The 230,686-nt window shown below is 68.1% G+C and carries 170 protein-coding genes (2 of these 170 only partly in view); 56 read left to right on the forward strand and 114 right to left on the reverse strand.

The window, feature by feature from the left end:
* Positions 1-400, forward strand: the 3' portion of a protein-coding gene (locus AC1RRR_RS05270; protein WP_492811096.1) for an SRPBCC family protein. 86 nt of this gene lie to the left of the window's left edge; the window shows 400 of its 486 coding nt (coding positions 87-486); its start codon lies off the left edge, out of view; its stop codon occupies positions 398-400.
* On the opposite strand, the gene AC1RRR_RS05275 is transcribed toward AC1RRR_RS05270, so the two are convergent.
* Positions 388-1,059 (reverse strand): DNA alkylation repair protein, encoded by a 672-nt coding sequence (locus AC1RRR_RS05275; protein ID WP_492811098.1) that lies wholly within the window; start codon positions 1,057-1,059, stop codon positions 388-390. The genes AC1RRR_RS05270 and AC1RRR_RS05275 overlap by 13 nt on opposite strands.
* A complete protein-coding gene (locus AC1RRR_RS05280; protein WP_492811100.1) occupies positions 1,059-1,637 on the reverse strand; it encodes a 2'-5' RNA ligase family protein in 579 nt (192 codons plus the stop codon). The genes AC1RRR_RS05275 and AC1RRR_RS05280 overlap by 1 nt, the downstream gene beginning before the upstream one ends.
* Positions 1,638-1,763: 126 nt before the next feature.
* Here AC1RRR_RS05280 and AC1RRR_RS05285 point away from each other — a divergent pair, with 126 nt between their 5' ends.
* Genes AC1RRR_RS05285 through AC1RRR_RS05300 form a run of 4 tightly spaced genes read left to right on the forward strand, consistent with a single transcriptional unit; the run spans position 1,764 to position 5,439 of the window.
* Positions 1,764-2,147: a BlaI/MecI/CopY family transcriptional regulator gene (locus tag AC1RRR_RS05285; RefSeq protein WP_492811773.1), complete on the forward strand. Its 384-nt coding sequence runs from the start codon at positions 1,764-1,766 to the stop codon at positions 2,145-2,147.
* Entirely contained in the window at positions 2,137-3,588 is a 1,452-nt protein-coding gene (locus AC1RRR_RS05290) for a M56 family metallopeptidase (RefSeq protein ID WP_492811101.1), read from the forward strand. The genes AC1RRR_RS05285 and AC1RRR_RS05290 overlap by 11 nt, the downstream gene beginning before the upstream one ends.
* A gap of 43 nt (positions 3,589-3,631) precedes the next feature.
* Positions 3,632-5,128 carry a GMC oxidoreductase gene (locus tag AC1RRR_RS05295; RefSeq protein ID WP_492811103.1) on the forward strand — a complete coding sequence of 499 codons (1,497 nt, stop codon included), beginning with the start codon at positions 3,632-3,634 and terminating at the stop codon, positions 5,126-5,128.
* Positions 5,125-5,439: a hypothetical protein gene (locus tag AC1RRR_RS05300; protein WP_492811104.1), complete on the forward strand. Its 315-nt coding sequence runs from the start codon at positions 5,125-5,127 to the stop codon at positions 5,437-5,439. Before AC1RRR_RS05295 ends, AC1RRR_RS05300 begins: the two co-directional genes overlap by 4 nt.
* Here the strand turns inward: AC1RRR_RS05300 and AC1RRR_RS05305 are convergent.
* The 6 genes from AC1RRR_RS05305 to AC1RRR_RS05330 all read right to left on the reverse strand — a co-directional run bounded on the left by AC1RRR_RS05305 (position 5,436) and on the right by AC1RRR_RS05330 (position 12,553).
* The gene (locus tag AC1RRR_RS05305) at positions 5,436-6,167 is read right to left on the reverse strand and encodes a DoxX-related protein (RefSeq protein ID WP_492811106.1); all 732 of its coding nucleotides are present in this window, start codon (positions 6,165-6,167) and stop codon (positions 5,436-5,438) included. The genes AC1RRR_RS05300 and AC1RRR_RS05305 overlap by 4 nt on opposite strands.
* An 81-nt stretch (positions 6,168-6,248) precedes the next feature.
* A complete protein-coding gene (locus tag AC1RRR_RS05310; protein ID WP_492811108.1) occupies positions 6,249-7,076 on the reverse strand; it encodes a helix-turn-helix transcriptional regulator in 828 nt (275 codons plus the stop codon).
* A gap of 5 nt (positions 7,077-7,081) precedes the next feature.
* Positions 7,082-7,537, reverse strand: a complete 456-nt coding sequence (locus AC1RRR_RS05315; protein WP_492811109.1) for a DUF2147 domain-containing protein — start codon at positions 7,535-7,537, stop codon at positions 7,082-7,084.
* 111 nt (positions 7,538-7,648) lie between these two features.
* On the reverse strand, positions 7,649-8,377 hold the full coding sequence (locus tag AC1RRR_RS05320) for a response regulator transcription factor (RefSeq protein WP_492811111.1): 729 nt from the start codon (positions 8,375-8,377) through the stop codon (positions 7,649-7,651).
* A gap of 109 nt (positions 8,378-8,486) precedes the next feature.
* Complete coding sequence (locus AC1RRR_RS05325) at positions 8,487-11,726, reverse strand: autotransporter family protein (RefSeq protein WP_492811113.1); 3,240 nt, start codon at positions 11,724-11,726, stop codon at positions 8,487-8,489.
* A 122-nt stretch (positions 11,727-11,848) separates the two neighbouring features.
* A complete protein-coding gene (locus tag AC1RRR_RS05330) occupies positions 11,849-12,553 on the reverse strand; it encodes a LamG domain-containing protein (protein WP_492811115.1) in 705 nt (234 codons plus the stop codon).
* Between the two features lie 104 nt (positions 12,554-12,657).
* Here AC1RRR_RS05330 and AC1RRR_RS05335 point away from each other — a divergent pair, with 104 nt between their 5' ends.
* Both AC1RRR_RS05335 and AC1RRR_RS05340 read left to right on the forward strand, forming a co-directional pair.
* On the forward strand, positions 12,658-14,919 hold the full coding sequence (locus AC1RRR_RS05335; RefSeq protein ID WP_492811117.1) for a glycoside hydrolase family 88 protein: 2,262 nt from the start codon (positions 12,658-12,660) through the stop codon (positions 14,917-14,919).
* 3 nt (positions 14,920-14,922) lie between these two features.
* The gene (locus tag AC1RRR_RS05340) at positions 14,923-16,284 is read left to right on the forward strand and encodes a glycoside hydrolase family 28 protein (RefSeq protein WP_492811118.1); all 1,362 of its coding nucleotides are present in this window, start codon (positions 14,923-14,925) and stop codon (positions 16,282-16,284) included.
* On the opposite strand, the gene AC1RRR_RS05345 is transcribed toward AC1RRR_RS05340, so the two are convergent.
* From AC1RRR_RS05345 to AC1RRR_RS05375, 7 genes are all read right to left on the reverse strand, one after another.
* Positions 16,281-19,622 carry a DUF4450 domain-containing protein gene (locus tag AC1RRR_RS05345; RefSeq protein WP_492811120.1) on the reverse strand — a complete coding sequence of 1,114 codons (3,342 nt, stop codon included), beginning with the start codon at positions 19,620-19,622 and terminating at the stop codon, positions 16,281-16,283. The two genes, AC1RRR_RS05340 and AC1RRR_RS05345, sit on opposite strands and share 4 nt — an antisense overlap.
* A gap of 15 nt (positions 19,623-19,637) precedes the next feature.
* The gene (locus AC1RRR_RS05350) at positions 19,638-20,966 is read right to left on the reverse strand and encodes an oligogalacturonate lyase family protein (RefSeq protein WP_492811122.1); all 1,329 of its coding nucleotides are present in this window, start codon (positions 20,964-20,966) and stop codon (positions 19,638-19,640) included.
* A gap of 84 nt (positions 20,967-21,050) precedes the next feature.
* A complete protein-coding gene (locus AC1RRR_RS05355; protein ID WP_492811123.1) occupies positions 21,051-23,735 on the reverse strand; it encodes a TonB-dependent receptor in 2,685 nt (894 codons plus the stop codon).
* 342 nt (positions 23,736-24,077) lie between these two features.
* Positions 24,078-26,336 carry a hypothetical protein gene (locus AC1RRR_RS05360; protein WP_492811124.1) on the reverse strand — a complete coding sequence of 753 codons (2,259 nt, stop codon included), beginning with the start codon at positions 26,334-26,336 and terminating at the stop codon, positions 24,078-24,080.
* Positions 26,337-26,461: 125 nt separating this feature from the next.
* Entirely contained in the window at positions 26,462-28,012 is a 1,551-nt protein-coding gene (locus AC1RRR_RS05365) for a DHA2 family efflux MFS transporter permease subunit (protein ID WP_492811126.1), read from the reverse strand.
* A 38-nt stretch (positions 28,013-28,050) separates the two neighbouring features.
* Positions 28,051-29,175, reverse strand: coding sequence for an HlyD family secretion protein (locus tag AC1RRR_RS05370; RefSeq protein WP_492811128.1), 1,125 nt, complete (start codon positions 29,173-29,175; stop codon positions 28,051-28,053).
* Positions 29,176-29,210: 35 nt separating this feature from the next.
* A complete protein-coding gene (locus tag AC1RRR_RS05375) occupies positions 29,211-30,641 on the reverse strand; it encodes an efflux transporter outer membrane subunit (protein WP_492811130.1) in 1,431 nt (476 codons plus the stop codon).
* A gap of 110 nt (positions 30,642-30,751) precedes the next feature.
* Here AC1RRR_RS05375 and AC1RRR_RS05380 point away from each other — a divergent pair, with 110 nt between their 5' ends.
* Positions 30,752-31,375: a TetR/AcrR family transcriptional regulator gene (locus tag AC1RRR_RS05380; protein WP_492811131.1), complete on the forward strand. Its 624-nt coding sequence runs from the start codon at positions 30,752-30,754 to the stop codon at positions 31,373-31,375.
* Here the strand turns inward: AC1RRR_RS05380 and AC1RRR_RS05385 are convergent.
* Positions 31,372-34,182: a family 78 glycoside hydrolase catalytic domain gene (locus AC1RRR_RS05385; RefSeq protein ID WP_492811133.1), complete on the reverse strand. Its 2,811-nt coding sequence runs from the start codon at positions 34,180-34,182 to the stop codon at positions 31,372-31,374. The two genes, AC1RRR_RS05380 and AC1RRR_RS05385, sit on opposite strands and share 4 nt — an antisense overlap.
* Positions 34,183-34,279: 97 nt before the next feature.
* Between AC1RRR_RS05385 and AC1RRR_RS05390 the strand changes: the two genes are divergently transcribed.
* The 3 genes from AC1RRR_RS05390 to AC1RRR_RS05400 all read left to right on the forward strand — a co-directional run bounded on the left by AC1RRR_RS05390 (position 34,280) and on the right by AC1RRR_RS05400 (position 37,041).
* Positions 34,280-35,380: a sialidase family protein gene (locus AC1RRR_RS05390; RefSeq protein WP_492811134.1), complete on the forward strand. Its 1,101-nt coding sequence runs from the start codon at positions 34,280-34,282 to the stop codon at positions 35,378-35,380.
* A gap of 69 nt (positions 35,381-35,449) precedes the next feature.
* Positions 35,450-35,971 (forward strand): glycine cleavage system transcriptional repressor, encoded by a 522-nt coding sequence (locus AC1RRR_RS05395; protein ID WP_492811136.1) that lies wholly within the window; start codon positions 35,450-35,452, stop codon positions 35,969-35,971.
* Positions 35,972-36,108: 137 nt separating this feature from the next.
* Complete coding sequence (locus tag AC1RRR_RS05400) at positions 36,109-37,041, forward strand: iron-containing redox enzyme family protein (protein ID WP_492811138.1); 933 nt, start codon at positions 36,109-36,111, stop codon at positions 37,039-37,041.
* On the opposite strand, the gene AC1RRR_RS05405 is transcribed toward AC1RRR_RS05400, so the two are convergent.
* Complete coding sequence (locus tag AC1RRR_RS05405) at positions 37,042-38,268, reverse strand: serine hydrolase domain-containing protein (RefSeq protein WP_492811140.1); 1,227 nt, start codon at positions 38,266-38,268, stop codon at positions 37,042-37,044.
* 141 nt (positions 38,269-38,409) lie between these two features.
* Between AC1RRR_RS05405 and AC1RRR_RS05410 the strand changes: the two genes are divergently transcribed.
* A complete protein-coding gene (locus tag AC1RRR_RS05410) occupies positions 38,410-39,030 on the forward strand; it encodes a glutathione S-transferase family protein (RefSeq protein ID WP_492811141.1) in 621 nt (206 codons plus the stop codon).
* Here the strand turns inward: AC1RRR_RS05410 and AC1RRR_RS05415 are convergent.
* Together AC1RRR_RS05415 and AC1RRR_RS05420 are read right to left on the reverse strand one after the other, a co-directional pair.
* Positions 39,027-40,313: a M28 family peptidase gene (locus AC1RRR_RS05415; RefSeq protein WP_492811143.1), complete on the reverse strand. Its 1,287-nt coding sequence runs from the start codon at positions 40,311-40,313 to the stop codon at positions 39,027-39,029. The genes AC1RRR_RS05410 and AC1RRR_RS05415 overlap by 4 nt on opposite strands.
* A gap of 11 nt (positions 40,314-40,324) precedes the next feature.
* Positions 40,325-42,658: a TonB-dependent receptor gene (locus tag AC1RRR_RS05420; protein WP_492811144.1), complete on the reverse strand. Its 2,334-nt coding sequence runs from the start codon at positions 42,656-42,658 to the stop codon at positions 40,325-40,327.
* Positions 42,659-42,830: 172 nt separating this feature from the next.
* On the opposite strand from AC1RRR_RS05420, the gene AC1RRR_RS05425 reads away from it, so the two are divergent.
* Positions 42,831-43,574 (forward strand): GntR family transcriptional regulator, encoded by a 744-nt coding sequence (locus AC1RRR_RS05425; RefSeq protein ID WP_492811146.1) that lies wholly within the window; start codon positions 42,831-42,833, stop codon positions 43,572-43,574.
* A gap of 12 nt (positions 43,575-43,586) precedes the next feature.
* A complete protein-coding gene (locus tag AC1RRR_RS05430) occupies positions 43,587-44,597 on the forward strand; it encodes a serine hydrolase domain-containing protein (RefSeq protein WP_492811147.1) in 1,011 nt (336 codons plus the stop codon).
* Here the strand turns inward: AC1RRR_RS05430 and AC1RRR_RS05435 are convergent.
* From AC1RRR_RS05435 to AC1RRR_RS05465, 7 genes are all read right to left on the reverse strand, one after another.
* Positions 44,594-45,871, reverse strand: coding sequence for an MFS transporter (locus AC1RRR_RS05435; protein WP_492811149.1), 1,278 nt, complete (start codon positions 45,869-45,871; stop codon positions 44,594-44,596). The two genes, AC1RRR_RS05430 and AC1RRR_RS05435, sit on opposite strands and share 4 nt — an antisense overlap.
* Before the next feature lie 38 nt (positions 45,872-45,909).
* Entirely contained in the window at positions 45,910-47,082 is a 1,173-nt protein-coding gene (locus AC1RRR_RS05440; protein ID WP_492811150.1) for an acetyl-CoA C-acyltransferase, read from the reverse strand.
* Positions 47,082-47,975, reverse strand: a complete 894-nt coding sequence (locus tag AC1RRR_RS05445) for an SDR family NAD(P)-dependent oxidoreductase (RefSeq protein ID WP_492811152.1) — start codon at positions 47,973-47,975, stop codon at positions 47,082-47,084. The genes AC1RRR_RS05440 and AC1RRR_RS05445 overlap by 1 nt, the downstream gene beginning before the upstream one ends.
* Before the next feature lie 105 nt (positions 47,976-48,080).
* Entirely contained in the window at positions 48,081-48,779 is a 699-nt protein-coding gene (locus tag AC1RRR_RS05450; RefSeq protein ID WP_492811154.1) for a TetR/AcrR family transcriptional regulator, read from the reverse strand.
* 21 nt (positions 48,780-48,800) lie between these two features.
* On the reverse strand, positions 48,801-50,357 hold the full coding sequence (locus tag AC1RRR_RS05455; RefSeq protein ID WP_492811774.1) for an AMP-binding protein: 1,557 nt from the start codon (positions 50,355-50,357) through the stop codon (positions 48,801-48,803).
* On the reverse strand, positions 50,354-51,982 hold the full coding sequence (locus tag AC1RRR_RS05460; protein ID WP_492811156.1) for a carboxylesterase/lipase family protein: 1,629 nt from the start codon (positions 51,980-51,982) through the stop codon (positions 50,354-50,356). The genes AC1RRR_RS05455 and AC1RRR_RS05460 overlap by 4 nt, the downstream gene beginning before the upstream one ends.
* Positions 51,983-51,991: 9 nt before the next feature.
* The gene (locus AC1RRR_RS05465) at positions 51,992-54,265 is read right to left on the reverse strand and encodes a TonB-dependent receptor (RefSeq protein ID WP_492811157.1); all 2,274 of its coding nucleotides are present in this window, start codon (positions 54,263-54,265) and stop codon (positions 51,992-51,994) included.
* Positions 54,266-54,441: 176 nt separating this feature from the next.
* Here AC1RRR_RS05465 and AC1RRR_RS05470 point away from each other — a divergent pair, with 176 nt between their 5' ends.
* Positions 54,442-55,752, forward strand: coding sequence for a spinster family MFS transporter (locus AC1RRR_RS05470; RefSeq protein WP_492811159.1), 1,311 nt, complete (start codon positions 54,442-54,444; stop codon positions 55,750-55,752).
* Here AC1RRR_RS05470 and AC1RRR_RS05475 read toward each other — a convergent pair.
* Positions 55,749-56,423 carry a TetR/AcrR family transcriptional regulator gene (locus tag AC1RRR_RS05475; RefSeq protein WP_492811161.1) on the reverse strand — a complete coding sequence of 225 codons (675 nt, stop codon included), beginning with the start codon at positions 56,421-56,423 and terminating at the stop codon, positions 55,749-55,751. The two genes, AC1RRR_RS05470 and AC1RRR_RS05475, sit on opposite strands and share 4 nt — an antisense overlap.
* 204 nt (positions 56,424-56,627) lie before the next feature.
* Between AC1RRR_RS05475 and AC1RRR_RS05480 the strand changes: the two genes are divergently transcribed.
* The 3 genes from AC1RRR_RS05480 (at position 56,628) to AC1RRR_RS05490 (ending at position 61,936) form a co-directional block, all read left to right on the forward strand.
* On the forward strand, positions 56,628-59,657 hold the full coding sequence (locus tag AC1RRR_RS05480) for a TonB-dependent receptor domain-containing protein (protein WP_492811163.1): 3,030 nt from the start codon (positions 56,628-56,630) through the stop codon (positions 59,655-59,657).
* A gap of 60 nt (positions 59,658-59,717) precedes the next feature.
* Positions 59,718-61,004: a glycoside hydrolase family 1 protein gene (locus AC1RRR_RS05485; protein ID WP_492811165.1), complete on the forward strand. Its 1,287-nt coding sequence runs from the start codon at positions 59,718-59,720 to the stop codon at positions 61,002-61,004.
* A 74-nt stretch (positions 61,005-61,078) separates the two neighbouring features.
* Positions 61,079-61,936 (forward strand): 3-keto-disaccharide hydrolase, encoded by an 858-nt coding sequence (locus tag AC1RRR_RS05490; RefSeq protein ID WP_492811166.1) that lies wholly within the window; start codon positions 61,079-61,081, stop codon positions 61,934-61,936.
* On the opposite strand, the gene AC1RRR_RS05495 is transcribed toward AC1RRR_RS05490, so the two are convergent.
* The 7 genes from AC1RRR_RS05495 to cyoA are packed head-to-tail and all read right to left on the reverse strand — an operon-like array spanning position 61,929 to position 68,582.
* Positions 61,929-62,462 carry a response regulator transcription factor gene (locus tag AC1RRR_RS05495; protein ID WP_454760253.1) on the reverse strand — a complete coding sequence of 178 codons (534 nt, stop codon included), beginning with the start codon at positions 62,460-62,462 and terminating at the stop codon, positions 61,929-61,931. The two genes, AC1RRR_RS05490 and AC1RRR_RS05495, sit on opposite strands and share 8 nt — an antisense overlap.
* Positions 62,452-63,801, reverse strand: coding sequence for an ATP-binding protein (locus AC1RRR_RS05500; RefSeq protein WP_492811167.1), 1,350 nt, complete (start codon positions 63,799-63,801; stop codon positions 62,452-62,454). The genes AC1RRR_RS05495 and AC1RRR_RS05500 overlap by 11 nt, the downstream gene beginning before the upstream one ends.
* A complete protein-coding gene (locus AC1RRR_RS05505; RefSeq protein ID WP_492811169.1) occupies positions 63,798-64,502 on the reverse strand; it encodes an SURF1 family protein in 705 nt (234 codons plus the stop codon). The genes AC1RRR_RS05500 and AC1RRR_RS05505 overlap by 4 nt, the downstream gene beginning before the upstream one ends.
* Complete coding sequence (gene cyoD, locus AC1RRR_RS05510; protein ID WP_492811171.1) at positions 64,499-64,894, reverse strand: cytochrome o ubiquinol oxidase subunit IV; 396 nt, start codon at positions 64,892-64,894, stop codon at positions 64,499-64,501. The genes AC1RRR_RS05505 and cyoD overlap by 4 nt, the downstream gene beginning before the upstream one ends.
* Complete coding sequence (gene cyoC / locus AC1RRR_RS05515; protein WP_492811172.1) at positions 64,894-65,511, reverse strand: cytochrome o ubiquinol oxidase subunit III; 618 nt, start codon at positions 65,509-65,511, stop codon at positions 64,894-64,896. The genes cyoD and cyoC overlap by 1 nt, the downstream gene beginning before the upstream one ends.
* A gap of 2 nt (positions 65,512-65,513) precedes the next feature.
* Positions 65,514-67,511, reverse strand: a complete 1,998-nt coding sequence (gene cyoB, locus AC1RRR_RS05520) for a cytochrome o ubiquinol oxidase subunit I (RefSeq protein WP_492811173.1) — start codon at positions 67,509-67,511, stop codon at positions 65,514-65,516.
* An 18-nt stretch (positions 67,512-67,529) separates the two neighbouring features.
* Entirely contained in the window at positions 67,530-68,582 is a 1,053-nt protein-coding gene (gene cyoA / locus AC1RRR_RS05525) for a ubiquinol oxidase subunit II (protein WP_492811175.1), read from the reverse strand.
* A 197-nt stretch (positions 68,583-68,779) separates the two neighbouring features.
* Here cyoA and AC1RRR_RS05530 point away from each other — a divergent pair, with 197 nt between their 5' ends.
* Positions 68,780-70,114: an MFS transporter gene (locus tag AC1RRR_RS05530; protein WP_492811176.1), complete on the forward strand. Its 1,335-nt coding sequence runs from the start codon at positions 68,780-68,782 to the stop codon at positions 70,112-70,114.
* Here AC1RRR_RS05530 and AC1RRR_RS05535 read toward each other — a convergent pair.
* The 12 genes from AC1RRR_RS05535 to AC1RRR_RS05590 all read right to left on the reverse strand — a co-directional run bounded on the left by AC1RRR_RS05535 (position 70,107) and on the right by AC1RRR_RS05590 (position 89,804).
* Complete coding sequence (locus AC1RRR_RS05535) at positions 70,107-70,889, reverse strand: SDR family oxidoreductase (protein ID WP_492811178.1); 783 nt, start codon at positions 70,887-70,889, stop codon at positions 70,107-70,109. The two genes, AC1RRR_RS05530 and AC1RRR_RS05535, sit on opposite strands and share 8 nt — an antisense overlap.
* Positions 70,886-71,587, reverse strand: coding sequence for a TetR/AcrR family transcriptional regulator (locus AC1RRR_RS05540; RefSeq protein WP_492811180.1), 702 nt, complete (start codon positions 71,585-71,587; stop codon positions 70,886-70,888). Before AC1RRR_RS05540 ends, AC1RRR_RS05535 begins: the two co-directional genes overlap by 4 nt.
* On the reverse strand, positions 71,584-73,251 hold the full coding sequence (locus tag AC1RRR_RS05545; RefSeq protein ID WP_492811181.1) for a carboxylesterase/lipase family protein: 1,668 nt from the start codon (positions 73,249-73,251) through the stop codon (positions 71,584-71,586). Before AC1RRR_RS05545 ends, AC1RRR_RS05540 begins: the two co-directional genes overlap by 4 nt.
* Positions 73,248-75,497: a TonB-dependent receptor gene (locus AC1RRR_RS05550; RefSeq protein WP_492811183.1), complete on the reverse strand. Its 2,250-nt coding sequence runs from the start codon at positions 75,495-75,497 to the stop codon at positions 73,248-73,250. Before AC1RRR_RS05550 ends, AC1RRR_RS05545 begins: the two co-directional genes overlap by 4 nt.
* Before the next feature lie 121 nt (positions 75,498-75,618).
* A complete protein-coding gene (locus tag AC1RRR_RS05555; RefSeq protein WP_492811185.1) occupies positions 75,619-76,734 on the reverse strand; it encodes an aldose epimerase family protein in 1,116 nt (371 codons plus the stop codon).
* Entirely contained in the window at positions 76,727-77,887 is a 1,161-nt protein-coding gene (locus AC1RRR_RS05560) for an alginate lyase family protein (RefSeq protein WP_492811187.1), read from the reverse strand. Before AC1RRR_RS05560 ends, AC1RRR_RS05555 begins: the two co-directional genes overlap by 8 nt.
* Before the next feature lie 57 nt (positions 77,888-77,944).
* On the reverse strand, positions 77,945-80,383 hold the full coding sequence (locus AC1RRR_RS05565; protein WP_492811188.1) for a TonB-dependent receptor: 2,439 nt from the start codon (positions 80,381-80,383) through the stop codon (positions 77,945-77,947).
* Positions 80,384-80,657: 274 nt separating this feature from the next.
* Positions 80,658-83,477: a TonB-dependent receptor gene (locus AC1RRR_RS05570; protein WP_492811190.1), complete on the reverse strand. Its 2,820-nt coding sequence runs from the start codon at positions 83,475-83,477 to the stop codon at positions 80,658-80,660.
* Positions 83,478-83,525: 48 nt separating this feature from the next.
* Positions 83,526-85,394, reverse strand: a complete 1,869-nt coding sequence (locus AC1RRR_RS05575) for a hypothetical protein (RefSeq protein ID WP_492811192.1) — start codon at positions 85,392-85,394, stop codon at positions 83,526-83,528.
* Between the two features lie 108 nt (positions 85,395-85,502).
* Positions 85,503-86,486 (reverse strand): FecR family protein, encoded by a 984-nt coding sequence (locus AC1RRR_RS05580; protein WP_492811193.1) that lies wholly within the window; start codon positions 86,484-86,486, stop codon positions 85,503-85,505.
* A 4-nt stretch (positions 86,487-86,490) separates the two neighbouring features.
* Positions 86,491-87,021: an RNA polymerase sigma factor gene (locus AC1RRR_RS05585; RefSeq protein ID WP_454716549.1), complete on the reverse strand. Its 531-nt coding sequence runs from the start codon at positions 87,019-87,021 to the stop codon at positions 86,491-86,493.
* A gap of 98 nt (positions 87,022-87,119) precedes the next feature.
* Positions 87,120-89,804: a TonB-dependent receptor gene (locus AC1RRR_RS05590; protein WP_492811196.1), complete on the reverse strand. Its 2,685-nt coding sequence runs from the start codon at positions 89,802-89,804 to the stop codon at positions 87,120-87,122.
* Positions 89,805-90,071: 267 nt separating this feature from the next.
* Here AC1RRR_RS05590 and AC1RRR_RS05595 point away from each other — a divergent pair, with 267 nt between their 5' ends.
* Together AC1RRR_RS05595 and AC1RRR_RS05600 are read left to right on the forward strand one after the other, a co-directional pair.
* On the forward strand, positions 90,072-92,453 hold the full coding sequence (locus AC1RRR_RS05595) for a TonB-dependent receptor (RefSeq protein ID WP_492811197.1): 2,382 nt from the start codon (positions 90,072-90,074) through the stop codon (positions 92,451-92,453).
* Positions 92,454-92,517: 64 nt separating this feature from the next.
* Positions 92,518-93,648 carry an alpha/beta hydrolase gene (locus tag AC1RRR_RS05600; RefSeq protein WP_492811199.1) on the forward strand — a complete coding sequence of 377 codons (1,131 nt, stop codon included), beginning with the start codon at positions 92,518-92,520 and terminating at the stop codon, positions 93,646-93,648.
* Here AC1RRR_RS05600 and AC1RRR_RS05605 read toward each other — a convergent pair.
* The 6 genes from AC1RRR_RS05605 to AC1RRR_RS05630 form a co-directional block, all read right to left on the reverse strand.
* Positions 93,645-94,805 carry a lactonase family protein gene (locus AC1RRR_RS05605; protein ID WP_492811200.1) on the reverse strand — a complete coding sequence of 387 codons (1,161 nt, stop codon included), beginning with the start codon at positions 94,803-94,805 and terminating at the stop codon, positions 93,645-93,647. The two genes, AC1RRR_RS05600 and AC1RRR_RS05605, sit on opposite strands and share 4 nt — an antisense overlap.
* A gap of 117 nt (positions 94,806-94,922) precedes the next feature.
* On the reverse strand, positions 94,923-97,754 hold the full coding sequence (locus tag AC1RRR_RS05610; RefSeq protein ID WP_492811201.1) for a TonB-dependent receptor: 2,832 nt from the start codon (positions 97,752-97,754) through the stop codon (positions 94,923-94,925).
* A gap of 160 nt (positions 97,755-97,914) precedes the next feature.
* Positions 97,915-98,121 (reverse strand): hypothetical protein, encoded by a 207-nt coding sequence (locus AC1RRR_RS05615; protein WP_454716557.1) that lies wholly within the window; start codon positions 98,119-98,121, stop codon positions 97,915-97,917.
* A 5-nt stretch (positions 98,122-98,126) separates the two neighbouring features.
* Entirely contained in the window at positions 98,127-101,864 is a 3,738-nt protein-coding gene (locus AC1RRR_RS05620) for a LamG-like jellyroll fold domain-containing protein (RefSeq protein WP_492811203.1), read from the reverse strand.
* 44 nt (positions 101,865-101,908) lie between these two features.
* Positions 101,909-103,177, reverse strand: coding sequence for a C4-dicarboxylate transporter DctA (gene dctA, locus AC1RRR_RS05625; RefSeq protein WP_492811205.1), 1,269 nt, complete (start codon positions 103,175-103,177; stop codon positions 101,909-101,911).
* 60 nt (positions 103,178-103,237) lie between these two features.
* On the reverse strand, positions 103,238-104,425 hold the full coding sequence (locus tag AC1RRR_RS05630) for a mandelate racemase/muconate lactonizing enzyme family protein (protein WP_492811207.1): 1,188 nt from the start codon (positions 104,423-104,425) through the stop codon (positions 103,238-103,240).
* Between the two features lie 94 nt (positions 104,426-104,519).
* Here AC1RRR_RS05630 and AC1RRR_RS05635 point away from each other — a divergent pair, with 94 nt between their 5' ends.
* The gene (locus tag AC1RRR_RS05635; protein WP_492811208.1) at positions 104,520-105,458 is read left to right on the forward strand and encodes a LysR family transcriptional regulator; all 939 of its coding nucleotides are present in this window, start codon (positions 104,520-104,522) and stop codon (positions 105,456-105,458) included.
* Between the two features lie 3 nt (positions 105,459-105,461).
* On the opposite strand, the gene AC1RRR_RS05640 is transcribed toward AC1RRR_RS05635, so the two are convergent.
* From AC1RRR_RS05640 to AC1RRR_RS05660, 5 genes are all read right to left on the reverse strand, one after another.
* Positions 105,462-106,829 (reverse strand): glycoside hydrolase family 28 protein, encoded by a 1,368-nt coding sequence (locus AC1RRR_RS05640; protein WP_492811209.1) that lies wholly within the window; start codon positions 106,827-106,829, stop codon positions 105,462-105,464.
* Positions 106,830-106,922: 93 nt separating this feature from the next.
* Complete coding sequence (locus AC1RRR_RS05645) at positions 106,923-108,380, reverse strand: CehA/McbA family metallohydrolase (RefSeq protein ID WP_492811211.1); 1,458 nt, start codon at positions 108,378-108,380, stop codon at positions 106,923-106,925.
* 75 nt (positions 108,381-108,455) lie between these two features.
* Positions 108,456-111,257 (reverse strand): TonB-dependent receptor, encoded by a 2,802-nt coding sequence (locus AC1RRR_RS05650; protein WP_492811213.1) that lies wholly within the window; start codon positions 111,255-111,257, stop codon positions 108,456-108,458.
* Positions 111,258-111,331: 74 nt separating this feature from the next.
* Positions 111,332-112,279, reverse strand: a complete 948-nt coding sequence (locus tag AC1RRR_RS05655) for a FecR family protein (protein WP_492811214.1) — start codon at positions 112,277-112,279, stop codon at positions 111,332-111,334.
* Positions 112,243-112,824 (reverse strand): RNA polymerase sigma factor, encoded by a 582-nt coding sequence (locus tag AC1RRR_RS05660; RefSeq protein WP_492811216.1) that lies wholly within the window; start codon positions 112,822-112,824, stop codon positions 112,243-112,245. Before AC1RRR_RS05660 ends, AC1RRR_RS05655 begins: the two co-directional genes overlap by 37 nt.
* A gap of 155 nt (positions 112,825-112,979) precedes the next feature.
* Between AC1RRR_RS05660 and AC1RRR_RS05665 the strand changes: the two genes are divergently transcribed.
* The 3 genes from AC1RRR_RS05665 (at position 112,980) to AC1RRR_RS05675 (ending at position 117,531) form a co-directional block, all read left to right on the forward strand.
* On the forward strand, positions 112,980-116,054 hold the full coding sequence (locus AC1RRR_RS05665) for a TonB-dependent receptor plug domain-containing protein (RefSeq protein WP_492811218.1): 3,075 nt from the start codon (positions 112,980-112,982) through the stop codon (positions 116,052-116,054).
* Positions 116,055-116,137: 83 nt separating this feature from the next.
* A complete protein-coding gene (locus tag AC1RRR_RS05670; RefSeq protein WP_492811220.1) occupies positions 116,138-117,058 on the forward strand; it encodes an alpha/beta fold hydrolase in 921 nt (306 codons plus the stop codon).
* Positions 117,055-117,531 carry a cupin domain-containing protein gene (locus AC1RRR_RS05675; protein WP_492811222.1) on the forward strand — a complete coding sequence of 159 codons (477 nt, stop codon included), beginning with the start codon at positions 117,055-117,057 and terminating at the stop codon, positions 117,529-117,531. Before AC1RRR_RS05670 ends, AC1RRR_RS05675 begins: the two co-directional genes overlap by 4 nt.
* Before the next feature lie 43 nt (positions 117,532-117,574).
* Here the strand turns inward: AC1RRR_RS05675 and AC1RRR_RS05680 are convergent, their stop codons facing one another.
* From AC1RRR_RS05680 to AC1RRR_RS05720, 9 genes are all read right to left on the reverse strand, one after another.
* Positions 117,575-118,186 carry a hydrolase gene (locus tag AC1RRR_RS05680; RefSeq protein ID WP_492811224.1) on the reverse strand — a complete coding sequence of 204 codons (612 nt, stop codon included), beginning with the start codon at positions 118,184-118,186 and terminating at the stop codon, positions 117,575-117,577.
* A gap of 77 nt (positions 118,187-118,263) precedes the next feature.
* Positions 118,264-119,277, reverse strand: a complete 1,014-nt coding sequence (locus AC1RRR_RS05685) for a FecR family protein (RefSeq protein WP_492811226.1) — start codon at positions 119,275-119,277, stop codon at positions 118,264-118,266.
* Positions 119,274-119,810: an RNA polymerase sigma factor gene (locus tag AC1RRR_RS05690; RefSeq protein WP_492811228.1), complete on the reverse strand. Its 537-nt coding sequence runs from the start codon at positions 119,808-119,810 to the stop codon at positions 119,274-119,276. The genes AC1RRR_RS05685 and AC1RRR_RS05690 overlap by 4 nt, the downstream gene beginning before the upstream one ends.
* 98 nt (positions 119,811-119,908) lie before the next feature.
* On the reverse strand, positions 119,909-120,691 hold the full coding sequence (locus tag AC1RRR_RS05695; protein ID WP_492811230.1) for a kinase: 783 nt from the start codon (positions 120,689-120,691) through the stop codon (positions 119,909-119,911).
* Positions 120,675-121,634 carry a 2-hydroxyacid dehydrogenase gene (locus tag AC1RRR_RS05700; RefSeq protein ID WP_492811232.1) on the reverse strand — a complete coding sequence of 320 codons (960 nt, stop codon included), beginning with the start codon at positions 121,632-121,634 and terminating at the stop codon, positions 120,675-120,677. The genes AC1RRR_RS05695 and AC1RRR_RS05700 overlap by 17 nt, the downstream gene beginning before the upstream one ends.
* A gap of 38 nt (positions 121,635-121,672) precedes the next feature.
* Positions 121,673-124,330 carry a glycosyl hydrolase gene (locus AC1RRR_RS05705; RefSeq protein ID WP_492811234.1) on the reverse strand — a complete coding sequence of 886 codons (2,658 nt, stop codon included), beginning with the start codon at positions 124,328-124,330 and terminating at the stop codon, positions 121,673-121,675.
* Positions 124,331-124,381: 51 nt separating this feature from the next.
* Positions 124,382-127,708: a TonB-dependent receptor gene (locus tag AC1RRR_RS05710; protein ID WP_492811236.1), complete on the reverse strand. Its 3,327-nt coding sequence runs from the start codon at positions 127,706-127,708 to the stop codon at positions 124,382-124,384.
* 174 nt (positions 127,709-127,882) lie between these two features.
* Positions 127,883-129,196 carry a pectate lyase gene (gene pelA, locus AC1RRR_RS05715; RefSeq protein WP_492811238.1) on the reverse strand — a complete coding sequence of 438 codons (1,314 nt, stop codon included), beginning with the start codon at positions 129,194-129,196 and terminating at the stop codon, positions 127,883-127,885.
* Between the two features lie 411 nt (positions 129,197-129,607).
* Positions 129,608-130,063 carry a MarR family winged helix-turn-helix transcriptional regulator gene (locus AC1RRR_RS05720; protein ID WP_492811240.1) on the reverse strand — a complete coding sequence of 152 codons (456 nt, stop codon included), beginning with the start codon at positions 130,061-130,063 and terminating at the stop codon, positions 129,608-129,610.
* A 143-nt stretch (positions 130,064-130,206) separates the two neighbouring features.
* Here AC1RRR_RS05720 and AC1RRR_RS05725 point away from each other — a divergent pair, with 143 nt between their 5' ends.
* Genes AC1RRR_RS05725 through AC1RRR_RS05735 form a run of 3 tightly spaced genes read left to right on the forward strand, consistent with a single transcriptional unit; the run spans position 130,207 to position 132,161 of the window.
* A complete protein-coding gene (locus AC1RRR_RS05725; protein WP_492811242.1) occupies positions 130,207-130,626 on the forward strand; it encodes an organic hydroperoxide resistance protein in 420 nt (139 codons plus the stop codon).
* A 55-nt stretch (positions 130,627-130,681) separates the two neighbouring features.
* On the forward strand, positions 130,682-131,182 hold the full coding sequence (locus AC1RRR_RS05730) for a DUF1097 domain-containing protein (RefSeq protein ID WP_492811244.1): 501 nt from the start codon (positions 130,682-130,684) through the stop codon (positions 131,180-131,182).
* On the forward strand, positions 131,175-132,161 hold the full coding sequence (locus tag AC1RRR_RS05735; RefSeq protein ID WP_492811246.1) for an alpha/beta fold hydrolase: 987 nt from the start codon (positions 131,175-131,177) through the stop codon (positions 132,159-132,161). The genes AC1RRR_RS05730 and AC1RRR_RS05735 overlap by 8 nt, the downstream gene beginning before the upstream one ends.
* Here the strand turns inward: AC1RRR_RS05735 and AC1RRR_RS05740 are convergent.
* The 3 genes from AC1RRR_RS05740 to AC1RRR_RS05750 all read right to left on the reverse strand — a co-directional run bounded on the left by AC1RRR_RS05740 (position 132,158) and on the right by AC1RRR_RS05750 (position 138,349).
* Complete coding sequence (locus AC1RRR_RS05740) at positions 132,158-133,750, reverse strand: adenosine deaminase family protein (RefSeq protein ID WP_492811247.1); 1,593 nt, start codon at positions 133,748-133,750, stop codon at positions 132,158-132,160. The two genes, AC1RRR_RS05735 and AC1RRR_RS05740, sit on opposite strands and share 4 nt — an antisense overlap.
* Positions 133,751-133,818: 68 nt before the next feature.
* Positions 133,819-137,061, reverse strand: a complete 3,243-nt coding sequence (locus AC1RRR_RS05745; RefSeq protein WP_492811248.1) for a TonB-dependent receptor — start codon at positions 137,059-137,061, stop codon at positions 133,819-133,821.
* 235 nt (positions 137,062-137,296) lie between these two features.
* Positions 137,297-138,349 (reverse strand): hypothetical protein, encoded by a 1,053-nt coding sequence (locus tag AC1RRR_RS05750; protein ID WP_492811250.1) that lies wholly within the window; start codon positions 138,347-138,349, stop codon positions 137,297-137,299.
* A gap of 313 nt (positions 138,350-138,662) precedes the next feature.
* Between AC1RRR_RS05750 and AC1RRR_RS05755 the strand changes: the two genes are divergently transcribed.
* Positions 138,663-139,637, forward strand: coding sequence for an MBL fold metallo-hydrolase (locus AC1RRR_RS05755; protein ID WP_492811252.1), 975 nt, complete (start codon positions 138,663-138,665; stop codon positions 139,635-139,637).
* Positions 139,638-139,800: 163 nt separating this feature from the next.
* Positions 139,801-141,105 (forward strand): M20/M25/M40 family metallo-hydrolase, encoded by a 1,305-nt coding sequence (locus AC1RRR_RS05760; protein WP_492811254.1) that lies wholly within the window; start codon positions 139,801-139,803, stop codon positions 141,103-141,105.
* A 72-nt stretch (positions 141,106-141,177) separates the two neighbouring features.
* Here AC1RRR_RS05760 and AC1RRR_RS05765 read toward each other — a convergent pair whose 3' ends face one another.
* From AC1RRR_RS05765 to AC1RRR_RS05775, 3 genes are all read right to left on the reverse strand, one after another.
* Entirely contained in the window at positions 141,178-144,030 is a 2,853-nt protein-coding gene (locus AC1RRR_RS05765; protein ID WP_492811256.1) for a TonB-dependent receptor plug domain-containing protein, read from the reverse strand.
* A gap of 255 nt (positions 144,031-144,285) precedes the next feature.
* Positions 144,286-145,470: a Ca2+-dependent phosphoinositide-specific phospholipase C gene (locus AC1RRR_RS05770; RefSeq protein WP_492811258.1), complete on the reverse strand. Its 1,185-nt coding sequence runs from the start codon at positions 145,468-145,470 to the stop codon at positions 144,286-144,288.
* Positions 145,471-145,481: 11 nt separating this feature from the next.
* Positions 145,482-147,767, reverse strand: a complete 2,286-nt coding sequence (locus AC1RRR_RS05775) for a TonB-dependent receptor (protein ID WP_492811259.1) — start codon at positions 147,765-147,767, stop codon at positions 145,482-145,484.
* 75 nt (positions 147,768-147,842) lie between these two features.
* Here AC1RRR_RS05775 and AC1RRR_RS05780 point away from each other — a divergent pair, with 75 nt between their 5' ends.
* Complete coding sequence (locus AC1RRR_RS05780; protein ID WP_492811261.1) at positions 147,843-148,457, forward strand: TetR/AcrR family transcriptional regulator; 615 nt, start codon at positions 147,843-147,845, stop codon at positions 148,455-148,457.
* Positions 148,458-148,565: 108 nt separating this feature from the next.
* On the opposite strand, the gene AC1RRR_RS05785 is transcribed toward AC1RRR_RS05780, so the two are convergent.
* Both AC1RRR_RS05785 and AC1RRR_RS05790 read right to left on the reverse strand, forming a co-directional pair.
* Positions 148,566-150,659, reverse strand: coding sequence for a catalase (locus AC1RRR_RS05785; RefSeq protein ID WP_492811263.1), 2,094 nt, complete (start codon positions 150,657-150,659; stop codon positions 148,566-148,568).
* A gap of 237 nt (positions 150,660-150,896) precedes the next feature.
* Positions 150,897-153,956 (reverse strand): TonB-dependent receptor domain-containing protein, encoded by a 3,060-nt coding sequence (locus tag AC1RRR_RS05790; protein WP_492811265.1) that lies wholly within the window; start codon positions 153,954-153,956, stop codon positions 150,897-150,899.
* Positions 153,957-154,102: 146 nt separating this feature from the next.
* On the opposite strand from AC1RRR_RS05790, the gene AC1RRR_RS05795 reads away from it, so the two are divergent.
* Positions 154,103-155,512, forward strand: coding sequence for a glycoside hydrolase family 28 protein (locus AC1RRR_RS05795; protein ID WP_492811267.1), 1,410 nt, complete (start codon positions 154,103-154,105; stop codon positions 155,510-155,512).
* On the opposite strand, the gene AC1RRR_RS05800 is transcribed toward AC1RRR_RS05795, so the two are convergent.
* Both AC1RRR_RS05800 and AC1RRR_RS05805 read right to left on the reverse strand, forming a co-directional pair.
* Positions 155,493-157,112 (reverse strand): glycoside hydrolase family 43 protein, encoded by a 1,620-nt coding sequence (locus tag AC1RRR_RS05800; protein ID WP_492811269.1) that lies wholly within the window; start codon positions 157,110-157,112, stop codon positions 155,493-155,495. The genes AC1RRR_RS05795 and AC1RRR_RS05800 overlap by 20 nt on opposite strands.
* Positions 157,113-157,125: 13 nt before the next feature.
* On the reverse strand, positions 157,126-158,709 hold the full coding sequence (locus AC1RRR_RS05805) for a rhamnogalacturonidase (RefSeq protein ID WP_492811271.1): 1,584 nt from the start codon (positions 158,707-158,709) through the stop codon (positions 157,126-157,128).
* A 239-nt stretch (positions 158,710-158,948) separates the two neighbouring features.
* Here AC1RRR_RS05805 and AC1RRR_RS05810 point away from each other — a divergent pair, with 239 nt between their 5' ends.
* From AC1RRR_RS05810 to AC1RRR_RS05830, 5 genes are read left to right on the forward strand one after another with little or no spacing between them, the layout of a single operon-like run.
* A complete protein-coding gene (locus tag AC1RRR_RS05810; RefSeq protein WP_492811272.1) occupies positions 158,949-159,959 on the forward strand; it encodes an efflux RND transporter periplasmic adaptor subunit in 1,011 nt (336 codons plus the stop codon).
* Positions 159,960-159,961: 2 nt separating this feature from the next.
* Positions 159,962-163,045, forward strand: coding sequence for an efflux RND transporter permease subunit (locus AC1RRR_RS05815; RefSeq protein WP_492811274.1), 3,084 nt, complete (start codon positions 159,962-159,964; stop codon positions 163,043-163,045).
* Positions 163,042-164,427, forward strand: a complete 1,386-nt coding sequence (locus tag AC1RRR_RS05820) for an efflux transporter outer membrane subunit (protein ID WP_492811276.1) — start codon at positions 163,042-163,044, stop codon at positions 164,425-164,427. The genes AC1RRR_RS05815 and AC1RRR_RS05820 overlap by 4 nt, the downstream gene beginning before the upstream one ends.
* 9 nt (positions 164,428-164,436) lie before the next feature.
* The gene (locus AC1RRR_RS05825) at positions 164,437-165,111 is read left to right on the forward strand and encodes a response regulator transcription factor (protein ID WP_492811278.1); all 675 of its coding nucleotides are present in this window, start codon (positions 164,437-164,439) and stop codon (positions 165,109-165,111) included.
* A complete protein-coding gene (locus tag AC1RRR_RS05830) occupies positions 165,108-166,448 on the forward strand; it encodes a sensor histidine kinase (RefSeq protein ID WP_492811280.1) in 1,341 nt (446 codons plus the stop codon). The genes AC1RRR_RS05825 and AC1RRR_RS05830 overlap by 4 nt, the downstream gene beginning before the upstream one ends.
* Here AC1RRR_RS05830 and AC1RRR_RS05835 read toward each other — a convergent pair.
* Both AC1RRR_RS05835 and AC1RRR_RS05840 read right to left on the reverse strand, forming a co-directional pair.
* Positions 166,425-167,738 (reverse strand): HAMP domain-containing sensor histidine kinase, encoded by a 1,314-nt coding sequence (locus AC1RRR_RS05835; RefSeq protein ID WP_492811282.1) that lies wholly within the window; start codon positions 167,736-167,738, stop codon positions 166,425-166,427. The two genes, AC1RRR_RS05830 and AC1RRR_RS05835, sit on opposite strands and share 24 nt — an antisense overlap.
* 70 nt (positions 167,739-167,808) lie before the next feature.
* The gene (locus tag AC1RRR_RS05840) at positions 167,809-168,486 is read right to left on the reverse strand and encodes a response regulator transcription factor (protein WP_492811284.1); all 678 of its coding nucleotides are present in this window, start codon (positions 168,484-168,486) and stop codon (positions 167,809-167,811) included.
* A gap of 183 nt (positions 168,487-168,669) precedes the next feature.
* On the opposite strand from AC1RRR_RS05840, the gene AC1RRR_RS05845 reads away from it, so the two are divergent.
* Positions 168,670-169,176, forward strand: a complete 507-nt coding sequence (locus AC1RRR_RS05845) for a hypothetical protein (RefSeq protein WP_492811286.1) — start codon at positions 168,670-168,672, stop codon at positions 169,174-169,176.
* Positions 169,177-169,178: 2 nt separating this feature from the next.
* Here the strand turns inward: AC1RRR_RS05845 and AC1RRR_RS05850 are convergent, their stop codons facing one another.
* Together AC1RRR_RS05850 and AC1RRR_RS05855 are read right to left on the reverse strand one after the other, a co-directional pair.
* Entirely contained in the window at positions 169,179-169,916 is a 738-nt protein-coding gene (locus AC1RRR_RS05850; protein WP_492811288.1) for a tetratricopeptide repeat protein, read from the reverse strand.
* A 75-nt stretch (positions 169,917-169,991) separates the two neighbouring features.
* A complete protein-coding gene (locus AC1RRR_RS05855) occupies positions 169,992-172,295 on the reverse strand; it encodes a TonB-dependent receptor (RefSeq protein WP_492811290.1) in 2,304 nt (767 codons plus the stop codon).
* A 220-nt stretch (positions 172,296-172,515) separates the two neighbouring features.
* Here AC1RRR_RS05855 and AC1RRR_RS05860 point away from each other — a divergent pair, with 220 nt between their 5' ends.
* On the forward strand, positions 172,516-172,950 hold the full coding sequence (locus AC1RRR_RS05860) for an EamA family transporter (RefSeq protein ID WP_492811292.1): 435 nt from the start codon (positions 172,516-172,518) through the stop codon (positions 172,948-172,950).
* Between the two features lie 22 nt (positions 172,951-172,972).
* Here AC1RRR_RS05860 and AC1RRR_RS05865 read toward each other — a convergent pair whose 3' ends face one another.
* Positions 172,973-173,200, reverse strand: coding sequence for a hypothetical protein (locus AC1RRR_RS05865; RefSeq protein ID WP_492811293.1), 228 nt, complete (start codon positions 173,198-173,200; stop codon positions 172,973-172,975).
* Between the two features lie 146 nt (positions 173,201-173,346).
* Here AC1RRR_RS05865 and AC1RRR_RS05870 point away from each other — a divergent pair, with 146 nt between their 5' ends.
* The 4 genes from AC1RRR_RS05870 (at position 173,347) to AC1RRR_RS05885 (ending at position 177,429) form a co-directional block, all read left to right on the forward strand.
* Positions 173,347-173,889 (forward strand): hypothetical protein, encoded by a 543-nt coding sequence (locus AC1RRR_RS05870; protein ID WP_492811295.1) that lies wholly within the window; start codon positions 173,347-173,349, stop codon positions 173,887-173,889.
* Positions 173,890-173,942: 53 nt separating this feature from the next.
* Positions 173,943-175,238, forward strand: a complete 1,296-nt coding sequence (locus AC1RRR_RS05875) for a class I SAM-dependent methyltransferase (protein ID WP_492811297.1) — start codon at positions 173,943-173,945, stop codon at positions 175,236-175,238.
* 65 nt (positions 175,239-175,303) lie between these two features.
* Complete coding sequence (locus tag AC1RRR_RS05880) at positions 175,304-176,029, forward strand: winged helix-turn-helix domain-containing protein (protein WP_492811299.1); 726 nt, start codon at positions 175,304-175,306, stop codon at positions 176,027-176,029.
* Complete coding sequence (locus tag AC1RRR_RS05885; RefSeq protein WP_492811300.1) at positions 176,026-177,429, forward strand: sensor histidine kinase; 1,404 nt, start codon at positions 176,026-176,028, stop codon at positions 177,427-177,429. Before AC1RRR_RS05880 ends, AC1RRR_RS05885 begins: the two co-directional genes overlap by 4 nt.
* Here AC1RRR_RS05885 and AC1RRR_RS05890 read toward each other — a convergent pair.
* The 3 genes from AC1RRR_RS05890 to AC1RRR_RS05900 form a co-directional block, all read right to left on the reverse strand.
* Positions 177,426-178,430, reverse strand: a complete 1,005-nt coding sequence (locus AC1RRR_RS05890; RefSeq protein WP_492811302.1) for a YncE family protein — start codon at positions 178,428-178,430, stop codon at positions 177,426-177,428. The two genes, AC1RRR_RS05885 and AC1RRR_RS05890, sit on opposite strands and share 4 nt — an antisense overlap.
* A gap of 70 nt (positions 178,431-178,500) precedes the next feature.
* A complete protein-coding gene (locus tag AC1RRR_RS05895; RefSeq protein WP_492811304.1) occupies positions 178,501-179,220 on the reverse strand; it encodes a phosphatase PAP2 family protein in 720 nt (239 codons plus the stop codon).
* A 26-nt stretch (positions 179,221-179,246) separates the two neighbouring features.
* A complete protein-coding gene (locus AC1RRR_RS05900) occupies positions 179,247-181,682 on the reverse strand; it encodes a TonB-dependent receptor (RefSeq protein WP_492811306.1) in 2,436 nt (811 codons plus the stop codon).
* 419 nt (positions 181,683-182,101) lie between these two features.
* Between AC1RRR_RS05900 and AC1RRR_RS05905 the strand changes: the two genes are divergently transcribed.
* Entirely contained in the window at positions 182,102-182,914 is an 813-nt protein-coding gene (locus AC1RRR_RS05905; protein WP_492811308.1) for a phosphatase PAP2 family protein, read from the forward strand.
* Here AC1RRR_RS05905 and AC1RRR_RS05910 read toward each other — a convergent pair.
* The 7 genes from AC1RRR_RS05910 to AC1RRR_RS05940 all read right to left on the reverse strand — a co-directional run bounded on the left by AC1RRR_RS05910 (position 182,911) and on the right by AC1RRR_RS05940 (position 191,253).
* Positions 182,911-183,498, reverse strand: coding sequence for a cation efflux transmembrane domain-containing protein (locus AC1RRR_RS05910; protein WP_492811310.1), 588 nt, complete (start codon positions 183,496-183,498; stop codon positions 182,911-182,913). The two genes, AC1RRR_RS05905 and AC1RRR_RS05910, sit on opposite strands and share 4 nt — an antisense overlap.
* Positions 183,495-186,581, reverse strand: coding sequence for an efflux RND transporter permease subunit (locus tag AC1RRR_RS05915; protein ID WP_492811312.1), 3,087 nt, complete (start codon positions 186,579-186,581; stop codon positions 183,495-183,497). The genes AC1RRR_RS05910 and AC1RRR_RS05915 overlap by 4 nt, the downstream gene beginning before the upstream one ends.
* Positions 186,582-186,584: 3 nt before the next feature.
* Positions 186,585-187,484, reverse strand: a complete 900-nt coding sequence (locus AC1RRR_RS05920; RefSeq protein ID WP_492811314.1) for a hypothetical protein — start codon at positions 187,482-187,484, stop codon at positions 186,585-186,587.
* Positions 187,481-188,830: a TolC family protein gene (locus AC1RRR_RS05925; protein WP_492811316.1), complete on the reverse strand. Its 1,350-nt coding sequence runs from the start codon at positions 188,828-188,830 to the stop codon at positions 187,481-187,483. Before AC1RRR_RS05925 ends, AC1RRR_RS05920 begins: the two co-directional genes overlap by 4 nt.
* A 90-nt stretch (positions 188,831-188,920) precedes the next feature.
* Positions 188,921-190,240, reverse strand: coding sequence for a sensor histidine kinase (locus AC1RRR_RS05930; RefSeq protein ID WP_492811317.1), 1,320 nt, complete (start codon positions 190,238-190,240; stop codon positions 188,921-188,923).
* Positions 190,241-190,918: a winged helix-turn-helix domain-containing protein gene (locus AC1RRR_RS05935; RefSeq protein WP_492811319.1), complete on the reverse strand. Its 678-nt coding sequence runs from the start codon at positions 190,916-190,918 to the stop codon at positions 190,241-190,243.
* A gap of 26 nt (positions 190,919-190,944) precedes the next feature.
* Entirely contained in the window at positions 190,945-191,253 is a 309-nt protein-coding gene (locus AC1RRR_RS05940; RefSeq protein ID WP_492811321.1) for a PepSY domain-containing protein, read from the reverse strand.
* A gap of 204 nt (positions 191,254-191,457) precedes the next feature.
* On the opposite strand from AC1RRR_RS05940, the gene AC1RRR_RS05945 reads away from it, so the two are divergent.
* Positions 191,458-193,596, forward strand: coding sequence for a TonB-dependent receptor domain-containing protein (locus AC1RRR_RS05945; RefSeq protein ID WP_492811323.1), 2,139 nt, complete (start codon positions 191,458-191,460; stop codon positions 193,594-193,596).
* Here AC1RRR_RS05945 and AC1RRR_RS05950 read toward each other — a convergent pair.
* The 6 genes from AC1RRR_RS05950 to AC1RRR_RS05975 are packed head-to-tail and all read right to left on the reverse strand — an operon-like array spanning position 193,488 to position 200,073.
* Positions 193,488-194,702, reverse strand: coding sequence for a glycosyltransferase (locus tag AC1RRR_RS05950; protein WP_492811776.1), 1,215 nt, complete (start codon positions 194,700-194,702; stop codon positions 193,488-193,490). The two genes, AC1RRR_RS05945 and AC1RRR_RS05950, sit on opposite strands and share 109 nt — an antisense overlap.
* Entirely contained in the window at positions 194,690-195,856 is a 1,167-nt protein-coding gene (locus AC1RRR_RS05955) for a glycosyltransferase family 4 protein (RefSeq protein ID WP_492811325.1), read from the reverse strand. Before AC1RRR_RS05955 ends, AC1RRR_RS05950 begins: the two co-directional genes overlap by 13 nt.
* Positions 195,849-197,054, reverse strand: coding sequence for a CDP-glycerol glycerophosphotransferase family protein (locus tag AC1RRR_RS05960; protein ID WP_492811327.1), 1,206 nt, complete (start codon positions 197,052-197,054; stop codon positions 195,849-195,851). The genes AC1RRR_RS05955 and AC1RRR_RS05960 overlap by 8 nt, the downstream gene beginning before the upstream one ends.
* A gap of 40 nt (positions 197,055-197,094) precedes the next feature.
* Positions 197,095-197,988 carry a glucosamine inositolphosphorylceramide transferase family protein gene (locus tag AC1RRR_RS05965; RefSeq protein WP_492811329.1) on the reverse strand — a complete coding sequence of 298 codons (894 nt, stop codon included), beginning with the start codon at positions 197,986-197,988 and terminating at the stop codon, positions 197,095-197,097.
* Positions 197,981-198,907 carry a hypothetical protein gene (locus AC1RRR_RS05970; protein WP_492811331.1) on the reverse strand — a complete coding sequence of 309 codons (927 nt, stop codon included), beginning with the start codon at positions 198,905-198,907 and terminating at the stop codon, positions 197,981-197,983. The genes AC1RRR_RS05965 and AC1RRR_RS05970 overlap by 8 nt, the downstream gene beginning before the upstream one ends.
* Positions 198,907-200,073, reverse strand: coding sequence for a glycosyltransferase (locus AC1RRR_RS05975; protein WP_492811333.1), 1,167 nt, complete (start codon positions 200,071-200,073; stop codon positions 198,907-198,909). The genes AC1RRR_RS05970 and AC1RRR_RS05975 overlap by 1 nt, the downstream gene beginning before the upstream one ends.
* Positions 200,074-200,222: 149 nt before the next feature.
* Between AC1RRR_RS05975 and AC1RRR_RS05980 the strand changes: the two genes are divergently transcribed.
* The 5 genes from AC1RRR_RS05980 (at position 200,223) to AC1RRR_RS06000 (ending at position 206,921) form a co-directional block, all read left to right on the forward strand.
* Entirely contained in the window at positions 200,223-201,473 is a 1,251-nt protein-coding gene (locus AC1RRR_RS05980; RefSeq protein WP_492811335.1) for a glycosyltransferase family 4 protein, read from the forward strand.
* A gap of 16 nt (positions 201,474-201,489) precedes the next feature.
* On the forward strand, positions 201,490-202,686 hold the full coding sequence (locus AC1RRR_RS05985) for an LptF/LptG family permease (RefSeq protein ID WP_492811337.1): 1,197 nt from the start codon (positions 201,490-201,492) through the stop codon (positions 202,684-202,686).
* Positions 202,687-202,856: 170 nt separating this feature from the next.
* Complete coding sequence (locus AC1RRR_RS05990; protein WP_492811338.1) at positions 202,857-203,384, forward strand: RNA polymerase sigma factor; 528 nt, start codon at positions 202,857-202,859, stop codon at positions 203,382-203,384.
* Positions 203,385-203,499: 115 nt separating this feature from the next.
* A complete protein-coding gene (locus tag AC1RRR_RS05995) occupies positions 203,500-204,489 on the forward strand; it encodes a FecR family protein (protein WP_492811339.1) in 990 nt (329 codons plus the stop codon).
* Between the two features lie 2 nt (positions 204,490-204,491).
* Positions 204,492-206,921: a TonB-dependent receptor gene (locus AC1RRR_RS06000; protein WP_492811341.1), complete on the forward strand. Its 2,430-nt coding sequence runs from the start codon at positions 204,492-204,494 to the stop codon at positions 206,919-206,921.
* Here AC1RRR_RS06000 and AC1RRR_RS06005 read toward each other — a convergent pair.
* Complete coding sequence (locus AC1RRR_RS06005; RefSeq protein WP_492811343.1) at positions 206,918-207,859, reverse strand: purple acid phosphatase family protein; 942 nt, start codon at positions 207,857-207,859, stop codon at positions 206,918-206,920. The two genes, AC1RRR_RS06000 and AC1RRR_RS06005, sit on opposite strands and share 4 nt — an antisense overlap.
* 246 nt (positions 207,860-208,105) lie before the next feature.
* Between AC1RRR_RS06005 and AC1RRR_RS06010 the strand changes: the two genes are divergently transcribed.
* Complete coding sequence (locus AC1RRR_RS06010; RefSeq protein WP_492811345.1) at positions 208,106-208,894, forward strand: MlaA family lipoprotein; 789 nt, start codon at positions 208,106-208,108, stop codon at positions 208,892-208,894.
* Between the two features lie 45 nt (positions 208,895-208,939).
* Here the strand turns inward: AC1RRR_RS06010 and AC1RRR_RS06015 are convergent, their stop codons facing one another.
* The 7 genes from AC1RRR_RS06015 to AC1RRR_RS06045 form a co-directional block, all read right to left on the reverse strand.
* A complete protein-coding gene (locus tag AC1RRR_RS06015) occupies positions 208,940-211,129 on the reverse strand; it encodes a TonB-dependent receptor (RefSeq protein WP_492811346.1) in 2,190 nt (729 codons plus the stop codon).
* Positions 211,130-211,279: 150 nt separating this feature from the next.
* Positions 211,280-212,839: a glutamine-hydrolyzing GMP synthase gene (gene guaA, locus AC1RRR_RS06020; protein ID WP_492811348.1), complete on the reverse strand. Its 1,560-nt coding sequence runs from the start codon at positions 212,837-212,839 to the stop codon at positions 211,280-211,282.
* 31 nt (positions 212,840-212,870) lie between these two features.
* Entirely contained in the window at positions 212,871-214,148 is a 1,278-nt protein-coding gene (locus AC1RRR_RS06025; protein ID WP_492811350.1) for an RsmB/NOP family class I SAM-dependent RNA methyltransferase, read from the reverse strand.
* Entirely contained in the window at positions 214,148-214,543 is a 396-nt protein-coding gene (locus AC1RRR_RS06030) for an MAPEG family protein (protein WP_492811352.1), read from the reverse strand. Before AC1RRR_RS06030 ends, AC1RRR_RS06025 begins: the two co-directional genes overlap by 1 nt.
* Before the next feature lie 3 nt (positions 214,544-214,546).
* Positions 214,547-216,010: an IMP dehydrogenase gene (guaB, locus tag AC1RRR_RS06035; protein ID WP_492811353.1), complete on the reverse strand. Its 1,464-nt coding sequence runs from the start codon at positions 216,008-216,010 to the stop codon at positions 214,547-214,549.
* A 93-nt stretch (positions 216,011-216,103) separates the two neighbouring features.
* Positions 216,104-216,472 carry a type II toxin-antitoxin system VapC family toxin gene (locus tag AC1RRR_RS06040; protein ID WP_492811355.1) on the reverse strand — a complete coding sequence of 123 codons (369 nt, stop codon included), beginning with the start codon at positions 216,470-216,472 and terminating at the stop codon, positions 216,104-216,106.
* Entirely contained in the window at positions 216,469-216,666 is a 198-nt protein-coding gene (locus tag AC1RRR_RS06045; RefSeq protein ID WP_492811357.1) for a type II toxin-antitoxin system VapB family antitoxin, read from the reverse strand. Before AC1RRR_RS06045 ends, AC1RRR_RS06040 begins: the two co-directional genes overlap by 4 nt.
* 120 nt (positions 216,667-216,786) lie before the next feature.
* Here AC1RRR_RS06045 and AC1RRR_RS06050 point away from each other — a divergent pair, with 120 nt between their 5' ends.
* Together AC1RRR_RS06050 and AC1RRR_RS06055 are read left to right on the forward strand one after the other, a co-directional pair.
* On the forward strand, positions 216,787-217,062 hold the full coding sequence (locus AC1RRR_RS06050; RefSeq protein ID WP_492811358.1) for a type II toxin-antitoxin system ParD family antitoxin: 276 nt from the start codon (positions 216,787-216,789) through the stop codon (positions 217,060-217,062).
* Between the two features lie 23 nt (positions 217,063-217,085).
* Positions 217,086-217,361, forward strand: a complete 276-nt coding sequence (locus AC1RRR_RS06055) for a hypothetical protein (protein ID WP_492811360.1) — start codon at positions 217,086-217,088, stop codon at positions 217,359-217,361.
* Here the strand turns inward: AC1RRR_RS06055 and AC1RRR_RS06060 are convergent.
* Positions 217,348-218,058 carry an RlmE family RNA methyltransferase gene (locus tag AC1RRR_RS06060; protein ID WP_492811362.1) on the reverse strand — a complete coding sequence of 237 codons (711 nt, stop codon included), beginning with the start codon at positions 218,056-218,058 and terminating at the stop codon, positions 217,348-217,350. The two genes, AC1RRR_RS06055 and AC1RRR_RS06060, sit on opposite strands and share 14 nt — an antisense overlap.
* Positions 218,055-219,167: a Ppx/GppA phosphatase family protein gene (locus AC1RRR_RS06065; protein ID WP_492811363.1), complete on the reverse strand. Its 1,113-nt coding sequence runs from the start codon at positions 219,165-219,167 to the stop codon at positions 218,055-218,057. Before AC1RRR_RS06065 ends, AC1RRR_RS06060 begins: the two co-directional genes overlap by 4 nt.
* Before the next feature lie 160 nt (positions 219,168-219,327).
* Here AC1RRR_RS06065 and hspQ point away from each other — a divergent pair, with 160 nt between their 5' ends.
* A complete protein-coding gene (gene hspQ / locus AC1RRR_RS06070; protein ID WP_291873144.1) occupies positions 219,328-219,657 on the forward strand; it encodes a heat shock protein HspQ in 330 nt (109 codons plus the stop codon).
* A gap of 81 nt (positions 219,658-219,738) precedes the next feature.
* Positions 219,739-220,623, forward strand: coding sequence for a phenylalanine 4-monooxygenase (phhA, locus tag AC1RRR_RS06075; RefSeq protein ID WP_492811364.1), 885 nt, complete (start codon positions 219,739-219,741; stop codon positions 220,621-220,623).
* On the opposite strand, the gene AC1RRR_RS06080 is transcribed toward phhA, so the two are convergent.
* A complete protein-coding gene (locus AC1RRR_RS06080) occupies positions 220,578-221,801 on the reverse strand; it encodes an acyltransferase family protein (RefSeq protein WP_492811365.1) in 1,224 nt (407 codons plus the stop codon). The genes phhA and AC1RRR_RS06080 overlap by 46 nt on opposite strands.
* Positions 221,802-221,816: 15 nt before the next feature.
* Here AC1RRR_RS06080 and AC1RRR_RS06085 point away from each other — a divergent pair, with 15 nt between their 5' ends.
* The gene (locus AC1RRR_RS06085; RefSeq protein ID WP_492811778.1) at positions 221,817-222,734 is read left to right on the forward strand and encodes a LytTR family DNA-binding domain-containing protein; all 918 of its coding nucleotides are present in this window, start codon (positions 221,817-221,819) and stop codon (positions 222,732-222,734) included.
* Here the strand turns inward: AC1RRR_RS06085 and AC1RRR_RS06090 are convergent.
* From AC1RRR_RS06090 to AC1RRR_RS06115, 6 genes are all read right to left on the reverse strand, one after another.
* The gene (locus tag AC1RRR_RS06090) at positions 222,731-223,228 is read right to left on the reverse strand and encodes a GNAT family N-acetyltransferase (RefSeq protein ID WP_492811367.1); all 498 of its coding nucleotides are present in this window, start codon (positions 223,226-223,228) and stop codon (positions 222,731-222,733) included. The two genes, AC1RRR_RS06085 and AC1RRR_RS06090, sit on opposite strands and share 4 nt — an antisense overlap.
* Entirely contained in the window at positions 223,225-224,559 is a 1,335-nt protein-coding gene (astB, locus tag AC1RRR_RS06095) for an N-succinylarginine dihydrolase (RefSeq protein WP_492811368.1), read from the reverse strand. Before astB ends, AC1RRR_RS06090 begins: the two co-directional genes overlap by 4 nt.
* A complete protein-coding gene (gene astD, locus AC1RRR_RS06100; RefSeq protein WP_492811369.1) occupies positions 224,556-226,007 on the reverse strand; it encodes a succinylglutamate-semialdehyde dehydrogenase in 1,452 nt (483 codons plus the stop codon). The genes astB and astD overlap by 4 nt, the downstream gene beginning before the upstream one ends.
* Positions 226,004-227,008 (reverse strand): arginine N-succinyltransferase, encoded by a 1,005-nt coding sequence (locus tag AC1RRR_RS06105; protein WP_492811370.1) that lies wholly within the window; start codon positions 227,006-227,008, stop codon positions 226,004-226,006. The genes astD and AC1RRR_RS06105 overlap by 4 nt, the downstream gene beginning before the upstream one ends.
* Entirely contained in the window at positions 227,009-228,253 is a 1,245-nt protein-coding gene (locus tag AC1RRR_RS06110; RefSeq protein WP_492811371.1) for a hydrolase, read from the reverse strand.
* Positions 228,254-228,353: 100 nt separating this feature from the next.
* Positions 228,354-230,686: the 3' portion of a translocation/assembly module TamB domain-containing protein gene (locus AC1RRR_RS06115; protein WP_492811780.1), read on the reverse strand. 1,798 nt of this gene lie beyond the right edge of the window; 2,333 of the gene's 4,131 nt are visible here — the last part of the coding sequence; its start codon lies beyond the right edge, outside the window; the stop codon is at positions 228,354-228,356.

Consider the following 230,686-nt stretch of genomic DNA (forward strand, 5'->3'; position numbering starts at 1 on the left):
AGCCCTGGCCGAGCCGGCCCTGGTGCAGCGCTGGATGCTGGGCCCGCCCGGCTGGACCATGCCGGTCTGCGAGATCGACCTGCGTCCGGGCGGCAAGTTCCGCTATGTCTGGCGCAACACCGAAGGCGTCGACATGGGCATGGGCGGCGTCTACCTCGAAGTCGAGGCCCCTGCCCGCACCGTCCACGAAGAGATCTTCGACGAGGACTGGACCGGCGGCCGCACGCGGATCACCACCCTGCTGGCCGAGGTCGGCGGCATCACCACCATGACCATGACGATCGAATACGCCTCGCCCGAGGGCCGCGCCGGAGCCCTGGCGACGCCGATGCTGGACGGCATGGAGTCGGGCTATGGCCTGCTCGATACGCTGCTGGAGGAAATGGCTCAGCCGGCCTGAGTTCTCTTGCTCAGCTGGCGCAGGGCGTCCTTGCCGTTCCAGCGGGCCGTCGCATCCGGGCTCGCCGCCAGTCGCGCGGCGCAGTCCAGGGCGGCGGCCTTCAGGGCCGGGCTCTTGCGTACGCCGATGGCCCGCAGCGCCCAGTTGACGCCCTTCTTGACGAAGTTCCGGGGATCCGTAGCCGCAGCCTCGATCAGCGGCAGGCGCTCCAGGAACACCTCATCCGGCAGTTCCTTACGGTGCAGGGCCACGCAGGCCAGCAGGGCGAAGGCGGCGCGCTTGTCGAACTCGCCCTCCAGCGTCGCCCACTGGTCGATCTTGGCCAGGGCGTGAGGCGTACGGTCGAACAGGTCGAAACACAGGGTGTCGGTCACCGCCCAGCTGTCGAACTCGGATCGCCAGGCGTCCATCTGCTCGGGCGTCACGAGCTTCGGATCATCGACCATGCCGGCCAACAGCCGGGCCTCGTACCAACGCGTGTCCCACAAGGCCTGCGCCAAGGCGTGATCGCGACCTAGTCGCTTGGACAGCTTGCGCAGCTCGCCGACAGGGACGCCGAACGCCTTCTCATAGGTAATCGCGAAGCCGGCCATGCGCTCGCGATAGCCGTCGTCGCCGAGCGCTTCCAGGTCCTGGAGGACCTCGGCCGCGGTCGCCATCAGCCCAGCATCCACTCGGCCAGAACGATGTGCTGGGTCTGGCCCAGCTTGCTCTGCACCAGCACGAAGCGCTCGACCGTCCAGCGGATCGGCTCGATCGCCTGCTCGGGAACGACCTGGCCGTCGTACAGCAGCGTGATGTGCGGCAGGAACTGCTTGTCGGGCTTCAGGGCCGCGCCGGCCATCTTCAGGCCCAGCGCCTTCTGGAAGTCGATCAGGGCCGCGACACCCTCCCCGCCCTGCAGGGTGAAGGGGTTGTTGCCCGGCCGGTTGGCGAAGCTGACGGCCTTGTCGAACACCACCTCGAACGGCGCATGGACCAGGGCCGCGCCGGCCATCTTGCCCTTGGTCACCATGTCATTGGGCAGGCCGACATAGTCGCCCAGGTGATGCAGGGTGATGTGGAAACGGTCGGTCAACAGCGGCTGACCGCGTAGGCCCAGGCTCTCCCTCAGCCGGCGAGCCTCCCGCGCGATCTGCTCGGCGGTCTGGGCGTCCGGATACAGCAGGAACATCAGCCGATCGGTCGGCGTAGGCGGGTCGAAGCCCGGCAGGCCCATCTGCAACGTCTCGGCCATCCGGCTCCTCCTTGGTCGCCGCCAGGATTACGCCGCTTCGGTTCTTGGGCAAACGTCGCATTACATTTCGTTTACGTGCGTAATCGTTGGCTTGACGCGATCGTTTACGTGCGTAATCGTCAGAGCATGGATACGAACCCGCACCGCATCAGCGCCGCCGAGAGCGAAGTCATGAAGGTCCTGTGGGCCGACAGCCCCAAGGCCGCCGAGGACGTCACGGCGATCCTGGCCAAGGACCAGGGCTGGGCTGAAGGCACGGTGAAGACCTTGCTCAACCGCCTGCTGAACAAGGGCGCGATCGCCGCCGACAAGGAGGGTCGCCGCTTCCTGTATCGCCCGCTGATCGGTCGCGACGACTATGTCGACACCGAGAGCCAGGGCCTGCTGGACCGCCTGTTCGACGGCCGCCTGGCGCCCTTGGTCAGCCACTTCTCCAAGCGCGAGAAGCTGGCCCCCGAGGATGTCGCCGAACTGCGTCGCCTGCTGGAGAAGCTCGACGATGGCCAGTGAGATCTTCCCTTTCCTGCTGAGGGCCAACCTGGCCCTGGCGGCGGCCGTGCTGCTGGTGCTGGCCCTGCGCAAGCCGGTCCGGGCCGCGTTCGGGGCGCGCAGCGCCTACGCCCTGTGGCTGGTCGTGCCGCTGTCGATCCTGGCTCTGCTGATCCCGGCGCGGACGATCACCCTGCCCGCGCCTGTCGCGGCCAAACCGATAGTCGTCGCTGAAGCTCCCGCTCCAGCGACCCAGACCTTCAAGCCGATCCCCAGGCAGATGCGCGTCCTGCCCATCGCCGAGATCGCTCTGGGCCTCTGGCTCGTCGTCACCTTGACTGCCCTCGCCATCCAGGCCGAGCGTCAGCGACGGTTCGTGCGCTCGCTGGGCAAGCTCAGCGCCGAGGGCGGCCTCTTCTGGTCCGACCGTCCTGGCGTCGGCCCGGCCGTGATCGGCGCCCTGGCCCCGCGCGTGGTGCTGCCCGCCGATTTCACGGCCCGGTTCTCGCCCGAGGAACAGGCCCTGATCCTGGCGCACGAGCAGAACCACCTGGCCGTCGGCGACGCCCAGATCAACGCCGCCGTCACGGCGCTGCAGTGCCTCTTCTGGTTCAACCCGCTGATCCATGTCGGCGCCGCCGTGCTGCGCATCGACCAGGAGATCGCCTGCGACGCCGCCGTGCTGGCCCGTCACCCCAAGACCCGCCGGACCTATGGCGAGGCCATGCTGAAGACCCAGCTGGCCGCCTGCGCCCCGCCGCTGGGCTGCCATTGGCCCGCTTCCGCCAACAAACAACTGAAGGAGCGTTTCACCTTGCTCGCCCATCACCACGCCAATCGCCGCCGCCACCTGGCCGGCGCCGCCGCTGTCGCCATCCTCAGCCTGTCGGCCGGCGTCGCCGCCTGGGCCGCCCAGCCGGCTCAGGTCGTCCAGAAATCGCCGGAACAGGCCAAGCGCGCCATCGCCCGCCATCTGAGCCAGCCCCTGTTCGACGCCGTCCGCTCTGGCGACGCCGCGGCTGTCCGCGAGCTGATCGACCTGGGCGCCAACGCCAATGCCGTCCTGCCCGGCGACGGCTCCCCGCTGATCGAGGCCGCGCGCCACGGCCGCATGGACCTGGTCCAGATGCTGCTGGCCGCCGGCGCCGATCCGAACCTGCCGGTGCGCGGCGACGGCGCCCCGCTGATCCAGGCCTCGCTGTCGGGCAATCTCGAGATCGTCCGCCTGCTGGTGGAACGCGGGGCCGATGTCGAAATCTTCGTGCCCAACGACGAGACCCCGCTGATCAACGCCGCCCAGGCCGGCAACCTGACCATCGTCAAATATCTGATCGAACGCGGCGCCGACGTGAACCGCGAGGTGCCGGCCAATGGCGGAACGCGCTCGCCCCTGAGCGAAGCCCAGCGCAACGGCCGCCTCGACGTCGTCGCCTACCTGAAGAGCCGGGGCGCGCGCTCTTAAGCGCGCCCGAACTTCTCCAACAAAATCAGCGAGTTTCAAAACGATGGCGATCATCGACGCCCGGACTCTGCCTGACGCCAGCCCGATCGAGGCCGATCTCGTGATCATCGGCGGCGGTCTGGCCGGCATCGCCCTGGCCAAGGAACTGGCTGGCGGCCCGCTGAGGGTCGTGATCCTGGAGAGCGGCGGCCTGGAGATCGACATGGAGAACCAGGCCCTCTACGCCGGCTCGGGCGTCCAGACGGCGCCGGGCAATCCCGAGCGGCCGTTCGACGACTATCCGATCCAGTCCCGGGTTCGCGCCCTCGGTGGCTCGGGCCTGGTCTGGGGCGGCAAGTGCGCGCCCTTGGACCCGGCCGACTTCGCCGAACGCGCCTGGATCCCCCACAGCGGCTGGCCCGTCACCCGCGCGCAAATGCAGCCCTACTACGACCGGGCCTGCGACCTGCTGGAGATCCCGCGCTTTCCGCTGGAGCGGCCCGCCTCGACCGAGCCTTCACTGCAACCGCTGGCGCTGGACCCGGCCGACGGCTTCTTCCCGGCCCCGCGCGAGTTCTCGAAGTTCTCGGGCGGAACCGACAAGGCCGCCTTCGACGTCTTCCGCACCCAGTTCGCGGAAGCCGCCAATATCACCGTCTACCTGCACGCCAATGTCGTGAAGATCCGCCGCCAAGGCGCCGAGGTCGTCGGCCTGGATGTCGCCTGCCTGGACGGCAAGCGCCATACGGCCAAGGCCGGGCGCTACGTGCTGGCCACCGGCGGCATCGAGAACGTCCGGCTGCTGCTGGCCTCCGACGGCCTGGGCAACCGTCAAGACCTGGTCGGTCGCTTCTTCCAGGGCCACGTGACCTATTCCAACGATGGCGACGCCGGGAACGAAGGCACGGCCCTGGCCGTCTCCCGCGCCGAGCCGCTGGAGCTCTACGCGCCGACCAAGCGGATGGCGGCGCACTGTGTGATCGGTTCCGGCCTGAAGGCCCAGACGCGGATGAAGACCGGCAACTTCACCGCCACCCTGTTCCGCGCCGACGTCCCCGATCCCGACAGCAAGACCATCGCCAAGGCCAATGCCCGCCAAGGCGACGGCCAACTGCTCGGCTATTTCGCCATGACCGAGCACTTCCCCAATCCCGACAGCCGCGTGACCCTGGATCCGGACCACAAGGACGCCTTGGGCATGCCGCGCGTGCGCCTGACCTGGACCTATGGCGACAAGGACTATGCGGACCTAGAGCGGTCGGTGTTCGGCCTCTCCGACGCCCTGGGCGCGTCGGGTGAAGGCCGGATGTGCTGGGCGATCCCGCGGGGCAAGCTCTTGGCCACCTCCAGCGCCTCGCGCCACCACATGGGCACGACGCGGATGCATGCCGATCCCAAGAAGGGCGTCGTCGATGCCGACCTGCGGCTGCATGAGGCCAGGAACCTCTATGTCGCCGGCAGCTCGGTGTTCCCGACCTCCGGCATCGCCAACCCGACCCTGACCATCCTGGCCCTGGTCATGCGCCTGGCCGACCACCTCAAGAGCGAGACCGTCCAATGACCAGCCGCCGCGACCTGCTGGCCGCCCTCTTCGCGCTGGCCGCCACGCCGGCCCTGGCCCGCACGCCAGACGGCCTCGATCCTGCCGCCGTCCGCCGCATCGGCGAGACCTGGCGCAAACAGCATCCGAACACGTCAATCCGTGAACTGACGAAGCGCCTCTTCCCCGCCGGACGCGGCCCCGACGCCCTGCCCGCCTTGCGCGTCCAGGCCGCCGCCGACTTCCGAAAGGGCGCGGTGTTCAACTATCGCGGCTGGCGGCTGTCGGACACCGAAGGCGCGCTGTTCGCCCTGCTGTCGCTGGAGGGTTAGTCCTCGACGTTCAACCGCCACAGGGCGAAAGCCGCGCCGGTCAGGGTCAGGGCCACCGAGGTCATGGTCCACTCCATGCGGCTGGCCGGCTCGGCCAGCACGCGCGGGATGTGCAGCAGCACCACGAAGCTGGCCATCATGCCGGTGATCGCGGGACCAGCGGCCTTCAGCCCGCGATTGGACAGGAAAGCCAAGCCGGCCAGCACGTGCCCAGCCCCTGTCGCCGCCGCCCACCCGGTCGGCCAAGGCAGCCAGGCCGGGACCATCTGGGCCGTGAACTTCAGATAGACGAAGTGCGACAGGCCAAAGACCAGCAGGCACAGCCCGAACGCGACGCGGGTCGAAAAAGCCAGGCGGCGTCGCAAGTCTCCCCCGAGGGATAGCGCGAGGAGCGCGACGCCGCCCGCCGACATCGTCGCGCTCTCGGCCAGGCCCAGCCATTCGGCGACCGAGCCAGGTTGCGCGACCACGCGGGGGCCATGGAGCAAGACGGCCCAAAGACCGAAGAAGATCGCCAGGAGCAGCCGGCCGCCCTTCGCCAGGCGCGGCAGCACCGCCGCGAGGGCCGCGGCGGCCATCGCGACGGCGGAGGCGGAGGCCAGCACGGACCGGAGAGGAACGTTGTCCGGCACGGGCTGCCACTGGAAGGCGAAGTCGCTTGAGATCAGCCCCAGCACGCCCAGCAGAAACGCGCCCAGCGCATACGGAACCGCTTTCCCCGACACCATCACCCGCCCCGACTCCCCTGAAACCTCGGTGAGGCAAGGCAGCACGGCGCGGCCGACGGAACTTGGGGTTTGTTGCGGTGGCTAGGCGGCCTGCCGCCAGGCCCGAGGCGAACAACCGAACGCCTCGCGGAAGGTGTGGTTGAAGTGCGAGAGGTCGTTGAAGCCGACGTTCAGGGCGATCGTGGTGATCGGCGCCTTGGTGTCCAAGAGCTGATCGGCGGCGGCCTTGAGGCGCGCGCCGATCTGGAACTGGCGGGGCGTCTCGCCCGTCACGTCCCGGAAGGCGCGGATGAAGTGATAGCGCGACAGGCCCGCATCGGCGGCTAGCTGGGTCAGCGGCAGGGTCTCAGCATAACGGCGCTGGACGTCGTGGGCGACCTCGCGGACCCGGCCGTGGTCGACGCGGCTGGCGTCGCGGCGGCGCACGCGGCGGCCCAGGGCCAGGGCGGCGGCGGTGACGGCGACCACCGCCTCTTCCTGAGGACGGCTATCGCGCGCCAGCTGGCGGATCGCGCCATACAGCGGCGCGGTCTCACGGCCCGATGCGACGGCAGCCACGGCGAAACGGCCATCGGCGCAGCGCAGGTCCTCGGCCAGTTCGTTCATCAGGACGTCATCCAGCGCCAGGACCGCGCGGCGATTGCCGGCCCCGTCCAGATGCAGGCAGCCAAAGCTCTCCTCAGCATTGCCCAGCACGATCGTACCGGGCGTAGCGGTCGCCGAGCCGACGGGGGTCTGATAGCCGAACACACCCGACACCACCGCCCCGATCGCTGAGCGGGCGTAGCGGTGGCGAGCCAGGGTCTGGGCTGGCGCGGCGCAGCTGACATCGCCCGCGCCGTAGAGACCGCCCCGGCTGGCCAGGACGGGACCGTCCACCTCCACCCGGAACTCGGCCCCTTCCGACATCGGCCCTAGAGCGCCCGGCCGGTCGACGCCGAGGCGGTGTCGACCCGCGTCCACACCTGGGTCTTGCACAGGACCAGGAAACAGCCCTTGGCGCGCAGCGAGGCGCGATCCAGCAAGCGCATCTGGCCCGAGAAGGTCATGTCCAGGTCGGGTACGTAGACGCGCCCCTTCCATTCGTTCGGATCGGAAGCCGAGAAGTCACGCAGCAGTTGCATGCCGACCAGGTCTTCGTTCTTCTTCTTCTTCACGTCGGCGCGCGCGTCAGGATTGGCCCAGACGACATAGCCGCAGGTGCGGGTCTCGCACGGCTTGATCTCGATGTGGACGCTGCCCTTGGGATTGCGCCAGACACCATAGACGTCGCTCGCCTTGAGCGGCGTGACATCGGCGGCCAGCGCTGCGCCAGCCAGGCTCGACAGCGCCACAACGGCCGCCGCCAGCAGCGTATTCCTACGGCTCATGAAGCCCTCTTCCAACTCACAGACACGCCCACCCCGGTCGCGGGCGCACGCTAGACTGTGGAGAGAAGCAGGTGAAGCCGTCAGAATCTGGGCGGCGACGGTTTTCGTCTCTCAGTCGACGAGGATGCTCTCGACCGGCACGGTCAGCAGGTAGCCTTGGCCTCGCACCGTACGGATCAAAAGGTCGCCACCCTCGACCCGCGCCAGCTTGGCCCGCAGGCGGCTGACGATGACGTTGATCTGGCGCTCGTGCTCGGAACGGTCGCCGGTGTTGGGATCCTGCAGCAGCCGGGCGCGCGGCACGATCTGCTGCGGGCTGGCCAGCAAGGTGCTCAGCAGGGTGAACTCGCCGGACGACAGCTCGACGCTGCGCTCATAGGGGTCGAACATCTGCCGGGTGATGATGTTCAGCCGCCAGCCGTCGAAGCGGTAGATGTTGGCCTTGTCGTCGTCGCGGCGCACGCGCAGGCCCGCCTGGCGGCGACGCAGCACCGAGCGGATGCGGGCCAGCAGCTCGCGCTGGCGATAGGGCTTGGCCACATAGTCGTCGGCCCCGATCTCCAGACCCACGACGATGTCGCTCTCGTCGGCCATGGCGCTGACCACGATGACGCCCGGCTGGGGCTGCTGGCTGCGCAGGCGGTTGCAGACCGAGAACCCGCCCTCGCCCGGCAGCATGATGTCCAGCACCACCGCATCGACCGGCACGGTGGTCAGGATCTTGTCCATCTGCCGCGCCGACGAGGCGGTGACCACCTCGTATTCGTGTCGGCACAGCAGATCGTGCATCTGAGACCGCGCGGACTGGTCCGCATCGAGAAGTAAAATCCTTTGCCGCATGCCCGTCACTCCGTCCTCTGGCGCGGCTAAGGCGTAGCTGGACGGAGCGGCGAAAATACTTTCCGTTTGTATTGCGAGGTTCGCGATTAAGGCGCGATTGTGGCGAGCCTCAGAACATCGCACGGCCGGAGAACCGCATGTAGTAGCGGGTGGTCTTCTTGGCCGCTTCCGCCCCGCCTTCCAGCGCCAGGTACGACAGGGCCGAGCCGGCGCGGATGGCGAAGCCCAGGGTCGCCGCGCCCTGCTTGTCGGCGATCGAGGTCAGGGTGAAGCTCTCCCCGCCCCGGAACCGCGCCACGGTGTCGTCGAGGCTGCCCGACAGCGTCTTGCGATAGCCGACCCGCAGCTCGGGCCGCCACCACACCGCCTCGCCGAACTGAGCGCCCAGCACCAGGCCGATATCGCCGCTGAGATTGCTGAACGCCCGCGCGTTACGGATCAGGTCGAAGCCATCACCGCCGCCGGTCTCGCTACGCTTGCCTTCCGAGAAATAGATATAGTCCAGCCGCGTCTCGGGCCGGATGTAAGCGCGACCGATCTTCTGCTCATAGGCGACGCCGGCGAAGGCGTTGGCGGTCGCGCCGTTCCAGTGGGCGACATTGGTGACCGAGGCGTCGGCCACGCCGTCGCCGTCGACGTCCTCGCTGTAGAAGCTGCGGTCGCCCGTCAGCCAGCCATAACCCGCCCCGCCGCCCAGGTTGAAGCGCCAGCCGCCCACCGCACGTCGCCAGTAGAGCCCTGCCTGGACCATCGTGTTGACCGTATGCTCGCCGGCCTTGGCGGTGGTGTCGTGCTCCTCGACATTGACCATGGCCAGGGTCACGCCCAACGCCCCGCCCGCGTCACCCATGGCCTCGTAGCCGGCCACGAACCCGAAGGCGGCCGTGTCCGAGCCCTGGTCGGTCCCGTCCTCGCGCTTCACCATGGTGTTGATCTGCTGCACCCAGATGCTGTCGGGGCCATAGCGGTCGCCCAGGTCCGGGCGCACGGCGGTGGCGGCCGAGATCTGCTGGTTCACCGACTGCAGGGCCGAGAACATGCCGATGCCCTGGTCGGGCAGCATCTGGTTGTAGAGGTTGTAGAAGCCGTCGCGGGTGTTCTGGGCCAGGAAGGCGCTGGCGATGTCCTCGTTCTTGGACAGCGCCGCGAACACCGCGTCGTAGGCCGAGCCTTGGTTGGCGGTCATGCCGGCCTCGGTCGCCGTGCGGCGGCGCACGTCGATATTGATGCTGTTCCCCGACTGATAGGCGTTGGCCACATAGAGGTACGGCGCGCTGCCCAGCAGGTCCTGGTCGATCGTGCCGGCCGTCAGGCTGCCGGCCTGGATGACCTCGAAGGTCGAGGCGTTGGTCAGCAGGTTGTTGAGCACCAGCCCCAGCTTCGTTCCGGACTCGATCGTGGCCGTGTCGGCGATGATGCGGCCCCAGGTCCCAGCGGCCGGATCGACGCTGAACACCAGCTTGCTGCTGGCGCCCAGGCTGAGGTTGGTGATCTTCAGGTCATTGGTGTTGGTCAGAGCAAGAATACCGTCGCCGACGCTGATGTTCAGCCGGCCGTCGCTGTCGGACAGACTGGTCAGCACATAGGCCCCGCCGTCGATCTTCAAGGTGTCGAGGCCGGCTCCGAAGTCGATCGCGCCGATCACCGAGCCGTTCAGGACGTTGAACGTGTCGTCGCCCGCGCCGAACAGGATCTTGCCGATGATGGCCGGCTCATCGGCGTCGTCCACGCCGTCGCCATCCGTATCGGTGTCGGCCACCCCATCATCGCCGTCGTCCCCGTCATTGACGCCGGTCTGGGTGAGGGTGACGCCGGTAGTGTTCTTGGAGACATCGATGGCGATCGCCTTGCCGGTGATCGTCTCGTCCGAGGCGTCGGTATTGTCGTCGTCGGTGTCGTATTCGTCGTCGGTGGCCACGACATAGGCGGCGATGGTGCGGGTGTTGTTGATCGTCGTCAGCGTGCCGGCCTCGTCGAGGATGGCGTAGGCGTTGCCCTTCTCGCCCGACACCGTGGCGGTGATCACGCCGTCGTTGTTCAACACGCGCGAGACCGCGCCGGCGTCGATCACCAGCGCCCGGGCCGAGAACGCGCCCTCCGAAACCGTCGAGGCGCTGATCGAGCCTTCGTTCCAGATGGTGTCGGCGATCGCGCCCGCTTTCAGGCGCAAGCCGTTGGTCTGGGCCTCATAGCCCCCGGCCGTGATCGAGCTGGTCACCCGAATGCCATTGGCGAGCAAGGTCTCGTAGCCCGCGTCGCCGCCGATCTGCACGCCGATGGTCTCGACGCCGTCATAGACGCTGGCGGCGCTGATCGAGCCGTTGATGACCAGGCCATAGGCGTTGTCGCCCTCGCCCACCGCGCCGATCGTCACCGTATTGGTGTTGGAGCCGATCTTCAGGGCCGGCGCGCCGCCATAGACCGAGATCGACGCCGTGCCTTCCGCGTTGTCGGCGACGCCGTCGCCGTCCTCGTCGTCGGTGGTGTCGTCATTGGTGTCGGTCGGCGGTCGGTCCAGCAGCACCCCGCCCGAGACATTGGCCGTGATGTTCACCCCGCCGCCGCCTTCCAGTTTGTCGTCGGCGTCCAGCAGCGCCCGGTCATCGGGATCGCTGTAGCGTGAGGTGACGCGGTAGCCGGTCGAATAGACCGAGCCCTGCAGGACGAACGCCCCTTCGATCGGCGCGTCGACCGCCACCCCCACGGAGCCTTCGCCGATGACGCTGGTCGAGCCCTCGATCTGGACCTTGCCGGTGACCGGCGCGGCGATGCGGACGCCGTAACCACGGTCGCCGGTGACGCTGATCGAGCCCGAGTGGACCAGGTTGCCGACCAGCGGGGCCTCGACGCTGATCCCCGCCGAGTCCATGCCCTCGATGGTGATCGTGCCGGTGTTGGTGATCGTGCCGGTAAAGGCTTGGTCCCCGGTCACCCGGATGCCGTAGCGCCGATAACCCTTGGCGAAGAGGCCGTCGTAGTCGCCGTCCTCGTCGGTGTCTTCGTAGTCGTAGTTTTCGGTCAGGCTGATCGAGCCGGTGCTGGTCACGCTGCCCGCATGGCCGCCGATGACGAGGATGCCGACCGAATCGTCGACGCCGACGCTGGCCAGGCCGCCGTTCATCGTGACGGCGTTGTCGCTGTTGAGGGTGACGATCCCGCCCGCCGTGCTCAGCGTGATGACGCCGTCTTCGGTCACCTTCACATCGTCGGCGGCCCCGTCGTTGGGGCTGGCGGTGGTGATTGGCGTGGTCCGCGTGCTGCTGGTGACCTCGACCTCGGCGAAGGCATGTCCGGCATACAGGAGCAACGGGGCGGCGGCGGCCGTGGCGACGAGAAGCTTGCGCGGCATCGGGAACCTTCGAGGACAGTCCCCGAAGGCCTAGCCGCCACGCTTGGCGCTCGCGTGGCTGGCTTGTTTCCCATCCGCCGCGCCGCGCAACCTGGCGCAGCTTCCCGTGACCTTTCGAAAGGTCAGCGCACGCCGGTGAAGTGCTTGGGCTCCAGGAAGTGGCGCGTGAAGCGGGCCTCGTGGACCGCGCCCTTGAAGAAGTCGACCTTGTTCATCCGCGAACCGATCGAGGCCCGGCCCGGCCCCTGCGGCTTGAACGGCACCTCAGCCTCGCCCTGCAGGACGCCGTTGACATAGCAACGATACATCTTGCCGTCGAAGCTCTGGGCGACGTGGAACCACTGGCCGACCGGGAAGCGCTTGTCCGGGAAGATCAGGGTGTGCTTGTAGCCCGGCCCCGTGACAAAGGCGTCCAGCCACCACTCGGTCCCGACGGTGCGGATCTCGAACAGGAAACGCGTGGTCGAGGGCGGCGCGCCTTCGGGCGCCATCTCCTGCAAGTGGAACCAGCGCTGGGCCTCGTGGCCGCCGTCGGGGCGGAACACGGCCTCGAAGGTCCAGGTCTCGGCCCCTGCCAGCGGGTGCTGCTCGACGAAAAGCACGTCCTGGACGCCGTCGAACTGCACGGCCTTGCCGACGGGGCTGTCGATGATCTTGGGCGCGCCCTCGGCATGGGCCGCGATCCCGCCGATCTTGGTCAGGTTGTCGAAGGTCCAGACGGCCTGGTCCTTGAGCTTCTTGCCGGCCGCGGCGGGCGTGGCCGCACCCAGGATCGACAATCCGGCGGCGGCCGTCAGCGCCTCGCGGCGGCTCCATTCGAGCGTCATATCATCTCCCCGATTTTCTTTTCACGCGTTCCACTTTGTGGCATAGGCTTCCACATAATGACAATGACACCGGTTGCAGTGGCATTGGGCGGAGGAAATCACGGATGTTTCGAGTCGTCTCCAACCACCGCACCCTGATCGCCCTCGCCTTGGCCGGGACCGCCCTGACGACGGGCGCGATCGCCCACGCCGCGCCGGCCCGCGCCCCCAAGACCGTCTCGGCGAAACAGGAGGCCCTGCCCTCCGCCGACGCGGTGCTCGCGGTACTGAACCGCGCCAATTCCGCCCAGATCAAGGCCATGCGCGCCGAGCCGATTCCGCTGACCACCGGCGGGGCCGTGCGCGAGATCTCGTCCAACTGGGTCTCGGCCACCTACTATGTCGGCGCCGCGCGCCTGGCCCGCGTCACCCAGGACAAAGAGACGATCAAGTTCCTGACCGACGCGGCCGAGCACTACAACTACGCCCTGCGCGGGGCCAAGACGCCCAAGAACATGCTGAACGCCGACGAGATGGCGATTGGCGACCTCTATGAGGAGCTCTACGCCCGTCGCCGCCAGGAAGGCGTGATCATGCCCCTGCGCCAGCGCCTGGACTGGGCCCTGCCGCACCTGACGCGTCAGCCGATCCCCGAGCACCTGGTCTGGTGGTGGAGCGACGCCCTGTTCATGGCCCCGCCCGTCCTGGCCCGGATGAGCGCCCAGACCGGCGACGCCAAGTACCTCAAGGCCATGGACACCCAGTGGTGGCGCACCTTCGCCCGCCTCTATGATCCGGACGAGAGCCTCTATTACCGCGACGAGCGCTTCATCGAGCGTCGCGACGAGCAGGGCCGCAAGCTGTTCTGGTCGCGCGGCAACGGCTGGGTGATGGGCGGCATGGCCCGCGTGCTGGAGTCGATGCCGGCCGACTATATCCAGCGGCCGCGCTACATCGCCATCTTCCAGTCGATGGCCAAACGGATCGCCGGCCTGCAACGCGCCGACGGCCTGTGGTCGTCCAGCCTGCTGCAGCCCGAGCGCTTCCCGGAAGCCGAGACGTCGGGGTCGGCCTTCTTCGTCTACGCCCTGGCCTGGGGCATCAATCATGGCGTCCTGGACCGCGCGACCTACCTGCCGGTGGTCGTGAAGGGCTGGAAGGGCCTGGAGGCCCAGGTGCTGCCCAACGGCATGCTGGGCGCGGTCCAGAAGACCGGCGACCAGCCCGTCACCACGGCTGCGGACGACATCGGCCCCTACGGCGCTGGCGCCTTCCTGCTGGCAGGGCTCGAGGTCATGAACCTGTCCAAACCCGTGACCGCCCTCCCCCTGGCCGAGCCCGCGCCGGACGCCGCCGCCTTCGTCGCCGCCACCATGCCGGTCCCGGCCGTGCCGCGCACCGTGCGTGGTCCCGAGGAAGAGGCCCGCCACGCCACCGAGATGAAGGCCGTGGCCGCCCTCGCCTACGATCCGTTGATCGAAGGCCCGGGGCTGGCGCCCGCCCAGGTCCCGCCCGCCGCGCCGGGCCAACCGACGCCGCCCAAGATGATCTTCCGCATGGCTCCCCCGCCGGCCGGCCAGGAGACGCCCCGCGCTACGGTCCGCTACGCGCCCGAGCGTTATGACGACATCCTGTGGGAGAACGACCGCACGGCCCACCGCATCTACGGCCCGGCCCTGGAGCAGTACGAACCGCCCTCGACCTCGGGCGTCGACGCCTGGGGCAAGAGCGTCCGCTACCCGTTCATGACCCGCCAACTGCGCACCGGCGATCAGCACGCCTATCACGGCGAAGGCATCGACTATTACAACGTCAAGACTTACCGCGGCGCGGGCGGCCTGGGCGTCTGGGACGGCGGCAAGCTGTGGGTGTCGCGTAACTGGAAGGACTACAAGATCCTGAAGGACGGCCCCGACGCGGCGTCGTTCAAGGTCAGCTACGCCCCCTGGAAGGTGGGTGATAAGCGCGAAGTCTGGGAAAGCCGGACCTTCACCCTGCCCATGGGCACCAACTTCACGCGCCTGGTCTCGACCTTCGGCTCCAACGCCAAGGGCCCGATCACCGTCGCCATCGGCATCACCAAGGCCCCGACCGCCAAGACCGCCGGCGACCTGCGCGCCGACAAGGCCAAGGGCGTGTTCTCGTTCTGGGATGTCACCGACCCCGACAAGGGCACGATGGGCGTGTCGCTGCTGATCGATCCTCGCCAGATCGTCGACGTCGTCGAGACCGACAGTGACTGGCTGGTGCTGGTCAAGGTCACGCCCGGCAAGCCGTTCGTCTACTATATGGGCGCGGCGTGGGACAAAGGCCTCGACTTCCACTCGCGCGCCGATTGGGAGACCTACGTGTTCGCCCAGAAGCCCGACTTCAATCCGGAGCACTAGGCCATGCAACGACGCGCCCTCCTCCAGCTCGGCCTCGTTGCCGCCTCAGCGCCCTCTCTGGCCCTCGCCGCCGGCAAAGCGATCCTGGCCAACGCCCATGGCGCGGTCGGCGACGGCAAGACGCTGAACACCAAGGCTATCCAGGCCGCCATCGACGAAGCCGCCAAGACCAGCGCGACCGTGGCCCTCAAGCCTGGCGTCTATCGCACCGGCTCGATCTTCCTGAAGTCTGGTGTCACGCTGCGCCTGGACAAGGGCGTGACCCTGCTGGGCTCGCAGAACCTCGCCGACTATCCGGAAATCGCGACCCGCGTGGCCGGCATCGAGCTGACCTGGCCGGCGGCGTTGGTAAACGTCTACAAGCAGAAGAACGTCCGCATTGTCGGCGACGGGACCATCGACGGCGACGGCAAGGTGTTCTGGGACAGCTACTGGGCCCTGCGCCGCCAGTACGACCCCAAGGGCCTGCGCTGGGCGGCCGACTACGACTGCAAGCGCCCGCGCCTGATCCAGATCTTCGATAGCGAGAAGATCGAGCTGGCCGGCCCGCGCCTGCGCCGCGCTGGCTTCTGGACCGTGCATGTCTGCTACTCGCACGACATCCACGTCGCCGACCTGGAGATCCGCAACAACGAAGGCGGCCGCGGCCCCTCGACCGACGGCGTCGACATCGACAGCTCGCACGACGTGCTGGTCGAGCGGATCGACGTGGCCTGCAACGACGACGCCCTGTGCCTGAAGGCCGGCCGCGACGCCGACGGCCTGCGCGTCAACCGGCCGACCTACAACGTCACCATCCGCGACTGCGTGATCCGCGACGCCTCGGCCGGGATCACCTTCGGCAGCGAAACCTCGGGCGGCTTCCACGACATCAAGGTCTCGGGCCTGACCGTGCACAACCCGACCCCGGTCGGCATCCTGTTCAAGTCGGCCCATACGCGCGGCGGCACGGTCAAGGACATCGACATCGCCGGCATGCTGCTGCACGACGTGCCGACCGTCCTGCGGGTGAACCTGAACTGGAACCCCAGCTACAGCTATGCCGAGATCCCGGCCGGCATGACCGACGTGCCGCCCTACTGGAAGGTGATGACCCAGCACGTGCCGCCGGAACAGGGCCGCTGCCGCCTCAGCGACGTGCGGATCAAGGACATCAAGGCCATCGGCGCCAAGACCGCCTTCGAGGTCGCGGCCTTCCCCGACCTGCCGCTGGAGCGCTTCGCGTTCGACAACCTCGATTTGGACGTTCAGGCCGGCGGCCGCATCGCCAACGCCAAGGACTGGACCTTCACGCGCAGCAAGATCGACACCCTGGACGGCAAGCCGCCCGAGGTCTCGGCCTCGACGGGCGTCACGGGGCTTTAGTTCGGACGCTCCAGGGTGACGGCCATCAGGCCGATCACCACCTCGTTGGCCGTGGTGCGCACCGTCAGGTCGCGCAGCGGCTTGCGGGGGTCCAGCGCCAGGGACAGCACCGTGGCCGCCCCGCCAGGCACCTCGCGGCCCTGGCCCTTGAAGGTCACCGGATCCAGCACCCGCACCTGGCCGGTCGCCAGGTCCACCCGCGTGGGCGGCGGCGTGTCGACGCGGAATTGGTAGTCGTCGAGGAAGAAGTCCTCCTCGATCGGCCACCAGGTGTCTGGATTACGCAGCGCCAGGCGAGCCGTGGTTCCGTCCTGATAGGTCACCACCACCTCGCCATTGTCGAAGCGGCTTTGCATCGGGTTGGTCGAGCCGGCCATCAGCAGGTGGACGCGGCTGGCCTTGCCCGACAACGGCGTGACGGCCTGTTTGGGATAATTGTCCCACAGCGAGGTGAACGCGATGTTTTGAGCGTCCGCCGCGCCCGGCGTCCGGAAGACCACGCCCGAGGGCGTCGTGATCTGACCGCCCTGCCCGGCCGCGACACGGCGCAGGCCCGCATCGTCGATCGTCGCCATCTGGTTCACATGCCCGGCCCAGCCGCCCAGGCCCTGGGCCGGCACGCTCAGCGACGGACCGCGTGGCCGGGGCGAGCGATACTTGTTCTTGGCGTAGATCGCGGTGACGCGGTCGTTGAAGGCGACGGCGACGGGGTCCATCCGGCCAACCACGGCGGCCGGAGCCACGGACGGTGTCTTGGCCGGAGCTGCTCCGGCAACTGGCGCCAGCCAGGTAAGGCCATTGCGGGAGATGCGCTGGAAGCTCTTCGCCGATCCGATCGCAGAGCTGACGACAGGCGCGCCGCTCCAGCGCACGACAACCTCAACAGCCTTGTCGCCCGGCGCGGTGATCTCGATGGCCGGACCGCCGATGGCGTCGGATGCGGACTTCCAGGCCGCCTTGGCGCCGTCGATCTCGACGCTGGCAACGCCCTCACGCGGCGCCGGCAGACGCAGGATCACGGTCTTGAAGCGGTGGTCGCCCGGCTTCAGCGTCCAGTGATCCACATCACCCTGGCGCTTGAAGTCGTAGGCGAAGGCCGGGTGCGCGATCGAGGCATGATCCCAGCTCGCGGGGAAGCCCGGACGGATCATCATCGTCCCAGCCAGCGCGTCGGGATGCAGCCCGAACAGCCCCTCGACCATGGTCCGCGCGGTAACCCCGGCGCTGTCGGCAAAGTCGCGCTGAGACTCCCGGCGATAGACGTCGGGCCAGGCCAGAGTGCCCATGTTGCCGGGCGAGATGCCCATGAACATGCTGGCCAGCAGACCGCTCTTGGTCAGGCGGAAGGCCTCGTCAGCCCGGCCAGACTGCCACAGGGCCAGGGCCGTGTGCAGGTTCTCCTGGGTGACGACATTGTTGATCGACCAGGCATAGGGCAGCCAGTCGGTGCTGGCATACATGCCGTAGGCCGCGTCGTCCGGCACGCCCGGTCCCTTGATCGGGATACGCGGCAGCCGCGCCAGGGCGTCGGACATCCGCCAGGCGTCGGCCGGCGGAACGATCTCGGAATCGATGGCGTGGTAGTAGGTCCACAGAGCGAACGCAGGGTGCAGCCGCTGCTCGCCCATCAGGTCCTTGTACTCGGCGAAGGCGCCTTCCTGCGGCATCCACAGTAGGTTGCGCATGGCCTCCTGGATGGCGTCAGCCTCGCGATCGTAGGGCGTCGGATCCTCACCGATCAGCCGCGCGACCTTGGCCGCCATACGGTTGTGATAGGCTTGATAGGCCGACGAGTGGGTCGCGCCGCCGCCATTATACGAAAGATGGTCGCTGGCCCAGATCTGGGCGTAGGCCTCGTACAGCGGCAGCTTGCGGGGGCCGAATTCGCGGCGGAACAGCCGCTTCTCCCAGGCCAGGTGCCGGGTGATGGTCGGCCACAGGTCGCGGGCCAGCTTCAGGTCGCCGGACCACTCCAGATGCCGGAACAGCGCGTCGATATAGACGGTGTTCATGTCGTAGTGCGAGTTCGACAGGTCGCCGTTCGAGTGCAGCGCCGTCTCGGCCCGCGCCAGGTTGGCGTCCTCGTCGGCCGGCGGGATCGCGGCCGGGATCGGCGAGACGTTCTGGCCCTTGGCCCAGTCGCGGAAGTGGCGGTCGGCGCGATCGGCGCGGCCCAGGGCGTCCAGCCAGTACGGTCCGCGCCAGCCCAAGAGCTTGGTGCGCCAGGCGACCGCGCCGTGCATCACCGCCTGCTGCGGTCCGTCCCAGGTGGCCTCGGCCCCGACGTTCAGGGCGGCCATGGCGGCGTTGATATAGAGATCGGGCGTCTCGACCCGCACCTGCGCGCGCAGGGCCTGGAAGTGGTCGCGGGCCTCCTCGAAGCGCGTAGCCAACTCAGCCTTGGCGAAGGCCGGCGGGCGGGCCGTGGGCGTGACCTTGTCCTCGGGACGCGCGGCGCGCACGGCCTTGTAGTCGGCCAGGTCGTCGGCAACGCCGGGATCGACGCGTTGCAGCGAGAGGGTCAGCGGCGTGTTCGAGGCTAGGCCCGCGCGGCCCAGGGCCACACTGCCCTGCTCCGCGCCCTGGCTGGCCAGCAGACGCGGCAGATCGTTCCACGCCCCCGCCTCGCCCCGTTGGTAGCGGGCCGGGCCGCTGGCGGCGCCCAGGATCACCGCCTGGGGCGCGGTCAGCTTGAAGCCGTTGTCGTCCAGCGCGACGCGGTTGGTTTCGGCGAAGGCCGGCTTGAACTGGAACCACTCGGAAATAGGGACCTTCTCGGTGCCGATGTCGCCATCGCGGGCGCCGCGCTGGCCGGTGATCCCGCCGAACGCCCAGACCAGCTCCAGACCCGGCGGCAGGCCCGTACCCTCGATCCGCAGCGACAGCCCCTCGGTGACGGCATAGGCCACCGCCTCGACACGCAGGACGCCGTCGCCCAGCAGCGGGTCGCGGATCTCGTAGATCAGCTCGCCGGGGCGATAGCGCGTGGTGATCTTGGCCGCCTCGTGCAGCCAGCGCGCGCCGCCCGGACCAACCAGGGCCAGCCGCAGATTGCCGCCGCGTCCCGGCAGGTAGAGCACGAACTCGGGCTTGTCGCCGCCGTCCACGCGGAAGGCGGTGTCACCACCATAGAGCGGGCGGTTGAAGGTCTCGACGCCGTTCTCGATGACGAAGTCGCCGCCATCGGGTCGGTAGCGGATCGGCCGCTCGATGTTGTCGACCAGGTTGGGACGGGGTCCGCCGACGGCCGCCGGCGCGGTCTGAGCCATGGCCCCGCCGCTCGTGAGACTAGCGACAAGAACCAGGGCCAGACCGGCGCTGCGACGGATACCGTTCATTCCCGCTCCCTTAGATCAGGCGCTCTTCTTGGCGACCTCGACGGCGTAGACGTGATTGGCGCCGTGCATGTTGGACGTGAAGACGATCCACTTCTGATCCGGCGTGAAGGTCAGGTTCGGCTCCAGACGGTAGTCGTGGGCCGACATGTCGACCAGCCGCTCGCTGGCCATCTTGTCCACGGTGATCAGGTCTTCGGTGTAGTACGGCAGGGCCGCGTCGCGGATGGTCTCGGGCCGGAAGGCGTAGAGCCATTTGCCGTCGGGCGCGTGGGCGACCATGTCGGCGTCGCCGCCGTCGCCGGCGAACAGCACCCCGTCCTTGGCGACGTTGTAGTGCACCGACCACTCGTTCTGCTCGACCCGACGATAGAGCTTCTTGCCCGTCGCCAGCTCGTGGCCGGCGATCCAGAACACCTGGCCGCGCGGGGTCTGCAGGTCGTACCAGACCCACTTGCCGTCGGCCGAGAAGAACTCGTGGCCGGCGATCTCGAAGTTCATGGTCCGGGTGTGGATCTTGGTCAGGCCCGTGCCATCCGTGCGGATCGTCCAGATGCGGTCCACGCGGTGCCAGGGCCCCTCGTGGCAGAACATCACCTGGGCCGGATCGGCCGGCGAGAACTGGGCGTGGCCCAGCCACTTGTCCGAGGCGTGGATCACCTTGCGCTCGCCGGTGTTGAGGTCGACCGTGAAGATCTCCATCGGCGTCGGCGTCTCGAAGCGCTCGGTCATCCGAACGCCCTTGGCCTTGGCGAAGGACAGCGGCTTGCCGTCCGGACCGTTGGCCGCGTACTCGGCCTGGCCGAAGCGCTTGCGGTCGTCGACGGTGTTGGGCTGCAGCGGCTTGCCGCCATAGGTGACGACGCCCAGCAGCAGGGTCTCGTCGGCGTTGATCGAGGTGATCCCGCCCTGGGCCAGCTTGGCCACGACCTTGGCTTTGCCGCTGTCGATGTCGAGGGCGTAGATGGTCTTGGGCCGGTCGGTTGGCTGGCCTTCACCTTGTGCCGTGACCGAATAGTAGAGCCGCCGCGAATTGCGCGGGAAGAACAGCAGGTCCGCGTCCTTGGTCTTCGGCAGCGTGGTCAGCTTGAAGGTCTTGAGGTCGACCAGCGCGATGCCCGACGGCGTGGTGATCGCCAGCCGGTCGCCCTGCGGGGTGTAGCCGTGCTGGTGGAAATAGAGGTTCTTGCTCCCGCCCTCCTCCGACAGGCGCACGATGCGGTGGCCGGTCTTGGGGTCGATCCAGTCTTTCGGAGCGGTCGTCGCCACCGGTGCCGGCTGCTGAGCCAGGACGGGCGTCGCCAGGGCCGCCGCGGCCAGGCCAAGAACGGTTCTGCGAGCGATCACGTCATATTCTCCGAAAAAGGTGGGCTCGGCGCGAGGAATGGATCACGCCGAGCCCCAGGGAGGACCTAGTCGAGAAAAGGAAGATTAGTACGTCCAGCGCACGCCCAGCAGGATCTCGCGGCCAGTGTGGCGGTAGTCGCTGACGCGGTCGGCGGTGTCGACATAGGCGTCGGTGAACTTGTCGCCCAGGTTGATGCCTTCCAGCGTGACCACCAGGTTCGGCCGGATCTTATAGCTCGAGGAGAAGTCGTAGTACGTGCTGCCGTGCGTGCCGTGCTCGCTGTTGCCGTTCGAGCCCGGGAACTGGGTCAGGAAGCCCGAGCGACGGGCCAGCGAGGTGCGCGCGCTGAACTTGCCGCGCTCGAAGTAGATCGTCGCGTTGGCGGTCGTCTTCGATTGGCCAGTCAGCTTGTTGTACTTCGGCGCGGCGGTGGTGCCGTAGTTCACGCTCGAGTCGACGTACGTGAAGTTGCCGATGAAGCCGAAGCCGCGGAAGGCATCCGGCAGGAAGTTGAACGGCTGCTGGTACTGGAACTCGACGCCCTTCAGCCAGCCGCCTTCGCCGTTATAGGGGTTAGTCACGTCGAAGATGTCGTTGACCGAGACGCCGGCGCTGGTGCTGAGCAGGCTGGCCGGCAGGCCCAGCGAGCTATAGACGGCGCGCGTGGTCTGGCTGGCGATGAAGCTGTCGATCTTCTTGTAGAAGACCGCCACGCCGATCAGCGATTCCGAGGCGAAGTACCATTCGGCCGCCAGGTCGAAGTTCGTCGCGCGGAACGGCTCCAGGTCCGGATTGCCGAAGTTGACCGTGCGCGTGGTGGCGCCGACCGAACCGCCGGGGGTCAGGCTGCCCAGCGTCGGACGGGCCATGACCTTGGCGATGCCGCCGCGCAGGATAAAGTTGTCGCGCGGCTCCAGCGTGATGTTCATCGACGGCAGGACGTCGGTATAGTCGTTCTTGGCCGTCAGATAGACGCCCGAACCGATGAAGCCCTGCGAGGTGACCTTGGTGTGGGCCACGCGGAAGCCGAAGTCGGCGCGCAGCGGCTTGCCACCGAACACGGTGGCGTCCACGACCGCCTGGCCAAAGCCCGACAGGTCCTTTTCCTCGACGTCGCGCGTGTCGCCCTGCTGAACGATCAGCGGGAAGTTCAGCAGCTTGGTGGCCGCCAGGGCCTTGTCGATATCGGCCACCACATAGCTGCGGTCGCCGCCCGGGAACGGGAAGTCGCGGCCGAACGAGACAACCTTCGAGAAGGCGCCCACGCCGACGATCTGGTTCGAGCCGGTCAGCACCTGGTTGCGGCTCGCGCCACGGTACTTGACCACGTACTGCTGGGCGTCGACGCCGCCGCGCAGCTTCAGGTGCTCGTCGACGTCGAACTCCAGGTTACCGCTGGCCGTGCGCGTGATGTTCAGCGAGGTCTGCACCGCCGAACGCATCTCGGTCAGGGTGTAGAGGTTCGGGTCGGCGACGTTGAAGCCGTAGGTGATGATCGGCGTGCGATCATTCTTGCGGGCGTCGTAGGTGTAGCCGTTGACGTCGTTGCGATCGAGCTGGAACGAGATCTGCTCGGGCATGCGGTAGTCAGAATTGGCCACGCCCAGGCGCACCTGGCCGCGCAGGCGGTCGGTGAACTCGTACTTCCCGGCCAGGGTCACCTGGGTGAAGGTGGTGTGGTCGCGCTGGGTGCCGTTCTCCGAACGCACGTCGACCTTGTCGAACACGCCGTAGGTGAAGGTGTTGCGATCGTTCAGCGCGTAGTCGCGGACGATGGTCGAGCCGACGCCGGCCGCGTTCGAGCGGCTGAACGAGATGGCTTCCAGGTTCGGGCTCTCGGTGAACTGGTTCAGGTCCGAATAGAGGACGTCCAGGGCCAGTTCCGACTTCGCGTTCGGGCGCCACTGGGTCGAGAAGGTGATGCCCAGGCGCTCGGAGTCGATCTTCGAGGCGGTGTAGCGCGGGATGCGCGGATAGAAGGCGTTCTGGACCTTGGCCAGCTCTTCGGGCGTGGTGCACTTGGAGCAGCTGGCGAAGTTGTCGCTGGCGTCGGCGCCCTGCCAACGGGTGGTGTTGAAGCCTTCGGCCACCGGCTGGCGCTTCGAATAGGCCACCGAGGCCAGCACGCCGAAGGTCTTGTCGGGGTTGGACCAGCTGAGCAGGCCCGCCGCGCGCGGCAGGATGCGGTCGGTGATGCTGTTCAGGCTGCCCTCGGCCGAGGCCGCGGCCTTGAAGCCGGTGTAGTCGAACGGACGGCCGCTCTGCAGGTCGACCGTGGCGCCCAGCGAGCCTTCGGCCACGTCAGCCGACTGGGTCTTGCGCACCGTGATGCTGTTGAAGAGTTCCGAGGCGAAGACGTTGAAGTCGAAGCCGCGGCTGCGGTTGCCGCCGCCCGTGGCGATGGCTTCCACGCCGTTAATGCGCACGCGGGTGAAGTCGGCGTTCAGGCCGCGCACCGAGATCTGGCGACCTTCGCCGCCGACGCGGTCGATGGTCACGCCCGGCAGGCGCTGGATAGCTTCGGCCAGGTTCTGGTCGGGGAAGGCGGCGATGTCTTCGGCCAGGATGGCGTCGATGGCGCCGATGCTGGTGCGCTTGGCGCCCAGGGCCTTGCTCAGGCTGGAGCGGTAGCCGCTGACGATAACTTCTTCGACCTGGGTGTCTTCGGCAGCGGTTTGGGCCATGGCGGCGCCAGCGCTGGCAGCGCTAGCCACGGTCATGGCCGCGCACGACACCAGCAGGCGCGCTTTGAACGTGCTGAAAATCATCCTGTGTTTCTCCCCTACCGATGCGTGACACCGGTGTCTTCACTAACCACATTTCTCAGAATGTGGGATATCTATCCATATCTTGTGACAAGTTGCAAAGAAACGCAACTCTGGTCTTACCAATTGGCCGCGATTTCACGGCAAGCGGCTAACTAGGTCGAGCGTCAAAAGCGGCGCAAAAGTCCGGTATGAATATGTTTTCGCTAGCCTATTCGTTGGTGTTACCAGTTCAGCTTCAGCCGGTTTTGATAACGCTGTCGAAACGGCCAAGCTGACGTAAAGGAAGCCGCCCTCGCCCCTCGGCGAAGACGGCTTCGACAAGAATCCGCGAGAAAACGGTCCTTACGGAATCGGCTTGAAGCCTTCCGCGCGGACGCTCCATTTGCCGTCCTTCGGGAAGCCCGGCGTCAGCCCCTTCGCGCCGTCCCAGCCGCCCGCCATCATCGCCACGGCCGCCAGCAGCGAGCCGTTCGACGGGAAGTAGGTCTCGGCCGCGCGAGTGTAGCCGGGGCCGTCGGGACCGACCGGCTCGCCATCCTTGGCCGTGGCCAGGAAGGCCTGGGCATGGGCGTCGAGGTGGACGCGCGGGGTCATGCCCGAGACGCCGAACTTGTTGTTCTTGGCGTCGAAGAACAGCCAGTCGACGGCCTTGTCCGGCTCGTTCAGGCGCGCGGCGGTCATGGCGATCATCGGATAGTCCCAGCCCCAGGTCTGGCGCAGGTCCCAGTCACTCTCCACCGCCCGCAGGGTGCGCCGCATGGTCTCGGGATCGGCCCTCCCGGGGATCAGGCCATAGGCCATCAGGAACGAGGGGTGGTCGCGGTTCATGCATTGCTCGCCGACGGCGTGCTGGGAGCAGTCCTTGCTCTTGGCCACGTCCCAGAAGTCCGGCGTCGACTCGGTCGGCAGATAGAGGCCGTCCTTGGTGGCCATCGGGGCCAGGCCCTTGATCACCGCGTCCCACTCGGGCTTGCGCGCCAGGCCGGCGCGGATCCGCCACTGCTGGGCCGTCTCCAGGCCCCAGCGATAGTATTCCAGCTCGAACGCCGGGTTGAAGGTGGTCAGCGGGTCGTAGTTCTCCTGCACGGGGATGATCGGCGGGCCGATCACGAAGCGGCCCTTGTCGTCGCGGTGCGGGAAGCTGGCCAGCAGGTCGGCGGTCTCGGAGACCAGCTGGCCGTACTTGGCCAGGGTCGCCTTGGTCGGCTTGTCGCGCCAGATCAGCTCGGACATCCAGATCGGATGCGGCTGCTGCCACATGATGAAGGGCGAGACCTTCGAGGGGCTGTCGACGCCGTCCGGCCCGACCATCTTGGGCCACCAGGCGCCCTTCAGGCCGTGGCTGGCGGCGCGGGCCTTGGCGTCCTTCAGGTGACCGACGTACCAGGGCAGGCTGCGCTCCAGGTATTCTGGCTTGTTCCACAGCGCGAAGTGGCCGGCGTGCCAGGGGTGCATCTCGAGGTGGAACTTGCCGTTCCAGCTGTTGGAGAACAGCCCCTCCTCCTGCGGCGGGACCTCGCCAGCCCCGTTCAAGGCCATCAGGTACTGCGACAGCACCACCCGGCGCTCCAGCTCGGCGGCGCGGGGGTCGGTGCTGCCCGAGAAATCGACGGCGGCGCCTTGGGTCCAGTACGACTTCCAGTGCGCGCGGGCGGCCTGATCGGCGACCGTCACGGTGGGCAGCTTGGCCACAGCCTGGCGTGAGAACGCAACCTCCAGGCCCAGGGTCCATCCCTTGGCCTTGGGCGCGACGACATAGGCGTGTGGGCCGGCGGCGGTGAAGTCGACGGCGCGATCAGCCTGCAGGGCGGCGAAGTACTTGGTCGCGTCCAGTTGGCGCGAGACGTCCAGGCGCGAAGCGCCCTCCCCGGTCACCTTGGTGGTGTGCAGCTCCGGATGGGTCCAGTCGGACGGATCCGGGTTCAGCGCCTTGGAGACGCCCGGGAACTTCACCGACAGCTTCAGCCGGCCCTGCTCGACCAGCGCGGAGTCCACGTCGACCACGATCATGTCCAGGGTCGGATGCACCCGCGTGCGGACCGTCACGGCCTCGCCGTCATAGACGAAGCGGCTGGTCAGGACGCCGGTCCACAGGTCCAGGGTCTGCTCCGTCGCGGTCAGGTCCTCGAACTTTGCAGGCCGTCCGGATTTGTCGCGCAGGTCCAGGGCCACGCGGCCAAGCGAGAAGCGGTGCGGGTTCTCGCGCAGATAGGCCAGGGCCGGACGGCTGGCCGCCTCGTTCCAGTCCTTCATGTAGGCGTAGGGCTGCTTGGTCCCGCGCACGTCGATCGGCGTCGTGCCGTCGGCATAGGTGTAGTTGTTCGGATTCGGGAAGGCGTGCCAGGCCCACTGGGCCTCGGTCAGCAGCGGAGCGATCTTGGAATAGGCTTCCGGGAAGGTCTGCAGGCCGGTGATGTCGGCGGTGAAGCCGATCTGGCCGTTGCCGACCATCAGGGGCGCGGACGGGTCGACCTTGGTCAGCTTGACGTCGTGACGACTGACCAGCGCATGGCGGTCGATGGGCTGGGCCAAAGCCGGCCCAGAAAACGCGACGGGGCTCAGGGTGAACAGGGCCAGACCGGCCAGAAGCGCGCGTCGCATCGATGACTCCCAGAACGCTTTGTCCGCGGTGGACCGCGGTTGAACGATGGGGCGTCGATCGTTTCGGATCAACGCCCCGCCATTCCATTCTATAGGAGTCAATCTCACATTATGAAAGTGAGATCCTAGTCGGCGGCGACAGGGCCACCGCCACTCATGGCCTTCTTGGTCAGCCAGATCAGCGGGATCAGGATCACGCACAGCCAGGCCGAGACGCGGAAGAAGTCCAGGGCCGCCAGCAGATAGGACTGGTTGACGACCTGCTGGGTCACAGCCCCGACCGCCTGCAGGTGGGTCATGCCCGCCGCTTGCAGCTTGTTCACCGCATCGATCCAGGCCGGGCTGCCCGAGCTCATGGTCTCGGCTAGGCGGGTCTGGTGCACGGCCTCGCCCCGGTCCCAGATCGTCGTGGCCAGCGAGGCGGCGAAGCTGCCCGCGGTGATCCGCGAGAAGTTCGACAGACCCGAGGCCTGCGGCGTCTGCTGCGGCGGGATGCCGTTCAGCGAGATGGTCACCATCGAGATGAAGAAGGTGCTCATCGCCACGCCCTGCACCAGCATCGGCATCACCAGCGACCAGAAGTCGGCCTGCGAGTTGTAGCCCGAGCGCATGAAGAACGAGAGGCCGAACGCCGCCAGCGACAGGGTCGCCGTCCAACGGGCGTCGACCTTGGTCATGATCCTGGCCGCGAACGGCGTCAGCAGCACCGCGACCACGCCGCTGGGCGCGGCCACCAGCCCGGCCCAGGTGGCGATGTAGCCCATCTGGGTCTGCAGCCACAGCGGCAGCAGCAGGTTGTTGCCGAAGAACACCGCATAACCCAGGCAGAAGGCGATGGTGCCGATCGTGAAGTTGCTGGAGCGGAACAGCGACAGGTCGACGATCGGGTGCTTCTCGTTCAGCTCCCAGATCACCCAGGCGATGAAGAAGACGATGGCCAAGACCAGCTCGACCACGATGGCGGGCGACGAGAACCAGTCGGCTTCCTTGCCCGTGTCCAGCATGACTTGCAGCGCGCCGACCCAGATCAGCAGCAGCATGAAGCCGGTGCGGTCGATCGGCAGCTTGCGGGTCGGGGTCTCGCGGCTGGCCATGTTCCGCCAGCAGATGACGGCGCACAGAATGCCGACGGGCACATTGATCAGGAAGATCCAGGGCCAGCTGATGTTGTCGGAGATGTAGCCGCCCAGGATCGGCCCGCAGATCGGGGCTACCAGGGTGGTCATCGACCAGATGGCCAGGGCCGTACCGCGCTTGGCGGGCGGGAAGATCATGATCAGCAGGGCTTGGGAGCCCGGGATCATGGGTCCCGACACCGCGCCTTGCAGGATCCGGAACAGGATCAGGGATTCCAGGTTCCAGGAGAGGCCGCACAGCAGCGAGGCGACGGTGAACAGGATCACCGAGACCACGAAGGTCTTGACCACGCCGTAGCGGCCCATCAGCCAGCCGGTCAGCGGCACCGAGACGCCGTTGGCCACGGCGAAGGCGGTGATCACCCACGTGCCCTGGCTGGAGCTGACGCCCAGATTGCCGGCGATCGTGGGGATCGAGACGTTGGCGATGGTGCTGTCCAGCACCTGCATGAAGGTGCCCAGCGCGAGGGCGATCGAGGTGATCGCCAGCAGCGCGCCGGTCATCGGCGGGGGTCCCGCCTGAGCTTGTTCGGACGCCATTGGACGCCTCCTCAAGAAGAGGGATTACTTCGCGCCGTCTATTGGGCGACGTCGATCTTGGCCTTCATCGACAGGCCCACGCGCAGCGGGTGCTTGGCGAGGTCGGCCGGGTCCAGGATGATGCGGACGGGCACGCGCTGGACCACCTTGATCCAGTTGCCCGAGGCGTTCTGGGCCGGGATCAGCGAGAAGGCCGAGCCGGTGCCGCCGGCCAGGCCGCGGACCTTGCCGTGGAACTTCACGCCGCCGCCGTAGAGGTCCGAAGTCAGCACGACGGGCTGGCCGGGGACCACCTTGTCCAGCTGCACTTCCTTGAAGTTGGCGTCGACATAGGCCTGGGTGGTGGGCACCACAGACATCATCGGCGAGCCGATGGCGACCTGCTGGCCGACCTGCACCGACTTGCGGGCGACGATGCCGTCGGTCGGGGCGCGGACCACAGTGCGGGCCAGGGTCAGGCGGGCAGCGTCCAGGCGCGCCTGGGCGGCCTTCACTTCCGGGTTCTCGGTGACCGAGGCGCCGGAGATCAGTACGGTGTTGACCTCGCGCGTGCCGATGGCGGCGTCGCGGCTGGCCAGGGCCTGGGCGCGGACGGCCTGGGCGGCGTTCAGCCCGGCCTGGGCGTTGGCGAGACGGTTTTGAGCGGTCGTCAGCTCGTCGCCGGAGACAGCCCCCTCGCCCACCAGCGCCTGACGACGCGAGAGGTCGACGCGGGCGCGCTCGACGTCGGACTTGGCGGCGACGATCTGGGCGTCGGCGCGGGCGACATCGGCCTGACGGGCTTCGAACTGGCCGCCCAGGGCGGTGTCGTTGGCGAAGTAGCCCTTCACCTTGCGCTCGGCTTGGCCCAGGGCCGCTTCGGCCTGGGCGACGGCGATGCGGGCGTCGGCGTCGTCGATGATGACAAGCGGGTCGCCGGCCTTCACGGCCTGGGTCTCGACCACGAAGATCTTGGCGACCGGGCCGGGCGACAGGGCGGTGACCTGGGCGGTCTCGGCCCCGACATAGGCGTCGTCGGTCTCGACATAGTGGCTCTCGAAAGCCAGCCAGTAGGCGCCGTAACCGACGACGCCGATGGCGACGGCGCCGCCCAGCAGGGTCAGCTGGCGACGGCGCTTGTTGTTGGCAGCGGCTTGAGAAGCAGCGGGTTGTTGATCGGACATAGGTGCAAGTCCTAGGAAACGAATGTCGTGAGGGTTCAGGCGCCGGTGAAGCCGCCGCCAAGGGCGCGGATCAGGGCGATGTCGAGGGCGAAGGCGCGGCTTTCCAGGTCGGCGACGACCCGGCGCTGGGCCAGCACCGACTGCTCGGCCAGCAGCACCGACTGGTAGGTCGACAGCTGGCCTTCGTAGCGCAGGCGGGCGATGCGGTAGGCGTTCTCGTTGGCGGTCAGAGCCTGGCGAGCATCGGCGAGACGGCTGGTGAGCGCCTTCTCGCTGGCGGTGACGTCGGCCACTTCGCGCAGGGCTTGGGTCAGGGCCGCGTCGTAGCTGGCCACGGCGGCGTCACGATCGGCCTCGGCGCCGCGCAGGCCGGCGCGCAGGCGGCCGCCCTCGAAGATCGGCAGGCGCAGGGCCGGACCGACCTGGCCGATGTCCGAACCGCTGGAGAACAGCTTGTCCAGATACAGCGACTGGGCGCCGATGAAGCCGGTCAGGTTGATGTCCGGATAGAAGGCGGCCTTGGCCTGCTTGGTGCGCGAGGTCGCGGCCTCGGCCCGCCACTTGGCGGCGACCACGTCGGGGCGGCGGCCGATCAGGTTGGCCGGCAGGTTCTCCGGCAGGCCGAACGGCTTGATCGTCGCATTGGCCGGCCGCGCGATGGCCAGGCCACGATCCGGACCCGCGCCGACCAGGGCGGCCAGGGCGTTGCGGGTCAGGGCGATCTGCTCGTCGATGGCCGACAGCTCGGCCTTCGAGGCCGGCGGCCCGGCCGCGGCCTGCTCGCTCTCGGCCTTGGTGTCGAGACCGTTGGCGACGCGCTTGGACACCAGATTGCTGGTCTGCTCACGCAGGCTGACGGCGGCTGCGGCCACGTCTCGCTGGGCGTAGAGGCGCGACAGCTCGGCATAGGTCGAGGCGACCGCGGTCGACAGGGTCAGGCGGGCCTGGGCGGCGTCGGCCTGGGCGGCCTTGGCTTCCGAGGTCGCGGCGGCGACGGCCGCGCGGTTCTTGCCCCAGAAGTCCAGCTCCCAGCTGAAGTCGAGGGCCAGACGGCCGATGTCGTTATAGCCCTGCGGCACGAAGGCCGGCGGGATGCCGGCGTTGTAGCTCTGCTTGCTCTCGGCGGCCGAGGCGCCCAGCGAGACTTGCGGCAGGTCGGCGGACTTGGCTTGCGCGACCAGCGACTGGGCGCGGCGCAGACGGGCCTCGGCGGCGGCCAGGGTCGGCGAGCCCTTCAGGGCCTCGCCTTCCAGGGCGTTCAGCTGGGCGTCGCCATAGGCGGTCCACCAGGCGTCGGCGGGCCAGTCGGCGGTCGGCGCCGCGAGGGTCTGGGCGGTTTCGTAGGCTTGAGGAGCCTTGGCCACCCGCGCGACTTGCGCCGGCGGCAGGCTGGCGCAAGCGGCCAGCACCAGGGCGCTGGCGGCGGCAAGGAAAGGAAAGCTACGGCGAGAAGAGAAGGTCGGCATGGGGAGGCGCCTTGATGTGACCGTACGGTATAGTCATATGCAGGAGTGCAAGTAGGCTCCTCTTGCGCTACAGTCAAGGCGACCGTACCGTACGGTCGGAAAGAATTTCGATGATCGACGCCAAGCCCAACCTGGACCGTAACGCCCGCCGCGAGGCCATCCTCGACGTCGCCGCCGAGGTGTTCCTGGAGGAAGGCTTCGACGCCGCCTCGATGTCGACCATCGCCGCCAAGGTCGGCGGCTCCAAGAGCACGCTCTACAACTACTTCAAGAGCAAGGAAGAGATCTTCCAGGCCCATATCGAGCGCTATTGCGGTTGGCAGGGCGCGGAGATGTTCCAGCTGCTGGACGACGAGGTCGACGACGTGCGCGCGGCGCTGACGCGCCTGGGCCGGCGCTACGTCACCAACGTCATGTCCGACCGCAACATGCGCCACTTCCGCCTGATCGCCACGGCGGCCGAGCGTTCGCCCGATCTGGGCCGCACCTTCTACGAGGCCGGCCCGCTGCGCGGCGCGCGCCTGTTGGGCGGTTTCCTGGCGCGCATGAAACTGGAGGGCCGGATCGAGGTCTCAGACCCGATCGCCGCCGGCCATCAGTTCATCGGCCTGTGCCAGAACCGCATGCTGAAGGCGCGCCTGGTCAACTATATCGGTCAGCCGACGCCCGAAGAGGTCAACGCTGAGGTCGAGGCCGCGGTCAGCACCTTCATGGCGGCCTTCGGCCCGCGCTAGACGGGCGCGGTGAACCGGTAGCGGCCCGATCCGACGACGATCTCCAGCCCGCCCGCGACCGCGCGGGTCGAGCGCACGCCCTTCGCGGTCGACACTGCGACGCTGCCTTCGCGCGCTTGAGCCGGCGCGCTGGTCGGCAGACGTACGGTCGCTCGTGCGCCAGCAGGCACCTCGACGTCCAGCGAGAGCACGCCCCCTTCCCTGCGCCAGGCGCTGCGCACCGGTCCCAGGGCCGAGCGGAAGGTCGCCTCGGCTGACGCCACCGTCCCGACGGGCTTGGGCGCGACCGTGATCACCCGGTCCGGCGCGGCGGCGAAATCGACATTGATCCCGGCCAGCCCACCGAACAGCCAGCCCTCGCCATGGCCCAGCATGAAGTGGTTCAGCGACTTGGTCGGGTCGGCGTCCCAGGCCTCGGTCAGGGCTGTCGCGCCGCGCGCCAGCTGGTAGCCATAGCTCGGCCGGTCGGTGACCGACATCATGTCGAAGATCACGTCGTCGCGGCCGTTCTCAGCCAAGGCCCGCACCACGTAGTGGAAGCCGACATCGCCGGCCGTGACGCCGTTCTGGCTGGCCCGGACGGCGCGGACCAGGGCGTCCAGCACCCTGCCCTCCTGGCCTTTCGGGACCATGCCCAAGGCCAGCGGCATGGCGTTGGCGGTCTGGCTGCCGCGATCGTAGGAGCCGGCCGTCGCGTCGAGAAACTTGGCGTTGAAGGCCGCCCGGATCGCCCCGGCGCGCTTGCGGTAGTCGGCAGCTTCGGTCGGCGGACGCCCCAGGACCTCGGCCACCAAGGCCAGGGTCGTCAGCGCCTGATACGAGGTCGCCGTGCCGGTCAGCGCTCGGCTGGTCAGCTGCGAGGCGCCCAGCTTGCCGGGACCAACGTCGTACCAGTCGCCCAGGCCGAAATCGACGATGTGGCCCTGCGCGCGAGCAGCCAGGTAGTCGACGTAAGCCCGCATGGCCGGATAGCCGTCCGCCAGCACCTTCCTATCGCCATAGGCGCGGTAGGCCGCCCACGGCGCCAGCACCACCGCCGAGCCCCACTCGGGCGAGTTGCGGGCGTCCTGGTCGCGGCCGTCGGGTTCCAGGAAGGCGGTGTATTCGGGCGCGATGCCCGGGACCATGCCGTCCGGCTGCTGGGTGTCGACGATGTCGCCGATCATCTTCTCGTACATGGTCGAGGCGTCGCGGTTGTAGATCACCGTCAGCGCGTTCAGGTGCGCCTGCTCCAGCCAGCCCAGCTTCTCGCGATGCGGACAGTCGGTCAGCACGCTGTAGGCGTTGGACACCACCGCGCGCTCGATAAGGTGATGAGTTCGCTCGAGCAGCTTGTCGCTGCTGGCGAAAGTCCCGACCTGCGGAAGATCCGCATACAGAAATTGACCGACCAGAGAGACGATCTCCGCCTTGCCATCCGGATTGGCCCGGCCGGCCGGAACCGCGCCCTCGACCTGCAGGTAGCGGAAGCCGTGATAGTTGAAGCGAGGCACGAACCGCTCCTCGCCTTTACCCGCCAGCGTGTAGTTGTAGAGCACCCAGCGATCAGGACCGGCGTTGAAGCTGCGCTGCCAGGCCAGGCCGTCCTCGCCCAGCACCTCGGCCGGCGTCAGCTTGACCGCCGCGCCCGCCGGGCCGCGCACCACCATCTCCGGCCGGCCCGCGAAGTTCTGGCCCAGGTCATAGACGAAGACGCCCGGCTTGGGCTCGGTGATCGCCACGGTCTCGAAGCGCTGGTGGATGGCGACCGGCGGCACACCTTGGGCCTTGAGCCGGATCTTGCGATCGGGCGCCGGCAAGGCTGGACGCCAACCGTCGTCGCTGGCGCCGGGCAGGTGCCAGCCGGGCCGCTCGCGACGAGCATCGACATCCTCGCCGGCGAACATCGAGGCGAAGACGATCGATCCTTCGGCCACGCGCCAGCTCTCGTCGCTGACCACGTGCTCCACCGAGCCGTCGTCGTGATGCAGGCTCAGTTGCAGCAGCAGCCGAGGCCGGCCGTAGCTGTCGACGAACTTGGACTTGCGGCCGGCGACCTTCTCGACGTCGTACATGCCGCCGCCCAGCCGCACGCCCAGCATGTTGGCGCCCGGCCGTAGCAGCCCCTCGACCTCGTAGGTCGTGTAGAGCGCCGTCTTGTCATAGGCCGTCCAGCCAGGGTTCAGCACACTGGCCGTGACCGGCGCGCCGTTGACCGTCAGCTCGAAGTGGCCCAGCCCGCAGACCGAGACCACCGCGCGGCGCGGCTTACGCTTCAGGTCGAAACCCTTCCGCAGCAGCGGCGGCGCGGTCTCGGCGGGATCGGTGAGTTCCTTGCTCCAGCCGCGCACGTGGTCGCCGCGCACCTTCTCGGGCTTGGCCATGATCCAGCGGGCGCGCCATTCGGCGGAATCGAGGATCCCCGTCACGAACCGCGCCGGAGTGCTCCAGACGCCGTCGATCTCGACCGCCCAGACGTAGGGCGTGTGCGAGGCCAACGGCAGATCCTTCGGGGGCGCGATGTCCAGCTTGCCGGACTTGCGCCGACCGCTGTCCCAGACGTCGCCCACGCGAGCGGCCAGGCGCTCGGGCGAGCTGGCGACGATCACCCGCAAGGTCGTCGGCCGCACATCTCGCGCGCCCTCGCCCGCCTCCAGCAGCCAGCGGAAGCGCGGGCGGCGGGTGTCGATACCAACGGGATCGGTCAGCCACTCCACGCGCAGATCCCGCGCCACGAGGCTGGCCTCACGGGCGTCGGCCAGGGATGGCAGCAGGCCCACGCTCGCGGCGACACCCACCACGGTGCGGCGACTGACCTTGGTACTCATACGCACTTCCCTGTTCCCGCCCGAACGCGGTAGCGATACCAGAAGCATTCGAGCGCAAACGCAAGCTCTCGAAAGTCCTTAAGCGTGTGAGGTTCCCATGGCCGTCGTCTCCAAGCGTTCGCTCCTGACCGGTCTGGGCCTCGGTGGTCTCGCCAGCCTGGCCGGTGCGCCGGCCAAGGCGGCGCCCGGTGCGGTCCTGGTCTCCCAACCCGTCTACACCAACGCCCCCTACCCGCAGTCGCACGCCTCGACGATCGTCGAGACCAAGGCTGGGACCCTGGCGGCGGCCTGGTTCGGCGGCACGCATGAGCGCAATCCGGACGTCGGCATCTGGTTCGCGCGCAATATCGACGGCAAATGGCAGGAGGCCAAGGAGCTGGCCAACGGCGTCCAACCCGACGGCAAGCCGCGCCTGCCGACCTGGAACCCGGTGCTGTTCCAGCTCCCCGGCGGCGAGCTCTTCCTGTTCTATAAGGTCGGCCCCAGCCCGCAGGACTGGTGGGGCATGGTCATGACCTCGGTCGACGACGGCAAGACCTGGAGCAAGCCCGAGCGCCTGCCCGACGGCATCCTGGGTCCCATCAAGAACAAGCCCGTGGTGCTGAAGAGCGGCGCCTGGCTGTCGCCCGTCAGCGTCGAGCAGTCCGAGGGCGTCACCAAGGCCGACGGCGGCGGCTGGAGCCTCTATTTCGAACGCAGCGAGGACGGCGGGAAAACCTGGACCAAGACCGACCTGGTCGCCTCGCCCCTGAAGGTCGACGCCATCCAGCCCAGCATCCTGTTCCACGCCGACGGCGCGCTGGAGGCCGTGGCCCGCACCCGCCAGGGCGCCCTGGCCCAGACCTGGTCGAAGGACGACGGCAAGACGTGGAGCCCGCTAGCCGCCATCGACCTGCCCAATCCGAATTCCGGCACCGACGCGGTGACCCTTGCCGACGGCCGTCAACTGCTGGTCTACAACCACGCCGGCCACCGCCCGACCTCGCCGGGCAAGGGTCCGCGCGTGCCGCTCAACGTCGCCATCTCGCATGACGGCGTCAGCTGGCGCGAGGTGCTGACCTTGGAGACCGAAGTCGTTCCGGACGGCTACGCCTATCCCGCCGTTATCCAGGCGCGGGACGGCAAGGTGCACGTCACCTACACCGTCAACCGGCGCGGCATCCGCCACGTGGTGATCGATCCCAAGCAGCTTACCTGACATCGGTCCGCGATTGACGGAGGCGGACGCGCGTGGCTCGTTCGCACCGTCCTTCGTAGAGAGTGATCCATGGCCACCTTGATCCTGAGCGTCATCGGCAGCGACCGTCCCGGCCTTACCCAGGCGCTGGCGGGCGCGGTGCTGTCGGCCGGCGGCAACTGGCTGGAGAGCCATCTCAGCCAGCTGGGCGGCCTCTATGTCGGCTCCGTGCTGGTCGAGCTGGACGCCGACCGGACCGACGCCCTGCGCGAAGCCGTGAGCGCCGTTGACGCCGAGGGCCTGGAAGTCCGTATCGCGCCGACGATCGAGAGCGGCGCCGCCGAGGGCGAGGTCGTCCGCTTCAGCCTGGTCGGCGGCGACCGTCCGGGCATCGTCCACCAGGTGACCGGCGTGCTCAGCGGCATCAACGCCAATATCGAGGCCTTCGACACCCGTCTCAGCGTCGAGCCCCACTCCGGCGCGCCGCTGTTCCACATGGACGCCCGCCTGCGCCTGCCGCCATCGCTGAAGGCCGAGGCCGTGCAGACGGCGCTGGAGGCCATTTCCGGCGAGATCATGGTCGATGTCTCGCTCACCCCCGACGCGGGCTGAGTTCAAAGGCATATCCTTTGTTAGTCAAAGGCTTGGCCTTACCTGGCGTCGCGTCTCCGACATAGGAACGCAATGACCAAGTCCGCCGTTTGCCTTCCCACCTCGCCCTCCGGCGGGACTCATGAGGGAGGTCATCCGTGTACGGTGGCGAACGTCTTTCGCGCCTGGGCGCGTTCAGCCCGCAGTTTCCCGACGCCGAGGCCCTGCATAAGGGCCTGGCGCATTGGAACCACGAACGCCTGGCGCCGACCGCGCCCTCCGAGACCTGGCGTGAAGATCTCGACCAGGAGATCCGGATGCGCCGGATCGAGGGCGCGTTCGTCGAAGCCTTCCGCGCCCATATCGCCCCGCTGGTCGAGGACGTGCCGCAGGACGCCGACGACTTCATCGCTTGGTTCGAGGCGCTGAAGGAACATGGCCCCGGCCAATGGGATCCGCTGTTCGACTGGCTGGAAGGCGCCGCCTCGCTGGAAGACCTAAAGTGGTTCCTGACCCAGGAAGCGGCTGGTGAGGCCGGCTTCGACGACCTGGTCGCCATGACCCAGGTCAAGGTCCCCGACCGCGCCAAGCTGGAACTGGCCCGCAACTACTGGGACGAGATGGGCCGCGGTAGCGCCAAGGGCATGCACGGTCCGATGCTGACGCGGACGACCGAGACGCTGGGCCTGACGCCCACCATCGACAGCACTCTGTGGCAGTCGTTGTGCCTGGCCAATGTCATGACCGCCTTCGCCACGACCCGGCGTTATGTCTGGCAGTCGATCGGCGCCCTGGGCGTAGTCGAGCTGACCGCTCCCACCCGCGTGGCCTGTGTTGATGCGGGCCTCAAGCGCAACGGCGTCTCGCCCGAGGCCCGCAAGTATTTCGCCCTGCACGCCCAACTGGACATCGAGCACTCCAAGGCCTGGAACGCGGAGGCGCTGGTCCCGCTGGTGTCGGAGGATCCCTCGCGGGCCCGCCACATCGCCGAGGGCGCGGTCATGCGCCTGATCTGCGGCGAGCAGTGCTTCGACACCTATCGCGCCCACCTGTGGGCTCACACCCACCCGCTGGTCTACGCGGCCGAGTAGCTAGGTCAGGGCGGAGTAGATCAGCGTCTTCAGCTCCCGGCGGATGGGATAGATCCACGATGGGCTCATCTGAGTCATGAACACCATGTGCAGCTTCTCGACCGGATCGATGAAGAACGAGGTCGAGAACATCCCGCCCCAATAATATTCGCCGACCGAACCCGGGATCATCGCCCGCGTGGGATCCTGGGTGACGGCGAAGCCCAGGCCAAAGCCCGTGCCGGCGTTCTGGGTCTCGCTGAACAGCGAGCGCGACTGCGTGGCCAGGTCGCCCTTGCCCGGCAGGTGGTTCAGGGTCATCAGCTCCAGCGTCTTGCGGCCCAGGATGCGCACCCCGTCCAGCTCGCCGCCATTGGCGCACATCTGGCAGAAGCGGTGATAGTCCAGGGCGGTCGAGACCAGGCCGCCGCCGCCCGACAGCAGCTTGGGTTGCTTGCGCCAGGCGCTTTCGTCAGCGCGATCCAGGATGCCGCGCGGCTGGTCAGGGCCTTTCCAGATCCAGCAGTCGGTCAAGCGATCGGCCTTGTCGCTCGGCACGACGAAGCTGGTGTCGTGCATCTTCAGCGGCTTGAAGATGTTCTCGGCGAAGAACTGGTCTAGCGGCATGCCCGACACCCGCTGGACCACCGCGCCCAGCACGTCGGTCGACACCGAATAGTTCCAGGCCTCGCCGGGCGAGAACTCCAGCGGCAGCTTGCCCAGCGCGCCGACGAAACCGTCCAGGTCGAGATTGTCGTGCCAGTCCTCGATCTTGCCCTTGCGATAGGCGGCGTCGACATTGGTGCGGTTCTGGAAGCCGTACGTGAGACCGGAGGTGTGACGCAGCAGGTCCAGCATGCGCATCGGCTCGGCCGTCGGCTTGGTCATGAACGGCGCGTCGCCGCCGCCGCCGGCATGGACGCCGACGCCCTTGAACTCGGGCAGGACGTGGCTGACGGGCGTGTCGATCGCGACCTTGCCCTGCTCGACCAACATCATGAAGGCGACCGAGGTGACCGGCTTGGTCATGCTGGCGATGCGGAAGAGCGAGCCTTCGTCGATCGCCTTGTCCGAGCCTTCGCGCGCTTGGCCCTGGCTGCTGAAGTGGACGACCTCGCCGTCGCGGCTAATCAGCAGCTGGGCGTGCGGCAGCCGGCCCGAGTCGATGTAGCGCTCCTTCAGGAACGCATCGACGAAGTTCAGGCGGCTCGCGTCGAAGCCGTGCTTTTCTGGCGATTTGATCTTCATCGCGCTCTCCCCGATCTTGTTGTTTGATACGATCGTATGGCTGCTTCGATCCAGCGGCAAGATTTTCGTTGATCAATAATGGAATGATTGTTCAACAATCATCCAGCGATCCCCCGTGGTCGCACTTGGGGGAGGCCTGGGATGATCGAGCTCTATCACTGCCATGACGCGCGTTCGTTCCGCGCGCTGTGGGCGCTGGAAGAGATGGGCCTGCCCTATCACCTGCATCTGCTGCCCTTCCCGCCCCGCATCCTGCAGCCGGAATACCTGGAGCAGAACCCGCTGGGCACCATCCCCCTGCTGATCGACGGCGACGTGCGGATGACCGAGAGCGCCGCCATCCCGCAGTACCTGGCCACGCGCCACGGCCCTTCGCCCCTGGCCGTCGAGGTCGACGAACCGGACTATGGGCTATGGCTGGACTGGCTGCATCGCAGCGAGGCGACCCTGACGTTCCCGCAGACGATCGTGCTGCGCTACACTCAGCTGGAGCCCGAGGAGCGCCGCCTGAAGCAGGCCGCCGACGACTACGCCCAGTGGTTCCTGTCGCGCCTGCGCCACCTGACCCGGGCTCTCTCCGACCGCGAATGGCTGTGCGCCGGGCGTTTCACCATGGCCGACATCTGCGTCGGTTACGCCTTGTTGCTGGCCCGCGACCTGGGCCTTTCGCACAAGTTCAGCCCGGAGGTCGCGGCCTATTGGGATCGTCTGGCCGCGCGGCCCGGCTTCATCGCCGCCAAGGCCGCGCAGAAACCGGCCTAGGCCTTCAACGCCGCGTCGATCGCCGTCCGGAAGGCCTTGGCCACCGGCAGGACCAGATCCCCCGATACGCAGCGCATGTCGTCGCCGGCGGTGTGGAAGAAGCGGTGCCCGCCATAGAGGCCGATCGCCGAGGGGTAGCCGGCCTCGATCACGTTCACCAGCTCGCCGCCGGCATTGGCCTTGTTGGCTTCATAGACCGCCTCCAGGCCGTTCAGGCCCTTGAAGGCGGCCTTTGTCGGCGCGAGCAGGTCCGGCGTCGCGGTCAGCACCCGCTGGCTGTCGGCGCTAGGCAGCGGTCGCAAGGTGGCCAGCTCGTGCCAGTCCCGGGCCGCGGCGCTGGCGCCGATGTGGCACCACAGTTTGGTGTCGGCGGGCTTGGGCGCGTGGTGCTCCAGATACTGCTCGCCGCCCAGATAGATATATTCGTGGCCACTGGTGGCGACGAACTCCAGGTTCACGTCGGGCTTGGCCGCCGCCAGGGCGTGGGCGAGCGACAGCCACACCGCCACGCCGGCCCCACGCTCGGCAGCGCAGGTGAACCAGCCCGAGCGCGGTGTGGTGACGATCAGGGTCTTGGCCGCGCCACGATTGAGGCGGGCGACCAGGTTGTAGGCCGGCCGTCGGCCGACCTCGGCGTCGACCGTCAGGGTCGCCGTCGCGCCGGTCTTGGCGGCCGCGACGAACGGCGCGGCGTCCTTCGGAGCCAGCAGCACGACCGGCTTCAGGAAGCCAGGCTCGGACGGGCTGACATTCAGGCCGATCACCTCGCCGGTCGGGCCGGTGGTGACGACGACCGCCGCCGCCGCGCCACGATCGAAGACATCCTTGAGCGCCGCGCCGATGGCCGGCTGGGCCATGCTGACCCAGCGGCTGAACGGCAGCACGACCAGGGCGATGGCCCCGTCCAGGCTGCCGCCCGCGCCGGCCGGCTTGATCGGCAGGGTCAGGCCGTTCACGCCAGTGGTCTTGACGATCGCCTGCGGGAAGACGGTTGCCGACTTGTCCCCGACGACCAGGGTCGCCTTGCGGACCTCGGCATAGGGCACGTCGAAGGCCTGGCGCTCGCAGCGATAGCCGAGGGCGCTCAGGTCCCCCTCCAGCCACGCGCCGCTGGCGGTGTCGCCCGCCCCGCCCGAGGCTTTCACCCCGAAGCCGGCGAACCGCTCGAGCACGGCCTGAAACCAGGCTTCGCCTTGCGGCGAGGCGGCTGGAGCCGCCCTCGCCTGAGACGCCGCCGCGAGCACGCCCGCTCCCACCAGAAGATCCCGCCGCGACGTCTTCATGCCGATCTCCCTTACCAGCGGTAGGTCACGTTGGCCCCGATGGTCCGGGGCGCGTTGTAGCGATTGGCCAGCGGAGCGCCGGCGTTCTGGAACTGCAAGAGGGCGATGGTCTTGTCCGCCAGGTTCTGGACGAACACCGCCGCCTGGATCTTGCCGACATCGACCCCGGCCCGCAGGCTGATCAGGTCGACCGGCCGCAGGTAGATGGCCGGCGTCGCCACCGTCACCGTGTCCTGCACCCCGCCGTCCTGGGCGTTGTAGGTGACGTTGCCGAAGCCCATGACCTTCTCGGTGATGCGGCGACGGTAGTCGACCGTGGCCGAGGCCGTCCATTTCGGGATCTGGGCGACCGACGAGCCGACCACCGGCAAGCCCGAATAGTTGTTCGGCGTCTCGACGTAGTGGGCCCGCTGGCGCGCGCCGTTGACACTGACGCTGAGCAGGCCGTCGGCGACGTGGAAGCGGCCGTCGACCGCCGCCGAGACCCCGCGCGCATGGACCGTGCCGCCGTTGATGTTGAAGATCGTGCCCGCCCGCTGGCAGGCGTTCAGCACCGTGCAGCCGTCGGTTATCGAGGTGATCGCGTTGTCGGTCGTCGAGCGATAGGTCGCCAGCCGCAGATAGATGTTGCGCGCCAGGTTGCCCTTGAAGCCGACCTCGTAGCTGGTCGTGTCTTCGTTGTCGTAGGTCGAGCGGAACGGGTTCGGCGCGGCCGGCGACGAGGTGCGGGCATTGACGCCGCCGGCGCGATAGCCCGTGCCGACCTTGGCGTAGACCAGCGACTGCATCGGACCAGGAATCCGATAGCTGGCCGTCAGAGTGTAGTTGGTCCGATCGGCGCCGAACACATAGGCCGCGCGCGGCGAGGCCGCCGTGCTGGTGTACAGCAGCACCGTCTCCTGGCTGGCCTTCTTCTTGTCGTGCGAATAACGCAGCTCGCCGGCGAAGGTGAAGTTGCCGGTGCGATAGCGGACCAGGCCGTAGCCCGAGATCGACTCGTTGCGCAGCGGCGCGCGGGCCGAAGTGCCGAAGGCGGCCGGGAAGATCGCGGGACAGGCCGTCGAGGTCGGCGTCGGCAAGAAGCACTGCGGCTGGTTGGGCGTGCCCGTGCAGATGCCGGCGTTCAGACGGAACGTACAGGGCGAGGTCGCCGAGTCCGTGCCGTTCAAGTCATGCTGGATCAGGTAGTCGGCGCCCGCCAGCCAGTCGATGCTGCCGTTCAGCGCCTGCCCGGCCAGGTGGAAGTCCTGATAGAAGGTGCGGTCCTTGGCCACTGTCGAGGTCTGGCCGAAGGGATAGAGGCCCAGCTGGCCGCTGCGCTGCAGCTCGGACTCCTTGGCGAAGTCGATCGCCGCCGCGTAGTCCTGTCGCGAGATCCAGTGGGTGGCCATGGTGGTCGAGGTCAGCTTGCCCCAGCCCAGGTCGTAGTCGGCCAGGATCATGGCCCGCTGGGCCTGCTGGTGGACGCCGTCCTTGCCGTCGTGCGGGATTACGAAGCGGTCCTGGGTCAGGCCCTGCGGGATCGCGGTGTTGACGCCCGGCGGCAGCACATAGGTGTTCAGGAAACTGGGCAGGTTCAGGTCCTGGGCGTCGACCAGGAAGGTGACGTCCAGTGGACCCTTGCGGTAGCGGACCTGGCCGCGGAAGATCCAGCCGTCGGTGTGGTCGTAGTACTTGTCGCTGTTGGGGTTGTAGAAGAACCCCTTGCTCTGACGGATGCCCTGGACGCCGACACGGACGGCGACCTCGTCGCTGACCTTCTCGTTGATCACGGCGGTCAGCTTGGTCTGCTGCAGGTCGCCGGTATAGTTGGCGCTGATATAGCCGCTGTCGTTGAACCTCGGCTTGGCCGAGACGATGTTGACCACGCCGTATTCGGAGTTGCGCCCGTACAGCGCGCCCTGCGGCCCCTCCAGCACCTCGACCCGCTCCAGGTCGAAATAGTCCATGTGGCGGAAGTTGCGGCCGCCCAGGGTGCTGGAACCCACATAGGCCCCGTTGACGAATAGGCCCACGCCCGAGTCCGCGCCCGTGGCGCGCTGAGTGCCCGAGCCGCGGATCGAGATTTCGCTCAGATTGTTGGACTGCAGGTCGTTGAACCGCACGCCCGGCATGGTGCGCAGCAGGTCACCGGTGCTGGTGGTCGGCCCCATGGCGTCCAGCTGCTCGGCGGTCACGGCCGAGATCGTCGCCGGGACATCCTTGAGGCTCTCTTCCTTGCGCTGGGCGGTGACGACGATCTCCTCGATCGCCTGGATGGTGTCTGGCGCGCGAGTCGTCTGAGCCGCTGCCGAAGATGCAACCGCGAGCGAAATTGACGCTGCGGACAAAAATAGCTGTCGCATACCCCCCTCCTTCTGACGCTTTTGTGCGCCGTTGATAAAAAGGATACACAGACGGTACGACGATGCTAGATGGATTGTTGAACAATATTCTCTGGATCGCTGATCCGAATTTCTATCAATGCCGTAGGGTTTAATCTAGTCCGACTTTCCGGATCTCGTTCGAAGCGCCAGAATGACCGTCACCGTTTTTCCTGAGGCCCTCGTCTCCATGCCTGAAGTCCAAGACCCGCCCGGCGCTGTCGACCTTGCGGCCTCGCTGCGTCGCCAGATCCAGGACGACGTCATTTCCCCAGGTGAGTGGCTGCGCGAGGCGCGGATCTGCAACGAGTTCGGCGTGGGCCGCTCGATCGCCCGCAAGGCGCTGCGCATCCTGGCCGACGACGGCCTGGTGGTGATCGAGGAGAACCGCGGGGCCTATGTCGCGGCCACGACGGTGCAGGAGGTGTTCGACCTCTACGAGGTGCGCGCCGCCCTCTATGGCTGCGCCGCCCGTTTCGCCTGCATCCGCGCCACACCCAAGCAGATGGCCGTGACGCTGGACCTGGTCGACACCCTGCTGACGGCGTCCGAGAGCGGCGCCTCGGCCGAGGATCTGATCCATCAGAGCGAGGTGATCTTCAGCCGCCTGGCCAGCGTGTCCAGCGCCGACGCCCAACGGATGATCGAGTCCATCCGTCGCAAGACCCGCTGGCACTATTCCTATGTCAGCCTGGCCGAAAGCACCGGCGGCGCGCCGTTCAATCACTGGCTGGTCGTGCGCGAAGGCCTGGCCAAGCGCGACGGCGCCATGGCCGCCGAGGGCGCGCGCAACATTCTCTATCACATGCAGAACGAGGCCATGCGCCTGATGATCTCGCGCGGCCACGGCCTGATGCCAGCCGAGGACACCCGGCCCGCGCGGGCGCGCAAAGCCTAGAAGGACATCGACATGACGTTCGCGATTTCCCGCCGCGCCGTGCTCGCCGGCGCGGGCGTCCTGGTCGCCTCCCCGGCCCTGGCGGCGCCCGACTTCCAGCCTGTGCTGGACTACGTGCAAGGTCAGAACACCACCGGCTTCCTGATCGTCCAGGATCGCAAGACGCTGGTCGAGAAGAACTGGCCCTTGCCCGCCGACGCTAACGCCTTCCGCCAGGCTTTCACCTACGGGACGGCGTCCGACGGCGCCTTGCTGGAGGACGTCGCCTCGCAGCAGAAGAGCTTCGTTGCCATGCTGCTCGCGGTGGCCATCGACAAGGGCCTGATCGACGTCGACAAGCCCGTCTCGGACTATGTGGGCAAGGGCTGGTCCAAGGCCTCGCCCGAGCAGGAGCAGGCGATCCGCGTGATTCACCTGCTGACCATGTCCTCGGGCCTGAACGAAGCCTTTGCCTTCGTCGCCTCGCCCGGCGACCGGTTCTTCTACAACACGCCCGTCTACGCGGTGACCAAGCGCATCGTCGCGGCGGCGGCCAAGGCCTCGCTGGAGACCATCACCCGCGACTGGCTGACCGCTCCGGCCGGCATGAGCAACACCGCCTGGCGTCAGCGCCCGGCCGCCCTGGGCAATGTCGGCAACGCCACGGGCCTGGTCACCACGCCGCGCGACACCGCCATCTTCGGCCAGGTCGTGCTGGATGGCGGTAAGGCCAGGGACGGTCGCCGCATCGTCTCGGAGAAGGCGCTGAAGTCGCTGTTCGAGCGTTCGGCGACCAATCCCGCCTACGGCCGCCTGTGGTGGCTGAACGGCGGGTCCGAAACCATCAAGAGCGGCGGCGTCCGCATGCCCGGCCAACTGATCCCTGCCGCGCCCGCCGACCTGGTCGCCGCCCTCGGCTTCATGGACCGGCGGCTCTATGTCGTCCCCAGCCGCAAGCTGGTCGTTGTCCGCACGGGCCAGGCGGCGACGGACAAGGACTTCGACCAGCAGCTGTGGCTGCGGCTGGCCAAGGTCCTCGGCTAGCGCCTCGCCCGCCTGGCCAGCATCCACGTGCTGGCCAGCGACACCAGGCACATCGCGGCCATGTAAACCGCGATCGACCCGCTGGATTTGAACCGCTCGAACAGCGCCGTGGCGATGATGGGCGCAAAGCCCCCGCCGAACACCGAGCCGATCTGGTAGCCCAGCGAGGCGCCGGAATAGCGGACCTCCACCGGGAACAGCTCGGCGAACAGCGCCGCCTGGGGTCCATACATCAGGCTGATCAGCACCAGCGCCACCGAGATCGCCACGGTGATAGCCAGCGGCGAACCAGTGTCGATCAGCGGGAACATAGCGAAGGCCCACAGGCCGCATAGCACCGCGCCCAACATGAAGATCCCGCGCCGGCCGTAACGGTCCGAGGCCGCGCCACAGGCGACCAGCACCGGGACCATGACGACGCTGCCGATCATCACCGCCGACAACATGGTCTCCTTGGAGACCCCGACGGTGGTCGCGCCATAGGCCACCGCATAGGTGATGGCGACGTAGAAGCAGACATTGTTGGCCACGAACGCGCCGCCGGCCAGCAGCACGTCGCCCAGGTGCTCCTTGAGAATCCGCACCAGCGGCGGGGCCTTGGGCTGATCGGTCTCGGCCTTGGCGGCTTGCGGCTCCTCCAGCGCGAACTGGACGTAGAGCCCGATCAGCACCAGGGCCACGCTCAGCAGGAACGGAACGCGCCAGCCCCAGTCCAGGAAATGGTCGGCCGGCAGCAGCACGCCCGCCAGCAGAAACACGACATTGGCCAGCACCACACCCAGCGGCACGCCGATCTGCACGAAGCTGCCGTAGAAACCCTGCTTGCCTGGCGGCGCGCTCTCGATCGCCAGCAAAGCCGCCCCGCCCCACTGTCCACCTACGGCCAGCCCCTGGACGAAGCGCAACAGCACCAGCAGCAGCGGCGCCAGGACGCCGGCCGTCGCATAGGTCGGCAACAGGCCCACGCAGGTCGTCGCCGCGCCCATGATCAGCAGCGCCACGGCCAGGACCCGCTTGCGCCCGAACAGGTCGCCGAAGTGGCCGAACAGCAGGCCACCGATCGGCCTCGCCAGGAACCCGACCGCGAAGGTGCTGAACGCCGCGATCTGGGCCACGAACGGCGGCAGGTCGGCGGGGAAGAACAGCTTGGGAAACACCAGCGCCGCGGCGGTCCCGTAGATGAAGAAGTCGTACCACTCGATCGCCGCGCCGGCCGAAGCCGTCACGGCGATCTTGATGATCGACGAGCCCGAAGGCGGCCTCGTACGGGCCATGGTTCCCTCCCCGCGCGCTCTGCCGGCGCGCTCCGTGATCAAAGGACTTCGAACAGCCCCGCCGCGCCCATGCCGCCGCCGACGCACATAGTGACGACCACGTGCTTGGCGCCGCGCCGCTTGCCTTCCAGCAGGGCGTGGCCGACCAGGCGCGAGCCCGACATGCCGTAGGGATGGCCCATGGCGATCGCGCCGCCGTTGACGTTCAGGAGCTCGTCCGGGATGCCCAGATGGTCGCGGCAATAGAGGACCTGGCAGGCGAAAGCCTCGTTCAGCTCCCACAGGCCGATATCGTCGATCGACAGCTCGAAACGCTCCAGCAACTTCGGGATGGCGAAGACCGGGCCGATGCCCATCTCGTCCGGCTTTGTGCCGGCGACGGCCATGCCGACATAGCGGCCCAGTGGCGCCAGGCCGCGCTTCTCGGCCAGGCCGGCTTCCATGACCACGCAAGCCGAGGCGCCGTCCGACAGCTGGCTGGCGTTGCCCGCCGTGACCACGCCGCCGGGTCGCACGGCCTTCAGGCCGGAGAGGCCTTCCAGCGTCGTCTCGGGACGGACGCCCTCGTCGCGGTCCAGGGTGACCTCGCGGTGGGAGACTTCCTGGGTGGCCTTGTCGACCACCTTCATGGTCGCCGTCATCGGCACGAGCTCGGCGTCGAAGCGGCCGGTCTGCTGGGCCGCGGCGGCGCGGTACTGCGAAGCGGCCGAATAGACGTCGCAGGCCTCGCGCGTGATCCCGTAGCGCGCCGCGACCGTCTCGGCGGTGTCCAGCATCGGCATGTAGGCGTCGGGATGCAGGGCCAGCAGGCCGGGATCCTGGTCGACCCGCAGCTCCGGCGTCTGGACCAACGAGATCGACTCCACGCCGCCGGCCACAATCACGTCCATGCGGTCGACGATGATCTGCTTGGCGGCCGTGGCGATGGTCATCAGGCCCGACGAGCACTGACGATCCATCGTCATGCCCGGCACGGTGACCGGCATGCCGGCCCGCAGCGCCGCCGTGCGGCCGATGGTCTGCTGGTAGCCCTGCGGCAGCGAGCAGCCGAGGATGCAGTCCTCGACCTCGCCCGGATCCACGCCGGCCCGCTCGACCGCATGGGTCAGGGCGTGGGCGGCCAGGGTCGGCGACGGGGTGTCGTTGAAGGCCCCGCGATAGGCGCGGCCGATCGGCGTGCGCGCCGTGGAGACGATGACGGCCTGACGCATCACGCGCGGCCTCCGGCGGCCTTGCTCATCAGCCCGGCGCTGGCGACTTCGCGCTCGGCCTGGGTGAAGCCGTAGGCCGGCACGATCTCGTCCTTGCGGTCGGCGACGCCGTCCCACAGCCGGATCACCTGCTCGCCCGCGTCGACGCCACCGCCGATGTAGTGGCCCTTCGTCAGGGTGATGTTAGCCGTCGCGAAGTGGCCCGCGCCAGCGCACAGGATGGCGCGGGTCGGGGCATCGTCGGAGACCAGGGCCAGCAGGCCCGGGCTGACCAGGGCTGGGTTCAGGCGCTGCAGGCTCTCTTCCGACAGCACGCCCTCGGTCATGCCCGTGGCCGCCGTAGGCGCCAGGCAGTTGACCCGCACATTGTACTTCTCGCCCTCGATGGCCAGGGTCTGCATCAAGCCCACCAGCGCCATCTTGGCCGCGCCGTAGTTGGCTTGGCCGAAGTTGCCGTACAGGCCCGAGGACGAGGTCGTCATGACGATGCGGCCATAACCCTGCTCGCGCATGATCCCCCAGACGGCCTTGGCGCAGACCGCCGCGCCCATCAGGTGGACGTCGACCACCAGGCGGAAGTCGTCCAGGCTCATCTTGGCGAAGGTCTTGTCGCGCAGGATGCCGGCGTTGCTGATCAGGATGTCGACCCGACCCCAGCGGGCCACGACCTGCTCGACCATCTGGGCCACGGCGGCCTCGTCGGTGACCGAGGCCGCCACGCCGATCGCTGCGCCGCCCAGGGCCGCGATCTCGGCGGCGACGCGGTCGGCCGCTTCCTGCGCAAGATCGTTGACGACCACCTTGGCGCCCTGGCTGGCCAGGTACAGCGCGTGGGCGCGACCCAGGCCGCCGCCCGCGCCGGTGACGATGGCGACACGTCCTTCGAGCAACATCGAAAATCCCCTTCTCGTTTCGCGAACCTAGGTTCGCACAATTCTTCACTAACTCGACAGTGAATGTTTTGAATAAGGCTCTGCCCTAGCGGAGGCGCCCGGAAGCTAGGCTGGAGCCCCCTTGCGGCCGCACACCGATAGGAAGCCGGCGGCCATGAACGCGGCCATTCGCTCCTTCACGGCGTGGAAATCGTCGGACCGGCAGACCCCGCCCGACAGCTTGTCGATCCGCCCGGTCCTGGCCAGGGTCAGCATCAGCGCCCCGGTGACGAAGTGGTAGCCCCAGAAGATGTCGGCCTCGGCGCAGTCAGGCAGCGCCCGCTTGAGCAGGTCGATCAGGCGCAGCACGACAGGATCGAAGTGCTGGTCCATCAGGTCCGCGCCCCACTCGGGCGTATTGGCCACCTGGGCGCCGAGGGCGGCGTAGTTCTTCCAGCCCTCCCCGCCCTCGATGTACAGATCCAGGTCGGTGTCGAGGAAGGCGCGCAGAGCGCCCTCCACGGTCGGCTTGCCCGCGCAGGCGGTCTCATAGTCCTCCAGCGCCCGCATCCGCCGCTCGCTGGTGATCACCGCCCGCCGCGCGAAGACCGCGTCGAACAGGGTCTTCTTGTCGTCGAAGTAGTAGTTCATCAGCGTGTGGTGCACGCCCACCATCTTGGCGACGTCCTTCAGCGTGACGCCGTGCAGCCCGTGCTTGGAGAACAGGTATTCGGCCGCGTCGAGGATCTGCTCCATCTTCTCGGCGCGCTGTTCGGCCTTGGTGTTGCGGCGGCGCGGCTGGGCTTCGGACACTTGGACTTCCATTCGTTGCGGACCGGCGGGGCGTCAGCCCGCGCCGTACTCCGACCTCAGCCGAATTTTGTCGATCTTGCCGGTCGACGCCAGAGGCATGCGATCCAGGCGGAAGACCGCGTCCGGGATCCACCAGCTGGCCACGCGGCCACGCAGTGACGCCAGCAGGACCTCGTCGCTGACCTCGCCCTGCGTTTCGACCAGCAGGATCGGCCGCTCGCCCCACTTGGGATGGGTGCGGCCGATCACGGCGGCGAGGGACACTTCGGGCAGCGCGCAGACCACCGCCTCGATCTCGGCCGGATTGATCCACTCGCCGCCGGACTTGATCAGGTCCTTGGCGCGACCGGTGATGATCAGATTGCCCTCGGCGTCGATGCGCGCCAAGTCGCCCGTGGCGAACCAGCCGTTGGCGTCGGTGGCCGAGGTCTCGAAGCCGAAATAACGCTCGATCACCGAGGTCCCGCGCACCCGCAGATGGCCCTCGACGTCGCGCTGCTGCGGCAAGGCCACGCCGTCGGCGTCGGTCAGCAGCAGGTCGACGCCCACCGCCGGACGGCCCGAGACCGCCGCCTCTGCCGGGGCGCTGAGCGGCGCCAGCGTGCCGCAAGGCGACAGCTCGGTCATGCCCCAGCTGGTCTGGACGCGCACGCCCAGGCGCTGCTCGATGCGCTCCATCAGGGCCGGCGGCATCGGCGCGCCGCCGACGATGATCCGCTTCAGCGACGGCAGGGTCTCGCCGGTAGCCTCCAGGTGCTCGATCAGGCCGAGCCACACCGTGGGCACGCCCACGCAGACCGTGACATTCTCGGCGGCGATCAGGCGGGCCAGGCTGGCGCCGTCGGCGTTGCGGCCGGGCAAGACCAGCTTGGCTCCGACGGCCGGCGTGGCGAACGGCAGGCCCCAGGCGTTGGCGTGGAACATCGGCACCACGGCCAGCACCGCGTCCGCGCCCGAGATCGCCATGCCGTCGACCTGCAGGACCCGCAGGGTGTGCAGGTAGCTGGAGCGGTGGGTGTAGGTCACGCCCTTGGGCGCGCCGGTGGTGCCGGAGGTGAAGCAGAGGCCGCAGGGCGCGGTCTCATCGAACTGGCCCCAGACGGCGCGGCGCGTCTCGGCGTCGACCAGCGGCGCCAGGGTCTGGCCCTCGGCCGCTTCGCCGTCGATGACCAGCAGCTTCGTCACGCCGGGCGCGGCGTCCATGATCTTGCGCGCCAGCGGCGCCAGGTCGGCCGAGGCGATCAGGATGTCGGCCTCCGACTGCACCACCATCGAGGCCAGTTGCTCGGCGGTCAGGCGCGGGTTCAGCGTGTGGCAGACCGCGCCCATGCCCATGATCGCGAACCAGACCTCGACATGGTCCTGGCTGTTCCAGGCCAGGGTCGCGACCCGATGGCCGGTCTTCACGCCCAGGCCTTCCAGCACGGACGAGACCCGCAGGGCGCGGTCGCGCAGGTCCGCATAGGTGATCCGATCGATCCGCCCGTCCTCGCGGCCGGTCACCACCTCCCCGTTCGATCGCCACTTGGCGGCATGGTCCAGGAACTTTTCGAGCGTCAGGGCGAAGGCCTGCATCTCGCCGTCAATCATCGACACTGGGTAACTCCGGGAGGAATTGGGGGCGAGACCACGCCGACGTTCCAGATCCAGGGCGTGTCGCCCTGGGCGCGGCGTCGGCACATGACGGTCTCGTTGAGTTCGTACATGCCCGGGCGCAGGTGCGCGCCAGGCTGGGGACCTTCGGCGAAGGTCATGTAGGCGCGCGCGGTCCCGTAGGGCTTCCAGGCGGGCTCGCCCTTCGCTGCGGGGACGCCATCACGAGCGAACGACGTCCAGTAACCGATCATGGCCGCCGACAGCTTGGCCTCGGCCGGCGTGTCGGGATTCTTCGGCCAGGCGGGCGGCGTCTTGTCGGGTGTGCCGAAAACATAGGGCAGCTCACTGGCGTGGAAGCCGTGCAGGCCCGCCGCCTCGGCCGCCGGATAGCCGTGGTCGAAGTAGTAGAGATAGCCCGGCGACCCGGCCGCCGTCTGCTTGGCGACCAGCCGCTCAGAGGTCCAGCCGTAGAGGGCGTCGCGCGGCGCCAGCAGCACGCTTTCAGGAACATCCGTGGACGGATAGAGATTCAGGAAGTCGTCCGCGAGGTCGCCGTAGCGGGCGCGGATTTCCTTCTCATAGGCCGCCGCATCGGCCGGCGGCGGCGGGGCCAGGAAGCGCAGCGAGCGGATCTCGCCGCTGTTGAAGCCGGCCAGGATCGGCACATGGGCCTGCTCGCCGGCGTCGAACGTGTCAACCAGCTGCTTGGGCAGGATCTTGCCGTCGACCGCGCCGAAGGTCTGGAAGCCCGCCATCAGGGCCGAGGTGGTGATCGTCTCGGCGTCCATGGCCCGCAGCTCGACCAGGCTCTTGGCGCCCAGCTTGGCGGCTGTGGCCGCGCCCATGGTCTCGGCCGGGATGTGACCGTACTTGGCGTCCCGCAACATCGGTGTCGAGACCATGTAGGCGCTCTGGGCGACGGCCTTGTGGAACAGCCCCCGCGCTGGCGGCGAGGCCATCAGGTACATGACGCTGAGCGCGCCTGCGGACTCGCCGGCGATGGTGACGTTGGCCGGATCGCCTCCGAAGGCGGCGATGTTGGCTTTCACCCACTTCAGGGCCGCGATCTGGTCCAGCAGGCCGTAGTTGCCCGAGACATGGTCGGGCGACTCCGCGCTGAGTTCCGGATGGGCCATGTAGCCCAGCACGCCCAGGCGGTAGTTGATCGAGACGACCACCACGCCCCGCTTGGCCAGGGCCGCGCCGTCATACATACCCTCGGCGCTGGAGCCGGCGATCAGCGAGCCGCCGTGGATCCAGACCAGCACCGGGGCCTTCTTGGCCTTGTCCGGCGTCCAGACGTTCAGCGAGAGACAGTCCTCGCTGAAGGCCCTCAGCGGCGAGGCGTAGATGCTGCCCGGACGCGGCTTGGGCTGTAGGCAGGCCGGGCCGAAGTCAAGCGCGTCGCGCACGCCGGTCCAGGCCGGCGCAGCGACCGGAGGCTTCCAGCGCAATGCGCCCACGGGTGGCGCGGCATACGGGATGCCCTTGAAGACCTGGAGACCGCCAGCCTCGACACCGCGAACGGCGCCGGCCGGAGCCTTGATGATGGGCTCGGCTTGGGCAGCGGGCGCGAGGGCCAGAACCGCCAGGGCCGAGATGAGAAGACGCTTGCTCATCACCCGCCCCTAGAACGCATAGCCCAGCCGCACCCCGGCCGTGCGCGGCCGCATGGTCGCGAATCGGCTGGCGAGGAAGGCTTCGGGATGGACATAGGTGATCGAGTGGTCGTCGAAGAGGTTCTCGATATAGGCTCCGATCGTCGTCTGGCCCATGGCCACGGCGAAGGTGGCGTTGACGTTCTGGTACGAGTCCGTGAAGCCGTAGGTCGGGCTGGTCACGGTCGGCTGGCCTGGCACGTGCGGGAACGAGCCCGGATACGAGCCGACATGCTGCAGCGAGACCGACAGGTTGGCCTTGGCCTTCGGCGTCAGGTCCCAGCCATAGTTGACGAACAGCGAGCCCTGCACCTTGGGCGAGGCCAGCCGCGCGCCGGCGACCGCGCCCGAGATCGCCGCCTCGGCCGGGGTCAGGTCGGTGACCTTGGCCTCGTTCAGCGAACCGTTCAGGCCGATGGTCAGGCCCTTGGCCGGGAAGGCCAGCAGCTCCAGCTCGATGCCCTTGCTGCGCGCCGCGCCGATGTTGGTGGCGAACTGGACGCTGTCGGAGACGCGATTGGCCTGGACCTGGATGTTGCTCCAGTCGATCAGGTAGACGGCGACATTGGCCGAGACCAGGCCGTTCAGGAACCGGCCCTTGGCCCCCAGCTCGTAGTTGGTCAGATCGTCCGATGAGGCGCCGTTCGGGATGATCAGGTCATTGGGATTGACCAGGCTGGGCCGGCCGGCGAAGCCATTGACCACCGGCGTGCGGAAGCCCGTCGAGACCGTGGCGTAGGTCGTCAGCGCCGACGTGGGCTTGTAGGACAGGCTGACCTTGAACGACGGCTTGCTGCCCGTCGCCTTGACGCCGGTCGCCGCCGTGAAGGGGGTCAGGGCCAGAGGCCCTCGGATGCCCAGCAGGGCGTAGGTGAGATAGGCGCTGGTATAGCCGCCAGCCTCGGTGAAGCCCTGGCTGTCGACCTTGCCGTAGCGGATGCCGCCCGTGGCCCAGACCTTGTCACTGAAGCGGTAAGTCAGCTGACCGAAGGCCGCCTTCTCGTGCGACAGGAAGTGGGTGTACTGGCGCTGATAGTACTCGTCCGGCAAGCCGGTGATGCCATGCGAGGTCAGGAAGGCCGGGTTGGAGCGGTAGAAGTAGTCCACGTCCAACCGGCGATCCATGTAGAAGCCGCCGACCACCCAGTCGACCTTGCCGCCCGGATCGGACGCCAGGCGCGCCTCTTCCACGAAGGTCTTCTGGAAGCCGCCCGCGTCCAGCGCGAAGGCCACGCCGCCGCCGAAGGTGCCGGCCAGGTCGACGAAGAACTTCTGGTCGAACTTGGAATAGGTCGACGAGCTGGTCAGGCGCGCGCCGTCGAACTGGTAGTCGATGGTGACATTGTGCGTGCGCAACTTGCCGACGAACAGGTCCGGCCGGTCCGAGATCCGCTTCTCGCGGCCCAGGGACGGGCTGATCATCGACGAGTCCTTGGGGTTGCTATCCTCGTACGAGAACAGCGCCTTCACCGTCAGGCGGTCGTTGGGCTTCCACATCAGGTTCGCGCGACCGCCCCAGTTCACCAGGGTGTTGGAGTTGTGGACGCCTGTGCCGACGTTATCGAGATAGCCTTCCTCGTGCCGATAGAAGCCGACCACGCGCAGGGCCAGCTTGTCATCGACGATCGGCAGGTTGAGCATGCCGTTGTAGCGCTGGCGGACTGAGTCCGAGCCGGTCAGGCCGACATCGACCAGGGCCGCGCCCTCGCGGCTGGAGAGGTTCGGCGCCTTGTTCAGGATACGCAGCGCGCCCGACAGCGAGCCCGAGCCGAACAGCGTGCCTTGCGGGCCGCGCAGGAACTCCACCCGCTCGACGTCGAACAGGTTGGGATCCAGCACCGTGGTGTTGCCGATGGTCGAGATCGGCAGCTCGTCGATATAGACGGCGACCGTGCTCTGCAGGTTGGCGCCATAGCCGTTGGTGGCGATGCCGCGCGCGGTGAAATTGTTGAAGTTGGCGGTGGCGCGGTTCAGCACCACGCCCGGCGTCTGGCGGGCCAGACCCTCGTAGCCGACGATGCCCTTGGCGGTCAGCTCCTTCTGGTCGAAGGCAGTGACGCTCAGCGGCACGTCCTGCAGCTTCTCGGGGCGGCGGGTGGCGGTGACGACGACTTCTCCCACCAGTTCGGCGTCCTTGCGGTCGCCCCTCCCCTGATCCGCGCCGGCCGTCTGGGCCAGCACCGGTGTTGTCGAAAACGCGACGAGCGCGACGGCGCACGCCGACGCAAGCAGCCCAGACTTCATGGCGTTCACTCCCCAGTGAGCGTCGATCGTTTGCGTCGACGTTGTGGGGTCACGGTGGCGGCGATCCGCGCCGCTGTCAACACTCACTCACACGCGTGTGAATATTGACGAACGATCGAGATTGAGGTCATCCTCACATCAAGCAAAGCTCGAGAACGGGCAGCTGGGAGGAAACCTTGAACGACCTCGAGCGCGATGGCGCCGCGGCTCTATCCGCGCGCCCAGACCACCCTCACCCTGTTCCTGACCGCCGCGCCTGGCTGGTGCTGGGCATGCTGTGGTTCGTCTATGTCCTGAACTTTCTGGACCGGCAGCTGATGTCGATCCTGGCCAAGCCGATCCAGGACACGCTGCACGTCTCCGACAGCCAGCTGGGGCTGATCGGCGGGCTCTATTTCGCGATGTTCTACTGCTTCATCGCCATCCCGGTCGGCTGGCTGGCCGACCGCACCAACCGCGTGGCGGTGCTGTCCCTGGCCTGCGGGATCTGGAGCGCGGCGACCGTGGCCTGCGGCCTGTCGCGCAGCTATGGCGAGTTTGCCCTCGCGCGGATGACCGTGGGGTTCGGCGAGGCCGGCGGCGTGCCGCCTTCCTACGCCATCATCACCGACTACTTCCCGCCGGGCCGACGCGGCACGGCGCTGGGCATCTACAATCTGGGTCCGCCGGTCGGGGCGGCGCTGGGGATCGCCTTCGGCGCGGCCATCGCGGCGGCGTTCAACTGGCGCTACGCCTTCATCATCCTGGGTGTGGTCGGCCTGATCGCCGCCGCCGTCCTGCCCATGATCGTCAAGGAGCCCAAGCGCGGCGGTCTGGACGGCGCCGGCCTCAAGCTCGAGAAGGCCGGCTTCTGGTCGACGCTGCGGATGTTCTTCTCGCGCCCGACCCTGGTGCTGGCCTCGCTGGGCAGCGGCGCGACCCAGTTCGTGACCTATGGCCTGGGCAACTTCACGACCCTGTTCCTGATGCGCGAGAAGGGCATGACCCTCAGCGAGGTCGCCGTCTGGTACGCCCTGGTGGTCGGCATCGGCATGAGCGCCGGCATCTACATCTCTGGCCGGGTCATCGACCGTTTCGCCCGCCAGTCCAAGACGGTCTACGCCCTGGCCCCGGTGATCTCGCTGACCCTGGCGATCCCGTTCTATCTGGGCTTCGTCTGGGCCCCGACCTGGCCGCTGGCCCTGGCGTTCCTGATCGGCCCGACCTTCCTGAACTACTTCTACCTGTCTTCGGCGGTGGCGCTGGTCCAGGAGGAGGTGCGGCCCGAGCAGCGGGTGATGTCCGGCGCTCTGCTGCTGCTGGTCATGAACTTCATCGGGCTGGGCCTAGGCCCCACCTATGTCGGCGCGGCCAGCGACTTCTTCAAAGCCAGCCATCCGCACAACTCGCTGCAGATGGCCCTCTATACGCTGACGCCGTTCTACGTGCTGGCGATCGGCCTGTTCCTGTGGCTGGCCCGGATCTTCCGTAAGGCCGAGAGAGCCTAAACCTTGAGGGCGATGAACCCGGCGGCCATGAAGCGGGCGATCCGCTTCTTGATCGCCGGGAAGTCGTCCGAATGGCACAGGCCGCTGGACAGGCGGTCGATCCGGCCCGTCCGCGCCAGGGTGTTCATCAGGGCGCCCGACACGAAGTGGTAGCCCCAGAAGATCTCCTCGTCGGCATAGTCCGGCAGGGCGCGCTTGAGGATGCCGACCAGCTTCAGGACCACCGGATCGAAGTGCTCGTCCATCAGCGCCGCGCCCTCGGGCGTGTTGCTGACCCTGGCGCAGAAGGCGGCGTAGTTCATCCAGTGCTCGCCGCCCTCCCAGTAGAGGTCGAGGTCGGTGTCGAGGAAGGCGTGCAGCGCGCCCTCGACGGTCGGCTTGTCGCCCGCCGCCAGTTCGTACTGCTCCAGGGCGATCATCCGCCGACCGGACGTGACCCCCGCACGCCGCGCGAACACGGCCTCGAACAGGTTGGTCTTGTCCTTGAAATAGTAGTTCAGCAGCGTGGTGTGGATGCCGACCCGCACGGCGACGTCGCGCAGGGTCACGCCATAGAGGCCGTTCTGCGAGAACAGGTACTCGGCCGCGTCCAGGATCTGCTCCAGGCTCTGGGCGCGCTGCTCGGCCTTAGTCCGCCGCCCCTTGCCCTGCTCCGCCGTCGCTCCCGCCAAGCCGTCCTCCTGGGTCCTTCGATACGCCGCGTAGTCGGGGCGCGGCGCGCTCCTGTCAATCGTTCCCATAGCGGCAACCACCCCATCCCGGGCCTACGACCATCTGGTCGAACAATGATCATTGACGCCGTAACGGCGATGCTACAACACTCACTCTTGTGAGAATGAGCGTTAAGAGACTCATTCAACGGGAGGGTTCGCCACATGAAAATCGGGCTATCCGGCGCGTCGGGCGTCGCGCTGCTCATCGGGATCGCGGGCTTCGGCGCGCCGGCCTGGTCTCAGGATCAATCCACGCAGGTTGAGGAAATCGTCGTCACCGGCTCCAACATCCGGGGCTCGGCGCTGGACGCCGCCCTCCCCGTCGAGGTCTATTCGCAGGCGGAGCTGGAGAAGCAGGGCTCGCCGACGGCGCTGGAGTTCGCCAAGAGCCTGACCATCTCGGGCCCGACGACGGGCGAGAGCTACTATTTCGGCGGCCCGGCCTTGGTCGGCTCGGTGAACTACAATCTGCGGGGCCTGGGGGCCGACAAGACGCTGGTCCTGCTGAACGGCCGGCGGATGAACCAGAACACCGCCAACGTCCCGTCGATCGCCCTGGCCCGCACCGAGGTGCTGAAGGACGGCGCGGCGGTGATCTATGGCGCCGACGCCACCGGCGGCGTGGTCAACTTCATCACCCGCGACCGGTTCGTCGGCCTGGAGGCGCAAGGCCAGTACAAACACATCAAGGGCTCGAAGGGCGACTACTCGGTCGGCGTGATGGGCGGCATCGGCGCCGACCGCGTCAACCTGCTGGTCTCGGCCGAGTACGAGCACCGCTCACGCCTGAACACCCTGGAGCGGAAGTTCACCGAGGCCTCGCTGAACCCGGTGACCGGCTACAACCCGGCGCCCTGGTCGACCCTGACCAACCTGACCGGCTGGCAGCCGCGCGGTCCGCTACCCGCCACGCCCACCGCCACCGACGTCGGCGAGTGGGGCGCGAACCTGGGCGGCATCGTCTCGGACTTCACGCCCGCCAGCTGCGCGGCCGTCGGCGGTCGCTACGACAACGCCTTCACCTGCGCCTACAACTACATCCCGTACTACCGGCTGGTGGAGAACCAGGACACCTACCGCCTGTACGCCCAGCTGAAGGCCGACATCACCGACACGATGAAGTTCCACATGGACGCGTCGTACGGCCGGGTGAACCTGCCCCAGGTGATGGGCTCGCCGGCCCAGCCGGTGTCGCGCGGTCCGGCCCTGACGACGGGCGCGGTCAACCAGTTCTATGTCCCGATCAGCAACCCGTTCGCGGCCGAGTTCGCGGCCAAGAACGGCATCGTCGGCGCCTCGGGCTTCACGCCGATCACCTACCGGCTCTTCGGTCACGGCGGGAACCCGTACTACTCGGGTGGTGACGGCTTCGGCGTGGCCGACCGCATCGACAACAAGGTCTGGCGCGTCTCGGCCGGACTGACCGGCGACCTCGGCGACCTGGCCCCGTTCGCCAAGAAAGTCGGCTACGATTTCGCCCTGACCTATAACGACGCCTACAACTACAACACCCACGCCGACACCATCGGCTATCGCCTTCAGGAGGCCCTGAACGGCTTCGGCGGCCCCAAATGCCAGGCCGTCGACCTGGATCCCAGCCGCTTCGGCACCCAGAACGCGGCCGCCGCCGGCAAGAACGGCTGCCAGTACTGGAACCCCTTCTCCAGCTCGTTCAAGGGCCAGCCGGTCCGGGGCCTGGCCAATCCGAACTACGTCGCCGGCAAGGAGAACCCCGAGGACCTGGCCCTGTGGATGTTCGATCCGCGCGCGGTCGAGACGCTGAGCCACAACTTCACCGCCGACCTGGTGTTCAACGGCCAGTCGGGCATCAAGCTGCCCGGCGGCGAGATCGGCTGGGCCCTGGGCGCGCAGTACCGTTCGCTGGCCAATCGCGTGAACGTGCCCAGCGCGTTCAACAATGGCTCGATCCAGTGCGAGTGGCCCAGCAACACCACCAGCGCCAATGGCCCGGGCTCGGGGAACCTCAACCCCACGCCGACCCCGACCACCAGCCCGAACTTCCGCGGCTGTACGCCGGACGCGCCTGGCCCGTTCGTGCTGTTCGCGCCGACCCTGCCCAGCCAGGCCGAGCAGAGCCAGTACTCGCTGTTCGGCGAGCTGCAGGTGCCGCTGTTCTCGAACGTCGACATCCAACTGGCCGCCCGCAGGGAGAAGTTCTCCAACGACCTGGGCGCGACGGTCTACAAGGTGTCGGGCAAGTGGAACGTCTGGGGGCCGCTGACCTTCCGCGCCTCGTATGGCACCAACTACCAGACCCCGCCGCTGGGCGTGACGCCGGGCGCCATCACGGTGGCCGCGCGCACCTACACCGTGGCGGCCAGCAACTGGCTGGCGGCGCAGTTCATCACCGACGCGGACCTCAAGCCCGAGACCGCCAAGACCGGCAACATCGGTGCGATCTGGCAGAGCCGAGGCTTGGCCGACGGCCACGACTTCCGCCTGATCATCGACTATTTCGACATCCGCACCAAGGACCAGATCGGCCAGGTCGCCGACCCGAACCAGATCGCCAGCCTGGTGTTCAACGGCGCGGGCGGCACGATCACCACCTGCGACGCGACCAAGCAGCCGCTGCTGGCCCGCATCAGCTTCAACAACGGCTGCACTGTGGGCATGAGCGGCGTAGGCAGCTTCTCGGCCGTCTCGACCCGTTACGGCAACGGCCCCGGCCAGACGACCAAGGGCTTCGACATCCAGGCCAAGTACGGCCTGCCGCTGGGCCCGGGCGACCTGGACATCAACGTCAACGCAACGCGTGTAACCGAGCTGCGCACCGGCCCGACCACCCTGGATGGCGTGACCATCTCGACCGGCGATGATCGCCTGGGCACGCTGAACTTCGCCACCTTCGCCCAGGCCGCGCCGAAGTGGCGCGCCAACCTCGGCGTCAACTATGGGCTGGGCCGCCAGAACTTCCGCCTGGGCGTCAACTTCGTCTCGGCGGTCAAGGACGAGCGGGCCGGCGTGCAGTACGGCGAGGACGGTGAGAAGTGGATCACCACCGACTTCACCTACCGGATCCAGTTGGGCGACGACATGGCTCTGACCGCGACCGTGGCCAACATCTTTGACCGCGATCCGCCGCCGGCCCAGGAGGAGTTCGGCTATGACCCGTGGACCGGCAACCCGCTGGGCCGGACCATCGAGATCGGCGTCAAGAAGGCGTTCTAGTTCTACCTCGCGCCTGGCGGGCGGCCTCGTGTCGCCCGCCATTTTTCTTTGAGAACCAATATGATCCGACGCGATCTTCTCGTCGCCGGCGCGGCTGCTCTAGCCTCTCCGGCTATCGCCCAGCCCAAGCGCGCCCTGCCCAAGGACTTCCTGTGGGGCACGGCGATCTCGGCCCACCAGAGCGAGGGCGGCAACACCAACAGCGACGCCTGGCTGATGGAGAACCTCAAGCCGTCGATGTTCAAGGAGCGCTCGGGCGACGCCGTCGACAGCTATCACCGCTACGGCGAGGACTTCGCCCTGGCCGCCGGCCTGGGCTTCAACACCTACCGCCTGGGCGTGGAGTGGGCGCGGATCGAGCCCAGCGAGGGCTTCTTCTCCAACGCCGAGCTGGACCACTACGCCCGCGTGCTGGAAGCCTGCCGCGCGCGCGGCCTCAAGCCCATCGTCACCCTGAACCACTTCACGACGCCGCTGTGGTTCGCCCAGCGCGGCGGTTTCGAGGTCGCCGACGCCCCGGCCCTGTTCGCCCGCTTCTGCCGCAAGGTGGTCGAGCGCCTGGGGCCGCTGATGCACATGGTCACGACGTTCAACGAGGCCAATATCCGGCTGCTGGTCGACCTGATGCCGGGAATCCAGGCTGTGATCCCGGTGGTCAAGGCCGCCATCGCCGCCGCCGCCAAGGCCACGGACTCGCCGCGCTTCTCGCGCCTGGCCTATGCCGATCCGGCGATCGTCACGCCGATCATGATCGAGGCCCACCGCCAGGCCTACGACGCCATCAAGCAGGCGCGCCCGTCCCTGCCGGTCGGCATCACCCTGACGACGCAGGACATCCAGTCGGACGACCCGGCCCTGGTCGCGCTCTATCAGCGCAAACTCTACGGCGACTGGGTCGAGGCAGCCCGCACCCATGCCGACTTCTTCGGGGTCCAGACCTACACCCGCTTCGTGGTCGACGCGCACGGCGTGAAGGCCCCGCCGCCCGGCACCGAGCTCACCCTGTCGGGCTACGAGTTCTATCCGCAGGCCCTGGCCAACACGATCCGCTGGGCGCACCGGGCAATCGGCAAGCCGATCTATGTCACCGAAAGCGGCGTGGCCGTGGCGGACGATACGCGCCGGATCGCCTTCATCGACCAGGCCCTAGCCGGCGTGCGCCAGTGCATCGACGACGGCATCCCGGTGCACAGCTATCTCTACTGGTCGCTGCTGGACAATTTCGAGTGGACCTCGGGCTACGGCGTGCCGTTCGGCCTGGTCGCCGTGGACCGCCAGACGTTCAAGCGCACACCGCGCCCCAGCGCCCTGCACCTGGGCCGCATAGCCAGGGCCAACGCGATCTAGGTCTACGACCACGCGCGCCTTGCCGTGACAGCGCTGCCAGCTAGGGTGCGCTCGAACCCCGAGTGCGAGGACGCATGCTCAAGACCCTGGCCTTCACCCTGGCGCTGACCGTCGCCGTGCCCGCCTTGGCCGATCCGCTGACCTTGACCGATGTGCCCAAGGCTGCCGGCCCGAAGGTGTCGCTGTTCAACGGCAAGGATCTGAAGAACTGGGACGCTTGGCTGGGCTATGCTGACCCCGCCCTCACCTACAAGCGCCCTCCGGTGGCCCCGATCGGCGCCACGACCCAGAGCGCCGAGATCTTCAAGGTGGTGCGGGAGGACGGCCGCCCCGCTCTCTACGTCAACGGCAAGGTCTGGGGCAGCCTGGTCCACAAGGGCGACTTCAAGGACTACCACCTGCGCCTGCAGTACAAGTGGGGCAAGGGCCGCTGGGCGCCGCGCGAGACCCAGGCGCCCAACAACGGCCTGCTCTACCACTCGCACGGCGCGCCCGGCGTGGTCTGGGGCACCTGGAGCCAGGCGGTCGAGTTCGAGATCATGACCGGCTCGATCGGCATGGTCGTGCCGGTCGGCGAGGCGATTTCGGCCGTCACCAACGCCGTCGACGATCCCAGCCTGATCAAGCCCAACCTCCGCTACGCCCGTGCCGGCCGCGTCGTCACCGCCAAGGGCGGCACGGCCGACTGGAACGTCGAGGCCTATAGCGACGCCGAGAAGCCGGCCGGCGAATGGAACACCCTGGACCTCTACGTGCTGGGCGACCGGGCCGTGCATGTGGTCAACGGCGTGCCGGTGCTGGAGGTCCGCGACCTGAAGGCCGGCGGCCAGCCCCTGACCCACGGCGCGATCCAGCTGCAGTCGGAAGGCGCCGAGACCTTCTTCCGCGACATCGTGCTGGAGCCGATCACGGCCCTGCCCAAGGTCAGGTGATCCGGCGCTTCTCCAGCTTCCGCGCCAGGGTCCGGCGGTGCATGCCGAGCCGCCGGGCGGTCTCGGAGATGTTGAAGTCGGTCTCGACCAGGGTCTGGTGGATCCGCTCCCATTCCAGGTTCTTAATCGAGGTGGCCCGCTCACCAATGGCGGCGTCGACATCGCCGTCGCCCTTGTGGAAGGCCGCCTCGATGTCGTCGGTGTTGGACGGCTTGGCCAGGTAGTGGCGGGCGCCCAGCTTGATGGCCTCGACGGCGGTGGCGATGCTGGCGAAGCCCGTCAGCACCACGATCAGCATGGCCGGATCACGCTCGGCCAGGGCGCGGACACAGGCCAGGCCGGACTCGCCAGCCAGCTTCAGGTCGACCACGGCGTAGCGCGGCGCAAAGGTCTCCAGCGCCGCCATCGCCTCGTCCAGGCCGCGGGCGTGGACGACCTCGTAGTCACGCCGCTCGAACGAGCGCTTCAGGGTCGCGGCGAACTTCTCATCGTCCTCGATGATGATCAGCTTGCGGTCAGTCGGCACGGCTGATCTCCAGGGACGACAGCGGCAGGTCCAGCACGACGCGCGCCCCACCCTCGGCCAGGTTCTCGGCGAACGCGCGGCCGCCCAGCTTGCGCAGGACATTGACCACCAGGAAGAGGCCCAAGCCGCCGCCGGCCCGGCCCTTGGTCGAGTTGTACGGCTTGCCGAAGTTTTCCAGCGTTTCGGCGGTGAAGCCGGGGCCGTCATCCTCGACCTCGATCAGCAGCCGGTCCTCGCGCACACCCGCCCACAGCCGCACCGCGCCGGCGGAGGCGTCCAGGGCGTTGTCGAGCACGTTGTGGATCACCTGCTTCAGGGTCGATTCCGCGACGATCGGGGTCGGGGCGATCAGGTCGGTCTCGTAGACCAGGGCCTCGCCGTTGCGGGTGGCGCGCCAGTCGGTGACCACCTCGTCCATGAAGGCCCGCAGGGTGCTAGCCCGCACCTCGCCGCCGCGCGCCTCGCCGGCCGACTGCAGGACGCCGGTGACGATGGTCTTGCAGCGTTGGACCTCGCCGCGCATGTCCTCCAGCTCCTGGGCCAGGTCGGGCTGGCTGGCGAAGATCGGCATGCGCCGCCAGTCGCCCAGGATCACGTCCAGGGTCGCCAGCGGCGTGCCCAGCTCGTGCGCTGCGCCGGAGGCCAATAGGCCCATGCGGACGATGTGGGTCTCTTCCGCCGCGCGCTGGCGCAGCTCGGCCAGGCGGGCGTCGTGGCGGCGCAGGTTGGCGTTGATGCGATCGACGAAGGTCACCAGCAGCACCGCGTCCAGCACGATGCCGACCAGCATGCCCATCAGGAACAGGTCGAAGAAGGTCTGGTCGCTGAGCCCCGTGGCGACGATCGGCCGGTTGAAGGCCACCAGCATCACGAAGCAGAAGCTGGTCAGGGCCACGATCGCCCAGGTCGCCCAGGCCTCCAGCAACACTGCCCCCAGGATCACGTGCAGCAGGTAGAGGGTCGTGAAGGGATTGGTCGCGCCGCCGCTGAGATAGAGCTGGACGGTCAGGGCCAGGGCGTCCAGCGCCAGGGCCAGGAAGAGGTCGTAGCGCCCAAGTGGCGTCGCCCGCTTCAGGCGCGCCAGGCTGAACAGGTTCAGCGCCACCAGCGCCGCCAGCACCAGCATCATGGCGGCCAGCGGCAGGCGGAAGCCCAGGCTGAAATGCACCGCCAGGATGGTGACCACCTGGCCCAGCACGGCGATCCAGCGCAGGTGGATCAGCTGCAGCATGTTCTGGCGGGCGATGGCGTCGGCCGGGCCGCTGGCGTTGTCCGCCGCCCGCGCGCCCGAAAGCCAGCCCGCCACGCCGGAGAACAGGATGCTGGCGGTCGGGCTCATGAAGCTCCTTCTGGGTTCCGCCGCGCATCGCGCGCGACGTACAGGCCAGCGCCGCTCGTCAGCAGGGCCAGGCCGAACCAGGTCAGGGCGTAGACTAGATGACTGTTGGGGAAACGCACGACCGTAAGACCCCCTAGGGGCCAGCCATCAGGATTGGGCGTCGCGTCGGCGTCCACGAAGTACGGCGCAACGTTGGTAAGCCCATGCGCCGCTGCGATCGCCTGGACATCGCGAGAATACCACCGCCCCTGCCCCGGTTGGTTCCGGCGCAGGAAACCGCCCTTGGGTTCGGTGGCTCGCAGCAGGCCGACCACCGTGACGGGACCGGCGGGGTGTGAGGCCGCCGTCTTGCGCTCGGCCGGCACGAAGCCGCGATTGACCAGCACGGTGAAGCCGCGATCGGCCTTCAGCGGCGTCAGGACCCAGAAGCCCGGGCCCTTCTCGGTGACGGCCTGGACTAGGGTCTCGTCGCCATGATCGAAGACGCCGGTGACGCGAACCCGGCGATAGACATCATCGCTCGACCAGCCTGCCGGCGCCGGAATCGGCTCGGCGTGGATCCGCTGCTCGACCTTGGCGATCAGATCGAGCTTCCAGGCCCGGCGCTGGACCTGCCAGACGCCCAGCAGCCCGAAGACCACGGTGAAGGCGGCGCACAGCCCGATCAGGGCGATCGACCGTGCGCGCCTTCCCGTCGTCACGGCATCTGCTTCATGTCGTGCGCGTCCAGCGGCATCATGTGGGTGTTGAGGTTGTGCATCACCCACAGCGAGCCGCTCAGCGTGATCACCACCAGGATCAGAGTGAACATCAGGGCCAGCAGGGTCCATCCGCCTTCCGAACGCGAGTTCATGTGCAGGAAATAGATCATGTGGACCAGCACCTGGATCACCGCCAGCCCCATCACCGCCACGGCGGTCATCTGGGCGGTCGGCAGGACGTGACCCATGACCAGCCAGAACGGGATCGCCGTCAGGATCACCGCCAGCACGAAGCCGATGACATAGTCCTTCAGCGAGCCGTGACCGGCGTCGTGGCCATGGCCCTCGTGGGCGCCGGGAGCGTGGTGCGTGTCGTGGCCAGCCGCGGTCATCACAGCACTCCCAGCAGGTAGACGAACGAGAAGACGCCGATCCAGATCACGTCCAGGAAGTGCCAGAACATCGACAGGCACATCAGGCGGCGCTTCATGGCCTCGTCGAGGCCGCGCTGGCCGATCTGGACCATCAGGGTGATCAGCCAGACGATGCCGAACGTCACGTGCAGGCCGTGGGTCCCCACGAGCGTGAAGAACGACGACAGGAAGGCGCTGCGTTGCGGGCCCGCGCCCTCATGGATCAGGTGGGCGAACTCATAGAGCTCCAGCGACAGGAAGCCGAGCCCGAACAGGCCCGTGATCGCCAGCCAGACCAGGACCTGTGTCTTGCGGCCGGCCTGGGCCGACAGCATGGCGAAGCCGTAGGTGATCGACGAGAACAGCAGCAGACCCGTGTTCACCGCCACCAGCGGCAGGTCGAACAGGTCCGCCCCCGAAGGCCCGGCCGCGTAGTTGCGGCCCAGCACGGCGTAAGTGGCGAACAGCACCGCGAAGATCAGGCAGTCGCTCATCAGATAGATCCAGAACCCCAGCAGGGTCCCGTTCTCCGGATGATGCTCCTCGGTCATGTGGAAGCGGTTCTTGTCCGCCTCGCTCAGGGCATGAGAGGCCATGGTCAGGTCAGGCTCCGCAGGGCTTCGGTGCGGGCGTCCTCGACGCGGACGACCTCCTCGGCCGGGATGTAGTAGTCGCGCTTGAAGTTGAAGGTGTGGGCGATCGCCGTGACGATCAGGGCGACGAACGACACCGCCGCCAGCCACCAGATGTGCCAGATGAGCGCGAAGCCCAGCACGGTGCTGATCCCGGCCAGGATCACGCCCGCGCCGGTATTGGCCGGCATGTGGATCGGGATGTAGCCGGTCGTCGGGCGCTCATAGCCGCGCGCCTTCATGTCCCACCAGGCGTCCAGCTGGTGGACCACCGGCGTGAAGGCGAAATTGTAGGCCGGCGGCGGCGACGAGGTCGACCACTCCAGCGTCCGGCCGCCCCAGGGGTCGCCGGTCTCGTCGCGCAGGGCCTCGCGGTTGCGGATGCTGACGACGATCTGGACGATGAAGGCCAGGATGCCGCCCAGGATGATCACCGCGCCCAGGGCGGCGATCACGAACCAGATCTGCAAGCTCGGATCCTCGAAGTGGCTGACGCGGCGCGTCACCCCCATCAGGCCCAGCACGTACAGCGGCGTGAAGGCGACCCAGAAGCCGACCAGCCAGCACCAGAACGAGACCTTGCCCCAGAACGGATCCAGCTTGAAGCCGAAGGCCTTGGGGAACCAGTAGGTGATGCCGGCGAACATGCCGAACACCACGCCGCCAATGATCACATTGTGGAAGTGGGCGATCAGGAACAGACTGTTGTGCAGGACGAAGTCGGCGGGCGGGACGGCCAGCAGCACGCCGGTCATGCCGCCGATCACGAAGGTGACCATGAAGCCCAGCGTCCACAGCATCGGCACCTCGAACCGGATGCGGCCGCGGTACATCGTGAACAGCCAGTTGAAGATCTTGGCCCCGGTCGGGATCGAGATGATCATCGTCGTGATCCCGAAGAACGAGTTCACGCTCGCCCCCGAGCCCATCGTGAAGAAGTGGTGCAGCCACACCAGGTACGACAGGATGGTGATGACGACGGTCGCGTAGACCATCGAGCTGTAGCCGAACAGGCGCTTGCCGCAGAAGGTCGAGACCACTTCGGAGAACACGCCGAAGGCCGGCAGGATCAGGATGTAGACCTCGGGGTGACCCCAGATCCAGATCAGGTTCACGTACATCATCGGGTTGCCCCCGAAGTCGTTCGTGAAGAAGTTCGTGTACAGGTACCGGTCGGCGGTCAGCAGGGCCAGGGTGGCGGTCAGGATCGGGAAGGTCGCCACGATCAGGACGTTGGTGCACAGCGAGGTCCAGGTGAAGACCGGCATCTTCATCAGGCTCATGCCCGGCGCGCGCATCTTGATGATGGTCACGACCAGGTTGATGCCGGACAGGGTTGTCCCCACCCCGGCGATCTGCAGCGCCCATATGTAGTAGTCGACCCCGACATCCGGACTGTAGGCCAGGTTCGACAGCGGCGGATAAGCCAGCCAGCCGGTCCGGGCGAACTCGCCGACGAACAGCGACAGCATCACCGTCACCGCACCGCCCACCGTCATCCAGAAGCTGAAATTGTTCAGGAACGGAAAGGCCACGTCGCGCGCGCCGATCTGCAGCGGCACGGCCAGGTTCATCAGGCCGGTGACCAGCGGCATGGCCACGAAGAAGATCATGATCACGCCGTGGGCGGTGAAGATCTGGTCGTAGTGGTGCGACGGCAGGTAGCCTTCATTGGCCCCGAAGGCCATCGCCTGCTGGGCCCGCATCATCAGCGCGTCGGCGAAGCCGCGCAGCAGCATGATGATGGCCAGGATGATGTACATGATGCCGATCTTCTTGTGATCGACGCTGGTCAGCCATTCACGCCACAGATAGCCCCACAGCTTGTAGCGGGTCAGCAGGGCCAGGACGGCGAGACCGCCCAGGGCCACCATGGCGAAGGTCACGAGCAGGATCGGCTCGTGCAGCGGAATGGCGTCCCAGGTGAGACGGCCGAAGATGAATTTGACGAGGTCCGGGGACATGGCTCTCTAGACTTTCAATCAGCGCGCTTCGGCGGACTTCGGGGCGCAGAGCGCGGCGACGAAGGCTCGCAGGCCACCCTCCTGGCCACGCCGTACGCGCTTGTCGTATTCGAGGGTGGTGACGTTGTAGACGCCGGCCATGCCGAGGCCGCCGTTGGCGTCGATGCGCATCATGTCGTGCTGGCACATCTTGCCCGGCTCGACGCAGCGGTTGACGGCCCTATCGAACAGGCCCGCATCGACCGAGGCGAACTTCTGCACCGGAGCCTTCTGGCTGGGCTTTTCCAGAACGAGGTAGCGCGGGCCGTCCAGGCGCTGGTCGCCCTTGCGGACATCGGCGGCCCAGCGCTCGAAGTCCGCGCGGCTCATGCCGTGGAACTTGAAGCGCATGTGCGAGAAGCCCTCGCCGCTGAAATTGGCCGAGAAGCCGTCGAAGGTCCCGGGCTTGTTGATCACCGCGTGCAGCTGGGTGGTCATGCCGGGCATGGCGTAGATCTGGCCGGCCAGGGCCGGCACGTAGAACGAGTTCATCACCGACGAGCTGGTCAGCTGGAAATCGATCGGCGTGTCGACCGGCGCGGCCAGCTCATTGACCGTGGCGACGCCCAGCTCGGGATAGATGAACAGCCACTTCCAATCGAGCGCCACGACCTGGACCTTCAGCGGCTTGACGTTCTCGGCGCTGCGGCCGGGCGCCAGGCGGTCCAGCGGACGGTACGGGTCCAGCAGGTGGGTGCTGGTCCAGGTCACCGCGCCCAGGATGGTGATGATCACCAGCGGCGCGGCCCAGATCACGATCTCCAGGCGCGTGGAGTGGTGCCAGTCGGGATCATAGGGCGCGTCCTCGTTCGAGCGCCGGTACTTCCAGGCGAAGAACAGGGTTAGCGCGATCACCGGCACGATGATCACCAGCATCAGCACGGTGGCGACGATGATCAGGTCGCGTTGCTGCATGGCGATATCGCCGGACGGGTTCATCACCACCCAGTCGCAGCCGCCCAGCGCCAGGAGCGCGGGCAACAGGGCCAACTTGGCCAAAACACGGGGCGACGGAAGGAGTTTCGGACGCATAGCGCGGCCGATAGGGCAGTCTGCTGCACTGCGACATTGGACCGTTTGTCCTAGGCCCCGGTCACGCTCGGAGCGGAAGCGCCGCAAAGGCGTTTGCCAGATCGCGTCCCTTGGCCCCATGCTCGCCTCCAGACCGCCAAAAAGGCGGCGCGACATTTGGAAACTGGGACGGAAACGAGGAATAGGCGCGTCAGTTCATGGCTCAAGAGTTCACAGTACCCACCTCATCCGGCCTGGAGCGCGATGCGCGCCGGATGCATGCCGATTCCCACGGCGTCCGATCTGGCGAGATCGCCCTGGGCGTGGTCATCGGCCGCACCTCGGAATTCTTCGACTTCTTCGTCTACGCCATCGCCTCGGTGCTGGTGTTCCCGCAGCTGTTCTTCCCGTTCGTCGATCGCCTGACCGGCGTCATGTACGCCTTCGCGATCTTCGCCCTGGCCTTCATCGCCCGGCCGATCGGCTCGGTGATCTTCGGCATGATCGACCGGCGCTTCGGCCGCGGGGCCAAGCTGACCGTCGCCCTGTTCCTGCTGGGCGGTTCCACGGCGGCCATGAGCTTCCTGCCGGGCTACGCGGTCGCCGGCCCTCTGGCTATCTGGGCCCTGGCGGCCTTCCGCATCGGCCAGGGCCTGGCGCTGGCCGGCGCCTGGGATGGCCTGTCCTCGCTGCTGGCCCTGAACGCGCCCGAGAACAAGCGCGGCTGGTACGCCATGATCCCGCAGCTGGGCGCGCCGTTCGGCTTCATGCTGGCCAGCGGCCTGTTCGCCTATTTCGTCGCCAGCCTGGGTTCGGCCGACTTCCTGGACTGGGGCTGGCGCTATCCGTTCTTCGCGGCCTTCGCGATCAACGTGGTGGCCCTGTTCGCCCGCCTGCGCATCGTCGCCACCGAGGAATACGGCGCCCTGTTCGAGAAGCGCGAGCTGCGCCCCTCCCCGATCGCCTCGCTGCTGCGAGCCGAGGGCGGCAACGTGCTGATCGGCATGTTCGCGCCGCTGGCCACCTTCGCCATGTTCCACCTGGTCACCGTCTTCCCGCTGTCGTGGGTGGCGCTGCATGACAGCAATCAGGCCCTGACCTTCCTGCGCATCGAGCTGGTCGGCGCGGTCGTCGGCGTGCTGGGCATCCTGGCCTCGGGCTGGATCGCCGATCGCATCAACCGTCAGAACCAGCTGGCCCTGTCGGCCCTGCTGATCGGCGGCTTCAGCCTGCTGGCCCCGCGCCTGCTGGACGGCGGCTCGGTCGGCCAGACCATCTATGTCGTGGTCGGCTTCGCGATCCTGGGCCTGTCGTTCGGCCAAGCGGCGGGCACCGTCAGCTCGCGCTTCTCCAAGCGTTATCGCTACACCGGCGCGGCCCTGACTTCGGACCTGTCGTGGCTTATCGGCGCGGGCTTCGCGCCGCTGGCCGCCCTGGGCCTCGCCTCGCTGTGGGGCCTGCCCGCCATCGGCCTCTATCTGGCCTCCGGCTCGATCGCGACCCTGGTCGCCCTGACCCTGGACCGCAATCGCCAGCGGAAAGCGCTCAAATAATCGTCGCGCCGCCGTCGACCACCAGGATCTGGCCGGTCATGTGGCCGCCGGCGTCCGAAGCCAACAGCAAGGCCGGCCCCATCAGGTCGGTCTCGCCCCCCAGCTTGCCCAGCGGCGTGTCGCGCAGCATTCGCTCGCCATGGTCGCCAATGGTCACGGCCGTCATCTTCGACGGGAAGTAGCCCGGCGCCACGGCGTTGACCCGGATATTGCGCGGGCCCCACTCGGCCGCCAGCGCCCGGGTCATGTTCACCACCGCGCCCTTCGCGGTGTTGTAGGCGATGGTGCCCAGTTGGTCGGGATGGTGGCCCATCAGCCCCTCGATCGAGGCGACATTGACCACCGCGCCCTTGCCCTGTTTCAGGAACGCCTCGCGCGCCACCGCCTGGGTCAGCAGGAATAGGCCGGTGACATTCAGGTCGATGACCTTGTTCCAGCCCTCGATCGGATAGTCCTCGGCCGGCGCGCCCCAGACTGTGCCGGCGTTGTTCACGAGGATATCGATGCGGCCATAGCGCGCCAGCACCCGCTCGGTCAGGGCCGTGGCGGCGTCGGGCGCACCGAGGTCGGCGGCGAAACCCTCGGCCTGGATCCCCTTGGCCGCCAGCTCGGCGACGGCGGCCTCCAGTTCGGCCGGCTTGCGGGCCACTAGCGCCAGCGTCGCGCCGTACTCGCCCAGGGCCGAGGCGATCTGCAGCCCCAGTCCGCGCGAGCCGCCGGTGACGATCGCCACGCGGCCGGTCAGGTCGAACAGGCCGCCGAGGGTCTTGGTCATTTCGCGGTCTCCGCCGGCGGGCACTGGCAGATCGCCTTGAAGCCCGCGGCCATGAAGGTCGCCATGTGCTGGCGAATGGACTCGAAGTCGTTGGACGAGCACAGGCCGTGAGACAGCTGATCCAGCCGGCCCGTGCGGGCCATGTTGTGGGTCATGGCTCCCGAGACGAAGTGATAGCCCCAGAAGATCGTCGCCTCGTCACAGTCGGGCATGGCCTTCTTCAGCAGGTCGATCAGGGCCAGGACGACGGGGTTGAAGTACTTGCCCATCTTCTCCGCGCCCCAGCCGGCGGCGCTGTTGGCCTGGGCGCTGATCTGGCCGAAGGCCAGCCACTGCTCGGTGTCGTGGATCTGGACGTTCAGGTCGGTGTCGATCCAGGCGTGCAGCGCCCCCTCGACCGTGACCTTGTCGCCCACCTCCTCGGCATAGCGTCGCATCGCGTCCAGACGGTTCTGCGCCGAGACCGGAGCCCGCCGCGCCCACACCGCCTCGAACAGGCTCTCCTTGCCGTTGAAGTGGTAGTGGATCAGCGTCGAGCTGACCCCGATCCGCGCGGCGACGTCCTTCAGGGTGACGCCGTGATAGCCGAACTCGGCGAACAGCTGCTCGGCGGCGTCCAGGATCCGCTCGATCGACTGCTCGCGGGCGCGGGCCTTGTGGCGGGGCGCCTTGGCCTCTTGGGTCTGGTCGGTGCTCATCGAGCCTCTGGTTGCCGCTTCGCGCCCGGGCCGTCAACGTGACCCTGCGGCGGGAAGGCCGAGAAGCCGATGTCGAGCCGCCAAGCCTGGCCCTTCGCACGCCGCTCGGCGACCAGGGCGTCGGCCCAGCCGTAGGCGGCCGGTTGCAGGTCGCGCGCGGCCACGGGCCGGTCGTCGATGTCGAGGTAGCCGCGCTCCTTGGCTGTGAAGCGCGGCCACGCCGTCTCGCCCGGCGCGGCCGGTACGCCGGTTCGGACGAACGAGACCCAGTAGTTCAGCATGGCGTCCGACAGCGCCGTCTCCTGCGCCGTCAGCGGCGGTCGCGGCCAGTTCGGCCCAAGCTTGGCGCCCTCGCCGACCTGGCCGAAGACGTAGGGGATTTCACTCGCATGGAAGGCCGCCAGGTCGCGGGCCTTCTGGGCCGGGGTGCTGTGGCGGAAATAGTAGAGATAGCCGCCCCGCCCAGCCGCCGCCTGCTGGCGCACCAGATACTGGGCCGCGAAGCCGTAGAGCCCGTCACGGATCGAGGCCATGACGTCGGCCTTTGGGTCCGCGCCAGGATAGACGGCCAGATAGGCGTCGGCCTTGGCGCCGAAGCGTTTCCGCACGTCAGCGACATACGCCGGCGACGTCGCTGGCGCGGGCGGCATCAGGAACAGCAACGAGCGGATCTCGCCCTCGTTGAAGCCGGCCAGGACGTCAGCCTTGGCCTGTTCGCCGCGCGCGAAAGTCTCGACCAGTTGGCGCGGCAGCGTCACGCCGTCGATCACCGGCTCGGGCTGCCAGCCGGTGGCCAGGCCCGCCTTGAACAGGGTGACGAGGTCGGTCGCCCGCAACTGCTCGGCGGTCTTGGCCCCGGCCGCCGCGCCCAGCGCTTCGCCGCCCGCTTCGGCCGAGGGCAGACCCAGGGTCGACTCGTGCAGGGCGCGATAGGCCGGCATATAGCCGCTCTGGACAATGGCGCGCCGGAACAGCCCCTTGGCCTGCGGACTGGCCATCAGGGCGATGGCGGACAGACCGCCGGCGGACTCGCCCGCAATGGTGACCTGCTTCGGATCGCCCCCGAACGCTTCGATGTTGTCGCGCACCCAACGCAGCGCCTCGATCTGGTCGAGCAGGCCGTAATTGCCCGACAGCTTCTGGGACGACTCCGCGCTCAGCGCCGGATGGGCGAAATAGCCCAGCAGGCCTAGACGGTAGTTGATCGAGACGAAGACGACGCCCTGCTTGGCCAGCTTGGCGCCGTCATAGAGCGGCTCCGAACTGCCGCCGCCCAACAGCGCGCCGCCGTGGATCCAGACCATGACCGGTAGTTTCTTGCCGCCGGCCGGCGCCCAGACGTTCAGGCTCAGGCAATCCTCGCTCATCGGGGCCAGGCCGCCGGAATAGAGGCCGTTCGGCGCTTGCGGCGGTTGGAGACATGCAGGGCCGAAGGCCTTGGCGCCTCGCACGCCTGTCCAGCCCTCAGCCGGAACCGGCGCCCGCCAGCGCAACGGCCCCACCGGCGGCTGGGCGTACGGGACACCCTTGTAGACCGAGACACCCGCCTCGGAGACGCCTTGCAGCGCGCCCTGGCGGACCTGGACTCGCCCCTCCTCCGCCCGGACCGCCGCTGCCGCCAGGACAGCGACGGCCAGGCTCAAGCAGGCCCAGAGCCGGCTCACAGGTTGTAGCCCACGCGGACGCCGAAGGTGCGCGGCCGCAGCACGGCGAAGCGGCTGTACACGAAGGCTTCCGGATGGATGTAGGTCGTGGCCCGGCTGTTGCCGAGGTTCTCGCCATAGACCGTCACCGTGGTCCTGCCGAACCGGGCGCCGGTCTGCAGGTTCACATAGGTGTAGCGGTCGGTGAAACCGTAGAGCGGGCTCTGGGTCCCGGCCTTGCCCGGCGTGTTGGGGAAACCGTTCGGGAACGAACCGACATGCTGAACCTGGAAACTGGTGAAGCCCTGCGCCCCGCCTTGCAGGTCATAGCTGAAGGTCCCGAAGAACGAGCCCTGCACGTGCGGCGAGGCCAGGCGCGAGCCGTCGACCGCGCCGGAGATCGTGGCCTCCGACGTGCTCAGCTCGGTGACCTTGGCGTCGTTCAGCGAGCCGTTGATGCCCAGCAGCACGCCCTTGACCGGGGTGAAGCTGACCTCGGCCTCGAGGCCCTTGGAGGCGGCGCGGCCGACATTGGTGGCGAACTGGATCGAGTCCGACTGGCGGTTGGCCTGCACCTGGATGTTCTTCCAGTCGATATAATAGGCCGCCAGGGCCGCGGTCAGCCGGCCGTCCAGGAAGCGGCCCTTCAGGCCGACCTCGTAGTTGGTCAGGTTGTCCGAACCCGCGCCCGACGGAATGATCAGGTCGCTGGGCGTCACCGTGCTGACGCTGCCGGCGCGGGCGTTGTAGACGGGCGTGCGATAGCCGGTGGAGACCGTCGCGTAGGTCGTCAGATCCCGCGAGGGCTTGTAGGTCAGGCTGGCCTTCCACGACGCCTTCGAGGCCGACGGGTACTTGGTCGTCGCCGGGGCGTTCGGCGTCAGGGCCAGCGGCCCGGACAGGTTCAGCAGCGCATAGGTGAAATAGGCCGAGTTGAAGCCGGCATAGGTGTCGACCTCGCCGCCGTACTTGCCGTAGCGCACGCCGCCGCTGGCCGAGAGCTTGTCACTGAGGTGGTAGGTCAGCTCGCCAAAACCCGCAAGCTCGTAGGTGCGGGTGTCGCTGCCGAACTTGGAGAAGGTGGCGCCCGGCAGGCCGGTCAGCTTGCGGGCCGTCAGGAAGGCGGCGTTGGAGCGGTTCTCGCCGTTCAGGTCGGTGTCGCGGTGCAGGTAGAAGCCGCCCGCCACCCAGTCGAACTTGCCGCCGGCGTCCGAGGCCAGGCGGGTCTCCTGCACGAAGGTCTTCGAGGTGAAGCTGTCGAACAGGTAGAACGGCACCGCCAACGCGAAAGTCCCCGCCAGGTCGACATTGAACAGGCTGTCGGCGACCGAATAGGTCGAGGAGCTGGTCAGGCGCGCGCCATCGACCTGGTACTCGACCGTGCCGTTATAGACCTGGGTCTTGGACGTATATTGGTCGGGAACGGTGCTGTAGCGCTTGAGGTCGCCCAGGTTCGGCGAGGTCAGGGCCGAGTCCTTGGGGTTGCTGTCCTCGTAGGAGGCCAGCAAGCGGACGCTGAGCCGGTCGTTGGGCTTCCACAGCAGGATGCCGCGACCGCCCCAGTTCTTCAGCTTGTTGGAATTCTTGACCCCGGTGCCCAGGTTGTCGACGTAGCCGTCCTCGTCCCGGTAGAAGCCGACCAGGCGCAGGGCCAGCTCGTCCTTGATCAGCGGCAGGTTGACCATGGCGTTGTAGCGCTGGCGCCAGCCCTCGCTGTCGGGGGTGTAGCCGATGTCGGCCAGGGCCGAGCTATCGTAGCCGGTTAGGTCCGGGCTCTTGGTCAGCACCCGCAGGGCGCCCGACAGCGAGCCCGAGCCGAACAGTGTGCCCTGGGGCCCGCGCAGGAACTCGACCCGCTGGACGTCATAGAGGTTGGGATCCAGGGTCACCGTGTTGCCGATCGTGGTGAGCGGCAGTTCGTCCAGATAGATGGTCGTGGTGGTCTGCAGGCCCGCGCCCCAGCCGTTGGTCGAGATGCCCCGGACGGTGAAGCGGACATTGTTGTCGCTGGCGCGGTTCAGCACGACGCCGGGCGTCTCGCGGGCGATGCCCTCGTAGTTGACGATGCCCTTCTTGGTCAGCTCGGCCTGCGAGAAGGCGGTGACGCTGAGCGGCACGTCCTGCAGGCGCTCGCTGCGCCGGGTGGCGGTGACAACGATCTCGTCGACCTGCTCAGCCCCCGAGCTCGGCTTGGAAGCGGTTTGCGCGATAGCGGGCGCGGCAATGGTCAGCGCGAGCGCCGACGCCGTGTAGGCGATGCGTTTCATGGTTCCCTCCCTGTCGCCGGCCGCGCCTTTTTGGCGCTATTCCGCGAACAGCGTTCACCGTCGCATCATGCTGACGCGTGTGTCAATATTGACTTACTCGACAGTCAGTATTGTGAGCGCGCTATTTCGAGAACCTCAGGATGGTGGTCGACTTGAACACCCTGCCCGGCCGCAGCTCGGTCGACGGGAAGGCCGGCTGGTTGGGGCTGTCGGGCAGGTGCTGGGTCTCGAAGGCAAAGCCCGCATATTTCGGATAGGTCGCGCCGCCAGGACCCTTCTCGGTCCCGTCGAAGCCATTGCCGCTGTTGATCTGCACCGAGGGCTGGTCGGTCAGCACCGTGACGTGGCGACCGCTGACGGGGTCTTCCATCCAAGCGACCGAGCGCACGCCGGGCTTGGCCGCGCGGAAGACCAGGCTGTGGTCGAAACCCTGGGACGGCGACAGCAGCGGGTCGTCCAGCTTCATCGCCTCGCCCTCGCGGCGAGCCTTGCGGAAGTCCAGCACCGTGCCTTCAACCGGCAACAGCTTGCCCGACGGGGCCTTACGGGCGTCGACCTCGGCATAACGGTCGGCGTCAAGCCAGATGATCTGGCTCCGGACGTCGCCGCTCTCAGCCCCGGCCAGATTGAGGAATCCGTGGTTGGTCAGGTTCAGCACCGTCGGGGCCGAGGTCCGGGCGGCGTAGTCGATGTGCAGTTCGTTGGCCTTGCGCATCAGCCGATAGGTCACGGTGACGTCCAGCGCGCCGGGGAAGCCCTGGTCGCCGTCCGGGCTGTGCAGCTCGAAGGCCACGCCCACAGACTTGGCGTCGCTGACCGCGTGGCTGGTCCAGACCCGCTTGTCGTAACCGTTCGGGCCGCCATGCAGGGTCATGTTGTTATTGCCGGCCGGCAAGGCGTAGGGCTTGCCGTCGACGGTGATCCTGGCGTCCGTGATCCGCCCGGCATAGCGGCCGATCGCCGAAGCCCAGCGCCGCGCGCTCGCCTCGTAGGCGGCCACGCTGGGCAGGTTGAGGATCACGTTCTCGAACTTGCCGGCCCGGTCGGGGGCGCTGACCATGGTCAGGGTCGCGCCGTAGTCGATGGCCGCGATGGTCATGCCCAGATCGTTGCGCAGGATGGTCTTCTCGACCGGCACGCCGACCTTGGTCGCGCCGAACGGCTCACGCTTGACGTCGGCGGCCTGGGCCGAGGACGCGAGCAAGGCGGCGAGGCCCGCCAGGAACAGTCTACGCATCGATCCAGAGCACCGGTTGGCGGAGGGGGTAGTTGCGGATGATCTCGGCCTGCGTCGGGTCCGGGTCAAGCTTGCGCCAGAGAGCCAGATAGTCCTGACGCTTCAGGGCCAGGCTGCCAAACAGCAGGCTGGGCTGGCGGACGGGCCAGCCGTCCCAGGCCTCGACATCGGGAGGCTTCGGCCAAGTTTTCTTGTCGGCGATGAAGGGAGCCATGTAGGCTAGGGCGTCGGCGATCGAGCCACCCGTCGCCCCCTTGTAGGTCCAGAGATTGTCGCCGGGCGTCGACATCACGTGGGCGCAGGCGGCTAGGACGTCGAGATTGAACAGGCAGTAGCCGTAGGGCTTGGTGCGGACCAGCTCCAACGGCTGAGAGCCGTCGGCGGCGATCTGGCCGGGGACCAGGGTCTTGATCCGGCCGCGCGCCACGTCGAGTTCGGCCTTGCGACCGGTCAGTTGCGCGAACTCGGCGGCTTGCAGCGCCCAGCAGGTCCCATGGTTGTTCTTCTGGTCGCGCTCCTCAACGCCGTTGGCCGAGGTGCTCATCCAGGTCAGGTAGGCGTCGAACCAGGCGACGGTCGGGGCATAGACGCCGACCTTGGACCGCGCGGCCCTCAGCACCGAGACGGCGCGGGCGACCTCCACGAGGTGCAGGGTGTCGATGACGCCGATCCCCCTGCCCGTGTTCACACCGATGATCGCCTGGGCGTGCTCCAGGTTCGGGTTCATCCGCGTGTCGGGCGCGACGAACCAGGCCTGCAGATGCTTCTCGGCATGCTCGGCGTAGCGCGCCTGGCCGGTCACCTTATAGGCCGCCGCCAGGGCCGGCAGCTGGACGCCCAGACGGATCACCGCGTCGCGGTGGGCTGTGAACTTGTCGGGGTTGGAGTAGCCGTCCTTGCGGATGTACGGCCCCTTAGGATTGGCCGGGTCTGGCCACCAGTAGTCGGCCTCGGAGTAGTAGTCCTGGCGGCTGCCAGGGCTGCGCGGCGCGGCGAAGGCGGTGATCGTCACCGGCGCCTCACCCAGATAGCGGTCGGCGGCTTTGAGGATGCGCGCGCGGTCGATGGCCGCGATGTCGAGCGGGGCCGCCGTCGCGGTCCCGAACGCCGTCAGCGCCAGGGCCGTGCCGAGGAAGAAATCGCGTCGGTTCATGAGTACGCTCCGAACGAAAGCGAGGGCGACGCGTAGGCGCCGCCCTCGCGGATTGGACTAGTACTTCACCTGGGCGCGGACGCCGAAGTAGCGCTCGCTGTCGCGGCCCGGCTTCCAGTTCACCGCCAGGGTGGCTGGGGTCGCCGTGCGGCTGAAGTTCCAGGCGTTGTCGCGCCCCTTGGTCAGGGCGTAGTTCTTGTCGAACAGGTTGTTGGCGAAGACGCTGAGCTTCCAGTTGTCCTTCTGGACGCCGGCGCCGAGGTTGAAGATGCCATAGGCCTCCTGCACCGCGTCCGGGTCCTGGACCAGGCTGAAGGTCACATCCGACTGCCAGCGATACGAGGCCTGGATGAAGGCGCCGTACTCGGCGTTCAGGCGCCAGTCGTACTGGCCCGTCAGCGTGCCGGTCCACTTCGGCGCGTTGGGCAGGTTCTTGCCCGACAGGTTTTGACGGCCACCCACGCACCCTTCCGCCGCGGTTTGGGCCGCGTAGCAGGGAGCGTTCAGGAACGTGTCCATGCGGGCGATGTTGTAGCTGCCGTTGGCGTTCAGGGTCAGGCCGCCGGCATAGATCGCCACCTCGGTCTCGACGCCCTTGGACGTCACCTTGCCCAGGCTCTGCAGGATATTCTGACCCAGGTCCAGATCGCGACTCTGGGCCTGGAAGTGACGATAGTCCTCGAAGAAGGCCGTCATGTTCCAGGTCAGGCGACGGTCGAAGAACGCGCCCTTGAAGCCGGCCTCATAGGACTTGCTAGTCTCGGGCGGCACCGGCTGGCGCGAGGCCACGCAGTCGGCGACAGGCAGACCGAAACACGAGCCCGCCGCCGTGGTCGGCGTACGCGTGGTCAGGATGCTGGTCAGGTCGTAGGCCAGGCCCTTGTAGCCCTTGGCGGCGTTGGCGAAGACCATGAAGCCCGGCGTGAACCGGTACTGCACGGCGGCCTTGCCGGTAACGACGCTGTCGCTGTCGCAGGTTGAGATCTTCAGCGACGGGGTCGGCGTATTGGTCGAACAGCCGGGCTTGCCGTAGGTGACGCCCGTGTCGCGATCCAGGAAGTCGTAGCTGAGCTTCTCGTGATGGTACCGCAGACCACCGATGACGGTGAGCTTCGGGGTGATGTCGTAAGAGCCCTGCGCGAAGGCCGCATAGGTCTTGGACGTCGAGTTGGTCAGATAGCTGGAATAGACCAGCGAGTTCGTCGTCGGCAGCTGCTGCTGGCCGTTGAAGATCACGCCGTTGAAGCTGCCGTGGGTGTTGGAGCCCCGCACATAGTCCCGCGTGCTGTCGGTCTTGCTGTAGAACAGGCCCGCCACGTAGCGGAACGCGCCGCTGTTGGGCGAGGTCAGGCGCAGTTCCTGGGTGATGGTCTTGACGTCGAACGAGCCGCCATCCCCTACCCCGCCCTTCGGCGCGGTCGCGAAGTTGACGCCGCCCACCGTCAGGGTGCTGAAGTCGAAGTCGCTGGAGTCGGAGTCCTTGAAGTCCTCCAGGCGGTACTTGTCGTACGACGAGATCGACATCAGCGACCCGCCGTTCGGCAGGTCGTAGACCAGGCGCAGGCCGGTGCCGTAGTCCTCGGCGAAGCCCTCGGTGTCCAGGTCCAGGCGCGTCAGGCGGTTGTTCTTGCCCGGCGTGATGCCGGCCAGGATCGTCGAGGCCGGCAGGTTGGCGCGGCTGAAGGTGACGCCGGGGCTCAGGAAGTACTGGGCCGGCGCGCAGCAGGTGCCTTCGGTCTTGGTGTAGTACGGAGACAGGGTCGCGGTGAAGCGATCGGTCGGGCTCCAGGCGATCTTGGACCGCACCGTGTAGTCGGTGGTGCCGTTCTGCCAGTTGCCGGTCGTCAGGTTCAGGATGTTGCCACGATAGTGGCTGTAGTTGGCGGCCACCCGCACGGCGACGGTATCGCTGACCGGGCCCGAAACGCTGGCCTGCAGGCGGCGCTCATGATCGTCGGTGACCAGGGCGTCGGCCTTGGCGGTGAAGACCTTGCTGGGCGCTTCGGTGGTGATGTTGACGACGCCGGCCGAGGCGGCCTTGCCAAACAGGGTGCTCTGCGGGCCGCGCAGCACTTCCACCTGCTGGACGTCGACCAGGGCGGCGAAGGCGGCGGCCTGGAAGGCCTGCGGCACGTCGTCGATGACCACCGCCACGCTGGGCTGGGTGGCGATCGAGAAGGCGTAGGTGCCGATACCGCGGATGTTGATGCTGTTGTTTGCCGGCTGGGTGGTCTTGGAGATGGTCAGCGACGGCGCGGCGCGCGGCAGGTCGTCGAAGTCGCGGACATTGCCGCGTTCAAGGTTGGCGGCCGTGACCACCAGCACCGAGGACGGCACGTTCTGGATGTTCTGGGCCTGTTTGGTGCCGGTGACGATGATCTCTTCGACGGTGGACGTCGCGGGTGCGGCGTCCTGGGCGTGAGCCGCGCTGGCCAGGGTGGCCCCTCCTAGCGAGGTTAGGGCCGCTGACGCCAGCAGGATGGATTTACAGGACATGGTTTCTCTCCCCCCTTCCTTTTTGATCGGCGACCGCGCTGGAAGGGTTGCGTGACCGCTGCCCTGCTCCGTCCCGAAAGGCGTCAGCCCCTAGGGACGCAGCGGATAAAGGGATCCCGCGTCCCCGCAGCGCCTTGGCTGGGGGATCATCCGTCGGTCAGGAGCTCCGCGCTTGGGAGGCGATGGGGAATCCGGACGACCAACGGACCGCGATGCGGCGGGACAGGTGTCGGCCGGCGGGGGAAAGAAGAAGGACCCCGCCGGCCGAGTAGGATCAGAAGCGCAGGCGGGCGCCGAAGTAGATCTGCGGACCGTTGTCCGAGACCTCGGTGATCGAGTCCTCTCCGGCCTTGTACATGACGTCGCGCGTGCCGGTGACGTTCAGGGCTTGCAGCTTCAGCTGCACCTGCTTGGTCAGGTCATACGACGCCGACAGGTTCAGATAGCCCGAACCCTTGGCGCTGCGGTTAGTGCTGCTGTTGGGCTTGAAGTAGTCCGAACGGTAGCGATACGAGGCGCGCAGCGAGAGCTTTTCGTTCTCCCAGTAGACCGAGCCGCTGCCGGTATATTTCGACAGGCCGTTCAGGTTGGCCGCGCCCATATAGGGGCTGACGGTCGACGGGTCGGGGATCTCGAAATTGGCCTCGGTGACCGCGAAGCTGCCCTGCACGCCGAACCCGCTCAGGAGGCCTGGCAGGTAGGTGAAGGCGTGGTTGCCCGAGAACTCGATGCCGTACAGGTCGCGGGTCGCGGGGTCGTTGGCCGGCGCGATGGCGTTGAAGGTCACCAGCGTGCCGTTGGCCATGATGCTGGTCTCACGCGGCTCCTGGGCGTCGAACGCGGCGCCCTTCAGCCACTTGTAGTAGGTGGCGACCGCGAACGAGGTGTCGCGGTTGACGTAGAACTCCAGCGAGGCGTCCAGATTCCAGCCGCGGATGGGTTTCAGGTCCGGGTTGCCCGTGGTGCTGTTGGCCAGCACGCCCTGCACCGTGGTGGCGGTGGTGTCGGCGATCGGGTTGATGCCGACGTTGAAGTCCTCGATGCCCGAGCGCGACAGGGCCTTGTAGCCGGCCAGGCGCAGCTTCACGACGTCGGTCAGGTCGAAGGCGACGTTGACGCTGGGCAGGAAGTACTCGTAGCCGCCCGTGCCCTCGATCTCCTGCAGCGGCGTGCCCGGCGTGCGGACCACGGTCGCGGCGGCGCCGCCCACCGACGGCGTCACGGTCAGCTCGCCGCGGAAGCCCTTCGACAGCACGCGGGTGCGGACGTAGCGGACGCCAGCGTTACCCGAGACGGGCGTGTCGCCCAGCTGGGTGCGGAAGTTGGTCATCACATAGGCGGTGCTGATCCGCTCACGGATGTTGGAGTCTTCCGGACCGGGCGCGTTGGACGGCAGGGTGAAGCTGTCCTTGCCGGTATAGGTCTTGAACAGGCAGTCGTTGTCGAACAACGCCCACGACTTCACGTTGGTCTTGCCGCCCATGAAGTCGGACGTCGAGAACGGCACGCGGCAGTTGGCGTTGGCGTCGGCCACCAGCTGGGTCGGGGTGCGGCCGTCATAGGCGACGGGGATGGGCTGGTCGCTGTTGTTGTTGGCGTCCTGGGTGCGGCGGTGATCCGACAGGCGGCCGCCGACCTTGATGCTCTGGAAGAAGCCGTCGCCCAGCTCGTAGGTCACGTCGGCCCGCACCGCGCCGATCTTGTCGAAGCGGTCGGTGACCAGACGATAGCGCGCATAGTTGCTGTTGCTGGTCGGCGTGCCGAACAGGAAGTTGGCCGGGTCGTTGATGTCGAAATTGGTGAAGGTGACCGAGGGCACCTCGTCCATCGTGCCGTCCAGCGTATAGGCCACGCGCGCCTTGGAGCGCATGTTGGTGGCCTTCTGCAGCTCCGTGCGGTGCGACTGCGAGTAGGACAGGTCGCCGCTGATGGTCAGGCGATCGGTCGGCGTCCAGGTCACCGCGCCGCCGCCGCCGATGTACTTCTCGTTGCGCTGGCGGTCCTCGACCTGGATCTCCAGGTTCGAGTTGCCGCTGTACTTCAACAAGGCGCCGGCGCTGTCGTCGTTCGACACGCCGCCGACGACCAGCGGCTGGATGCCGCGCAGGCCTTCGGTGATGGCCAGCTGGTTACGGTATTCGCCGCTCTTACGGGTCGAATATTGGCCGTCGAAGCTGATGTCGAGGTTGGGGGTCGGCTTCCACTGGAAGGTGCCCATCAGCGCTTCGCGCTTCTCGTCCGTAACCTTGGACTGGAAGGTGCGCGAGCTGGTGGCGAAGTAGCGCGGGCCGATCGTCGAGCCCGTCGGCGCGGTCGTGGCGTTCGAGCAGTTGGCCGTCGAGGTCCCTGGGACCGCGGCATAGGTGGTGCACGGCACAAAGGCCGAGTTGGTGATGTAGTAGTCCTCGGGCGTGGCCTGATCCAGGCGCTGGTAGCCTAGGCTGACGCCCATCTCGCCGAACTTGGTGTCGAAGCTGTCGGTGTAGGAAATGTTGCCGCGATAGCCGAGGCCGTTGTGGCCACGGATGTCGTCGTCCTTGGGCAGATAGGCGCCGCGCACTTCCATCTGGATGCGGCGCTTGCCGTAGTCGATCGGGCGGATCGACTTCAGCTCGATGACGCCGGCGATGCCGCCGTCCAGGAAGTCGGCCTGTTGCGACTTGTAGACCAGGACGCCGTTGACCAGTTCCGACGGGAACTGCTGGAAGGCCACCGAACGGTCGGGACCGGCGGTCGAGACCTCGCGGCCGTTGAAGGTCGAGAAGCTGAGCGCGGGACCCAGGCCCCGGACGCTGAGCTCGTTGGCGTTGCCCTTGAAGCGGTCGGCGGTGACGCCGGTGATGCGCTCCAGCGTGTCGCCCACCGAGTTATCCGGCAGGGCGCCGATCTCGTCGTTGACGATGCCGTCGACGATGACGCTGGAATTGCGCTTGGTCTCGATCGAGCTGCGCTGGGTGGCGCGGGCCGAGGTGACGACGATCGCCTCGATCGTGTCCTCGGCGGGCGCCGGGGCCGGCGCGGCCTGGGCCAGCGCCTGGGCCGGCAGCACGATGGCGGCGGTCAGCAGAAGATTGCGATAGAACGATGATTTCATTGGTGGTTCTCCCCTTCTTTTATGGTCATTTGGCCGAGGTCCTTCCCCTCAGCGGTAGTCCAGACGCCAGGTGATCTTGAACGGCGTCGCTTCACCCGTCGGCGCGCCATGGCAGACGACCTTGGTCGTCATGGCGCCCGTCGCGGATCGGTATTCCTTGTCCTGGCCCACCGGGCCGGACTGGCAGGATTTCAGGCCTTCCACCGCAAAGCGGCGCACCGTCCCGTCGGTGAAGGTGGTGGTCCCGGCGGCCTGCTTGGCGCCGCCGGAGAACGAGCCGAACTGCAGCTCGACGTCCTTGACCTTCACGCCCGCGGCCGGGGTGAAGACGTCGGTGCGAGTAATGCGGCCGGGCTCGAGGACATAGGTCGTCTTGACCGAGACGCGCTTGTCGGCGACCGGCGCGCGCTCGCCCATCTTGTCCAGTTCGTCCTGGCGCCAGGACACCGTGGTCTTGGCGCCCTTGGCCTCGACCTTGGCGTCCTTGAAATAGGCCAGCGGCATCAGAGCCGAGCCATCTTCCAGGGTCAGGCGGGGGGTGAGGAACGGCGCGACGCCGTCGGGCGAGCCCGCCAGCATTCCCGGCGAGAACGGGATCGGGAAATACGGGTTGTGATTGTGCTGGCTTTCGCCGCCATTGATCACCGGCAAGGCGATCATCCGGCTGCCGTCACGCACGCTGACCAGCAGGCGGTCGTAGTCGCCGCGCTGGAACCAGGTCACCTGGCGACGCGGCAGGGTCGACAGGCCCTTGGCCCAGTCGCTGGCGGGCGACTTGCCCGCGTAGCCCATCCGCGCCCAGTGAGCGCTGGTATAGGCGTACTGGTGCGCCAGCGAGAGGTTCTCGCCCAGGATACGAAACTTGCCGCGATAGTCGTCAGTGCGGCGGCCGCCGTCCCACAGGTTCACCGAACCGGTCTTCGGGTCCTGCCAAAACTCGGCGTAGCGCTGGGCCGCGCGGGCGGAGTAGGCATAGGCCAGTTCCTTTTCCTGCGGGGTCAGCAGGTCCAGCACCGCCGCGGCGGTCAGGGTCTCGATGATCGCCGTCTCGCCATATGGGCCGATGCTGCGGCCGTACTCGAAGCCCTGCCCCTCGGCATCCAGGCGCATCAGCATCACGTCGGCCGACTTGCGCAGCCAGGTCAGGACCTGCTGGGGCGGCTTGCCCCCGGTCTCGATGAAGCGTTGGGCGATCTCGCCGGCCAGCAACACGGAATAGCGATCGAACCGCCCTTCGCCGTCGGTCTCGTCGGCGAAGCCGTACTGGCCGGAGTACAGGTCGTAGTGCTCGGCGATCTTGGCGTAGAGCTTCTCGGCCGGCGCGCCGTCGTCCCAACCCATGCGGGTGCGCAGGCGGGCGATGGCGAAGGCCACGCAGTAGTAGTTGTTGGGGTGGTCGATCAGCGCGTAGGTGTCGACGTCAACGAACATCCGCCAGTCCAGCCGCACGCGCAGCTTGGCCAGGGTCAGCGGGTCGACAGCGTCCTTCAGACGGCCGGCCTCGCGCAGCTTGTTCAGCGCCGACAGGTAGTAGTAAGCGCCCCAGCTGTCATTGGCGTCGTCGGCCGTCAGCTTGGCGATCTTGCGGAAGTCGGCCAGGTAGGTTGGCAGGCGCGGATCGTTGTCCGGCAGGGTGACCAGGAAGTCGACGAGGCCGATGGCGATCTTGCCCGGCAGGAACTTGTCGCTGCCGTTGAACACCGGCTGGCCGTCCAGCTCCAGCTTGCGGCCGTCCTTGACCAGCTTGATCAGCAGTTGCTCGGTCTGGGGCTGAATGCGGTCTTGGACCGTGACGTCGTAGGCCGGGATGGCGCTGGCCGGAGCCTCGGCCGCCTGGGCGACGCCGCCCATGCCCAAGAGGATCAGGGTCGAGATCGAAACGCCGCGCGCTACGCTGGTAACCGGTGTCAGGTACAAGTCTACGGTCCTCCCGAGTGGTCATTCCGACCTTGCTCTTGACCGTTCCGACGCGCTGGTCGGCGACCTCCTCAATGGAAATCGAAAGTTTTTTGGGGGCAGCGCTGTCTAAGGCGCGGCGTGCAGCTCGACCGTCGTGGCGCTGCTCTGCGCCCGCACGGGGAAATAGGACTGCACGGCCTCGACGAAGGCCCGGCTCTCGCCCGTGCGGAACGTGCCGCTGATGCGCAGCGACTTCAGCCGCGCGTCGGCGACCACGACCTGCAGGGTCGAGTAGCGGTTCATCTCGGCGGCCGCGTCGGCCAGGGCCACGTTGTCGAACACCAGCTGTCCCTGGCGCCAGGCCAGGGCGCGGTCCAGGTCGACCTTGCGTGGCTCGCCGACGCCCACGCCGTCGGTCATCTGCATCGACTGGCCCGGGGTCAGGACGGCCAGGGTCGCGGCGCTCTCGTGATTGCTGACGGCGACCTTGCCCTCGGCCAGGACGACGGTGGTCTCGCGTGGCTCGCGGCGCACCGAGAAGGCGGTGCCGACGGCCGTCACCGTGCGCGGCCCGGCATGCACCCGCAGCGGACGGCTGGTGTCGTGGGCCACCTCGAAATAGGCCCTGCCCTGCACCAGATCGATCGAGCGCACCGAGGCGGTGTAGCGCACCCGCATGACGCTGAGAGCGTCCAGGGTGACCCGGCTGCCGTCCGACAGCGTCAGGGTGCGTTGCTCGCCCAGCGCCGTCTGGAACAGCGCGCCCTGCTGGGCGCGATGACGCATCCACCAGAGCCCGCCCACCGGCGCGGCGATGGCGGCCACGATGCCGGCGGCGACCAGGCGGCGGTCGGGACCCGCCGTGCGATGACGCCGCGCGCGGGACCGTTGCAGCGCCTCGCGGCGGACGGCCACCAGGTCGTCGGTCCCCGCCGCCTCGCCCATCAGCCGCCAGACGGCCTCGGCACGGTCATAGGCCCCGGCGTGGGCCGGATCCTGCTCCAGCCAGCGCGCGAAGCCGGCCTCGTCGGACGCAGCCCCGCCCAGCCGTCGCGCGGCCCAGCCGGCGGCGGTCTCGTCGATCAGGGACTGTTGAAGCGGGTTCGACAACGGCTCAACTCTGAAACGGACCGGGCGACCGCATCAGGTGCGCCAGGGCCTTGATGATGTACTTCTCGACCGAGCTGACGGAAACGCCGAAAGCCCGGGCGATCTCGGCGTGCTTCCATCCCTCCAGCCGATGCAGGATGAAGGCGTCGCGGGTGCGCTCATCCAGCTCGGCCAGGCGCTGCATCACCGCCTGCAACGCCTGCCTGTCTCCTAAGACGCGCTCGGGCGAAATACCCTCAAAGCGATCCTGGCGAAGCTCGGTCTCGCTCAGGTGGCTGCGGAAGGTCTTCTGGCGCCGGGACCGGTCGCGCAGCAGGTTTACGGCCGTGCGAAACAGGAACGCCTCGGGATTGTCGATGTCCGCCCCGTCCGGCCGGCGCACCAGGCGCAGGAACACCTCCTGCGTCAGGTCCTCGGCCTCGTCACGCGAATAGACGCGGCGCTCGAAATACGCCGTCAGCGGCCCGCGATAGGCCTCCGACAGGCGCTGGAGGAAGGCCTGTTCGCGCGGATCGAGTTTCGGCTGCGCGGCCATGGCCTACGACACATCCTCCCTACAGCACGGATCTTCGCCGCGCCCATTGGGTTCCGACGCGCTTGCGGGATCAATCCTCAATGCGCGCGTGCTCATTTTCAGTAGTCCATCGCCAGGCGGACGCCCAGGTGGCGGCCGCTGTCGCGGGCCGGCTTCCAGTGGGTGGCGAAGGCCGGCTGGCCGTCGGCGCCCACGAGGTTCCACTGCACGTCGCGCCCGCGCGTCACGGCGAAGCGCTTATCCAGGACGTTGTTGACGAAGCCGCTGACCCGCCAGCCCTGCCCGCCCAGGCCGACCGAGACGTCCAGCACGCCGTAGGGCCGTTCGATCGAGGCCGGGTCCTGCAGCAGGCTGTAATAGACCCGCGAGCGCCAACGATAGCCGGCATTGACCTCCAGCCGCCGGTTCGCGCCGACCGGGCGCTGATAATAGGCGTTGAGGTTCAGCGACCAGCGTGGCGCGTTGAACAGGGTCTTGCCTGACAGGTCCTGCCGCCCACCCACGCAGCCCTGCGCCGCCGTCTGGCCGAAATAGCAGGCGGCGCTGTCGAAATCGTCCATGATCGCGCGGCTATAGGCCCCCGCCCCGGCCAGGGTCAGGCGCTCGGTCAGGCGGGCGCTGAACTCGCTCTCCACGCCCTGCGCCTTCACGCTGCCGATGCTGTTGAGGACGTTGAGGCCCGTGGCGTCGTCCCGGCTTTGCGCCTGGAAGCCCGAGAACCGCTCCTGATAGGCCGTCAGGTTCCAGCTGAGGTTCCGATCGGCCGAGATGGCCCGCACGCCGACCTCGTAGTTCTCGACGGTCTCGGAGGCGACCGGCTGCTGGGCGGCGATGGCGTCGGCCACCGGCTTTCCGGCATAGGGTCCGGAGGTCAGAAGGGTGCGCGTCGTCAGGCTGCTGGTCAGGTCGTAGGCCCGGCCCTTGTAGCCGGTGGAATAGGTCGCATAGGCCGTGACGCCGGTCCTCACCACGCCCTGCAGGCCGATGCGGCCGCTCAGCGCGGTGTCGCTGTGGCAGGTCTCGATCGGCACGGTCGGCGAGGCCTTCGAGCACTTCGGCGCGCCATAGACGACGCCGTTGCCCAGGTCGTCGAAGCGATAGCCGATCTTCTCGTGGCTGATCCGCGCGCCTGACAGGATCGACAGCCGGTCGTTCACCGCGAACGCGCCCTGGCCAAACACCGCGTAGGTCGTGCTGAAGGTCCCGGAAATATAGCGCGAATAGGCGGTGCTGTTGGTGGTCGGCAGCGACGACAGGCCGTTGTAGTCGCCCAGGCTGTTGGAGCCGCGCACGAAATAGCGCGCCGCCTTGGTGTGGCCGACATAGACGCCGCCGACATAGTCCCACCGGCCGCCGGTCGGGCTGTTCAGGCGCAACTCCTGGCTTTCGGCGCGGATGCGGAAATAGCCGCCGTTGGAGGACCCGCCACGCGGCAGGCGGGGGTCTTGCAGGCTGTAGTCCAGGTCCGTCGCGTCGGTGTCCTGGCGATCGTAGAGATAGTAGCGGTCCAGGGCGGTGATCGAGGTCAGTCGCCACGAGCCCACCGCGCCGACCGCGCGGATGTTGACACCCTTGTCCGTGGCGTTGCCGCGGGCGTTGACGTCGTAGCGGGCGAAGTAGTTGTCCGTGCCAGGGACGATCCCGCGCAGGACCGCCGCGCGCGACAGCTCGCCCTTCCCTAGCGTGGCCTGCGGCGAGACATAGGTGTCGGCCCCGACGCAGCATGAGGACAGGGTCCGGGTCAGGTACGGCGAAACGGCGACCGTCCAGTTGTCGCCCGGCGTCCAGACCAGCTTGGCCCGTAGGTTGACGTCCGACTGGGCGTTCAGCCACTCGCGGGTCGCCAGGTTGAAGACATTGCCCCGATAACGACTGTAGGCGGCCGACAGCCGAAACTTCAGGTCGTCTGAGATCGGGCCGGTCAGGGTCGCGTGGGCCCGCTGCTCATGGTCGTCGGTCAGCAGCGTTTCGGCATGGGCGGCGAAGGCGTCGCTGGCCGGCTTGGTGGTGATGTAGATGACGCCCGCCGAGGCGGCCTTGCCGAACAGGGTGCTCTGCGGCCCGCGCAGGATCTCGACCTGCTCGACATCGGCCAGGGCGGTGAAGGCCATGGCCTGGAAGGCCTGGGGCACGTCGTCGACCACCACCACCACGCTGGGCTCGGTGCCGATCGAATAGGAATAGGTGCCCACGCCCCGGACATTGATGCTGTTGTTGCCCGGCTGGGTGGTCTTGGAGATCGTCAGAGTCGGGGCCAGGCGCGCCAGGTCGTCGAAGTCGCGCACGCCGGCGCGCTCCATCATCTGGCTGGACAGCGCCTGCACCGAAGCGTCGGAGCGGCCCAGCGTCTCCATACGCTTGCCGGAGGTGATGACCACCGCCTCCAAGCCTACGACAGGCTCGATCTCCTGAGCGGTCCGGACGGGCGTGGGCTCGCGCTGCGGACGAACGACGGGCTTCACACGATAGATGACGATGACGCCGGAAGCCGTACGCCGAAACGCCAGGTCGGTGCGGGCCAGCAACTGCGCCAGGGCGTGGTCCACGCTCATCCGCCCGCGCAGGGCCGGGGCGCGCTGGTCGGCGGTCAGTTCGGGGGCGTACAGCAGTTGCTCGCCGGCGGCCTGACCCAGGCGCTGGAGGGCGAGGCTGAGATTGGAGGCGTCCTGGTCGAAGGTCGTAACGGGGTTGGCGGCCATGGCCGCGGCAGGCGCCAGCAGGGCCAGGCCCAACAGAGCCCCAACACGCCCGCGGCGGCGAGCGCGAACGACGCGCCGATCCATGTTCACCTCCCCTACGCGGCTCTTCGGCCGCTGTGCGGGTCGCCGGTCAAGACGACTCCTTTCCCTTACGACGCGCCTGGCGATCCGACCCTCAACAAAAATGCGATTTGCTTGAGAACCAAGCGGACAACGCTGTCTGGCGCTGGCGCCTGAACGCCCACATCCAGAAAATCTGGGACACGAGCGAGCCAAACTCGATTTATTCGATCTGTTTAATAGAGTTTTGATCCCGCCTCATCGAACAACGTTCCGATTTGGGGGCTACACGTGATCATTGGTGCTTCGGCGACCGCCTTCTCCCGCCGCCTGCTGCTGGGCCTGCTGTGTTCCAGCGCGGCCACCGCCGTCCTCGCCAGCGAGCCAGCGCCTGCCGCTCCCGCCGACACCACCGCGCAGTCCGACGCCAGCCTGGTGGGCCAGGTCTTCGTCACCGCCCGCCGCCGCGAGGAAAGCGCCCAGTCGGTGCCGATCGCGCTGACCGTGACCTCGGCCGAGACCCTGACCCAGACCGGCGTCAACAGCATCGTCGCCCTGACCCAGCTGGTGCCGACCCTGCAGGTGCTGTCGCCCAACGCCCGCAACACGGCCCTGACGATCCGGGGCCTGGGCGCCTCGTACGGCCTGGCCAATGACGGCCTGGAGCAAGGCGTCGGCATCTATGTCGATCAGGTCTATGTCTCGCGTCCCGGCGCGGCGACCCTGGACTTCGTCGACATCCAGCAGATCGAGGTGCTGCGCGGCCCGCAGGGCACGCTGTTCGGCAAGAACACCACCGCCGGCGCGCTGAATATCACCACCCGCGACGCCACCAACACCTTCGAGGCTGACGCCGAAGCCTCGGTCGGCAGCCTGAACTTCCGGCAGGTCAAGGCCACGGCCGCCGGCCCGATCATCGCCGACAAGCTGGCCGCGCGCCTATCGGTCGTCGGCACCTGGCGCGACGGCGACCTCTACAATCCGATCAGCAAGCTGCACCAGAACGCCCGCGACAGCGTCGGCGTGCGCGGCCAGCTGAAGTACACGCCGACCGACAAGCTGACCATCAAGGTCGCCGCCGACTACAGCGCCCAGCATCCCGAGTGCTGCACGCAAGTCTATGTCACCGTCGGCACGACCCTGAAGCCGGCCGCCCAGCAGTATGCGGCGCTGGCGGCGGGCCGGAACTACAAGGTGGCCAGCACCAACCCCTACGACCGCCTGTCGGACGTCGATGACGACATCCAGGCCGACCAGTTCGCCGGCGGCGGCTCGGTGATCGTCGACTACGACTTCGGCAATGTCACCCTGACCTCGGTCACCGCCCACCGGAACTGGGACTGGGAGCCGCGCAACGACCGCGACTACACCGCCCTGGACGTCACCCGCCGCTCGGCCAACCCGTCGCATCAGAAGCAGGACAGCCAGGAGTTCCGCCTGTCCTCGAACGGCGACAACACCATCAACTGGACGGCCGGCCTCTACTGGTTCGACCAGAACGTCACCACCCACGGCGTGACCGAGTACGGCAATGACGCGTCGTACTGGCTGCTGCCCGGCACCAATTCGCCGGACTCGCTGCTGGCGGGCTATACGGTGTTCAACAACAGCAGCATCGACACCACCAGCTACGCCGCCTTCGGCCAGCTGACCTGGAAGGTCAATGACCGGTTCAGCCTGACGCCGGGCCTGCGCTACACCAAGGAAAAGAAGGACGGCGTCTACGACCAGACCACCGCTGGCGGCTCGACGACCACCGACACGACCTTGATCAACCGGCGCCTGGGCATCGCTCGGCCGCAGAACTTCTCGGCTAAGACCGACGACGGCTCGCTGTCGGGCCAGATCGCGGCAGTCTATGCCTTCAACGAGAACTTCAACGTCTACGGCACCTATTCGCGCGGCTTCAAGTCGGGCGGCATCAACATGACCGCCCTGCCGCTGAACAGTTCCAGCCAGCCGTCGCTGTCGGCCGCCGTGATCCGTCCCGAGAAGGTCTCGACCATCGACCTGGGCGTGAAGACCCAATGGTTCGATCGCCTGCTGACGGCCAACCTGGCGGTGTTCGCCACCGACGTGGACGACTTCCAGGCCAATGTTGTCGACAGCGGTCCGGGCGCCCTGCGCGGCTACCTGGCCAATGTCGAGAAGGTCGAGGTGCGCGGCGCCGAGCTGGACGCCACGACCCGCTCGATCGGCGGCTTCAAGTTCTACGGCAACCTAGCCTACACCGACGGCAAGTACGCCAGCTTCAAGAACGGCCCCTGCCCGCTGGAGCGGATCGGCACCTCGACGGCCGCCTGCGACCTGTCGGGCAAGGCGCTGCCGGGCCTGTCGAAGTGGGCCGGTTCGGGCGGCGCCGAGTACCGCGCCAAGACCAGCCTGGGCCGCCTGACCGGCGAGGCCTATGCCGGCGTCGACGCCAGCTTCCGCTCGGCCTATTTCGCCGACAGCTCGGACTCGATCTACACGCGCATCAAGGCCTACGAGATCGTCAACCTGCGGGCCGGCTTCCAGTCGGACAACGGCTGGGAAGCGTTCGTCTCGGTGCGCAACGCCTTCGACGCCAAGTACATCCAGAACATCACCGTCGTGTCGGGCAACTCCGGCCTGGTGGTCGGCACGCCCGGCGACGCCCGCGCCGTCGCCTTCACCCTGAGGGCCAGCTACTAAGAGGCGCATGAGGCCAAGCCGTTTCGGCATTGGCCAAGCCCCCGCGCGGCGGTTGAGATAGGCCATGAACAGATTGCTGGCCGTTATCGCCCTGGTCTGCCTCCAGGCCTGTCTCACCCCCGCCGCGCAGGCCCAGGCTCCGGCCGTCGGGACCTTCTTCGTCGGCGGACACTATGTGCGCGAGGGCCAGGCGATGGCTGGCCAGGCGCACATCCTGTTCATGAAGCCAGCCAAGCCGAAACACGCGACGCCGCTGGTCTTCATCCCTGGCGCCGGCCAAACGGTGACAAACTTCCTGGCCACGCCGGACGGCCGGCCCGGCTGGGCGTCGGTGTTCGCCGACGCCGGCTGGACCGTCTATCTTATGGACCAGCCGGGTCGCGGAGCCTCGGGCTACGAGGCCAGCTATGGCGCGATCAAACGCCAGACGCCGGAGTTCCTGCAGAAGCGCTTCACGGCCACCCAGAACTTCGAGCCCGCCCCGGGTCAGCCGCAGGGCTGGCCGCAGGCCAAGCTGCACACCGGCTTTCCGGGGACCGGCAAGCCCGGCGATCCGATCTTCGACCAGTTCTACGCCTCGCAGGTCGAGAGCGCCGGCGGCGATGTCTCGGCCAAGCTGGTCGCCGAGGCCGGCGCGGCCCTGTTGGACAAGATCGGTCCCGCGATCGTGGTCACCCACTCGCAGTCCGGCGCATTCGGCTGGGCCATCGGCGAGGCGCGGCCGGCGCTGGTCAAGGCGATCGTCGCGGTCGAGCCCAGCGGCCCGCCCTTCTTCGGCGCGCCGCCGCCCTGGGGCGACTCCGATCCTGACAAGCTGAGCCGTCCCTACGGCCTGACCACGACGCCGCTGGCCTATGCCCCCGCGCTATCCTCGCCGGCCGAGCTGACCAGGATTCAGGACGCCGCGCCCGAGAAGCCCGACCTGGTCCGCTGCTGGCTGCAGGCCGAGCCGGCCCGCAAGCTGGTGAACCTGTCCAAGTTCCCGGTCCTGGTGCTGGTGTCCGAGGCCTCGTACCACGCCGGCTACGACCACTGCACGGTGCGCTATCTGCGCCAGGCGGGCGTGGCGACCGACTTCACGCGGCTGGAGGATGTGGGCCTGCACGGCGGCGGCCACATGGTCATGATCGAGAAGCACTCGACCGAGGTGGCCAAGCTGATCCAAGGCTGGCTGAAGACGAAGAAGCTCGATTAGGGCTCGGCGGTGCGGATCGCCGCCGGCCCGGCCGGCATGGCGATCGCGCCCTTGGCCTTCAGGCGCTTGCCGTCGAAGCCGAAGACGTCCAGCCGCTGCTCGACCATGCACTGCACCAGCAGGGTCTTGCCGTCCTTGGACCAGACGATCCCCTGCCCCCAGCCGCCGGTCCTGGCCTCGGCGACCTTGACCAGCTTGCCCGGCTCGTCGATCCGCCAGACCTGCACCAGGCCGTCCTTGGAGTAACGCGGCGACTTGCGGCTGGCGTTCGAGCCGTTGTTGACATTGACCGCCACGAAGCGGCCGTCGGGCGACATCTTCAGCCCCTCGGGCGTCAGGCCCACCGAGACGACGTCGACGACTCGCGGGAAGGCTTCGGAGACCAGGTCGATCAGGCTGACGGTGTCGACGTCCTTGCCGCCACCGCCGATATTGCCGACCACGGCGAAGCGGCGCGGGCCGACGGTGTCGATCTGGTAGGGACGCAGGCCCGGCGCCAGGGTCTTCGGCTCGACCGTCACGGTCGTCCCGTCGATGCGCAGCACCGAGATCCTGTGGTCGCCGTCACGGCTGACCAGGGCGCGCTTGCCGCCGTCGAAGAACACCGGCTCGGCCGGCGCGGACTTGGCGTCGCCGATGACGACCGTCCCAGCGGGTCGGACGTCCTGACCCGAAATGCTGAAGATCGAGACGGTGCCCTCGGCGCGGTTGGCGACCAAAGCCAGCTTGCCGTCGGGACTGATCGAGACGCCCGAGGCGCCCTGCCCCGCGCGCAGCGTGGCGACCACGCGCGGCGGACCGTCCTTGAGGGCGATGACGCTGACCTGGTCATCCGCCCCCTGGCCACCGGGCCCAGCTGGGGAGAGCTTGCGGGCCGCGGTGACCAGGGCGATGGACTCGTCGGGCGCGACGGCGACACTGGCGGGAGGGCCAATGACGCTGGTCGGGGCCGCGACGGAGCCCAGAAGCTTGGGGGGCGAGGCGCCCAGGTCGATCAGCGAGACGGTGTCGGGCAGCGGTTTGGCGGGGACCACCTGTTCGCCGTCGTCCAGCACCTGCTTGCCGTCATTGGCCGAGACCGCGATCTGCCCATACCCCACGCACGGCAAGACCAGCAGGCCAATGGCGGCGACGCCGCTGAGAACTCGAAGACGCATCGCCACACCGCTTACAAGTGTCGCCAGGCGCGCGGACGCCGGGAGGAGTATTGGCGTCCGCGCGCCTGGCCGCGGCTCTAGCAAGGGAGGACTAGCTAAAGCCGCTTCATGCCCAGGCTAGAAGGTATACCGCAGGCCCAGGATGAACTCGCGACCCGTGTGGTGGTAGAACGAGGTCCGGTCGGCGACGCTGTCGTTGAACTGGTCCTGGTACTCGTCGGTCAGGTTCACGCCTTCCAGCGACAGCTTGAAGTGTTCGTTCAGCGTGTACTGCAGCGAAGCGTCGACGTTCAGCGTCGCCTTGGTGCCATCGGCGTTGGTGCCCGCTTCCGAACCCGGGATGCGGGTCAGGTAGTTGTCACGATAGGCTGCCGAGGCGCGGGCGCTCCACTTGCTGTCCTCGTAGTAGAGGGTGGCGTTGTAGGAGCTGCGCGACAGGCCGGTCAGGTCACCGGTGGCGATGACCGCGCCCGCGCCGTTCAGGTAGTCGATCTCGGACTTCACGCCGGTGTAGTTCAGCAGGATGCCGGTGTGCTTCAGCGCGCCCGGCAGGAAGCTGAAGGGCTGCTGATAGTTGATCTCGAAGCCTTTCAGCGTGCCGCCCTTGGTATTGACCGGGGTGCTGAACTGCCACTGCGCCGCGGGGTTACAGCCGTTGGTGTTGCCGCAGGCGGCGATGGCCACGCTATCGGGCAGGCCGAACGGATTGCCGGTGAAGGCGATGTTGTTCTGCTGCGTCTGGACCATGCTGGAGATGTCCTTCTGGAAGAGGGCCAGCGACAGCAGGGCCGACTTCTTGAAGTACCATTCGAACGACAGGTCGTAGGCCTTGGCGCGGAACGGATCGAGGTTCGGGTTGCCCGCGGTGACCGAGCGACCGGCGCCCGAGACGCTGATTGTCGCGCCCGGCGTCAGGCTGCCCAGATCCGGACGGGCCATGACCTTGGCGGCGCCGAAGCGGATCAGGAAGTTGTCGCGCGGCTCCAGCACCATGTTCAGCGACGGCAGGGTGTCGTGATACTTGCGGCTGGCCTCGATCTCCAGCGGCGCGCCCGAAAGGTAGGTGTAGCCGTTCGAGTCCTGCTGGGTCTCGACATAGCGGACGCCGACGTTACCGCGGAACGGCCAGGCGCCCAGCTCGGTGTTCCAGTCGGCCTGGACGTATCCGCCGCTGTCCTTTTCACGGACGCCGCGGTTGTTGCCCAGCGCCGGCTCCTTGCCCATCTTGAACGTGCCGCCATAGGCGGTCTGGTCATAGAGGCTGAGAACGCTGGCGGCCTTCATAGTGTCGGGGATCAGGCTGTCGAAGCCCGCGAAATTGACCACCTGGCCGTAGGTCGACTTGTCGATCGCCACCAGGGCGGCCGGCACGGTCGGCTCGATATTGGTGCTGGTGCCATTCGAGCGGCGGAATTCGGTGGTCTCGAAGTCGTACTTCTTGAACGAGACGCCAGCCGACAGTTTGAAGATGCCCAGGTTGTCCCACGTGCCGTCGATCGAGGCGACGTCATAGGTGTTCACCGCCGATTGCGGACGGATGCGGATCTGGGTCAGCACCCAGGCGTTCGGGTCGGTCAACTTGGCGTTGCCGTAGCCGATCACCGGGCCGCGGCCCTGGGTGTAGTCGTACGAGTAGCCCTGGATATTGAACTGATCGTACTGGACCGTCGTCTGGATCGGGTTTTGGTGATCCGACTTGGAGTGACCGATCAGACCCTCGACCACGATATCGTCGGTGAAGTGGTGCTTACCCGACAGGCCAACCTGGGTGAACTTGGTGTCCAGCTTGTCGAAGCGGTCCTCGACACGCAGGTCGACGTTGTTGAACACGCCCTTGGTCATCGTGTTCGTCTTGGCGTCGATCGTCGCCGAGACCACCTGGGTCTGGGCGATGCCGCACGAATTGCTGACATTGGCGACCGTACAGGCGCCGCCGACGCTGAAGGACGGGGCCTCCAGGTATTGCTCCTCGCGAGTGCCCTTGAAGTCGGCATAAAGAACGTCGAGGCCGATCTCGGTCCGGTCCGTCGGCGCATATTGCAGCGACAGCGTGCCACCTAGGCGCTTTTGGTCATTCTTGAAGATGTCGAAGCGCGGGAAGCGCGGGTGGAACGCGGCGTTGTTGGCGGCCTCGGCCGGATTGACCGTGCTCGGCAGGCCGGCGGCGTTCGGCAAGGCGTTGAAGCCCGGCGAGAAGACGTTGCCCGTCGCCCAGCGCACCGTCGAAGAGCCTTCGTCCAGCAGCTTGCGCTCGGAATAGGCCACCGACAGCAGGGCGCCGAACTTGCCGTCGCCCCAGGTGTTGGCGATCATGAAGGCGCCGCGCGGGTTCTTCGACTTAGCCAGGTCGTTGTAGCCCAGCTGCGCCGAGCCCACCATCGTGAAGCCCTTGTAGTCGAACGGACGGGCCGTGCGCAGGTCGACGGTCGCGCCCAGCGAGCCTTCTTCCGTGTCGGCCGAGGCAGTCTTGCGCACCGTGATGGCGTTGAAGAGGTCCGAGGCGAAGACGTTGAAGTCGAACGAGCGGCCGCGGTTGGTGCCGCCCGAGGCGTCGGCGCCGCCGGCGGTCGTCAGGGCTTCCATGCCGTTGATGCGGACGCGGGTGAACTGGGGACCCAGACCACGGACCGAGATCTGGCGGCCTTCGCCGCCGTCACGCGCCAAGGCCACGCCCGGGATGCGCTGGATGGATTCCGAGAGGTTCAGGTCCGGGAATTTGCCGATGTCTTCGGCGAGAATGGAGTCGACCGCCGCGGCTTCCGACCGCTTGACGTTCAGAGCCTTGTCCAGGCTGGAGCGGAAGCCGGTGACGACCACTTCGGTCACCGAGTTGTCTTCCGCGGGCGCGGCCGGCGCGGCCTGCCGAGCCGACGCGGCTCCCGCGAAGCTCAAGCCGATGGCCACAGCCGAGACGCTGGCCAGCCACAGCTGGCGTTCCTTGGTACGCATAATCCCTCCCCTAACGGGTTTCCTGCCGTCTTTGTTTTGGGACGCCGCTTGGGCTCGCGCGGTTCGAAGTGCGCGAGCTTGGGCGTCTGACAGGAAGACTAGGGTCGGGTCGTCGACTCCCGCCAATGCCGTGTTGGAACGCGGTTATGCTGGTTCGGCATCAGGCCGCCAGACGCTGCTCCAATCGGGCAAGACGGGCGAGAATTCGTTCCAAGGTCACGCACTTCACGGGCTTGCCATCGCGCAGCTTGTTCCAGGTGGTCTCGCTGATCGCATAGCAGTCGAACAGGTGCTCGCGGGTCACGGCGGGAAGCCGCGCCCGCAGGCTCTGAAAGGTTTCTCGGGAAGCGATGATGGTCTGGGCCATGGGTCCTAGGGCTTGGCTGTTACGACGTTGTTGAGCTGGGTGATCTCGGCCCCCGCGGCCGACAGGCGGACGCGGTAGCCGGCCTTCCATTCGCCCTTCAGCGCGACCTTGGCGGTCTTGGGCTTCAGGTCCAGCGGCGCGGCGAGACCCGGAACGGTGGCGCGCGCCAGTTCCTTGCCGTGCCCGTCCTCCAGGATCACGACGCTGGCCGGCGCGGGCTTGGCGCCCAGGCTGTGGACCGTCACGTCGATGCCGCCGCCCTTCTTGGCCTTCACGTCGTCGACGCCGATGCCCAGGTCGAAGCGCTTGGCCGGCGCGTCGGCCGGGGTCTTCAGCGTGAACTCCCAGGTCGTGGTCTTGCCGGGTGCGAAGGTCAGGTCGACGCCGGCGGTGCGCTCCAGGGCGACCTCGGCGGCCGGATCGGCGGCGCCATCCACCGCGCGGGTCACGCTCCATTGGCCGGCCGAGACGTCCCAGCCGGTCATCACGGCGTGCATCGGCTTGTCGGTCAGGTTGAAGGCTGTGACCTTGAAGCTCTTCTCGCCCGTGCCGGTGACCAGGATGCCGACATCCTCGGCCGCCGTCGGCGTGTCGAAGCGCCAGCTGACCAGATGTCCGGGGACCAGCTGGTTGCGACGCAGGGCCATGCCGCCCAGGCGGGTGCGCTGCAGGGTGTCGCTGAACAGCTCCACCCGATCCGACCACCAGTGGGCGTCGGTCATCATCCACATGCGCTGCTCGGCCGTGACGACCTCGTCGTGGAAGACCTTCTCCAGGTACTTCGTGTCGCCGCTGGTCTTCCAGGCCTGGTACAGGGTGTAGGCGTCCTCGGCCCCCGCATCGGCGTCAGCCTTGAGCTTGGCGCCCCAGCTGTCGCGCATGCCCAGCTTGTCGACGACGTCGGCGTTCAGCTCGTCCAAGTCGGCCAGCTTGCCCTTGACCATCTCGCCCTTCAGCGGGCGCAGGTACTTTTCGTCCCCGGTCCAGCGCCAGGCGGCCCAGAACAGCTGGGCGGTCGAGACATTGCCCCGCGCGCCGGCCACCAGTTCGCCGCGGCTCTCGCCGGTCGCCGAATGGATATCCTCCGGATAGACCCACGAGCCGTCGGGACGTTGCTTGCCGTGGGCCATGTGGCCATCGGCCAGGTCGACGACCAGCTTCTTGATGGTCGGGTCGTCGTTGAAGTCGGCCAGCGCGATGCCGGGGTGCAGGATCAGGTACGAGTACGGGTGCGACCAGCCCCACGGGCCGTCGCGCGACACGTCCGTGGCCGAGAAGAACCGGCTGATCACGTGCACGTGGCCGTCCTCGGCCTTCTGCATGACGGTCGGATAGGCCCGCGCCGTCTCCATCAGCCGCTCGACGACCTTGGGGTCGCCATAGCCGGTGTACATAGCCTCGGACTTGGCGTTGATCGCCTCTTCGTACGAATGCAGCTCGTCGGTCTTGATCTTGCCAAGGCCGTTCGGGAGCATGTCGTTCTTATAGGCCGCGTCGACCAGGGCGTTCAGCGAGGCGGTGACCTTGTCGGGGATGTCGCCCATCAGCGCCAGGGGCGGCCACTGCTGGGTCAGGTCGTCATCGTCCGAGATGCCGCCGCCGAAATCGCCGTAGCTGACCTGGCGATTGTCGATCCACCACTCGATGAACTTGCGGACACGCTTGAGGTCCTCGGTCTGCAGGAAGGCCCACTGCGGCACGCCGGCCGGAGCGGTCGGCACGGTGACCGGCGTTCCGGGCTGTTCGGGATTGAGCTCGGCCCACATCTCGCGGCCGTGCTGGTTCTTCGGGTCCACGCGCAGCAGGTCCGACAGCTCCAGGTCCAGGCGCGCATAGCGGGCCAGGCGCTTGGAGACGTCGTGCTCCTCGACCAGGAAGGCCAGGTTGTCGCGCGCCTGGGCCAGGCGGTCGGCGATGTGCTCGGCCTTGGCCGCGTCAGCGGGCTTGAACTTCAGGCGCACGTTCATGCCGTCCAGCTGGCGGGCGTCGAAGTCCGCGCCGGCCCCGGCGATGGTGATCAGCAGGCTCTTGCCCGGCATGATCATCCGGTCGCGGGTGTCGAGGAACACGGTCCGCGCCTCGCCCGGCTTGACCGAGACGTTGACGTCCAGCAGATCGCGGCCCGGCCACAGCGGGTCCTTGACCTTGATGTTCAGCGGGAACAGGCCGCCCGCCAGCGGCGCGACCTTCAGGGCCGGGATGTCGATGGCGACGCCGTCGAGGCCCTCGTCCATGCCCTGCCAGCCGTACTGGAACTTGCCGACCGGGCCGGCGGCGCGGGTCTGGCGGAAGTCGGCCGGGATCAGGATGTGGGCGATCGGCAGGCTCGGGCCCGTCTCGGCCTTGCGCGGCGCGCTCGGCGCCCGAGCCGGCAGGGCCGCGACCATGGTCCGCTCGCCGGGCCCGAAGCGCCCCTTCACGAAGGTCGTCAGCTCGTCCAGCGACGGATAGACGCCAACATCCGCATCGAGCTTGACCTTGTAGCTCAGCGTCGTCTCGTCAGGCTCAGCGCCGCCAGCCACGAAGTAGGCGCCCAGCTCCTGGATCGGGGTCTCCTGGACCACGTTCTCGAACTTCAGCTGGCCGCCGGTACGCGTCGTGAACTGGTTCAGGGTGCGCAGTTCGCCCTGCGGGCGCTTGATCAGCAGCTTGTCGGGACCGGTCAGCACACCATAGGCCGCGCCCTGGAATTCCAGGCGGTTCCACGGCTCGTTCGGCAGGGTGAAGGTGATGCCCTTGCCGCCCTCGGTGTAGACGTTCCAGTCGGGCAGCTCGAAATAGTCGTGACGGCCCGGCAGCTTGGAGCGGTTGTAGACGCCCGGCCAGGTGGTCTCGGCGATGCCGTCCGAGCCCAGGCTCATGCGCTCCTTCAGATCGAACTGGTCGGTGAACTCGACCTTGCGGATCTTGGTCGCGGCGTCGGCCAGATACGGCGGCGGATCAGCCGGACGGTTCCAGCCGTAGCGATAGGCCCAGGCCTTCATGTCCGGCGCCGGCGCGACGCTGGTGGGATCCTGGCCCGAGGCCAGCCCGGCGACATCGGCGTCGCTCAGGGCGTGGTCATAGATGCGGATGTCGTCGACATCGCCGCCACGGATGAACTGGTAAGCGCTCTGCACCTGGTGCGGCGAGACCACCCGGCTATGCGGGCCGAACTGGTCGAGGCCGGCATCCAGCGCCGCCGTCTGGAGCTTCGAGGCGACCGGCTTGCCGTCGATATAGAGCGCGATGCCCTTGGCCTCGTCCCAGGCGAAGGTCACCAGCACCCACTGGTCGGGCTTGGGCGCGGCCTGAGTGGTCGAGACCCGGACTCGGGCCAGGTTGTCGTCAGTGACAAAGGCGTCGAAGCCCTTGCCGTTCCAGTCGATGCGCAGCCAGGCCATGTCCCAGCTGGTGTGATCGGCATAGCCCACCCGGAACAGCGGGAACGGCGTCGTCCCCACCGGATCGCGGGCGCGCCAGTAGAAGCTGAGCGTACCGCGTTGGGCGTAGATGTTGCCCGGGGCCATCCAGCTCAGCACCTGCTCGCTGGACGCTTCGATATAGGCGCCGTGGGTCGGATCGGTCTTGAGCTTGACCTTGTCGGCGAAGTTCGGCGTCGCCTCCCCAGCCGCGACGTCCGCCTTCAGGCCCTTGTCGCCCGTGAGGTGGAACAGAAGGCCGTCGGCCCTGCCGATGGTCGGCAGGGCCAGAGCAGCAGAAGCCAGGAGGGCGGCCCGCAGGGCCTTGTTCGATCGACGCACCAACTTGGCGCTCCTCTTCGGGGTAAGCTCGAACTGAAAAAGGGTCATGCGCTAGTCGCGCCTTTGTCCAGGGTCGCGCGAGCCTGGTCCATGTCCAGCGCGCCGTCCCACTTGGCGATCGCCACGGTGGCGACGCCATTGCCGATCAGGTTGGTCACCGCCCGCGCCTCGTTGAGGAAACGGTCGACACCCAGCAGCAAAACGAGGCCGCTGACGGGGATAGCGTGCAGGGTCGAGAGCGTCGCCGCCAGGGTGATGAAGCCCGCGCCGGCGACACCCGCCGAGCCTTTCGAGGTCAGCAGCAGCACGCCCAGGATCACCAGCTGGTCCAGCAGTGACAGGTGGGTGTTGGTCGCCTGGGCCACGAACACCGTGGCCAGGGTCAGATAGATGCAGGTGCCGTCGGCGTTGAAGGTGTAGCCCGCTGGCAAGACCAGGCCGACGACCGGCTTGGCGCAGCCCATGTCTTCCAGCTTCTTCATCATCCGAGGCAGCACGGCCTCGGTCGAGCAGGTGCCCAGGACGATGAAGATCTCTTCGCGGATGAAGCTCAGGAACTTCCAGAACGACAGGCCCGTCGAGCGCATGACCAGGCCCAGCACGATGACCACGAAGGCGATCGAGGTGACGTAGAGGGCGATCAGCAACCGGCCCAGCGACCACAGGGTGTCGACCCCGTACTTGCCGATCGTGAAGGCGATCCCCGCCCCTGCCCCCAGCGGCGCCAGGCGCATGACCATGCCGACGATCTTGAAGATGGCGTCCAGGAAGACGTCAATGAAGTCGACCAGCGGCTTGCCGCGCTCGCCCAGCTGGCTGACGGCGGTCCCGGTCAGCACCGCCAGCAGGATGACCTGCAGCATCGCGCCCTTGGCGAAGGCGTCGACGAAGGTGGTCGGGATGATATCCAGCAGGAACGGGATGACGCCCTGCTCCTTGGCGGCTTCCGTGAAGCTGGCCAGCGCCTTGCCGTCCAGGTTGGACGCGTCGATGTTCAGGCCCGCGCCCGGCTGCATGACGTTGACGACGATCAGGCCGATCACCAGGGCGATGGTCGACAGCACCTCGAAATAGATCAGGGCCTTCACGCCGATGCGGCCGACCTCCTTGAGGTCGCCCATGCGGGCCATGCCCACCACCACGGTTCCGAAGATGATCGGGGCCAGCAGCATCTTGATCAGCTTGATGAAGCCGTCGGCGACCGGCTTTAGCGCCGCGCCGACATGGGGCCACAGAATGCCGATCGCGGCCCCGATCGCGATGCCGATCAGGACCTGGATGTAGATCTGTGAAAACAGGCGCTTGAGGTTCAAGTCTTTAGTCCCCCCGGGGACGCCCGGCTGTCTTCGCCGGGTCGTCCCGTTGTCTTTGTCTTAGGCCGCGCGGTGCGCCACATCTTCGGTCAGGGTCCGCATCAGGGCGTAGAGCTCCGACTTGGCCTCGAAGCCGACACCCGGCACGTCCGGAAGGCCGACATAGCTGTCCTCGACCCGGATCCCGTCCGCGAAGCCGCCGAACGGCTTGAAGACGTCGGGATAGGACTCGTTGCCGCCCAGGTGCAGGCCGGCGGCGATGTTCAGCGACATCTGGTGGCCGCCGTGCGGCACGATCCGGCGCGACGACCAGCCGTTCTGCTCCAACACATCCAGCGTGCGCAGGTATTCGACCAAGCCATACGACAGGGCGCAGTCGAACTGCAGGTAGTCGCGGTCGGGACGCATGCCGCCGTGGCGCAGCAGGTTGCGGGCGTCCTGGTGCGAGAACAGGTTCTCGCCGGTCGCCATCGGCAGCTCGTAGTGCTTGGAGAGCTCGGCCTGCAGGGCATAGTCCAGCGGGTCGCCGACCTCTTCGTACCAGAACAGATTGTAGGGCTTCAGGGCCTCGGCATAGGCGATGCCCGTCTCCAGGTCGAAGCGACCGTTGGCGTCCACCGCCAGGTTCTGGCCGTCGCCGACGATCTCCAGCACCGACTCGATGCGGCGCAGGTCGACGTCCAGCGAAGCGCCGCCGATCTTCATCTTCACGACCTTGTAGCCGCGGTCGCGATAGCTGCGCATCTCGGCCTGCAACTGGGCGTCGTCCTTGCCCGGATAGTAGTAGCCGCCGGCGGCGTAGACCCAGACCTTGTCGTCGGCCTGGCCGCCGCGATAACGCTCGGCCAGCAGTTGGTACAGCGGCTTCTCGGCGATCTTGGCCACGGCGTCCCAGATGGCCATGTCGATCGTGCCGACCGCCACCGAGCGTTCGCCGTGACCGCCCGGCTTCTCGTTCGTCATCAGGGTCTTCCAGATGGCGAACGGGTCGAGGTTGTCGTTCTTCTCGTCGATCAGGCTGTCGGGAGCGGCCTCGGCCAGGCGCGGCAGGAAACGCTCGCGCATCAGGGCGCCCTGGCCATACCGGCCATTGGAATTGAAGCCGTAGCCGATAACCGGTTTGCCGTCCCGCAACACATCGGTAATGACGGCGACAACCGAGCAGGTCATCTTTGAAAAGTCGATATAAGCATTGGCGATCGGCGAGGCGATTGAGACCGTCTTCTCGCGGATGTCTAGAATTCGCACGGGGTTCTCCACTTGTCAGACAAACCCTAGGCCGGAGCCCCTCGGACGGGCCAATGCCATTCTCGATGGTCGCTATGCGCAACAGGCATCAACTATGGAACTGATCTGGCTGGAAGACTTCGCGGCGCTGGCCGAGACCGGCAACTTCTCGCGCGCCGCCGAGAACCGGAACGTGACCCAGCCCGCCTTCAGCCGCCGTATCCGGGCGCTGGAGGACTGGATCGGCGCGCCCTTGTTCGACCGTACCGCAAACGGGGTGGCCCTGACCGCCGCCGGTCAGCAGTTCCGTGGCGGGGCCGACGAGCTGATCCGCCGGATCATCCAGCTGCGCCGCGAGGCGCGCGAAGCCGGCGGCAAGGAAGCCGCGACCCTGCGTTTCGCCGCCACCCACGCGCTATCCTTCACCTTCTTCCCGCAGTGGATCCGCCTGCTGGAGTCGCGCGCGCCGCTTGGCCCTGTGCGGCTGATCTCCGACAGCATGCAGGCCTGTGAAGAGCTGATGCTGCACGGCCAGGCCCAGTTCCTGCTGTGCCATCACCACGCCGCCGCGCCGGGCCGCTTCGGCTCGCAGTTCCGCTCGGTGATGGTCGGCCGCGACGCCCTGGTGCCCTTCTGCGCGCCCGACGAGACCGGCGCGCCGCGCTGGACCCTGACCGAGGGCGACACCGACATCCCGTATCTGAGCTACAGCGCCGAGTCGGGGCTGGGCCGGATCCTAGAGTCCCAGCGCTTCATCGACCGCGCCTCGGGCCTGCGTGAGGTCTTCTCTGCCCGCCTGGCCGCCAGCCTGATGCCGATGGCCCGCGACGGACGCGGCGTGGCGTGGCTGCCGGAAACCCTGGCCGAACTGGAGGTCGCCGAGGGCCGCCTGGTGCGCGCCGGCGGCGTCGAATGGGACGTGGCCGTCGACATCCGCGTCTTCCGCCCCGCAGCCCGCCAGAGCCTGGCGGCCGAGGGGTTCTGGTCGGAGCTGGGTGTCTTCAAGGGTCCGGGCGAGGTCGAGGAGATCCCCGACCAGGCCGCGAACGCCTGACGACTACTTGGCGGCCTTGACCAGGCCGCCCGCCTCGAGGCGGAACGGCGTCTTGTCGGCCGACTGGATCGCGAAGCCTTGGGTCAGCACCTCGGCGTTGCGGACCAGGAGGCCCTTCTTGGCCGTGATCTTGATGTTCTTCAGCGTGATGCCGATCGGCTTTTCGGGCAGGCCGGTGACGATGCCGGCCAGGTCCGCGCCCGTGGCGGTGACGCCGTCGACGACGATGCCCGACATGTCCGGCGTCTTGTCGTGGACGAAGGGCTGGACCGGATCGGTCGGGCCCGGCCAGATCTGGTTGCCCAGGATGAAGCCGCCCGGCTGCAGCTGCTTCTCGGCCGAGGCCAGGTCCAGCGGGCGATATTCGTAGTAGCTGGTGAAGACCAGCGGGGTCTCGACGTCCTTCATGGTGTTGTTCTTGAACACCACGTCCTTGATCGTCCCGCCCTTGCCGCGCATCGACTTGATCCGCAGGCCGTACATCGAGCCCTCGAAGGTGTTGTTCTCGACCCGCACGCGCTGGACGCCGCCGCTGGCGCCGCTGCCGATGCAGATGCCTCGGCCTTCCAGGATCGTGTTATTGGCGATCAGGATGTCGGACGACACCGCGTCCGGATAACGCTCGTCGGGGCCGTTCGACTTGATGGCCACGATGTCGTCGCCAACGCTGATGACGTTGTTGGTGATCACGACGTGGCGCGTGTTCATCGGATCGATCGCATCGGTGTTCGGCGCGTGGGCCGGCGCGGTGATGCGGACCTTGTTGATGGTGATGTAGTCGCTGTTGTTGATCACCAGGTGGAACGACGGCGAGTTCTCGAAGCGCAGGCCTTCGAACAGGACGTTCTTGCTCTTGTTGATCCAGACGAGGCGCGGACGCTCGTCCTTCTGCTGCTGGCGGGCCTGGCCGTTCGTGGCGAAGTCGGGGATCGCGCGCCACACGGCGCGGATGCGCTCCCACCAGACCTGGCCCTGGCCGTCGACCAGGCCCTCGCCGACGATGGCCACGTTCTCGGCGCCATCGACATTGATCACGCCGCTGCGCTCGCCGTGCGGGAACAGCGCCGCATCCGTGCCGGCCAGCACCTCGGCGCCCTTCAGGATCTCCAGGCGGATGTTGGACTTCAGCCAGATCGGGCCGATCAGATATTCGCCGCGCGTCACCCGCACGGTGCCGCCGCCGGCCGAGGCGCAGGCGTCGATGGCCTTCTGGAAGGCCTCGGTGTCGAACCAGATGCGCGTGCCGCCAGCGCCGTACTCACGCACGTCGCAGACCTTGGCCGGGAAGCTGTTGGTCGATTGCGCCTGAGCACCCGTCGCCGCCACCAGAAGGGCCGTCACGGCCCCCGCCATCATCAACCCGTCGCGCATACTGAAAGCCTCCCGATTATCGCGGGAGACTAGGCGGCGAGTCCCCTCGCCGCCCATGCCTAAATCAGCGTTCGCCATGCCGTCCCGGCATAGCTAGGGCGCGGGTGTCAGGTAGATCGGGTTGCCGATCAGCAGCAGCCGACCGCCGGCGTCGCGGACATTGACCCGCACCCAGCTCTTGCCCTGCCCCATCCGGATCTCGAACTTGCCGTCCGAGATCGCCGGCGTGACCTTGGCGCCGTCCCGGATGATCTCCAGGCTGGCCGCATCGACACCCGTGACCGAGGCCGTGAAGACCACCGCCTCGCCCGGCTTAGCCATCAGCGCTCCGCCCATGACAACCGTCCGATCGCCGGCACGGGCTGACAGGTCCAGCATCCGGTCACGCGTGCCGTCCAGGTCGACGAACACCCGCCCTGCCTTCAGCCCCGCCAGCAACGCCTCGGTCGAGAGTCCCTCGGCGTGGATCACCGTCGCGGGCCGACCGACGGCTGAAGGCTTGTCGTGCGGGATGCCCGCGTCGTGGTTGTCGCTGCCGCCGATGGCGGTGATCCGGCGGCCCTGGTTCAGCTGGGCCTCCCAGAAGGGCACGCCCGACAGGATGCCTTCGAAGCCGCCCAGCGCCTTCTCGTTGCCGCCATTGGCGACCTCGATGGCGGTCACCGCGCCGTAGTCGGTGTCCTTGGCGGTCCAGCCGCAACCCATGCAGATCTCGCCCGACGGCACGGCCGGGTGGTTGATCGAGAACACGCCGCCGGCAACCTTCACCGCCTGCTGCAGGCTGCGGATAGTCGGGACGGTCTTCGAGCCCAGGCGGAAATCGATGAAGGCCGTGGGACCAAAGACGTTGGCGTGGCCCTGGAAGGTCGTGACCTCGCGACCGACCATCAGCAGCAGGTTCGGGAACGCCGGCTGCAGCTCGGTCAGGGCCTGCGCTTGGCTGGTCGTGTTGTGGTCGGTGACCGCGATGAAGTCGAGACCCGCGGCCTGGGCCGCCAGCACAGTGCGATAGACCGGGCACGGCGCGCGTGGCGCGTCGCCCGTCGTGCAGCCGCCGTCGCTATGGGCGGTGTGCATGTGCAGGTCACCGCGATACCAGCCCGGCGTCGCCGCCTTGGCCAGGGTCGCCGGCAGCGCAACGGGGCCCCGCGCGAACCAGACCTTGGCCTCGTAGGTCGCCTTGGAGTTCGGCCGCGCATTGGGCACCCCCAGCAGCAGGGTCCACTTCCCGGCCGGCAGCGGCCCCGGCAGATAGCTGGCCGTCGCCGCCTCGGTCGAGACGAAGAAACCTTTCTTGTTGCCGCCGCTCCAGCCCCGAAAGCGGACCGGATCCAGCAGGCCCAGGTCCACCACCGTCTTGTTCTCGCGGCCGGTGTAGTCGAACGCCACCGTGACACGCGTGGTACCGGCCGGAACGTCGAACGGCACGGGCTTGTAGGTCTGGTGGTCGGTGCCGTTGATCTCGCCGGTCAGAACGAGATCCGGCTTACCCTCCTGGGCCAGTGCGGGAGACGCGATCAGCAGCAGGACGAGGGCGAGCCAGCGGAGCATGGGCTTATCCAAAAGAATGGGCGGCCGAGGCTGCGGCCGCCCAAGTTTCAGGGGAAGGAAATCAGGCGGCGCGCCTTAGAACTTGTAGAGAAGCGCCGCCTTGAAGGCCCGGCCGAACTCCGGACGACCGATGCCGTACAGGGCTCCGGCCTCGCCGCTGATGATCTGGCCGGCGCGGGGGTTGCCCTCGGTCAGGCCCAGCTCGTTGGTCAGGTTGGTGCCGTAGGCGTAGACCGAGAGCTGGTCGGTGACGTTGAACCGCACCGTGGCGTTGACCAGGGTGTAGGCCGACAGCTTCGAGGTGTTGGCGGCGTCCGAATAGCGGTCGCCGTAGCGCTCGATGCTGCTCTCCAGGCGCAGGCGGCGGTCCAGCAGGTTTACGCCCGGCGTCAGGCGGAAGGCCGTCTTGGGCACGCGGATCAGCTGCTTGCCCGTGAAGTCGCGGGTGCGGCTGGCCGTGCCGGCCGGCGGCTTGACTTGGCAGGTCGGGTCCGAGGCGGCGACCGTGCAGGCCTCCTCGAACTTGTAGTCGCCGAACTTGGGATCCTGGATCGTGGCGCTGAAACCCAGGTCAAACCACGAAACCGGACGCAGCGTGCCTTCCAGTTCCAGGCCCAGGGTCTTGGTGTCGGTGATGCTGGTCTGGGAGACGTAGGCGCCGGTGGTCGGGTTGAACACCAGGCTGCCGAAGCTCAGGGCGTCATAGGCCGTGTGGAAGACCGTGGCGTACAGGTCCAGCTTGCCGGTGGACAGCTTGTAGCCGCCCTCCATCAGATCCATCGTCTGGATGAACGGCGAGGTGTTGCTGGCGTTGGTGATGTAGTCGCCCAGCGACGGCAGGCGGAACGCCGAGGTGTAGCGGGCGAACAGGCCCATCTGCTGGTTGATCCGATAGTCGGCGCCGACGGTCCAGCCGCTGTGCTCGAACTTCTTGTTCAGGCGGTCATAGACGCCCGAGCCGGCCAGCACGGTGTCGTCGGCCGGGGTCGACGAGAGGCCCAGATTGATCGTGGCGGTGCGCTCGCTGCGGCCGGTGAATTCGGTCCGCTCCCAGCGCACGCCGGCGTCAATGCGCAGGCTCGGGGTCACCTGCCACTCGTCGGTCAGGTAGAGCGCCGTGGTGTTGGACTTGCCATCGCCATTGGCGAACTCGGCGCCGTAGCGGCTGATGCCGTTCTCGGTCAGGCTGGACAGGATCTTGCCCGAGGCGTCGACAGCCACCAGGTCCAGGTGGCGGGCGTTCTCACGCACGTCCAGCAGGGCGTTAGCCGAATAGCGGTTGAAGGCTTCCTCGACATGGGCGCGGTAGAAGCCGAACGCCACGTCGTGGGTCTGGCCGCCGATCTCGAACTTGTGCAGCAGGCGGGTGTCGCTGATCAGCTCGTCCAGCGGGACGGAGACGTAACGTAGCGAACCGTCCAGCACGAGGCCGTTGCCGTTCTGGCCAGCGCCCGTGGTGCTGAACACCTCGCTCGGGTTGGTCGAATAGCGCAGCTGCACGTCGGTCGCGCCCGGCGTGGCGGCCAGCAGGGCCGCGCGATACTGGGCGATGCGGGCCGCGCCGGTCACCGGGGTGTTGGGGAACAGGCCGATGCGCTTGGACTCCGAGGTCCGGTAGCGCAGCGTCTCCTGCAGATGCCACCCGTCGGCGATCTCGTACTTCAGCTCGGCGGTGGCCTGAGTCAGCTTGACCTCGGTGCCGCGCGACAGGTCCCAGTCGAACGGACCCTTGGGGCCGCGCAGGGTCAGCTTGTTGGTCTCGGGACCCGACAGGGTGCCGGTCAGCGGGTCGAAGCCCGGCGCGGCGCTGGGCTCGCCCTCGGCGTTGAACTTCAGCGGCACGCCGGCGAACAGGATGACGTTGTCGTCCAGGTGCTTGATGTTGAAGTCGAAGCTGCCGCGCTCGAAGTCACGGCCGATCGAGGCGCGGACCTGGTAGCCCTTGTTGGCCGTGAAGCCCGGATCGCGGATGCCGTCATCCTCGCGCCAGAAGCCGCCGACGCCCATGCGCCAGTCGCCGACCGGACCGCCGTAGTAGGCGTCGACGCGCTTCAGGCCATAGTCGCTGCCCTGGATCTTGATGATGCCTTCCTTCACGTCGCCCTTGCGGGTGATGAAGTTGACCGTGCCGCCCGGGGCGTACGAGGCGAAGATCGACGACGGGCCGCCGCGCACCACTTCGATGCGGTCGATGGTCTCGTCCAGGCGGAACGACTGGTCGGCGTTCAGATAGCCCAGGCCGCCGTCATGCTGGATCGGCGCGCCGTCTTCCTGCAGGGCGATGGCCGAGAAGCCCTCCTGCGGAATGCCGCGCGCACGGATGTTGGCGCTGGCCTCGCCGCCCGAGGCCTCGACCCAGAAGCCGGGCACCGACTTCAGCGCATCGGCCACGCCCATCGGCGAGCGCAGGCGCAGGGCCTCTTCGTTCATGGTGGTGACGGCGTAGCTGGTCGCCAGGCGGGTGCGGGCGTCCGAGCCGGCGCGCGAGGTGACGATCAGTTCCTCGACCGTCGACACATCAGCGGCGGCCGAGCCGGCGGCCAAAGGGCCAGCGCCCCGCTGGCGCAGGGTGATGACCTGGGCGGTGGCCGAGGCGATCTCCAGCTCGCTGCCGTCGATCAGCTTGCGGACGGCGTCTTCACGGCCGAACGCGCCTTGCAGACCGCTCGTGCGGTGCTTGGCGGCCACGTCGTAGGGGAACAGGATCTGCACGCCGGCCTGGCGCGAGAAGGCGGTCAGGGCCTGGGCGGTGTCGCCGGCCGGAATGTTGAACTCCACGCGCGCGGCCGTTTGAGCTTGAGCGACCACAGGGGTCACCAGCGCCGTCGTGGCCAGAAGCAAGCACGCGCCGATGCGCGGCGTCCAAGACCTAGTCATCGTATTTCGCCCCGTTTTGGTCTCGCCGGAAATCGGCGTCTCGCTCGGGAAGATGAAAGGGCCGGGAAAAACCTCTATCGAGATTTGAGAAGAATTCGTGACGGACCATCCTCGATGATCCGTAGACCGAACGTCGTCCGCAGGGCTTCGAGGAAGGTTTCGGGATTGTCGGTCAGGAACCGGCCACCCAGGCGCATGGCGCCGACCTTGGCGTCTTCTATAACCAGCTTTCGGACGAGGTAGCGGTTATATTCCTCGACCGCCTCGGACAGCCGCTGACCTTCGAAAACGATTTCACCACGCCGCCAGGCCTGGACCGCCTGGACCTCGGCCTCGGGCGCGGCGGCCACGGCCACGCCGGCGGCCGTGATGGCCAAGGCCTGCCGGGCGTCGGTGGCGGTCTCCACGGCCGCCTGCCCCGCACCGGCGGCGGTCTCGATGGCCGCGCGGCCGGCCAGGACGATCAGGTCCAGGCCCGCCGGCCGCAGGCGGGCGTTGAATTGGCCCGACGCCAGGCGGGCGAGCCCCTGCTCGGTGAACAGCTCGAACGGCCGCAGGACGTCCTGGGCGATGGTCAGGGCCACCTCCCCGCGCCGCAGCCACAGTCGCCGATGCTTGCGGTCGAAGCGCCACAGCACCTCGGTGTCGGTATTGAGCTCGACCGAGCTGCCGTCGGGCAGAGCCAGGGTGCGCCGCTCGCCGACGCCGGTGACAGTGCGGGCGCGCAGCAGCTGATCACGCCCCAGATAGGCCGCGCCGGAGAGCCCGGCGGCCAGGGCTAGGCCCCCGCCCAGCCAGGCGCGACGGTTCATCGCCGGCCGCCGTAGTGGCTCGGCGTCGCGCAAGGCGTCCAGCTTGCTCCAGGCGGCGGCGACCTCGGCGAAGGCGGCGGCGCGGCGCGGATCGGCGTCGCGCCAGGCCTCGAACTCGGCGGGGTCGGCACGACCGGCGTCCAGACGCGCCAGCCATTCCGAAGCCTGGGCGATCAGCGCGTTTCTGTCTTGATCGCCCGTTTTCGCCATGTACCCGCTTTACTCCCGATCCCGCGACCTTCACTCGCCGCCAGGGACTTGGTCAGGAGCATCAGCCCCTTGGCCAGATGCTTCTCAACCGTAGAGATGGACAAGTTCAACCGAACCGCTATCTGGCCCGGCGAAAGCCCCTCCATTTTTCGTAAAGTGACCACCCGCCGGCACTGTTCGGGCAAGCGGTCGACCGCCTCCAGCACCCGTAGCAGCTCCTCGCGGGCGCTGGTCACGGCGTGGGCGTCCGGCGCCGGGTCTGGCAGGGCTTCCATCTCCAGCACCCCGATCTGGCGAATGCCCACCACCTTGGCCCGGCGGAACCGCTCGAAGGCCAGGTTGCGGATGATGGTCAGGACGAAGCGCTCGGGCTGCTCCAGGCGTCGCCAGTCGGGCACGCCCAGCACCTTGGCATAGGCTTCCTGCACCAGATCCTCGGCCTCTACCGCGTCGCCCGTCAGCTTGCGGGCATAGGCGCGATAGACGGGCGCGGACGGCAGCACCGCCTCGGCGAACCACTTGTCGATCTCACGTAGCCAGGCCATCGCGCGGTGTCCCGTCGGCGACTCGCCGACTCCTTGGAGCGCTGCACTAGCGGGCGGACGTGTCAGTTTGCTGACGATCGGCGCGATGGGACTCGCGCGTCCGCCGGGACAGGCCTAGATACCGCGCTGGTGATCCGGCGCCTTTGGGGGAAGGTATGCATTCGCACCGACCCGCATTCCGGCTCTGGACCTGCGTCGGCGTTCTGCTGGCCACGGCGGCGACCGCGCACGCGGCCCCTGCCCTCATCGACGTCCGCGCCGGCGCACTGCAGGACGCTTTGAGCGAACTGGCCCGCGAAAACGGCGTCGACATCCTCTATTCCGCGGACCTGGTCAGAGGACGGCGAACCGCTGCCGTCAAGGGACGGTTGACTACGCAGCAGGCGCTCGCCCAGCTGCTAGCCGGTTCGAGCGTCGGCTACCGGGTCACGGTCGACGGCGTCTTCGTGCTGTTCGAACTGCCCAGGCGCGAGATCGTCGACCCGGGCGACGGCGCGATCTCCGAAGTGCTAGTGCCGGGCCGCCGCACGCAAAACGCCGACATCCGCCGCACAGAGAACGACATCCAGCCCTACAGGGTCGTGAGCCCGCGCGACCTGGCCGTCGCGTCCCAGGACAATGTCGACCAGTATCTGCGCGAGCGGTTGTCCGCCAACGGCCAGGCGGTCTCGCCCAGCCAGCAGGTGAACAACACCGGCGCGCCCAATTCGGCGATCGACCTGCGTGGCGTCGGCTTGCAGCGGACCCTGGTCCTGGTCGACGGCCGCCGTCTGCCTGGCCTGCCGACGCGCATGACCGGGCTGGAACAGAGCGATATCAACGCCATCCCCCTGGGCGCGATCGAACGGATCGAAACCCTGACCGCCACGGCCGGCGGCATCCATGGCCCCAACGCCATTGGCGGGGTCGTCAATGTGGTGTTGAAGCGCGACTACCGGGGCGCTGACCTGACCGTGGTCTCCGGGATGTCCAGTCGTGGCGACGCCGGCCGGGGTCGCGTCGAGGCCCGCCTGGGCTTCACGCCCGACCACGGGCGCACCGACGTGATGCTGTCGGCCTCCTACTCGGCCGCCCAGGCGCTCACTGTCGGCCAGCGCGACTACGCCCGTCGGTCCCTGGAGCTGCAGGCCAAGAACAATCCGGCCGAATATCTGATCCAGAACAGGGCGTTGAACGCGATCACCGTCCGCAGCGCCACGGGCGAGTCCTTGCGACTGGACGACGGAACGGTTCTGAGCGGCGTCTACACCTTCCTGCCGATCGGCTTCCAGGGCACGGACCAGGAGAAGGCGGCCCTGCTGATCGCCAATGCCGGCCGCCTGCCTACCGACCCGGCCAAGGGCATGGCCGGCGACGACACCTCGCTGGTCTCGACGCCCAGGACCTATTCCATCCTGTTCAGCGCCCGTCGGCGGATCGGCGACCGGGTCGAGGCCTTCGTTGATGGCCTGGATCTGCACGACCGGGCGCGGGCCTACACGCCCAAGGCCATGAACACGCGCAGCATCATCGCCGCCGACGCCGCCGGCAACCTGTTCGCCAATGCGGTCAATTTCTCGTTCCCCCTGCCCGGCCTGGCCGACCAGAAGACCACCACGGTCGATGTCCGCCGGCTGACCGGAGGCCTGATCGCCACCTTGCCCGGGCGCTGGAAGGCGTCCGTCGACTACACGGTCGGCCGTGCGCTGGTGGACTATCAGCGTGAGGGCCTGATCGCGCCCTCCGGCCTCGACACCGCCCTGCGGACCGGTTCGACCAACGCGCGGGGCCTGGCGCCGATCATGCCTCTGGGGGACTTCGCGACCTTGCAGTCGGCGGCTATGGCCTATGCCATTCCGAGCAGCGACCACACGCGGATCATCACCCAGTTCAGCAGCGGGGTCGTCCGCGCGGCCGGCCCGCTGATGACGCTGCCGGGCGGTCCGCTGACGGCCACCGTGCTGACCGAGATCCGGCGCGAGCGCATGCCGGAAACCGAATATGTGCAGATCAACGAAGCCGGAACGATCCTCAACATCTCGCCCGACCGGGTCCAACGGGTAGCGTCCGGCTATGTCGAGCTGCGGGCGCCGTTGCTGGCGCGCACGTCGCGGCTCGTCCCGGCGCGGGGCCTGGAGCTGCAGCTGGCCGTGCGTCGCGACCAGGTCAGGATGACCTTCCCCGACATCGTCCTGAACGGCGTAGCGACCGTCAGAACCCGCGCCACGACCCGTCACACGGCCGACGTCTATACGGCGGGCCTCCGGACCTTTCCGGCCGACTGGCTGATGCTGCGCGCCAGCGCGGCGACGGGAAAATCACCGCCCGACATGAGCCAGCTGCAGCAGATGGGCATCGTCCCCATCGCCGCCTTCGGACTGACCGATCCCAAGCGCGGCGGGCGCGCCCTCTCCGCCGACGGCCCCTACATCTGGAGCCGCAACGGCTGGCACGACATCGGCCAGGAACAGGGCCTGACGCGGTCGGTCGGCGTGGTGCTGAATCCGTCGGGCCGCGGCGGTCCGCGCGTCTCGATCGACGCCTCGCGGGTCGAGATCCGCGACGAGATCGGCCTTCTCGGCCTGACCCCACAGGCCGTCATCAATGACGAGGCGCGTTATGCCAGGCACGTCGTCCGCGAGCCTCTGTCGCCCACCGACGCGGCCCTGGGCTATTCCGCCGGCCGGATCACCGCCCTCTACACTGGCGTGACCAACATCGGACGCACCGTCGCCGAGACGATCGATGTCCAGCTCGACTGGGCGCTGCCGTCTGTGCGGGGCGGCCAGACCCAGCTCTACGGCGCCGCCACCTGGCAGCCGACCTTGCGGACCCGGCGCAGGCCCGAGACGCCCTGGTTGGACCGGGTAGGCTATCGCGACGGCCCCTTGGAATGGCGCGGCAATGCGGGCCTGCAATGGACGCGCGGCCCGCTGCTGCTGGACCTCAACGCCCAGTACCTGGGACGCTCCAGCCCGCTGTGGTCGCCCTATAGCGGGATCATCCAGACCACCTCGCGCAACCAGGGCCGGACCTACATCCCGTCACGCGTCTATCTGGACCTGGCGACCCGCCGCCGTTTCGATTTCCCGGCCGGCCACGCCCTGCGGTCGCTGGACGTGCGCTTCGCCGTCCAGAACCTGCTGGACACCAGCCCGCCGATCGTCGCCGACCCGGCCAACATGGGCTACGACTATCGCAGCGACCCGCGCCGGCGGCGCTTCGAGCTCAGCCTGTCCGGACACTTCTAGGCCCTGGTGAGGGTTCTTCGAAAACCTGCGTTCCCCCTGGTGAAGGCGTCCGACCGGACGCCCCGCACTTCGGAGGACAGCCCGTGCTCAAACTCATCCCGGTCGCCTTGGCGGCCCTAGCCCTTTCGACATCAGCGCTCGCGCAGGTCACACCCTTCCCGGCCGACTTCAAGACCCAGGAGATCGCCACCAACGGCGTGACGATCCACGTCCGGGTTGGCGGCAAGGGTCCTGCCGTGGTGCTGTTGCACGGCTATGGCGAGACCGGCGACATGTGGGAGCCGATGGCCGCCGACCTCGCCAAGGACCACACCGTGATCGTGCCCGACCTGCGAGGCCTGGGCCTGTCGTCCAAGCCGGCGTCGGGCGGCTATGACAAGAAGACTCAAGGTGGCGACGTGGCCGGCGTGCTCGACGCTCTGAAGGTCACCAAGGTCGACCTGGTCACCCACGACATCGGCAACATGGTCGGCTACGCCTTCGCCGCCGAGCATCGTGATCGGGTCAATCGTTTCGTGCTGATCGACGCGCCCCTGCCCGGCGTCGGGCCGTGGGACGAGATCCTCAAGAACCCCCTGCTGTGGCACTTCCGCTTCGGCGGCCCCGACATGGAACGCCTGGTCGCCGGCCGTGAGCGCATCTATCTGGACCGCTTCTGGAACGAGTTCTCGGCCACGCCCGCCCGCTTCACCGAAGCCTCGCGCCAGCACTACGCCAAGCTCTACGCCCAGCCGGGCGCCATGCACGGCGGCTTCTCGCAGTTCGCCGCTTTCGACCAGGACGCTATCGACAACAAGGCCTTCATGGCCGAGGGCAAGCTGGACATGCCGGTGCTGGCCCTTGGCGGCGAGAAGTCGTTCGGGCCGATGATGGCGACCGTGATGCGTTTCGCCGCCAGCAACGTCACCGAGGGCGTGGTGCCGGACTCCGGCCACTGGATCATGGAAGAGAACCCCAAGGCCACCGTGACGCTGGTGCGTAACTTCCTGGACGCCAAGCCATGAGCCGCCGTCTCGTCCTCGCCAGCGCGGCGCTGCTGCTAATCGCCGGCGCCGCGACGGCCCAGGAGCGCCGGGTGCGTCTGGCCCCGGCGGACATCCAGGCGCTGACCCAGGGCGGCGCGACGGCTGGCACCTCGGGCGTGACCGGCATCCGCACCACGGTGCTGTACGGCGATCCGACCAAGGCCGGTCCTTACACGATCGCGCTGAAGGTCCCTCCGAACACCCGCATCGCCGCCCACGGCCATCGCGACGACCGCACCGCCATCGTGGTCGGCGGCGTCTGGCGGTTCGGCTACGGACGCAAGGCGGACGAGGCCCTGGTCAAGGTGCTGCCGCCGGGCAGCTTCTACAGCGAACCAGCGGGCATCGAGCACTTCGCCATGACCGGTCCGGAAGGCGCGGTCGTCTACATCTCCGGCTATGGCCCGACCAGCACCGACTATGTCGAGCCGGCCGACGCGCCCAAGCCCTGAGGCCAAGTGGGGAGCAAGGCGGACCGCCCTGCTCCCCTTTTCCTTAGTGCCCGACCGCGCGCAGAACGATATCGGCGAAGCCCTCGGCCGTGGCCTTGCGGTTCCAGTCGCGCTGCAACTCGCACGCCACCTGGATCCAGCTGACCGGCTTGCCGCCCGCCTGCACCACACGGTCAATGCCCGCCTCGTGCGCCAGCTGCGAGGTGCCGCCGACGGCGTCCACCACCGCGAAGACGTCATAGCCCTCGGCCAGGGCGTCCAAGGCCGGAAACGCCAAGCAGACCTCGGTCCACAGGGCGACCATGATCAGCTTCTTGCGGCCGGTGGCCTTCACGGCGGCGACGAAGTCGTCGTCCTCCCAAGCGTTGATGGCGGTGCGGTCGATCGGCTGCACGTCGGGCAGGACGTCGGTGATCGGCTTGATGGTCGGGGTGTTGAGGCCCGTGGCCACGTTCACCGTGGTCAGCACCACCGGCAGGTCATACAGCTTGGCCGTCCTGGCCAGGTTCGTGACGTTAGCGATCAGCAGGCGCTTCTCCATCGTGACGATGGACGAGACCTGCACCGGCTGGAAGTCGATGATCAGCAGGGCCGCGTTCTGCGGCGTCAGCAGGTGGTCCGCCAGCGGGTCGCGGATGGTCGAGGGCGATGTCATTTTCGGTTCTCGCTCAAGGGTTTCGAGCGACGACCTGCGACGCTCCCTAAGGGGGAACGCAAGGTTGCCGGAACTCCTCAGCGCCGGGTCGAGACCAGTTCATAGGTGTCGACATCGCGGGCGATCATCCGCACCGGCAGCACCTGCGACACCGATCGGCCGAACCGCTTGATGTCGCCGGTCTTGAAGACGCCGGTGATCCGCAGCGCCGCGACCTTGGGATCACGGATGACGATCCGAGCGCGCGTGTAGCGGTTCAGCTGGGCGACGGCCTCGGACAGCTGCTGGTCGCGGAATTCGACCACGCCCTGCTTCCAGGCCAAGGCTTCGTCCACATTGGTCGACGACACCGCACCCGCCGCGCCGGTCCTGGCCGCGAACGCCTGGCCTGGCGCGAGCCTGACCGCTTGTCCGCCAACCGAGGCCACCGAGACGATCCCCTCGGCCAGAACCACCCTCACAGAGCCCGGCGTCACCTGCACGTCGAATTGGGTGCCCAGCGCCGTGACCACGCGCCCGTCCGCCTGCACGGCGAAGGGATGAGCGCGATCGTGGGCGACGTCGAAGAAGGCGTGGCCGCTCAGCAGGCGCAGATCGCGTCGCCCATCGGTGAAGGCCACGTCCAGGGCGCTGTCAGCGTCCAAGGTCACCCGCGTGCCGTCCGGCAGGTCGACCACGGACTTCTGCCCCTTGCCGGTGACATAGTCGGGCCGGCCCTCGGCGGTGAGCGAGGGCGCCGTCGCGACCTGCACGGGCCTGGCCTCGCGCCTGAACCAGTCTTGCCCGGCCCCGAGCAACAGCGCCGCCGATACCGCCGCGATGGCGATCGACGCCGCGATCAGGCGTGGCAGCCAAGGCTTGGCGACGGGCTCGGGTCCCGCCCGACGGGCCGCCCGCGCCATCGCGGCGATCAGGTCGCTGTCGTCGGCGTCATCGAAAATCGCCCACACCCGATGCACCTGGCCCCAGGCGTCGCGGTTCTCCTGGCTTTCGTCCAGCCAGGCGGCGAACTGCTCGCGCTGGGGCGACTGGTCGAGGTCGTCGTGGGCCAGCCATTGGGCGGCGGCTTGGGCCGGGGTCACGCGGGTCATCGGGCGTCTCCCGCGTGGGCCATCAGATGCTCGATGGCGCGAACCATGTGCTTCTCCACCGCGCTGACCGAGAGCCCCAGCTGAGAGGCGATCGCCTGGTGGCGCAGGCCGTCGATCCGGCGCAGCAGGAAGATGGTCCGCGTCCGCTCCGGCATGGTCATCAGGGCCGCGGCGGCCGCGTTCAAAGCCTGCTTGCCGGCATAGATCCGGGCCGGATCGAAGTCCTGCTCACCGCTCAGGTCCGGATCCAGGGCGACATGCTCGTCGGCATGACGGACCGTGCGGCGGCGGTAGCGGTCGGCCAGGACGCTGGCGGCGGTCTGGAAGATGTAGGCGCTGGCGTGGTCGGTGTTGTCGGGCGTGCCGCGCACGGTCAGGCGCAAGAAGACCTCCTGCACCAGGTCCTCGACCTCGCCGGCGTTGCGCACCCGGCGACGGAAATAGGCGGCCAGGGGCCCACGCATCGCCGCGGCCTGACGAGCGAAGACGTCCGCGCGCGCGGCGGCGTCGGCCTCCTCTCGCGCCATTCTCATCAGAGCCTCCGGCCAGCCGATGCCGGCTTTCGAGAAGGCAAAACGCAGCGGCGCGCGAAGTCCTCATCACGTCGGTGGGGAAATCGTGCCGATTGACGTCAGGCCTCGAGGCCGCGGCGCTCGTTCAGCCGCAGCGTCAGGTCCGCATAGGCCGGCATGTCGGACAGGATGTGGCGGGTCAGGCGCTCGTAGTGCTGAATGAAGACCCCGATCTCGGCGTCGGTCATCGTCCGCGCGCTCTCGCCCACGCGGGCGCGCAGGTCGTGCTCCTGCTGGATGCGCCAGCCGCGCACCACCTCGAAGCCCGGCGCGGCCAGCAGCACCAGTCGGTCGATGCGGGCGAAGAGTTCGGCGTAGTCCGTGGCCAGAGCCAGGTTGGAGAAACGGCGCCACACCAGGCTCGGATCGTGCTCGGCCTCCAGGGCGTTGATCGGCGCCCTCAGGGCCATGTCGTCCTGGGGGCGAGCGCCGACGCACCAGCCTTCGAAGACCAGAACGTCCAACGGCCCTTCCACCGCTGTCCCGGTGGATGCGGGTTCGTCCGTGGCCTTGTCGAAGCGTGGCAGCACCACGTCGGCGCCGGCGCGGACAGCGTCCAGCAGGCGGATGCCCGCTTCCGTATCATGGGTGCCGGGAACGCCCCGCGTCGCGAACAGCGGATGGACCACCTGGCCCAACCGCGCCCGCTCGGCGCGCGAGAAGTAGAGATCGTCGATCGACAGCGTCGCCGCTCGCAGGCCGCGGGCCTCGAGGCGCGCCGTCAGCCCCTCAGCCAGGGTCGACTTGCCCGAGCCCTGCGCCCCGCAGACGCCCAGGACGAACGGCCCGTCGCCGCGCCAGCCGTCCAGGGCCTGCTCGACGGCGTCAAGCGACGCGGTCACGGGGCGGCTTTCCGTCGAAGAAGGCGTCGAGATTGTCGGCCGTGCGCATGCCCATGGCCGTCCGCGTCTCGAGCGTGGCGCTGCCCAGGTGCGGCAGCAGCACGGTGTTGGGCGCGCCCAGCAGCAGCGGGTTCACCTTGGGCTCGCCCTGATAGACGTCCAGGCCGGCGCCGGCGATGACGCCGTCGGCCAGGGCCTTGGCCAGGTCCGCCTCGTTCACGACCGAGCCGCGCGCGGTGTTGATCAGGATCGCCGTCGGCTTCATCCGCGACAGCAGCGCGGCGTTCACCAGATGATGCGTCTCGGCGCCGCCTGGCGTGTGCAGCGACAACACGTCCGAGACCGCCGCCAGGCTTTCCAGGCTCTCGTGATAGGTCGCGCCGTCCTCGTCCGTCACTTGCCGGCGGCTGTAGTAGGCGAGCTCCATGCCCAGCGCCGCCTTGGCGCGCCTGGCGGTGGCGCGGGCGATGCGGCCGTAACCTACCAAGCCCAGGGTCTTGCCCGTCAGCGACTGGCCCAGAAGGTGAGTCGGCCGCCAGCCGGCCCATCGACCCTCCCGCAGCTCACGCTCGCCCTCCCCGGCCCGCCGGCTGGTCATCAGCATCAGCAGCACAGCCAGCTCGGCCGTCGCATCGGTCAGCACGTCGGGGGTATTGGTCACCACGATGCCGGCGGCCTTGGCGGCGCCCAGGTCGATGTGCTCGAAGCCCACGCCGTAGTTGGCGACGATCTTCACACGCGCGCCGGGCGTGCTCAGCACCTCGGCGGGCATCTTGTCCGACACCGTCGGGCAGATGGCGTCGTGCTGGGTCATCGCCGCCCGCAGCTGGGCGATCGTCATCGGCGTGTCGGTCGCGTTCAGCGTCACGTCGTAGCGTGCGGCCAAGCGCTGCTGGACGGCGTCGGGCCAGGAGCGGCTGATCAGGATTTTCGGCTTCATCATCCCGCTTTCGTAGAGGTCCGCGACTAGAGCGACCAGCCCTAGGTCGGGCCAAACCTCAGGGTCGGCTCGGCGATCAGGCCCGACGGCAGGGGTTTCAGCTCGGCCATGTTTTGCGGCTGGAAACGGTCGCCATAGACGTTGCGCAGGGCCGTGTAGTCGGTTGGCGGACGGCCAGCCAGTTCGTTGATCGCGGTGTTGTAGACCCGGATCTCCAGCCGGTTGCGGCCGGGCTTCAGGAAGGGCTTCAGGTCCAGCCGGAACGGCGCGCACCAGATGGCGCCGGCCCGCTGGCCGTTGACGAACACCTCGGCCGCGTCACGAACTGGCGCGTCGTACTGGGCGTAGTAACCGGGTCCCTTGCGCTCGTTGGCGACACCCGGCCCGCCTGCCCCGAGATCGAGCGCGATCGCCGGTGCGTTGAGATCGGCGGCCGTCAGCTCGACGTCACGGGTATAGGTCCCCTGGCCGGAATAGTGCTGAAGCGAGGGCTCGTCGGTCCAGGAGCCGAAGGCTTCGCGCGTCTTGGCGCCCACCTTCACGCGCCAGCCGCCTGTCAGGGGCAGGCTGCGTTCTTCCGCCGGAATAACCTCGCGCGGCGGCGCCATGTCACGACCGAAGACGAAGACGCGGGACCCGAACGGCGCCAGGCGAACCTCGCTGCCGGGCTTGAAGCTGTCGGCGGTCCCCGTCACCGGATCCCAGGCTTGGCCGAGCTCCGCCGAGGCTCCGAACGCCAGCTTGGCGGTGACCGGCGCATTGGTGGTGTTGGCGACGAAATAGAGGTCGCCGCCTTCCAGCTGGCGATGGACGTAGCCGACGCCCTTGGGCGCTCCGCCGAGGTCAGGCGGCAGGAAACCGTTGAGTGTTCCGACCAGTCCGGCCTCGTCCGTGACGGCCGTGCGCTTGGCGCTGAACACGGCCTTCGACAGCTCGGCGACACGGTGGCTCTGGGCGTCCTTCAGCCCCGGCGCCTTGGACGGCGGCGCGCCAACCGCGATGACGATCCCGCCAGCCTCGGCGAAGGCGCGGATGCGCTCATAGGCCTCCGGCGTGATGCGTTCGATGTGGGGCAGCAGCAGGACGTTGTGGTCGATCCCCCGGCGCAGGATGGCGTCGCCGTCGATCAGGTCGAAATTGTAGCCGCCGTCGAGCAGCCCATCCAGGACGGCCTCCGGGAAGGTCTTGCGCAGCACGTCATTGATCGAGACGTCCTTGCCCGGCTGGAAGCCCGACATGATGTCCTCGGTCGGCACGTACAGGGCGACGTCGGCGACGTTCTCGCCCTGGCGCAGCAGGTGGCTCAGGCGCTGCAGATAGAGGTTCACGTCCGCCATCACCGGCCACCACGGATTGTGGTCGTTGAACACCGCCGCCGCGTACAGCGCCCAGCCGGGTTCGGCGACCTTGGGCGGCGAGTACGGCCAGCCGTGCACGATGAACTGGTTGACGCCCTGCAGCATCAGCACATCGGCCTCGGCCTTGATGTCCAGCGGCGTCGCCCGGAAGGCGCCCTTGTGCAGCCAGGTGAAACTCTCGGCCGAGGTCACCGGCTGGCCGTACAGGTGGTTGGCGGAACTGGCCCAGCGGGTCGAGTTCGCCTGCCGCCATTCCGCGCCCTCCCCTTCGGCCAGGTCGACCAGGCGGTTGGAGGACAGGGTCACGGCAGGCGTGCCGTAGGTCTGCGAGCGGAACAGGGTCTGACGCGACTTGGCCCAGGCGCTGACCTGGGACAGGTAATGCTCGTTGACCAGCTCCGACAGCGTCAGGCCCCAGTCGTAACGCACGCCCGCCGAGCGGTCGGTGTCGTGGAACAGGCTCAGCAGATGCGGGGCCAGGTCATAGCCGCGGCGGGCCTTGAACTCAGGCAACAGGTCGTCGGTCCAGTTGGATCCGTAGGCCTCCAGGCTGTCGCTGAAGATGGCGTAGGGTCGGTCCTCACCGAACGCCGCCAGCAACGGTTCGCCCACGGTGTCGAGATGCTTGCGAACGGCGCGGGCGTTCAGGTGGTCGAGCACGAAGCCTTCCGAGCCGACCGTCGGGCGCTTGACCTGCTGGCGGGTGCGCGCCTGCTGGATCAGATACAGGGTCCGGTCCGCTGAGGCCTTGGCGAACACGGCGCGCGCGCCTCGGATCTCGACAGGTTGGGCGTCGGCCGGCGAGGTCCCGACGAAGGCGGCGATATAGCGCTGACCCGGCTCGAGCGCCGGCAGGTCTGCGCCCTCGGCGCCGCCGGGCGCGGGCAGGTCCAGCTTGACGACCTTCGAGGCGGCGATCTCCGGGTCGATATGTGGTCCTCCGAAGGGCCAGCCCGAGCCCAGGGTCATGTCGGCGCGCAAGCCTTCGGCGCGCCCCGTCCGCACCGCGACCGAGACCATGTCCAGGAAGTCCTTCGACAGGTACGGCTTGTTGCGGATGCCCAGCTTGGGATCGTCCAGCGACAGCGGATAGACCGGCTGGATCTCGAAGCCCCCGAAGCCGCCTGCCTTCATCGCCTTGATCTCGCGGACGATCTCGTCGGCCTCGACCGCGCCGCCGAACCACCACCAGCGGACCATGAGCCGGCTGTCGGCGGGCGGCTGGACGAACCCGGCGGCCAGCTGCGCCAGACCCGGCCGGCTCGCCGCCGTCGCGGGCAAGGCCGTCGAGAGGCCCAGCGCGCTGGCGCCGAGCAGGAATCCACGTCGTGTCGCCCGCATGCTTAAAACTCCGGGGACCGGCCCCTCGCGAGGCCGGTCCCTTCTTGAACACTAGAACGTCGCGATCAGGCCAACATAGTAGCGCCGGCCCGAAAAGGTGGTGTCGTAGACATACGGCGTGCCGCCGCCAATGCTGCGGAACTCGTCCGGCGCGAAGCGCGACATCTTGTCGTCGAGCAGGTTCTTGCCCTCGGCGAACAGCTGGATCTGCTTGGTCAGCTTGTAGGAAGCCCGTGCGTCCAGCGACTTGGTGCCGATCTTGAAGATCGGCGAAACAACCTTGTAGTAGCTGGTCGTCGTTCCGCCGCCGGCCGCCGGGATCCGGTTGATGCCCGCCACTTCGGTGCGATCGTAGTACAGGTCGCGGCGCTGGTAGGCGATGCGGGCGTTCACCCGGCCGTCGTCGTACCAGAGGTTCAGATTGTAGGTGAAGCTGGACTGCTTGGCGGGCGGCAGCGACTTGCCCGTGAACAGGTCGATCTGGGTGTTGGTCTCGTTCGACTCGTTCTTGGCGTAGTTGAAGCCGGCGCCGGTATATTTCAGCCGCCACGGCAGGAAGGTGAAGGCCGTGCGGCCCGCCACTTCGAAACCTTTCTGCTTCAGGCCGCTGGGGCCGTCCACATAGGTGTTGGCGGCATATTTCTCGCCGTCGAGATCGTAGTTGGCGATCGTGACGGGGTCAGGATAGCCCGACTTCACGTCGATCGCGAACAGGCCCACGCTGAGCTGGGTGTCGGCGTTCGGGTACCATTCGGCCGACAGGTTCTGGGTGGTGGCCGCATAGCCCTTCAGTTCGGGATTGCCGATGCGACCCGTGCAGTTGCTGACCGCGTCGCCACGGATCAGGCTGGCGTCGTCTTCGTCCGAGTTCGGATCGTTGAACTGGCCGGGATACTGCGCGATCAGCTTCTCGATCGCCGCCTGGGTCGTCGCGTCGATCTTGTTGCAGGTCGCCGAGCTGGTGCCGGTCAGCTCCCCCATCTTGGGTCGCGCGCGCTGCTTGGCGATCGAATAGCGGACCACGAACTGGTCCTCGATCGGCCACAGGGCCAGGTTGAAGCTGGGCAGGAAGTCGTTCGACTTGCGCTTGATGTCCGTCATCCTGCGCTCGACGAGCGTGGCGGTGATCACCGAGTTGGGATCGACGACCTTGCCGGCGTTGAGGTCCGCCAGCGCGGCCGGGTTGATGGTCAGGTTGTTGAGCACGACCGACGGCTGACCCGTGACGTCCACCTGCTGGTAGCGCACGCCGAAGTTGCCCATGACCGGCATCCAGGCCAGCCGCGTCTCGAAGTCGACCATGGCGTAGGCCGAGGTCGTCTTCTCCGTGGTCGAGAACGACGGGCGGTCATAGGTTTTGCCGTCCGAGGCCACACAGCGATACAGGCAGTCGATATTGTGCCGGCTCAGGTCGGCATTCTGGCCAAGCTCGCCGAAGAACTTCTTGAAATCATAGGCCGCCCAACTGTCGAGCAGCGTGCCGCGATCGGGCATGCCGCCGAAGAACTGACCGCCCGGAATGTCCTGCAGGCTGTTCTTGATCAGCGACTGATACTGGTCCTGGGTCAGGGTGTAAGTGCGGTACCGCTGGTCCTGGACCGTGGTGCTGGGACGATCAGCCGTGCCGAACTTGCAGGGCGCGGACGCCGGCGCCGCCGACGGCAAGCAGAACTGGACCAGGTCCAGGGCGCGCGCGCGATACAGGGTCACGCCCGGCGACAGGTCGAAACCGCCTTCGCGCCAGGTGGTGTTGTCGTGGTCACGGCGCTGGATACCGAACTTGAAGGTCTTGACCGGACCGAAGTCATCGAACTCGCGCGTGACGTCGATCTGGTAGTTGAGCTCGGTGCTTTTGTCGGCTTGGGGCGTGTATTCCAGCTGCGACGTGGCGCTTAGGCCGTTGGCGCCCAGCACCGGATAATAAGAGGCCGGGTTGCTCAGATCGACCGAGGTCGGCGTCAGGATGGTCCACAGGCCGTTCTCGGGCACCATCTTGAAGGTCGCCGACGGGATCGAGGCCACGAAGCTGAACGCCTCGTCCTCGCGCGTGGACTTGGCCATGCCGTACTGGACCCGAGCCTTGGCGATCCACTTGCCGGCGGCGAAGTCCGCGCCCCCCTGCAGGTAGTGCTGCTGATCGTGGCGCTCGATGTAGCGGTCCTGGGTCGTCCAGTTCAGGGTCGTCGAACCGTTGCCGCGGATCAGGTCGAACTGCGTCACGTAGTGGTTCGGATTGACCGTGACGTTGCGCATGCTGGTCGCCAGGACGCCGGCCGTGTTGGTCGTGCCCGTCGGGCTGGCGACGCTGAGATTGAAGTTGTTGAAACCCTGATCATTGATGTTGGGATTGTACGACGCGAAGACGGTCAGGTTGTCGTTGACCCGAAAGTCGGCGCGGAACTGGGCCGAATAACGCTTGTCCTCGCGGACGCCCCGGCTGAAGCGCACCAGCGACGGGACGAAGTCCTCGAACTGGGCGTAGCAGTTCAGACGGGAGTCGGCCGCCGTCCCTATTGGCGCCGGCAAAGACGCGCAGTCGGCCTTGCTGGTCACGGCCGCCGCGATCGGGTCGTACGGCGTCGTGAAGCTCTTGCTCGCCGAGTTGTCATGGTCACCCAGCGGGATGTAGCCCGCCTGCTTGTCCGAGACCCGCGCGGTGTCGGTGACGGTGCGCACGTCGTCATAGGTGAAGTTGACCAGGATCCCGAGGCGGTCGTCGAAGAATTTGCGCGTGGCGAAGGCGCTGATGCGCGGCGACCACTTCTTCTCCAGCGAGCTGTTCTGGTACTGGACGTTCAGCTTGACCATGGGCTTGCTGAAATCCAGGCCGCCGCGCTGCTCGATCCTCACCGTGCCGCCGACGCCGCCGGGCGTCATGTCGGCGGTCTGGCCCTTGATGACGTCGACGCTCTTGATCAGGTCCGACGACATGTCGCCCAGGCCGGTCACCGAGCGGCCGTCCTGATTGCCCGTGGCCAACATCGACATACCGTCGACCTCGACGCGCACCAGGTCGGCGCTCTGGCCGCGAATGGAGAACCCGCCCTGCTGGCCGTCGTCGGCGACATCCAGGGCCACGCCGGCGATGCGGGCCACGGCTTCGCCGACGTTCTTGTCGGGGAAGTTGCCGACGTCATCGGCGACGATCGAGTCCTGGTTGGTGGCCGCGCGCTTCTTGCGCTGGATCGCCGACTGCTCGGCCTTGCGCGCGCCGACCACGATGATCTCTTCGACCTGCTCGCTAGCGGCCGGCGTCGCGGCGGCCGTGGCGACGGTCTGAGCGCTGGCGGCGCTCGCCGCCCCGGCGGCCAGCGCCAGGATCGACGCGCCGACCATCAGCTTCACAGCGACGGCATCTGTGTTCTTCGAGAGTTTCATGTTGTTCCCTACCCCGGCCTATCGGCCTCTTTTCTTGTGTCTTGGCGGATGCGGCCGCGATTTCACGGCCGCATCGACAGAACTTTTGTTTTCAGACAAGCGTCATCATTCGCCCCGGCGCGGGGCGTTGATCTTCCTTTCCAGTCTTGATCGGTGATTTAGGCTCTTCGCACCTTACGGATGCGAAGGCGCCCACTGCTCATACGCATCCAAAGCCTTTTGCGGGCCGGACGAATACCAGGAGTATCCGTTGCGGCGTCCCTTGGAGATTTCGTTCACGTCGTCGTGGATGGTCTTGCCCCAGTCGCCGAAGATCGGCTGGCCCGTGACGATGTCGTAGTTGCGCGACCAGGTGACCGGCGCGCCGGGCTTGTCGACCAGCTTGCGGCCTTCCTCGTCGCTGATCTTGGTGAAGGCCTTGTCGCGGACGGCGTGAGCCTTCAGCCAGGCGACGCCGGCATGGATCGAGGCCTTCACCTCGGGCGTCGGGGTCGGCTGGCGCATCAGGAACAGCAGGATGTCAGTGCTCTCGGCGCTGGCCAGCGAGCGCATCTCGTAGTCGCGCGCCGAGCTGGGTTTCAGGGTCAGCGGATCGACCTGCTGGGGCCAGACGGTCTTCTTGCCGCCGACCACCACCTGGGCGTCCAGGATCGGACGGATGGCGCGCGCCGAAGCCGCGCCGGCCGTCTTGCGCAGGGCGGGCGGGGCGAAGTCGAAGCCTTCCTTGGCCTCGGCCACGTCCTCCAGGATCATGGCCGCCTCGGCCACGGCGTTGTCGTTGAACGTCACCGCGTCGTGGAAGCCGCCCTCGATCGGATAGATCTGCGGCCAGCCGCCATTGGGATACTGCGCCGCCAGCAGGTAGTTCACGCCCTTGAGAATGCTGGCGCGATAGGCGTCGCCGTCCTTGCCCGGGGCCTGCTGCTGCACCTTGGCCAGAAAGCGCATCTCGGTCGTGGTCGCGCCATTGTCCAGCGTACCGACGAAGGTCCAGAAGCGGTCGGTCGGCGTGTCGAAGCTGTCGTCCAGCGCCATGTGCTCGGCGTTGTTGGCGTAGCGCTGGCCCTTCAGGCGCGGCGGCTTGGTGCGATCCTGGTTCTTGCTCCAGCCACCGGCGGGGGTCTGGAAGCTGACGATGGTGTCGGCGATGGCGCGGGCTTCGGCGCTGGCGTACCAGGCCGCGTCCTTGTCCAGCGGCATGTGACCGCTGCCGGCCTCGGGCGGCGGGGGCGGCGTCTGACCGGCGGGAAGCTCGGCCGCCAGGGTGGCCTTGTCGGTCTGCATCTGGGCTTGCGAGCGCTTGATATAGGCCGCCCAGGCCGCGCGCTGCGCCGCCGGCAGCTCGGTGAGCCGCTCGGCGGTCAGCGAACGCGCCGGCTGGTTCTTGCCGATCACCGCGGCATTCACGACGCCTGGCGCGACCATCATCGTCATGCCCAGCAGCGCCGCGCGGCAGACGCCGCCGATCGAACCGTTTGTCTTCGTCACTTCCTCACCCGACTCTTTTCAATGCGACAACGCGTGCGAACCCGGCTCCCGACGTGAATCGGCAACCGCCTCGCGCAACGCACCTTAAGGCGCCTTTGCACGATCGCACACCATTATCCCACATAATGGTCTTACCATTTACATGATGGAACGCGTTTAGCGTGAGCAAGTCAATTACTAATGAACTGGATTTTATCAATGCGGACAGACCAGTTGCCGGATGAAGGCAGGTCGAGGCGCGCGGAAACGCCTCCTCCGCATACGCACGGAGGGTCTGGGCGCTAAGCAATAGCGCTTATTTTCAATGAGATAGATCTTGCGACCTCGCGCCGACACATCGCCGGCCCAGCCCCTGTGTCCGGCGGATCAAGCGCCTAAAATTGGCTAACCCAATTTCACCGCCGTGGGTGGTCAGCCACCGCCGGCATGGCGCAGCAGATTGTCCCGCGCCTTGGAGATCGCCTTCTGCACCATGGCGAACTCCTCGGGTTCCAGTCCGGTGGCCTGGACCAGCGTGCGCTGACCGCCCTTCTCCCGCAACGCACGGCCAGCTTCAGTCAGGGTGATGATGACCTGGCGCTCGTCGGCGGGGTCGCGGCGGCGCTGCAGATATCCGTCGGCTTCCAGCTTCTTGAGGATCGGCGTGAGGGTGTTGGACTCCAGGAAGAGCTTCTCGCCCAGGTGCTTGACGCTGAGGCTGCCCTCCTCCCACAGCGCCACGATGATGATCCACTGCGTGTAGGTCAGGCCCAGCTCGTCCAGGATGGGCTTGTACGCCCGGCCATAGGCGAGATTGGCCGAATAGACCGCGAAACACAGGAAATCGGCCAGTTTCGGGGCCTTGGCGGCGGGATCGGGCTTCGACATCGGGGTCCTTCGCGAGCGTGGCGTCGTACGGTGCGAGCAATATAATTCGGATCCGATTAAATCGGAAGGTTGACAAGTTTGGATTGCCAAACTTATTACATCGCATCCGATCTATTCGGATCCGATTTGAAGGGAACCTCCCCATGACCGCCCCCATCGACACCGTGCTCTACACCGCTCAAACCCATGTCACCGGCGGCCGCGACGGCGCCGCGCGCAGCAGCGACGGCAAGCTGGACGTGCGCCTGTCGCCGCCTGGCAGCGCCGCCCCCGGCACGAACCCCGAGCAGCTCTTCGCCGCCGGCTGGTCGGCCTGCTTCATCGGCGCCATTGGCCTGGCCGCCCGCGCCCAGGGCGTGACCCTGCCGCCTGGCGTGGCCGTCGACGCCGAGGTCGACCTGGCCAAGGCCGGCGAGGCCTATCTGCTGCGCGCCCGCCTGAACGTCAGCCTGCCGGGCCTGGACAAGACGCTCGCCCAGAGCCTGGTCGAGGCGGCGCACCAGACCTGCCCGTACTCGAAGGCCACCCGCGACAACATCGACGTGACGCTGACCGTCGCCTGATCGCACCTTGGGGGCGCCGTTCGGCGGCGCCCCTCCGTCCCCCAGGAGGAAATTCATGTCATCCGACCAAGCGTCCATGCGCTTCCATGCCGTGTCCCTGAGCGTCGCGGCCGTCGCCGCGGCAGCCACCTACGGCACCAACACCGCCATGCTGCCCGCCCCCGCCATGTTCCTAGGCTGGGTCGCCTTCGACCTGGCCGGACCGTCGCGACGTGGCGGTCTGGCCAACACCGGCGCCTTCCTGCTGGGCCTGGCCTTTGGCGCGGGAACGGCCCTGACCGCCACGGCGGTGACGCCGGCTCTGGGCGTCCTGGCCACACCGCTGGCCGTGGCGGGCGTGGTCGTGCTGGTCCTGTCCCTGCGCGGACTGCCGACGCTGAACAATCCCCTCGCCTATTTCCTGGGCCTGACCAGCTTCTTCTATTCGGGCCTGGCCCCGACCGGTCAGACCCTGCTCGCCCTGGGCGCGGCCGGCGTCATCGGCGGCGCGGCCTGCGCGCTGGCCGGTCTGGCCCAGAGCCTGGTCGTCCGTTCGACGGAGGTCCGTCATGCGTAACCCCTCGCGCCGAAACATCCTGCAGGCCGCCGGTGCGCTCACGATGCTGGCGCCCGCCATCGCCGCCGCCTCTCCGGCTCCATGGACGCTGCGCGAGGTCGCGACCGAAGACCTCATCATCAGCTATGCCGAGCTGGGCCCCGCCCACGGCGCGCCCGTGCTGCTGCTGCACGGATGGCCCTATGACATCCACGCCTATGCCGAGGTCGCGCCGATCCTGGCGGCCGCTGGCAAGCGGGTGATCGTTCAGTCCCTGCGCGGCTATGGCGCCACCCGCTTCCGCTCGGCCGCCACGCCGCGCAACGGCCAGCAGGCCGCCCTGGCCGTCGACGTGATCGCGCTGATGGACGCCCTGGGCATCGACAAGGCCGTCATCGGCGGCTTCGACTGGGGCGCGCGCACCGCCAATATCGTCGCCGCCCTGTGGCCCGAACGCGTCCAGGCCATGGTGTCGGTCAGCGGCTATCTGATCGGCAGCCAGCAGGCCAATCAGGCGCCGCTACCGCCCGAGGCCGAGCTGTCCTGGTGGTACCAGTTCTACTTCGCCACCGAGCGCGGCCGCCTGGGCTATGAGGCCAATCGCGACGCCTTCGCGCGACTGATCTGGCGCACGGCGTCGCCCAAGTGGGCGTTCGACGACGCGACCTTCGCGCGCTCGGCCGCGTCGCTGGCCAATCCCGACCACGTGGCGATCACGATCCATAACTACCGCTGGCGGCTGGGCCTGGTTCAGGGCGAAGCGCGCTTCGACGCCCTGGAAGCCAAGCTGGCTCAGCGCCCCGATATCCAGGTCCCGACCATCACCCTGGAAGGCGACGCCAATGGCGCGCCGCATCCGCCGCCGGAAGCCTATGCCGGCAAGTTCAAGGGCCGCTACGAGCACCGCCTGCTGACCGGCGGCATCGGCCACAACCCGCCGCAGGAAGCGCCCCAGGCCTTCGCGCGCGCCGTCCTGGATGTCGCGCGCTGGGCGGCCTAGGGCGCGAGCTTCGGGACGATCACCTTCATGCTGGCCTCGAAGGCGTCGAAGGCCCGCTCCAGGCGCCACTGGTCGCGCGCCTTGGGGCTGGCCTTCAGCACGGCCGCGCAGGCCGTCGACGGCGTCGGGGTCCCAACGTTCGTACACGGACCATCCCACAGGCTGACGCCCTGCAGGAACGAATAGGTCAGGCTGTCGCGGGACATCTGTTTCAGCCGTCCGTAGCTCACGCCCTGCTCCAGGACCGCGCGCATGTACTCCTGGGTCAGGTCGCTGCGCGCGACGCCCATGTCGTCGGTGGACAGGGTCACAGGCACCCCGGCCGCCATGTACAGCGACAGCGGATGGTCCTTGCCCTTCACGCCCAGGATGACGTCGTTGCTGGTCAGATTAATCTCGACGGCGACCTTGTCGCGGGCCATGCGCGCCAGCACCGTTTCGGCGTCGTCCTCATAGGCGATGTCGACCCCGTGGCCGATGCGGCGCGCCCTGGCGATCTCGACCGCCTCGGCGATGTGGAAGCGCAGGTCGCGCGGCGGCGTCAGGCCCATCGCCAGTTCGCCGGCGTGCAGGGTCAGGGGCACGTCGGGATAGAGCGCCTTGAAGAAGGCGAAGAGGCGCATGTGCAGCCGGTAGTCCCGTAGCGACACCGGGCCGTCCTCAGGCTCCAGGATGTTGATCCCGACATAGCGCGGATCGGTCTTCACCAGGGCGAAGGCGGCGGCCATCTGGCCGAACACCACTTCGGGCGGGCGCTGACGCGAGATCGACAGCAGATAGCGCAGCGTGACGTCGCACGCCGGCTCAGGCTTGGCGGTCCCACAGCGGTTGAGGGCGGCGACGGCCTTGTCGTTGGCGTCCGCCACGGCTGCCGCCGCCGGCAGGGCCTTGGCGATCGTCGGCTTCAACTGGTCGAGGCGGGCTTGCAGGATCTTGGCGTCCAGTTGCTGGGGCGGCGCGCCGTCGGCCGTCCGGATCCAAGGATCGGTCCATGGGATCGCGGCCGAGGCCTCGACCACCGCGCGTGACGCGCTCGAACCGGCCATCAGCTCCAGATACAGGGTGTTGTCGAGCGCGGCCTGGCGCAGGGCCTCGGCCTGGATGTTCACGCCGCGATCCGCGCCACCGCCCCGGCCGAAGCGACCGAAGGTGCGGAAGAACCGCCGGTGGCCGGAGACCTCGGGCTCGCCCACGCCCTGCTCGAAACGGCGGGTGGAGAGCGCATCGACAATGTCGCTGTAGAGGTCGGGATCGCGCTCGGGCAGCCCCTTCAAGGCGACCAGATCGGAACCTGAGTCGCCGCACGGCGCCGGAACCAAGGATTGGCTGGCCTTGGAAAAGCAGCCGTCGGCCGCCGCCGCCCAGGTGATGAAGTCCTCGGCATAGGTGCCGCCGCCCGCGTGGTTATGCAGGTCCGCGCCCTTGGGCATCTTGGTGAGCAGGATGCGCAGCAACGGCGGGGAGTTCGCCGCCTTGGCCAGCAAGGCGTCCAGTTCGGCGTCCGCGGGCGTTCCGGCCACGACCGGACCGGCCGACGCCAGGCAGCTGGCGGCGAACAGGGCCGCAAGGCCCTTCATGCATGCGGACATCAAACGCTCTCCCCCATATGAAAACGGCCTCGGCGCGAACGCCGAGGCCGATACTTAAGCTGTAAAAACTAGAATTCGAAGCGCGCGCCCAGGCGTACGCGCCAGACGCCCAGCTGCGCGTTGGCCTGCAGGGTCGGCGCCGTGAAGGCCGTGTAGGAGTACTGATTGCAGCTGGAGCCGGCCTGCTGGGCGCAGGCGACGTTCACCACCGAGGTCAGCGGGTTATAGGTCCGGTACGATCCCCAGTCGCTGTTGATCAGGTTCAGCAGGTTCTCGACGTCGCCGAACAGCTTGAAGCGCGCCGACGACAACAGCGGCACGGGCAGCTCCTGCTCGACGTGCAAGTCGACCTTGAAGTAGTCCGGGTTCTTCTCAGTGTTCTTGCCGATAATGCCCTGGCTCAGGCCATTGGCCTTCACGAAGTCGCGGAACGCCTCATAGACCGCCGTCGAGGCGTAGCTGACCTTGGAGTCGGCGGTGATGCTCGACACGTCCGGCACGTACAACAGGTAGCGGTTGGTGCCGCCGGTCGTCCCGAACAGGGTCGAGCGGCTGTTGGACGAGGTGGTGTTCATCGTCAGGCTGTAGGGCGAGCCCGAACGCAGCTCGCCGAACAGGTTGAAGCGTGTCTTGTAGTTGCCGAAGAAGGCGTGCTCGTAGTCGACGTTGAACTTCCAGTTATCCCGCACCTCATAGCTGGACGTGCCATAGGCCGGCTGGTTCGGATCGCCCATCGGTTGGCCGCCATAGGTGCCGCTGGCGGTCGAACCGCCCGAGGCGTAGCTGCCCATGTCCGACAGCGATTTGACGTCCGAGTAGGTGTAGCTGACGCCCGCATCCAGGCCGAAGTCGAAGGACTTGCTGGCCCGAGCGACGGCGATGATCGACTTGCCCTTGTCGGTGCTCAGCATGGCCAGGTCGCTGTTGGCCGTGTTGGTGTAGGTGTCGGCGTAGATCGGGCGACCGTCGGGCGCCGTCCCCACGCGGGTCAGGCGCAGGTCAGTGTAGTAGGCCGCCGAGTCGGTGCGCCCGTAGAAGAGGTCGCCGCCAAAGCGCCAGCCGTCGCCCAGCCGCTCGCCCAAGTCCGCCACGTAGTCGACCGACAGGTTGGTCTTCCACTGCGCCGGCAGCTTGAAGCTGGGCAGGAAGAACGAGGTCGGCGAAGCCCCCAGGGCGGCGGTGTTGGTCTGCAGGTAGCCCAGCACCAGCGGATCGACCTTGTTGCCCTGCACATTGTTCAGGGCCGCCGCGCAGATCGCGGCCGCGTTGGTCACCGTCACCGGAATGGTGCAGCCGGTGGCGCCGACGGCGCGTCCGATCGTGACCGTGTTGGTGAACACGCCCGCGTTCGAGAAGCTGTTGCCAACGAAGACATCCGGCGAACCGCCGTTGAACAGGCCAAAGCCCCCACGGAGCGTCAAACGGTCAGTCGCCCGCCAGGTCACGCCGACACGCGGCTGAACGACGATATTGCCATCGATATTGGCGTTGTTGGCGAAGCCGTAGCGCGTGACGAACGAGGTCTTCAGCGGCGCCTGGTCGTTCATCTTGTAGCCGTCGAAACGCACGCCGGCGGTGACGTTCAGGTCCGGCGTGATGTCCCAGCTGTCCTGGGCGCCGAAGGTCAGCTGGTCATAGTCGAAGCTGGCGCTGACGTCGGCCAGCGATCCGGTGATCGAATACTGGAACAGCAGCTGGCCAGCCTGGCGGGCCTGGAAGTCGGCCAGGGAGTCGAAATAGTAGGTGCCCAGCGAGTTGGCGACGAAGGTGTTGGTGATCTTCAGCCGGCTGTAGGCCGCATGCACCTTGAAGGCGTGGTCGCCGAGATTGTAGCGGGCGATGAACTCGGCGCCGTACTGCTTCTGCCCGACGATGTCAGCGTGGCTGAACGCTTCGGTGCCGAAGACCAGGCGCGGCGTGCCGGTCTGGGTGCACTGGTTCAGCGAACCGACCGCGACGGGGTCGAGGCAGACGGTGATGTCGCTATAGCCCGGCGAACCGAACGAGATCGGGGCCTTCATCGAGTCGCGATAGTTGACCCGCAGTTCGGTGCTGAACGCGTTGCTCCAGGTGGAGTTGAGCTGCACGGAGTGCGTCTCGACCCGCTCGGGCTCGTGGGTGGCGTAGGAGCCCAGGCCCAGGCCCGGCGAGGTCGCCGACGAGCTGCCGCCGCTGAGGGCCACCGTCTCGCCCTTGTTCTGGATGGTCGAGTACGACAGGCGCTGATTGTCGGTGATGTTCCAGTCGAGCTTCAGCGTCCACTTCTTGTCCGTCTCCGGACGGCTGGTGAGCACGCCCAGCGTGTCGTAGCCGTAGACGCTCTTGGCGATCGAGCTGACCTGGTCGATCTGGGCCTGGGTCAGGTTGGGCACCGCGTTGCCCGAACCGGGCGGGCCGAAGACCGACGGCACCGTCTCGTCGAGCTTCTCATAGGCGAAGGCGAAGAACAGCTTGTCCTTGATGATCGGACCCGACAGGAAGCCCCCATAGGTCTTGGAGGTCATCTCCTGCGCGAAGGCTGCCCCCTTGGACTTGGTGCCCATCAGGTTGTCGTTCGAGTAGGTGTAGGTCCCCGCGCCGGTGAACTTGTTGCCGCCCGAGCGCAGGACGACGTTGATCGAGCCGCCCTGGAAATCGCCTTCGGAGACGTCGTAGGGCGCGATCTTGACCGACAGCTGCTCGACGGCGTCCAGCGGGATGGGCCCCCGCGCGCTGGGCAGGCCGCCCTGGTTCAGGCCGAAGTTGTCCGAGAAGCGCACGCCGTCGACCGAGAAGCGGTTGGTCCGACCGTTCTGGCCCGCGATCGAGACGCCGCGCGTGCTGGGGTTGAACGACGCGAACGGATCGCGACGCGCGATGTCGCGGATGTCGCGCGAGACCGAAGCCACGCTGGCGACGCTTTCGCGGTCGAAGACCGTGACCAGGGGCCCGCTCTTCTCCGCCCGCGAGGCGGTGACCACCAGCTCTTCGACCTGGGTGTCGCCGACGGCGACCGGCAGAAGGTAGGGCTGGCCGACGCTCAGGAAGAGGTTCTGCGAAGTCACGGGCGCAAAGCCCGGCACCGTCACCGTCACCGTGTAGGGACCGCCTGGACGCAAGCCGGTCAGGTTGAAGGCGCCCGCGCTGTTGGTGGTGGCGCTGGCGGTCGTGCCCGAGGGCTCATGCACCGCGGTGACGGCGGCCTTGACGGCGGCGGCGCCGCCAGCAGTCACCGAACCGCGGATCGACGAGGTGGTTTCCTGCGCGACGACCGCTGTCGCGGTGGCCGACAAGGCAAGCGCGATGGCGCTCGCGGCATAGAGATGTCGCATATGTGTCCCCTGAAGATGGTGCGCCGCGGTCCCCCCGTGCCACACCGAACTGAAGCCGTTACGCCCACTGCGCCCTGACCACGCCGCGGTCGCGCCCCCAATCGCGCCAAGGCGCGACGAAGCGCGCGGCGGACCACGAGGTCAGGGTCTCTGACGGTTTCCCCCAGGGTCGGGACGCTTTGCGCGTCCTCGCGGCTGGACCGACCGCAAGGGGTCGGCCCGCCGTTTCAGGTCGCTACTTCCCGTCGCCGGGAATCTTGTCGCGATAGACGGTCCAGTGACCCGACAGCTCGTCGACGACCTTGCCGGCCACCACGTGGGCGGCGTAGGCGGCGGCGTCGCCGACCCCGGCATAAGGACGGTTCATGCTGTCGACCGGCCCCTCCCCCGGGGCCTGCTGCGAATAGTTGCTGGCCGTGCGTAAGACGATCAGGCGGCTGTAGTCAGCCTTGCCCACGGTGGTGAGCCGCCGCAGGGCGTTGGCGACGCCAGTGTCCTCCATGGCGGTCATCACGAACCGGCTCTTGCCGCCGCTGTAGTCGGTCGCCAGCTGGGCGTAGCGCTTGGTCAGCATCGCGCCGTGCCAGTAGGCCTGGCCGGAGATCTCGTCGCCGGTCAGCACGAACGGCGGCTTGGAGCCATTCGGATAGCTGGAGAACCGCGCCCGCGCCGCCTTCAGGGCCTCGGTGTCCGGAAGCTGGACGCCCTTCGTCAGGTCATAGGCCCAGTCGCGCAGCCCGATGTTGAGCGGATAGTAGACGCTGTTGGGGCGGTCGGCGCGCGGCGGCTGGAACGGCGGATAGCCGCCCACCCACTCGGGCGGGGCCTCGCGCGGGTCGACCCACTTGCCGAAGTCGACGTCGATGACATTGCCGATCCACGCGGCCGACCCCGGCGAGGCCTCGTCCGGATTGACCCCGGCGATGGCCGCGATCACCCAATAGGCCTTCGAGAGGTCGAAGCGCGGATCGGTGGCCAGGGCGAAGGTGGTGATGGCCGCATGGTTGGTGCCCACGCCGGTCCGCACGATCAGGACGCCCTTCGCTGGGTCATAGCCCAGCGGCGCGACCCCATTGGGGAAGTCCAGGGTCTGGGGCGCCTGCGCCATCCAGGCCTTGTCCTCCAGCGCATAGGCCGTCACGACGACAACGCGGATCGGAATGGGCGCGGCGGTCGCGGCCGTGCTGGGCGGCGAAGCGGGCGCCTGCGCCAGGGCCGCGGTCGCCGTCATGCCCGCGAAGGCTGTCGCCACCAGAGCGCGGCGTGTCCAGACGGACAGGTTCAACATGATCGCAAATTCCCCAACTCGGCCCCGCAACACTACGCAGAGGGTCCGACGTCGCGGCGGGATCACCAGGACGTTGAAACCCTTGTTTCAGTTGGATGCAACGGCGTCGTGCGGACGCCGGTCAAGCGAGCCTCGGGTGGGAAATAAAATCTTACTTCAGTGTGACGCCGGACCGGGCGCCTGATGCTCGGCCTGCCGCTTCGGACAGCGCCAGGCGCGCCAAAGACGCACGGGCCGTGACGTCCCATCCTCCCTCCGCCTGGCCATCGCGGGCTTGGCGCGACAAGCTGCGAATCTGTCCGGGGGCTGAACAATGCAAGGTCGGGGCTTTCCCAGAGCGCTTAATTGGGCGCTGATTCCGGCGCTGCTCCTGCTGTCGGCGGCCGCGCCTTCACCGCCCGCCTTCGAGGTGGTGGCGCTGGGCGTCAAGGGCGGCGTGGAAGAGCCGACCAGCGCCTATCACATCACCGCGCGCGGAGCCCGGTCCGGCGTCATGTGCGACGCCGGCACGCTCGCCTCGGGCCTTGACCGGGCGGTGCGCAAGGGCAGCTATCCCGGCAAGACCTCGCGCGGCCCGGTGATGGACTCGATCGCCGCCTATCTGATCACCCACGCTCACCTGGACCATGTCGCGGGACTGGTGCTGGCGTCTCCCGACGACACGCCCAAGGCCATCATGGGTCTGCCGCAGGTGAACCAGGCGCTGGCGGATCACTATTTCAACTGGATCACCTGGCCCAACATGGGCGACCGTGGTCCGCCGCCGCGTATCGCCAAGTATCACTACAGGGACCTGCAGCCGGGCGACGAGCCTGCGTCGATCCCCGAGACCGGCATGACCGTCACGGCCTACCCGCTGTCACACGGCGGCGTGACGTCGACCGCTTTCCTGCTCCGCAGCGGAGAAGACGCCTTCCTCTGCCTGGGCGACACCGGACCCGACGCGGTCGAGCACGCCAGCAGCCTGGCGGATCTTTGGCGCGCCGTGGCCCCGCTGGTGCGGCAAGGGCGGCTGCGGGGCATGTTGATCGAGGTCTCCTATCCCGACCCGGTCCCGGACGCCCGGCTCTATGGGCACCTGACCCCGATGTGGCTGAACACCGAGCTGCAGACCTTGCGTGGCCTGACGCAGGACGACGCCCGCATGCGCGCCCTGCCCATCCTGGTCACGCACATCAAGCCTTCCGGGGCGCCAGGCTCGAGCCGCAAGGCGGTCAAGCGGCAACTGGAAACGATCGGCTTCTTCAACTTCGTGATCGCGGAGGAAGGACGCCGGTACGGGCTCTAGGTGAAGAGCACGATCTTACTGCGTGAACTCAAGGCACGGACTGAGCGGCGGATTGGCAGCCGGACGCGCCATTGGCTTCGAGGCGCCAAGACATCATCACCTGTGTGCGCATCGCCGATCTGGACCTAAGATCACTGTGCTCATGTAAAGCGAAGGGGAAGTCGTGCGTTTCTCGTCAATGGTCCTGGCAGCATTGTTGCTGCCCACAGTCGTCTCCGCCCAGACCGCGCCCGACCCGGCCCGGCTCAAGGCCGACGTCACCAAGCTGGTGAGTTTCGGGACGCGGCATACGCTGTCCGACCCCGATCATCCCACGCGGGGGATCGGCGCGGCGCGGCGCTGGTATGCCGACGAAATGAAGCGGATCGGCGCGAAGTGTGGCGGCTGTCTGCAGGTCTCGACCATCGAGCGTGTGTTCACCAACGACCGTGCGCCCAAGGGTGTGAACGTGGTCGACGTCCTGGCCGTCCAGCCCGGCCGCGATCCCAACCGCGTGGTGATCGTGCAGGGTCACATCGACAGCCGCGTGACCGATGTCATGAACTTCACCAGCGACGCGCCGGGCGCCAATGACGACGCCTCTGGCGTGGCGCTGGTGCTGGAAGCGGCGCGGCTGCTGTCGGGCAAGAAATTCGACGCCACGATCGTCTATGCGGCGCTGTCGGGCGAGGAACAGGGGCTACTGGGCGGGACCCTGCTGGCCGAGACGGCGAAGGAGCGCGGCTGGAAGGTCACCGCCGTGCTCAACAACGACATCGTCGGCAATACGGTCGGCCAGAACGGTGCGCGCGTCGCTGACCGAGTGCGGGTGTTCTCCGAGGGCATCCGGGCGATCGAGGGCGTCCCCGAACAGCTGGTGCGCCGCGGCAACGGCGGCGAGGACGACGGCCCCAGCCGCGCCCTCGCCAAGGCCGTCGACCATGTGGCGCAAGGCATCCCGGGCGGCCTGGACGCCTTCGTGGACCGGCGGCCCGACCGCTTCGGCCGCGGCGGCGACCACGAGCCCTTCCTCAAGCTGGGCTATCCCGCGGTCCGCTTCTCGGTAGGCATCGAGAACTACAACCAGCAGCACCAGGACCTGCGCACTGCCGGCGGCGTCGAATATGGTGACACGGTCGACAAGATGGACTTCCCGTACCTGGCCAAGGTGACGGCGATCAATGTCGGGACTATCGCCCGCCTGGCGGCCGCACCGGCCGCGCCCGACGAGGTGCTGCTGCGCGGCGCCCTGGGCAGCGACACGACCGTGTCCTGGACCGCCGTACCCGGCGCGGCGGGCTACCGCGTCCACTGGCGTCGCAACGATAAGCAGGACTGGACCGACCATCGGGATATCCCGGCCGGCGCGACGGAGACCACGCTCAAGGACGTGATCGTCGATGACGTCTTCATCGGCGTGTCGGCGCTGTCGTCCAGCGGCGACGACAGCATCGTCACCTTCGGCGGACGCGCCCCGCGACGCCAGTAAGTCCCTGGATCCGAATAAGATTGAACCCGCGCAGGCTGACCCGCGCGGGTTCTTTTTTGCCTCAGCGACTGCCTAGAATTTGAAGCGCGCCCCCGCTCGGTAGGAGCGGCCCAGCAGGTCGTAGGGCGCGCTCGTGCCGAACGAGGTGCCGCTGCTGGGGATCGGTTCGGGATCGCGGTCGAACAGGTTCTCCACCGCTGCGAACAGCGTCACCCGTCGGCCGCCGATGGTCACGTCGTAGTTCTCGGCCAGCTCGACGTACCAGACCGGGTCCACCTTGTTGAACGCCTCGGGAATGCCGGTGCGGCTGGTCTCGGGCTGGTTGGTGATCTTGCCCTTGCCCAGGTAGCGGGTGGTCAGGGTCGTACGGCTGGCGCCGACGACGTAGGTCGTGGTCAGCATCCCGCGCCACTTCAAGCTCGCGAAGGTGCCCAGGGTCGGCGGCGCGACGTCGCCCGGCAGGATGGTCTCGTCCTTGAGCCGCTGGGAGACCAGCAGGCGGAAGTTGACGGCCCCGGGCAGCGACTTGCTGAACCGGTCCAGCGTGGTGCGGTAGCCCAGTTCGTAGTCGATCCCCTCGACGGCGACGGTCTGGGCGTTGATGCCGCTGGTGTAGATGGTGGCGTTGACCAGGTTGGTCGCGCCCGGCGCCTTGACGATGGAGTCGCAGGCGGCGGGGTTCTGCGGCCGGTTGAAGCCGTAGCACATGTCGATGATCTGCTGCGCGCCGACCGCCGTGATCGCGTCGGCGATATCGATCTTGTACCAGTCCACCGACAGGCTGAGGCCGGGCGCCCAGTGGGGCTGATAGACGCCGCCTGCGGTCCAGGTGTCGGCGATTTCCGGCTTCAGGTTCGGATTGCCGCCGCTCAGGGTGATGTTGGGCACCTGCGGGCTGCCGGTCTGGGTCCGGTCCAGATAGGCGTTCACGAACTGGCTGCTGGGGGCGAACAGGTCGTTCAGGTTCGGCGCGCGGATATCGCGCGAGCGGGTGCCGCGCAGGCGCAGGTCGTCATTGATGTCCCAGGTCAGCCCCGCCTTCCACGTCGTCACCGCGCCGCTGGTCGAGTAGTCGGTCCGACGGATCGCGCCATTGAGCTCCAGGCTCTTGGCCACGACGGTGTCCTTCAGCAGCGGGACCAGGGCTTCGCCGAAGACTTCCTTGACGTTGTAGCCGTTGCTGCCGCCCTTGTAGTTGCCGACGTTCCACAGCGACTGCAGCGAATAGGCGTCGGCCGTCGAGGAGAAGGTCTCCTTGCGATACTCGAAGCCCGCGGCGATCGAGACCGGCCCGGCCCAGGTCGAGAACGGGCTGTACTGGCCATCGATCGACCAGACGTCCTGATTGAAGTCCAGATCCTGCCGCGTGCGCAGCCCCTCGGCCGCGCCCGTGACCCAGGCGATGGACGCCGCGCCCAGCGAGCCCTCGCCAAACAGGTTCATCGGCACGCAGCCGTTGGTGGGATTGGCCAGGGTCGAGCGGCAGATCGCGGCGCCCGCGGCGACGCCGGCCACGCCCCCGGTCGCGGGGTTGGCGATGACGTCGATCGCCCGGTTGAAGCGGTCCAGGATGATGTTGTTGTCGCGGGTGTACCAGACCTTGCTGTGGCCGTGCTGGTAGTAGGCCCGCCACCGGCCGCTATCCAGGAAGCGGCCGTCCAGCGCCGCCAGGATCCGGTCCTGACGCCGGTAATAGCCGGCCTCGCCGATATGCGTCCCCGGCGTGTTGATCATGTCGTAGAAGAGCCGGCTCATCTGGAACGTCGTGACGCCGGCCCGGTCCATGGCCTGTTGCGCCGCGATCGGCAGGAACGGATTGGCCCTGTTGATCGTGATCGCGGTGGCGCCCTGACGGTTATAGACCGCCGACCAGTTGACGGTGTCGTTGCCGGCGTAGCTGGCCTCGAAGGTGGCGGTGATCTTGTCGGTCAGCTCGAAGCTGGCGCGGCCAAAGAGGCTCCAGTGCTCATCGTCGGGCAGCAGGGCGCCGCGGATGGGCATGGACTCAATAGTGCCGCCGGCCTGCACCTGGCCTTGCTGGATCGGACCGAAGACGAAGTTCTGGATCGTCCCGCCGGGACCGAAGGCCATGCCCATCAGCGGTCCGGACGCGACCACGCCGCCTGGGGTGCTGTTGTAACCCGCGTCCGTGCGGACGATCTGACCGGGCTGGCCGTTCGTGGCCGTCCAGTTCGGGTTGTTCATCAGGCGCAGCCCCGGCTGGAACCAGTCGCGGGGATCGTCGTAGAAATCGATCCGATCGCCCTTGTAGTAGTTCCCGCTCAGCAGGACATGGCCACGGCCGCTCGCGAACTTGCGGCCATAGGCCAGGTCGGTCGAGACGATCTCGCCGTCGCCGTGGCCGGTCTTGCTGTAGTTGACGCCGCCCTTGAGGCCGGTGAAGCCGGTGTCGAGGATGAAGTTGACGACGCCGGCGACGGCGTCCGAGCCATAGGCCGCCGAGGCGCCGCCCGTCACGACATCGACCCGCTGCACCAGGTTCTGCGGCAGCATGTTGACGTCCACGGCCGGAGACATGCCCGAGCCGACCACGCGGCGGCCATCCAGCAGCACCAGCGTGCGGGTGACGCCCAGGTCGCGGGCGCTCAGCTGGTTGGCGCCACCGGTGGCATTCGCGAACAAAGTTGTCGTGCGCGGCGTGTTCCCCGTGCCCATCGAGGGCAGCTGGGTGATGTAGTCGGCGATGTTGGTCGGGTTGCGCTCCTGGATGTCCGCCGCCGACAGCACGGTGGTCGGAGTCGGCGCTTCATTGCCGTTGCGCACGATGCGCGAGCCGGTGACGACCACCTCTTCGACCTGGCTGACCTCCCCCTGTTGCGGGGCAGGCGCGCCGGTCGCCTGGAGGGCCAGCTGGAGGATCTCGGCCTGTTCGGCCGCGGCGGCCGGGTTGGCCGCAAGGCTCAAGGCGGATCCCGCCGCGATGGCGACGCCGGTCAGAAGGCGTCCCCGGAGGCTCTTCAACATATCCAATTGCAACATGACTCAGCCACTCCCCGATACAAACGTTACAAGAGTAACGCTGTTACGCCACAAATCCGCCATAGATTGCGGAGGCGTCGGGTCGTCGCCGTCGAGATGGCTTCGCGCCTAGAGATTGAACATTTCGGGCGCCGCACAACGTCGATTGTGTGCAGGCGGCGCCCTCGAACGTCGCTGATGTCAGCAGCCTCCGCCGGTCACCGGATTGCAGCGCGCGCCGCCCTTGAAGGGCGCGACATGGTAGTCGTTCCCGAACAGGTTCGGCGCCTGATAGTAGTCGGTCGAGACCACCTGCGGGCCGGCGGCCAGGGTCGTGTCGCGACGGCCGGTGTCGTTGCGGCGGGCCTCCTCGGTGTCGATGTCCGAGCGCGAGCGGACGATGTAGCCCTTCTTGACCAGGGCCGTGACGGCCTTGGTGTCGGCCAGGGCGTTGTCCTCCTGCATGAAGGCCGCGTGGGCGTCGCCCGGCTTGGAGTCGATGAACGCCGCCCTCCCCTTCAGCGCCGCATGGCCGTCGAGATAGGCCGCCAGGTACTGCTGCTGGCCGGCCGGGCTGAGCACCAGGAAGATGAACTTGCCGCGCGCCTTGGCCACGGTGGGCCAGCCGCCGGCCAGCACGGCCTCCTCCAGCGTCGCATGCGCGCCGCGCACGTCGTCGGGCGTGATCAGCTTGTCGCGGCCGATGATCTCCAGGATCGAGCGGTCGAATTCGTCCCAGGCGGCGGCGTCGAACGGCAGCACCTTGACCGCGCCCGGCAGCGGCAGGGCCCCGGCCTTGGGCTCGATGATCATGAACACGGGCGTGTGGCCTGAATTGGCGTCCGACCACTGGCGCAGGTCCTTCAGGCACAGGCGGAAGGTCGGGCACTGGCTGCGCACGTCGATGTCCGACATGTGCAGGACCTTCAGGCCCGGCTTGTCCATGTCCTGGGTCAAGAACGGCGCGAGATCCGTCTCGCCCTTCTGGCGCAGCACGCGATAGGCCATCGGGTCGGCGAAGCGGCCGCCTTCGGGGTCGTGGTGCAGGTCCAGCTCCACCGAGCGGATCCCGGCCGAAAGCTGGGTCGACAGCGGCGGCTCGACATAGGCCAGGGTGCGGCGGATGTCGGGCGTGGAGCCGTTGGTGAACTCCGACTCGTAGGCCTTTCGCTGCTCGGGTGTCAGGCGCGCCAGCACCGCCTCGATGGCCGCCGTCACCTGCGGCGCGGCATAGTCGAGGACACGAGGGTCGGCCGGCAGGTGATAGCTGTTGTGGGTGCCGATCACCTGGATCTGGTTCAGTTTCAGGGCGTCGAGCTTGTCCTGAGCGACGGCGGGAACCGCCAGGGCCAGGGCCGCCAGCAGGGCGAGGGTTTGGGTCTTCATGATCAAATCTCCTAGCGGCGGACGGTCAGGCGGACGCCGACGAAGCGCGGGTCGGCGCGGATGGCGGTGGGGACGCCGAAGCTCTTGCCGGCGTTGCCCATGTCGCGAACCCAGTCCTTGTCGAGCAGGTTCGTGCCATAGGCCTCGACCGCCCAGCGGCCGTCGGAGGCTTCCAGGCCGGTGCGCAGGTTCAAGAGACCGAAGGCCTCCTGCTGCTCGCTGGGCAGGTTGTCGCTGTTAAAGAAGTAAGCCGACCGGTGGGCGTATGTGCCCCGCAGATAGGCCGAGAGCTTGTCGCTGATCGGCTGGGTCCAGTCCGCGCCGACCGAGAAGGTGTTCTCCGGCGCCAAGCGGAAGCGGTTGCCCGACAGGTCGTAGACCACGCCCCCGACCCGATCCCGGAAGTCCTGATACTCAGTGTGCAGGAAGTTGTAGCCGGCGAAGACCCGCAGGGTGTCGGTCAGGCGCTGGTCATAGCTGGCCTCCACGCCCCAGGCCTTGGCGGCGCCGGCGTTGACCGTGCCCTGGGTGATGTCGAGGCTGAGGGTCTGGAAGTTGGTGTAGTCGTAGTAGAAGGCCGAGATGTCGAAGCTGCCGCCGGTGATCGGCGCGCGGCCCTTGGCCCCCAGCTCATAGCTCCAGATGGTCTCGGCCTTCACCGGCGAGGGCGTGGCCAGCACCGTGGCCGGCGTCGGGTTGGTGATGTTGATCTGCGGATAGCCGCCGCGCACGCCCTTGGCGACCGAGCCGTAGAGGTTCACCGCCGGGGTCAGCTTGTAGACCACCGCCAGGCGCGGGGTGAACGCCGAGAAGTCGCCAGAGGTGGTGAAGGTCTGGCCCTTCGAATTACCGAGCAGGCCGTTGGGCACCGCGATCGGCGCGCGGCCGTCGCGCGACATCACCGAAGTGGCGGCGGCGAGGTCGGCGTCGTCCCAGGCCTGGCGCACGCCCAGCTCGACGGTCAGGCGCTCGGTCACGTCCAGGCTGATATTGCCGTAGAGGGCGGTGCTGGTGCGCTTGCTGGCGATCTTCTTCAGCGAGTCGATGCGGGTCGACACCGGCAGGAAGACACCGCCGCCGACAGGGATGGCCGGGACGGGCGTCAGCCGGGCCGGGAAGCCGCCGACCAGATACTGCTCGTTGGCGCCCAGGGTCAGGCCGTCATGCACCACGTCGCGGAACCAGCTGCCGCCGAACTGGGCGCGCAGCTTGCCGCCATTGTCGAAGGCGAAGCGCAGCTCCTGGCTGTCGCTTTCCTCGCGTTGGTCCTCGCGACCATAGAGGAAGTTGTAGCTGGTGCCGTCCGGGTCCCAGCCGTTGTCGAAGTCGATCTTGCGCCAACCGGTGATGCTGTTGATCGTCCAGTCGCCGCGCTTCCACTCGCCCAGCAGGGTCAGCGTACTGACCTCGCGGTCGAACTTGTTCTCCATCGGGTTCTGGGCCGCGGTCGAGAAGGCGCTGGTGTCGCCGCCCGGCGAGGGCAGCGCGATGGCCTTGGCCACCGTGTCGCCGTCCTGGTCGCGCTGATAGCCGGCCACCAGGTCGAAGGTCAGGTCGTTGATCGGACGCCAGCGCAGCGACAGGCGCGCGGCCCACAGGTCGTCGTCGTTCAGCTTGTGGCCCGGATCGGCCAGGTTCTCCATGTAGCCTTCGCGCTCGCGGCGGCGCACGGCCAGGCGCGCGGCCAGCTTATCCTCGACGATCGGCGCGTTGACGATCGCCGTGGCGCTATAGGCCTTGTAGTTGCCGGCCTGGCCCTCGAACTGGACCGAGGCCTTGTCGAGATCGGCCATGCGGGTGCGGATCGAGAACGCGCCGACCGCCGCGCCGCGTCCATAGAGCGTGCTCTGCGGGCCGCGTGCGATCTCGACGCGGTCGATGTCGTAGAGCTCGCTGAGCGAACCCTTGGTGCGGCTGGAGTCGACGCCGTTGACGAAGATCGAGATGCCCGGCTCCGACGCCGCGTCGGCGGTCGGGGCCTCGATGCCGCGGATCACATAGCTGGGCGAGCTGTCGTTCTGCTGCTGGATCAAGACGCCCGGCGTCAGGCTGGCCACGTCCTCCCACGAGCGCAGGTCGAAGCGCTCCAGGGTCTCACCCGAGAAGGCCTTCAGCGACAGCGGCACGTCCTTGGCGGCCTGCTCGCGGAACTGGGCGGTGACGACGATCTCCTCGATCTCGCTTGCCTTAGGATCAGCAACGGTCTGAGCGTGAGCCGCGCAGGCCAGGCCCAGGGCCGCCAGCGAGACCGATGCGGTCAGGGTGTTGCGTCCGCTTCGTGTCTTGATGATTTTCATAGCCTACCGTCCGCCTTGACGCTAAATACGTAACGGTGACGTAACGATAATAATCTTCAATCCGGTGAAGCGTTGATGGCGGTTTCAAGACAAGACGAGACGACGGTTTCCGAAGCGCCGCGTGGCCGGGGTCGGCCGCGCGATCCCCAGGTCGAGCGCGCCGTCCGCCTGGCCGTCTGGGAGGCGCTGGGCGAGGTCGGCTATGACCGACTGACCATGGACGAGGTGGCGCGCCGCGCCGGTTGCTCGAAACCCGCCCTCTACCGCCGCTGGCCCGGCAAGCAGCCGATGGTGCTGGAGGCCCTGCAGGGCTTCATCGAGGACACGGTGCGCGCCCGCCCCGTGCGCATGGGCGAGCCGCTGGAGAGCCTGGTCGACTGGGTGGCGGGTCTGGTGATCTTCCTGTCGGGTCCGGGCCGCCGGGCGCTGCTGGCCCTGTCCCAGGCTCGCGCCGCCGAGCCGGAGCTGGCCGACGCCCTGGACCGGATCGTCGATGAAGATCGGCCCAAGTTCGCCGTCGCCCTGCGTACAGCCTGGGGCCAGGACACCCCCGACGACGCCATCCACCGGGCGATCGACGCCTTGCTGGGCGCGGTGTTCTGGCGCGTGGCGCTGATGGGCCGGACGATGTCCGAAGCCGAGGTCAAAGCCCTTTGCGAAGACGTGCTGCGCATGCGCCCGGCCGTCTAGCAGCCGAGGCCAGAGCTAACGCCTCTCGGGTCGAAAGCAGTCTTGTCGGGCGCCCCGAACGATCCGGACGCGGATCTCCACAGAGCTTGAGCGTGGCGCCCGCCAGGACTAGGCCAAGGTTCGCACCTTCGGCTCGCGATCCCAGAACCGCTTGGCCGCCGCCGCGATGAAGTCACCGCCCAGGTCGGTGACGCCCTCGTCCGGCTCAACGCCGGCCTTGTCGAGCAAGGGCTGGGCGGCGTCGCTAGCGCCGATGGCTTTCAGGTGACCGAAAGCGTCCATGACGAATTGGACGGCGGCGACTTCCTTGAGCAGGGCCGCGCAGCCCTCCTCGGACAGCACCAGCGCGATGGCGTCCACCGTCACCGACGGCGTCCCGGCCAGCTGGCCATCGGCCGGGATCAGGGTCCCGTCCGCGCCTTTGGCTCCGCCGATCTTCGGCGCGATGACCTTGGCCACGGCCCCGGCCTTTTTGATCGCCGCCTTCAGCTTGTCGACCGCCTTGGCGTCCGAGCCGTCGGCCACCAAAACCCCAATGACGTGGCCCTTGATGTCGGCGGGCTCCAACGGTCCGTTGATGATCCGGAGGGCTGGCGACAGCGCCAGGTCCTGGACCGGAACCGCCGCCTTCGAGGCCTTGGGCACAGGCATGTTCAAGCCCGCGCCGACGCGCTTGGCGAGGTCGGGATCGACATTGACGAGGTTGGACAGCATCCGTGTCCGCACCGCCTCGATGCCGACCTTGGAGAGTTCGAACACCAGGGCCGAGGCCAGATGCGCCTGCTCGGCCGGATCCAGCGAACGGAAGAACAGCCGCGCCTGGCTGTAGTGGTCGGCGAAGCTCTCCGGGCGGACCCGCAGCTTCTCCGCGCCCAGGTCGGCGCCGACGCTGGTGGTGCGGAAGCCGGTGACCGGACATTCGCGCGGACCGCCCTCCTCTCCCGCTGTCTCGGCGAGGCTGTTGGGTTCGTAGTTGGCGCGGCCCTTGGGTTGCAGCATCTGCATCATGCCGTCGCGCTGGAAGTTCATCAACGGGCACTTGGGGGCGTTGACCGGGATCTGATGGAAGTTGGCCGTGCCCAGACGGCTCTTCTGGGTATCGAGATACGAAAACAGCCGCCCCTGCAGCAGCGGGTCCTCGGTGAAGTCAACGCCGGGCACGATGTTGCCCGGGCAGAAGGCGACCTGCTCGGTTTCGGCGAAGAAGTTGTCCGGATAGCGATCCAGCACCATCCGTCCGATCGGCTGCACCGCCAGCACCTCTTCCGGAATGATCTTGGTCGGGTCCAGCACGTCGAACGGCAGGCTGTCGGCGAAGGCCTGGTCGAAGGCCTGGACGCCCAGCTCCCATTCGGGGAAGTCGCCGCGCTGGATGGCCTCGAAGAGGTCGCGGCGCTGGAAGTCGGGATCGGCGCCGGCGATCTTCACCGCCTCGTCCCAGATCGTCGAGGCCACGCCCTGCTTGGGCTTCCAGTGGAACTTGACGAAGGTCACCTTGTCCTTGGCGTCGACCAGCCGGAACGTGTGGACGCCAAAGCCCTGCATGGTGCGCAAGGAGCGCGGGATCGTCCGATCGCTCATCGCCCACATGATCATGTGGGTGCTCTCGGGCATCAGGCTGATGAAATCCCAGAAGGTGTCGTGGGCGCTGGCGGCCTGTGGGTAGCCGCGATCGGCCTCCATCTTCACCGAATGGACCAGGTCGGGGAACTTCATGGCGTCCTGGATGAAGAACACCGGAATGTTGTTGCCGACGAGATCCCAGTTGCCCTGCTGGGTATAGAACTTCACCGCGAAGCCGCGCACGTCGCGGGGGGTGTCGACGCTGCCCGCGCCGCCAGCCACGGTGGAGAAGCGCACGAAGACCGGGGTCTTCTCGCCTGGGCGCTGGAAGAGGTCGGCCTTCGACAGTTTCGCCGCGCCTTCATAGGCCTCGAAATAGCCGTGGGCGGCCGAACCGCGGGCGTGGACGATGCGCTCGGGGATCCGCTCGTGGTCGAAGTGGAAGATCTTCTCGCGAAGGACGAAGTCTTCCAGCAGCACCGGCCCGCGGGCTCCGGCCTTCAGCTGGTTCTGGTTGTCGGAGACCCGGATGCCCTGGTTGGTGGTCAGATGACCTTCAGGGCTGTGCGGACCGCCGTCCGGCACGCGCTGATGGGTCTCGTCGCCTTCGCCGCGCTCGGTGATGAAGCCGTCGTCCATGGTCGCCTCCTCGAAGCCCGACGTTCGGGTCGAGGGCCAAACCCGTGCTGGCCGGGGCGGTTCCGTGACTAAACCTGCGCAGCATCCAACTGCCGTCGTTAGCGCTCTGCCGGAAACTGGACCTTCGCGAGGCCTAGCGCCCAAAAAGAGACGGCCGGCGCTTTCGCGCCGACCGTAGGGGAGGTCGTTCAAGCTTGGCGGCAGGGGTGAAGGACCTCCCGCCAAGCCGGGGTCCGACTAGAACCGAGCGGTCACGCTGGCGTAGACCACCCGGCCCTCGACATCGTAGGTCGCCGAGAACGTGTTGTTCGACGGCGCCGACGAACCGACGATGGGCGGGTTCTTGTCGAACAGGTTGCGGACGCCGGCGGTGACCGAGATGTCCTTGGTCACGTCATAGGCGCCGGTCAGGTCGAAGTAGCTCTGCGCCTTGATCACCGGCGTGGTCAGCGTCGCCTTGTCGGGGAACGCCGCGCCGAGGCGCTTGGGCAGCAGGTAGGTGTCGACCGTCACTTCGCCGATGTAGCGGTGACGCAGGCTGAGCGTCGCCGGGCCCGAGCGCCAGGTGATGCGCGTCGTGCCCTTCCATTCCGGGATCGGCTGGCCGCAGGTCGGGCCGAACGAACCGACGCAGTAGTTCTTGGTCGCCGGCAGCGCCTGGACGGGCGTGGCGGTGAACTCATCGGTGTAGGTGAAGTTGGTCCCGATATCGAAGCGGCTCTCGCCGAACGGACCCCAGGCCAGGTTGAAGCGGTAGCTGGCGTCGAAGTCGACGCCCGAGGTCTTCAGGCCGCCGGTGTTGCCATTGGTGGTGGTGACATAGCCCGGCGCGGCGATCTGGCCGGTCAGGGGATCGCGGGTGATCGCCTTACAGAACACGCTATTGGCGTCCTGGATGGTGTTGTAGCAGAGGCTCAGGGTGTTCGCGATGCCGCCGCCCAGGGGCGCGATGGCGCCGTCCAGGTTGATCTTGAAGTAGTCGACGCTGAGCGCCAGGCCGGGCGCGAAGCGCGGCTGCAGCACTAGGCCGAAGGTCGTGGTGTCCGACTCTTCGGGACCAACGTTCGGGTTGCCGCCCGAGACCTGGTTGATGAAGGTGTTGGGCTGCACCGACAGGGTGAAGACCGAGGCCGTCGGCACGCCGGTGGCCACGCAGATCGCCCGCACCGCCGCCGTCTGCTGGGCCGTCGGCTGGCGGCTCGAGCAAGGATCGACCGCCGAGGGGCCGCTGGTGGTGTTGCCGCCGAAAAGTTCGCCCACGTTCGGCGCGCGGATGGCGTGCTGGAACTGGCCGCGCAGGGTGATGTCGGAGATCGGCGCATACTCGCCGCCCACCGAATAGGTCCAGACGCCGCCGACGCCGGCCAGGTCGTAGTCGGAATAGCGGAAGGCGCCGTTGACGCTGGCGCGCTCGCCCAGGGGCGAGTCCTTCAGCAGCGGCACGCGGACTTCGCCGTAGACTTCCTTCACCGACTCCGAGCCCTTGGTCGGCAGGGCGGCGTTGAAGCCGGAGACGTCGCCGGAGGCCAGGAAGCTGTCGGGGACGAACCGCGCCGAGGCCTTGCGGTATTCGGCGCCGGTGCTGAAGTCGATCGGGCCGGCCCAGGTGTCGAACAGCTCACCGGCCAGGCTGGCGGCCAGGACCTGCTGCGAGGACTCCGTATAGTTGGTCGATGACACCGCGATCGAGCTCGCGCCCTGCGGCGACAGGTTGGCGCCGAAGATGTTGAGCACGGGCGCCGCGCCGCCCACCGACAGCAGGCCCGCCTGGAACTTGCTGAGCGAAGCCGCCCCGCTGGAGATGCTCGTGTCGGTGGTGCGCGTGTAGGTGTAATAGGCGTCGTACCGCAGATTGCGCAGGAAGCCCTCGGAAACGCTGCCCACGTCGCCGCGCAGGCCGATCGCCGAGCGGAAGGCCGAGCGATCGGCGGTGTTGAGGCGATTGCCCACGTCGGGCAGGCGGCGGTTGACGTTCAGGACGGCCAGGCCATCGCCCGCCGTGGTGGTCAGCGAGGACGTGCCGTTGGTGACCCGAACCGTGCCGGTTTCCGCCAGATCGAGCTGACGCAGCACGTCCTGCAATTGGGGCGTCAGATAGGGATTGTTGGTGTTGAGCAGGAAGTTGCCGCCGATGCCGCTGGGCGGCAGCTGCATGGAGACGCGGTTGTTGCTGTAGTGGGCCTCGGCATAGCCCGTCATGTGCGAATTGAAGTCGTAGTGACCGGCCAGGTTGGCCATCCAGCGGCGCTGGGGAATGACCAGATAGGCCGCCGGACCCAGATCGTAGTCGTCGCCGGGCGTAACGGCCGGCCGGGCGACCTTGCCCGCGTTGTCGAAGGTGAAGCCGCGCGAGCCCATGCCGCCGAGCCCCGCTGCGGCGAGCGCGGCCGTCAGGCCGGGGCTCGAGGGCGATCCGACGGTGACGAAGCGGCCGTTGGGAATGGTGCCGCTGCCACCGAAGATCAGGCCCGGCCGCCCTCCCGCCGACACGCAGGTCTGGCCGGCCGCAATGGCCTGCGGCGTGCCCGGACGCGTGGCGCTCCAGGTGCCGGCCGTAACGCAGCCATCGGCCATGCTGGGCGTGGCCCAGCCGCCGCGGTCGCCGCGCGTGTAGCCGCCGCGATCCAGGTAGTTCAGCGCCACGACGACATTGCCGCGATCGTCGGCGAAGTTCGCGCCGAAGGTCAGGTCGGCCGTGTAGGTCTTGGTCTTGGTGTGGGTGTCCTGGCGAGCCTCGCCGGTCAGCTCCACGCCCTGGAAGTCGTCCTTCATGATGAAGTTGACCACGCCGGTGATCGCATCCGAGCCATAGACGGCCGACGAGCCGCCGGTGACGGTCTCGACGCGCTTGATGAGCGCCGCGGGGATCGTGTTGATGTCGGTCGTCTGGTCCGGCCCGGTGATCGTGAAGCGCCGGCCATTGACCAGCACCAGGTTACGCTGGGCGCCGAAGCCGCGCAGGTTCAGCGTCGCGGTCCCGCCCGGCACGGTGTTGGCGGTCGGCCCGTTGTTCTGCGACCCCAGGAACTGGGGCGTGTCGTTCAGCAGCGTCTCGACGTTCTGCGTGCCCGAAAGACCGATCTCTTCCGCGCCGATCACGGTCACCGGCGTCGGGGCCTTGAATCCCCGGGCCGACAGGCGCGAGCCGGTCACGACCACCTCGGTCACGGTGTCGCTCTCCGCCGCCGCCGGCGCTTGGGTTTGAGCTTGTGCCAGCGCTGGCACAAGCATGGCTGCCGCTAGCGCGATGGCCGTTTCACAGCCCATGAACAGGCGTTGTTTGTGAGTGTTCTTCATAGTCCCCTCCCGTAGGTACCGCTATCATTTGCGGTCATTATGGTAACGGTACCTCAAATTCCGACATATGCAATGGGTGTCCATAAATTGGTATTCCGGGGCTATCTGAGCCGGCTATCAATCTGGCTGATTGCGAGGACCTGGCTATGACCCGCCTGACGCTATCTCGTCGAAGCTTGCTGGCAGGCGCCATCGCCCTTCCGGGCGTGGCGACCGCCGCTCCTGACGCGTGGGCCGCAGCCGTGGCGATCCGGCGCGAGATTCGTCCGCCGACGTTCGGCGCACGTCGATGGGACATCACGCACGCTGGCGCGATCCAAGGCGATGTCGACGCGACAAGCTCGGCCATCGCCAAAGCGATCCAGGACTGCGTGGCCGGCGGCGGCGGGCGGGTGGTCGTACCGCCCGGCCGATGGCCGACCGGCGCGATCCGGCTGCGCAGCGGCGTCGAGCTGCACCTGATGCAAGGCGCCACCCTGGTCTTCAGCACCGATCCCGCCCGCTATCCGATGGTCGCCACGCGCTGGGAAGGGGTCGAGCTGATCAACTACGCCCCGCTGGTCTTTGCCGACGGCGAGCATGACGTGGCGATCACCGGCAGCGGAACGCTCGACGGCCAGGGCCCGGCCTGGTGGTCTTGGAGCAGTGGCGCGCAGTTTGGCTGGCGCCCGGGCATGCCCGACCAGCGCAAGGCCCGCCAGGCGCTGTTCGACATGGCCGAGCGCGGTGTTCCCGCCGCCGAGCGGGTCTTTGGCGACGGTCACTATCTGCGGCCGATGATGGTGCAGTTCCAGAACTGCACGAACGTCCTGGTCGAGGGCGTCACCCTGCGCGACGCCCCCTGCTGGACGCTGCATCCAGTGCTGTGCCGCAACGTGACCGTCCGTGACGTGACGTTCATCGGCCACGGCCCCAACACTGACGGCTGCGATCCGGAGTCGGTGGACGGCATGCTAATCGAACGCTGCACCTTCGACTGCGGCGACGACTGCATCGCCATCAAGTCAGGCCGCAACGCCGACGGTCGCCGCCTGGCCAAGCCGACCCGCAACATCCTGATCCAGGACTGCGTAATGAAGGACGGCCACGGCGGGGTGGTGATCGGTAGCGAGGTGTCCGGCGGCGTCGACAACGTCTTCGTCCAGCGCTGCCACATGGACAGCGAGGATCTCTGGTACGCCCTGCGCTTCAAGAACAACGCCATGCGCGGCGGGATCATCCAGGATATCTACTGCCGTGACATCACGGTCGGACGCGTGGCGCGGGCGGCGATCCTCTGCGATTTCAACTACGAGGAAGGCGCGCGCGGCGGCTTCACGCCGGTGCTGCGCAAGGTCCGGATCGAGCGGATGCGGGCCCACGCCGCCGCCCAGGTCCTCGACCTGCAAGGCCTGCCCAACGCGCCGCTAGGCGAGATCGTGCTGAGCGACTGCCGCTTCGATGGGGTCACCAAGGCCAGTGTCATCGCCCATGCCGACGCGCTGCGGCTGGAGCGCGTCATCGTCAACAGACGACGCGTCCCCTCCCCGGCTCTGCTCAGCGCGCCACTGACTTGACGTCGACCCAGTCGAAGTCGGCAACACCAGGCTTGGTCTGCCCCGGCTGGCCGTAGCTGAACAGCGCCGGCCGCGCGCCCTTCCACCAGGAGAAGCGCGGCAAGATCCCGCCGCCCATGTCGACGAAGGTCTTTCCGCCGTCGTGGCTGTAGCTGTAGTGCGCCGCCTGGTCGGCTACGGCCACACGCAAGTCGATCGCGCCGGCCGGGACGGTTGGGCCCAGGGTGTCGACGCCTCGGAGCGAGAAGACGATGCGGGTCTGGCCATCCCTGCGGATTGCGCCGATCGCCCCGATCCCCGCGCCGAACATGGCCAGGCCCGCGCGTTGCCCCTCGACCAGCCCCTTGGCGTCGAGGCGCGCGGTGATCACCGAGCCTCGGCTCTGCAGCGACTGGGTCAGGGTGTTGCGAGCGCTGACCAGATTGACCGCCGGCCCACCCGTCAGACGCAGGAAGCCGGATCGCGCCGTCAGGCTCCAGCGGCTGTCGTCGGGATTGTGGTTCCACTCCCACTGAGGCCCGAGCTTGGCGTCCGAGAAGCCGTCGGAGGTCTGGGGCGAGACGGCCGGGAAGCGTCCGCCGACGTCGGGCATGGCGTGCTGGAGAACCGGCCGGCCGCCTTGCGCGTCCGGGCCCGCGCCGGGGATCGGCTCGCCCATGAACGGCCAGTCGTCCTTCCAGACGACGGGCTGAAGATGGACGATGCGGCCATAGGCGCCTTCGCCATTGAAGTGGACGAACCAGCCCTGGCCCGAGGGCGTCTCGACCCAGCCGCCCTGGTGCGGCCCTTTCAGCCCGTTGCCCGGGACCAGCACCTCGCGGTGCTCATAGGGCCCCCAGATCGACCGGGAGCGCATCACCGCCTGGGGCCCGGTATCGACCCCGCCGATCGGCGCGAAGATGTAGTACCAGCCGTTGCGCTTATAGAGCTTGGGCCCCTCCAGCACCGGCAAGGCCTTGGCGTCCTCGACAATCACCTTGCCTTCGTCGAGCACCGACTGGCCGTCCGGGGCCATGCGGTGCAGCACCAGCGGGCCCGCGCCGACCTTGCCGTGGACCAGATAGGCCTGGCCGTCGTCATCCCAGAAAGGGCACGGGTCCTCGAGGTTCGGCCCGGCCACCACCGCCACCGGCGCGCTCCACGGCCCGTCGCCCTTGGTCGCGGTCGACATGAAGATCCCCTCATAGGGGGTGGCGAAATAGACGTAGAACTTGCCGTCGTGATGGCGAATCGACGGCGCCCACACCCCGCCGGCATAGCGCTGGCCGGAGGTGCGCTGATCGCGCGGCATGCGCTTGCCCGCATCGTCGGTCGGCGCCGGCCCGGGCAGGTCATACTCCGGCGCGAATGGCAGCTTAGGCAGTACGTGGCCGGCGATCGTCCAGTGGACCAGGTCCTTGGACGTCAGGATCGGCACGCCCGGCGAGAAGTGGAAACTGGACGCCACCAGGTAGTAGGTGTCGCCGACGCGGATGACGTCAGGGTCCGAATAGTCGGCCGGCAGGACCGGATTGCGATAGACGGCCGGCGCTTTCGGCGCGGCCAGCGCCGGCCCGGCCAAGGCCAGGGCCGTCGCCGCCAGGAGTCCCATCACGCGCATCACAAGGCTCCGCCTAGAACGATTGGGTTGTCGTCTCGTCGATCCGGCGATCGGGCAGCCAGCGACTACCGAACGACCGGAAGCCGGTGACGTTGTCGAGCAGGAAGCTCGGCCCCTTGGGCAGGCGCAGCCGGAAGAGATCGATCTCCTCGACATCGTTCAGCCAGAAGGCCGGACGCGCGTCTGCCGCCTCGGTGATGATCTCCACGTTGCTCATCTCGATGTTTCGGGCGTGGCGGATGAAGAAGCCGCTGGCCGGCAGGTCGCCGAACATGTCCGGGTCGGGATAGGCCTTGTCAGCCTCGGGCGGTCGACGCTTGGCCAGCTCGGCCGAACCGCCACCCAGCGAGTGGAAGTAGACGTCGCTGATCTTGACGTCCTCGACCGGGTGACCCGCGACGCCGGCGATGATCGACGGCTGCGGCGTGGCGCCGTGGCTGACGATGTTCTGGATGGTGATCCGTCGCAGCTTGCCCACCGCCGCGCCGGCGGGACCGCGCATGCGGCTGCCCAGGCGCAGGAACAGCGGCGGAAAGCCCAGGCCGCGCATGGTGATGTTGCTGATGGCGATGTCTTCGGTCAGCGCCCCGTCCATCGTCTCCAGCGCAATGCCGTAGCAGTGGTCGAACACGCAGTTGGTGATGGTGACGTTCTTGAAGCCACCGTTCGACTCCGTCCCTAGCTTGATCCGACCATAGCCGTGGAAGCCCGGCGGCATCTTCTTCCAGGTCCCGTCGATCACCGAGCCCATCTCGTAGTTGCCGGTCAGGAAGCAGTCGGAGATCGTCAGATTCTCGGTCGGACGCGCATAGCCCAGCGCGAACGAGCTCTTGGGGCAGATGCCGTCGTCCCAAGGCGAATTGATCGTGCAGTTGGTGACCCGCACGTTGCGGCAGCAGTCGATGTCCAGCCCGTCGCGGTTGGTGTCGACGATCAGGTTATCGATCGTCATGTTGTCGACGCCGGTAGCCAGCAGCGCGAACCACCCGCCCTGCAGGACCTTGAAGTCGCGCAGCAGCACGTTGCGGCAGTTCTTCAGGGCGATGGCCTTGTCGCCAACGCCGGGGCCGGAGATGTCAGGCGCATCGCCCGGGAAACGGTTGCCGCGGGTCAGGCCCTTGCCCCAGATCAGGCCGGTCCCGACGATGGACACGTCGTGCAGCCCCTCGCCGAAGATCAGGCTGTTGTTCCAGTGGCTGTGACCATAGTCCTGGAAGGCGTTCCCCGCGCCGGGACCGGGATCGTCATAGCCGTTGGGCGCGACGCCATTGGGCGCGGCGGCCAGGATCACGGCCCCTTCGCCCAAATGCAGGGTGATGTTGCTCTTCAGGCGCACGGTGTAGCAGGCGTAGGTCCCAGGCGGGAAATGCACCGTCCCGCCGCCCAGCGACGCCACGTAGTCGATCGCCTTGTTGATGGCCGGCGAGTCGATCGTCGCCCCGTCACCGACGGCGCCGAAATCACGGACGCTGAAGATGTGCGGCGTAGGGCCTCGCGCCGGGCCGGACGGCGTTGCAGCGCGGGCGACATGGGGCGGAGCAAGCGCCGCGCCTCCCACCAAAGCGCCCAGCATAAGTCCTCGTCGATCCATGGTCATCGCACCCCTCCCATCGCCCGTTTTGTCAGGTCTGGCGCGAGACAAGCAATCTGAGCGCAATGGTGTCAACGACAATTTGTTACCGGTAGCATTGGTGGTGCCAGCGCTGGCGCCCACGCCGTGCTTCTTCCGGCTCACGCTCTCGGACCAACCTTCGCGGATCGTATAGTTCCGGCCATCGGGAACCAAGGGCGCGCCCGCCATCAACGACACGGATCATCCAACGAGGAGACCGTGTCTTGGCGCCCCTACCGCCCCCTGCCCTCCGCCGCGCGCCGGAGACCCTGGCCGTCCTCGCTGCCTGCCTGACCCTGACAGCCTGCGGCCAAGGCAAGCCCGCCGCCTCCAACCCCAAACCGGCGAAGGTCGAGGCCATTGGCCACGAGACCGAGCTGATGCGCCTGACACTGACGCCGCAGGCCGAGACCCGGCTGGGACTGCGGTACGCCCGTGTCGAGCGCGGTTCGGCCCGCCAGAGCCGCGTGACCCATGGCGAGGTCATGGCCGCGCCGTTCGCCGGCGGCCTGCCGATCACCACCGCTCAGGACCTCGGAGCCCTAGCCGCGGCCCAGGCTCGCGCCGATGGCGAGGTCGGCCGCCTGACCGCCGAGGCCGACGTCGCCCGCAAGGCCTTCGACCGCGCCCAGGCGCTGGTCCGCGAAGGCGCGGGCAGCCTGCGAGCTCAGGACGAGGCCGAGTCGGTCATGGGCGCGGCCCGGGCGAACCTGACTGCCGCCCGCCAACAGCGCGCGCTGCTGGGCCCCCGGCTCACCGGCTCGACGCACGCCGCCAACCTCTGGGTGAAGGTCTCGGTGTTCGCCGGCGATCTGGCCCGCCTGGACCGCGCCGGCGCCGCTCAGGTGCGGCCGCTGGGCGACGACCAGCCGCTGATCGCTCGCCCCGTCGCCGGGCCGCCATCGGCCAGCCCGACCGCCGGAGCCGTCGATCTCTACTACGCCCTCGCCAATCCGGACGGTCGTCTCCGGCTGGGTGAACGGGTCGCCGTCGCCCTGCCGGTGCGAGGCGACGAGACCGGACTGGTCGTTCCGGCCTCGGCCCTATTGAACGACATCCACGGCGGCGAGTGGGTCTATGTCCGCACCAAGCCCCAGACCTTCGAGCGGCGGCGCATCGAGGCGGCCAGCCATCAGGGCGACCGCATCGTACTGGCGCGCGGCCTGAGCGCGGGCGTCGAGGTGGTCTCCGCCGGCGCGGCCGAACTGTTCGGCACGGAATTCGGAGCCAAATAGCGATGCTAAGCTGGCTTGTTCGAAGCGCGCTGCAGCAGCGCGTACTGGTCATCGCGATCGCCCTCGTCCTGGTTTTGCTGGGCCTGAGGGCGACGCAGGGTGTCCCCCTGGACGTGTTCCCCGAGTTCGCCCCGCCGATGGTCGAGGTGCAGACCGAGGGTCCGGGCCTGTCGACCGAGGAGATCGAAAACCTGGTGACCGTGCCGCTGGAGGCCGGCGTCAACGGCGTGCCCGGCCTCAAGACCTTGCGGTCGAAGTCGGTGCTGGGGCTGTCCTCGGTGGTCCTGATCTTCAAGGAAGGCACGGACGTCGTCCGCGCCCGCCAGTTGGTCCAGGAGCGGGTGGCCATGGTCGCGCCACGCCTGCCGGCCAGCGTGCGACCACCGGTCATGCTGCCGCCGTTGTCGGCCACCAGCCGGGCCATGAAGATCGGCATCTCGTCCAAGAGCATGGACCAGATGGCGCTGTCGGAGCTGGTGCGCTGGACGATGAAGCCGCGGCTGATGGCCGTGCCCGGTGTCGCCAACGTCGCCGTCTGGGGCCAGCGCGATCCGCAGCTGCAGGTGCTGGTCGATCCGGCTCGCCTGAATGCGGCCGGCGTCACCCTGACCGAGGTGCAGCGCGCCGCCGGCGACGCGGCGGTGATCGGCGGCGGCGGCTTCGTCGACACGCCTAACCAGCGCCTGGCCGTCCGCCACCTGGCCCCGGCCGTCACCGCCGAGGATCTGGCCCGCACGGTGATCAAGCTGTCGGGCGGCGCGCCCGTGCGCCTGAGCGATGTCGCCGAGGTCGTGCGCCACCACGCCGCCCCGATCGGCAGCGCCATCATCAATGACGGCCCGGGTCTGCTGCTGATCGTCGAGAAACAACAGGGCGGCAACACGCTGGACGTCACGCGCGGGATCGAAGCGGCCCTGGCCGACCTGAAGCCGGGCCTGACCGGCGTCGAGATCGACTCGACCATCTTTCGTCCCGCCACCTTCATCGAGCGCTCGATCGGCAACCTGACCAACGCCCTGTGGCTGGGCTGCGCGCTGGTCGCCATCGTGCTGATCGCCTTCACCCGCGACTGGCGCTCGGCGACCATCAGCCTGACGGCCATTCCACTGTCGCTGCTGGGAGCGGCGCTGGTGCTGTCCTGGAGCGGCGCCAGCATCAACACCATGGTCATCGCCGGCCTGGTCATCGCACTGGGCGAGATCGTCGACGACGCCATCATCGACGTCGAGAACATCGGCCGCCGCCTGCGGCTGAACCGCGCCTTGGCGACACCCGCCTCGCCCCTGCAAGTGGTGCTGCAGGCCTCGCTGGAAGTGCGCAGCGCCGTCGTCTTCGCCAGCCTGATCGTCATGCTGGTCTTCCTGCCGATCTTCTTCCTGGAGGGCGTCTCGGGCTCGTTCTTCCGCCCGCTGGCCACCGCCTACATCCTGGCGATTGGGACCTCATTGCTGGTGGCCCTGACGGTGACGCCGGCGCTGTGCCTGTTCCTGCTGCCCAACGCCGCCGAGCATTCTCGCGAGCCCGGCTATGTGCGCCGCCTCAAGGCCCGCTATCGCGCCTTCCTGCCGCGCATCCTGCACCGCCCGCGTCTGGCGGTCGGGGTCATCATCGGCGGCCTGGCGCTGGCCGGTATCGGCTCGCTGTTCACCAAGGACCAGTTCCTCCCGAACTTCCGCGAGACCGACTTCCTGATGCACTTCGTCGAGAAGCCAGGGACCTCGATCGAGGCTATGGAGCGGGTGACGATCCAGGCCAGCCGCGAGCTGCGGTCCATCCCGGGCGTGCGCAATTTCGGCTCGCACATCGGCCGCGCCGAAGGCGGTGACGAGGTCTATGGCCCGCACTTCACCGAGCTGTGGATCAGCCTGGACGAGAAGGCCGACTACGACGCTAGCGTCGCCAAGATCCAGGAGGCCATCGACGGCTATCCCGGCCTCTATCGCGACGTGCTGACCTATCTGCGCGAGCGCATCAAGGAGGTCCTGACCGGGGCCGGCGCCAGCATCGTGGTCCGCATCTACGGCCCCGAGGTCGAGGGTCTGCGCGACACCGCCCAGACCGTGCGCGCGGCCCTGGCCGACGTGCCGGGCGTCACCGAGCTGAAGGTCGAGCAACAGACCCTGATCCCGCAGATCCAGATCCAGCCGCGGCCTGAGGCCCTGGCCGCCTACGGCCTGACGCCCGGCGAGGTGCGCCGCGCCGTCAGCACGGTGATCGCCGGGACCAAGGTCGGCGAGGTCTATCGCGACCAGGTCAGCAACGACGTCACCGTCTGGGGTGTCCCGGCCGCCCGTGGTGACCTGCACGCGATCAACGACCTACTGATCACTACGCCGCTGGGCGCCCAGGTCCGGCTGTCGGAAGTGGCGCGGGTGCGCATCGCGCCGGCCGCCAACGAGATCAAGCGCGAGAACGGTTCACGCCGGATCGACGTGACCCTGAACGTCGCCGGCGGCGACCTGGGCGCCGTGGCCCGCGCGGTCGAGGCCAAGGTTGCAGGGATACGCTTCGCCCAAGGCTACCACCCGGAAGTGCTGGGCGAATATGCCGAGCGCCAAGCCTCGTCGCAGCGGCTGTCGATGCTGGGCGCCCTGTGCTTCCTGGGCGTGCTGCTGCTGGTCTGGCTGGAGTTCCGCAGCTTGCGGATCACCGCCCTGGTGGCCGTCAGCCTGCCGTTCGCCCTGCTGGGTGGGGTGCTCGCCGTGCTGCTGTCGGGCGGGACCATGTCCCTGGGATCGGTCGTGGGCTTCGTCACCGTGCTGGGCATCTCGGCGCGCAACGGCATCATGATGCTCAGCCACTTCAAGCATCTGGAGCAGCACGAGGGCGAGACCTTCGGCCCGGGCCTGATCCTGCGCGGCGCCGAGGAGCGGCTGGCCCCGATCCTGATGACCGCCCTTTGCGCGGCCCTGGCCCTGCTGCCCCTGGTCGTCAACGGCGACAAGCCCGGCCACGAGATCGAGCACCCGATGGCGCTGGTGATCCTGGGTGGCCTGGTCAGTTCCACCCTGCTGAATCTGCTGCTGATGCCTACCCTGTATGGTCGCTTCGGCCGCGCTCCCGAACCGAAAGGCCTGGCCCGATGAGGCGCACGCTCACCATCTTGGCGACGTCGGCCATGCTGGCCGCCTGCGCGACCACGACGTCGTCGCCCCCTGCTCCGCCCGCCACGGCTCTAGCGCCGTTCATCGGAACGCAAGCGGCAGGCGCCCTGCCCGGCGCACCGCCTGAGCATTGGTGGCGCCTGTTCGACGATCCGAAACTGGACGCCCACGTGCAGCGCGCCCTGGCGGCCAATCTCGACCTGCGGGTCGCCCTGGCCAATCTCGAGACCGCCCGTGCGACGGCGCGCCAGGCCGACGCCGCGCGCCTGCCCTCGACGGTGCTCGAGAGCGGCGCGGGCCCCCAGCGCGCCGATCGCCAGCCCAGCACCACCGCCGTGCCCAAGACCAGCTATGAGTTGGGCGCGGCCGTGGCGTTCGAGATCGATCTCTTCGGCCGCCTGCGCCAGGCGGCGCTGGCCGCCGACGCGGATGCCGAAGCGGTCCGAGCGGCCCATGATGCCGCGGCGGTCACCGTCGCAGCCGACACGGTGGGCGCCTATCTCGATCTCTGCGTGGCGAACGCCGGCCTGGCCCTGGCCCGAGAGCTGGCCACGACACAGGCCAACGCCCTGTCCCTGGTCGAGGAGCAGTTGAAAGCCGGCGAAGTGTCGCCGCTGGAACGCGCCCAGGCCGCCACCCTGCGTGACCAGGCCGCCGCCACGATCCCGGACCTCGAAGCCGATCGCCGACGCGCGCTCTTCCACCTGGCGACGCTGGAGGGCCTGCCGCCCGCCTCGGCCGCCAGCTTCGACGCCTCTTGTGCGGTGATCCCGCGCATCGTCTCGTCCTTCCCGGTCGGCGACGGCGCGGCCCTGCTGGCGCGGCGCCCCGACGTCCGTGAGGCCGAACACCGACTGGCCGGCGCGGCGGCCCGCGCGGGCGTCGCGCGCGCCGATCTCTATCCCCGTATTCAGCTTGGGGGCTCGGGCGGACTGATCGGCGGCGGCAGCGACGCCTTCCTGACGCCGCTGGTCACCTGGGCCTTCCCGAACCAGGCGGCGATCCGTGCGCGGATCGGGGCCGCCGACGGCGCGCGAGCGGCCGCCGTGGCCGGCTGGGAGCGGACCGTGCTGCGGGCGCTGGAGGAGGTCGAGACGGCGCTGTCGGACTATCAGGCGCGCACGGCTCGGCGCGAGACCCTCGCGGCGGCGGCCACATCCAGCGCCGAGGCCGCCCGACGCGCCCAGGCCCGCCACCGTCTGGGCGCGGACACCTACCTGGTCGTGGTCGACGCCGAGCGCACCCGTAACGCCGTTGCCGCGCAGTCGCTGACCGCCGAGGCTTCGGTCGCCCGCGCCCAGGTGGCGGTGTTCCGCGCCCTGGGCGGCGGCTGGGAGGTCGCTCCCGGCGCCCCGGGACGCTAGACTGCGCGCATGAAGATCCTGATCGCCGAAGACGACGAAGAGACCGCCGCCTTCCTGACCCAGGGGCTGCGCGAGGTGGGTCACGTCACCTCTCTGGCGACCTCGGGCAATGACGCGCTGTTCCTGGCGACGAGCGAAACGTTCGACGTCATGGTCCTGGACCGCATGCTGCCCGGCCTGGACGGCCTGTCGGTGTTGAAGATGCTGCGCGCCGGCGGGGTGCGGACCCCCGCCCTGATGCTGACCGCCGTCAGCCGCATCGTCGACCGGGTCGAGGCCCTGGAGAACGGCGCCGACGACTACCTGATCAAGCCCTTCGCCTTCTCGGAGCTGCACGCGCGGCTGAACGTCATCGCCCGCCGTCCCGCGCCACCGGAGGCCGAACGGGCGCTCGCTGTGTTGGACCTGGAGCTCGACCTGCAAAAGCGCATCGCCCGCCGAGGCGGACGTCGGCTCGACCTGCAGCCGCGCGAGTTCACGATGCTGGAAGCCCTGATGCGCAACGCCCATCGGGTGATGACCCGCACCATGCTGCTGGAGCAGGTCTGGGACTTCGATTTCGATCCGCGCACCAACATCGTCGAAACCCACATCAGCCGGCTGCGCGCCAAGCTGAACGCCGGCTTCACGGAGGACGCCATCATCACGGTGCGCGGTTCTGGCTACATGATCCGCAGCGAATGATCAGAAGCCTTCCCCGCTCGACCGCGGGTCTGGTCGCCCTCGTGGCGGCCGCTCTCGCCATCACCACCATCCTGCTGGGCTTCGCCGTCTATACGGTGTCGCACGAGGCGCTGGAGCGGCAGCTCGACCATCGGATCGCCGTGGAGACGCATGGCCTTCTGACGCTGCACCGCCACGGCGGGCTCCCGGCGCTGGCGACCGGGATCAAGCAACGCGAAGCGACCGAGCGCAGCGACGGGATGGGCTACATCCTGGACGACGCCGCGGGACAGCGCCTGGCCGGCGGGTTGCGGGCTGCGACGCCGCAACCAGGCTGGCTGGAATTCCTGCATTCGGAGGGCGGACGGACCTCCCAGGCCCTGACGACCCGCCTGCCCGACGGCGCTCGCCTGACCGTGGCCGCCGACCGTGCGCCGATCGGCGAGATCGACCTGGCGATCCTCAAGGCCTTTGGCATCGCCTTTTCGCTGATGCTGGCCGCCGGCGTCGGGGGCGCATGGCTGCTGGGCTCGGTAATCCGACATCGCCTGGCCCGGATCACCACCGCCGCCGAGGCGATCATCGACGGCGATCTGGCCCGGCGCGTGCCCCGCGATCCCGCCGCCAACGAGTTCGATGATCTGGCGGCGACACTCAATCGCATGCTGGACCGCAACGAGGCGCTGCTGGAAAACCTGCAGCAGGTCTCCAGCGACATCGCCCACGACATGCGCACGCCGCTGGCCCGCCTGCGCAACGTCCTGGACGCGGCCATGCGCCAGGATCTGAGCGCCGAGCAGGCCAAGGAGGCTCTGGCGCACGCCTCGCGGCACGCCGAAGATCTGCTGGATCTCTTCGCGGCCCTGCTACGGATTTCGGAGATCGAGAGCTTCCAGGTCCGCAGCGCGTTCCAGCCGACGAACCTCTCGGCGGTCGCCGAGCGCTGCATCGACGCGCTGCGTCCCGACGTCGAGGCGGAAGGTTATGCCCTGGTCGCCGACCTGGCGCCGGACATCGTGCTGGACGGCGACCGACACCTGCTGTCCCAGCTGATCGTCAACCTGATCGAGAACGCCGCGCGCCACACGCCGCCGGGCAGCACGATCCAGGTCAGGCTGACGCGGGCCGGCGACCATGCCGAACTGTCGATCCGCGACAATGGTCCGGGCATCCCGGCCGACCTGCACGCCTTCGTCCTTCGCCGGTTCTCGCGCCTGGAACAGAGCCGCCACAAGCCAGGCAACGGTTTGGGCCTGAGCCTGGCCGCGGCTATCGCTCGGGCGCACTTCGCGGAACTGCGCTTGAGCGACGCCGGCCCCGGACTGAACGTGTCGCTACGTCTGGCGACCGGCCGGTAGCGTGATGATGATGGCCAGACCCCGCTCGCTGGGGCGCACCCGGATGCTCCCATCGTGCGCGGCGACGATCGCCGAAACGATCGACAGGCCCAGCCCATGTCCAGGCGAAGAGCGTGCGGCGTCGAGCCGGACGAAGCGCTTGAAGATCAGGTCGCGTGATTGAGGCGGCACGCCGGGGCCGTCGTCGGCGACTTCCAGTTCCACAAGACCGGCGACGTCGCGCAGACTGACCGACACGCGAGCCTTCGGCCCGGCATGGACCAGCGCATTGTCGAGCAGGTTGGCCAGGGCGCGCTGCAGAAGACGCTGTTCGCCACGCACCTCGACCGGATGCAGATCGAGATCCAGCGTCATGCCCGCGGCGTCGAACGCCGGTCCGTAGGCTTCAGCCAGTTCGCCGATCGCCGCCTCCAACGCGACCGGCCCGAACCGATCGCGCACCGAGCGCCCTTCCAGCTCCGAAAGCGCCATCAGGCTCGAGAGTAGATCCTGTAGACCGTCGACTTCCTGCAAGGCTCCAGACAGCCCCTCGCGTTGCGGCTCGGTCGTGGCGATGGCTTCGACGTCCTCGAGACGCGCGCGCAGACGGGTCAGCGGCGTGCGCAGATCGTGGGCGATGTCGCCGGAGACCTGGCGCAGATTGGCCATCAGGTCGCCGATCCGATCGAGCATGCGATTGAGGACCTGGGCCAACTGGTCGAACTCGCCGCCCGATCCATCGATCGGCATCCGGCGCTTGAGATCGCCGCCCATGATCCCTTCGGCCGTCGTCTGGATCGCGTTCAACCGGCGTTGCACCACGCGCCCGAACAGCAGCATGGCCAGCAGGCTGGCGGCGATCATGATACCGAAGTTGATCTGAAACAGCCGCTTCAGCGAACGATCGATCTTGTGAAGACCGCCCCGGTCGGCGGCGACGATCAGGCGTCCGCCGCGCTCCAGCGGACTGTTCATCGCTTGGGCGACACCCTGTGACCCGTCGGCGCGCCGAAACCGGGCGAACTCGCTCCAGCCGGCGGGCGGAACAGGACCGTTGAAGTCACCGGCCCGTCGCCGTCCCTGCGCATCGAGGACCAGATAGCCCATGCCATTGCCCTCCTCGCTCGCCGCGTTGAGGTAGCCGATCATGCGCCGGTTGGAGGGCTGGACGCGATCGTTGACGGCGCTGACCAGGACGTCGAAGTCGGTCCGCGCATAGGTCGCCAGCAAGGACGCGGTCTCGAGTTCGATACGCCGGTCCAGCTGGCGCTCGATCTCATGGTGCACCTTGTCGAAGGTGATCGCGCCCACGGCCAGGGTCAGGACGCAGGACACGCCCGCGACCGTGAGCGCCAGGCCGCCGATCGTCCGGGGAAGGCGCCTAAACACCGTCATCCATCATGTAGCCCGCGCCACGCACGGTGCGGATGGCGCTGCGGGCAAAGCCTTCGTTCAGCTTGGAGCGCAGCCGTGACATGTGGGTCTCGACGATGTTGGTCTTGGGGTCGAAGCCGAAGTTCCAGACCCGGTCGAGCAGCATGGTCCGGGTCACGATACGGCCCGGACTGCGCATCAGTTGCTCCAGCAGCATGAATTCCCGTGGCTGCAGTTCCACGGGGCGTCCGCTCCGGCGGACCTCGCGCCGCAGGAGGTTCATCTCCACGTCGGCGATCCGCAGCATGGCCATGGGCTCGGCGGTGGCCGGCCGGCGCCCCAGCGCCATGACCCGGGCGGCCAGTTCGGAGAAGGCGAACGGCTTGACCAGGTAGTCGTCAGCCCCCTCCTCCAGCCCCGTCACCCGGTCGTGGATCTGCGACATCGCCGTCAGCATCAGGACAGGGGTGTTGTCACCCGCCGCGCGCAGCGCCTTGAGGAGCGAAAGACCGTCGATGCCCGGCACCATGCGGTCCAGCACCACGACGTCGAAACTCGCCGTCGACAGGCGCTGGAGGGCGGTGACCCCGTCAGTCGACAGCTCGACCTGATGGCCGCGCTCCTTCAGTCCACGCACGACGAAGTCGGCGGTCTCGGCGTCATCCTCAAGCAAAAAGACGTTCAAGGCGTGACGCCCCGCATTCGCTTGCAGGGGACCTCGAACATTAGCGCCAGATTGGCCCGACTATACATTTTCCCAACATTGCCCACGAGGCGTCGACACAGTCAGCCGAGGCGCTATCTGCTGATAACGCGACTTGCTCGCAATACAATAGCCGATCGAAACACGATGTCCCAAGCCAGCGCAATGCTTCGTCTGAACGGTCGGCGACTGCGTCCTCGCCTGGGCGGGCAGTTCGCCATCCAGGCCGCGACGCCCGAGCCCAAAACCGCCGCGGCGCCTGCCCCAGGCGGCTTGCGAGCGAGCGTCGTCGCGCGCTGCGAAATGCTGGGTGTGCGCCTGACCGCCAAGCGTCGGCGGCTGGCCGAAGTGTTCGACATGGTCCCCGCCCCCATCGACCTGGAAACGGTCTGGTGGAAGGCCGTCGAGCTCGAGCTGGAGGTCAACCGGTCGTCGCTGCATCGCCTGGCCAACGACCTGGTCGCGGTCGGCGTGCTGCGGGAGATCGGCGTCGCCGACCGCCGCACGCGATACGCCACGCCGCCAGCCGTCGCGGTGGAGGTCTCGGCCGGCGCCGGCGCGCCTTCGGCGACCGAGCATGATCCGACCCTGATCGAGCACCTGTTGGACGCCCTGGCCCGCCACGGCGTGGACGCGGCCGGCCGCCGCATCGTCATCAGCCTGGCGGACTGACGTCATCGAGCGGCCTCCAGGCGATCGGCCAACGCCCGATAGGCCTCGATCGGCGCCGCGCGCAGGAAGGCGATCATCTTGTCGATGAAGGCCGGCGTCGCGGTCGTGGCGGCCTGCTCGAAACTGGCCAGGGCCTCGGCGGCGGCGCCGCGCGAGGCCAGGACACGGCCAAGATTGAAGCTGCCCCGAAAATCGCCGGCCGCCGCAGCGCGGGCGTAGTATTCGGCGGCGATCGCGAAGTCCTGCGGGACTTCCCAGCCGTCCTCATAGAAACCGCCGACGATGTTGATCGACTTGGAGTGGCCCAGGGCGGCGGCGCGCTGGAACCATTGCAGGGCTTCGGCGCGGTTCTCCGCCGCCCCGTCCCCCAGCATCAGGCGGGTGGCGTAGTTGTACATGCCCCATTCGTCGCCGCGCTCGGCGGCCTGGCGGTACCATTGCGCCGCCACCACGATGTCGGCCGGCGCGCCCCAGCCGTTCTCGTAAGCCCGCCCCACCATGTTGAAGGCCAGGGCGTCGCCGCTGGCCGAGGCCTTGATGAACCAGGCCAGGGCGTCGGTCGGCGCGGCCGGACCGCCGAAGCCGTCGAGCAACATCTGGCCCAGCAGCGCCTGGGCGCGCGGCACGCCGCGCTCGGCCAGGCCGAGCATCCACGCCCGCGCCTCGTCCGGCGGCCCCGCCATCCGGCGCGCGACCTGGGAGACCATGGGATCTGCGGAACTGGAGTCGTGATCGGTCATCGAGGTTCGCATGAAAACAAGCGGCCGCCCCAGCCTAAACCGGGGCGGCCTGGAGCCAAGTCGTCAGGGGGAGGACTAGAACTTGGCGTTCAGGGAGAACACCGCCGAGCGCCCGGGGGCGATGGTGGCGTAGTGGGTCGGATAGGCCTGGCTGAAATAGGTCTCGTCGGTCAGGTTCTGGATGTTCAGCTGCGCGGTCAGATGGTCGTTGATCACGTAGCTGGCGTTGGCGTCGAAGCGCCAATAGCTGGGCACGAACTTGGGCAAGTTCGGATTGGTGCTGCCCATGACCTTGGCCATGTAGTTGGCGCCGCCGCCAATCGTCAGGCGTGGCAGCACCTTGTAGGTCGTCCACAGCGAGGCGCTGCTCTTGGGCGTGTTCGGGAAGGGCTGGCCGTCGGTCAGGCCGGCCGCCGCGCCCGAGCCGCCGTTCTTCACCAGGATGGCGTCCAGATAGGTGTAGCCGCCGAAGACGTCCCACTTGTCGGTGACCGAGCCCGAGGCCCCGATCTCGAAGCCGCGCACGCGCTTCTCGCCGGCCATGGCCACCGTGCCGTCCGTCTGGGTGATGCGGGCGTTGTCGGTCTTGACCTCGAACACCGCGCCGGTCAGCGACAGCTTGCCGCCGAACACATCCCACTTCGCGCCGGCTTCCAGCGTGTGGTTCTTCTCGGGGCTCAGCGCGGCGTTGACGTCGCTGCTGAGCGGCGTGCTCTCGCTGCCCTGGGCGATCGAGCTGCCCGACGGCGTCGAGGCCGTGGCGTACGAGACGTAGAGGGCGGCGCTCTCGACGGGCTTGTAGACGACAGCGGCCTGGTAGTTCCACAGCTTGTCATTGCGGTTGAACGTGCTGCGGGCGAACGGCGTCGTCGTGGCGCGGGCGCTGATGAAGCGGGCGTCATAGTCGTCGTAGCGGACGCCCAGGTTCAGCTGCCACTGCGGGTTCAGCTCGATCGTGTCGAAGGCGTACAGCGCCTTGGTGATCGTGCGGGCGTTGGTCGGGTTGTTGTTACGCACGATCGTCCCGTTGAAGGGATCGCTCGGGTTGGGATTGTTGACGCTGGTGCAGACGAAAGCGGCGATCGCCGCGGCGTTGCAGGTGTTGTAGGTCGCCGCCAGCGCCCCGTTGTAGAAGACGTTGTAGCTGTCGTTCTCGCCTTCCTCGCGCGAGAACTCCAGGCCCGTGGCGAAGTTGTGGACCACCGAGCCGGTGTTGAACTTGCCATAGAAGTCGGTCTGGTTGGTCAGGTAGCTGACCTCGGTGACGCGGCTGTTGGGGCGACGCCAGATCAGGCCATAATAGAGGTTGCCCTTGCTGTCGTCCGGCTGGGTCCAGATGTAGTCCTGGGCGCTTTCGGCATAGCGCGTGGTGTTGCGCAGGTGGATGTCGTGGCTGAAGTCGTGCTCCAGGCGCACGGTGGCCATGTCGACGCGCTCCTTGCGGAAGTCGCGATCCTTGACGCCGTAGAAGGTGCTGCGGTCGACCTTGATCGGCTCGCCGTTGCCCGTCTGCAGCACGCGCGGCCGACCGTCGGTGCGGGCCGTGAAGGTCGGGTTGTTGTACGGGATGCCCGCGTCCGGCAGGTCATCGCTCTGCAGGTGATAGAAGCTGACCGTGGCGCGGTTGGGCGTGCCCAGGCCGAAGGCGATCGACGGCGCGACGCCCCAGCGCTTCTGGTGGACCTCGTCGCGACCGGCCACGCCGGCGTCGTGGACCATCAGGTTCAGGCGCACGGCCACGCCGTCGGCGATCACGTGGTTCACGTCGAACGTAGCGCGCTTGTAGTCGGCCGTGCCGACCGCGACCTGACCGCCGATCGAATTGGTGCGGTTGGGAGCCTTGTTGTTGATATAGACGCCGCCGCCAGCGCCGCCGCGGCCGGCATAGCTGCCGCTGGCGCCTTTCACGACCTCGATGCTCTCGGTGTTGAAGACTTCGCGCGACTGGGCGCCGATGTCGCGCAGACCGTCGACAAAGGTCGCCGACTGGGCGTCGTAGCCGCGCAGGAACGGACGGTCACCGACCGGATTGCCGCCCTCGCCCGCGCCGAAGGTGATGCCGGGGACGGTGCGCAGGGCGTCGACCAGGCTGGCCGAGCCGGTCTGCTGGATCAGGTCCTGCGAGATGACCGTGATCGACTTGGGCGTGTCGCGCAGCGGCGCGGTCTGCTTGGGCGACAGGTTGGCCTTCTTGCCATCGATCTGGACGCCGCTGACTTCCGTCTGCTCGTCGGCCGGCGCGGTGGCGATCGCGCCGTCGGCCGAAACGGCCTCCGCATGAGCGGCCGAGATGCCCAGGCCCGCGACGCCCGCCACGGCGGCGACGCTCAGCGCGCGGCGGCTCCGGCTCCGGATACCCGGCGAAGACAAGGTGTTCATGTCGATAATCCCCAGACTTGCTCGACCAGGGAGGGCCAAGCGCCTTTTGAAACTGAGAGGCGCTCTTAACTACACAATCCCGACACATCAATGCGAAGCATTCGCAACTAACATTGATAATTCCCAATGAACATTGGGATTTCCCAATGTTTGCCTTCAGCTCTGGCGCCGTCGCGAACCCGGCGTCTAGCCTGCCGTTTGGCTTGTCGGAGAACTTGGCATGGGAACGACCACCAACTGGATCGGCTGGGCGCTGGGCTCGGCGAGTTTCGCCGCCCTCACCGCGATCTTCGCCAAGCTGGGCGTCAGCCAGGTCAACTCGGACCTGGCGACCTTCATCCGTACGGTCGTCATCCTGCTGGCGCTCGGGGCGTTCTTGACCGGCACGCGGCAATGGCAGCCGCTCGATACGGTTGACGCCAAGAGCTGGCTCTTCCTGATCCTGTCAGGCCTGGCCACCGGCGCCTCGTGGCTCTGCTACTTCAAGGCCCTGAAGCTGGGCGACGCCGCGCGGGTGGCGCCGGTCGACAAGCTCAGCGTCATCCTGGTCGCGGTGTTTGGCGTGGCGTTCCTGGGCGAAAAGCTGTCGCCGACGAACTGGCTGGGCGTCTTGCTGGTCGGGGCCGGCGTCCTGCTGTTGACCTTGCGAGCCTGAGCGTCCCGCCTCAATCCCCGCCTCAGGGGGCCAAATCACCTTCCGCCTGGGCGGCTCTGGGCCAGGGACCGTTGCGGTCGACTGTCGCGATCACCTCATCGCCCGACCAGACCTCGACCGCCACGGCGCTGGCGTGCTCGTGCATCAGCTGCAGGGCGTGGCGACGATATTCGCCGTCCGGAAGGACCTGGACGTCGACGGCCGTGGCCACCTGCTTCTCACTGAGACAGACGAAGGTGAAGGTGTCCATGAAGTGCTCCGACACCGGCTTAGCAGACCGGAAGATTTCCGCGCCTATACAATTTCCCAATATTGTCAGCGGGTCGTCGACATCGTCCGTGGGAGGTCTAGTGGAAGGGTTCGAACGCCCTCCCCGGCCGCTTATCGAACCTTCCCATGGCTCATCCGCCTCCAGTCGACCAGCTGAACGCCCGCGACCGAGCCCTGCGCCAGCGATATACAGCGGTTTTCTCCTCGTCCCCTGCCGCCCCCGGCGATGCGCCGCCGCGCCTGCGCCTGACGATCGACGAGAGCTGCCACGCTCAACGTGTCGTCCTCACCCGGGATCACGAACGGCTGGCGAGGATATTTGACGAGACGGACTCGCCCCTGTCGGTCAGCGAGGTCTGGGCTCGGGCCAGGGACCTTGGTCTGAATGTGAGCCGGTCGCACGTCTATGTCCTGATCCGCGGCCTGGTCGCTTCCCGGGTGTTAATTATCGCCGAGAATGGCCGCGCCATCCGCTATGCCGCTCCCTTCGCCACGAAACTTGAAGTTCGCGGAGGCGGCGCTCAAACAGCCATCGCCATCGAAAACCCCGAAGCCATCGAACGCTTGATCGGCGCACTCATAAGCGCGGGCTGCAAGGTCGATGGCCACGACCTCGTGGTCCATTTGGTCGCCCGCGACAGCGTTGAGCCGGAATCCGAGAAACGGTGAGGCGCCCGCCCGTCCATGGCGTCGATCCCGAGCGAACCAGACACGGGGACCCGATGACCTTGGCCGCCACCTTGCTGCGCCGGGCGTTGACGCCGCTCGTTACGCACGGCCCGCTGCATATTGAACTTGCATCCAGCCAAACGGTCCGGGTCGGCCCTCCGACCGACGAACCCGTGGTCGTGCGCTTGACGGACGAGACGGCGGCTTGGGCGCTGCTGCGTAACCCCGGCCTACAGATCGGCGAGCTCTTCACGGCCGGGCGCCTGGTGATGGTGAAGGGCTCGGTCTACGACCTCCTCTGCCGGATACGCGTCGACGGCCGGGCCTCCTCTTCGCCGATCGCCGGTGCGCTCGCCCGCCTGCGGGCTGGCCTCACGGCCTGGCGCAGGATGAGCGATCATGCGGCCGCGCAAAGCGAGGCCGCCCGCCACGATCAGATCGGCGACGCCTTCTACGGTCACTTCTTGGGCCCGGACTGGCGCTTTTCCAGCGCCTATTTCGATACGCCGGGCCAGTCGCTGGCAGACGCCCAGCGAGCGCAAGATCGCCACATCGCCGCCAAGCTGATGATCGAGCCGCGCCATCGGGTGCTGGATATCGGCTCCGGATGGGGCGGCCTCGCCATCTACCTCGCCAAGGTCGCCGGCGCGGCCAGCGTACTGGGCGTGACCCTCTCTTACAGACAGCTGGCCCGCGCGACCGTGCGGGCCCGCACCGAAAGCCTCTCCGACCGGGTCGGTTTCCGGCTGGCCGACTGCCACAGCGCCGAGGGAGTCTTCGACCGGATCGTCTCGGTGGCCTCTTTCCAGCATCCGGGTCTGGGCGGCGAGACGGCCTTCTTCCGGGCCTGCCGCAAGCGGTTGGCGCCCGACGGCCTTATGTTGCTTCACACCACTGGCCACGCGGGCGGAGGCGGCCCCTACGACCCCTGGATGGCCAAGCATGTCTGGCCGCGCGGCCATGCGTCTTCGCTGTCGGCCATCGCGCGATCGGCCGAGCGCGCCGGCCTGACCATCACCGACGTCGAACAGCAGCGTGACCACCCTGCCCGCACCTTGCGGGCCTGGCGCGAAGCCTTCATGGCCCGCCGCGAGGAAACCGCAGCGCTGTTCGACGAACATTTCTGCCGGATGTGGGAATACTATCTGTCGGCGCTGGAGGCAGCCTTCCGGCATGGGTCGCTCGTGGTCTACCAGCTGCAGCTGGCCTCGCGGCCTGACGCCGCGCCGCCGACGCGCGAGACGGTGCGCGGCGAGGAAGAGTCGCTGCGCCTGCTCGAAGCGATCGCCGACGATCCTGAGGTGCGGGCCCGCTGGGGCCGACTGAAGTATCCGCGTCCCGTCCCCTGACCTTCGGCCACGGTCGCGCGCGCGTCACGCAAAGCGCCGATGGTCTTCGAGAAATGCGCCCCGCCATGACTGAACCCGCCGTTTCCGCCGCCCGCGCGCCCGAGCCGATCCGAGTCCTTGTGATCGAGGACGAACGCGAGACGGCCGAGCACATGTGCGAGGCGCTCACCGCGGCGGGCTGTCTGGCGAAACTGGCCAATGATGGCCTTGCCGGCCTGGAAATGGCGCTGACCGGCGCTTTCGACGTGCTGATCGTCGACCGGATGATCCCCGGCCTCGACGGGCTCTCCGTCGTCGGCAGGCTCAGGGCCTCGGGTGTCCAGACGCCGATCCTCTTCGTCACCTCGATGGGCGCGGTGACCGATCGCGTCGATGGCCTGCACGCCGGCGGCGATGACTATCTGGTCAAGCCGTTCTCGTTCGCCGAGCTCAACGCCCGCGTCGCCGCCCTCGCTCGCCGCTCGCCAGCGCCACTGCGCGAACGCACCCTGCTCCATTGCGCGGACCTGACCCTGGACCGCCTGGAACGCGCGGCCACGCGCGACGGCCAGCCCATCGCCTTGCTGCCCCTCGAGTACAAGCTGCTCGAATATCTGATGCTGAACGCAGGCCAGGTCGTCACCCGCGCCATGCTGCTCGAGAAGGTCTGGGGTTTTCACTTTGACCCGCGCACCAACATCGTCGAGACCCACCTCAGCCGCCTGCGCGCCAAGGTCGATCCGGCCGGATCGCCGTCGCTGATCGCCACGGTGCGCGGCGAAGGCTATGTCGTCCGGCCGCCGTCAGCATGATGGGCCCCGCCGACAGCGAGACCCTGGCCGAAACGCCGCGCGGGCTGGCTCGGTTGAGCCACAACACCGGCATGCGCCTGGCGCTGACCCAGGTCGTCATCGTCATCCTGGCTTTCGCCCTGGCGGGCTATCTCGCCCAGGCGGCCATCAGCCGGCTCGACCGGGACATCATGCGCGAGCACGTGAAGGGCGAGATCGCCTCCTTGCGTGACGAGGTCGTGCAGAAGGGCCGCCCACATCTGCCCTACACGGTCGCCAAGCGCACGAGGCTGTGGCGCGGCTTCGACTACCGCCTGGTCCGGGCCGACGGGACCCTGGAGGCCGGCCGCCTGCCCGAGCCCAGCGCCATGGGCTGGACCGAGCTGGCCGGCGTCCCATCGCGCACCGACGCCAGCCGGCACCGGTTCCTGGTGTTTACCGAACGCCTGGCCGATGGCTCGCGGCTGTCGGTCGGCCAGGACCTTGCGATCGCGGCCGGCCAAATGCGGGCCGTGAACCAGGTGTTGTTCCTGTGCGGCGCGCTGGGCGCGATCTTCTGCCTGGGCGCCTCGTTCGCCTTCAACATCCAGGCCTGGCGGCGCATCGCCCAGGTGGCGCGGTCGGCGCGGCTGGTCTCGGCCGGACGCCTCGATGTCCGGACGCCAGTCCGACCGAGCCGCACGCCCGACGATTTGGACGAACTGGCCCTAGCGTTCAACGGCATGCTCGATCGCATCGGCGCGCTGATCGACCAGCTACGCCAGGTGACCACCGACATCGCCCATGACATGCGCACGCCGCTGACGAGGCTACGGCATAAGATCGAGCGCCTGCGCGGCACGCTGGACCCGGCCTCACCGCAGGCCCTGGCGGTGGCCCGGCTGGACGACGACGTCGGCGAGATCCTGCGCACCTTCGACGCCCTGCTGCAGCTCTCGGAGATTAGCCGTCAGGACCGGCCGGACGCGATCATGGACCTGGCCGGCGCGGCCTCCCATGTCGCCGAGGCCTTCCGTCCGGACATCGAGGCCAGTGGCCGGCGCCTGGACGTGGCCTGCGTCGCGGCCCCGGCGGCGGCCGACCCGGCGTTGATCGCCCAGGTCTGCGCCAACCTGCTGGAGAATGCCCTGCGCCATACGCCGGTCGGGGCGCGCATCAGGCTGGAGACCTCGACGGGCGACAGCGGATCGCGCCTGCGGATATCGGACGATGGCCCTGGCGTGCCGGCCGAGGCCCGCGAGGCGGCCCTCAAGCCCTTCGTGCGCCTGGAAGCCAGCCGCACCACTAAGGGCTCGGGCCTGGGCCTGTCGATCGTCGCGGCCATCGCCCGGCGCAGCGGCGCCCGCGTGGTGCTGGGCGACGCCGGACCGGGCCTTGTGGTCGATCTTGTCTTTCCGCCGACGACGGAGCCGGACGCCTAACGGTCCAGGACCAGGACCGCGAAGGTCCCGGGTTGCTGAGCCGGCTTACCGCCGGGCTTGGCGGGCGCGTCGTACTTGGCCGACGGCAGGTAGACCTTGCCAGTCGTCGGATCGATCGTACCGGTCTTGGAGCCCGGCTGAGTCGTGATCCTGCCAACCACCGCCACGTCGGTGGCGCTGCGCACCGCGATCACCGACAGCGTGCCGTCGCCGCCGCTGGGAATGTAGGCCAGGTTGCGCGCCGGATCGAAGAAGGCCGCGTCCGGCTTGGGACCGATCTTCAGGGTCGAAACGATCTTGCCGTCGACGGCCGACACGGCCTTGGCCACGCCGTTGGCGCAGGCCGAGATCAGCACCTTCGAGGACGCCGCATAGGCCAGGCCGCTGGGCTCTTCGCAGCCGTCCAGCTTCCACTTGGCGGTTACCTTGCGCGCGGCCACGTCGATGACGACGATCTCGCCGGTGTCCTCGATATTGACGAACACCCGGCCCTCTCCGTCGGCCGCGCCGTATTCCAGCGTGCCGCCGACCGGGATCGCGCCGACCGCTTGACCGGCCTTCAGGTCGATCAGGGTGATGTCGCCGCCGTGGCCGTTCATGACCAGGGCCAGGCCGGTCGTCGGCTCGATCAGGGCCGCGTCAGGGCTCGTGCCGGTGGGAATGGTGGCCCGCACCGCGCCGGTCATGGCGTCAGCCAGGACCGCGGTGTTGCTCGCCCCGTTGGTGACCAGGATCTCGTCGCCGCCCGGCAGCGGTAAGGCGATGTGCGCCTTCTGGGCCGGCAGCAGGCTGGGCGTCACCTTGCCGGTGTCGACGTCGATGGCGGTGATCATCGCGCCATGCGCGACGTAGAGCCGGTGATGGGCCGGATCGAAATTGGCGTAGTCCCACGGGCCGTCGGGCCCGGCGATGCGCTGGGTGATCTTCAGCGGCGGCGCAGCTGCGTCGGCGGCGCCGACAAGCGCCAGGCCGGCGGCCAGGGCGAGAGAAACGATCTTCATGCGGTAGTCCTCGTACAGTGTCGGAGACGGTGACCGACGCCGCCGCTCGGCGCCGGCCACATCGATTTTCTTACTGGGCCAGGCCCGCGCCCTTGAGCTCGGCGTGCGCGGCCGAGAGCTTGGCCTGGAAGGCCGGGTCTTTCAGCAGCGTGGCGACGAAGGCGGCCGCCAAGGCCTGGCTGGCGCGGGTGTCGGTGACGTAGTGCGAACCGCAGACCACGCGACTGTAGGCGTAGTCCTGGCCCCGCGTCATCAGCACCTGGGCCTTCTCCGGGATCAGCACCGCCAGCGTCATGGCCAGCGAATAGCCCAGGGTCGAGTGGCCGCTGGGATACGAGGTCAGCGGCTTGTCGCCCGGATCGCAGCTCTGGATCGAGGCGTCGACGGCCCAGGGACGCTTGCGCAGGAAGAGCTTCTTGGCGCCGCCGGCCGCGATCGAGGCGTCGTTCTTGACGATGCTCAGGACGGCGTCCGTGGCCGGGAGCTTGGCCATGTCGAACCGCTCGCCCAAGGTCGGGACGAACATCGAGGGATCCTCGTGGTCGTCATCCCACTTGGCCTGGGCGCGGCGCTCGGGCGAGGCCTCGGCGATGATACGGCGGATCTCGGCCAGGTCGGCCTTCTCGGCGGCCGAGCCTTCGGCAGGCGGCGGCGGCAGCAGGCGGGCCGGATCGACATCGGCCGGAACCAGCAGCTGCAGAACCTTCTCGGGCTTGGCGGGCGCGGTCTGGGCGATCGCCGGCAGGGGCGCGGCGATGATCGCCGCGCTGATCAGGAGATGACGGAGCATGGGAAATTCCTTGTCCAGGACGCGCGTCAGAACGCGGCCTTGAGGGTGATCTGGTAGCTGCGGCCGACTTGATAGGTGAACACATTGGCCGCCCCGCCCTGGGCGACCGTCTCGGCCGGCAGGTTCGTGCCGGCCAGCAGAGCCTTGCCCTTGAACGAGGTGATGTCGTTGGTGTCGAACAGGTTCAGGACCTGGGCCTGCAGGCTGTAGTGACCCAGATGATAGGTGGCCGAGAGGTCGGCCTGGTTGAACGACTTCACGAGACCCGTCGGCGGCGTGGTTCCCGAAGCAGCGGTGGCCAGTTGCGGACCGATCAACTTGTCGTTCAGCGTGACGATCAGGTTGTCACCCTGGGCCAGGACGTCGTGACGTTCCGACCGGACACCCAGCGCCGCCGTGCCGCGCGGGACCTTGGCCAGCTGGTGGCCATTGTAGCCGGGGTTCAGCGGATCGTCCTTGCCGGTGGCCTGGTTGACCGTGCCGTTGGCGAAGACGCTGAAGCCGTAGGGCAGCACATAGGTCGCCTGCAGCTCAACGCCCTTGTAGGTCGCGCCGCCGAAGTTGGTCTGGAAGGTCTCGCCGGTGGTCAGCTCGGTCTGGGTTTGGATCTTGTGCTTGAAGTCGATGTAGTAGGCGTCGGCGTCCAGGGTCAGGTTGCCAGCGTTATAGACCGTGCCGATCTGGTAGTTGGTCGACTCCTGCGGCACCACTTTGTTGGAGCCGGGATTGTTGACATAGAAGATGCTGATGCTGGGGACCAGGAAGCCCTGGGCATATTGTCCGTAAACGGACCAGTTCGACGCCACGCGGTAGTTGGCCGTCAGGAACGGCAGGGTCTTGGTGAAGGTCCCCGAGACGTCCGCAGGCTGGATTGAGCCCTTCACGGCCACCGCGGGCGCACGGACATAGAGCTTGAAGTGCACGTACTTGACGCCCGGCGTCACGGTCAGCCGGTCGTTCGGTTTCCACTCGAACTGGGCGAAGGGCTGGTACTGATGCCAGCCGGAATATTCGTTGTAGGCAATGTTCAGCGGCACCTGGCAGGCGCCGTCCCACGCCTTGCCCGGCGCGCTCTGCTTGGCCCAGTCACCGCAGGCGCTGTCGCCAGCGACCAGGGCGGCCTTCTCGCGATAGTCCGGCGCCTTGGTGATCAGGTCGATGTCGAGCCGCGAGCGGCCCGTCTTGGCCAGCTCGTACTCCGCGCCGACCGTGAGAACACCGGCGTCGAAGTCCTTGGTGAACTTCAGGATATCGCCGCGCACGCGGTACTTGTTGCGCTTGAGATAGCCCGGCAGGCCGTTGACCTTCAGACCCGAGGCGTAGCCCGCGCCGCCGGCCGGATAGGCCGCGGCCGGGATCAGGATCACCTTGTTGGCCGCCGCCAGCGCCGTGGCGCCGATCGAGGCGTCCGCGCCGTTGTCGTTGGCCGACAGGGTCTTGTTCGAATACCAGTACTCGTAGGCTGTGTTCTGGACTCGCAGCCCCTCGGCCAGCTCGCCCTCCAGGCGGACATAGCCGAACTCGGTTTCCTTCTTGGTGTAGTTGTAGCCCTTGTAGGTCTGCAGGGTCGGGTCGTCGCTCAGCGCGAACCGCCTCCCGTAGAGCTCCGTCTGGGCGACCGTGGCGTTGCCGCTCGCGTCGCCCTGGTAGTAGGTGTTGTAGTTGTGGGTGTAGAGGGCCGTCAGGTTCCACTTCTCGCCCAGCGGCGCGCCGACCTTCAGGAACTGGTTGTAGCCGTCGCTGGCGCTGTTGGTCAGGTAGCCGTCGGTCTTGTACTCCATGAAGTTCAGGGTGGCGTTGACCCCGTTCAGCTTGGCGATCGGGCCGGTGGCCAGGGTGGTCACGGCCTGTTTCGTGCCGAAGCTGCCCAGCGTCAGGGTCTGACGGGCCGACATCTTGTCCTCGAACGGCAGCGAGAACAGGTTCACCGAGCCGCCGAAATTGGCCTGGCCCAGGTCCGTCGCTTGGCCCGGGCCGCGGTCGATGACCACGCCGCCGATGGTCGAGGACGGGAAGAACGAGTTGGAGTGGTGGCTGGGACCGTTGGTGTCGCCCCAGGCGATGCCGTCATAGGTGACGTTGAACTCGCCGTCCTGGAAGCCGCGCAGGGTGATCTTGGCCCCGTCGGTCGCGCCCGAACCGTTGGAATTGGGAATGGTGGCCATCGACGGCGCGAGGATGGCCGTGGTGGTGTAGTCGCCGACGCGCGGCGCGCTTTCCTCGATGAACTTGCGGGTGATCACCGCCTGCGGTTCGGTCGCCGTCAGCGAGGCCGAGACCGGCGCGACATTGGCCGCGTGGCCCTTGAGCGCGGTGACCACGACTGCGTCGACTTCCTTTTCCTGCTCAGGCGCCGGGCCGTCGGCCGCATGGGCCACGTTGGCCAGGCCCGCGCACAGCGCCAGGGCCAGCATCGACGCCGAGGCCAGGACCTCCAGGCGCGCCTTCGAGAACTTCGTCATCGGTTTTATCCCCCGTTCACTGACGATCGAAGCGAAAGGGAGCGCTCCGGTCGGGTTCGGCGGCGGATTAGTCGGCCGGGGACGGCTTGGCGTGTGAAGACTTGATGTCCGAACGACTACACTTTCGCATCAGCGATGGACGTCGTTGTTCTACAAGCGAATTTCAGACGACCGGAGCGAAAGGCCGAAAGATTGAGATATCTCAATGTTGCCGACAGTTGACTCAATACAAAGCCGCCGGCAGCATCTTGGGCCCATTTGGCAGATAGGATCCGACTTCGACTTCCAATTGCTCAGAAGCGCGCGACTCTACGCCTACCTGAAACCTTGGGGTTTTGTATAGTTCCGGCCACCTACCGCCAAGGTTAGAGATCGCATTCTGCCGCGCTCGCGGATCCGCCCCGCGCGCGGAAGATCCGATGCCTCAGCCCTACACGCCTCCCCAGACAGCGCTTGGCGTGATCGCCGACCGCGTGCTCGTCCATTGGCGCCTGATCGCCGTCGGTCTCAGCGTCCTGCTCGTGCTCTACGTGCTCAAGCTGGGCGCGGACGTCGTTAGTCAAGGACCCATCGTCCGGACCGATGCAGCGCTCGCCGGCCAGCTCCGGGGCCTGCGCGCGCCCTGGCTCGACAACCTCATGATGATGGCCTCCGCGCTGGGCGATGGCAGCCAGCGCACCGCGATCACCGTCCTGGCCACGCTCTATCTGCTTTGGCGGCGACGGTGGCGGTGGGCGCTCGCCTTGGTATTCGTCATGGCGGGTTCGGCGCTGATCACCCCGGCCTTCAAGACCGCCTTCCACGTCGCGCGCCCTTCGGCGCTCTATTCCGGCGCCCAGGCCTACAGCTTCCCCAGCGGCCATGCGACCTCGGCCGCGGCTCTCTACCCGACTCTCGCCTGGATGGCGTCGCGCGGTCTCGCCCGCCGCTGGCGGCCCCTGGCCTGGCTGCTGGCCTGCGCCGCCGTTCTCGTGACGGCCGTCTCCCGGGTCTATGTCGGCGCGCACTGGCCCTCGGACGTCGTCGCCGGCATGGCGCTGGGCGGCGCGCTGGCGAGCCTGGCCATCGCCTTCGCCGCCGGCGCCAGGCCGGACACGCGCCCCACGCGCGATGGCGTGGCCTTCATCGCCGCCGTAGCGATCGTCGCGGTGGCGTTGGGCCCTCACGCTTTCGGCAAGGCCCAACGCCTCTACGGGCCGTATCTTCACGCCGCGCCCAATAGCGCCTTCTAGGCCTCGGCGTCGCTCTCGCCCCGAGCGGCCGCCAGGACTTCCCGTGCGGCGTCGATGTTCATGCAGGCGATGGCGCAGCCGACCAGGAGATCGGGCCAAATGGATCGCGTCACGACGGTGAGGCCCGCCGCCAGGATGATCCCGACATTGGCGATGGCGTCGTTGCGCGCCGACAGGAAGGCGGCCTTGGTCAGGCTGCCTTCATGGTCCCTGTAGCGCGCCAGGAGGAAGGCGCAGCTGAGGTTGACGATCAGAGCCCCCAACCCGGTCAGCGACAGCAGGTCCGGCGCGGGAACCACCGGCGCCTGTAGTTTGCGCCAGAGGGTCCAGAGGAACGCCAGGGCGGGCGCGAGCAGCAACAACGCCAATACCCGGCCAAGACTGGCTCTGTTCGCGGCGGTCCAGCCCAGTCCGACCAGGATCAGCAGGTTGACGGTCGCGTCCTCGAGGAAGTCGACCGCGTCCGCCAGCAGCGAGGCGGACTCGATGCGGACGGCGACCGCGAACTCCACACCGAAATAGGCAAGATTGAGCAGGGCGACGATCAGGACGGCGCGGGCCAGCTGGGCGCCGACCGGTTTCATGCGGGAGCGCCCGACACCGGAGGCCGTCCAAAGCGCCAGATCAGGCTGGGCAGGACCACGAGGCTGGCGATGGTGGAGGTGATCAGACCGCCGAGGATGACGATGGCCATCGGCCCCTGGATTTCCCGGCCGGCCTGCCCGGTCTGGATGGCCAGGGGCAGCACGCCCAGCGCCGTCACCAGGGCGGTCATCAGGATCGGCGTCACCCGCTCCCGCGTCGCTCGCGCGATGGCGGCCAGCGACCAGGCCTCGCCCTCGACCAGCACCAGGTGGTCCAGGTGCGACACCAGCAAGATGGCGTTGCGGGCCGCCACCCCGAACAGGGTCACGAAGCCAACTAACGAACCTAGCGACAGGCTGGCGCCGGTGAAGGCCACGGCCACGACCCCGCCCACCAGGGCGAACGGCGCCGAGGCCAGGATCAGCCCCACCGACCGGCCGCTGCGGAAAGTGATCAGCAGCACCGCCACCACGCCGATCAGGGCGATGGCGACATTGAACAGCAGCTGCCGCCCGGCGCTCGCCGCGCCCTCGGCCGTGCCGCTGTAGTCCAGATAGACGCCGGGCGGCAGCTTGACCGACTTAGCGATGGCGTCCTGCACCGCCTTGGTCACCTTCTGGGCGTCCTTGGGCGCGGGGTTGGCCGTCACCACCTGGCGCGGCCGGCCGCCTTCGTGGGCGATGCTGGTCCGGCCGTCGGTCAGATAGACCTTGGCGATGTCCTTCAGCGCTACGACCTGGCCGCCCTGGGCGCGGATTAGCAGGTCGCCGACGGCCTCGGGGTCCTGGCGAACCTCCGGCGGCGTCGTCACCGCGATGTCGAGGGCCCGGCTCTCCTGATAGACCTGCGCCGCCACCGCGCCCTGATAGGCCGTCTGGATCGCATCCAGCACCTCGGCCGGGGCCAGGCCGTAGCGGGCCAAGGCCGGCAGGTTCAGGTCGACGCGGACCACGGGCGTGCTTGGCGGGATCTGGATCTTCACGTCGGTCGCGCCGGGGACCTTCTCCATGACCGCGGCGATGTGGGCGGCCGTCTTGTCCAGCGTATCGAGATCGGCGCCGTAGATGCCGACGGCCAGGGACGCGGTCTCGCCCGACAGGGACTCGCCGATGCGGTCGCCAAGGAAGGTCAGCACCTCGGTCTCCAGGCCCGGATAGCTGTCGAGGACCTTGTGGATCTCTTCCTGGATGCGGTCCTGGTCCTTACCCGACAGCTTGGGCTTCAGCTCGACGTGGAACTCGCTTCGCTCGGTCCCGAAGGCGTCCTCCCCCCCAGACGCGCGGCCGATCTGCTGCTCGACGCTCTGGATGCCGTCGACGGCCAGGAGGTCGTGGGTGATCCCCTCCCCGTACTTGCGCATGACGCCCAGCGAGGTCCCGGGCGGACCGGCGACGCCCAGCACGAAGTGGCCTTCGCGGAAGTTGGGCAGCAACTCGGAATTGAACAGCAGGAAGCCGGCGCCGGTCAGCGCCGCGGCGGCGACCACGCCGATGACGGCCAAGCCGGGCCGGCCGCTGGCGCGGGTCAGGACGCCCTCATGCCAGACCTTGGCGCGTTCCAGCGCCCGGGGCTCCTCAGGCACATGGGCGTTGCCCAGCAACAGCAGGGCCAGCGGTGGGGTCACCACCACGGCCACGGCCAGGGAAGCGGCCGTGGCCAGGATGAAGGCGGCGGCCAGGGGCGAGAAGAACGCGCCTTGCAGGCCGCCCAGCATCAGGACCGGGGCCAGGACCAGGGCGACCACGACGGTGGCGTAGATCACCGGCGCGCGCACCTCCAGCGAAGCGCCGAGCACGACCTCGACCGCCGGCTGCTCACCGCGCTCGCGCAGGCGACGGACGATGTTCTCGACGTCGATGACCGCGTCGTCGACCACCACGCCCAGCGCCACGGCCAGGCCGCCCAGGGTCATGGTGTTGATGGTCCAGCCCAGGGCGTCCAGCACGATGACCGCCGTCAGCAGCGACAGCGGGATCGAGATGAACGAGACCAGCACCGCGCGCAGATTGCGCATGAACAGCAGCAGGACCAGCGCGATCAGCACCGCGCCGATCACCAGGTCCTCGGTGATGCCGCCCAGCGCGGCGGAGATGAAGTTGGCCGGCCGGTGCAGGTCGGCGAACACCTTGACGCCCTGGCTGTCGAGGGCGGGCTTCAGCTCCGCCATCGCCGCCTCGACGGCGTGGGTCGCGTCCAGAGTGTTGGCCCCGTACTGGCTGGACAGGCTGATCAGCACGCCGGGCTTGCCCATGATCACCGCCTCGCCGACGTCCGGCGCGGCAGCGTCGACCACGTCGGCGACGTCGCTGACACGGACCGGCGCCCCGCCGGCGGCGCTCGGGATCGGCGCGGCGCCGATGTCGCCGGGCGTCAGGGCCTGGCCGCGCGCGTCGATCAGGATCCGCTGCTCGGGCGTGTCGATGAAGCCCCCGCCGCTAACGCCGGTCGCCGCCTTCACGGCTGTGACGAGGTCCGCCAGTGACAGATCGCGGGCGGCCAGATCGTCAGGCCGGGCGCGGACCTCGAAGCGACGGACTTCGCCGCCATAGACGGTGGCGCGCGCCACGCCGGCGGCCGCCAGCACCCGGGGTCGGACGGTCCATTGGACAAGATCGCGCAGCTCCATCGGCGACAGGCGGTCGGAGGTGAAGCCGATCTTCAGCAGGTCCATGGTCGAGGAGGTCAGCGGCGCGACCTTGGGCGGGGCGACACCCGCCGGCAGGGTCCCGGCCACTTCGCCCAGGGCCTCGGCCACCACCTGGCGGGCGCGGTAGGGATCGGAGCCCTCCTTGAAGACGACGCTGACCGACGACAGACCCTGAAGGGACTCCGAGCGCACGGTCTGGACGCCCGAGGCACCGTTGACGGCCTGCTCGACCGGCCGAGTCACCAGCTGCTCGACCTGCTGGGCGGTCAGGCCCGGCGCTTCGGTCGAGATCTCGGCCTGGGCCGGGACGAACTCGGGAAAGACGTCGAACTTGGCGTGGGACAGGACCACGCCGCCATAGATCAGCAGCAGGGCCGCGCCGAGCGCGACGAGGCGGGGCCTTTCCAGGCACCAGCGGACAATGGCGCTGAGCATGGATCAGTCTCCGCCCTTGGGGGCGTTCTCGGCCGCGAAGATCGCCGCCGCGCCGGACACTGCCACTGGCTCGCCCGGCGTCGCGCCGCCTGTGGCGAACAGGCCATCCGCCTGCGGGACGACGCCGCTCAGGACGCGGCGCTCGAAATGGGTCGGGTCCTGGCGGACGTAGATGAAGACCTTGCCTTGGGCGCGCATCACCGCTGATCGCGGCGCGAGGATGCCGGTCGTTCCCACTGGTCCGCTGAGCACGGCCGGTGCGGTAAGACCCGCCGCCAGCCGACCGGCCGCCGGCCCGCGCACCACGCCGATCAGGCCACCTGACTGCAGGCGGATGTCGGCCGTCCGCGCAGAGCCGAGCAGGGTCACGACGGGCCTCTCGCCACCACTGAGTTCCAGCTGGACGCTGCGAGCGCTGGCCGCGCCGGCCGGCGCGTCGATCCGCACCAGGGCCGCGCGACCGGCCGCCAGATCGGCCAGCAACCGGGCTCGGGGCCCGTCAGCCACGAAGGCCGAGCCCCATTCCAGCCCAACGCGACGACGCAACAGGGCCAGCTTGGCGGCGTCGGCGCTGGCCACCGCTTGGGCGGCTTGGGCGGTCTTAAGCGAAATAGTGGCGTCGGCGGCCGCCAGCGCTCTGGTTCGGGCGGCCTCCGCGGCCGAGGCCCGGGCGGCGGCCTGGGCGGCCAGCAGGTCGCTGTCCAGGGTCGCCAGCGGCACGGGGTCCAGCACGCGGGCAAAGCCGTTGATCGTGCCGGCATAACGCGCCGCCGCCAGAGGGGCAGTAGTCACGCCCAGGCGCTTCTGGGTCGCCGCGTCCAGCTCGACGCCCGCGAAGGCATGGCCGGCGAAGGCGACCGCCATCAGGGCCGCCAGGGCGCTGGTTTTCGCGCCAGACTTCATTGTCCGTCTCCTAGGGTGCGGGACGCGGTTTCGAGCAAGTTGAGTTCGGCCGGATCGAAGGGCGCGCGCAGGGCGTCCTCCAGATCGACCCCGGCCAAGGCTTGGGCCTTGCGGGCGTCGAGCAGGTTGAGCCGCGTCTCCAGCGCCAGGGCCCGTGCGCCCAGATCGTCGACACGGTCGGCGGCGCCGGCCTTCAGGCTGCGGGCGGTCGCCGCCGCGAGGGCGTCGGCGTTGGGAATGTCGCGATCCTGGACCTGGGCCGTCGTGGTCCGCGCCGCGGCCAGGGCCGCTTCAGCGGCGTCGACGGCCGAGAGCGCGGCGGCCTGAACGGCTTCGAGCGAGCGTCCAGCCTCGGCGCGCTTGGCCTCGGCCTGAGCGATGGCGGCGCGGTTGAGGTCCTGCGGCGGCAGGGTCAGGGCCAGGTTGAACGGCAGCTTGGCAACGCCGTGATCATAGGTGTAGCCGGGCCCGATGCGGACCTCCGGATATTGCTTGGCGATTTCTAGCCGCAGGGCGCTTTCGGCGAGGTCATAGTCGACCACCGCCCGCAGGACGTCGCGCCGGGTTAGGGCGACGGTTCGTGCGGCGGCCGGGACATCGAGGTTGGCCGGCGGCGCTACCGGCGTTAGGCGCAGATCACGCACCGCCGAGACCGGTAGACCCAACGCTCCGGCCAGCGCCGCGTCGGCGGCGGCGCGGCGACCCAGGGCGTCGGTCACGCGGCGGCGAGCCGTCTCCAGCTCGCCGCGCGCGGTCAGGGCCAGGCTGCGATCGTCCTCGCCTGCGGCGACGCGTTGGTCCAGACGATCGGCACGAGCTTGGCGCACGGCCTCGACCTCGCGGGCCTGGGCGATCTCTTCGTCGGCGAACAGCCGCTCGGTCCGCGCCTTGGCTAGCGCCGTGCGGACGGTCCAGACCGCTTCGCCGTAATCGTAGAGCGCCTGCAGGGCCGCCAAATCGGCGGCGCCGATCCGTTCCTTGCGCCGGCCGCCAATGTCCAGCGGGATGTCCGAAACGGCGCCGTACAGCCATTGCTTGGGCTCGGACTTGGCGAACTCGGCCGTCAGGGTCAGGCTGGCCGGGGGCGGCACGTGCGAAACCTTGGCCGCCGCGCGGGCTGTCCGGTACTTGGCCGCCGCCTCGGCGACGGACGGATTGTTACGTAGCGCCTCGGCCAGCAGCTCGGCCCCCGTCCAGGCATGGCCGTCGGCCGGCGCGGACAGATGAGCCACCGCGCGATGATCCGGATAGGCCTCCAGCCGCACGGGCGCCGGCGCATAGGCCACGCAGGCCGACAGGCTCAGACCGACCATGGCCATGGCGAGCGGTTTCAGAGAGGTGCTCATCCGGATCTCCTCGATCCTTTTGGCTTAGACTGCACCGCTTGACGGTCGCATGGCTGCAAGATTGCGAATTCCCAATCTTGCCGCGACAAGTCAGCGCGGGAAGACGACCTCGGCCCGCAGACCAGGCTCGGCGTCGCTCAGGCGCACAGTGGCCTCGTGCAGCTTGGCGACGGCGGCGACCAGCGACAGGCCCAGGCCGTTGCCCGGATCCGAGCGGCTGCGCTCGAGGCGGTAGAAGCGGTCGAACAGGCGCGCGTGCTCGCCGGCCGGGACGCCGGGCCCGTTGTCGACGACCCACAAGACCGGCGCGCGGTCGCTCAGGCCGATCCCCACCCGGACCTGCGCCCCCTCGCCCGTATGGCGCAGCGCGTTCTCGATCAGGTTGACCAGCATCTGGGTCAGAAGCTCGGCGTCGCCTTCGATCACCGGGTCTTCGCCGGCCTCCAGCCACAGGGACTGGCCCGCCTCCTCGGCTGAGGGCGCGAAGGCGTCGACCACCGTAGCGGCCAGCGTGCGCAGGCGCACCTGCCGGAAGCCCGCTCGTCGCGCGCCGCCCTCGATCTGGGCGATCCGCAACAGGGCCGCGAAGGTCTCCAGGATGGAGTCGAGATCACCCAGCGCCCCATCGATGGCCTCGGCCTGTTCGCCCGGCGAACTCTGGGCCGCCTCCAGGCGCTGCCGCAGCCGCGTCAGCGGCGTGCGTAGATCGTGGGCCACGTCGTTGGAGACCTGGCGCAGGCTCTCCATGAGGGCGCCGATCCGGTCCAGCATGCGGTTGAAAGTATGGGCCAGCCGATCGATGTCGTCGGTAGAGCCGCGCGCGGGCACGCGCCGATTCAAATCGCCATCGATAATCGCCTCCGCCGTGCCCGAGATGGCGGAGAGCCGCCGGTGGACGTCGCGGCTGAAGGCCAGCCCCCCAGCCACGCCGATGATGACCACGCCGGCCAAGGCGCCGGCGAAACCGCGAAGGACGACGGTGTCGAGGGCCTCGATACGCTCCTCATCGTCACCCACGATCAGACGGTAGCCGTCCGGCAGCACCGTGGTGAGCACGCGGATGGGCTCGACCTCCCCGTCGCGCTGGGGCGCGGCCAGGGTCGCCCAGCCCGGCTTGGCCGCAGTGCTCGAAAAGCGGCCGGCCAGCGACCGGCCATCCGGCCCGATCAGGCCGTAGTCGAGTGCGCCCGGCGTGCGATCGCGCTCGCGCACCGCCTGGACGACGCCATCCAACCCCTCGGTGGCGAACTCCTGGGCCAAGGCGGCGGATTCAGACCGGATACGCGCGTCGAACTGGTCCGACAGGGCCGCGCGCGTGCTGTAGAGGGTCAGCGCGCCCAGCAGCACCACCGAGAGCGCGAAGCCCAGGGTGTAGAGAACCGCCAGGCGCAGGCTGGTCGAGCGCAGCACCTAGTCGGGCTCGCGCAGGCAGTAGCCGGCGCCGCGCACCGTGTGGATCAGCTCCTGGGCATGACCCCGGTCGACCTTGCCGCGCAGCCGGCTCATGTGGGTTTCGACGATGTTGGTCTTGGGGTCGAAGTGGAACTCCCAGATGCTTTCCAGCAGCATGGTCCGGGTCACGACCCGTCCGGCGTTGCGCATCAGGTACTCAAGCAGCTGGAACTCGCGCGGCTGCAGGTCGATGCGCTGGCCGGCGCGGGTGACCGAGCGCTTGAGCAAATCCAGACGCAGGTCGGCCACCTGCAGAGCCGAGACCATTTCCTGAGGGGGCGGTCGGCGCGCCAGGGCGTTCACCCGGGCCAGGAACTCGGCGAAGGCGAACGGCTTGACCAGATAGTCGTCGCCGCCCGCCTCCAGGCCCTCGACCCGATCGTCGATGCCGCCCAGCGCCGTCAGCAGCAGGACCGGAGTCTTGACCCCGGCCGAGCGGATGGTGCGCAGGATGGCCAGGCCGTCCAGCTGAGGCAGCATGCGATCCAGCACGATGACGTCATAGGGTTCGCCGGCGGCCAGCATCAGCCCCTCACGGCCATTGGCCGCGTGGTCCATGGTGTGACCCGCTTCCGACAAGGCGCGCCGCAGATAGGCGGCGGCCTCCTTGTCGTCCTCGACCAGCAAAATCTTCATGCCGTCATCGTGCTCCCGGAGACCGCCTAGTCCTTGTCGTTGTCGAGACCGTTCTCGAGGACCTTGCCATCGGCGGCGTCGACACCGACTTCGTATTTCTTGCCGTCCTTGCCGACGAGATCGAACGTATAGCGCAGGCCGCTGCCGCCCTTCTCCTTTTCCAGTTCACGATCCTTGATCACGCCCGGACGGGCTTTCAGGGCGATGGCTTCGGCGTCCTGCATCGAGACCTTGGCGGACTTGGCCAGCTCGTGACCGGTGAAGGTCTTGGCCGTCTGGGCCAGGACCGGCGTGGCGGCGGCGATCAGGGCCGCGGCGATGATCAGCTTCTTCATGGGCGACTTCCCTTTCAAAGCGGGATCCTCGAGGACCCCGACTGACGCCCACGATGCGCCTGCCCGTCTTCGCCCACGATGGCCGCGACATTACCGATTCCCAATCGTCGCGGAGCCAGGTTGGGAATTATCAATCTGACCGACATGGGCCGCGAAGACGTCACCGCCGATACCCGCCACAGTTAGGCTGGGCGGGACGACACCATGCGGAAGACCTTGATGGCGGCCCTGGCGGCCGGTTGCGCGCCTGGCGCTGTGGCCCTGGCCCAGCAAGCGCAGGCTCCGTCAGTCTCCGGCGTTGTGATCACCGCCCAGAAGCCGGCGGAGGCGACCTCCATCGACCGGCGGACCTATTCGGTGGCGCACGATCTGCAGGCGACCGCCGGCTCGGTCGGCGACGTGCTGCGCAACCTGCCGTCCGTCGAGGTCGACGTGCTGGGCAACCTCTCCCTGCGCGGCGACAGCAATGTCCAGGTGCTGATCGACGGCAAGCCCTCGACCATGATGTCGGCGGCCAATCGCGGGGCGATCCTGCAGCAGATGCCGGCCGACACCATCGAGTCCATCGAGGTGATCACCAACCCCTCGGCCCAGTTCAAGCCGGACGGCTCGTCCGGCATCATCAACATCGTCACCAAGAAGAACCGCCGCCCCGGCCGCTCGGGCACGGCCCAGGCCAGCCTCGGGACCGAAGGGCGCTACAATCTGGGGGCCACAGCCGCTTATAAGTCCGGCGCCCTGAACCTCTTCGGCTCGGCTTCGCTGCGCCACGAGACCCGCAAGCGCACGACGACCGACCACCGCCTGCGCCGCGACGCCGTCGCCGGCGGGGTCGCGGCCAGCGACCAGACCGTGGTCAGCACCCAGCAGCGGGACTCCAAGATCGCCTCGGTCGGCTTCGATTACGACCTCGACGCCAGGAGCCGGATCAACGGCGCGGTCAGCTACAACCGCCGCGCCGAGACCCTGACGATCGGCGAGCGCAACCGGGCGGCAGATCCCGGCGGAACGGTGCTGAAGGACTACGACCGGCTGGGTTCTGGACGCGGCCACGAGACCAGCACCCAGATCTCGGCGGGCTATCGCCGCACCCTGGCCAATGACGGCGAGTTCACGCTGGACCTGCAGCGCGGCCAGACCAAGGAAGACCGCCGTCGCGCCTATGTCAGCCGCTTCCGCAGCCCCTCCGGCGCGGACCTCCGAGAAGAGCTGATCCCCCGCGCCAACGAGATCACCCGCGAGCTGTCTGCCGAATATGCCGGCGCCCTGCCCGGCAAGGCCAAGTTGAAGCTCGGCTACGATCTGCAGCGCGACGATGACGACTACGACAACTACGGCGGCACGATCGTCGGCGACCTGCACGTCGTCGATCCGTCCCAAACCAACCGCTTCCTCTACAAGCGCACCGTCCACGCCCTCTACGGAACCTACGAACGGCCGCTCGGCGACTGGACCCTGCTCGCGGGCCTGCGGCTGGAAGAGACGCTGATCGACACCAATCAGCTCACCAGCGCTCTGAAGAACAGCACCGACTACTTCCGCGCCTATCCAACCCTGCACCTGGAGCGGGACCTGGGCGAGGACCGCAAGCTGCGGCTCAGCTACAGCAAGCGGGTGGCGCGTCCCGAGCCCGAGGACCTCAACCCCTATTTCGTGGTCATCGATGCCTTCAGCGCCCGGGCCGGCAATCCGAACCTGATGCCGCAAGAGACCCACGCGTTCGAGATCGGCTACGAAACGCGGACACACGGCGCGACCCTGGCGGCCACGGCCTATGCCCGCCGTAGCCTGAACGGCATGACCGAGGTCAGCCGCTACATCAGCCCGACCGTGCTGCTGACCACCAAGGAGAACCTGGGCAAGAGCACCTCCGGCGGCGTGGAACTGTCGGCCAGCGGCAAGCTGGCTGGCGCGCTGAGCTACAACCTCAGCAGCAACGTCTTCTACAACCAGATCGACGCGGCCAATCTCGGCTTCGCGGGCAAACGTTCGGCGGTCGGCTACACCGGCAAGGCCAGCGTCGACTACGCCCTCTCGCCCAAGGATTTCGTCCAGGTCAGCGCCAGCTACAGCGGCAAGCGCCTGACGGCCCAGGGCCATCGCCTGCCCAGCAGCAGCGTCAACCTGGGCTACCGGCGCAAGCTGACCAGCGACCTGTCGGCCGTGTTCACGGTGTCGGACCTGTTCAACAAGCAGCGTGACCGCACGGTGATCGACACCCCGGCTCTCAGCGATCAGTTCGAACGCCGCCAGCTGGGCCGCACGGCATTCGTCAGCCTGTCCTGGAAGTTCGGAGCCGGCGGCAAGGCCAAGGACCCCGGCTTCGAATACGGGGCTCCCTGACAAAGCCGCGCCATGACCCTGAGATAGGCCTCGGAGGCGTCCTCGATCGTGAAGCGCTGAGCTTGAGCGAGGCTCAGGTGCTCGTCCTGGGAAGACGGCCGGGCCTTTGTGATCGCTTCGGCCAACGCCTTCTCGTCGCCGACCGGGACAAGCTGGCCCATGGCGCCGTGGCCCAGCAGGGTCGGCATGCTGCGGCTGCAATCGGTGGCGACGATGGGGAGTCCGGCGGCCAGCGCTTCGAGGATGACGGCGGGCACACCCTCATAGTTCGAGGAGAGCAGCAGGACGTCGAACTCGGGCAAAAGGTTTGCCGGCTCAGGAACATAGCCCCGGAACATCACCTGCTCCTCAAGCCCGAGATCCCGCGTGAGGGCTTCGAGTTTCGCGCGTTCCGGGCCATCCCCGATCACCGTCAACGTATCGCCCTCGCGAGCGCCGCATCCGAACGCACGCAGCATCAGGGCGACATTCTTCTGCGGCGTCAGCCGGCCCACACAGACGAACCGCCGGCCCGCGTCTTCGCACCGACCGGAGCTTTTCGCGGCCCGCAGTCTTTCGATCAGCGGCCTGGACAAGGCGGGGTCCGGGATGATCGTGATCCGGTCCGCCGATATGCCGAGGCCTTCGCGGATCTCGTCGATCATCGGCGTCTCCATGCCGATGAAATGATCCAGATGGCGGCCCTGGGCCCTGAGCCACCGGCGGTAGAAGAATCGAAACCACCCTGGTTTGTCGCGACGATCCAGGTCGTTGCTGACCTTCAGCAGAATGGGCGGGCAATCGCGTCCGAGCCAAAATTTGAGCGCCACCGCCACGACGGCATAGGTGTTGCCGGCGCAGAACAGGACGTCGGGCCGAACCTGGCGCACGATCTTGGGCAGCACCCAGATCATCCAGAGCATCTCGATCTTCGCCAGGCTCGAACCGCCCTTGGGCGGCAGGATGAAGTCCAGGCCTGCACCGACATCCTCACGCATGTCGCCATCGGTTCGGCCCAAAAACAGGGGCGCATCGACGCCCAGGGCGCGCCACTGTCGCACCAACCGCAAAGCGATCCGCTCGACGCCGCCGGGCTCGAAACTGTGCAGGAAGGTCAGGACGCGCAGGGACTGCCCCCTGCATCATGCCATCGCCTCGGCGTGCGGCCTGGCGCCCGGCCCGTCTCGGCGACGAAACCCGGCAGCCGCCGGTAGATCGCCGCGCCTGTGCGATCGAACGCCTCCTGACCGAAACGCTCGAGCACACGCGTCCGGGCGGCCGCGCCCATCTGGGCCAAGCGCTCGGGCCGCGACAGCAGACGTCCCAGCGCCTCGGCCAGCGCCCAGGGATCTCCGGGCGGCACGGTCAGGCCGGTCACGCCGTTCTCGATGCTGTAGGGCAGCTCGCCGACGCTGGAGGCGATGACGGGAAGCCCGGCCTGCATGGCCTCGTGGGCGGCGATGCACAGGCCCTCGGACCGTGACGGCTGCAGGTAGAGATGCAGGTCGGCCAGGAATTCCAGGGGCCGGTCGTTGAAGCCCGTGAACTCGATGAAGGTCAGGCCATGGCGCTCGGCGCGCTCCTCCAGGGCCGCGCGCGCCCTGCCCTCGCCAGCGATCCGCACGCGGATCGCGGCCGGAAAGCAGCAGCCCTGCGTCTGGAGCCGCAGCAGCGCCTCGATCAGGATGTCGTAGCCCTTCACCGGATGCAGTCGCCCCAAAGACCCCAGTTCCAGAGTCTGCCCAGGTCGCCAAGGATAGGCCCGGTATATGTCAGGATTGGCAGCGAACAGCGGCCAGGCGACCAGACGTGATGGCGGGACTTCCAGCCGCTCGGCGGTCAGGTCGGTGACGCTGTGGGAGTCGCCGATCCACAGCCGCGAGCGCGCCTGGCGCAGGCGCAGCAGCAGAAGGTTGGCCAGCTTCAGGCGCGCGGCGTGCTGCCAGCTGACCACCGGCACGCCAAGGCGCTCGCCGACGATCTGACCCAGCAGAGTCGCCCGGGTCAGAGACGTCCAGATCACGTCGGGCCGCCAGTCGCTCAGGCGCGCGTCCAGCCAGGCCAGGGTCTTGCGATGATCCTTCTCGCCGCCCGGCCGGACGTGGACGGTCAGGCCCGCGGCCTCCATGGCCGCCACCGCCCGGCCGTCACGACGGGTCAGGGCGAAGACCTCCAGGCGCGCGCCCTGGGCGATCAGGGCCCGCGCCACGGCCGGGACCGGCAGGGCCGCGCCGCCGCCCTCGACCGAATTGATCACATAGGCGATGCGCAGTTCAGCCATGGGCTCGCTCCGGTTCGGCAAGAGCCGCCGCCGACCAGTCCAGGCCGGCCAGGCGCGCCACGGCTCGCGCGGCGCGGACGGCCGAAGGCTCCTCGGTCAGGTCGAAGCTCTCGGCGAACATCGCCTTCTGCGCCGGCCGCCAGCGCGCCTCGTGTTCGGCTCGCGCCGAGTCGAGGGCCGCGCCCAGCTGGTCGGGCGTCTCGATCACCGGCCCGGCCCGCCAGTGGCCGTAGTTGGGATCGTCCCACCAAGCCTGGCGATGGGTGTTGAGGAAGACGCACGGCCGGGGCCGCAGCAGGAACTCGTAGACCTGGCTGGAGACGTCGCCGAGATAGATGTCGGCCCGCTGGGTATAGGCCATGGTGGTCGAGGCGCGGCTGCCCAGGTCGATGTGGATGTTGGGCGCGCGCAGATAGCGCTCCTCGATCCGGCCAGCCCGGTCGAGCCTCAGCTTGTCGATGGTAACGACGAACGGCCGCTCGAACAGCATGACGTGCGGCGCGAAGATCAGGTGGTAGTCGTCGCGCGCGGCGAACCAGTCCAGGACCTGCCGGCCCGCCTCGTACCAGGACGACAGGTGCGGCGAGACGTGAGGATTGTAGAGCACCACCGGCCGGCCGTCGTCGAGCAGCGGATGGGTGGGCCGGCCCCGCGCCAGCAGGTCGAACTTCGGATACCCGACGACCGAGATCCTGTCCGGATCGACCCCGGCCTCGCCGACCAGGCGGTCGCGGATCTTGCGGCCGGAGACCAGCACGTGGTCGAAGCCGGCGCTGGCCTTGTCGAAGCCGATGGCGCGGTCGCCGGCGCCATGCCGGGTATGGATGATCTTCAGGTGGTCGAGACCGTAGCGGGTCTTGAGGATCAGCGAGGCTTTCTCGGCCACCACCAGCATGTCCAGCCCGCGGAAGAAGTCGAGATTGTCGCCGTAGACCAGGAGCTTGGCGGCCGGCAGCACCGCCTGGGCGGCGGCGGCCACGACCTGCGAGGTCCTCCGCGTCAGGCCAAGCTCGACTAGGTCGACGCCGTGGCCGATCAGCCCACCGCCCAGGCGGACCACCTCGGCGGTCATCCGCCGGTTGGTGGTCGCCACCACGATCTCCAGGCCAAGGTCGGCGCGCGCCAGCGCCAGGGCGATGGGCAGGCTGTGGGCCACCTGGTGGATCTGGTCGTGATTGAAAAGAAAGCCGATGCGCATGGCCAAACGACGCCATGGGCTTTCGACCCTCTCACCGATTTTACGCTGCCTCCTCGCGGCGCGGCGCCCGCAGCGAGCGGTCGATGCGCTTGACGTCGAACAAGGTGACCGGACCGCAGGCCGAAAGGGTGTGCAGACCTTGCGAATAGGCGCCCGCCCCGGGCGGCAAGCTCAGAGGAGCCGCTGCCTCGGCCTCGAAGTGCGTGGTGTCCAGCCTGAGGATGGTGAGCAGGCGGATGCCCCCGCCATAGGTGCGCGTGCAGTCCTGCATCGGCAGCCGCGGCAGACCATGCTCGACCCACGCCGTGCCGCCCGGCCGGCTGGAAGAGAGGTCGTTGCGGACCGGATTGCCCGGGTGCGTGCGCCAGGGTCCGGTCAGGCGCTCGGCGAAGGCGAAATGAAGCCGCCCCTGCTTCCAGCGCTGCGGTCCGGTCGGCGAATAGGCCAGCCACCACAGGCCGTCGTGGCGGAACGGGGTGGCGTCGATGGCCGGAGTATCGAGCTCCAGCCGAACCACCGGCTCCCAGACATCTGGGAACGCCGCCGCGCGATAAAGCGTCAGCACGCCGGACTTGTAGGCCTCCGGCAGCATCCAGATCTCGCCCTCGGCCTCGAAGACCTGCGGATAGGACAGATGCCAGGGCTCGCGCAGCACCACCGACCGCCGCACGGGCGCGAAGCCGGCGTCCAGCTCGATCACCTCGATGACGCCGTGCCGGGTCCGGTAGTCATAGGCTTCGACGAAGAGGTGCAGGCGTCCGTCGCGCCAGACCCCGAAAGGATCGGCCAGGAACTTCCGCCCGCCCTCCTCGGGAAGCCAGTGAACGCGCGCGTCCGCCGGAAAGCCGCGCCGAGCGACGTCGGCGATGGGCGCCTCGACCAGGCCCACGCGCCAGATGTCCCGCCCCGGGATCTTCAGGCCCCAGCTAGTCACGGAGGCCGCCTGCTTCGACGACGGCCTGGCCCGCCGGCCCTGGCCATGCCGCCGCGCGCCGCAGGCCGCGCGCCAGATCGGCCAGGCCGAGCCCGACGATGACGGCCAGGTGCAGACCCAGCGTCATGACCGCCAGCGCCGCCAGCAGCACGGCGACGGCCGAGTGTGCGCCGAGCAGCAGCAGCATCAGCCCCCCGAACACCAGGTCCTTGTTCGAGATCAGCGGGATCCGCGACACCAGCAGCCTCATCGTCAGGAGGACGACCCACAGGCCCGGCGCGACCTCCGGCAACGCCAGGCTCCAGACCAGCACTGTCAGCCCGGTCCAGGCCGCAAGACGCAGGCCGCAGACCGCGGCGACATAGACGAGCTGCCTCGGACGCAGCGAAAATACCCTGCGCCCGAAGGCCAGGACGCCGAGCGATATCGCCACCGGAATGAGGCCCGACCACAGGGCCGGCCCGAGCCGGCGGGCGAAATCCAGGTCCTGCAGCTGCGTGGCGCTGACCACCACGAGGACCAGGGTCAGGAGATTGCCCATCAGGGCCGAGACGATGTTGGCGTCCTTGATCGCGGCGAAAGGCGCGGCCACGGCCCCGGACACCCGCCGCGCCCAGACGTATAGGAAGGCCTCGCCGCTGTAGCCGAGCACGACCTCGTTGATGACGTTCTTGCGCAACAGCGCCTCGAGGCCGGCCAGGGGCAAAGTCCAGAGCCGCCGGAAGATCGCGTAGTCGAAGAGCGTCTGTGTCAGATAGAGCAGCAGGAAGGCTGGCCAGACGACGAGCGGCAGCTGGCGGACCGTCTTCACCACATCGCCGCTGGCCCCGCCCAGCTGCAGCACGATAGCGCCGACCAACCCGACCGACAGGACGCCGCCCAGCCAGGCCCATGAGCGCGAGGTCTTCACCCTACGCATCACGCCCGCGCCCCGGCCGCGACCGCCCCGTAGTGATCGAAGAGGTCGGCGAAGTGGTCGATGTCGCGGCGGACCTTGGCGGCCACGTCGATGGCGGCGGCCCTCAGCAGGCCAGGATCGCGCGCCAGCAGGCGGCGGATGGCGGCCGTGGCGGACCCGGTGTCGCCGGCGCGATAGATTTCCGACGTCGCCGGCTGCGCCAGATGCGCGAAGCCGCCGCGATCGGGCCCGACGACCGGCAGACCGCTGGCCATGGCCTCGGCCGGGATCAGGCCGAAGGTCTCGGACTCGCAGCCGTGCACGAGGATGTCGGCGCTGGCCAGGTGGGCCGCCAGCAGGCCGCGGTCGCGGATCGGCGGCAGGATGCGCACATGGGGATTGCCGGCCGCGGCGCGGGCCACCCGGACACGATCGATCCCGTCACCGATCAGGACCAGACCGATCGGCGCATCGGCGCGGGCGCGCATCGTCGCCTCGATGACCATCGGCCAGCGCTTTTCCGGATGGAAGCGTCCGACGCCGAGAACGAGCTTTGCGTCGTCCGGGCAGGCGCAGTCTGCCAGCAGGCGCGATCGCAACCCCGTGTCGCGCTTGCCCGGCGAGAAGGCGCTACGGTCGATGCCCAGCGGCACGCTGGCCACCGCGCCTACACCCTGCCCCGTCAGCCGGTCGGCGAGCCAGGGCCCGCCCGCGACGACGGAGCCGAAGCCGCCGGCCAGCCGGCGCAGATAGCTCCAGAACCATCCGAAGAGCTGGTCGATCCGCTGGGGCGTGGCGACGGGCGCCAGCCATCGCTGGGGATAGGACGCCACCGGGTCGGCGTGCATGAACATGGCCCGCGGGGCCCGCCCCTCCCAGCTGGCGACGATCCCGGCGCCCCGCCAGGGCGACGAGGCCTCGACCAGGTCCGGAGTCAGGAAGTCGAGCGTGCGGTGGACCGGCGCCGCGTCCCAGAACATGTGGTAGTTGGCGTCGAACGGCAGCCGGGGCGCGCGAACCTGGATCACGCCGCCCGCCGCGCGGGGCTCGAAGCCGTCGGTCGGCCCCGGCGCGATGACGAAGAGTTCGTGGCCCAGCTGGGCGGCCGCCTCGAACTTGCGGTCGATATAGGTTCGCACGCCCCCGCCGGTGGGCGAATAGAACTCGGCGACATCCACAACCCGCATCATGTTTTTCCGAATAGGCCCCGTCGCCCTGGGCCAACGACGACGCGCGCCGACGCGGGTCTCACCGATTTTCGAAATTCCGTGTGGGGGTGGGGCAACCGCGCCGTCTTGGTCGGCTGGGACCGGGGCGTACACGTGGAAAGACCAGCATGGACATCAAGGCGCAGACGCACATCCATGGTGCGCGCCCGTTGCGGATCGCGTTGTTCTCGGGGAACTACAACTACACCCTGGACGGGGCCAACAAGTCACTGAACCGGTTGGTCCGCCACCTGGAGAGCACGATCGGGGCGCAGGTGCGGGTCTATTCCCCGACCAGCCCCGATCCCGCCTTCGAACCGGCCGGCGAGCTCGTCTCCGTGCCGTCGGTGAAAATCCCGTTTCGGGGCGACTACCGCCTGGCGCTGGGCCTGCCCGGCTTCCTGCGCCGCGACGTCGAGGCCTTCAAGCCGGACCTCATTCACCTTTCGGCCCCCGACCTTCTGGGCTCGGCGGCGCTGAAGTTCGCCCGCGCGCTGAAGGTCCCGGTCGTCGCCAGCCTGCACACCCTGTTCGACACCTATCTCGACTACTACGGCCTTGGCCGCCTGCGGCCGCTGGTGCGCCGCCAGCTCTGGAAGTTCTACGGCGCCTGCGACTACGTCCTGGCGCCGACCGAGGCGATCGGCGACGAGCTTCGCGCCGAGAACCCCGCCACGCAGGTGCGGACCTGGGCGCGCGGCGTCGATCCCGATCTCTTCAATCCCGCGCGGCGCAGCCAGGCCTGGCGGCTGAGCCAGGGCTTCGATCCCGACCGTCCGGTGATCGTGTTCCTGGGCCGGATCGTCATGGAGAAGGGCCTGGCGGCCTTCGCCCAGGCCATCCGCCTGGTCGAGGCGGCTGGCCACAAGCCGCAGGTGCTGGTCATCGGCGACGGCCCGGCTCGCGCCTGGTTCGAAGAGCGGCTGCCGGGCGCGGTGTTCGCCGGCTTCCTGTCGGGTGAAGCCCTGGCCACGGCCCTGGCCAGCGGTGACATCTTCCTCAATCCCAGCACCACAGAGACCTTCGGCAACGTCAATCTCGAAGCCATGGCCTGCGGCCTGGCCATGGTCTGCGCCGACGCGCCCAACACCCGCGCCCTGCTGCGGCACGGCCGCAACGCCCGGCTCTGCGTCGACCAGCCCGCCGCCTATGGCGAGGCGGTCAGCGAACTGATCCGCGCCCCCGAAACCCGCCAACGCCTGGGCGCCGAGGCGCTGGAACGCAGCGCCGTCTATCGCTGGTCGGAGATCCTCGACGAGGTGGTCGAGGTCTATGCCGAGGCCCTGGGCGCGCGGACGGCCGTGACCGCGCCGAGGATCGCCGCCCGCCGTCACGGCGCGATGGCCGATCCGCAGGCCGCCGGCCTGGCGGCGCTCTGAAGGCTCCCGCGCGCTCATGATCCTCAAGACGCTAGACCGCTATCTCCTGAGGCGGGCCCTGACGCCGATGACCGCGGTGCTGATCAGCACGATGGTGGCGTTCCTGATGGAGCGCATTATGCGCTCCTTCCAGCTGCTGTCCCAGACGACCGACGGCTTCAAATATCTGAGCGAGTTGCTGGTCAATCTGGTCCCCCACTATGTCGGTCTGACCCTGCCCGGCGGCTTCTTCATTGGCCTCTTCGTGGTCGTCAATGGCCTCAACAAGAGCTCGGAGATCGACGCGATCCTGGCTAGCGGCATGTCGCTGGGCCGCTTCGCCGCCCCGTTCGTGGGCCTGGGCATCGCGCTGATGATGTTCAGCGTGCTGCTGTTTGGCTTCGTCCAGCCCTACAGCCGCTATGCCTACCATGCGGTGCTGCACGCGGCCGAGAAGGCCGGATGGAACGGCGACGTCCGTCCCAAGGCCCTGCTCTCCACGGGCCCCCTCTTCCTGACCGCCGATCGCACCGACGCCACTGGGCGGCGCCTGGAACGCGTCTTCATCCGCAGGATCGAACCTGACGGACGGGAAGACGTCCTGACGGCGATCTCGGCGGTCCTGCGCAAGGACGCTGGCGACCAAAGCGTCACGCTGGACCTGCACGACGGCCGGCAGGTGAGCACGACGCCCGACGCCCAGGTCTATGTCACCGACTTCGCGAGCTTCTCGTTCGACGTGCCGCTGTCGTTGTCCGGCAAGCTGTTCCGCGTCCGGGGCGACGACGTCAGCGAGCTGACGCTGATCGAGTTGGCGCAGCGAGGTTTCGGCAAGGCCCAGCCAGCCCTGCCCCGGCAGACACTGCTCGCCGACTTGTACGCCCGCATGTCGCGCGCCCTGATCCTGCCCCTGCTGCCGCTGCTGGCCGTGCCCTTCGGTCTCAGCGCCAAGCGGGCGGGGTCGGGCTCGGCGATGGCGACCGGCGGGATCCTGCTCTTCCTGTTCGAGACCTCCATGATCCTGGGCGAGGCCATGGCCACGAGCGTCGGGTTGCCGGCGGCCCTCACGGTCGGCCTGCCGGCCGCCGTCTTCGCCACGATCTGCATCGCCACCTGGGTCGCCAGCCGCAAGCGCCCTGGCCAAAACCCCGTCAGCTGGGTGACCGAGCGCATCGCCACGCTGTTCACCGCCATCGCCCAGGCGCTCGGCGCGCGCCGGGCGGCGTTGCCGTGACCGCCGCCAGCCTTCACCGCTTTTCGGACGGCTTGCCTTCGCAGCGCCACCAAGCCATGTCTCTTGGGGTACCAGCGACTCCTTCAGCGGCCCGAACGCCTGGCGATGCAGACCAACGCCGACAGCCAGATTCCGATCTTGCTCCCATACCGTTGCGGCGCCCGCGCGCGATGAAAGACGCCCCCGCCGATCTTTCGCCGCTGGCGGCCGTCTATCTGCAGCGACGCGAGGACATGCGCCGGTTCTTCCTGGCGCGGCTGGGCGGTCGTGGCGAGGTCGAGGACCTCGTCCAGGAGCTCTACCTCAAGGTCCAGGCGGTCACCGAAGAGCCGATCGAAAACCCGCAGGCCTATCTCTACCGCCTCGCCTCGAACCTGATGCTGGACCGGCTGCGCCAGGCCAAGCGGGCCGGCGCGCGCGACACGGAATGGCGCCGGACGAACCATGCCACGGTCGGCGTGCTCGACATCGCCGACACCCCGGACGCCGAAAGCGCGGTGATCGCCCGCCAGCGGCTGGAGAAGCTGTCGAAGGCGCTGGAGACCCTGGCGCCGCTGACCCAGCGCGTCTTCCGCCTGCACAAGTTCGAGGGCCTGACCCACGCGGAGACCGCCGAGCGGATGAGCATCTCGCGCAGCGCCGTCGAAAAACACGTCAGCCTGGCCCTGAGCCATCTGGTCAAGCGGGTGGGCCGATGACGACTGTGACCTATTGGCCTCACCTTACCGGGATGTGGAGAGACGGTTGCGGCGGCGTGACGTCAATGGGACGACGCCCGTTGCAGACCTGGCGCGAAGGAAGCGCGAACCGCCGATGACGAAGTCCGTCGACCACGATCCGATCCAGCAGGCGGCCGCCGACTGGTTCGCCAGGCTGCAGGGCGATCGTGCCCTGGAGGACTGGACGGCGTTCCAGGTCTGGCTGGAAACCGACCCCGCGCACGCGGCCGCCTATGAGGCGGTCGAGGCGGTGTGGCTCGACCTCGACGACCTGCCCGCCAATGACACCGCGCCCGATCCGGTCGTCGCCGCGCCGCTGGCGGCCAATGTCACGCCCCTGCGCCGGCCCACCGGAGCGCCTCGGCGCGGTCTACTGATCGGGCTCGGCGTCGCGGCGGCCGCGGCCATCGTGGGTCTGGTCGCCGTTCCGCGTTTCACCCAGCCCACCTTCACCGACTATTCGACCGGGCGCGGCGAGACGCGCGAGATCACCCTGGCCGACGGCTCGCGACTGACCCTGGGCGCCAGCACCACCCTGCGAGTCAGCCTTGGCGCCCGGCAGCGCGACGTGACCCTGGTCGATGGCGAGGCCAGCTTCGACGTCGCCCACCTGGAGGAACGCCCCTTCGCGGTAGCCGTGGGCGACCGGCAGGTGCGGGTTCTGGGCACGGAATTCAACATCCTCAACCACGCCGGAGACCTCGCCGTCTCGGTGCGCCGCGGCCTGGTGTCGGTCTCGGGCGGCCCGGAAGGCGCCGTGCGCCTGGTCCGCGGCCAGCAGCTGGCCAAGACGCCAGGCGCGGCCGCCAAGGTCACCGCAGTCCAACCCGACGCCGCCTTTGCCTGGAAGTCCGGCAAGCTGATCTACGACAAGACGCCGCTGACCCAGGTCGTCGCCGACCTCAATCGCTATGTCGCGACACCGATCCGCGTTGATCCCAACGCCGCCTCGGTGACAGTGTCGGGCGTGCTGCTCGTCGACGAGGAGGCCGCCATGATCCGGCGCCTGGAACTGTTCGCGCCTATTGTCGCCGAGGCGACGCCCACTGGGGTCATCCTCAAGGCCAAGTCGGCGCGCCGCTGACCGTGGGGGGCAGAACCGACCGCGGCGGCCGCCTGTGGGCCGCGGCCCTGGGCGTTGGCCTGACGGGCCTCGCCGGCTCGGCCGAGGCCGCACCGCGCCTGCTGGCCGGCCGCCAATCTCCCGTCGTGCGCCTGCAGATCGCCGCCAAGCCGGTCCACGCGGCCCTGATCGATTTCGCCCTGCAGGCCGAGTTGTCGCTGGGCGGCGACCTGGACGCCTGCCGAGGCCAGTCCCCGGCCCTGGCCGGGCGCCTCTCGGCCTCGGCCGCGCTCGACCGCCTGTTGGCCGGTAGCGGCTGCAGCTACAGCCAGCCCGATCCGCGCACGGTGATCATCCATCGCCTGGCCGCCGCGCCGCGGCCAGCCAAGCCCATACCGGCGGTCACGCCGCTGGGCCTGGGCGAGGTAGTGATCACGGCTCAGCGCTATCCCAACCTGCCAGGCCGCACGCCCTACGCCATCTCGGTGGTCTCGGGCGGCGCGATCGAGCGCGAGGCGGTGGCCAGCCTCTATGACCTGACCGGCCAGATCGCGGGGATGACCGTGACCAATCTGGGCCCTGGCCGCGACAAGGTGCTGCTGCGCGGCCTGTCGGACGGCGCCTTCACCGGCCAGACCCAGTCGATGGTGGCGCTCTATCTCGACGACGTGCCGATCACCTATAGCGCGCCCGATCCGGACCTGCGGCTGGCCGATGTCGAGCGGGTGGAGATCATGCGCGGCCCGCAAGGCACGCTCTATGGCGGCGGCTCGCTGGGCGGGGTGATGCGGATCGCCACCCGCAAGCCCGACCTGGATCGCTACCAGGCCAGCGTTCTGGCCGGCCTGGGCTGGACCCAGGGCGGCGGTCGCAGCGACGAGCTGGAGGCGATGGCCAACCTGCCGCTCATCCACGGTCGCGTGGCGTTGCGGGCCGTGGCCTATCTCGAGACCCAGGACGGCTACATCGCCAATCGCGCCCTGGACTTGCGCCGCGTCAACGGATCCGAGCGCGCGGGCGTTCGCGCCAGCCTGCGCGCGGCCCTGACGCCAGGCTGGACCCTGACGCTGGGCGTCACCCAGCAGTGGATCGACAATCACGACACCCAGTACGGCCTGCGGCGGCTGGGCCCCAAGGTCCGCGACACGGTCGTGCGCGAACCGCACGACAACGACTTCGATCACCTCTCCCTGACCCTGACCGGCGAAGGCGGCTGGGGGCGCATGACGGGCTCGGTCTCGCAGCTGTCGCACCACTTCGACAGCCGCTACGACGCCACCTCGGTCTCGACGCTCTACGGCCTGTCCGGCGCGCCAGCGGCGTTCGACGAGGACAAGGGCATCGACCTGACCGTGGCGGAAGTCACCTACGCCACGCCGGGCGAACGTCGCCTGCACGGCCTGGTTGGCGCCTTCGCCTCGACGGGGTCGATCCGCCTGAAAACCAGCCTGCACGCCCTCCCCGCCGGCTCCACGGCCGCCTATGCCGAGCGGCGACGCGACGAGATCCGGGAAGTCGCGCTCTACGGCGAAGCGACGTTCGATGCGACCCCGCGCCTGTCGGCGACAGCGGGCATACGCTGGTTCGATTTCAAGTTCGACACGACCTCCCTGGTCACCCAGTCGGCGGGCCAGCGCCAGACAGACCAGGCGGCCGACGCCGCCGGCTTCTCGCCCAAGGTGCTGGTCAGCTACGACGCCCGGCCGGGCCTGCTGGTCTACGCCCAGGCCGCCGAGGGCTACCGGCCGGGCGGCTTCAATACCGCCGGCCGCATCGGCCAGGTCTTCGACGCTCCCTTGACCCCGCCTCGCCGCTACAAGGCCGACGAGCTGTGGAACTACGAGCTGGGCGTCAAGCTACGCGCCTTCGATGACCGTTTGCAGGGGCGCGCGGCGGTGTTCTACGCAGCCTGGGAGTCGGTGCAGAGCGACCAGTACATGGCCGACGGCGCGGCCTACACCGCCAATATCGGCAATGGCGACAACTGGGGCGTCGAAGCCGAGGCCGCCTTCCGGGTCAGCGAGCGGCTGGACCTGCGCGCCGCGGCGCTGCTCAACGACCCGGAAGTCACCAAGCTCAACCCGGCCTTCAGCACGAAGAAGGACGTCAGTCTTCCCGGCGTGGCGAGGGCTTCGGCCAGCCTAGGCTTCGACTATCACCGGGATCTGGCGCGCGGCCCGACGCTGAGGCTTCAGGGCCAAGCCACCTATGTCGGCGGCTCCTATCTGACCTTCGAGGCCGACACGGCCCACGAGATGGGCGAGTATCTGGGCCTGCGCGGCGTCGCCAGCCTGACGACGCCAGGCTGGACCCTGGCGGCGACGTTGGACAATCCCCTGAACAGCCACGCCAACAGCTTCTCGTTCGGCAATCCTTTCCTGATCACCCGCGACCAGATCGTCACGCCGCCGCGTCCCCGCACCCTGAGCGTGCGCCTGACCGCCCGCTTCTAAGCGCGGCGCGGCAACCGCGTCTTATAAACCGACTGACCTTCGAGGTCGCAGAACTCGATGTCCAGCGCTTCGGCCTCCAGCCTGAAGGCCGCGAAGCCGGGTCGCGACAGATGAAACCGCGTGCCCGTCACCGCCTCGACCTTGTCCAGGGCGTCCGCGCCGGATCCGGTACAGACATAGTCGACGCTTCCCCGGCGAATGTGCTGCAGGCTGTGGTCGTGGCCGTTGACATAGACCTGGACGCCATGGGCCTCGAGCAGCGGCGCGACCTTTTCCACGAGCTCGGGACTGTCGCCGTGGCCGCCCGAATAGACGGGGTGATGGCCCATCACGATCTTCCACGGCGCGCGCGAAGCTTTCAGCGCCTGCTCCAGCCAAACGATCTGCTCGGCGCCGTCGTAGCGCTCGCGATGGCCGCGCGCCATCTGCTGGAGCATCTCGTCGTAGTTGCTGTGGTCGACCAGCGGGGCGGTGTCGATCACGAAAAGATCGAGCAGGCTCGAGCCCAGCGCCTCGCCGCCGATCTTGAAATAGCGGCTGGGCATGCGCCAGCGATGGCTGAGTGCGGTGTAGTCGATCTGAGCCTGGGCGACCCCGCGATAATCGTGATTGCCGAGCGCGGCGTACCACGGGGTCTGCAAGGCCGGAGCGTCGTAGACCGCCTCGAAGGACTCGCGCCAATGGGGATCGTCCACCGAGGTGACGCCCGCCGGATAGAAGTTGTCGCCGGCCGCCAGCACGAAGCGGCTGGCCAGATCCTGCGCCGCCGCGCCCATGGCCCGGGCGACCTGGCGCTGGGAGCGCTTACCGCGACGGCCCCAGTCGCCCAGCGCCACGAAGCTGATCGCCTGATCCTCGGCGGCGGCCGGCGCGGTCCACGCCGCGCTGGCGGCAAGGCCGGCCAGAAGCGCGCGACGGTCCAGGGACGATTGGGACACTCAGGGCCTCCGGAAGGATCCAGGCCCCGATGGCCCGTGCGTTCAAGGACGCCGTCGTCGCGCGGGCCTCTCATCGATTTGGCGGCGGGAGCATCCGCACACAGATGATCAGCCGGTCTCGGCGATGTCCACACGGGACGGCGGCTCTCGGGGACATCGGCGATATCGTGAGAGGTGGGTCTGCCCATGGCGTCATTGGCGACATCGACGTCATCCACAGCAGGATCGCCCATGAGATCGTCTTGTTTGCCCGTCCGTAAGGAACGCCGTCTCGCACACTGGGCCTTCCGCCGCAGTTGGACCGGCCTGCTTCTAAGCTGTGCGATTGCGACAGGCGCCGCGGCCCAGGCCATCGAGCCCGATCCGCTGGCCGCCGAGCTGGCCACGCTCCAGACACCCGTCAAAGACCCTCTCCAGCGCCTCAATCGCGTGAGCTTCGGCCTTGGCATGGCCCTGGACCACGCGGTCCTGGGGCCCGTCGCCCACGCCTATGTGGCCGTCGCGCCCGCCTCCGCGCGAGCCAGGGTCGATGCGGTCATCACCAATCTCGGCGAACCCCGGACGGTCCTCAACGATTTGGCCCAAGGCCATGCCCGGCGCGCCGAGACAGCGACGTCGCGCTTCGTGATCAATTCCTCGGCCGGATTGCTTGGGCTGTTCGACGTCGCCGGCAAGATGGGCATCGCCCATCACCGTAGCGACTTTGGCCAGACGCTCGGCCGATATGGCGTCGGTCCAGGCGCCTATCTCTATGTTCCATTGCTGGGTCCCTTGACCGTTCGCGACGCCGTCGGCCGGCTGGTCGATGGCGCAGCCGACCCCGTCACCCGGATCGGCGGCGGCCACGGGACAACGTTTGGCACGGTCCGTCAGAACGCGAGCCGGTTGAACACCCGCGTCAAACTCGATGGGGGCCTTCGCGCGCTGGACGACGCTACCGATCCTTACGCCAGCATGCGGTCGGCCTACCTCCAGCATCGGGACACGATCGTCCATGAAGCGACGGGAGAGGCCGAAACCCTGCCCGATTTCTGACATCCCCCCAGGCGCGGCGCGGGCCGAACCCGCGCCGCGTCGCCGTCAGAAGCGGGCGTTCAGGCTCACCTTCGCCGCCCGCCCCGAGGCCGGCGAGATGTTGTTGTTGCTGTCGGCGTACTGGAAGTAGCGCTTGTCGAGCAGGTTCTCGACATTCAGCTGCAGATCGTAGGTCTTGTTGACCCGGTAGTAGAGCGCCCCGTCCACGCGAGTGTAGCCAGCCAGCGAGACGGTGTTGTCGGTCGCGGCGAACCGCTTGCCCATGCTGGTCACGCCGATGGCGCCGCCGAAGGTCTTGGTCGGGTCATAACGCAGCCACACCGCGCCCGACGACTTGGGCACGTGGTTGACGCGGTTGCCGGCCCGCACCGTCGCCGACTGCGAGTCCAGGAACTTGGCGTCGGTATAGGTGTAGGAGGCCACGATGCTGAGCTGGCGGGTGATCTCGCCCTGGGCGCTCAGCTCGACGCCCTTGGACCGCTGACGACCGATCGGGATGGTCGGCGAGGCGGCGTTGTTCGGGTCGCTCAACGCCAGCACGTTGTCGCGGTCCAGCTGGAAGATCGCGGCGGCCAGGTTGAAGGTCGGCAGGATGTCCCACTTCGCGCCCAGCTCGTAGTTCTCGTACTTTTCCGGATCCAGGCTCTGGTTGGAGAGGCTGAGCGCCGACAGCTGGTCGCCGCCGCGTGGCAGGTAGCTCTTCGAATACGAGGCGTAGATCGAGGTGTTGGCGGCCGGCTTGTAGATCGCCCCTACCCGCGGCGACCACAGATTGTCGGTGGCGCTGAAGTCGCGCTGCGTGCCGGCGGCCAGGAACGGGTTCCGGTTGGTGACGTCGGTCTGGTAGTGCTCGTAGCGCACGCCGGCGACGATCTGCAGCGCCGGCGACAGCTCGATCTGGTCCTGGACGTAGCCGGCCGCCAGCTTGGCGACGCTGAAGTTATGGCCGCTGGTGGCGGCTTCACGCCATTGGATGTCCGGACGGCTGATCCGCGAGGCGGACACGGGCACGAAGATCGTCTGCACGCCGCTGGCGCTGGTCGCCGTGGGGAAGAAGCCTTCGGTGCGCAGGTTGCTGGTGGTCTGACGGCCAAACTCGGCGCCGACCAGCAGGGTGTGTTCGATCCCGCCCGTCTGGACCTTGGCGTTGAAGTCGGTCTGGTTGATCAGGTTCCGACGCTTGGCGCCGTTGTTGTAGGCGCTGATGGCCACGATCGAGCCAGGCGCATAGACGCCCGCGGCCAGGCCCGCCGGGTTGGTCTGGGCCGTGGTGTTCACCGCGCCCGGGAAGACGTTCTGGTAGAAGCGGTCGTAGTAGGCGTAGCGCGTGCGGTTTCGGATCGACATCGTGTCGCTGAACCGGTGCTCGACGAAGACCGTGCCGGCGTTGGAGTCGATCCAGTTCGGGCTCTGGGCCGGGTCGCCGACGAACTGGCTGCGTGGCGTCTCCAGCGGCTTGCCCTGATAGGATGACACGCCGCGATCGCCGATGCGCTTGTCGTGGAAGCGCTCGTAGCCGATCGACAGGGTGGTGTCCGGATCGAGCTTGAAGGTGGCGGTCGGGTTGAAGCCCCAGCGCTTGTTGTAGACCCCGTCACGGAAGCTCTGGCTGTCCTGCCAGACGCCCGCCGCGCGCAGCGAGATCGTCTCACTGACCGGCGCGCCCAGATCGACCTGGCCGCGATAGTGATCGTAGCTGCCGACCTCCACGCGCGCACCCAGATGCTGCTGGCCGTCGGCGACCTTGGTCACGCGGTTGATCAGGCCCCCGGTGATGCCGCGACCGAAGATCATGGCGTTAGGGCCCTTGAAGACCTCTAGGCGCTCGATGTTGTAGAGGTCGCGATAGCTCTGGGTGTCGTCGCGCACGCCGTCGACGAAGAAGCTGGCGGTCGTCAAGTTGCCACGGAAGCTCAGGGTGTCGCGGTTGTTCTCGCCCTGCGAGGAAAAGACGCCCGGCACGTAGCGGACGGCGTCACCAATGCCGTTGGCGGCCTGGTCCTCGATCTGCTTGACCGAGACGACGTTGACCGCCTGGGGCACGTCGATCAGCGCCGTCGGCGTCTTGGTGGCCGAGGTGATGGCGCCCGTCTTGTAGGACGTCTGGCCCGTGATCGTGACGCCGCTCACCTCGTTGGCGGTCTGCGCCAGAACCGGCGTGGCCAGAAGGGCCGCCGTCGAGGCCAGAAGCAGGGCGCGCGACGGCGCGCCGCGGAACACGCGGTTGATCGACATGTGATTGAAATCCCGGACCTGAAGCTCGCTTAAGTGCGAACGATTTTCATTCGCGCCGTATAGCGCCAGGTCCGGGCCGGCTCAGCCGAAAATTTCAAAGCTTGGGAATTTGTATAGCAGCGGAAATAAGCCTGTAATTTCCGCGATCCCTCACTCCCACTCGATCGTGCCGGGCGGCTTGCTGGTCACGTCGTAGACGACCCGGTTCACGCCGCGTACTTCGTTGATGATGCGCGTGGCGGTCTTGCCCAGGATAGACCAGGGGAATTCGAAGAAGTCGGCGGTCATGCCGTCGGTCGAGGTGACCGCGCGCAGGGCCAGGACGTTCTCGTAGGTGCGGGCGTCGCCCATGACGCCGACGGTCTTGACCGGCAGCAGCACGGCGAAGGCCTGCCAGATCTGGTCGTAGAGGCCGGCGTTGCGGATCTCTTCCAGATAGATGGCGTCGGCGTCCTGCAGGACCTTGACCTTCTCGGGCGTGATCTCGCCGGGGATGCGGATGGCCAGGCCCGGGCCGGGGAACGGATGGCGGCCGACGAAGGCCGGGGCCAGGCCCAGCTCGACGCCCAGGGCGCGGACCTCGTCCTTGAAGAGTTCGCGCAGCGGCTCGACCAGCTTCAGCTTCATGTAGTCCGGCAGGCCGCCGACATTGTGGTGGCTCTTGATCACCGCCGAAGGACCACCGCGGGCCGAGACGCTCTCGACGACGTCGGGATAGAGCGTGCCCTGGGCCAGGAACTGCGCGCCGTCGATCTTGGCGGCTTCCTTGTCGAAGACCTCGATAAACAGGCGGCCGATGGTCTTGCGCTTGGTTTCCGGGTCGCTGACGCCGGCCAGCTCGCCCAGGAACAGGTCGCCGGCGTCCACATGGACCAGCGGGATGTTGTAGTGGTCGCGGAACAGGGTCACGACCTGGTCGGCTTCGTTCTTGCGCAGCAGACCGGTGTCGACGAACACGCAGGTCAGCTGGTCGCCGATCGCCTCGTGGATCAGGACGGCGGCCACCGAGCTGTCGACGCCGCCCGACAGGCCGCAGATCACCTTGCCGGTCCCCACCTGGTCGCGGATCTTCTGGACCATCTCCTGGCGGAAGGCCGCCATGGTCCAGTCGCCCGTCAGGCCGGCCAGGGCCAGGAAGTTCTTGTAAATCTTGGCGCCGTTGACCGTGTGATAGACCTCCGGGTGGAACTGGAGGGCGTAGATCTGCTTGGCGTCATTGGCGATGGCGGCGAACGGCGCGCCGTTCGACGTGCCGATGACCTCGAAGCCTTCCGGGATGGCGGTGACGCGGTCGCCGTGGCTCATCCAGACGGTTTCCAGCTCGCCGACGCCGGCCAGGCCTTGGAACAGCGGGCTGACCTTGCCGACCGTCAGTTCGGCGCGGCCGAACTCGCCGGCGTGGCCGCCTTCGACCTTGCCGCCCAGCACGTCGCACAGCAGCTGCTGGCCGTAGCAGATGGCCAGCAGCGGCAGGCCCAGGTCGAACAGCTTGCGGCCGATGCGGGGGCTGTCGTCTTCCAGCACGCTGGCCGGGCCGCCCGACAGGATGATGGCCGAGGGCTTGTAGCTGTCGACCAGCTCTTCAGCCTTGTCGAACGGATGGATCTCGCAATAGACGCCGGCCTCACGCACCCGGCGGGCGATCAGCTGGGTCACTTGGCTGCCAAAATCGACGATCAGGACGCGCTGGTGGTTGGGTTCGGTGGTCATCGGCAAATCTCCAGCGGTCTAGCGGTCAAGGTCAGGGCGTGTACGAGGATCGCTCCAGCACGGCGGCGAAGAAGCCGTCGGTGCCAGCGCGGTAAGGGGTCAGGCGCAGATAGCCTTCGGGCGTGACGTGCTCGACGCCTTCGAGGGCGATCGGCTTCACGGTGAATTCGGGGTGGCGCTCGAGAAAGCCGGCGACACGGTCCTCGTTCTCGTCGGTCAGCAGCGAGCAGGTGACATAGACCATGCGGCCGCCGGCCTTCACGAAGGTCGAGGCGTCCTCCAGGACCGAGTCCTGCTCGATCTGGCGCTTGGCCAGCTGATCGGGCGACAGACGCCACTTGGCGTCCGGGTGGCGTCGCCAGGTGCCGGCGCCGGTGCAGGGGGCGTCGACGAAGACGACGTCGATCTTGCCTTCCAGGCCCTTCAGCGGCGTGGCCTCGATCGGCGAGCGGATCTGCAGGTTGCGGACCCCTGCCCTCTGGCCGCGACGGATGGTGTCGGCCAGGCGGCGGGCGTCGCTGTCGTGGGCGAAGATCTGGCCGGTGTTGCCCATGGCGGCGGCCAAGGCGAGCGTCTTGCCGCCCCCGCCGGCGCAGAAGTCCAGCACCTGCTTGCCCTTCACCTCGCCGGCCACGGCGGCGGCGATCTGCGAGCCCAGGTCCTGAACCTCGAACCAGCCCTTGGAGAAGGCCGGCACGGCTTCCACCGACGGCGTGCGGTCGGCGGCCTCGGGCGCGGGGATGCGGAAAGCGGTGGGCAGGACACCGGCCGGGACGGCGCCGATCAGCGCGACCGCTTTTGCGCCGCGCTCGGCGTCGGTCTTCAGGGTGTTGATGCGCAGGTCGACCGGCGCGCGCTCCGACAGCGCCCGCATCTCGACGGCCTGGTCGGCGCCGAAAGTGCGAACCAGCCGCTCTTCCAGCCAGTCGGGATAGTCGCCGGCCACCGGGGCCGGCGCGCCGTCCAGCGCGACGGGATTGGCCAGGCGTTCGCGCTCGCCGTCGGTCAGAGCGCCGAAGCCGTGCTCTTCGGCGGCCGCTTCGGCGATCCGCTCGGGCGTCCACGTCCAGACGAAGGCCAGGACGCCCAGCATCACGCCGCGCGCGCTCGTATCGCCCATCATCCAGCCCAGCGAGCGCTTGCGACGCAGGGCGTCCAGCACCAGGCCCGAGACGAAGGCGCGGTCCTTGGAGCCGGCGTAGCGCGCGGTCTCGCCCCAGCGCTTCAGAGCCATCTTCGAGGGAAAATGCCGCGTCTCGATCTCGGTCAAAACCTCGATCGCTGCTGAAACCCGTCCGCCGTCTCGCATCAGACCACCAGGGCCGCGAGCAACATCAAGATCCCGACCATCGAAGCGACCCAGGCCAGGCTGCGTACATAAGGCACGCCGAACGCATAGAGCGGAATATAGACGGCGCGCGCGGCCACATAGGCCACCGCGCCGTAGGCGGTCAGGTCGCCCAGACGACCGCCCAGATAGTCCACGATCACCAGCACCGCGAAGAACGCGAACGTCTCACGGAAGTTGGCGAAGGCGCGTTCCAGGCGCCCCGCGACGCCGGTCAGCACGACCGGCTCGTCGCGGGGACCCGTATTCCACTTCAAGCCGCGCTGAGGCTGGGCGGCCGCGGCCGCCCACAACAGGTGGACGATCCCGATCAGGACCGCCACCGCCAGCATCTGCAGCTCGAAGGCCATCCGCATCGCCTAGACCGCGCTCGGATAGTTCGGGGCTTCGCGCGTGATCATCACGTCGTGGACGTGGCTTTCCCGCAGGCCCGCGCCCGTGATGCGCACGAACTTGGCGCGCTTTTGCAGCTCGGCGATGGTCGGCGCGCCGACATAGCCCATGGCCGCCCGCAGGCCGCCGACCAGCTGGTGCAGCACCGGCGAGATCGGGCCCTTGAACGGGGTTTGGCCCTCGATGCCTTCCGGCACGAGCTTGAAGTTGTCCGTCACTTCCTTCTGGAAGTAGCGGTCGGCCGAGCCGCGGGCCATGGCGCCCACCGAGCCCATGCCGCGATAGCTCTTGTACGAGCGGCCCTGGTACAGGAACACCTCGCCCGGCGCCTCTTCGGTGCCGGCGAACATCGAGCCCATCATGGCGGTCGAGGCCCCGGCCGCGATGGCCTTGGCCAGGTCGCCCGAGTACTTGATGCCGCCGTCGGCGATGATCGGGGTGTTGCTCTCACGACCGGCGCGCACGGCTTCCATGATCGCGGTCAGCTGCGGCACGCCCACGCCCGCGACGATGCGGGTGGTGCAGATCGATCCCGGGCCGATGCCCACCTTCACCGCATCGGCGCCGGCGTCGATCAGGGCGCGGGCGGCGTCGTAGGTGGCGATGTTGCCGGCGACGATCTGGACGCGGTTGGCTTCGCGCTTCAGGCGCGAAACCGCTTGAGCGACCTGGCTGGAGTGACCGTGGGCGGTGTCGATGACGACGACGTCGACGCCGGCGTCCACCAGGCCCATCGAGCGCTCGAAGCCGGCGTCGCCGACGGTCGAGGCCGCGCCGACCAGCAGGCGGCCCTTGTCGTCCTTGGCGGCCAGGGGGTGAGCCTGGGCCTTCTCGATGTCCTTCACCGTGATCAGGCCGACGGCGTGATAGCCCTCGTCGACCACGATCAGGCGTTCGATCTTGTGCTTGCGCAGCAGTTCGCGGGCTTCGGCCTGGTCGACGCCCTCGTTGACGGTGATCAGGTTCTCGCGGGTCATGATCGCCGAGGCCGGGACGTTGGCGTCGCCCTCGAAGCGCATGTCGCGATTGGTGACGATGCCGACCAGCTTGCCGCTGCCGCGCTCGACCACCGGGAAGCCCGAGATCTTGCGACGCGCCGTGATCTCGCGGATCTCGGCCAGGGTGGTGTCGGGATGGATGGTCAGCGGATTGATGACCATGCCGCTTTCGTAGCGCTTGACCTCGCGCACCTGGTCGGCCTGCTCCTCGTTGGTGAGGTTGCGGTGCAGGATGCCCAGGCCGCCGGCTTGGGCCATCGCAATGGCCAGGCGGCTTTCGGTCACCGTGTCCATGGCGGCGGACACGAGCGGAATGTTCAGACTGATTTCACGCGTGAACCGGGTCTCGGTCGTCACCTGGGTAGGCATGACGTCGGACGGGCCGGGTTCGAGCAAAACGTCGTCGAAGGTAAGCCCTTCGCGAATCTCCATCGGAGTCTCCATTTTGCGGCGCGTATGTAGCCGCGAGGCCGGCGGTTGTCGAGGCGTGGAAAGCGCCTTCTTGAGGCAAATTTGTGCGCCGCGTCACGATACTGGTTCGGCGCGCAGCCCCAAACGCTCCGCGACAACGGCCAAACGCTGGTCCCGGGTCCAGAAACGTGAGCCCGTCAACCTGGCGCTGGCCAGCAGATGGACATCGACATAGCCGACACCAAGACCCTGCAGGCGATTGGCGTCGATGAAGCCTAACACCTCGTCGGCGGCGGCGACCTTGGCCTGCGGCATCTGCCGCAACGCCTCCAGCACGGCTGCCCGTTGGCGCAGGTTGCCGAGGGCCAGTTCGCCGACCACGAAAGGATGAGCCAGCACCCTGCCCCCGCCCAGCAGCCTAACGAGGGCAGCGCTGGAGGTCCGCAGATGATCGATCCAGATAGAAGTGTCGACCAGGATCACGCCGGCTCGGACCGACGACGCGGAATGTCATGCAGTTCGGGTTCGCTGCCGCCGAGCAGCGCCAGTCGGCGGGCGCTCTCACGCTCCACAAGCGCCTTCAGAGCCTCGCGAACCAGAGCGGCCCTTTCCTCGATCCCCGTCAGAGCGGTCGCCCGCGCCAGCAGGTCATCGTCGAGCGCCAAGGTTGTGCGCATGCGGGCAATCTCCTTTGGCATCAGAATAGCATCGAATGATGTCATAATCGATGCCTATCCACACGTGCCACTTGCATTTCCAAAATCGATAAACCAAAATGGAACAAAAAGGGAACATCCATGACCGACAGCATCGACCTTGGGCCACAGCTTGAAGCGGTCGTCGACGATCTGATCGCGAAGGGCCGATACGGCTCTAGGCGCGAAGTGCTTCGCGAGGGCGTGCGACTGGTGCAGGAGCGTGAAGCTAGGCTGGCTGCGTTGGAGGCCGCGCTAGCCGAAGGTCTGGCCGATATCGAGGCTGGACGGACCTATCCGATGGATGAAGTCTTCGCGATGATCGAAGCCGATCTTGAGCTGCTGTCAAACCCCGCTGCGGGCCTCGCCGAAGGATGAGGACCAGTCTTTCCAGCGTCGCCATGTCGGATCTGCGATCCATCGTCACCGGCATGACCGAGAAACGCCTCATCCTGGCGCGCAGGATCGCTCTGGAATTTCACGTCGCCTGCCAAGCGCTAGGCGAAACACCAGAAGCGCACGCCAAGCTCCAGCACCTGCTGGATGGTGAGGTTCGGCGTCGCCCGATGGGACGCTTCTCCGTCTACTATGGACTGTGGAAGAACGAGGTCATCGTCGTCCGCATGCTGGAGAGCACCCGGCACGTGGCCGCGCGACCATCCCCTACCGCCCCTTGAACCCCGTCGCGACCAGGAAGACCTCCGAGCTGTCCGCCCGGCTGGCCTTGGGCTTGTAGTGCTGGACCTTGTCGAAGTGCTTCTTCAGCCGGGCGATGACCTCGGCCGTCTCGCCGCCCTGGAAGGCCTTGGCGACAAAGGCGCCGCCGGGCTTGAGGACGTCGATGGCGAACTCGGCGGCGATCTCGATCAGGCCGACGATGCGCAGGTGGTCGGTCTCGCGGTGGCCGACGGTGTTGGGGGCCATGTCCGACAGCACGACATCGGGCTGGCCGTCCAGCAGTTCCAGGAGCTGGGCCGGCGCGTCGTCGGCGGTGAAATCCATCTCCAGCAGGTGCGCCGGGGCTACAGGATCGACGGGCAGCAGGTCGATGCCCGCCAGCTGGGTCACGCCGCGCTCGACGGCGATCTGCAGCCAGCCGCCGGGCGCGCAGCCCAGGTCGATGACCTTCGCGCCCTTGTGGAAGAAGCGGAACTTGTCATCGATCTCGCTGATCTTGAAGGCCGCGCGGCTGCGATAGCCCAGGGCGCGGGCCTTGGCCGAGAACGGGTCGTTGATCTGGCGCTCCAGCCAGGCCTGCTGGCTGGGCGTGCGACCGTAGGCGGTCTTCAGGCGCGCGGGCTTGGCGCGGCCGCCTTCGTTGCCGCCGGCCGGCGGCTTGACCATACGTTTGCGGGGCGGTTCTTCGTCGCTCATGCGGCTACCGGTTTCTTTGAAGAGCCGCCGCGACGGCGCCGACGCGGGCGCTTCTGCTGGTCGGACATCAGGGACATCAGGAGGCCCTCTCTAAGGCCTCGGTCGGCGACACGCACGCGCGAACATGGCCACAGCTCCTGCACGGCCTGCAGGATCGCGGCGCCGGCCAGGACCAGATCCGCCCGATCGGCGCCGATACAGGGCTCCAGCGCGCGCTCGGCGGCGGTCAGGCCTTGCAGGCGCTCGGACGCGGCCTCGCAGTCGGTGCGGTCCATCCACAGGCCGTCGACGACGTTGCGATCATAGCGCGGCAGGCCCAGGTGCAGGCCGGCCAGGCTGGTGATGGCGCCCGAGGTGCCGACCAGGTGCGCCCTGCCCTCGGCGAAGATCTCGCGCATCGGCTCGGCGTGCGGAAAGGCCTCGATCCGCGCCTTGACGTCCTCGACCATGGCCCGGAACCAGCCCTCATCGGCGCGTTCGCCCTCGGGGAAACGCTCGGCCAGGGTGACGACGCCCACAGGGATCGACAGCCAGGCCTTGATCGGCAGCTTCCAGGCGGCGAACTGGCGTGGCTTGGCGTCGAGGCCGCCACCCTTGAGGTCGACCCAGGACAGCTCCGTCGAACCACCGCCGACATCGACCACCAGGGCCGCGTCCTGCTCGCGGTCGAACAGGCTCATGCAGCCGGCCACCGACAGCTGGGCTTCCTCGCGAGGGCTGATGATCTGCAGCTTGAGGCCGGTCTCCTCGTGCACCCGGCGCACGAAGTCGGGACCATTGGTCGCGCCCCGGCAGGCCTGGGTGGCCACGGCCTTCACGCGGATCGCCTTGCGACGGCGGATCTTCTCGGCGCAGACCTTCAGGGCCGCCAGCGAGCGCTCCATGGCCGCGTCCGAAAGCTCGCCGGTCTGCGACAGACCCTCGCCCAGGCGCACGATGCGGGAATAGGCCTCAACGACGCGGAATCCGCGCGGCGTGGGCGTGGCCACCAGAAGGCGGCAGTTGTTGGTCCCCAGGTCGAGGGCCGCGTAGCACGCAGCCGCGTCATCCTGAGACCGCCGACGCCGGCCTTGCGGAGCGGCGCCGGGCGCGCGCGGCGCCTCCGACATGGTCTCTACCTGTCTCGCAGGTCTTCGCGAACGGTGCGAAGCCTCACTTCGAGTCGACCATAGCACGCTGTTCGCCTGCCGGAAGGCGCCCGCTTGTCATCCGGGTTCGGACATCAGACCGTTCAGGTTTCAGTCAGGTGAGCCGGCTATCCTTAACGCCATGAACTCTCGACTCGCCAAATTCGCGATCGGCCAGGTCGTCCGGCACCGCATCTTCCCGTTCCGGGGCGTGGTGTTCGACGTCGACCCGGTGTTCGCCAATACCGAGGAATGGTGGCAGTCCATTCCCGAGGATATCCGGCCGACCAAGGACCAGCCGTTCTACCACCTGCTGGCCGAAAACGACGACAACAGCTACGTCGCCTATGTCTCCGAACAGAACCTGCTACCCGACGACAGCGGCGAGCCGGTCGGTCATCCGCAGACCGCGGTGATCTTCGAGTCCTTCGATCACGGGCTGTACAAGCTTCGTCCCCGGATTTCCCACTAGGCGAAACGTCTATCCGCCGACCTGCCCTTTTGGCGCAAACTGCGAACAGCAATTGCGAAATTCGGGGCGTAGCGTCATCGCATGAGCGGAGATGGTTTTAGCAACGGGCCGCCCCCAGGCGCCCGCCCCGACTGGACGATCGATCAGGGCTGGGAGAACTACTCCCAAGCCGAGCACGACGTCTGGATCACCTTGTACGAGCGCCAGGCGGCTATGCTGCACGGCCGCGCCTGCGACGCGTTCATGCGTGGCCTGGACGCGCTGGACCTGCACCGCACGGGCATCCCCGACTTCAACCGCATCAATGAGGAACTCCAGCGCCTGACGGGCTGGAGCGTGGTCGCCGTGCCGGGCCTGGTGCCCGACGACGTGTTCTTCGACCACCTGGCCAATCGCCGCTTCCCGGCCGGCCAGTTCATCCGCAAGCCGCACGAGTTGGACTACCTGCAAGAGCCGGACATCTTCCACGATGTCTTCGGCCACGTGCCGATGCTGACCGACCCGGTCTTCGCCGACTACATGCAGGCCTATGGCCAGGGTGGGCAGCGGGCGCTGGGCCTGGGCCGCCTGAAGAACCTGGCTCGCCTCTACTGGTACACGGTGGAGTTTGGCCTGATGAACACGCCTGCGGGCCTGCGCATCTATGGGGCTGGCATCGTCTCGTCGCGGACGGAGTCGATCTTCGCCCTGGACGATCCCTCGCCCAATCGCATCGGCTTCGAGCTGGAGCGGGTGATGCGGACCAACTACCGGATCGACGACTTCCAGCAGGTCTATTTCGTGATCGACTCGATCCAGACCCTGCAGGAAGTGACGCTGCGCGACTTCGGCGCGATCTATGACCGCATGGCCGTCGCCACGGACATCGGTGTCGCCGAGATCGTTCACGGCGACACCGTCATCACGCGCGGCTCCCAGGCCTATGCGAAGGCCGGCGGGCGTTTGGCGACCGCCTCGGCGGGCTGACCCTTCAGGCCAAACAGGATCCGCACGCCGGGGATGCGTCGCACCGCTTCGTAGGTCGCGAAGCACCCGGCGAAGGTGGCGACGACCAGGATCGCACCTTCCAGGGCCAGAGGCAGGTGAAGCTTGGCCAGGTGGTGGGCCATGACCACGATCAGGGTCTGGTGCACGAGGTAGAACGGGAAGACGCCCAGGGTCAGGTAACGCAGCGCCGGCCCTCCCCGGTTCGCCAGGTGCTTGGCCCCAAAGCCCAGGATCGCGACGATGGCGCACCAGCCCTGGATCGCGAAGACGAAGCGGCCGGCCAGGCCTGCCAGCGGCGACGGCTGCGGCAGGCCGTCGTGGCGCCAGTAGGTCCACACCATCCACGACCAGACCGCCCAGGCCACGACGGCCAGGACCAGGGTCGGCCAGCGCGCCGCGGTCAGGCGATCGCGCAGCAGCTGCGACTTGGCCAGGCCAAAGCCCAGCAGGAAGGCGCTGAACGAGACGGCGTGCACATAGGGGTCGTCGACCAGGGCATGGGTCTCGCCGAACTTGGCGTAGAGGGTGGCGCGCAGCATCCCCAGGAACAGCACCGGCCAGACGAACAGGCCCACGCCCTTCAGCAGCCATTCGGCGCCCTTCTGGATGTGCTCGCCGGCCTTCTTCCAGACCAGCAGCATCGCGGCCAGAACCATCGTGTATACAAAGAGATAGGCCACGAACCACATGTGGTTCCAGGTTGGGGTGATCAGGCAATTGCCGTCCGTCCCGCACCAGTGGCCCGAGGCCGTGGCGTAGCGGATCCAGAAGTTGTCGACCGTCAGCGGCGTGCCCGGATGGGCCGCGATGTACTCCACGATCTGGTAGTAGGACTGCGGCGGCACAACCACGAACATGGCGAAGATCAGCGGCGGCAGCAGCCGGGCGATCCGCGCCGTAGTCAGTTTCCCGACGCTGACCTTGTCGGCCATGAACCGCGTCGCCGCGCCCGAGACCAGGAACAGCAAGGTGAGCCGCCAGGGATTGGTCATCAGCATCAAGGGCTCCAGCGCCTCGACCGGATGCGGGGTCTTCACGTGCCAATCCCAGGGCACGTAGAACATGCCGGTGTGGTACAGGATCAGCAGGAAGAACGCGCCGACCCGAATCCAGTCGAGGTCGTAGCGCCGGTCCAGGGGTGGTAAGGTCGTGGTCATGAAGAGGCGTCCTTGGTGAAGAGCGACGCCAAGGACCTGCCGCACGACGCCCAAACCGGCCAAGCGCTGGGTGACCAGCGGTCGCTGGCTGGGACGACCGGAAAAGCTTCAGGGACGAGCGGCGGGCCATTCGGGATGACCGGCGAAGAGCGCCTTTGGCTGACACGGGCGTGGTTGCTTGGCGTCGCGCTGGTCGGCGCTATCGCCTTCGTCAACGTCCTGACCATCCAGCACGACGCGCCGCGCCTGGGTGTGATCCGGCCAGCGATCTGGGAGGTCAGCAGCGCGCTGGTCACCTTCTGCATCTTCACGATCCCGGGCGCGATGGCGTTCTGGATGGTGCGGACCCAGCCGCGCTGGTGGCTGGCTGTCCCGGCGCATCTGGTCACCGTGCTGATCTATTCGATCCTGCATGTCTCGGGCTTCATCGTGCTGCGCAAGCTGGGGCATCAGGCGCTGCTGGGCGAGCGCTACCAGTTCGGCCCGTTGTCGACCGAGTTCCCGTACGAGTTCCGCAAGGACATGATGTCGTACGGCCTGGCGACCATCATCTTCTGGCTGGCCCTGCGCCGCAGCGGCCAGAAGCCCGAGACGCAGGCCCCCGCCCCGCCCGCCACCTTCGATATCCAGGACGGCGCCCGGCTGATCCGCGTGCCGGTGGCCGAGATCCTGGCCGTGCGCTCGGCGGGCAACTATGCCGAGTTCGTACTCGCCGACGGCCGCCGCCCGCTGACTCGCTCGTCGCTGAGCGCGGTGCTGGAGGGCCTGGCCCCGCACGGCTTCGTCCGCACCCATAAGTCCTGGCTGGTCAATAAGGCGCGGGTCACGGGCCTGAAGCCCGAAGGCTCGGGCGACTATTCCGTGGAGCTAGGCGCGGTGGAGGTCCCGCTGTCGCGGCGGTTCCCCGAAGCGCTCGCAACCCTGCGCGGCTAGAACAGCAGCATCCCCATCAGGATGTCGTCCTCGAACCGGCCGTCGGGCAAGCGCCCTCGCGCGATCTGACGCCCCTCGTGCTTGAAGCCGAGACGTTCGTAGAGCCGCATTGCGCCGTGATTGCCGGCGCCGGTCTCCAGCTCGATGCGCAGGATTTCAGGCTGGGCGGCCTTCGCCCAGGCGATCAGGGCTTCGAACAGCTGTGAGCCGATCCCCAGCCCCTGTCGCTGCGGATGCACCGCCACGGTCAGGCCGCCTAGCACGTGATTGAAGATGGCCAGGGGTTCGCGGCTGGCGTGGATCTCGCCGCAGATGAAGCCGTCCGCCTCGACCGCGACCAGGCAGACGTCGTTGGCCAGGGCGTAGTCGCCATAGTCCGGCGTCACCTCCTCAGGCCGGCGGGCCAGGCCGCCGGGGATCGAGGCGACGGCCAGGTGCAGGGCGACGATGCCCACCCGATCGGCCGGCGTGGCGGGTCGGACCGAGACGCTCACGCGGTCCTCTGGAACGGATAGAAGTCGCCGCCCAGGTCGAGGATCCGAGTCAACTCGTCCAGCGCCTCGCGGCTCTCGGTCAGCAGCAGCGGGTCGGCCAGGTCGGCCGGCGCCAGGCGGTCGCGATACCGGCGTGTGACCCAGTCGGCCAGGATCGTGTGCAGGCCCGGCAGGAAGCGTTGGGCCGGATTGGCGGCGTCCAGCTCGGCGTCGGTCAGCACCACCCGCAGGCGCAGGCAGGCCGGTCCGCCGCCGTTGCGCATGCTCTGGCGGACATCGACATACTCCACGCGGCCGATGGGACCGTTCGAGGACGCCAGGCTCTCGGCCACCGCGAAGGCGCGGGGATTGTCCCGCGTCTCGGCGGGGGCCAGCAGCACCAGGCGGTCCTCGCCAAGCACGACCAGCAGCTGCGAATTGAACAGGTAGCTGGCCACGAGGTCGGCCATCGGCAGGTCGGCTTCCGAGACCTCGACGAAGGCCGGCTCGAACAGGCCATCGGCGGCGGCGCGGACCTGGCGCTCCATCCCGGCGCGATCCTCGAAGGCGCGTTCGTGGAAGAACAGGCACTCGCGGGTGCCGACGCAGACCACGTCGTTGTGGAACGCCCCGCCCTCGATCGCCGCCTTGCCCTGTTGCGGGAAGACGGCCCGCGCCGCGCCGTGGCGACGCTGGATGGCTTCGAAGGCCTCGCGGGTCTGGCGGGCCGGGAACTTGCCGTCCCAATGCGTCCAGGCCTCGCGACCCCAGACGAACAGGTTCACCCCCGGCGCGCCATGCTCGGCGCAGAGGCGCACATGGTTGGCCGCGCCCTCGTCGGCGAAGTGCGGCTGGGCCGGCAGCGGATCGTGGACGGCGAAGCGGGCCTCGTCCGGGAACAGGCGGCGCAGGGCGCGCGTGGTCTGCGGGCCTTCCAGGCTGCGGTGCAGGTTGGTCAGCAGATTGGCCGGGGTGAAGTGCACGCGGCCGTCGGCCGTGTCGGCGCTGGGTGTCACGGTGGCGGCGTTGGCGGCCCACATCGGCGAGGCCGAATAGGCGGCGGCGGCCAGGGCCGGCGCGTCCTTCCAAGCGGCTTCGATCACCGCTTCCTCGGAGCCCGAGAAGCCCAGCGACTTCAACAGACTTATCGCCGGCCGCTCATGCGGCGGCAGCACGAACTGCGGGATGCCCAAGTCCGAGAGCCGGCGCATCTTCCCAAGGCCTTCCAGGGCCGCGCCACGCGGGTTGGAGACCTCGCCGGCATTCTTGGCGCTAGCCAGGTTGCCGGGCGAAAGACCGACGTAGCTGTGGGTTGGCCCGACCAGGCCGTCGCAATTGACTTCCCAGCTCATCCGCGCAGGCCCTTGATGTCCTTGGATGTGTCGAGCACCGCCCCGGCCTCGAAGCTGGCGACGGGATAGGCGCAGTAGTCGGCGGCGTAATAGGCGCTGGGCCGATGGTTGCCCGAAGCGCCGAGTCCGCCGAACGGCATCGAGCCGGCCGCGCCCGTGGTGGGCCGGTTCCAGTTCACCACGCCCGCGCGGATGCGGTTCAGGAACTGATCCCAACGCTTTGACTCACCTGAGATAAGTCCCGCCGATAGGCCGTAGCGCGTGGCGTTGGCGGCCTTCAGCGCGTCGTCGAAACTGGCCACGCGGCGCACCTGCAGCCACGGCGCGAACAGCTCCTCGTCGGGGGTGTCGACCCCGGTCACGTCCACGAGGCCAGGGGTCACAAAGGCCTCGCTGAGCCCCTCGATCGCGCCAAGCGAACGAATGCGATCACCGCCCATGGTGTCGGCCACGGCGCGCGCGGCCTTGGCGGCGCGGGCCGAGATCAGCGGGCCCATGAAGGCTTCGCCCTCGCCGTTCCAGGGACCGATCGACAGCCGCTCGGCCAGCCCCGCCGTCGCCTCGATCACCTTCCGCCCGAAGGCGTCGTCCGGCACGATCAGCCGTCGCGCGCACGAACAACGCTGACCGGTGGTGATGAAAGCCGACTGCACGACCAGGGCCGCCACGGCCTCGGCGTCGTCGGCGTCCCAGACCACCAGCGGATTGTTGCCGCCCAGCTCCAGAGCCAGGATCACGTCGGGCCGGTCAGCGAAGTGGCGGCGGAAGAAGGTCCCCGCCGTGGCCGAGCCGGTGAACAGCAGCCCGTCGATCGGCTGGTTGATCAGCGCCTGGCCGGTTTCCCGCCCGCCTTGGACGAGGTTGACGACGCCCGCCGGCACGCCGGCCGCTTCCAGCGCCTCGACCATCAGTTGGCCGGCCAGGGGCGTCTCTTCCGAGGGCTTGAAGACCACCGTGTCACCCGCCAACAGCGCCGGCACGATGTGGCCGTTGGGCAGGTGGCCGGGGAAGTTGAACGGCCCCAGCACCGCCATGACGCCATGCGCCCGGTGGCGCAGCACGGCGCGGCCGAACGGCATGGCTGTCTCGGTGACGCCGGTGCGCTCATCATAGGCCTTGATCGAAAGATCGACCTTGCCGGCCATCGAGCCCAGCTCAGCCTTGGTCTCCCACAGCGCCTTGCCGGTCTCGCGGCTCAACGCCTCGGCGAAGGCGGTAGTGCGCTCGACCAGGATCTCCTTGTAGCGACGCAGGACCGCGATCCTCTCCTCGCGCGGCTGGTCGGCCCAGGTCGGGAAAGCGCGGTGCGCGGCGGCCACGGCCTCGGCCACATCGGCCTCGGTCGCCGTCGCCTCGCGCCAGACGGTCTCGCCAGTCGCAGGATCGGTCGAGACCAGTTCTGGCCCCTGCCCCGAACGCCACTTTCCGTCGATGAATAAGCCGCTCATGCCTTCACCCGCACCATGTCGCCTTCACTCACGCCCAAGGCCTGCGCCGCGTCGCGTCCCAGGATCGCGCTCTCGCCATCGACCAGCACGGGCGCACGCACGGCGCGGAACCGCGCCACCTCGCCGGTGGAGACCAGGGCCTCCTCGCCAAAGGCGTCCTCGCCGATCTTCACGCGCAGCCGCCTCGCCTCGCGCACGGTCTTGATGTCGTCGCGACGCGCCGCAACGGTCGGCCCGGCGTCGAAGATGTCGATCAGGCCCTGGTAGCGGAAACCTTCGGTCTCGAGCATGGCCCGCGCCGCCTCGCCTTCGCGGTGGACCCGGCCCAGCACCGCGCTGGCCTGCTCGGGCAGCAGCTCGGCATAGATTGGGTGACGCGGCGCCAGGTCGAGGATGAACTGGCCGTCGGTCGAGGCGCTCATCATGTCGGCCTCGTCGAACTCCAGGCGGAAGAACTTGCTGGCCACGTGGTCCCAGAACGGACAGCCGCCATCCTCGTCGAACCAGCCGCGCAGCTCGGCCAGCACCATCTCGGCGAAGCGCTGGGGCTCCAGGCCGATCAGCATGTAGCGCGACTGGGCCAGCAAGCGCCCCGCCCCGCCCTTGCGTCGCTCGGGCCGGAGGAACAGCGAGCCCACCTCCGACCAGCCGGCGCATTCGTTGACCAGCACCAGGGCCCGGTGGTCGAAGCGCTTTTCCAAGGTCGGCGACGATTGCGCCAGGGTAACCACCCGGAACGAGAAGTGCGGGCGCTTGAGCCCCACCCCCGCCTTGACCCCGGCGACGCCGATCACGTCGCTGGTCTCCAGGTCCTCCAACATCAGGGTGTACCAGGCCTCAGGCGGGGCGACATTGGCCTGGAAGCTGGCTTCGGACAGGGCCAGACGGGCGCGCAAGGTCGGCTCGTCCTCGGGCAGGCTGGTGAAGCCGCGCCCGGACAGCACGGCCAGCTCCATCAGGGCGTCGAAGTCGGGAGAACCGGCGGGACGGACGACGAGCATCTAGTTTGCCTCCATCGCGGAACGGATCGCTCTGGCGTCGATCTCGCCGCTGGCCAGTTTCATCAGGATCAGGGCCGAGAGCTGGGCGCGCTCGACGAAGCTTTCGGGAAAGGCGTGCTCGGCCTCACTGTGGATGTCGCCGCCCCGGACGCCCAGGGTGTCGACATTGGGCAGGCCGGACGCGAACAGGTTGTTGCCCTCGCAGACCCCGCCGGACGGCTTCCAGGCGATGTCCTGGCCCAACAACGCCCCGACGTCCTTCACCGCCCCGAACAGCTGCTGCTGAGCGGCATTGAACGGTTTGGCGCCGCGGGTGATCAGGCCGTGCAGGTGGGCGTGCAGATCATCGCCGATCTCGCCGACGATGCGGGCCACCTCGCCCTCGAACCAGGCGGCGGCCTGCGCCTCCGGGAAGCGGACGTTGAAACGCACCACCGCCACGTCCGGCACCATGTTCAGCGGCGCGCCGCCGTCGATGCGCGAGACATTGACGGTGACGCCGTCGCGCTGGCCGTTCAGGCCGTGCAGCTTCTCAGCCACCCTCGCCGCGCCTATCACCGCGTTGCGGCCGGCGGCGAAGTCGCGGCCGGCATGGGCCGCGCGGCCATGGATGACGATGTGGAAATTGCCCGAACCCTTGCGCGCCGAGGCCAGGGCCCCGTCGGCCAGGGCCGGCTCGTAGGTCAGGCCGACATGGCCCCGCCGCGCGAAGTCGGCCAGCACCGGCCCTGAGGCGATCGAGCCAATCTCCTCGTCGGGGGACAGCAGCACGCGGTAGCCGACATTGGCGGCGTCAGGCGATCGCTCGAATGCCTCCAGCGCCGCCAGCATCACCGAGATGCCGCCCTTCATGTCGGCGATACCAGGACCGTGCAGCGCGCCGTCGGGGCGGGTGCGGACGACCTGGAACGGGCTCGTCTCGGGATAGACGGTGTCGTAGTGGCCGGTCAGCACGACCTGAACGGGGGCCTCGGGACGGACCACGACGGCCAGGGACGGCGGATGGGCTAACTCGGTCTCGCGGCCGTCGGCGGCGACTTCGCGCGAGGGCGACAACGGCACGTCGATCGGCGCGGCCGGCAGGCGCGAAGCGGCGTCGAGCAGGATTTGCCTCTGGCGCTCCAGGCCCGCCAGGTGGCGGCTGCCGGAGTTTGTCGCGCACCAGGCCACGGCGCGGTCGACGATCTGGCCGCCGTCACGCGCGATGTGATCCAGAACGGCGCGATCTTCTGAATTGAGATGCATTTAGGCCGGTCCTCCCTCAGTCACGATAACCAAGGGCCGCGGGTAAAACGTTGTCACCTCACCTGAGGAAACCGGTCACCCGCGCAACAGCCTTGCTGTCTTAGTAGTCTTTTCTCCATCGGACGGAAAGCTTCGCGTCGTTCTGGCCGCCGATCCGGGAGACCAGCGACAGGGTCCGGCGAATCCGCCACTCGACTTGCGCGGCGGGGCCTTCGCGACCGCCGCCGATGATCTCGACATAGACGTCGTCGGTCACGTACTTGCCGCCCGACACCGTCATGCCCGTGGCGCTCTCGGCGAAGGCCAGGCGATCCAGGCGCGCGAAGCTGCGCAGGTTGCCGATCACGTCGAAACCGCCGCCGCCGGCCAGAGACGCCAGGGCGGAGGCCAACTGGGCGGCCTCGATCGGTGACAGCTGGGCCGCCGACGAACCGAACAGCACCTGGCTCAGCACCTCGTCGCTGGGCAGCTCGGGCTTGGAGGTCAGGGTGATCTCCGGCTTGGCCGCCGTGCCCTGGATGCGCACCACGGCCGTCAGGGACGCGTCCTCCCGGGTGGCGGACAAGTCGAGACGAATGCGGTCCAGCTGGCTGGACAGATAGACGGTGCCGTCGTCATCGAACTCGAAGCGCTTGCCGGCAAAGTCGTACTCGCCACGCACCACGCGGGCGACGCCGCTCAAAGACGGGGCCAGCGAAGTGCCGCCGACATGGGCGTCCAGCGACAGTTCGACGTCCAGGCCGCGACCGCGCACGAACACCCGGCGGGGAGCCTTGAGGTCCAGGTCCAGGATCATGCCGCCGGTGTTGGGACGGCGTTGCAGGCCTTGGTCCAGGTCTGACGGGCGGTTGCGCTCGATCACGTCCATGGCCACGACGCCGACCGGGGTCTTGCTCTGGGCCGAGACGTCGGCGCGGTCGATGGTCACCGCGCCGGCCAGCTTGATCTTGCCGTCGGCCGAACGGTTGACGGTCGCCGAGCCGGTGGCCACGGCCGAGGCCAGGTCGTTGTCGATCAGGCGGAAGCCCTTCAGGTCCAGCTTGAAGCTGCCGACGCCGTCGCGGGCCAGGCTGATGCGGCCGGCGCCCGAGATCGTGCCGCCCTGCCCGTCCTCGCCAATGGCCTGGCTGACGTCGATGGCGTTGTCGGCCAGCGCCGAGCGCAGGGTGACGTTCTTGAGGCGCAGGCCCGTCTGGCCGTCCTCGAAACCGCCATTGTCCAGGGTGGCCGAGCCCAGCAGGCGCGGGTCGCCCAGGGTGCCGCCGATCGTGGCCTGCAGGTTGATACGACCCGACAGCGAGCGGTCCGCGCCCATCAGCAGGTTCCACAGCGGCTTGATCTCGCCCTGGGCCGAGAACCGGCCTTGCACACCACGCTTCTTGCTGATGGCCAGGCTGAGCGGCTTGGCCGAGGCCTCGACCGGCAGCACCAGGTGGGCGTCGGCCTTCAGGCCCTGGCGGTTGTCGCCGTCGGCGACGATGGTCAGCTGGTTGTCGGTCAGGTCGCCGTGGATCTTGGCGTCCAGCGACTGCTCGATCTTGGCCCCGCGCTCGCGGGCGTTGGCCAGGCGCATGTCGAAGTCGCCGGTCAGGGTCTCGCCCTGGCCCCGCAGGTTGAAGGCGCCGTTGATGTCGCCTTCCAGGTCGGGGTTGAAGGCGGTGATAGCCACGTCCGCCAGCTCGGCCTTCAGCATGACCGCGGCCCCGCCGATGTCGGCGTCGATGTCGGCGCGGCCCTTGTCGATGGCCAGGCGCAGGCGAGCCTGGGTGGGGCCATCGCCGAAATGGATTTTGGCCGTCTCGCGGGTCTTGATCTCGGTGCGACCCATGCGGCCGGCCGCATCCAGCGCCAGGTCATAGGCCTTGCCGGCCTGGGCCAGCTGGCCCGCGCCGCCGATGCGCCAGCGGCCGCCGGGCGCGTCACCGCGGGCGTCGATCGACAGTGGCAGGCGCGCCAGCGGGCCGTCGGCCTTGATCCGCGCCGAACGCACCTTCCACGAGCCGAAGGCGACCTCCTCGGCGGTTAGGTCCAGCGTCGCGGCGGCCGAACCGCCGCCGGGCGCGTCGACCAGCTTGGCCGAGCCCTTGACCTGGCCTTGCGGCAGGAAGGCCCCAGGGCCGACGGCGACAGTCAGGTCGGCAGTGGCCGGCAGGCCATCGCGCAGGCTCATCGCGCCTTTGGCTTTCGCGCCGCCGGCGTCGACGTCCAGTTCGGACAGCTCGATGCCGCCTTGCGAGAAGCGGAAGGCGGTGCGGCCACGCGCCGGGCCGTACTGGCTGTCGGCTTGCAGCGCCGCGACGCCGTCGGTGGCGTTGGGGCCACGCGCGAAGGTCAGGGTCAGGTGCGCCTTGGTCAGCGGCAGGCGCGGCAGGTCGATGCTGTCGAAGTCGGCGTTCAGCTGCGCTTGAGGCGCGGCCAGGGTGCCGCCGATGT

The sequence above is a fragment of the Caulobacter sp. GW821-FHT12D05 genome, assembly GCF_058807295.1.

What these genes read in the sequence shown, in the direction of transcription:
- AC1RRR_RS05275 (WP_492811098.1), bottom strand. Translation starts at nt 1,059, where the DNA reads ATGGCGACCGCGGCCGAGGTCCTCCAGGACCTGGAAGCGCTCGGCGAC.
- AC1RRR_RS05280 (WP_492811100.1), bottom strand. Translation starts at nt 1,637, where the DNA reads ATGGCCGAGACGTTGCAGATGGGCCTGCCGGGCTTCGACCCGCCTACG.
- AC1RRR_RS05285 (WP_492811773.1), top strand. Translation starts at nt 1,764, where the DNA reads ATGGATACGAACCCGCACCGCATCAGCGCCGCCGAGAGCGAAGTCATG.
- AC1RRR_RS05290 (WP_492811101.1), top strand. Translation starts at nt 2,137, where the DNA reads ATGGCCAGTGAGATCTTCCCTTTCCTGCTGAGGGCCAACCTGGCCCTG.
- AC1RRR_RS05295 (WP_492811103.1), top strand. Translation starts at nt 3,632, where the DNA reads ATGGCGATCATCGACGCCCGGACTCTGCCTGACGCCAGCCCGATCGAG.
- AC1RRR_RS05300 (WP_492811104.1), top strand. Translation starts at nt 5,125, where the DNA reads ATGACCAGCCGCCGCGACCTGCTGGCCGCCCTCTTCGCGCTGGCCGCC.
- AC1RRR_RS05305 (WP_492811106.1), bottom strand. Translation starts at nt 6,167, where the DNA reads ATGGTGTCGGGGAAAGCGGTTCCGTATGCGCTGGGCGCGTTTCTGCTG.
- AC1RRR_RS05310 (WP_492811108.1), bottom strand. Translation starts at nt 7,076, where the DNA reads ATGTCGGAAGGGGCCGAGTTCCGGGTGGAGGTGGACGGTCCCGTCCTG.
- AC1RRR_RS05315 (WP_492811109.1), bottom strand. Translation starts at nt 7,537, where the DNA reads ATGAGCCGTAGGAATACGCTGCTGGCGGCGGCCGTTGTGGCGCTGTCG.
- AC1RRR_RS05320 (WP_492811111.1), bottom strand. Translation starts at nt 8,377, where the DNA reads ATGCGGCAAAGGATTTTACTTCTCGATGCGGACCAGTCCGCGCGGTCT.
- AC1RRR_RS05325 (WP_492811113.1), bottom strand. Translation starts at nt 11,726, where the DNA reads ATGCCGCGCAAGCTTCTCGTCGCCACGGCCGCCGCCGCCCCGTTGCTC.
- AC1RRR_RS05330 (WP_492811115.1), bottom strand. Translation starts at nt 12,553, where the DNA reads ATGACGCTCGAATGGAGCCGCCGCGAGGCGCTGACGGCCGCCGCCGGA.
- AC1RRR_RS05335 (WP_492811117.1), top strand. Translation starts at nt 12,658, where the DNA reads ATGTTTCGAGTCGTCTCCAACCACCGCACCCTGATCGCCCTCGCCTTG.
- AC1RRR_RS05340 (WP_492811118.1), top strand. Translation starts at nt 14,923, where the DNA reads ATGCAACGACGCGCCCTCCTCCAGCTCGGCCTCGTTGCCGCCTCAGCG.
- AC1RRR_RS05345 (WP_492811120.1), bottom strand. Translation starts at nt 19,622, where the DNA reads ATGAACGGTATCCGTCGCAGCGCCGGTCTGGCCCTGGTTCTTGTCGCT.
- AC1RRR_RS05355 (WP_492811123.1), bottom strand. Translation starts at nt 23,735, where the DNA reads ATGATTTTCAGCACGTTCAAAGCGCGCCTGCTGGTGTCGTGCGCGGCC.
- AC1RRR_RS05360 (WP_492811124.1), bottom strand. Translation starts at nt 26,336, where the DNA reads ATGCGACGCGCGCTTCTGGCCGGTCTGGCCCTGTTCACCCTGAGCCCC.
- AC1RRR_RS05365 (WP_492811126.1), bottom strand. Translation starts at nt 28,012, where the DNA reads ATGGCGTCCGAACAAGCTCAGGCGGGACCCCCGCCGATGACCGGCGCG.
- AC1RRR_RS05370 (WP_492811128.1), bottom strand. Translation starts at nt 29,175, where the DNA reads ATGTCCGATCAACAACCCGCTGCTTCTCAAGCCGCTGCCAACAACAAG.
- AC1RRR_RS05375 (WP_492811130.1), bottom strand. Translation starts at nt 30,641, where the DNA reads ATGCCGACCTTCTCTTCTCGCCGTAGCTTTCCTTTCCTTGCCGCCGCC.
- AC1RRR_RS05380 (WP_492811131.1), top strand. Translation starts at nt 30,752, where the DNA reads ATGATCGACGCCAAGCCCAACCTGGACCGTAACGCCCGCCGCGAGGCC.
- AC1RRR_RS05385 (WP_492811133.1), bottom strand. Translation starts at nt 34,182, where the DNA reads ATGAGTACCAAGGTCAGTCGCCGCACCGTGGTGGGTGTCGCCGCGAGC.
- AC1RRR_RS05390 (WP_492811134.1), top strand. Translation starts at nt 34,280, where the DNA reads ATGGCCGTCGTCTCCAAGCGTTCGCTCCTGACCGGTCTGGGCCTCGGT.
- AC1RRR_RS05395 (WP_492811136.1), top strand. Translation starts at nt 35,450, where the DNA reads ATGGCCACCTTGATCCTGAGCGTCATCGGCAGCGACCGTCCCGGCCTT.
- AC1RRR_RS05405 (WP_492811140.1), bottom strand. Translation starts at nt 38,268, where the DNA reads ATGAAGATCAAATCGCCAGAAAAGCACGGCTTCGACGCGAGCCGCCTG.
- AC1RRR_RS05410 (WP_492811141.1), top strand. Translation starts at nt 38,410, where the DNA reads ATGATCGAGCTCTATCACTGCCATGACGCGCGTTCGTTCCGCGCGCTG.
- AC1RRR_RS05415 (WP_492811143.1), bottom strand. Translation starts at nt 40,313, where the DNA reads ATGAAGACGTCGCGGCGGGATCTTCTGGTGGGAGCGGGCGTGCTCGCG.
- AC1RRR_RS05420 (WP_492811144.1), bottom strand. Translation starts at nt 42,658, where the DNA reads ATGCGACAGCTATTTTTGTCCGCAGCGTCAATTTCGCTCGCGGTTGCA.
- AC1RRR_RS05425 (WP_492811146.1), top strand. Translation starts at nt 42,831, where the DNA reads ATGACCGTCACCGTTTTTCCTGAGGCCCTCGTCTCCATGCCTGAAGTC.
- AC1RRR_RS05430 (WP_492811147.1), top strand. Translation starts at nt 43,587, where the DNA reads ATGACGTTCGCGATTTCCCGCCGCGCCGTGCTCGCCGGCGCGGGCGTC.
- AC1RRR_RS05435 (WP_492811149.1), bottom strand. Translation starts at nt 45,871, where the DNA reads ATGGCCCGTACGAGGCCGCCTTCGGGCTCGTCGATCATCAAGATCGCC.
- AC1RRR_RS05440 (WP_492811150.1), bottom strand. Translation starts at nt 47,082, where the DNA reads ATGCGTCAGGCCGTCATCGTCTCCACGGCGCGCACGCCGATCGGCCGC.
- AC1RRR_RS05445 (WP_492811152.1), bottom strand. Translation starts at nt 47,975, where the DNA reads ATGTTGCTCGAAGGACGTGTCGCCATCGTCACCGGCGCGGGCGGCGGC.
- AC1RRR_RS05450 (WP_492811154.1), bottom strand. Translation starts at nt 48,779, where the DNA reads ATGGAAGTCCAAGTGTCCGAAGCCCAGCCGCGCCGCCGCAACACCAAG.
- AC1RRR_RS05455 (WP_492811774.1), bottom strand. Translation starts at nt 50,357, where the DNA reads ATGATTGACGGCGAGATGCAGGCCTTCGCCCTGACGCTCGAAAAGTTC.
- AC1RRR_RS05460 (WP_492811156.1), bottom strand. Translation starts at nt 51,982, where the DNA reads ATGAGCAAGCGTCTTCTCATCTCGGCCCTGGCGGTTCTGGCCCTCGCG.
- AC1RRR_RS05465 (WP_492811157.1), bottom strand. Translation starts at nt 54,265, where the DNA reads ATGAAGTCTGGGCTGCTTGCGTCGGCGTGCGCCGTCGCGCTCGTCGCG.
- AC1RRR_RS05480 (WP_492811163.1), top strand. Translation starts at nt 56,628, where the DNA reads ATGAAAATCGGGCTATCCGGCGCGTCGGGCGTCGCGCTGCTCATCGGG.
- AC1RRR_RS05485 (WP_492811165.1), top strand. Translation starts at nt 59,718, where the DNA reads ATGATCCGACGCGATCTTCTCGTCGCCGGCGCGGCTGCTCTAGCCTCT.
- AC1RRR_RS05490 (WP_492811166.1), top strand. Translation starts at nt 61,079, where the DNA reads ATGCTCAAGACCCTGGCCTTCACCCTGGCGCTGACCGTCGCCGTGCCC.
- AC1RRR_RS05500 (WP_492811167.1), bottom strand. Translation starts at nt 63,801, where the DNA reads ATGAGCCCGACCGCCAGCATCCTGTTCTCCGGCGTGGCGGGCTGGCTT.
- cyoD (WP_492811171.1), bottom strand. Translation starts at nt 64,894, where the DNA reads ATGACCGCGGCTGGCCACGACACGCACCACGCTCCCGGCGCCCACGAG.
- cyoC (WP_492811172.1), bottom strand. Translation starts at nt 65,511, where the DNA reads ATGGCCTCTCATGCCCTGAGCGAGGCGGACAAGAACCGCTTCCACATG.
- cyoB (WP_492811173.1), bottom strand. Translation starts at nt 67,511, where the DNA reads ATGTCCCCGGACCTCGTCAAATTCATCTTCGGCCGTCTCACCTGGGAC.
- cyoA (WP_492811175.1), bottom strand. Translation starts at nt 68,582, where the DNA reads ATGCGTCCGAAACTCCTTCCGTCGCCCCGTGTTTTGGCCAAGTTGGCC.
- AC1RRR_RS05530 (WP_492811176.1), top strand. Translation starts at nt 68,780, where the DNA reads ATGGCTCAAGAGTTCACAGTACCCACCTCATCCGGCCTGGAGCGCGAT.
- AC1RRR_RS05535 (WP_492811178.1), bottom strand. Translation starts at nt 70,889, where the DNA reads ATGACCAAGACCCTCGGCGGCCTGTTCGACCTGACCGGCCGCGTGGCG.
- AC1RRR_RS05540 (WP_492811180.1), bottom strand. Translation starts at nt 71,587, where the DNA reads ATGAGCACCGACCAGACCCAAGAGGCCAAGGCGCCCCGCCACAAGGCC.
- AC1RRR_RS05550 (WP_492811183.1), bottom strand. Translation starts at nt 75,497, where the DNA reads ATGAAACGCATCGCCTACACGGCGTCGGCGCTCGCGCTGACCATTGCC.
- AC1RRR_RS05555 (WP_492811185.1), bottom strand. Translation starts at nt 76,734, where the DNA reads ATGCGTAGACTGTTCCTGGCGGGCCTCGCCGCCTTGCTCGCGTCCTCG.
- AC1RRR_RS05560 (WP_492811187.1), bottom strand. Translation starts at nt 77,887, where the DNA reads ATGAACCGACGCGATTTCTTCCTCGGCACGGCCCTGGCGCTGACGGCG.
- AC1RRR_RS05565 (WP_492811188.1), bottom strand. Translation starts at nt 80,383, where the DNA reads ATGTCCTGTAAATCCATCCTGCTGGCGTCAGCGGCCCTAACCTCGCTA.
- AC1RRR_RS05570 (WP_492811190.1), bottom strand. Translation starts at nt 83,477, where the DNA reads ATGAAATCATCGTTCTATCGCAATCTTCTGCTGACCGCCGCCATCGTG.
- AC1RRR_RS05585 (WP_454716549.1), bottom strand. Translation starts at nt 87,021, where the DNA reads ATGGCCGCGCAGCCGAAACTCGATCCGCGCGAACAGGCCTTCCTCCAG.
- AC1RRR_RS05590 (WP_492811196.1), bottom strand. Translation starts at nt 89,804, where the DNA reads ATGGATCGGCGCGTCGTTCGCGCTCGCCGCCGCGGGCGTGTTGGGGCT.
- AC1RRR_RS05600 (WP_492811199.1), top strand. Translation starts at nt 92,518, where the DNA reads ATGAACAGATTGCTGGCCGTTATCGCCCTGGTCTGCCTCCAGGCCTGT.
- AC1RRR_RS05605 (WP_492811200.1), bottom strand. Translation starts at nt 94,805, where the DNA reads ATGCGTCTTCGAGTTCTCAGCGGCGTCGCCGCCATTGGCCTGCTGGTC.
- AC1RRR_RS05610 (WP_492811201.1), bottom strand. Translation starts at nt 97,754, where the DNA reads ATGCGTACCAAGGAACGCCAGCTGTGGCTGGCCAGCGTCTCGGCTGTG.
- AC1RRR_RS05615 (WP_454716557.1), bottom strand. Translation starts at nt 98,121, where the DNA reads ATGGCCCAGACCATCATCGCTTCCCGAGAAACCTTTCAGAGCCTGCGG.
- AC1RRR_RS05635 (WP_492811208.1), top strand. Translation starts at nt 104,520, where the DNA reads ATGGAACTGATCTGGCTGGAAGACTTCGCGGCGCTGGCCGAGACCGGC.
- AC1RRR_RS05640 (WP_492811209.1), bottom strand. Translation starts at nt 106,829, where the DNA reads ATGCGCGACGGGTTGATGATGGCGGGGGCCGTGACGGCCCTTCTGGTG.
- AC1RRR_RS05645 (WP_492811211.1), bottom strand. Translation starts at nt 108,380, where the DNA reads ATGCTCCGCTGGCTCGCCCTCGTCCTGCTGCTGATCGCGTCTCCCGCA.
- AC1RRR_RS05650 (WP_492811213.1), bottom strand. Translation starts at nt 111,257, where the DNA reads ATGACTAGGTCTTGGACGCCGCGCATCGGCGCGTGCTTGCTTCTGGCC.
- AC1RRR_RS05655 (WP_492811214.1), bottom strand. Translation starts at nt 112,279, where the DNA reads ATGGCGAAAACGGGCGATCAAGACAGAAACGCGCTGATCGCCCAGGCT.
- AC1RRR_RS05660 (WP_492811216.1), bottom strand. Translation starts at nt 112,824, where the DNA reads ATGGCCTGGCTACGTGAGATCGACAAGTGGTTCGCCGAGGCGGTGCTG.
- AC1RRR_RS05665 (WP_492811218.1), top strand. Translation starts at nt 112,980, where the DNA reads ATGCATTCGCACCGACCCGCATTCCGGCTCTGGACCTGCGTCGGCGTT.
- AC1RRR_RS05675 (WP_492811222.1), top strand. Translation starts at nt 117,055, where the DNA reads ATGAGCCGCCGTCTCGTCCTCGCCAGCGCGGCGCTGCTGCTAATCGCC.
- AC1RRR_RS05680 (WP_492811224.1), bottom strand. Translation starts at nt 118,186, where the DNA reads ATGACATCGCCCTCGACCATCCGCGACCCGCTGGCGGACCACCTGCTG.
- AC1RRR_RS05685 (WP_492811226.1), bottom strand. Translation starts at nt 119,277, where the DNA reads ATGACCCGCGTGACCCCGGCCCAAGCCGCCGCCCAATGGCTGGCCCAC.
- AC1RRR_RS05690 (WP_492811228.1), bottom strand. Translation starts at nt 119,810, where the DNA reads ATGAGAATGGCGCGAGAGGAGGCCGACGCCGCCGCGCGCGCGGACGTC.
- AC1RRR_RS05700 (WP_492811232.1), bottom strand. Translation starts at nt 121,634, where the DNA reads ATGATGAAGCCGAAAATCCTGATCAGCCGCTCCTGGCCCGACGCCGTC.
- AC1RRR_RS05705 (WP_492811234.1), bottom strand. Translation starts at nt 124,330, where the DNA reads ATGCGGGCGACACGACGTGGATTCCTGCTCGGCGCCAGCGCGCTGGGC.
- AC1RRR_RS05710 (WP_492811236.1), bottom strand. Translation starts at nt 127,708, where the DNA reads ATGAAACTCTCGAAGAACACAGATGCCGTCGCTGTGAAGCTGATGGTC.
- AC1RRR_RS05720 (WP_492811240.1), bottom strand. Translation starts at nt 130,063, where the DNA reads ATGTCGAAGCCCGATCCCGCCGCCAAGGCCCCGAAACTGGCCGATTTC.
- AC1RRR_RS05725 (WP_492811242.1), top strand. Translation starts at nt 130,207, where the DNA reads ATGACCGCCCCCATCGACACCGTGCTCTACACCGCTCAAACCCATGTC.
- AC1RRR_RS05730 (WP_492811244.1), top strand. Translation starts at nt 130,682, where the DNA reads ATGTCATCCGACCAAGCGTCCATGCGCTTCCATGCCGTGTCCCTGAGC.
- AC1RRR_RS05735 (WP_492811246.1), top strand. Translation starts at nt 131,175, where the DNA reads ATGCGTAACCCCTCGCGCCGAAACATCCTGCAGGCCGCCGGTGCGCTC.
- AC1RRR_RS05740 (WP_492811247.1), bottom strand. Translation starts at nt 133,750, where the DNA reads ATGTCCGCATGCATGAAGGGCCTTGCGGCCCTGTTCGCCGCCAGCTGC.
- AC1RRR_RS05745 (WP_492811248.1), bottom strand. Translation starts at nt 137,061, where the DNA reads ATGCGACATCTCTATGCCGCGAGCGCCATCGCGCTTGCCTTGTCGGCC.
- AC1RRR_RS05750 (WP_492811250.1), bottom strand. Translation starts at nt 138,349, where the DNA reads ATGTTGAACCTGTCCGTCTGGACACGCCGCGCTCTGGTGGCGACAGCC.
- AC1RRR_RS05755 (WP_492811252.1), top strand. Translation starts at nt 138,663, where the DNA reads ATGCAAGGTCGGGGCTTTCCCAGAGCGCTTAATTGGGCGCTGATTCCG.
- AC1RRR_RS05770 (WP_492811258.1), bottom strand. Translation starts at nt 145,470, where the DNA reads ATGAAGACCCAAACCCTCGCCCTGCTGGCGGCCCTGGCCCTGGCGGTT.
- AC1RRR_RS05775 (WP_492811259.1), bottom strand. Translation starts at nt 147,767, where the DNA reads ATGAAAATCATCAAGACACGAAGCGGACGCAACACCCTGACCGCATCG.
- AC1RRR_RS05780 (WP_492811261.1), top strand. Translation starts at nt 147,843, where the DNA reads ATGGCGGTTTCAAGACAAGACGAGACGACGGTTTCCGAAGCGCCGCGT.
- AC1RRR_RS05785 (WP_492811263.1), bottom strand. Translation starts at nt 150,659, where the DNA reads ATGGACGACGGCTTCATCACCGAGCGCGGCGAAGGCGACGAGACCCAT.
- AC1RRR_RS05790 (WP_492811265.1), bottom strand. Translation starts at nt 153,956, where the DNA reads ATGAAGAACACTCACAAACAACGCCTGTTCATGGGCTGTGAAACGGCC.
- AC1RRR_RS05795 (WP_492811267.1), top strand. Translation starts at nt 154,103, where the DNA reads ATGACCCGCCTGACGCTATCTCGTCGAAGCTTGCTGGCAGGCGCCATC.
- AC1RRR_RS05800 (WP_492811269.1), bottom strand. Translation starts at nt 157,112, where the DNA reads ATGCGCGTGATGGGACTCCTGGCGGCGACGGCCCTGGCCTTGGCCGGG.
- AC1RRR_RS05805 (WP_492811271.1), bottom strand. Translation starts at nt 158,709, where the DNA reads ATGACCATGGATCGACGAGGACTTATGCTGGGCGCTTTGGTGGGAGGC.
- AC1RRR_RS05815 (WP_492811274.1), top strand. Translation starts at nt 159,962, where the DNA reads ATGCTAAGCTGGCTTGTTCGAAGCGCGCTGCAGCAGCGCGTACTGGTC.
- AC1RRR_RS05820 (WP_492811276.1), top strand. Translation starts at nt 163,042, where the DNA reads ATGAGGCGCACGCTCACCATCTTGGCGACGTCGGCCATGCTGGCCGCC.
- AC1RRR_RS05825 (WP_492811278.1), top strand. Translation starts at nt 164,437, where the DNA reads ATGAAGATCCTGATCGCCGAAGACGACGAAGAGACCGCCGCCTTCCTG.
- AC1RRR_RS05830 (WP_492811280.1), top strand. Translation starts at nt 165,108, where the DNA reads ATGATCAGAAGCCTTCCCCGCTCGACCGCGGGTCTGGTCGCCCTCGTG.
- AC1RRR_RS05845 (WP_492811286.1), top strand. Translation starts at nt 168,670, where the DNA reads ATGCTTCGTCTGAACGGTCGGCGACTGCGTCCTCGCCTGGGCGGGCAG.
- AC1RRR_RS05850 (WP_492811288.1), bottom strand. Translation starts at nt 169,916, where the DNA reads ATGACCGATCACGACTCCAGTTCCGCAGATCCCATGGTCTCCCAGGTC.
- AC1RRR_RS05855 (WP_492811290.1), bottom strand. Translation starts at nt 172,295, where the DNA reads ATGAACACCTTGTCTTCGCCGGGTATCCGGAGCCGGAGCCGCCGCGCG.
- AC1RRR_RS05860 (WP_492811292.1), top strand. Translation starts at nt 172,516, where the DNA reads ATGGGAACGACCACCAACTGGATCGGCTGGGCGCTGGGCTCGGCGAGT.
- AC1RRR_RS05865 (WP_492811293.1), bottom strand. Translation starts at nt 173,200, where the DNA reads ATGGACACCTTCACCTTCGTCTGTCTCAGTGAGAAGCAGGTGGCCACG.
- AC1RRR_RS05870 (WP_492811295.1), top strand. Translation starts at nt 173,347, where the DNA reads ATGGCTCATCCGCCTCCAGTCGACCAGCTGAACGCCCGCGACCGAGCC.
- AC1RRR_RS05875 (WP_492811297.1), top strand. Translation starts at nt 173,943, where the DNA reads ATGACCTTGGCCGCCACCTTGCTGCGCCGGGCGTTGACGCCGCTCGTT.
- AC1RRR_RS05880 (WP_492811299.1), top strand. Translation starts at nt 175,304, where the DNA reads ATGACTGAACCCGCCGTTTCCGCCGCCCGCGCGCCCGAGCCGATCCGA.
- AC1RRR_RS05885 (WP_492811300.1), top strand. Translation starts at nt 176,026, where the DNA reads ATGATGGGCCCCGCCGACAGCGAGACCCTGGCCGAAACGCCGCGCGGG.
- AC1RRR_RS05890 (WP_492811302.1), bottom strand. Translation starts at nt 178,430, where the DNA reads ATGAAGATCGTTTCTCTCGCCCTGGCCGCCGGCCTGGCGCTTGTCGGC.
- AC1RRR_RS05895 (WP_492811304.1), bottom strand. Translation starts at nt 179,220, where the DNA reads ATGCTCCGTCATCTCCTGATCAGCGCGGCGATCATCGCCGCGCCCCTG.
- AC1RRR_RS05900 (WP_492811306.1), bottom strand. Translation starts at nt 181,682, where the DNA reads ATGACGAAGTTCTCGAAGGCGCGCCTGGAGGTCCTGGCCTCGGCGTCG.
- AC1RRR_RS05905 (WP_492811308.1), top strand. Translation starts at nt 182,102, where the DNA reads ATGCCTCAGCCCTACACGCCTCCCCAGACAGCGCTTGGCGTGATCGCC.
- AC1RRR_RS05910 (WP_492811310.1), bottom strand. Translation starts at nt 183,498, where the DNA reads ATGAAACCGGTCGGCGCCCAGCTGGCCCGCGCCGTCCTGATCGTCGCC.
- AC1RRR_RS05915 (WP_492811312.1), bottom strand. Translation starts at nt 186,581, where the DNA reads ATGCTCAGCGCCATTGTCCGCTGGTGCCTGGAAAGGCCCCGCCTCGTC.
- AC1RRR_RS05920 (WP_492811314.1), bottom strand. Translation starts at nt 187,484, where the DNA reads ATGAAGTCTGGCGCGAAAACCAGCGCCCTGGCGGCCCTGATGGCGGTC.
- AC1RRR_RS05925 (WP_492811316.1), bottom strand. Translation starts at nt 188,830, where the DNA reads ATGAGCACCTCTCTGAAACCGCTCGCCATGGCCATGGTCGGTCTGAGC.
- AC1RRR_RS05935 (WP_492811319.1), bottom strand. Translation starts at nt 190,918, where the DNA reads ATGAAGATTTTGCTGGTCGAGGACGACAAGGAGGCCGCCGCCTATCTG.
- AC1RRR_RS05940 (WP_492811321.1), bottom strand. Translation starts at nt 191,253, where the DNA reads ATGAAGAAGCTGATCATCGCCGCGGCCCTGATCGCCGCCGCCACGCCG.
- AC1RRR_RS05945 (WP_492811323.1), top strand. Translation starts at nt 191,458, where the DNA reads ATGCGGAAGACCTTGATGGCGGCCCTGGCGGCCGGTTGCGCGCCTGGC.
- AC1RRR_RS05955 (WP_492811325.1), bottom strand. Translation starts at nt 195,856, where the DNA reads ATGGCTGAACTGCGCATCGCCTATGTGATCAATTCGGTCGAGGGCGGC.
- AC1RRR_RS05960 (WP_492811327.1), bottom strand. Translation starts at nt 197,054, where the DNA reads ATGCGCATCGGCTTTCTTTTCAATCACGACCAGATCCACCAGGTGGCC.
- AC1RRR_RS05970 (WP_492811331.1), bottom strand. Translation starts at nt 198,907, where the DNA reads ATGCGTAGGGTGAAGACCTCGCGCTCATGGGCCTGGCTGGGCGGCGTC.
- AC1RRR_RS05975 (WP_492811333.1), bottom strand. Translation starts at nt 200,073, where the DNA reads ATGCGGGTTGTGGATGTCGCCGAGTTCTATTCGCCCACCGGCGGGGGC.
- AC1RRR_RS05980 (WP_492811335.1), top strand. Translation starts at nt 200,223, where the DNA reads ATGGACATCAAGGCGCAGACGCACATCCATGGTGCGCGCCCGTTGCGG.
- AC1RRR_RS05985 (WP_492811337.1), top strand. Translation starts at nt 201,490, where the DNA reads ATGATCCTCAAGACGCTAGACCGCTATCTCCTGAGGCGGGCCCTGACG.
- AC1RRR_RS05990 (WP_492811338.1), top strand. Translation starts at nt 202,857, where the DNA reads ATGAAAGACGCCCCCGCCGATCTTTCGCCGCTGGCGGCCGTCTATCTG.
- AC1RRR_RS05995 (WP_492811339.1), top strand. Translation starts at nt 203,500, where the DNA reads ATGACGAAGTCCGTCGACCACGATCCGATCCAGCAGGCGGCCGCCGAC.
- AC1RRR_RS06015 (WP_492811346.1), bottom strand. Translation starts at nt 211,129, where the DNA reads ATGTCGATCAACCGCGTGTTCCGCGGCGCGCCGTCGCGCGCCCTGCTT.
- guaA (WP_492811348.1), bottom strand. Translation starts at nt 212,839, where the DNA reads ATGACCACCGAACCCAACCACCAGCGCGTCCTGATCGTCGATTTTGGC.
- AC1RRR_RS06025 (WP_492811350.1), bottom strand. Translation starts at nt 214,148, where the DNA reads ATGCGAGACGGCGGACGGGTTTCAGCAGCGATCGAGGTTTTGACCGAG.
- AC1RRR_RS06030 (WP_492811352.1), bottom strand. Translation starts at nt 214,543, where the DNA reads ATGCGGATGGCCTTCGAGCTGCAGATGCTGGCGGTGGCGGTCCTGATC.
- guaB (WP_492811353.1), bottom strand. Translation starts at nt 216,010, where the DNA reads ATGGAGATTCGCGAAGGGCTTACCTTCGACGACGTTTTGCTCGAACCC.
- AC1RRR_RS06045 (WP_492811357.1), bottom strand. Translation starts at nt 216,666, where the DNA reads ATGCGCACAACCTTGGCGCTCGACGATGACCTGCTGGCGCGGGCGACC.
- AC1RRR_RS06050 (WP_492811358.1), top strand. Translation starts at nt 216,787, where the DNA reads ATGACCGACAGCATCGACCTTGGGCCACAGCTTGAAGCGGTCGTCGAC.
- AC1RRR_RS06055 (WP_492811360.1), top strand. Translation starts at nt 217,086, where the DNA reads ATGTCGGATCTGCGATCCATCGTCACCGGCATGACCGAGAAACGCCTC.
- AC1RRR_RS06060 (WP_492811362.1), bottom strand. Translation starts at nt 218,058, where the DNA reads ATGAGCGACGAAGAACCGCCCCGCAAACGTATGGTCAAGCCGCCGGCC.
- AC1RRR_RS06065 (WP_492811363.1), bottom strand. Translation starts at nt 219,167, where the DNA reads ATGTCGGAGGCGCCGCGCGCGCCCGGCGCCGCTCCGCAAGGCCGGCGT.
- hspQ (WP_291873144.1), top strand. Translation starts at nt 219,328, where the DNA reads ATGAACTCTCGACTCGCCAAATTCGCGATCGGCCAGGTCGTCCGGCAC.
- phhA (WP_492811364.1), top strand. Translation starts at nt 219,739, where the DNA reads ATGAGCGGAGATGGTTTTAGCAACGGGCCGCCCCCAGGCGCCCGCCCC.
- AC1RRR_RS06080 (WP_492811365.1), bottom strand. Translation starts at nt 221,801, where the DNA reads ATGACCACGACCTTACCACCCCTGGACCGGCGCTACGACCTCGACTGG.
- astB (WP_492811368.1), bottom strand. Translation starts at nt 224,559, where the DNA reads ATGAGCTGGGAAGTCAATTGCGACGGCCTGGTCGGGCCAACCCACAGC.
- astD (WP_492811369.1), bottom strand. Translation starts at nt 226,007, where the DNA reads ATGAGCGGCTTATTCATCGACGGAAAGTGGCGTTCGGGGCAGGGGCCA.
- AC1RRR_RS06105 (WP_492811370.1), bottom strand. Translation starts at nt 227,008, where the DNA reads ATGCTCGTCGTCCGTCCCGCCGGTTCTCCCGACTTCGACGCCCTGATG.
- AC1RRR_RS06110 (WP_492811371.1), bottom strand. Translation starts at nt 228,253, where the DNA reads ATGCATCTCAATTCAGAAGATCGCGCCGTTCTGGATCACATCGCGCGT.